Here is a 204,619-nt window from a genome sequence, read left to right on the forward strand (position 1 = left end):
GCGCTGGGCGCCGGTCATCGCCGTCGGCTACGCCGCCAGCGTGGCCACCCACCTCTGGCTCAACGCCCACAGCTTTACCGTTTTCAACTGATCGATTCCTGGTGACTTCACCCACTCTCCGGCGGCGATTGCCGCCGGAATTCGTTACGCGTTGAGATCCTCGCTTTACATTGCCTTCCAATGATGTAGCGTATCCAAAGATGGCCGCATCAGCACAGTCGCCGGGGCAAGGGGCGGCGGCTGCCGACACCATAACCAGATGGCCACATCGTATGCAGGAGAGAAGGTCCTCGCCCGGAGCGACGCGCAAGACGAAGCCCGAGGCTGCAGCGAATCATTCACGGGGAACCGATACGCAGATGCTTATCTCCATCCTGTCACCTCCAGCGGTGGCGTCAGAGCGCCTGTCCAGCCGTCAAGGGGCCTTCCGGTGGCGTGGCTGAGGCATGGCCTGCTGGCGGCCCTGCTCGCGCTGTGCTGGCCCTCCCTGGCAGCTGCCGACGAGAGCCCGGTCCTGGTGGCCCACCCGGATGTGCGGACCGTCCACCTGACCCGCGATACCACCCGCGCCATCTTCGCCATGCGGCAACGCACCTGGCCGGATGGCCAGGCGGTGAGGGTCCATGTACTCAGCAACGATGATCCTGTACACGGGCGCTTCGTGAAGGAGCGCCTGGCCGTCTATCCGCACCAGCTTCAGCTGGCCTGGGACCGCATGGTGTTTTCCGGCACCGGGCAGGCCCCCACGCGAGTCTTCTCCCAGGCCGAGATGCTCGACCGCATCGCCAACACCCCCGGCGCCCTGGGCTATCTGGAAAGGGAGTATCTGGATGATCGTGTCCAAGTCATTTCGGTGGAGTGAGCGCCGTGCCCGACTGGCGCTGGCCGCCCTGCTGCTGGGCGGCAACGCTCCGGCTGCGGCAGACAGCAGCATGCTGGATACCCTGCAGCTGCACGGTTTCCTCAGCCAGGCGCTGGTGATCACCGATCGCAATGACTTCTTCGGCCCGAGCAGCAGCGGAGGCGGCAGCCTGAAGTACACCGAGATCGGCGCCAACGCCTCCTTCCGCCCCCATCAGGACGTGCTGATCGCCGCCCAGGTGCTCAGCCGGCGCGCCGGCGGGGATGGCAGCGACGCCAAGCCGGTGCTGGACTATGGCGTCGTCGACTACCAGATGGTCTCCAACCAGCGGCGCACCCTGGGCGCTCAAGTTGGCCGCTTCAAGAACCCCTTCGGGTTCTATAACCAGACCCGGGATGTGGCCTTTACCCGCCCCGGCATCCTGCTGCCCCAGTCCATCTACTTCGACAGAACCCGATCGCTGGCCCTGTCCGGGGATGGTGTCGCCTTCTACATGGAGGAGCGCATCCCTTCTGGCACCTTGAGGGGCCAATTGAGCTACGGTGTACCGCAGGCAGGCGATGACCTGAGAGGCACCCTTCGCCTGGACACAGTCCCCGGTTCGCTTGATCCTCAACGCTCGGCAATCGGTCAGATTCGCTATGAGCACGATGGCGGACGCATTATCGCCGCTATCAGCAGGGCGGATGCCAACGCCAGCTTCGACTCGTCGGTGCCCGGACTGAGCGACGGCGACTTCTATTTCAGACCCTGGGTCTTGTCACTGCAGTACAACGAGGAGCGGTGAAGCCTGACGGCGGAATACGCCTGGCGCAACTCCGGCCTCAAAAACTTCAACAACCCGGCCTTCAACTTCGACGTGACCGGTGAAAGCTGGTACGTCCAGTACACCCGGCGCTTCCACGAGAACTGGCAGTGGCTGGTTCGCTACGACAGCCTGATCAACAACCGCGACGATCGCTCAGGCTCTGCCTATGAGGCTAGCGGCGCCGGCCCCGCCCATAGCCAGTTCGCGGAGGACTACACCCTGGGCCTTCAGTGGACCGTCAATCCGCGCGTCCTGCTCGCTGCCGAGTACCACCATATCGATGGCACCGGATAGCTGCCCGTGCAGGATAATCCGGACCCGGCCGAGACCAGCCGCCGCTGGAACATGTTGCTGTTCCAGCTCTCGCTGCGCTTCTGACCGGCCCGAGGCCTCCCATGTCCTCTATCGACCGCCGGCCCTGCCGCCTCAGCCTCACCTGGCGAGTGATCGCCCTGAGCAGCCTGCTTCTGGTGCTGCTGGTGGCGCTGTTCGCTTGGCTGGTGCATACCAACCTGACTCGCCAGTTCGAGACCAGCCGCGCCGAGCACGGTGAGCGCCAGGTCCGCGAGATCCGCCTGGCCCTGGAGCGCTCCGAGGAAGGGTTGCGCCAGCTGGCCTCGCTGGTGGCCTCGGGCCAGGGGCTGGGTGAGGCGCTCCAGGCCGGCCAGCCGTCGCTGCTGGTCGACTCGCTGGAGACCCAGTGGCCCACGCTGCAGCTGGAGGCAGGGATCGACGAGATCCTCGTCTTCGACATCGACGCGAACCAGCAGGCCGCCTGGGGCGAGGGACAGTTGCACAACGAGCGGCCCGTCCAGGAGTGGGTACGCCGCGTGCTGCGCGACGAGATGCCCCACTCCGCCCTGCGCTGCACCAGCGACTGCCGGCAGTATGCGGCCGTACCGGTGCTGGTCGAGGGGGAAAGCGCCGGTGCTGTGATCCTCTCTCGCTCCCTGGCCGACGTCACTCGTCAGGCTCAGCAGGTCTCCGAGAGCGACGTGGCCCTGCTGGTAGTGGGAAGCCCGGCCGATCCGGAACTGCCAGAGGAGCGGGCCATTCCCGCCTGGCGGGGGCAGCTCATCGCCATGACGCGACAGGAGGCCTACCTGCCTATCCTGCACAGCGCCGCCCCACAGGTCTCTGTGCGCGATCTGGAGCGCCGGCCCCTGCGCCTGGAGTACTCGGGCCAGACCATCGAGCTCAGCGCGGTGCGCATGGACGAGGACGAGGACCGCCGCAGCGTCGGCTACTTCCTGCTCGCCTCGGACATCACCCCCCAGATCAAGGCCATCGCCCATGACACCCGGGTGTTGGTCGCCGTGGGGATTTTCGGCTGGCTGGTGGCCGAACTGCTGCTGCTCGCCATCCTGCTCAGCCCCATGGCCCGGCTGCGGCGGATCGCCAGCGTGCTGCCCACCCTGGCCCGCGGGGGCTTCGCCGAGGCCAGGGCCGCCATTCCACGCCCCCGGCGCATCCTCGCCGACGAGATCGACGTGCTGCAGGGCACCACCCTGGCACTGGCCGACCAGCTCGAGACCCTGGAACGGGAGGTCTCGGCCCGAGGCGAGCAGCTCGCCGAGCGGGTCGAGGAGCTGGCCAGGGAGCGCGATTTCATCGGCAGCCTGCTGGATACCGCCCGGGTCTTCATCGTGACCCAGGACGCCAGCGGCCGCATCGGCCTGGTCAACGACTATGCGCTGACGGTCATGGGCAGCGAAGAGGAGACACTGCTGAATCGCCTGTTCGAGGATGTCTTCGCGCCGGGCCAGCCGCCCGCCGGCCCGCCCCTTGCCGCCCCGCACCTGGAGGAGCGCCTGCTGGTCACCGCCGATGGCCAGCAGCACACCATCGCCTGGTACCACGCCCCGCTCCCCGGGAGTAACGAGGCCGCGCCCGGGAGGATCTCGGTCGGCCTGGATATCACCGAGCGCAAGGCCGCCGAGGCACGCCTGACCTGGCTGGCCGAACGCGACCCCCTGACCGGCCTCTATAACCGCCGCTATTTCCAGGAGGCTCTGGGCGCAGCGATCAAGCATGGGCTGAGCGGGGCAATGCTGCTGATGGACCTGGACCAGTTCAAGGATGTCAACGAGCTCTGCGGCCATCAGGCAGGTGACCAGCTGCTGCGCAAGGTGGCTCGCGTGCTCACCGAGGAGCTAGGCCACCGGGGCGTCATCGCCCGGCTGGGGGGCGACGAGTTCGCCCTGCTGCTCAGGGAAGCGGATGCCGATCTCGCCGTGCGCATCGCCCAGCAGATCAGTCAGATTCTCGAGGGCACCGGGTTCGCCGTCGCAGAGAGGCGCCATAGGGTCTCGGCCAGCACCGGCATCGCGCTCTTCCCGGAACATGCCGACAACCCCATCGACCTGATGGCCAGCGCCGACATGGCCATGTACAAGGCCAAGGCCTCGGGCACCCAGCGCTGGCACCTGCTGGCCACGGCGCAGGGCGCACGAGAGGAGTTGCAGGAGAGGGTCTACTGGGAGGAGCGCGTTCACCGCGCCCTGGAGGAGGATGCCTTCGAGCTGATGGTTCAGCCCATCGTGCGCCTGGAGGATCGCGACGTGCGCCACTACGAGGTGCTGCTGCGCATGCGCGACGACCAGGGCGGCCTGATCTCGCCGGCGACCTTTATCCCGGTAGCCGAGCGCAGTGGGCAGATCATCGCCCTGGACCGCTGGGTGCTGCGTCACAGCCTTCGCGCCCTGAGCCGGGTACAGGAGCAGGGGGTAAGCCTGGCGGTGAACCTCTCCGGGCAGTCCCTGCATGACGATGGGCTGAACCAGTACCTGGCCGATGAGATTGCTGCCAGCGGCGCCGATCCCGAGTACCTGATCCTTGAGGTCACCGAGACCGCCGCCGTGACCGACTTCTCCACGGCCCGAGGGGTACTGCAGGGCATCCGGGACCTCGGCTGCCGCACGGCCCTGGATGACTTCGGCGTGGGCTTCAGCAGCTTCCACTACCTGGGCCAGCTTCCGGTGGACTACATCAAGATCGACGGCAGTTTTATCCGCAACCTGGCGGTGAATGCCGACAGCCGCGTGATCGTCAAGGCCATTGCCGATATTGCAGCCGGGTTCGGCAAGCAGGCCATTGCTGAATTTGTAAACCAGGAGGCCCTGCTACCCATACTGCAAGACTATGGGATAGCTTATGGGCAGGGTTATTTACTGGGCATGCCAGAACCCATCGAGAGCATTATCAGTGACACTCGATGAAAGAGCCATTTCAACACAAATAAGCACTTAAACCGGCGAACGCTCTCAGAGCTCCGCTCTTCCGCACAGGATTCTTATCCCATGAAAGCCATCCCAAAGGTCGAACCAGAAACGTTGGAAAGGAAAGACCTCCTTCACAGGTTTGGGGAAGAGTTCTCATTTACGATTGCAAAAAACCCAAGGCAGCTCCAGGACGTTTTCGCACTGAGACATGACGTCTTCATCAAGGAAATCGGCTATGACATGGAAGAGGATGAAAGCCATAGCCTGGAACGTGATGAGCATGACAGCAGAGCGATCCACTGTTTTATCAGGCACAAAAGAACGGGACTGATCGCTGGCTGCCTTCGTCTGATAGCTCCTAGCGAAATCGATAGCAATCATGGTGAATTGCTGCCAATCGAGGCCCACGGCGACGGCATTCTGAACCATGACACGTTTCGCCCAGACATCCTGCCTCGCAATCAAATCTGCGAAGTATCACGACTCGCAATTGCCAAGCCTTTTCGAGAAAGGCCCAAGGATGATACGTCTCAAACCAGTAACATCTTCACCCTGGAAGAGAGAAAAGTCTTTCCCATCATCTTGATAGGATTGTTCCTCTGCACCTACACCCTCGTCGGCCTTACCGGAAAGCGGCATGTATTTGCCATGATGGAGCCCAAGCTCCCACGACTCCTTTCTTACTCAGGCTTTCACTTCTCGAAAGTTAGCGGCGACATTTTTTACCATGGCAAGAGAAACGCCTTCTACATCGATCATCAAGTAGCAGAGCAGCAGGTCCACCAGGATCTGACTCAACTGTATGCAGCCATCCAGAAAGAGCTTTCTCCACAGCTTGATGTCACGAATGCCTTCAAAACAGCCATTGTGCAACCGGAAATGACCTGATGACTTTTTCCTCTCGATGGTAGGTGGCGCGTGACTATCTGGTCCGGCGCCTCGACTGCTCCGGCCGGATCATCCTGACCCGCACCTTGGGGCGCGGCACGGCGGGTGGCGCCGCACCTTCACCGGTCTCCTCGCCGGATGGCGGCGGAGGCGTAATGGTCACCCAGGCGAAGGTGGGCAGCGCCAGCTGCCAGTAGATGGCGGCGAGGCGCAAGCCCAGGGTCACCAGCAGCGCCAGGGCAATGGTCAGGGTGCCCGGTGCGGAGAGGGCGTCCAGCACCACGTAGGTGATGCCGCCTGCGATGGCCGCCGTGGCGTAGACCTCCTGACGCAGCACCATGGGCACCCGCCGCGCCAGCACATCACGCACCATGCCCCCTGCTACGCCGGTCAGCATTCCCATCAGCACCGCGACCACCCCCGGCGCCTCGAGCAGAAGCGCCTTGTGGGTGCCGATGACCGTGAACAGCGCCAGCCCGAAGGCATCGGCCACCGGCAGGAAGCCCCGGTTGAGCCGATGGATATAGTGAAAGCAGAGGATCGAGAGCCCCACGGTGGCCATGATGACCCACAGGTAGGTGGGGTCGGTGACCCAGAAGACCGGCCGCACGCCCAGCACCAAGTCGCGCAGGGTGCCGCCGCCGATGCCCGTCACCGCCGCCAGCACCAGCATGCCGAAGGGGTCCATGCGGGAGCGACAGGCCAGGATCACGCCCGACAGCGCAAAGACGATCACCCCCGCCATGTCCAGCCAGTAGATCAGACCGCTCACCGTTGCTTGCCTCCCGACGAATCAATAGCAAATGGGCGACAGCATAGCCCAATTTTCACCCATCGAGGCCTTCTCGGTCAGGCGCAAGCGTCGACGGCGGCGCTAACGCGAGCAGGCGGCCCGTGGGCCGCCTGCGAAGCGTAGCATCAGCTGACGAGGGAGGTCAGTCGACGCTGTGGCCGTGGGACTCGAGCCAGTCGCGCAGGAAGGCGATCTCCTCCTCCTGGGCGGCGATGATCTCCTGGGCCAGCTCGCGGAGTTCCTCATCCTCGCCGTGCTCCAGCACGATGTTGGCCATGTCGATGGCCCCCTGGTGGTGAGGGATCATGCCGCGGGCGAAGTCCACATCGGCATCGCCGGTGAAGCCGACCATCATGCCCTCGTGCATGCGGTCATTGGCTTCCCGGTAGGCCTGCACCGCTGGGTTGTCGGCATGCTCGTCATCACGGTGCGCCTCGCCATGGGCGTGGTCACCGTGGGCATGGTCGCCGTGGCCGTGGCTACCCGCCATCGCCGGCTGCGCCAGCAGGGCAGCACCGGCCAGGGCCACAGCCCCGAAGGCGGCGAACCACCAGCCGGGCGCGATTCGGGGGCGCGTCTCGGCAATGGCGTGGATCTCCTCCTTGCGGTTCGGCTGGCGCGTCTGTCGATGGGTCATGGTGGGGCTCCTTGCAGAGGGTTCGCTTGGTCGGTGACATTCACACTCTAGAACCTGTGGGCCGCCCAAAGGTCAAGGGGGATGGCCGCGTCCGTTGGAACCCTGACCGCCGCCGGGGTTCCACAGGCCTTCCCCCGGCGGGCATGGCCCACGGGGCCTCAACCGAGTACCCTGGGGGAGCGGCCTGGCGGCATGCGTCCAGATCCCCCCTCGTCGCCCGCCGCGTCTCTGGGCCACTGCGGTCCGGTCTCCCACTCCCGAGCCACTGGAACGCCCCATGGACTGGAACCCCGCCGTCATCTGGCTGATCGTCGCCCTGCTGCTGGGCCTTGCCGAGCTCACCACCGGCGGGCTGGTGCTGCTGGCGCTCGGCATCGCCGCCGCCCTGACCGCCGGCCTCGCTGCCCTGGGGCTGCCGCTTCCCTGGCAGCTGCTGGGCATGGGCCTCTTCTCCGGTCTCCTGGTGCCACTTGCCATCTGGGTGATCCGCCCCCGGTTCTCGCCCCGCGGCGTGGCCTACGGCACCACCGGTACCGGGGTGGAGAAGGGCCACACCTATACCACCCTCAAGCGCGACTTCGACGGCGCCAGCGGCATCAAGATCAACGGCGACTTCTATCGCCTGCGGGTCGCCGCCGACGAGGAGAGCGGCAAGACCGACCTGCCTCCCGGCACTCGGGTCATCTTCCAGGCCTTCGATGGCACCACCGCCATCGTGACGCTGGCCTCTCCAGCGCCGGTCTCCGGCGCCACCCACGACAAGGAGTAATACCCAATGGATCTTCCCGTCAGCCCGGGGCTGATCATCGCCCTGATCGTCGTCGTCATCGGCATCCTGATCATCGCCAAGGGGCTGGTGATCGTGCGCCAGTCGGAGGTGATGGTGATCGAGCGCCTGGGGTCGTTCAACCGGGTGCTGGAGAGCGGCATCAACATCATCGTGCCTTTCATCGACCAACCCCGCGCCATCACCATGATCCGCTATCGCAAGATGGGCGAGGAGTACCACGCCGTCACCAGCAACGAGGCGCGCATCGACCGCCGCGAGACGGTGATGGACTTCCCCGGCCAGCCGGTGGTGACCACCGACAACGTCACGGTGAATATCAACGGCGCCCTCTACTACCAGATCATCGACCCGAAGCGCGCCGTCTATGAGGTGGAGAACATGAGCCAGGCGGTGGAGGTGCTGGCCAAGACCACCCTGCGCTCGGTAGTCGGCAAGATGGAGCTCGACAAGCTGTTCGAGTCCCGCGCCGAGGTCAACAACGAGATCCAGGCCGCCATGGAGGAGGCCGCCTCCAAGTGGGGGGTGAAGATCTCCCGGGTCGAGGTGCAGGACATCGCCATGCCCGAGGAGGTGGAGTCCGCCATGCGCCTGCAGATGGCCGCCGAGCGCAAGCGCCGGGCCACCGTCACCGAGGCCGAGGGCGAGAAGGCGGCCGCCATCGCCATGGCCCAGGGCCAGCGCGAGTCGGCGATTCTCAACGCCCAGGGCGACAAGGAGTCCGCCATCCTGCGCGCCCAGGGCGAGCAGGAGTCGATCAAGCTGGTGCTGGGCGCCATCGGCGACAGCGAGGAGAACAAGCGCACCGTGGTGGGCTACCTGCTCGGCCAGAGCTACATCAAGGCGCTGCCGACCATGGCCAAGGAGGGTGAGCGCGTCTTCGTGCCCTACGAGTCCTCGGCGCTGCTCGGCTCCATGGGCATGTTCCGCGAGATGGCCGGCTCCCCGGAGGACGCCGTGGCCAGCCACCTTCAGGCCAGCGGCAACCGCAGCGGCCTGCGCGGCGGCGTGGTGGGCGGAGCGGCCAGCGGCGGCTGAGCACCTCTCTTCATCACCCCCTCACCCATGACGACATCGGCCCGCCATCTGGCGGGCCGATGTCGTGGGGGCCGGCGGCCCTCACCCCAGCTGGAAGGGGTAGACGCTGCCGATCTCGAGGATACCGCTCAGTTCGTCCAGGGCGACGAGGGTCTCCCGGGCCAGGGCCGGGTCGGCGAGATCCTCGGGGGCGAGACGATCGCGGTAGTGGCGCTCGACCCAGGCGGTAAGCTCGCCGTGCAGGGCGTCGTCGAGCAGCACCCGGCCGGCCAGCGCCCCGCGCTCCTCGGCGCCGAGCACCACCCGCAGGCGCAGGCAGGCGGGCCCGCCGCCGTTGCGCATGCTCTGCTTGACGTCCTTCACCACCACCTCGCCGATGGGGTTAGCCCCGGCCAGCAGGTGGTCCTGGACCGTACGCCACACGCTCTCGTTCTCCTGGCACTCCCCGGGCACCACCAGGGTCATGGAGCCGTCGGGGTTGGAGAGCAGCTGGGAGTTGAAGAGGTACGACCCGATGGCATCCTCGAGGCTCACCGCCTCGAGGGGGATGCGCACCGGGATCAGCGGCGTGCTCATGCGCTCGCGCAGCGCCTCGAGAGTGCCCGCCTCGTCGAGGAAGGCCATCTCGTGATAGAGCAGCACCGGGCCGTTGCCCACCGCGATGACGTCGTTGTGGAAGACCCCGGCGTCGATAGCCTCGGGATGCTGCTGGGCGAAGACCGTCTGCGACTCGGCCAGGCCGTGCTGGCGGGCCACCGCCTGGCTCGCCTCCAGGGTCTGGCGCGCAGGGAAGCGCTTCGGGGCCGGCAGGGTCTCGCTGCCCCAGCCGAAGGCCTCGCGGCCGTAGACGAAGAGGTGCACGCCGGCCTCACCGTGGCCGCCGGCCAGGCGCGTATGGTTCGCCGCTCCCTCGTCGGAGAAGGCCGGCGTCGCCGGCAGCGCCGGGTGGTGGGCGAAGCGGGCCTCGTCGCGGAAGATCGCCGCCAGCACCCGGCCGGTGGTGGCTGGCTCCAGGAAGCGATGGAAGCTCGACTGCAGGTTGGCCGGGGTGAAGTGCACCCGGCCATCCGGCGCGTCCGGGCTGGGCGTCACCGTGGCGGCATTGGCGGTCCACATGCTCGAGGCGGAGCAGACCGCCCGCAGGATCTGCGGGGCATCGCCGGCGGCCCGGGCCAGCACCCGCTCGTCGCTGCCGGTGAAGCCCAGCGCCCGCAAGGCGCCGAGGTCGGGGCGCTGCTGGGGCGGCAGCACCCCCTGGAGATAGCCGGCGTCCATCAGCGCTTTCATCTTGGCCAGCCCCTGGAGGGCGGCCTCCCGGGGGTTGGCCACCAGGCCGCCGTGGCTCATCGAGGCGACATTGCCCAGCGCCAGGCCCGCGTAGTTGTGGGTCGGCCCCACCAGGCCGTCGAAGTTGACCTCGCGGTAGTCGCGATCCGGTCTCTGCTGGTCGCTCACAGGCTCACCCCCGGCGGCAGCTGATCGGGCAGGTGCAGGTCCTCGCTCTCCACGGAGGCCACCGGATAGGCGCAGTAGTCGGCCGCATAGAAGGCACTGGGGCGATGGTTGCCGCTCTCCCCTACCCCGCCGAAGGGGGCATCGCCGGAGGCGCCGGTGGTCTGGCGGTTCCAGTTGACGATGCCGGCGCGGATGCGCAGCAGGAAGTCGTCCCAGTCGGCGCGCTCGCCGCCGATCAGGCCGGCGGCCAGGCCGTAGCGAGTGGCGTTGGCCAGGGCGATCGCCTCGTCCCAGTCGCGGTAGCGCTGCACCTTGAGCAGCGGGCCGAAGTGCTCCTCGTCGGGCACCTCGAGGCCGGTGACGTCGATCAGCCCCGGCGAGAGGAGGCTGGTGTCCTCCTCCAGGCGCTCCATGCGCGCCAGCACCGTGGCGCCGAGTTCCTCCAGCGACGCCTGGGCGGCGAGCAGTCCATCGGCCGCCGCCACGCTGACGAGGCCCCCGTAGAAGGGGGCGGGCTCGCTGAACGGGCCGGCCACCCGCAGCCGCGAGACGGCGTCGCTGAGCGCGTCGAGCAGGTGGTCACCCACCGGCCCCTCGGGCACGATCAGCCGCCGGGCACAGGTGCAGCGCTGGCCGCCGGAGAGGTAGGCCGACTGCAGGATGGTGAGCACCGCGGCGTCCTGGTCGGGCACGTCCTTCACCACCAGCGGGTTGTTGCCGCCCAGCTCCAGAGCAAGGATCTTGTCCAGCTGGCCGGCGAACTGACGGTGCAGCATGCCGCCAACCCCGGCGCTGCCGGTGAACAGCAGGCCATCTATGCCCGGATCGGCGGCAAGCGCTTGCCCGGTCTCCACGGCACCCTGCACCAGGTTGATCACGCCGGCGGGCAGCCCCGCCTCCAGCCAGCACTGCAGGGTGAGGTCGGCGGTCAGCGGGGTCTGCTCGCTGGGCTTGAAGACCACGCAGTTGCCCGCCAGCAGCGCCGGCACCATATGGCCGTTGGGCAGGTGGCCGGGGAAGTTGTAGGGACCGAACACAGCCATCACCCCGTGGGGACGATGGCGCAGCACCGCCCGGGCATCGCCCAGGTCGCGCTCCCGCTCGCCGGTACGCTCCTGGTAGGCGCGCAGGGAGAGCGCCACCTTGCCGATCATGGCGCCCACCTCGGTGCGCGACTCCCACAGCGGCTTGCCGGTCTCGTGAGCGATGGCCGCGGCCAGGTCCTCGCGATGGCGCTCCAGCACCTCCCGGAAGCGCTCCACCAGGGCCTGGCGCTCGGCGAAGGGCGTCCGCGCCCAGCCGGGGAAGGCCGTGCGGGCGGCCGCCACGGCGGCCGCCACCTGGTCCGGGCTGGCGGCACGCCCCTCCCAGAGTCGCTCCCGGGAGACCGGGTCGTGCTTGGTGAAGGTCCGGCCCTCCCCGGCCTGCCAGATACCGCCCACCAGCAGCTCTCGTCTCGCCTTCATCAGCCTTCCTCCTCGCTATCCAGAATCCGCAGGGTGGCGCCGGCATCCACCTCGAGCCGCGCCGCCTCGCCGGGCGAGAGCCTGAGCACGCCCGCCTCGTCGGGACCGCGCCCCACCCAGGCGGCGCGGAAGTCGGCCATCCCGGTGGTGGCGGCCAGCCAGCGCGGCCGCGCGCCCTCATCGCTCAGAGCCGGGTCGATCTCGACCCGACAGTGCCGGGAGAGGCGCACACCGCGCACATCGTCGATATAGGCCTCGACGGTGGGACCACCGTCGAAGATGTCGATGTAGCCCTCCCAGCGCAGCCCCTCCTTCTTGAGCATGGCCAGGGCCGGGCGGGTCTGCTCGTGGACCCGACCGATACAGGCCCGCGCCTCCTCGGAGAGGAAGGGGGTATAGATCGGGTACTTGGGCATCAGCTCGCCGATGAAGCTCTTCTGGCCCAGCCCGGTGAGCCGGTCGGCCTCGTCGAAGTCCAGCGGGAAGAAGTGGCTGCCCAGGCAGTGCCAGAAGGGGCTCCTGCCCCGCTCGTCGAAGACCCCGCGCATCTCCGCCAGCACCTTGGCGGGGAAGCGGTCGCGGAACTCCGCCATGAACAGCCAGCGCACCATGGAGAGCAGCGCGCCGTTGCGCTGGTGGCGGCGGTCGCCGCCGCGGTACTCGGGGCGCAGGAAGAGCGAGGCCACCTCGGCATCGCCGGTGTGGTCGGAGCACAGGAAGAGGCTGTCGATGGTGCGATGCAGGTCGAGCTGCACCGAGGAGTGGGCCAGGGTGCCTACCCGGTAGTGGTAGAAGGGCACCTCGCGCCCCACCTCGCCCTCGATGGCGCAGCAGCCGGCCAGGTGGCCGGTGGCCTCGTCCTCCAGCACGAAGAAGTAGTTGCGCTGGTCCGGCGGCACACGCTCCTCGAAGGCGTTGATCGTGGCGGCGATCTTGGCGGCCAGGAACTCGCGGTTGTCGGGCAGCGAGGTGAAGCCCACGCCGGTCTCCCGGGAGAGCGCCTGCAGCTCGTCCAGGTCACCCTCGGCGATCGGTCGAATACGCATCACAGCTCTCCCTCGTCGTAGCCCGGGTCGCGCTCCTCGGCGCCGTCGTCGCCCATGCCGGGCAGCGCGAGCGGCGCGGCCAGCACCGCGCGCCCCTCCTCCACGCCGAGGCGCTCGGCGTGCTCCGGCGAGAGCATCAGCTGGCCGGTGGGCGACAGCGCATAGCGCGCCACCACGCAGCAGAAGTCACCGAGACGCTGGTTGGCCACCATGGCCGGCTCCGCATCCGGCAGGGCGTGGGCCGGGCGGATGCGCACCGGGTGCCAGGCGGCGCGGCGGAAGGTCTGCAGCCGCTCGCGCTCGGCCTTGATCACCGGCCCGGCATCGAAGATGTCCACGTGACGCGAACGCAGGAAGCCCTCGGCGAGCATCTCGGCCAGCGCCCCCTCATGGTCGGGATGCTCGCGGCCGATGGCGGCCCGCGCCTGGGGGGTGAGCAGCGGCAGGTAGAGCGGGAACTGCGGCATCACCTCGGCGATGAAGCTCTTGGAGCGGATGCCGGCCAGGGTGTTGATCTCCTGGTAGTCGCGCATGAAGAAGTGGCGCCCCACGCTGTTCCAGAACGGCGACTCACCGGCGCCGTCCAGGAAGCCGGGGAAGGCCATGGCCAAGAGGCCGGCGAAGCGCTCCGGGTACTGGGCGATGAACATCAGCCGCGCGCGGCGCAGCAGGCTCTCGGCGCTGGTGCCCCGGTAGCGGGGGTCCAGCGAGTAGGCACACAGCAGGCTCGCCTCGGAGACCTCGTGGGAGAGCGCCAGGGTCTGCACCTCTCGGCGCACGTTGAGCTGCTGGGAGGCGTGGATCAGGGTCTCCTGCCGGTAGGTATAGTAGGCGTCCCGGGCGCCGGCCTGGGCGCGGATGGTAGCGGTGCCCACCGCCTCGCCGCGCTCCCGGTCCTCGAGCACGAAGGTGTAGTGCTCATCGCCGGGGAAGGCCACCTCGGCGGTGAAGGCCTGGCGGGAGCGGGCGATGCGCTCCTCCAGGCGATCGCGATGGGCCGGCAGGTTGGTCAGCTGCGGCACGGCCATGCCGGCCAGCCGCTCCAGGGCGGGCAGGTCGGCGGGCACAACGGGGCGAACGACCAGCATGGCGGGGTCTCCCTCGGATGACAGGGGGCCGGCGGGCCGGCTCACTGACCGGCCACGAGCCGAGCGATGGCGCGCTCCAGGCGCGCCATGCCCTCGGCGATGTCCGCCTCGGGGATCACCAGCGAGGGCGCCATGCGCAGCACGTTGGGCCCGGCGACCAGGGCCATCAGCCCCTCCTCCACCGCCAGCGGCAGGATCTCGGCGGCGCGCCCCTCGTAGTCGGCGGACATCACCGCGCCGATCAACAGGCCCATGCCTCGGATCTCGCCGAACACCCCGTGCCTGTCGTTGATCGCCTCGAGGTGCTCGCGGAACAGCGCATGGCGGCGCTTCACGCCTTCCAGCACCTCCGGGGTGTCGATGAACTCCACCGCCGCCAGGGCCACCGCCGAGGCCAGCGGGTTGCCGCCGTAGGTGGAGCCGTGGGTGCCGAAGGCGAAGGCCGACGCCACCCGGTCGCTGGCGAGCATGGCGCCCACCGGGAAGCCACCGCCGAGCGACTTGGCGCTGGTCAGGATGTCCGGGGTCACGCCGAGCTGCTGGTAGGCGTAGAGGGTGCCGCTGCGGCCCACGCCGGTCTGCACCTCGTCGAAGATCAGCAGGGCGTCATGGGCGTCGCACAGCGCCCGCAGGCCGGCCAGAAACTCGGGGTCGCCCGGCAGCACGCCGCCCTCGCCCTGCATCGGCTCGACCATTACCGCGCAGGTGTCGTCGTCGATCAGGTCGCGCACGCTGTCGAGGTTGTTGTACTCGCCGTGGACGATTCCTCCCGGCACCGGGCCGAAGCCCTGGGCATACTTGGGCTGGCCGCCCACGCTGACGGTGAAGAAGGTGCGGCCGTGGAACGACTGGGTGAAGGAGACGATGCGGTTCTTGTGCTCGCCGAAGTGGTCATGGGCCCAGCGGCGGGCCAGCTTGAGGGCCGCCTCGTTGGCCTCGGCGCCCGAGGAGCAGAGGAACACCTTGTCGGCGAAGGTGCGCTCCACCAGGCTGCGGGCCAGCTTGAGGGCCGGCTCGTTGGTGTAGACGTTGGAGACATGCCAGAGCTTGCCGGCCTGCTCGGTGAGGGCCTTCACCAGCACCGGATGGCAGTGGCCCAGGCCGTTGACCGCGATGCCGCCGGCGAAATCGATGTACTCGCGCCCGGCCTGGTCCCACAGGCGGCTGCCCTCGCCGCGTACCGGGATCGCCTGCTGGGGGGCGTAGTTGGGCACCATGTAGCGGTCGAAGTCGGCGCGGGTCGGGGTCTGGGTCATGTCGCTTGTCCTTTACGAAGTACTTTGCGGAATGCTTTGCGGAAAGCTGGGCGAAAAAGGTGACGTCGTAGCGAATACCCCACCGAGTATAGGGAGTCGCCCTGCCGGATGCTTTCATCGATGGGACAGGGAGTTGTGAAAAAGGCTAGGCTGAGGTCGATGCCTCGAAGGATCCGCCCATGTTCAATACCACCGCCTGGAACCGCCTGCGCTACAGCCTCTACGCGCCGCTCTATGACGCCGTGGCCGAGCGCGCCTTTCGCCGGGCGCGACACCGGTCGCTCGACCAGGTGACCTGGCAGCCGGGGATGCGGGTGCTGCTGGTGGGCGCCGGCACCGGGCTCGACCTGCCCTGGCTGCCGCGGGATGTGGAGATTCACGCCACCGACCTCAGTCCGGCCATGGTGCGGCGCACCGACCGCCGCGCCGAGGCGCTGGGCATGGACGTCCAGGCCGCGGAGATGGACGGCGAGGCGCTCTCCTTCCCCGACGAGCACTTCGACGTGGTGGTGATGCACCTGATCGTGGCGGTGATGCCGGACCCGGCACAGGGGCTGGCCGAGGCGCGCCGGGTGCTCCGGGACGACGGCCAGCTGTGCGTGATGGACAAGTTCCAGGCCGACGACCGCCCCGCGAGCGCCGCCCGGCGCGCCCTCAACGCCCTGACCAGCGCCATCGCCACCGACATCACCCGCCAGGCCCGGCCGCTGCTGGAAGGCGCCGGCTTCACCATCGAGCAGGACACCCCGGTGATGATGGGCACGCTGTTTCGGGCCCTGCTGGCACGCCCGACACGGCCTCGCTGACGCTCAGCCCAGCCGCTCCTCCCGCGGGGTCAGGCCGAAGTGGTTGCGGTAGGCGGTGGAGAAATGCGCCGCCGAGGAGAAGCCGGTCAGCATCGCCACCTCCCCCGCCGGGTGCTCGCTCTCGCGCAACAGCCGCCGCGCCCGCTGCAGGCGCAGGTCCAGGTAGTAGCGGCTGGGCACCGCCTGCAGGTGCTTCTTGAACAGCCGCTCCAGCTGGCGCCGCGAGATCCCCAGGTGCTCGGCCAGCTCGGCGGTGGTCAAAGGCTCCTCCACGTTGGCCTCCATCAGCGCCAGCGCCTCCGCCAGGCTCTCGGGGACGCCGCCCGAGGGCTGGCCGGACGGCTCCTCGCCCATGCGCACCCGCTCCAGCACGAAGTGGGCCGAAACCCGCTCGGCGAGCTGGCTGCCGTGCTGGCGCCCGATGAGGGTCATCATCATGTCCAGGGCCGCGGTGCCGCCGCCGCAGGTCAGGCGCTCGCGGTCGATCTCGAACGGCTGCCGGGAGAGCCGGATGCGCGGATGGGCGCGACGTACCGCCTCGAGGTGCTGCCAGGGCACCGTGGCCCGGTAGCCGTCCAGCAGCCCGGCGCGGGCCAGCAGCTCCGCCCCTCCGCCGATCCCCGCGATCAGCCGTCCCGGTATCGCCAGCTCGACCAGCCGCCGCCGCAGGGCCTCGTCGGCCGCCTGGGCACCGGGGGCGCACACCAGCAGCATGTCCAGGTCGGCGGCGGCCGGGGCTAGGCCAGGTTCAGCAGGACCAGACTCAGCCAGACCAGGTTGAGCCAGACCGGGTTGAGCCAGACCAGGCTCAGACAGACCAGGCTCAGACAGACCGGGTTGAGCCAGACTCAGCTCGGCCAGCAGCCGCTGGCCGGAGGCGCTGGCGACCGGCTGCACCGCCGCCCCCAGAGTGACGAGGCGATAGAGGGGCGCGCCGGCGAGCTGGCCGGCCACCGTCAGCGGTTCGGTGGCACAGGCCTGGGCCAGCAGCGAGAAGCCGGGCAGCACCAGCACGCCGACTCGCCGGGAGGGCGACGACGCAGGCGGGGGTGGCGAGGGCTCGTGCATGGGCGGGGCCGGCAGGAAAGGGGGCCCTCATCTTACCCAAGCAGAAGGCCGGGCGCTAAGGCCCGGCCGGCAGGGAGTGTCGAGACGAAGAGGGGCTACTGGGCGCTGCCGCTGTAGATCAGCATGGCCGCCACCAGCAGGCCCAGCACCACGATGATGATGGGCAGCAGGCGCTGCATCGTCTTGGGCGGCGGCTTCTTGGCCTCGGGCTGCTTGGCATCCGGCTCGGGGTCGTCGAAGTCCTCGGGTTCCAGTACCTCCTTGAGATGCTCGAGTTCCTCTTCCGGTGTCTTGCTCTCTCTGGTGTCCATGAGATCCTCCAGGGTCGATAAGCCACCGCGTCACAAACCCGTCATCCTGACCGGACTCGCGCGCTCCTTACAGTGTCACGACATCGAATTCCACGTCCGGGTTCACATCGGCCTCGTAATCGACGTCATCGCGCTCGAAACCGAACAGCTTCAGGAACTCGTGCTTGTAACCAGCATAGTCGGTGATCGCGAAGAGGTTCTCGGTGGTCACCTGGGGCCAGAGGTCCTTGCACGCCTGCTGCACGTCGTCGCGCAGCTCCCAGTCGTCCAGGCGCAGGCGGCCGGCGTCGTCGGTGGCCATCTCGCCACTGTCGGCGCCATACAGCCGCTCGCCGAACAGGCGGTTGAGCTGCTCGATGGTGCCCTCGTGCAGGCCCTTCTCCTTCATCACCTTGTAGACCATGGCGATGTAGAGCGGCATCACCGGGATGGCGGCGCTGGCCTGGGTCACCACCGACTTGAGCACCGCCACGTTGGCGCCGCCGCCGGAGGCCGCCAGGCGCTTGTCGATCTCGCCGGCGGCGCGGTCCAGGTCCTCCTTGGCCTTGCCCAGGGCGCCATGCCAGTAGATCGGCCAGGTGATCTCGGTGCCGATGTAGCTGAAGGCGACGCTGCGCGCGCCCGGTGCCAGCACGCCGGCACGGTCCAGGGCGTCGATCCACAGCTCCCAGTCCTCGCCGCCCATCACCGCCCTGGTGTCCTCGATCTCCTGCTCGGTGGCGGGCTCCACCTCGGCCTCGATGATGGTGTCCTTGTTGGTGTCGATGGCGGTGGCGCGGTAGGTCTCGCCGATCGGCTTGAGGCTGGAGCGCTTGAGCTCGCCGGAGTCCGGCAGCTTGCGCACCGGCGAGGCCAGCGAGTAGACCACCAGGTCGACCTGGCCCAGGTCCTGCTTGATCAGCTCGATGGCGGTCTCGCGGGCCTCGTGGGAGAAGGCGTCGCCGTTGATCGACTTGCTGTAGAGCCCCTCGGCCTTGGCGAACTTGTCGAAGGCGGCGCTGTTGTACCAGCCGGCGGTGCCCGGCTTCTTCTCGCTGCCCGGCTTCTCGAAGAACACGCCCAGGGTGTCGGCACCGTAGCCGAAGGCGGCGGTGATGCGGGCCGCCAGGCCATAGCCGCTGGAGGCCCCGATCACCAGCACCTTCTTCGGGCCGCGGGCCTTGTCCAGGCCGCGAGCGCGGGTCGCCTCGATCTGCTCGAGCACGTTCTTCTCGCAGCCGACGGGGTGGGTGGTGGTGCAGATGAAACCGCGTACCTTGGGCTTGATGATCACGTCAGACCTCACTGTTGGTCATTGTCGGGCCGGCATGCCGCCGTACCGCTGTCATGGAGTGGCAATCGCCCTATTCTAGCGGTCACGCCGGGCGCTGTCCGCCCTTGAGCCCGCCACGCGCCTGGGGCAGGATGCACCTCCGGGCGCATTGCCACGAGGAGGATCCCGATGAATGCACAGGCCCTGGTCGATGAACGCGGCGAGCTGTGGCTGGCGCTGGCCCCGCTGTGGCTGGAGCGCGAGCCCGGCGAGCGCGACTATGCGCACATGATCGAGGTCATCGAGCGCCACGACCTGACGCTGAAGGAGCTGGAGTGGATCTTCCGCCTGGAGCTCGCCCCGGTGCTGGGGCGCCAGCAGATGTCGATGGTGGGCGAGTGGCGCCGCTTCGACGACTACAAGCTGATGAAGCAGCTGGTGGCCCACAACCTCCGGCTCACCGGATGGCGCCGCACCAGCTGGATGCTGTTCTCGGGGCTGACCACCATGATGACGCGGCATCGCTGGAACGAGCTGATCGCACGCCTGATGGTGGAAAGGGGCGAGACACCCCCATGATGACTCGGCTCTCCACACACCCTGCTGGAACGAGCTGATCGCACGACTAATGGTGGAAAGGGGCGAGACACCCCCTTAACGAGCTGATCGCCAGCCCCTACCCTTCGTCCAGGGCCAGCTCCAGCGCCTCGCGCAGCACCGCTTCGCCGTCGCGCGGTGCGAAGCGGCGGATTACCCGGCCATCCCGGCCCACCAGGAACTTGGTGAAGTTCCACTTGATCGCCGTGGTGCCCAGCACGCCGGGAGCGGCCTTCCTGAGCTCCACGAACAGCGGATGGGCCCCGCCGCCGTTGACCCTCACCTTCTCCATCAGCGGGAAGCTGACCTGATACTCCCGGGCGCTCAGGGTGCAGAAGTCCAGCGCCGACTCCGGCGACTGGCGACCGAACTGGTTGCAGGGAAAGCCGATCACCGTGAAGCCCCGCTCGCGATAGCGGCGGTAGAGACGTTCCAGCTCGCGCAGCTGGGGGGTGTAGCCACAGCGGCTGGCGACGTTGACGATGAGCAGCACCTGGCCGCGCAGCGCGGCGAAATTGAAGGGCTCGCCCTGGGCGGTACGGCACTGGTAGTCGTGGAGGGACATACGCGCGCCTTCATGGTCGATGACCTTCACGATGCCACGCCCCCCGCCTGCGCGCCACCCCTGCGGCGGCGTGGCAGGCGCCGCAGCCGGCGGCGTACCTCCCGCTCCCGCCGGGCCAGCTGGCGGCGACGCTCGCGACGCTCGGCCCGCCCCAGGGGGGCGTAGCGCAACCGCTCCAGGTGGTGGGCGCAGTCGCGCAGCGCGGGCCCCGCATCGCCCGCCGCCTCGGCCACCCGCCGCAGGTGGGCCGAGGGCGACTCCCCGGGCCGGGCTCCCAGGCCGCGGCGACCGAGCCAGGCCTGGAGGCGAGCGATGCGCAGCGCCGCGTCGTGCGCCTCCCGGTGGCGGCGCCAGGCCAGACGCAGCAGCGCGGCGAGCCCGGCGGCGGCCGCCACCACCGCCAGCAGCCCCCCCAGCCAGCCGCGGCCGGGAGCCAGCGTCACCAGGCGCTCCCACAGGGCGTGCAGCCGCGCGGTTACCCGGGCCATCAGGGCGTTGCGCGCCTCGCGCTGGTAGCCGATCACGCCGCGCTGCCAGCGGTATTCCAGGCGCTCCCAGTCCAGGCGCAGCCGATTGACCCAACCCACCTCGCGCATGCGCAGCGGCGAGAAGGGGGCATCGGCCAGGAAGGCCTCGCGGCCGTCATCGACGGCCTGGGGCCCCTCCTCGATGCGCTCCGGGGCGATCGCCGCGGTGGGGTCGAGGCGCTGCCAGGCGCCATCGAGCCACACCTCGATCCAGGCGTGGGCGTCGTAGTCGCGGATGGTGAAGTGGCCGTCGGGGTGACGCTCGCCGCCCAGGAAGCCCGCCACCACACGGGCTGGCAGGCCCACCGAGCGAGCCATCACCGCCATGGCCGAGGCGTAGTGGGTGCAGTAGCCGGCGCGGCTCTCGAACAGGAACTCGTCGACCCGATCGGCGGAGGTCAGCCGCGGCGGCGACAGGGTGTAGCGAAACGGCGCCTCGCCGAAGCGCGCCATGATGGCGGCCAGGAAGGCCCGTGGCTCGGCGCCGCTCTCCCGCCACAGCCGCTCGGCCAGCTCGCGGGTGCGAGGGTTGCCCTCGGCCGGCAGCATGGCATGCCAGGCGGGGCCCGCGGGATCGGGGTTGGCCGGCGCCTGGCCGGTGCTGCTCATGCGCAGCAGGCTGCGCGAGGCCAGCGGCGAGGTGCCCTCCAGGGTGCCATCGGCCAGGAAGCGTAGGGGCTCCTCGGTGGCCAGCGGCGCGCCCAGCGACGGCCGCCAGGGGCGGCTGTCCGGTTCCAGCAGCAGCTCCACCTCGAAGCGCGGCGCCCCATCGAGCCAGGGCGAGCGGCGCCCCTCGGCAACGAACTCCTCCAGCGGTCGGCCCAGGGTGGCGGCCAGGCGCTCGGGAGTGGTCCGCCGCCAGCGCTCACCGTCGAAGTCGGAAAGCGTGTAGACCCGCCAGTAGCGCTCGGCGGGTGTGGGCTCGGCGCCCTCGAAGCGCGCCCGGAAGGCGCGGGCGTCGCTGCGCGAGAGCTGGGCGATGTCGCCCGGGGCGATCTCGTCGGTGAGCCCGGTAGAGGCGCGATCGGCCTGGGGCAGGTTCCACAGCGGCCCAAGGCGCGGAAAGACCGCGAACAGCAGCACCATCAGCGGCGCCGAGAGCAGCAGCAGCCAGGCGCTCTCGCGCCAGGCCCGGCGGGCATCGCCCCCGGAAAGCCACACCAGCGAGTGCACCAGCCAAGCCAGCACCAGCAGCCCGCCGGCGGCCATGGGGATGCCCTGGTCGTGCAGGAAGGCCACGGTGGTGGCCACGAAGCCGATGGCCACCACCACCCGCCCGTCTCGCCGGTCATGGGTCTCGAGCAGCTTGAGCAGGTAGACCCCGAGCAGCAGGCCGATCATGGCCTCCATCTGCCCGAGGGTGCCGTAGTGCAGCCACAGGCCGCCGGTGAGCGCACCGACGCCGGCCAGGCGCAGCACGACGCCGGCGCGGGGCAGGCGGCGGCGCAGCTGAAGATGGCGATAGCCGGCCACCAGGGCGGCAAGGGCCGCGAGCCAGGCCGGCATCCAGGCCAGGTGCAGGGCAAGCACCAGGCACTGGCCGAGGAAGAGCTGGCGCAGCATGGCGCCGCTCAGCGCCTGGCCATCGGCCAGCACCGCCTCGCCGCCGCGGCCGGCCATGCCGGGCCTCATGACTCCGCTCCCCGGTCGCCCGAGGGGGAGAAGCGCGCCAGCGCCTCCAGGGCCACACGGCGCTGGTGGGGCCCCTCCCCCTGGGGCAGGGTCACCCCGGGCAGGCGCAGGCCGTAGCGGTCGCCGGCCCGATGGTGGGCCAGCACCCGGGCGCAGAGCAGGGAGAGCCGCCGCTCGGGGTCGCCGCGACAGGCGTCATAGTCGAGCCACAGCTGCTGGCGGGGCGGCAGGCTGAAGGCCTTGGCGGCCAGCACCCCGGTGCGGCTCCACTGCTTCCAGGCCAGCCGGGCCGGGCTGTCGCCGGGCTCGGCGCGGCGCAGCCCGGCGAAGTCGGTGGCCTCCAGCCCCGCGCCGGCGTGACGGTGCTCGGGCTCGTCCTCCGCAAGCGGGCGGGGATAGACCAGCAGCCGCTCGTCGCTCTGCAGCCAGGCCAGGGCGCGCACCAGCCCCAGCGGCCAGCGGGTCTCCAGGCGCAGGCGCGGCAGCGGCTGCTCGCCGCGCCGCGGAGCCGGCAGGGCCAGGACGGCCTCGCCCTGCCCCTCCGGCAGATCGAGGCGTGCCGAGACGCCCGCGCCATGCAGCTCCAGCGCCGTGCGCGGGCGCCCCCCGGCGAGCACCACGCCCAGACGCGCCTCGCCGCCGGCGAACACCTCCTGGGGCAGGCGCAGGGTGGGGGTGACGCCGAGCAGGTTGCGCCAGGCGCGCAGCAGGGCCACCACCCCCAGGCCGAACAGCCAGAAGGCCAGCACATAGGCGAGGGTGTTCTGGTAATTGATACCGAACAGCAGCAGCAGCAGGACCAGCACTGCCCAGCCCAGCCCGAAGCGGGTCGGCAGCAGAAAGAGCTGGCGCTGGGGCAGCGGCGTGCCCGGCGCCATCGCCAGGCGCCGCCACCAGCGCTCGCCCAGCGTCAGCCGCGCCATGCTCAGCCCGCCACCGGCACGCGCGCCAGCAGGTGGCGCGCCAGGGCCTCGCCCTCCTCGCGCCGGCCGCTGCTGAGGCGGTGGCCCGCCACCGGCCCCCACACCGCCTGGACGTCCTCGGGCAGCACGTGGTCGCGCCCCTCGAGCAGCGCCCAGCCGCGGGCCGCCTGCAGCAGCGCCAGGGCGCCGCGGGTGGAGAGTCCCCAGGCCAGCTCCGGGTGGTCACGGCTGGCGGCCACCAGCGCCTGGACATAGTCGAGCAGCGCATCCGCCACGTGGATGTCGTCCAGGCGCGCCTGCCAGGCGCGCAGGCGCTCGGCGTCCAGCAGCACCGGCAGGCGGTCGAGCCGCACGCGCCCGGCGCGGCCGCGCAGGATCTCGCGCTCGGCGCCGCGGTCCGGATAGCCCAGGGAGAGGCGCATCAGGAAGCGGTCGAGCTGGGATTCCGGCAGGGCGAAGGTGCCCGCCTGCTCCTGGGGATTCTGGGTGGCGATCACGAAGAAGGGATCGGGCAGCGCCCGGGTCTCCCCCTCCACTGTCACCCGCCCCTCCTCCATGGCCTCGAGCAGGGCGCTCTGGGTCTTGGGGGTGGCGCGGTTGATCTCGTCGGCCAGCACCAGGCCGTGGAAGATCGGCCCGGGGTGGAAGGTGAAGCGCGCCTCCCGGGGGTCGAACACCGAGACCCCCAGCACGTCGGCGGGCAGCAGATCGCTGGTGAACTGCAGGCGCTGCATGTCGAGCCCGGTGACCCGCGCCAGGGACTGGGCCAGGGTGGTCTTGCCGAGCCCCGGCAGGTCCTCGATCAGCAGGTGGCCGCGGCACAGCAGGCAGCACAGCGCCAGGCGCACCTCCCGGGACTTGCCGAGCACCACCCCCTCCAGCGCTGCCACCACGGCCTCCAGCTCGCCCAGCCGAGCCGGGCGGTTCATGGTGCGGGCTCCAGCAGGCCGGTCTCGAGCAGCACCTGCAGCGCCTGGCGGGTGTCCGGGGTGACCCCGGGCAGCGCAAGGGCCTCGGCGGGCGGCCGCCAGAAGACCTCGGCCACCTCCTCCGCCTGCAGCGCCAGCGGGCCGTCGTGATCGACCAGGAACAGGCTGCCGAAGATATGGTGGCCTCCCTCGGCGTGGATGAAGCCACCGGCCGGGCGCAGCGGCACGCCGCGGATGCCCAGCTCCTCGGCCAGCTCACGGCGCGCCGCCAGGTGCTCGGCCTCGCCGGCGCCCACCACGCCGCCGGCGGCCAGGTCGAGTCCGCCGGGGAAGACCTCCTTGGTGAGGGTTCGGCGCTGCACGCAGATCTCGCCGCGGGCGTTGCGCACCACGATGTAGGTGGCCCGGTGCCAGAAGCGGAAGCGCCGCATCTGGGCGCGCCAGGCGCTGCCGCAGGGGCGATTACGGGCATCCACCAGCTGGATGCGCTCGCGAGCGACGTGCGGCGTCGGCAGCGGCTCGTCGCGAAGGGCGTCGGTCATGGGCATCTCCCGGGGAAATGCCTCAAGCCTACCCAGTCGGCGCCGCGGCGTCACGTTGACCGGGCCCCGAGGGCCCACCATGCTCAGGACACCCCTTCGATGCTGGAGGTGTGCCATGTCCGACCACGCTCCCCGCACCCGGCTGGCCACCCATCGGGTGACCAACCAGCCCGCGCCAGGCGGCGACCGCGACCTGCTGGGCGATGACCCGCCGCTGCGCGAGGCCCTGGCCCGGGAGGCACCGGACTGGGTCGCCCGCCGCCTGGCCCCGCTGGGCCGTGAGGCCGGCAGCGAGCGTGTCCAGGCACTCGGCGAGGCCGCCGACCGCCACCCGCCGACGCTGCGGCTCTTCGACCGCCATGGGCGACGCCTCGACGAGGTCAGCTACCACCCCGCCTACCACGAGCTGATGCACCTGGCCATCGACCGCGGCTGGCACGCCGTGGCCTGGCAGGAGGAGGGCCGCGGCGGCCACCAGGCCCACGTGGCGGCCCTCTACCTGCTGACCCAGGCCGAGCCGGGGTTCTGCTGCCCGGTGACCATGACCCATGCGGCCATGCCGGTGCTGCGCCACTCCTCCCGGGCACAGGCGCGCTGGGCGCCGGGGCTGCTGGCCTGGGACTACGACCCGCGCCCCCTGCCGGCCATTGAGAAAAGCGGGCTCACCTTCGGCATGGCGATGACCGAGAAGCAGGGCGGCAGCGATCTGCGCGCCACATCCACGCGAGCCGACCCCCTCGCGGCCACGCGAGCCGAATCCCTCGCCGCCACGCACGCCGAGCCCAGCGACGACGGCTGGCGGCTCACCGGTCACAAGTGGTTCTGCAGCGCGCCGATGTCCGACGCCTTCCTGACCCTAGCCCGCACCGACGAGGGGCTCGGCTGCTTCCTGGTGCCTCGCTTCACCCCCGACGGGGAGCGCAATGCCATCGAGCTGCAGCGGCTCAAGGAGAAGTGCGGCAGCCGCGCCAACGCCTCGGCGGAGATCGAGTACCGCGGCGCCTGGGCCGAGCCCATCGGCGCGCCGGGGCGCGGCATCGCCACCCTCCTCGAGATGGTCCAGCAGACCCGCCTCGACGCCGCCACCGCGCCGGTCGGCATGATGCGCCAGGCGCTGCGGGTGGCCTGGCACCACGTGCGCGAGCGCCACGCCTTCGGCCGGGCGCTGGCCGAGCAGCCGCTGATGCAGGCGGTGGTGGCCGACCTGGCGCTGGAGGTGGAGGCGGGCCTCGCCCTGGTGATGCGTGCCGCCCGGGCCTTCGACGGCGCCGCCCGGGGCGACGAGAACGAACGCGCCCGGGCCCGGCTGCTGCCCGCGCTGGCCAAGTACTGGCACAACAAGCGCGGCCCCGGCTTCATGGCCGAGGCCATGGAGTGCCTGGGCGGCATCGGCTACATGGAGGAGTCGCCGCTGGCGCGGCTCTACCGCGAGGCGCCGGTCAACTCGATCTGGGAGGGCTCGGGAAACGTGATCTGCCTGGACGTGCTGCGGGTGCTGCGCCGCCACCCCGAGGCGCTGGCCGCCTGCTGGCAGGCGATGGCGCCCGCCCGGGGCGAGAACCGCCGGCTGGACGCCGCCCTGGCCGAGCTGGAGCGGCTGCTGGCCGAGCCCGCCGAGGGGCTGGAACCCCGCGCCCGCTGGCTCACCCAGCGCCTGGCCCAGTGCCTGCAGGCGGCACTGCTGGTGCAGCACGCGCCGAGAGAGGTGGCCGACGCCTTCTGCGCCACCCGGCTGGGCGACGAGGCCAGTCCCGCCTACGGCGTGCTGCCCAGCGGCTCGCCCTGCACGGCACTGCTGGCACGCATCGAATCCTGAGTCGATCCCACCTCGAGGATCGCCTCGGCCGGCATCGGCCGGGCCAGCCCGTAGCCCTGCACGTGGGTGCAGCCGAAGCGATCGAGGAGCGCCAGGCTGGCCGGATCCTCGACCCCCTCGGCCACCACCCGGATGCCCAGGCGTCGACCCAGCAGGGCCACCGCCTCGACGATGGCCGCGTCCTGGGTTTCCTCCTGGAGATGCTGCACGAAGCTGCGATCCACCTTGAGTTCGCTGATCGGCAGCATCTGCAGCCGCGCCAGTGACGAGAAGCCGATGCCGAAGTCATCCACCGATACCTCAAGCCCCCCCAGGCAGAGCCGCGCCGCCACCTCGCTGCCCAGCAGTTCATCCTGCATGGCGGCGGTCTCGGTGATCTCGAGCACCAGGGGCGGATCCTCGGGGGAGCGCAGGCAGGCGAGCTCCAGCAGGTCCGGGCACATCAGGTCATCGGCGGTCACGTTGACCGAGACCGATGCCGAGACGCCCTCGCGCAGCCAGACGGCCGCATCGGCCTGGGCCCGCGCCAGCACGTGGCGCGTCAGGCGCTTGCCCTGGTCCAGGGAGAGCAGGGGCAGGAAGCTGGCAGGGCCGATCAGGCCAAGGGCGGGATGGGCCCAGCGCACCAGCGCCTCGACCCCGCTGAGCCGGCCGGTGGCGAGTTCGAACTGGGGCTGGTAGTGAAGGGTGAGCTCGTCCCGGATGAAGGCCTGCTCGAGATCGTCGGCGCTGAACAGCGGCTCGCCTCGGGCCTCGAGAGGCGCCCGACAGCCCACCCTCAGGTTGTCCAGACAGCGGCGCAGTTCGGAGAGGCGCATCGGCTTGTCGAGGCAGCCCAGCATCTGCAGGCCGAGGGTATGCCCCACTCGCTCGGCGATCCGCGCGATCTTGCGCTCGACCCCGGAGAGCAGCAGCACCCAGTCGCGGTAGCCGGTCGCCGCCAGGTGGCGCAGCAGGGCGAAGCCGTCCTCGCTGCCGAACTCCAGCCCCAGCACCACCAGGCGCGGCGGCCGCGCGGCCACCGCCGCGAGGAGCGCGGTCGACTGCTGGAAGTAGCGGGTCTCCAGACCCAGTACCTCGAACTGCAGGGAAAGCACGGCGGCGACGTCCGGGTCGGCCTCCAGGACCAGCGCGAGTGGTGCAGGCGAGGAGTCGTACATCGGCGGGATTCCGGTCAGCAAGTAACCAGAGCGTAACACCGCCTGATGAAAGTCACACGACAGGTATGATGACCGGCATCAACGTTGCCTACGCCAGCGGCCCGGCCACCACGCGCAGCGCCAGGGCCAGCAGCAGCACCCCGGTGATGCGATTGACCCAGTGGGAGCGCGCCTGCAGCCAGGGCAGCACCCGGGAGTGGGAGAGCCCCACCGCTACCATCACGTACCAGGCGCCGTCGATGATCATCGCGGTGAGCACGATCACCGCCTTGGCGGCCAGGCTCATGTCCGGGGTGACGAACTGGCTGAGCAGGGCGATGAAGAAGAGGATCAGCTTGGGATTGCCGAGCGCGACCAGCATGCCCTCCCGGGCCGCCTGGCGCCGAGTGGTGGGCACCGCCCCGGCTTCCAGCGGGCCGGCGCGACCGGCACGCAGGGCCTTGAGGCCGAGCCAGGCCAGGTAGGCCGCGCCGGCCCAGGTGATCACCTGGAACAGCGCCGGCTGACGCACGATCAGCGCGCCGAGCCCCCACACCGTCAGCAGTGCATAGAGACCCACGCCCAGCGCATGGGAGAGCCCCGCCACCACCCCCGGAGCGCGACCGCCGCCCAGCGTATGGCGCAGCACCAGGGCCAGGCTGGGGCCCGGCGACATGGCGCCCATGGCGCAGACCGCCGCCAGGGAGAGCCAGAGGGAAAACGGCATGGTGGAAGGCGGCCTCTCAGCGGTGGAATTGCTTCTCGCGCTCCGGCTGCCAGAAGATGGCATCGACGCGCAGCTGTACCTCGTGACCATCCGGCAGCGGCCAGTCGATCACATCGCCGATGCGCAGCCCGATCAGCCCGGCACCCACCGGCGCCATGACCGAGATGCCATCCTCCGTGGTGGCCAGGGCGTGGGGATAGACCAGGGTACGGATCATCTGGCGGTTACGAGTCAGGTCGGTGAACTGGACCCGGCTGTTCATGCTGACCACGTCCTCGGGGATCTCCTCCGGGTCGATGACCTCGCCGCGCTCGAGCTCTTCCTCGAGGGCCTCGGCCACGAACAGGTCCTTGTCGCTGGCATCGTCGATCAGGCGCTGCAGGCGCTCGGCATCGAGGCGATTGATGATGATGGGGGGGCGGGATGACATGCGACCTCCTGGTAGCGCGTCAATGCGAAACGCGGTGTGAAAGCCTTGGCGGCTATCCAATAAAAACAGCCCTCCACCCCCGGAGGGGGGAAGGACTGTCGACTCGGACCATCATAAGCCCAATGAGGCAGCTTGTCAGGTCCCCTCGCCAGGGCCGCGACGCCCGGTGGCCAGCACCACCGCCCCCACCACGGCCAGGGCCAGCCCCACGAAGGCGACCGGGTTCCAGGCCCGCCAGCCGTATAGCCCCAGCACCACGCCCAGCGCGATCAAGCCCCCGGCAAATCCCTTCACTCCCATGACACGCTCCCTGACTGGTCTGACTGCCATCGCCCCAGCATGGGCCCCGCGCCCGAGCCCTGCAACCGCCTCTCACCCCGGTGCCCCCGGACGGCACCGCCACTCGTCGACGCCGGCCTCACGGCAAGGATTGACATAGCCGGCCAATCGGCACTATGGATATGATCAAAGGCATTCGCCTTTCCCCGGCCACCCCGGGTCTACCGTGCTCAGGATGCTGTCCATGGACGCCATACCCTGTCCCCCGTCACTGTCCTCCGAACTGATCGACCAGCCGCTCGCCGACCCCGAGGTTCCCGACGCCTACCTGGTCTTCGATACCGCCCTCGCCCGCCGCCTGGCCCAGGCCAAGGCGCTGCTCGACCGCCTGGAGCGCGACAGCGACTCCCGCGACCTCAGCGCACTGGGCGCGGCACGCATCGAGTTTGCCCAGGCCTCCCGCGCCGTGGCCGACGACCTGCTGAGCCGCGGCCTCGGGTAGCCCGCCCTGCCCATGCGGGCGGAAAGGCAGGCACCAGACATAACGCCTCATGCTGCAACGCAGCAAGGAAGGGGCTATGGTGATAGGTGTCCCACTCAGGAGGACAGCTATCATGAATGATTACACTTCACCTACCCTCGACACCGAAGTCCTGGCGTTCTGGTATCGCCAATCACAATGGCAACGCACCGCCTTCGAAGCCGTAGCGGCTTACCTGGGCTGACGCCCCAGCAGCCAGTCAAGCGCTGCCCCCCCTTGCCCGCATGACGTCGCCCCTCGGGAGAATGCCTTGCCCCGAGGGGCGCCCTTGCGTCGAAGCCCGGGAGTGCCAGCACCCGCATCGTCCGACAGGGTGTTCCTGGCGAGATTGACCCGGGCACCTCTCCCTGGCCTAGACTGGCCCACTCCCCGTCACGCAAAGGAAGGGCACCATGCAGTCACGCTACTTCACCATCAACGACTTCCCCCAGGGCACGCCGGGGCGCGAGCTGTTCGAGCTGCGCGAGACCGAGCTGCCTGCCCTGGCCGAGGGCGAGGTGCGGATTCGCAACACCTGGCTATCGGTGGACCCCTACATGCGCGGCCGCATGAGCGGCGTGAGGACCTATATCGACCCCTTCGTGCTCGGTGAGCCACTGGAGGGCGCCGCGGTGGGTGAGGTGATCGAATCCCGGGATGCACGCCTGAGCGTGGGCGACCGGGTCCGCCACATGGCCGGCTGGCGGGACATCGCCCAGCTGCCGGGCGACCAGGTGGAGCCCCTGCCGGGCATCGACGTGCCCGAGCAGGCCTACCTCGGCGTGCTGGGCATGCCCGGCATGACCGCCTGGACGGGCCTGAACCGGATCGCCGAGATGAAGGCGGGCGACAACGTGCTGGTCAGCGCCGCCAGCGGCGCGGTGGGCTCGCTGGCCGTGCAGCTGGCCAAAGCCCGTGGCGGCACCGTGGTTGGCATCGCCGGGGCGCCCGAGAAGCTCGCCTGGCTGGAGTCCCACGGCATCAAGGCGGTGAGCTACCGCGGCCGCGACGCGGGGCAGCTCACCGAGGCGCTCCAGGCGGCCTGCCCGGAGGGCTTCGACATCTACTACGAGAACGTGGGAGGCATCTGCCTGGAAGCGGCGCTCAACACGCTGCGCAACGGCGGACGCATCCCCGTGTGCGGGATGATCACCCGCTACAACGCCGAGAGGCCGACCCCGGGGCCGAGCAACCTCGCCATGGTGCTGATCAAGCGCCTGCGCATGCAGGGCTTCATCGTCTTCGACCACTGGGCCGACTACCCGCGCTTCCTCGAGGAGGTCGGTCCGCTGGTCGCCAGTGGTCAGATCGACTACGCGGAGACCATAGAGGAGAGTCTCGAGCGCACGCCGGAGGCGTTGCTGGCGCTCTTCGAGGGCGCCAACACCGGCAAGATGCTGGTGCGGCTCTGACCCGTATCCCACGGCGGCAACCAAGGAGCGACGCCATGAACACCATCAACCCCGAGAAGCTGCACCACAGCAAGTGGACCGCGGCGAAGCCCCGGAACAAGGAGAAGCACTTCCTGGTGACGGCGCTGGAACGCGACGAGGAAGAGAACGTGGTCGCGGTGGTCCTCGAGGCCGTCTACACCCGCCGCGAGACCACCCTGCCCTGGCAAGCGCTCAAGGATGACGCCACCTGGCGGATGGGCTGGCACTGATCGCCCACGCCAGGTTTCAAAAGCCTAGTCCTGCTTGCCCACCAGCCAATGGGTCACCCCCAGCGCCAGCACTACGGCAGCGATCGCCAGCATCTCCATGGCGGTGACGGTGGCGATATCCAGGATGATCACCTTCCGGGCGATCGCCATCAGCGCCGTGGCCACCACCAGGCGGATCGGCAGGATATTGGTGCCCAGGTAGAGGCGGATATTGACGAAGATCTCTACGGCGATCAGCACCACCATGAAGGCGCCGAAGATCACGAAGATGTCGCTGACCTCGAACAGCAGCACCGGCGGAGAGATGAACTTGGTGTAGAGCACGTAGATGACATCCAGGACGCCCCAGATGATCACCAGCACCATCAGCACCGCCAGCACCTTGATCGCCTGGCGGATGATGAAGTGCAGCCGCCGGATCAGCGGGTCTTCGTGCTCCTCGGGCAGCTCGTCGTGCTGCAGCTGCGGCCCGCGGTGCCTGTCGTGGTCATGCTGTTCCATCGCCGCCTCTCCCGGTAGCTCCCCAGCGGGGTCGGCTCCATTGATGCCCGAGCGCGCGGCGCTGTCAATCCATGCCGTGCATCAGCGTGGAGGCAAGCTCAGCCGAGCGTGGTATTGCCATTGGCATCGATGGGAAACCCGGGATTGAAGGCCACCTCCCAGAGGTGGCCGTCGGGGTCGGCAAAGTAGCCGGAGTAGCCGCCCCACTCCGCCCGGCTGGCCGGCTTGACGACCCGCCCGCCGGCGCGCTGCGCCTCGCTCAGCAGGGCGTCCACCGCCTCGTCCGAGCGCACGTTGTGGGCCAGGGTGATGCCGGCAAAGCCGCTTCCCGCCTCCGCCACGCCGGCATCCTGCGCCAGGGCGGCGCAGGAACAGAGCGACAGGATCAGGCCATTGAGCTGGAAGAACGCCACCTCGCCCGCCACCGCCAGGCCCACCCGCCAGCCGAGGCCCTGCTCATAGAAGCGCCGCGCCCGCGCCAGGTCGCCGACGCCCAGGGTGATCAGACTCATGCGCTGTTCCATCGCCGACTCCTCTCTCGTGTTCACGGCCCCAAACTCACCATAGCAGGCGGCCGGGCGGTGCTTGGCGGGATCGAAGATGGTCGGCGCGGGGGCTCTCAGGCACTCATGGGGTAGGTAAACAGCAGCAGGTGAGTGAGGTTAAGTCCCCAGTGCACCAGCACCGCCCACACCAACCGCCCCGTCCAGAGGTAGACAAGCCCGTAGAGCAGCCCGGCACCAAAGGCCACCAGCACGAAGGCGGCACCGCCTGCCAGGTGAGCGATGCCGAACAGGGCGCTGGCCACCAGGAGGGCCAGGGCGGCGCCCCAACGGGCCGCGAGCCAGCGCTGCAGCACGCCGCGGAACAACAGCTCCTCGGCCACGCAGGTGTTGAGCAGGTTGGCGACAGCGAACACCCAGAAGCCGGTGGGCAGGCCCGGCCGCCAGTCGACAAGCCCCAGCAGGCTGGCAAGCCCCATCAAGAGCCCCACCCCACCCGCTACCATGAGCGACAGCACCCAGGGCACCTGCCCGTGCGGTACCAGGCTGCACCCAAACAGCGGCACCCAGCCAAGCAGCGCCCATGCCACCAGCACCTTGTCGTGGTTGAAGTAGAAGCCGGTGGGCAGGCTGCCCTCCTTCCACACCATCGCCTCGTCCAGCATCAGTCCGGAATAGCCGGGGAAGGCGTGGAGCACCAGGGTCGTGCTGGCCACCAGCCAGACGGCGAGCCTTGCCGCCTGCGGCCAGGGCGGCAACCGCTGCGTCTGCATCCAGGCGGTCAGTGCCACATAGCCCAGCGCCAGCCATACGAAGAGCCAGCTGGCATACCCGACCAGCCCCGCCATCAGCAGCACGGCCACCGCCCCGCCGACACGCCAGCGCGCCTCGGCGCACAGGCCGAAGAGTATCAGAAGGAGGGAATAGGTGATGCCGAAGGCGAGCAAAAGGCGACCTCTCACTACTTAAATCGTGAAAATCAACTCTTCGGCCGCTTGGCTATCAGCGCTTCCACACGATCTAGTGCGTCTTGAACTTGATTGATAGAGACCTCCCCGAGTGACAAGGCAGAATGAACCTCACCACCAAGGGTAACGTCCCGGGAAGAGGTGTAATTCAGACGGGAGGATGAGGTCACCATGGGCCTTCGATAAAGTTGCAAGTCGCCAAACACGCAACCAACCGAAGGAACCCCACGATGACCAACAAGAGCATGGCACTGACGGAGCTGCTTGAAAAGCGAGCGGTGGCACCGGACTTCCTGCGTGAGACGCTGGCCTTCATGCTCCAGGAGCTGATGGAGCACGAGGTGGCCGAGCTGTGCGGGGCCGATCGCCACGAGCGCTCCGAGGAGCGGGTCAACCGGCGCAATGGCTACCGGGAGCGGCCGTTGGAGACGCGTATGGGCCGAGTGGATCTCAAGGTCCCCAAGCTCCGCCAGGGCAGCTACTTCCCCGGCTTCCTCGAGCCGCGGCGGATGAGCGAGCAAGCGCTCACGGCGGTGGTGCAGGAGGCCTACGTGCAGGGCATCTCCACTCGTAAGGTCGACGAGCTGGTCCAGGCCATGGGGATGACCGGGATCTCCAAGTCGCAGGTCTCCCGACTGTGCGCCTCGATCGATGAGCGCGTCCAAAGCTTCCTGGAGCGGCCGCTGGAGGGGCACTGGCCCTACGTATGGCTCGACGCGACCTATATCAAGAGTCGAGAGCACGGCCCGGTAGCGAGCCAGGCGGTGGTGGTGGCCACGGCGGTGAATCAGGACGGCTACCGTGAGGTGCTGGGCCTCTCCGCAGGTCCGGCTGAGACGGAGGGCTTCTGGACGGCGTTCCTACGCTCGCTGGTGGCCCGGGGGCTGAAGGGCACTCGCCTGGTCATCTCCGACGCTCACGAGGGGCTGAAAAAGGCGATCGCGACGGTACTGACTGGGGCGGGCTGGCAACGCTGTCGAGTGCACTTCATGCGCAACGTGCTCTCGCAGGTCCCTAAGGCCCACCAGCCAGCGATCTCGGCGGCGGTGCGCACGGCCTTTGCCCAGCCGGATCAAGCCGCAGCGACGCGCCAGTGGCGGCAGGTGGCCGACAGCCTGCGTGAGCGCTTCGCCAAGGCGGCGGACTGCATGGATAGCGCCGAGGAGGACGTGCTGGCGTTCATGGCCTTCCCGAAAGATCACTGGCCGAAGTTGGCGTCCACGAACTGCTTGGAGCGGCTGAACAAGGAGATCAAACGGCGCAGCAACGTCGTCGGGATCTTCCCCAACAACGCGTCGGTGACGCGCCTGGTCGGAGCGGTACTGCTGGAGCAGAACGATGAATGGCAAGTCAGCCGCCGGTACCTGAGCCTGGAGAGCCTGGCCCCGGTGCTCAAGGAGCCGACTGAGGCAGGCGCCGAACAATTGATTCACGAGGAGGCGGCGTAACAGTCAGCGAAGGCCGCGGTGGCCTCACCCGCTGTTACACCACTTGACGGGACACTACCCCACCAAGCTCAGGGTCACGCAGTGGAACCGGATAAGTGACTTTCCAATTAGTGACTGGCAACAGCTTGACCGCTGGGCTTTTTACCTTAATTTTCAGCAGCGTTCTAGCTGGGTATTTAATTGCACCACATGGCATCTCGATACCTTCAACAGGATCTCTTGGCGACATTTCCATCAGCCCTGGCTCAACCTCAGAGACCGGATCAACTTTATGGAAAGATGCATTCCTAGCTTGTATAAGATATCGAGTTTCCGGCTGACGCCTACTGCGTAGCAAATTGATTGGCTGGCGAACACGACTTCCCTTTTCATAACCAGGGTATCGAGAATATTATCAGCAGAGTTACACGCTGTATTGATACAGGTTCTGAAAGCTTGCCACCATTTTCTAAACTCTGAATGACTCTTGATATTGCGAACGCTCTCCAGATGCTCTCTCGCAAACTGGAGCTGTTCTCTGGCTTCCTCGAGTTTCATCTTATGGCTCATTCAGCTTAGGACTAGTCTAGATACACGAAGGGCCCGCCGATGGCGGGCCCTTCATAGCCTACCGGTTCGCGGGCGCGATCACTCCCACTCGATGGTGGCGGGCGGCTTGCTCGAGACGTCGTAGGTGACGCGGGAGACGCCGCTGATCTCGTTGATGATGCGGTTGGAGACCGTTTCCAGCAGCTCGTAGGGCAGGTGGGCCCAGCGGGCGGTCATGAAGTCGATGGTCTCCACGGCGCGCAGGGCGATGACCCACTCGTAGCGGCGGGCGTCGCCCACCACGCCGACGGACTTCACCGGCAGGAAGACGGCGAAGGCCTGGCTGGTCTTGTGGTACCAGTCCGCCCTGTGCAGCTCCTCGATGAAGATGGCGTCGGCCTCGCGCAGGATGTCGGCGTACTCCTTCTTCACCTCACCGAGGATGCGCACGCCCAGGCCCGGCCCCGGGAAGGGGTGGCGGTAGACCATGTCGTAGGGCAGGCCGAGCTCGAGGCCCATCTTGCGCACCTCGTCCTTGAACAGCTCGCGCAGCGGCTCCACCAGCTTGAGCTTCATGGTCTCCGGCAGGCCGCCCACGTTGTGGTGGGACTTGATCACGTGCGCCTTGCCGGTCTTGGCGGCGGCGGACTCGATCACGTCCGGGTAGATGGTGCCCTGGGCCAGGAAGTCGACGCCCTCGATCTTCGCCGCCTCGGCGTCGAAGACGTCGATGAAGGTGTTGCCGATGATCTTGCGCTTGGCCTCGGGGTCGGCCTCACCCTCGAGCCGCGAGAGGAACTGCTCCTCGGCGTCGACGCGGATCACCTTCACGCCCATGTGGCGGGCGAAGGTCTCCATCACCTGGTCGCCCTCGGCCTTGCGCAAGAGGCCGTTGTCGACGAAGACGCAGGTGAGCTGGTCGCCGATCGCCTTGTGCAGCAGGGCCGCCACCACCGAGGAGTCGACGCCGCCGGAGAGGCCGAGCAGCACGTGGCGGTCGCCCACCTGGGCGCGCACGCGCTCGATCTGGTCCTCGATGATCTGGGCCGGGGTCCAGTTGCACTCGGCCTGGCAGATCTCGACCACGAAGTGCTCGAGGATGCGCTGGCCCTGCAGGGTGTGGGTCACCTCGGGGTGGAACTGCACGCCATAGAAGCGCTTCGCCTCCCAGGCCATGGCGGCGATGGGGCAGCTCGGCGTGGAGGCGGTCACGGTGAACTCGGCCGGCACCCGGGCCACCTTGTCGCCGTGGCTCATCCAGACGTCGAGCAGGCTCTTGCCTGTGTCGTGGTCGATGTGGTCGGCGATGTCGCGGAACAGCGCGGTCGGCTCGTCGATGCGGATCTGGGCGTAGCCGAATTCGCGGACGTTGGAGCCTTCCACGGCGCCGCCGAGCTGCTCGGCCATGGTCTGCATGCCGTAGCAGATGCCCAGCACCGGCAGACCCATCTCGAACACGCACTGGGGCGCCCGGGGCGAGCCCAGCTCGGTGACCGACTCCGGGCCGCCGGCCAGGATGATGCCGTTGGGGGCGTACTCGCGGATCTCAGCCTCGGTGATGTCGAAGGCGCGGATCTCGGAGTAGACGCCGATCTCGCGCACGCGGCGGGCGATCAGCTGGGTGTACTGGGAGCCGAAGTCGAGGATCAGGATCTTGTGGGCGTGAATGTCGGTCATTGAGAGGGTCTCTGTGGCCGCCACAGGCAGCGAGCGAATCCAAAAACACGAGCGGCGGGGGTCAGCCCCGCCGCGATTTTAGCTGGCCAGCACCTAGCCCGCGCGGTAGTTGGGGGCTTCCTTGGTGATCTGCACGTCGTGCACGTGGGACTCGGCGAAGCCGGCCCCGGTGATCTGCACGAACTGCGGCTTGGTGCGCATCTCCTGGATGTCGCGGCAGCCGGTGTAGCCCATGGAGGCGCGCAGGCCGCCCATCATCTGGTGGACGATGGCGCTCATCATGCCCTTGTAGGGGACCCGGCCCTCAATGCCCTCCGGCACCAGCTTCTCGGCGCCGGCGTCCTTGTCCTGGAAGTAGCGATCGGCGCTGCCCTGGCTCTGGGCCATGGCACCCATGGAGCCCATGCCGCGGTAGGCCTTGTAGGTACGGCCCTGGAACAGCTCGACCTCGCCCGGGGCCTCCTCGGTGCCGGCCAGCAGGCCACCCACCATCACCGCGCTGGCGCCGGCGGCGATCGCCTTGGCCAGGTCGCCGGAGAAGCGCACGCCGCCATCGGCGATCAGCGGGATATCGTAGGGCGCGAGCGCCGCGGCCACGTTGGCCACCGCGGTGATCTGCGGCACGCCCACACCGGCAACCACGCGAGTGGTGCAGATGGAGCCGGGGCCGATGCCCACCTTGACAGCGTCGGCACCCGCTTCGGCCAGGTCCTTCGCCGCCTCGGCGGTGGCGATGTTGCCGCCCACCACCTGGATCTGCGGGAAGTGCTCCTTCACCCAGCGCACCCGGTCGATCACCCCCTTGGAGTGGCCGTGGGCGGTATCGACGATGATCACGTCGACGCCGGCCTCGGCCAGGGCGGCGACGCGATCCGGCGTCTCGGGGCCGGTACCCACCGCGGCACCGACCAGCAGGCGGCCATCGGCGTCCTTGGCGGCGTGGGGGAAGGTGCGCGCCTTCTCGATGTCCTTGAAGGTGACCAGGCCGCGCAGGTGGAAGCGGTCATCCACCACCAGCATCTTCTCGACGCGGTGCTCCTGCATCTTGGCCTTGATGATGTCGAGGCCGGTGCCCTCGGGCACGGTGACCAGGCGCTCGCGGGGGGTCATGATGTCGGAGACGCTGTCGCCGTGGTTGGGCTGGAAGCGCATGTCGCGCTCGGTGACCAGGCCCACCAGGCTCTCGCCCTCCACCACCGGGAAGCCGGAGAAGCCGTGCTCCTTGGCCATGGCCAGCAGGTCGGCCAGCTTGGCCTTGGGCCCCACGGTCACCGGGTCCTTGACGATCACGCTCTCGTGCTTCTTGACCTTGCGCACCTCGGCGGCCTGGTGGGGGATCGTCATGTTCTTGTGGATGATGCCGATGCCGCCTTCCTGGGCCATGGCGATGGCCAGGCGGGCCTCGGTCACGGTGTCCATGGCCGCGGAGACCAGGGGAATGTTGAGGAAGAGATCGCGGGTCAGGCGGGTCCGCAGGCTGACGTCCTTGGGCAGGACCTCGGAATAGCCGGGAACGAGCAAGACGTCATCGAACGTAAGAGCTTCTTGGGCCATACGTAACATAATCGGCAACACCCAGTGAGCTGGTGGGAAGGGGGTCGTGAAGTTAATCAACCATTATAACGCCCCGAGGCGGGCAACGTCACGGGGGGTGGGGCCCTGTCGAGAGGGCTACATAACATTAGAAAACCATTCATTACCCATGATTACGGTGGCTGCGCTAGGATGAGAGTCAGCCCCTGCGGGGGCGTAACGCCATGAATCGGGAATCGATCAAAGGAAATGGCACGATCAAGGAGCGAACCATGAGCATGAAGAAGTCCACCCTGACCCTCGCCATCGCCGCCCTGGCCGGCGGCCTCACCCTGGGCGCCCAGGCCCAGCCGGCCTACGAGCCCCAGGGCCTCTACTCCGCCGAGGATATCCTCGACGCCGATGTCTACCTGACCAGCGCCCCCGATGAGCGCGTCGGCGAGGTCGAGGACATCCTCTTCGACGAGGCGATGCAGGTAACCGCCCTGGTAATCGAGAGCGGCAGCGTTCTGGGACTCGGCGGGCGCGACTTCATCGTCGAGTCGGGCCAGTTCACCCTGATCACCCATTACGATGACGACGGCGAGACCGAGCACCGCGTGATGCTCGAGGCCAGCGCCGAGGCGATCGAGGGCTACCCGGTCTACAGCGACGACTGGTGGGACAGGGCCCGGGAGCGCTCCCGTGAGGCCTGGCTGCAGACCCAGGAGGGCGCCGAGAGCGCCTGGCAGACCACCCAGGAGGGCGCCGAGCGCGCCTGGGACACCACCCGCGAGAATGCCCGGCGGGCCTGGGAAGCCGCCCGTGATGCGGTGGGCGCCGACGACTGAGGCGCCCCCACCCCTCAACCCGCCGCGGCGCACGCCGCCGCCATGTTCGCCGCCGGGCCCCATGCCCGGCGGCGCCGTGTCCGGAGGGGGCTCGCGCCAGTGGCGGCGTGGTAGGCTGGTGACGCCGCCCCAGGAGCCGACGCCATGCCCGCCACCCCCGATGCCCCCGATGCCCCCGATGCCCTCTCCGTCAGCGAGGTGAACCGCCGCGCCCGCCAGACCCTGGAGCGGGACCTCGGCGAGCTGTGGGTCGAGGGGGAGCTCTCCGGGGTGTCGCGGCCGAGCTCCGGCCACCTCTACTTCACCCTCAAGGACGACCAGGCCCAGCTGCGCTGCGCCCTGTTCCGTGCCCGCGCCCGCTTCGTGGCCGCGCCCATGCGCGACGGCGACCGGGTGCGGGTGCGCGGCCGACTGTCGATCTTCGAGCCCCGCGGCGACTACCAGCTGATCGCCGAGGCCGTGCAGGCGGCCGGCGTGGGCGAACTGCTGGCCGCCTTCGAGGCGCTCAAGGCCAGGCTCGCCGCCGAAGGGGTGTTCGCCAACGCCCGGCCGCTGCCCTGCCCGCCCCGCCACCTGCTGGTGCTCACCTCCCCCACCGGGGCGGCGATCCGCGATGTGCTGGCGGTGCTGGCGGCGCGCTGGCCACTGGCCCAGATCATCCTGATCCCGGTGCCGGTCCAGGGGCGCGAGGCGGCGCCGGCGATGATCGCGGCGATGGGGCTGCTCAATCGCCAGGCGGCGCTGGACCCGGCCAGGGACGCGATCCTGATCACCCGCGGCGGCGGCAGCCTGGAGGATTTGTGGGCCTTCAACGACGAGCACCTGGCCCGGGCGATCTTCCACTCGCGGCTGCCGGTGATGTCGGCGGTGGGCCACGAGGTGGATGTGACCCTGGCCGACTTCGCCGCCGATGCTCGGGCGCCGACCCCCTCCGCCGCCGCCGAGCAGCTGGTACCGGACCAGCGCGAGCTGGCTCGCCGGCTGGACGCGCTGTCGACTCGCCTGGCCCGGGCCGCCGAGCGCCGCCTGGAGCGCGAGGGGCAGCGGCTCGACCATCTGCGTGCCCGTCTGCGCCACCCCGGCGAGGTGCTGAGCGGCCGCCGCGAGGCCCTGACGCGGCTGCAGGGTCGGCTGGCCCGCGCCCTGGCCGGACGCCTCGTGGTCGAACGTCGTCACCAGCAGCAGCTGGCGACCCGCCTGGCCGCCCACGCGCCGGCGCGGCGCCTGACGGAGGCCGGCGAGCGCCTCGCGCGGGTCCAGACGCGACTGCACGCCGCCATGCCCCGACAGCTGGCGGGCCACTGCCAGCAGCTGGTGGCGGTAGCCCGCGAGCTGCAGGCGGTGAGCCCCCTGGCCGTGCTGGGGCGCGGCTATGCGATTCTCGAGGATGAGCGGGGCTTGGTGGTGCGTCGCGCCGCCGATGCCACCCCGGGCCAGGCGCTCACCGCCCGGCTGAGCGAGGGACGCCTGGTGCTGGAGGTGAGGCGCCAGCTGCCGGAGTGATCGCCGGGCTCAGCGATCCGGCTTGAAGACCCCGGGCTCCAGCTCGTGGCGCCCCAGCAGCTTGTAGAAGTCGGTGCGGTTGCGCCCGGCGATGCGGGCCGCCTGGGTCACGTTGCCCTCGGTGATCTTGAGCACCTTGATCAGGTAGCTGCGCTCGAAGGCGGCCCGGGCATCGTTGAAGGTGGGCAGGGCACTGTCCTCGGCGATCAGCGCCTGGGAGACCAGGGCCTCCGGGATGATCGCAGTGCTGGTCAGCGCCACGCACTGCTCCACCACGTTGACCAGCTGACGCACGTTGCCCGGCCAGGCGCTGGCGGCCAGCAGGTTGAGCGCCTCCGGCGAGAAGCCCTTGACGAAGGGCTTGTGGCGCTCGGCCGCCTTGGCCACCAGGTGCTTGGCCAGCAGCGGCACGTCCTCCGCGCGCTCCTTGAGGGCCGGCAGGCGCAGGTTGACCACGTTGAGGCGGTAGTAGAGGTCCTCGCGGAACTCCCCCTCGCGCATGGCGCGGTCCAGGTCGCGGTGGGTGGCCGAGATGATGCGCACATCGATGGGGATCGACTGGGTGGAGCCCAGCGGGCGGATCTGGCGCTCCTGGAGGGCGCGCAGCAGCTTCACCTGCAGCGGCAGCGGCATGTCGCCGATCTCGTCGAGGAACAGGGTGCCACCGTCGGCGGCCTGGAACAGACCGTTGTGCTCGCTGACCGCCCCGGTGAAGGCCCCCTTGGCATGGCCGAACAGCTCGCTCTCCAGCAGCTGCTCCGGCAGGGCCCCGCAGTTGATCGCCACGAAGGGCTTGTCGGCGCGGCGGCTCACCCGGTGGATGGCGTTGGCCAGCAGCTCCTTGCCCGAGCCGGAGGGGCCGGTGATCAGCACGCTGACGTCGGAGCCGGCCACCATCCGGGCCTGCTCGAGGATGCGCTCCATCACCGGGCTTCGGGTGATGATCTCGGCGCGCCAGGCGTCGTCCCCTTCGAGGGCGGGGCCGGGCGCCTGAGCCAGGGCCTGGTCGATGGCCGCGAACAGCTCGTCGCGGTCCACCGGCTTGGTGAGGAAGCTGAAGACGCCCTGGCGGGTGGCGCTGACCGCATCGGGAATCGAGCCGTGGGCGGTGAGCAGGATCACCGGCAGCCCCGGTGCCTGGCGCTGCACCTCCTGGAACAGCGCCAGGCCGTCCATCTCGTCCATGCGCAGGTCGGTGAGCACCAGTTCCGGGCGATCGAGCTCCAGCACCTTGAGCGCCTCGCGGCCGCTCTCGGCGGTGGTGACCCGGAAGCCGCGGCTCTCCAGGCGCATGCCCAGCAGCTTGAGCAGGCTCACATCGTCATCCACCAGCAGGATATGCGGGCCGGTGGAGCCGCGCGGGCCCGGCGCCACGCCGCCCGCCATCCGGACGCCCTGGGTGTGGGCCTGCAGGTGCAGGGAGGTCGCGTGTTTCACGGTCGTTCTCCTGTCATTCGGTCTGCTGTCGCAGGTTGATGCTCTGCTCGATGGCAGTGAGCGCCTCGAGCTTCTCGGCCAGGTCGGCGTTCTCCTCCTCCAGCGCCGCGCGGCGGTTCTCGGCAGCGGCCAGCTCGCCCCGCGTACGCTCCAGGCGGCCGACCATGGCGCGGCGCCCCTCCAGCTCGTTCAGCCAGTAGCGCAGCAGCGGCTGCAGCTCCACCGGTGCCGCGGCGAGGTCGGCCTTGAAGAGCTCGGAGGCCTGGTCCCACTCGCGCTCGTTGCCCCAGGCAAGCGCCACGGCACGGGCCAGGCGACGCTCGTTGGCGTTCCCCTGGAGCCGGGTGAGCATGCCGTCGCGCCAGGCACGGTCGCCACGCTGGGAAACGAGCCCGAAGGCCACCCAGTCATGCAGCAGGCACGCCTCGTCGTCGAAGCCGGGAACCTCGGCATGGCAGCCGCTGACCGCCGACGCCGCCGCACTGAGCGCGGGCCGGGACGGCTGGGCAAAGGGCGATTGCGGAAGCAGTTCGCAGCCGGCAAGCCAGAGCACACTCGCACAGGCCAGCAGGGGGCGTAGTCGCATGAGGGTCAGTTCCTTGCATGGTGGCCCGCCTCCAAGGCGGGCATCCGGGAATGGGGAAGCGCCTCGGTCGGCATCCCGAGCGGCAGGGTCAACCGGAAGCAGACCGCCAGGCGGTCATCCTCGACCAGCTCGAGCCGGCCATGTTGGAGCCGGGCACAGTCGGCGGCCACCGAGAGGCCGATGCCGGACCCCTTGAGCGGCCCCTTGCGTCGGGCGCGGCCCTGGTAGAAGGCCTCGAACAGCCGGTGGCGGTCCTCCTCGGCGATGGGGTCGCCGCTGTTGGCCACATCCACCTCCAGCCGGTCGCGCAGGCGCTTGGCGCGAATCTCCAGCTCGCCGCCATCCGCCCCGTAGGCGATGGCGTTGGAGATCAGGTTGTCGAGGATGCGGGCGGTAATGGTGCGATCCAGCGACCACTCCAGGGGGGCGTCGAAGCAGGTCACCCGCATGCCCTTGCTGGAGAGGGCCAGGCGATGCTTGGCCAGCACCTCCCGGATCACCACGGTGATGTCCAGTCGCTCCGGGGCAACCTGGCGGTTGTGCTGCAGCAGGTTGTAGTCGAGCAGCTGCTCGATCAGCCGCTGCAGCTCGGCACCGCTGGCGTCGATCAGCCCGAGCACCTCGAGCTGGCGCGGAGTCAGCTCGCCGGCCACGCCGTCGGCGAGCAGCGCCGTTCCCTCGCGCACGCTGGCCAGCGGCGTCTTGAGCTCGTGGGACATGTGGCGCAGGAACTGCTGCTTCTCGGCCTCGAGCTCATCCAGCCGCGAAGCGAGCCAGTCGAGGCGCTCGTCGAGCTGGACCAGCTCGGCCGGCCCCTGCACGGAGCGTGTCACCTCGCGCGGCGCCCCGCTGCCGATGCCCAGGATGCGCCGCTCGAGCTGGCGCACCGGGCGGATGATCAGCCAGGTGAAGAGCAGCATCAGCACCAGGCTGGCCGAGACCAGCGCCGCGGTCTGCAGCCACAGCCGGGTCTGCACCCCCTCGGCGCGCTCGCGGATGCTCTCGATGCGGATGTCGATATGGCGGTTGGTGGCGCGCCGAATCGCCTCGGTGCGTTCGGCGAAGGGGGGAAACAGCACCAGCTGCTCGCGAAACGCCTCCAGGGGCAGCTCGGGCAGGCGCTCCAGCACCTCCAGCTGGCGCTCCAGCACCGCCACATCGGGCTCCTCGCCGAGCAGCAGGCGCTGGTGCGCGAGAATCGCCCGATACTCCTCGAGGCGCTCGGCATAGATCTCGAGCAGGCTCTCCTGCTCGACCACGGCATACTGGCGGGCGCTGCGCTCCATTTCGAGCGCCAGGGCCCCCAGGGTGCGCGCACGGCGGGTCTCCTCCACCGCCTGGCGGGCACTGACATCGGCCAGGCGCGACAGCTCCGAGAGCGCCTGGCCGGCCTGGAACATCAGCACGCCAAGCGGCAGCATCACCACGAGAAAGGCGAGCAGCACGAGCTGAAACAGTGAACGGGGGCGCCAACGACGCGTTACACGAGTAGTCATGTCCAGCGTTCTTTGCAGGATGAATCGGGGCAGAAAAGCAGGAGATACCGCCATCTTCTTGACCTGTAGGATACCAGAGTTCTGCCAGCCGACGCGGCACCAAACTTCCTGCTCGCTTCCCGCCAGCTGCCGGTTCGGCGAGCACGAGGCGGGAAAAAAAAGGGCCGGCGGAGCCGGCCCAAGTACGCAGGGAACTGAAGGGTTTGGAAAGTGGGCCAAAGGACCGCCTGACCGGTACCGTCGACACGCTTTCCGTGGGCCCTGAGGCCCCGAAGCCATGTGGATCCCTTCGCCGCCAGGGGCTGGCTCCACATGCGGGTGGCGTACCATGGAATGGCGCACCGCCCTGCTTCGTTCCTGGCACCACCGCCTCGGCCGGACCGATGGCGATGCTGCGCGATTCGATCCCCCCGGAGGGGGAGAGGCATCCATGCCAGGGCATCCTTGCCCAAAGTGGTACACGTCCTTGACTGCGTCGGTACCCGTCTCATCGCAACCTTGAGTCACACATCGCTAGGAGCAGACGCTGATCGCCTTGGGGGGCCGGGCGCACAGGGCAGTGATTGCCCGAACTCCCTTGGCGATCGAAAGCGGTTCGAGCCGTAGTGAACCGCTTCCGTTGCTCACCTAGACTATTGCGATTCACGTGCCATAAATGACAACAACCATTATAAATCAAATAGTTAAAAACGATGCGACCGAGGGGAAACGGCCAGGAGAGGGAAACGGGGCCCTCAGGGGGCCCTGGAGGGCATTTTTCTGTTGCCAGTTGGCGACGTCTTTGATCGCAAAGAAAAATACTCCTTTATAATCAAGTGCTTTTGATGTCACCCTCTGGCGACATCGAAACCCGGGGCGACGCAGAAATGCGACGCCCCGGCTTTCGGCCAGCGGTCTGGCAGGGGGAGATGGCGCCTCAGCCGCGCCCGGGGGCGAGCGGCTTGACCAGGATCTTGGACTTGCGCGCGTGGTTGTAGGTGTCGCGCTTGAGCGGCGGCAGCGCGTCGATATCGGCCAGGCGGAAGCCGTGCTCGAAGAACCAGTGGGTGGTGTGGGTGGTGAGCGCGAACAGCGCGGCCAGGCCGAGGCGCCGGGCACGCCGCTCGACCTCGGCGAGCAGCAGCTCGCCGCGGCTGCCGCCGCGATAGTCGCCATGCACCGCCACGCAGGCCAGCTCGCCCATGTCGGCGGCGTCGAAGGTGTGCAGGGCGGCACAGGCGATGATCATGCCGTCGCGCTCGATCACCAGGTAGTCGTCGATCTCGTGCTCGAGGCGCTCCCGGGAGCGCGGCACCAGCATGCCGCGGTGCTCGAGGGGCTCGAGCAGCTCGAGCAGGCCGCCGATATCGGCCAGCTCTGCCGGGCGCAGCTGCTCGTAGCGATGCTGGGTGATCATGGTGCCCACCCCGTCGCGGGTGAACAGCTCACCGAGCAGGGCGTCATGGTCGTGCCAGGAGAGCAGATGCGTACGCGCCACCCCGTGGCGGGCGGCCTGGCAGGCCGCCTCCAGGTGGCGGGCCAGCTCGCTGCCGGCCAGCGCCTGCCCGAGCAGCGGCTCGGCCTCGCCCGGGGTGAGCTGGCGCTGCATCTGGCCGCTCTGGTCAAACAGGCCGCTGGCCTCGCCGAGCAGGATCAACTTGTCGGCGCCGAGCGCCATGGCGGCGTGCTGGGCCACGTCGGAGGCGTTCAGGTCGAACACCTCGCCGGTGCTGGAGAAGCCCAGCGGCGGCAGCACCACCAGCGAGCCTCGCTCCAGCAGCCCCTGAATGGCCGCGGCGCGCACCCGGCGCACCTCGCCGCTGCGGTCGAAGTCGACCCCCTCGCGCACCCCCAGCGGCTTGGCCATCACCAGGTTGCCGGAGACTGCGGTGAGCTCGACGCCGTGCATGGGAGTGTTGGGCAGCCCAAGCGACAGACGCGCCTCGAGCCACAGGCGCTGCTCGGCGGCGACCCGCTCGATGCAGGCCATCACCGCCTCGTCGGCGATCCAGCGCCCCTGATGCAGGCCGGGCGAGATGGCGGCCTCGTCCAGGGCCTGCTGCACCTGGGGGCGGATGCCGAACACCACCACCAGGCGCACGCCCAGCGTGTGCAGCAGCGCCAGGTCCTGGATCAGCTGCTCCCCTCGCCCGCGCGCCATGGCCTCGCCCTCGATCAGGATGACGAAGGTGCGCCCGCGGTGGGCGTTGATGTAGGGCGACGAGTTGCGGAACCAGTCGACGAAGGGGAAGCGTGTGTCCAAGAACCTCTCTCCAGGGGCGATGAATGCGGGGAAGCGAGAATCGAGAATAGCAGAGCCGCGAAAGCCGCGGCACCACCGCCACAAGGACAAGGCCCGCGCGGTTGCGCGGGCCTCACCTCGGGGCACCTCGCCGGGGCGGCCTAGCCGAAGATCCCGTTGAAGGTGAAAAAGAACAGGATCGACAGGCCGGCGCCGGCCGGCAGGGTGATCAGCCAGGACATCACGATGGTGCCGATCACGCTCAGATTGAGCGCGGCCATGCCGCGGGCCAGGCCCACCCCCAGCACCGCCCCCACCAGGGTATGGGTCGTGGAGATCGGCAGGCCGGTGCCCGAAGCCAGCACCACGGTGGTGGCGGCGGCCAGGGTGGCGGCGAAGCCACGGCTGGGGGTCAGCTCGGTGATGCCGGTGCCCACGGTGGCGATCACCTTGTGGCCATAGGTGACCAGGCCGAAGACGATGCCGCCACCGCCCAGCATCAGCACCCACCAGGGCACCAGGGCCGCGCTGTCGATCACGCCGTCGCTGCGCACCACGCTGATCACCGCGGCCAGCGGGCCGACGGCGTTGGCCACGTCGTTGGAGCCGTGGGCGAAGGCCATGGCACAGGCGGTGAAGATCATCAGCACGCCGAACACCCGCTCCACGTTGCTGAAGCCGAAGTGGTCATCGGCGCGCCGCTCGTACTTGATCCGCCGTTGCAGGGAGATGCCGGTCCCCATGATGACGGCGCCGATCAGCAACGAGAAGAGGAAGCTCTGGCCGAAGCTGAGGTCGAGGCCGACATGGGTCAGGCCCTTGGTCAGGGTCACCATGGCGACGATGAAGCCGACCAGGAAGGTGTAGACCGGCACGTAGCGCTTGGCGGCGGCGAAGGGGTCGTGGGACTCGAAGATCAGGTGCTGTACCGACTTGAAGAGCACGAAGGCGATGGTGCCGGCCAGCAGCGGCGAGACCACCCAGCTGGAGGCGATGGTGCCGACCCGGTTCCAGGCGACCGCCTCCATGCCGAGCCCCACGGCGCCGAAGCCGACGATGGCGCCGACGATGGAGTGGGTGGTGGAGACCGGCCAGCCCTTGGCGGAGGCCACCAGCAGCCAGATGGCGGCGGCCAGCAGCGCGGAGAGCATGCCGTAGACCAGCAGCTGGGGGTTGGCCTCCAGCAGCGCCGGGTCGACGATGCCGCCGCGGATGGTGGCCGTCACCTCGCCGCCGGCCAGCCAGGCGCCGAGGAACTCGAAGATCACGGCGATGATGATCGCCTGCTTGATGGTGATGGCCTTCGAGCCCACCGAGGTGCCCATGGCGTTGGCGACGTCGTTGGCACCAACGCCCCAGGCCATGAAGAAGCCGAAGAGGCAGGCCAGGATGATGAAGATTTCGCCGTGCTGCGCGATGATCGACATAGGGAGTGGTTTCCTATGTGGCTTGTCGTGAGTGGCGTGTGGGTGGCAGGCCCTGGATCGGCGGGCCGGAGGGAGGGGAAAAGGGCTCAGCGAGCCGTCAGGATCTGCAACCGGCTGCCTACGCGCTCGGCGCGGTCGGAGAGTTCGCCGACCCAGTCGATGATCTTGTAGAGGAAGATCACGTCCACCGGCGGCAGCTCGCTCTCCAGCTCGAAGAGCTGGCGGCGAATGGCCACCTGCTGGCCATCGGCCTGCTGCTCGAGCACGTGCAGCTGGCGGATCAGGCGCTGCATCACGTCGGAGACATTGCGACCGAAGCCGGACTCCAGCAGCGCCTCGAGCTCCTCCATGGCCTCCCGGGCCTGGGCCACGCAGGCCACCGCGGTGCGCATGTAGTCGCGCATGGCGCCGGCCAGGGGCTCGGGGATCTGCATGGTGCGGCCGAGCATGATGCCGGTGATGTCACGCACCTTGTTGGCCATCTTGTCCTGGACGCTGATCAGCTCCAGCAGGTCGGTGCGCGAGACCGGCAGAAAGAGGGTGTTGGGCAGGTTGAGGCGCAGCTCGGTCTTGAGCTCGTCGGCCTCGTGCTCCAGGCGCGTGATGGTCTCGCGGACCCTCGCGGCCTCTTCCCAGTCGCCGGCCAGGGTGGCCTCGAAGAAGGGCAGCAGCTGGTCGGCACACTCCTGCGCCTTGACGATATGCGCCAGCAGCGGCTGGAATGGCGAACGACCGAACATGGCCGAGAAGGGGTTGGGGGTAACCATAGGATTCTGTCGGCTTGGCAAATGGCGGCGACAGTATAGAGGGCACCCCTGCCAGCGTCATGGAAAAATCATCCAGAATTCATCGACACGAGGTGGCACCGCCATGAGTCATGAGATAGAGCTGAAGCTCGCCCTGGGCCAGGAGGGCCCCGCGGCGCTGCGCCGCCACCCCCTGCTGGCGGGCCTCGCCTGCGAGGTGCAGCACCTCGGCAACACCTACTTCGACACCCCCCAGGGCGACCTGGAGGCGGCCCGCATGGCGCTGCGCCTGCGGCGGCTGGACGGGCGGGTGCTGCAGACGGTGAAGACCCGCGGCGCGGGCGGCGGCGGGCTGTCGCGCCGCGGCGAGTGGGAGTGGGAGGTCCCCGGGCCGGGGCTCGACCTGGCGGGCCTGGCCGGGCTGCCGCCGGCCGCGCTGGGCGACGAGGTGCTCGCCCGGCTCGAGCCCCGCTTCACCACCGACTTCCGCCGCGAGACCCGCCTCATCGATCACGCAGGTGCCCGCATCGAGGTGGCCCTGGACGAAGGCGAGATCGCGGCCGCCGGCCGGCGGGTGGCCATCCGCGAACTGGAGCTCGAGCTCAAGGAGGGCGAACCCGAGGCCCTCTGGTCGCTGGCCGAGGCGCTGGCCAGCGCGGTGCCACTGCGCCCCGCGGACACCAGCAAGGCCGCCCGGGGTGGCGCCCTGCTGGCCGGGGCCTGGCGGCTGCCCGAGGGGGGCACGCCCAGTGCCTGGCTGCATCGCGCCGTGGTGGCCCTGGATGCCCTGGCCGACAGCGACGATGACACCTGGCGCCAGGCGGCCCGGGAGGCCCTCGCGCGGCTGGCCGAGGCGAGCAGCGACCGCGGAGGCGACCGCGGCGACGCGGCGCGAGGGCTGGCCGAGGCGCTTGGCGATCCGGCCTGGCTGACCCCGGCGTTCGGCCTGGCCATGGTGCGCCTGGCCCGGAGCCTGCCCGCCGACAACGCTCTCGCCTGACCCTGCCCCTTCGCGAACCGGCTCAAGGAAAAGCGCCATGAATCTCGAGTTCAAGCCCGGCGGGGAAGGCCTGCGCACCCGCGCCTTCCAGATCATCTTCGAGTCGGACACCCCGGCGGCCAAGGGCTTCGATATCGCCCTGATCGTGGTGATACTCGCCAGCGTGCTGGTGGTGATGCTCGACAGCGTCGAGGCCTATGCGGCGCGCTGGGGGGAGCTCTTCTTCTGGCTGGAGTGGGGCTTCACCCTCGCCTTCACTATCGAGCTGGCGGTGCGGCTCTACTGCCTGGATCGGCCGATGCAGTACCTGAGGAGCTTCTACGGGGTGGTCGACGTCATCGCCGTGCTGCCCACCTGGCTGGCGCTGATCATCCCGGGCGCCCAGGCCCTGCTGATCGTGAGGGTCCTGCGGGTGCTGCGCATCTTCCGCATCCTGCGGCTGATGCAGTTCGTCGGCGAGGGGCGGCTGCTGGTGGAGTCGCTGCGCCGCGCCCTGCACCCCATCTTCCTGTTCCTGATCACCGTGCTCTTCCTGGTGACCATCTTCGCCTCGCTGATCTACCTGATCGAGCCCGCCGAGGCCGGCTTCACCAGCATCCCCCAGGCCATCTACTGGTCGATCGTGACCCTCACCACCGTGGGCTACGGCGATATCGTGCCGGTCACCCCGCTGGGCCAGGGGCTCTCGGTGATGGTCATGCTCACCGGCTACTCGATCATCGTGGTGCCCACCGGGGTCTTCTCGGCCGAGGTGATCCGCTCGATCCGCCAGGAGCGCTACTCCGACGAGGCGTGCCCCGGCTGCGGCCATGACCAGCACGAGCGCGGGGCAAGGTACTGCATGAAATGCGGCACCTGGCTCGACGAAAAGACGCCGGACCCGCACCTCTCCGAGGAGGAGCAGGCGGCCTGGTGGGAGGCTCGGGGAGGTGACGAGGAGGCGCAGGGCGAGACGCCGCCGGGCTGACCCGGCGGCGGCCATTACTCGCGGAAGGGGGCGACGTCGCCGCGCCCCTCGCGCAGGATCGTCGGCGGCAGGTCGCGCAGGTCCACCACGCTGGTGGGCTCCAGGTGGCAGGCGCCACCGTCGATGATCAGGTCGAGCTGGGCGCCGAAGCGGTCGCGGATCTCCTCGGCATCGGTCATCGGCAGCTCATCGCCCGGCGGGATCAGCGTCACGCTCATCAGCGGCTCGCCCAGCGCCTCGAGCAGGGCATGGGTGATGGCGTGGTCCGGCACCCGCACCCCGATGGAGCGCCGCTTGGGGTGCAGCAGCAGTCGCGGCACCTCGGTGGTGGCATGCAGGATGAAGGTATAGGCCCCCGGCGTGTGGGCCTTGAGCAGCCGGAAGACGGCGTTGTCCACCTTGGCGTAGGTGCCGATCTCCGAGAGATCGGAGCAGACCAGGGTGAAGTTGTGCTTGTCATCCAGGGAGCGCAGCCGCTTGATCTTCTCGACGGCCTTCTTGTCGCCGAGGTGGCAGCCCAGGGCGTAGCCCGAGTCGGTGGGGTAGGCCACCACCCCGCCGGCGCGGATGATCTGGATGGCCTGGTCGATCAGGCGCTTCTGGGGGTTGTCGGGGTGAAGCTGGAAGAACTGGCTCATGGTGTCGCTCCCTGTGCAAAGGCCATGCGGATGATGGTGTGACTATAGCGCGCCGACGCAGGCGACGAGCCTGGGGTGGGTCCACACCGGCGGCGTGGCCGTGCGCGGCACCGGGCTCATGCTGCCCGGCGCCAGGTGGCCGCCGGGAAAGTGGAAGTCGCTGCCCAGCGAGGCGTAGAGCTCGCGCTCCTGGAGCTGGCGGGCCAGGTCGCGGGTGGCATCGGGGTTCTGGAAGCCGCTGACCAGCTCGGCGGCCTGCCCGCCCGCCTCGCGGAAGGCATCCAGCAGCAGGCCGCGCTTGCGCCGGGTCAGACCGTGGCGCAGCGGATGGGCCAGCACCGCCACGCCGCCCGCGGCGACGATCCAGGCCACCGCCTCGCTGAGCCCCGGCCAGTGAGACTTGACGTCCCCGGCCTTGCCATCGCCCAGGTGCTTCTTGAAGGCGGTGGCGACGTCGGGCACCAGGCCCGCCGCCACCAGCGCCCGGGCGAAGTCGGGCCTGCCCAGGGGGCGCTCGCTGCCGGCCTGCTCCCGGGCCCTGGCCAGGGCATTCTCGAGGCCTAGCTTCTCCAGACGCTCGGCGATCTTGAGCGCCCGCCGCTCGCGCGCCTCGGCCTGGGCCGCCAGCCCCTCGGCCAGGGGGCCGCGCACGCCCTGCGGCAGCAGCCCCACCACGTGGATATTGTGGCCGCGCCACTGGGTGGAGAGCTCGGTGCCGGGGATCAGGGTGAGCCCCTCCCGCGCCGCCGCCGCCGCGGCCTCTGGCACCCCGGCCAGGGTGTCGTGGTCGGTCAGCGCGACGTGGGTCAGCCCCCGCGCCTTGCACAGCGCCAGCAGCGCCTCGGGCGAGAGGGCGCCATCCGAGGCGGTGGAGTGCATGTGCAGGTCGATGGTGAGCGGTTCGGGGTCGCCCTCGAAACGGGCGGGAAGTGGGGACATTGGCATGACGCCGGCTGGGGACTTTGTCAGAATGGCTTTCCATGGTGCGCGCCAGGCCCTGCGCGGTCAATCGCAGGCGCATCCTGCAGCGCCAGCCGTCCAACCCGAGGAAACCACTGCCATGCTCTATGCCATCATCAGTGAAGACGTGAACAACAGCCTGGAACGGCGCCTGGCCGCCCGCCCGGATCACCTGGCGCGCCTCGAGCTCCTGCGTGACGAGGGCCGCCTGGTGCTGGTCGGCCCCCACCCGGCCATCGACAGCGAGGACCCGGGCGAGGCGGGCTTCACCGGCAGCCTGGTGGTCGCCGAGTTCGAGAGCCTCAAGGAGGCCCAGGCCTGGGCCGACGCCGACCCCTACATGATCGCCGGGGTCTACGCCAGGGTCACCGTGAAGCCGTTCAAGAAGGTGATGCCCTGACCCCCTGCCCTTCACGGCACCTTGTCCACAGCCGAGTTTTGCACAGAGGCTGTGGATAAGACTGTTGAAACGCCGCGGACGCTTTTCCCCAGCCGGCATGGGGCGCCGCCGCGGCGCCATTGATCAGATAGTGACCAGCCCTCTCGCCTGAGACCACCCCCGCCATGGAGCTCCCGTGACCGCCGCCCCCGATGGCCTGCCCCCGCTCGCCGCCCTGGAGACCGCTCGCCTCGACTGGCAGCGCGATGACACCGGCGAGGAGGCCCCCCGCTCCGCCGCCTTCGACGACGTCTACTTCTCGCGCCACGACGGCCGCGCCGAGACCGAGCATGTCTTCCTCGGCGGCAACCGGCTGCCACAGCGCTTCGCCGACTGGCAGGCGCGCCGGCCCTTCGTGATCGGCGAGACCGGCTTCGGCACCGGGCTCAACATGCTGGTCGCCTGGGCCTGCTTCGACGCCCATGCCCCGGCGCAGGCGCGGCTGCACCTGGTCTCCACCGAGAAGTTTCCGCTCTCCCGCGAGGACCTGGCCCGGGCGCTGGCCAGCTGGCCCGACCTGGCCCACCGCGCCGAGGCGCTGCTGGCCCAGTGGCCCGAGCCGGTGGCGGGCGTCCACCGGCTGTGGCTCGACCCGCGGGTCACCCTGGACCTGCACTTCGGCGACGCCGCCGAGCGCCTCGCCCTGCTCGATGGCCGGGTCGACGCCTGGTTCCTGGACGGCTTCGCGCCCGCGAAGAACCCCCAGATGTGGCAGCCCGAGCTGTTCGCGGCCATGGCCGCCCGCTCGCGCCCCGGCACCACCTTCGCCACCTTCACCTGCGCCGGGGTGGTCAAGCGTGGCCTGGCGGCGGCGGGCTTCGCCTGGCGCAAGGTGCCGGGGTTCGGGCGCAAGCGCGAGATGCTGGCCGGCGATATCACAAGCCCCCCCGAGGATCCCCGCCGCACCCGCGCCCCCTGGTTCACGCCGCCTGCGGCTCGGCCGCCGCGTCATGTGGCGGTGATCGGCGCCGGCATCGCCGGCGCCAGCGTGGCCGCCGCCCTGTCGCGGCGCGGCATCGAGGTCACCCTCATCGACCGCTTCGACCGGGCGACCCTGGGCGAGACCCACCTGCAGGGGGCGCTCTACGTCAAGCTGGCCGTGGAGACCAACCTCCAGAGCCGGGTCTACCTGGCCGGGCTGCTCCACAGCCGGCGCTGGCTGGCGTGGCTCGACCCGGACCAGCGCCTGTGGCGCCCCAGCGGCGTGCTGCAGCTGGCGCTGAGCGAGAAGGAGCAGGCGCGCCAGGCACGCTTCCTGGCGGGACACCCCCTGCCGGAGAGCGTGGTGCGCGGCCTCGACGCCGAGGCGGCCAGCGCCGTCGCCGGCGTCAGGGTCACCGCCCCCGCGCTGGACTACCCGAATGCCGCCTGGGTCCGCCCCCTGGAGCTCTGCGTTCGCCTCGCGGCAAGCCCGGGCGTGCGCTTCCGCCAGGGCGAGGTCAGGGCCCTGCAGGCGGAGGACGACGGCTGGGCGCTGACCCTGGCCGACGGCGAGCGCCTCGCGGCCGACCAGGTGGTGGTCGCCGGGGCCAGCGAGGCCGCCGCCTTCGCCCAGACCGCCGGCCTGCCGCTGCAGCCGGTACGCGGACAGGTCAGCCAGCTCGCCCTGCCCGAGGGCGCCCCCGCCCTGGAGCGGGTGGTGTGCGCCGGCGGCTATGTGCCGCCCGCGGCGGACGGGGTGCTCAATTTCGGCGCCACCTTCGGCCCCGGCGAGACCGACCCCACCGAGCGCGAGGCCGACCACGCGGCCAACCTGGCCGAGCTCGCCCGCGGCCTGCCCGATTTCGTGGCGGTCCTGCGCGCCGCCGGCGCCGACCTCGCGCCCGAGCGCCTCACCGGCCGGGTGGGCGTGCGGGCGGCGAGCCCAGACAAGTCACCCTACGCCGGCCCGGTGCCCGACGCCGAGGCGTGGCGGGAGGACTACGCCGTGCTGGCCAAGGACGCCACTCGCGTCCCGGACGTCTCCGGGCGCCACCATGCCGGACTCTGGATCAGCAGCGCCCACGGCTCGCGAGGGCTCGCCAGCGCCCCGCTCTGCGCGGAGCTCATCGCCTCGCGGATCTGCGACGAGCCGCTGCCCCTGGAGCAGCCGCTCGCCGACCACCTGCATCCCGGCCGGCGGCTGATTCGCGACATCATCCAGGGCAAGTAAGCGAGAGGCGTCAGGAACGGCTCGTGGAGGGGGCCCTACCCCTCTTCCTCGTCATCGGCCAGGTCCCGCCCAAAGGCCCGCCACTGGGCCAGGGTCATCACCTCGGTGGTCTCGGTCTGCAGGTCGTGGGCGATGATCAGCTCGTCGCGCTCGAGCTGGCGCCGGAGCTCCCCCACCCAGCCGCGCATCCCCTCGCCGGTATCGCTGGTGTCATAGCCCTGGCGGGTGACGAAGGCCTCCAGCAGCGCCTCCAGGGTCTCGGCGGGCAGCATGCGGTAAGGCACCTCGATAAAGCGTCCGCTCATGCTTCGCCCTCCTCGTCGCTACCCTGGTGGCTGTCGCGTTCGCCGGCCTCCCAGGCGGCCAGCCGCTCGAGGAAGGCCGCCTCGTCGAGCACCGGCACGCCGAGCTGCATCGCCTTCTCCAGCTTGCTGCCGGCGGCCTCCCCGGCCACCAGACCCGCGGTCTTCTTGGAGACGCTGCCGGCCACCTTGGCGCCCAGCGCCTGCAGCCGCGCCTTGCCCTCGTCGCGGGTCATGCTCGCCAGGGTGCCGGTGAGCACCCAGGTCTGGCCGGCCAGCGGCTGCGGCCGTTCGCCCACCGCCTCCTCCTCCCAGCGCAGGCCGCAGGCGATCAGGTCGTCGACGGTCTCGCGGTTGTGGGGCTGACGGAAGAAGGTATGCACGTGGGCGGCGACGATGGGGCCCACGTCCTCCACTGCCTCGAGATCGGCCTGCTCGGCGCTCATCAGCGCCTCCAGGGTGCCGAAGTGGCGCGCCAGGTTGGCCGCCGTCGCCTCGCCCACCTCGCGGATCCCCAGGGCATAGATGAAACGCGCCAGGGTAGTGGCCCGGGCCTTGGCCAGGGCCGCCACCAGGTTCTCCGAGGACTTCGTCCCCATGCGCGGCAGCTCCGCCAGGCGCTCGGCCTCCAGGCGGAAGAGATCCGCCGGGGTGGTGACCCAGTCGCGCTCGACCAGCGCCTCGATCAGCTTCTCGCCGAGCCCGTCGATATCCAGCGCCCGGCGCGAGGCGAAATGCTTGAGCGCCTCCTTGCGCTGGGCGGCGCAGTAGAGTCCGCCGGAGCAGCGTGCCACCACCTCGCCCTCGAGGCGCTCGATCTCGGCATCGCACACCGGGCAGCGCTCGGGAAAGACGATCTCCCGGGCATCGGAGGGCCGCAGCTCCTTCATTACCCGCACCACCTGGGGAATCACGTCGCCGGCGCGGCGAATGGCCACGGTGTCGCCGATCATGACGCCGAGCCGGGCGATCTCGTCGGCATTGTGCAGGGTGGCGTTGGAGACGGTGACCCCGGCCACCGACACCGGCTCGAGGCGGGCCACCGGGGTGATGGCGCCGGTGCGTCCCACCTGGAACTCCACGTCGTTGAGCCGGGTGGTCTGCTCCTGGGCGGGAAACTTGAAGGCGATGGCCCAGCGCGGCGCCCGGGCCACGAAGCCCAGTTCGCGCTGCAGGCGCAGGTCGTCGACCTTGATCACCACGCCGTCGATGTCGTAGCCCAGCCCGTCGCGCTTCTCGCCGAGGCGCCGACAGTAGTCGATGATCCCGCCCGCGCCCCTGACCACCTCAAGCTCCCGGCTGGTGCGAAAGCCGAAGTCGCCGAGGTGGGCCATCAGCGCGCTGTGGGTGGCATCCCCCTGGGGCGGTTCGATGCGTGCCACCTGGTAGGCGCTGAAGGTCAGCGGGCGGGTGGCGGTGACCCTGGGGTCGAGCTGGCGCAGGCTGCCGGCGGCGGCGTTGCGGGGGTTGGCGAAGACCTTGGCCTCCTCGGCCCGGGCCCGGGCATTCATCGCCTCGAAGCTGGCGTGATCGATGGTCACCTCGCCGCGCACCTCGAGCAGGGCCGGGGGAGCGTCGCCGCGCAGCCGCAGCGGGATGGAGCGCAGGGTGCGCAGGTTGGAGGTGATGCCCTCGCCGGTGCGGCCATCGCCGCGGGTGGCCCCGGTGATCAGCACGCCCTCCTCGTAGACCAGGGAGACGGCGGCACCGTCGAGCTTCGGCTCGCAGCAGAAGGCGATCGCGTCGCCCTCCACCTCCAGCCGCTCCGCCACCCGGGCAACGAAGGCGGCCAGTTCCTCCTCGCTGAAGGCGTTGTCCAGCGACAGCATCGGCACCGCGTGCTCGATCTCGGGAAATCCCGCGTCCGGCGGCGCCCCGACCCGCTGGGTGGGCGAGTCCGGGGTCACCAGCGCCGGATGAGCCGCCTCGAGCTCCTGCAGGCGCCGCAGCCGGCGGTCATAGTCGGCGTCGGTGAGGCTCGGGTCATCGAGCACGTAGTAGCGATGGTTGGCGTCATCGAGTTCGGCGCGCAGGCGCGCCACCTCGTCGAGAAGCGACTGATCGGCGTTGGTCATGGAAAGCGGTGTCTCGATGGTTGGCAGGGCGTCGAGGCGGATGGCCCGCAGCGGGAAGCAATCAAGGCCTGCAAGCTTACCAAAGCAACACCCCCCGGTGGGATGCCGGGGGGTGTCGATGGGGCCTGGCCGATGCCGCTGGTCAGTTCACCTGATAGCGGTGCAGGCGATGGCGGCGCACGAACTCCTGCACGCGCTGACGGGCGAAGCCGACGGTCTGGGCGGTCATCACGCTGTGATTCTCGTCCTTCAGCTCGCCGCCCAGATGACGCACGATCACCATGGCGGTCTCCACCATGGCCTCGAAGGCGGCCGAGGGGTCGTCGGCACCGGGCAGCGGCATCAGCAGGGTGATGCCCGGGGTGCGGAACTCATCCATGGCCTTGATGGGGAAGCTGCCCGGCTTGACCACATTGACCATGGAGAACTGCAGGCGGCTCTCCGGGTCCTCGGTCTCGAAGCGGTGGAAGACTCCCATGTCGCGGTCATAGCGCAGGCCACAGGCCAGCATCAGATCCAGCAGGGCGGCGCCGGAGAAGCCTTCCTCATCACGCGACATCACGCTGATGACGATCAGCTCGCTGGCGGCGCTCAGGGTCTCCCTGGCATGCTCGGCGCTGACATCGTGGCGGAGCGCCTTCTCCAGCACCGGGTGCACGCGCACCTTGTCGCTATTGAGCGCAGGCGCCAGGTCGGGTTCGGGCTCACGGAAGTCATCCGCCTGGGCAGGGTCGTAGTCGTACTCGACGTCGGCGGGCTCGGTGCGGCGGGCGCGGGGCGGGGCGAAGAGCGGGTCGTTGTCGTCGGCCTCGGCGATGGCCTGGGCCTCGAGGCGACGGCGCTCGGCCTCCCGGGTCGCCTGTTCCGCCTCGGCCTGCTCCCGGGCCAGGCGCTGACGCTCGGCCTCCAGGGCGGCCTTCTCGGCCTTCGCCTTCTCGCGGCGCGCCTTCTCCAGGCGCTTCTGCTCACGGCGCTCGGCCAGGGTCTTCTGCAGCGAGGCCCCGAAACGCTGGACGGATGCCCCCACGCGCCTGGAACCACTCTTCAGGGTGTCCCCCATGCCTTCCAGGTCCACCAGCCGGTAGCGTTCGTCATCCTGCGGGTGGCCGTCATGATCGTCGGGGTCGGCGGCCAGGGGCTCGTCGGTGTCGACCGCCAGGACGGCGTCATCGTCCAGGGCAGAGAGGCCCGGCTCGCGGCGCTCGGCCTGTGGCGGTTCGGCACGGGTCGGCTCAGCAGCCTGCGGGACAGGCTCGGCCTTGACGGGCTCTGCCTTGATGGTCTCAGCCTGATCGGGCTCGGCCTGAACGGGTTCCGCCTTGGCGGGCTCGGCCTGGGCGGATTCGACCGGTGCCGCCGCGGCTGGCTCGACCGATGCGACCGAGGCCGCAACCCCGGCAACCGGCTCGTCCTTCCTGGCCTTGGCGACCTTGACCTTGGCGGCCTTGGCATCGGCGGCCTTGGCATCGGCGGCCTTGGCATCGGCGGCCTTGGCATCGGCGGCCTTGGCATCGGCGGCCTTGGCATCGGCAGGCGTGTCGGCAACCCCTTCGCCAACGCCGAGCCCGGGCTCGCGCTTCGCGGCCGGCGCCTCGCCATCGCTACGGAAGGCCTCGGCCTTGCGGCGGAAACTGGCCAGCACGCGGGATGGGCCAGGATGTTCCTGGCGCTCCAGCTTGGGCTTGGGCTGCACCTGGCTGTAGTCCGCGGGCCTGACGACTCGCGCCCCTCCGTTGGGCAATTCCCAGTTGATCTCGGCCTCGCGGGCCTGCTCGTCGGGGTCGGTGCCGCGAGTCTCTTCCGCTACCTCATCGAGGCGGGGAACTCGCCGCTGGCGCTGAAGGCGACGCACCCCATCCACCACGATGAGGGTCACCAGCGCCAACCCCAGGATGATCAGCCACTCTCTAAGTTCCATGGGTCGTCAGCCTTTCGCTTAGGCGCCATGCCTGATGGTTGTCCGTCCATAGCATAGCGCGATCGCCAAAAAAGGGGCCACTTTTTTTATTTGTCAACCCTCCGGGATTTCCTGCCCTGAGTCGACGATGCCCCGCGCAATCGCCCTGCGATGATCCCCTCGCATCCATGCAATGCAGCATTACCACTCTCCTTGTTACCCCTTTTATTCCTCGGCATCAAGCCCGTCAGGCTTCGGCGAGGGCGGCGGCTTCCTCGACATCCACCGATACCAGCCGCGACACCCCCGGTTCCTGCATGGTGACCCCCATCAGTCGATCGCCGGCTTCCATGGCGATCTTGTTGTGGGTGATATAGATGAACTGGACGCTCTCCGACATCTCCTTCACCAGCTTCGCATAGCGACCCACGTTGGCGTCATCCAGCGGCGCATCCACTTCGTCCAGCATGCAGAAGGGGGCCGGGTTGAGCTGGAAGATGGCGAAGACCAGCGACAGGGCGGTCAGCGCCTTTTCGCCACCGGAGAGCAGGTGAATGGTGCTGTTCTTCTTGCCGGGCGGGCGCGCCATGATGGCGACCCCGGTCTCCAGCAAATCCTCCCCGGTCAGGGTCAACCATGCGGTTCCGCCGCCGAAGACCCGGGGGAAAAGCGACTGCAGGCCGGCGTTGACCCGCTCGAAGGTGTCGCGGAAACGGGCCCGGGTTTCCTGGTCGATGCGCCGGATCGCCCGGTCGAGGGTCTCCAGCGCCTCGCTGAGCTCGGCATGCTGGGCCTCCAGGTAGTCGCGGCGTTCGGCCTGCTGGTCATACTCCTCGATGGCCGCGAGGTTGATGGCGCCGAGGCGGCGGATGCGCTCGCCGAGCTCCTCCAGGCGGGTCTGCCAGGCGGACTCGGTGGCGTTGGGGTCGAGCCCCTCGGCCAGCTCGCGCTCCTCGAGGCCCAGTTCGCGCAGCTGCTCGTCCTGGGTCTCGGCCTTGAGGTGCAGGGCCTGAACCTGCATGCGCGCCTCCTGGAGGCGTTCGCGAATGCCCTCCAGGCGGCGCTCATGGCCCTGGCGCGCCTGCTCGTCCTCGCGCAGGCGCTCCACCAGCTCAGCGGAGCGGGCACGCACCGCGTTGAGGGCCCGCTCCTCGCGCTCGCGGCGGTCGAGCAGCTCGTCGAGGCGTTCGCGGCGCTCCTCCTCCGGCTCGCGCAGCAGCTCGCGCTCCTCCTCGAGCTCCTCCCGTCGCCCCTGCAGGCGTTCACGGGCCTCGGCGGCGCGCCCCTGCTGTTCGGCGAGGCCGGTGCGCTCGGCGGCCAGGCGCTCCTGCTCGAGGGCCAGGCGCTGCAGCTGTTCGGCCAGGGGGCGCTGGCGGGCGCGAAGCGAGGCGAGCCGCTCTCGGGCGGCCTGCCGCTCGCGCTCGAGCCGCTCGCGGCGCTCGGCGCCCTCCTCGAGCCGCGTCATGGCCTGCTGCCAGCGATCGCGGGCCTCCTCGATGGCGAGCCGCGCCTCCTCGCGCGCCTCGGCGAGGCCAGCGAGCTCCTCGGCCAGTTCGGCGGCGCGGCCCTCCAGGTGCTCCAGGCGGCTGGCCAGCCCGCTCTGCTGCACCGCCAGCTGCTGGCGCTGCTGATCCAGGTCGCGCTCCTCGAGGCGGCACGCCTCCAGGTCCCGCTCGGCCTGCTCGGCGCGTTCCAGCTGCTCGGCCAGCCGCAGCTCCTGCGCCTCCAGGCGAGACTCGACGGCCGCGAAGGCGGCCTCGGCCTCGGCCTGGCGGCGACGGCTCACCAGCAGGGCATCGGGGCCATCGCCCAGCCCGCGATGGCGCATCCAGCCCGCGCCCAGCCAGAGGCCGTCGGGGGTGATCAGGCTCTCGCCGGGAGCGAGGGTCTCGCGCTCGGCCCAGGCGGCCTCGCGGCTCTCGACGCAGCGGATGGTCGCCAGCCAGCGGGCGGCGGCGCCCGCGCCCCGGACGCGGCTCGCCAGGGTGCCGGCGGGCGCCTCGCTCTCGCGCGCCTCGACCAGCCCCAGCTCCGCCGGAGGCGCCGTCAGGGCGGCGGGGTCCAGGGAGGCCAGTCGGGCCCGCAGCCAGGGCGCCAGCACCCAGGACACCGCGGCCTCCCAGCCGTCATCGACCGAGAGGCACTCGCCGAGGCGCGGAGCCTCGGCGAGGCCCAGCCCGGCCAGGTAGGCATCCAGCGCCTCGTCGTGATCGGCCAGCCCGGCCTGGATCAGCGCCTCCAGGGAGGCGAGCTCCCCCTGCAGTTCGCTGCGGCGCTGACGCTGCTCCTCGCGGGCGGCCTCGCTGTCGCGGGCGGCCTCCCGGGCCGCGTCGCGGACCTGCTGCAGGCTCTCGCGGCGCGCCTCCAGGGACTCGCGCCTGAGCTCCAGCTCGGCCAGCCGCTCGGCGAGCTCGGCCTGCTGCTCGGTCAGCGCCGCGATGTCGGGCAGCTCCGCCTGCTGCTGGCGGCGGCGCTGTTCATCGGCGCCGAGGCGCTCCAGGCGTGACTCCTGCTCGCGCAGGCGATCCTGGCCGCGTTCGGCCTCGCGACTCGCCTCGCGCCACTGCTCACTGAAGGCCTCCCAGGCGGCGTCGGCCTCCTCCGCCTCGGGCTCGGCCTCCTCGAGGGCCGCCTCCAGCTCCTCGAGCTGCTCGGCCAGGGCCTCGCGCTCCGGGGTGAGGGTCTCCAGGCGCTCCTCCAGGCGCGCCAGCCGCTCGCCGTCGTCCTCGCCCAGGCGCGCCAGCTCCCGGAGGTCGCGGTGGGCGGCCTCCAGGTCGCGGGCCAGCTGGGCATCGCGGGCGCGGGCATGCTCGAGATCCTGCTCCAGCCTGGCGATGGCGGTGGTGGTCTCGAAGAAGCGCGACTGCTCGGCGTCGAGCTCGGCGGCCAGGCGGTCGTGGTCGACCCGGGCCTCCTCGAGGCGGGTCTCGCACTGGCGCAGCCCCAGCACCTCGCGCTCCACCGCGGTCTCGAGCTCGCCGACGCGGCTCTCCTCCTCGCCCTGGCGGGCGCGCAGGGCCCGGGCGCGCAGCAGTGCCAGCTCGCCCTTGACCCGATGCTCCTCGTTCTTGAGCTGCTGGTAGCGGCGCGCGGCCTCGGCCTGGCGCCGGAGGCGCTCGAGCTGCTTGTCGAGCTCCTCGCGGATATCCTCCAGGCGATCCAGGTTCTCCTGGGTGCGGCGCATGCGGCTCTCGGTCTCGCGGCGGCGCTCCTTGTACTTGGAGATGCCGGCGGCCTCCTCCAGGGTGGCGCGCAGCTCCTCGGGGCGCGCCTCGATCAGGCGCGAGATCATGCCCTGGCCGATGATGGCGTAGGAGCGCGGGCCGAGGCCGGTACCGAGGAAGAGGTCGGCGATGTCGCGGCGGCGACACTTCTGGCCGTTGAAGAAGTAGGAGGACTGGGCGTCGCGGGTCACCACCCGCTTGACGGCGATCTCGGCGTACTGGGCGTAGATACCGCCCATGGCGCCGTCACGGTTGTCGAAGAGCAGCTCGATGGCGGCCTGCCCCACCGGCTTGCGGCCGGTGGAGCCGTTGAAGATGACGTCGGTCATCGACTCGCCGCGCAGGGTCTTGGCGGAGGACTCCCCCATGACCCAGCGCACCGCGTCGATGATGTTGGACTTGCCACAGCCGTTGGGCCCGACGATGGCGGTCATGTTGCCATCGAAGGGCACCGTGACCGGGTCGACGAAGGACTTGAAGCCAACCAGGCGGATCGACTTGAGGCGCATCGGCGACTATCCGCCGAGGCTAGTCGAAGACACGGTCGACCACCACCTCGACGGGCTCGCCGTCGGTGGCGCCCACCGGCACCCCCTCCAGATCGCCGAACAGGTCGCCGGCCTGGGGGGCCGCGTCGCCGCTGGCCGAGACGCGCACCATCAACCGCGCCTCGCGCACCTGGGCGAGGCTCGCCTCCGGCGACATGGCATGGCGCTCGTCGAGGACCACCTCGGTGGGCAGCTCGCCGACCGGGAAGCGGACCACGGCCAGGGGCGGCAGCTCACCCTCCATGTCGCGGGCCACCACGAACACCGTGGCCTGCTCGCCCAGGCGCCCCTCGAGGGCCTCATCCAGGCTCACCCGGACGCGGATGCCGTCCCCCTGGGCCTCGTCCATGGTCGGCTCCCGGGCCTCGGGCTCGACGCCCAGCCGCTCCTGGGCGACGCGGATGCCCTCGCGCAGCGCCTGGCCGGAGGAGGCATCCGACATGCCCGCGATGGCGCGCCGCCAGTAGTCGATGGCGCCCTCGTAGTCGCCGCGGTCGAAGGCCTCGATGCCCAGCACCCCGAGCACCGTGGGCTGGCTGGAGTCACGCTCCAGGGTCTCGTCCACCAGCGCCTGAACCCGGGGGGTCAGCTGGCGGTCGGCGACGAAGAACTCGACCTGGGCCAGTTGACCAAGCAGCGAGGGATGGCGCCCCTCGAGCTCGATCAGCCGCTCCAGGGCGTGGATCGCCTCGCGGCCCTGGCCCATGTCCCGGTAGAGCGGGAACAGCGAGGACCAGACGTTGGGGTTACCGGGCTGGCGCACGGCCTGCTCCTCGAGGCGTTCGATTAGCATTTCGATGGAGCCATCGGGGTGGTTCTGCACCTCCTGCTGCAGTGCGAGCAGGGTGAGGTCGCCCTCGGCCCCCTCGCGCTGGTACCAGAGCACGCTGGCCACCACCACCAGCACCATCACGATCGGCACGGCCAGGCGGCCGGAGGCGGAAGCCTTGAGCGGCGCCCGCTTGAGGCCCTCGGTGTCCTCGAGCAGGCCGCGCTCGAGCTCCAGGCGATCCTCCTCGTAGCGGGCCTGGTCGATATCGCCACGCTCGAGGGCCGCCTCCAGAGACGCCAGGCGCCGCTGGAAGATCGCCACGTTCTGCTCCGCGGTACGGTCGTTGATCTCGTGGTCGCGCTGAGCGTCATGCACGGCACGCGCCCGGCGCAGCGGCGCGACCAGCAGCCAGAGTGCCGGCAGCAGCAGGACGGCGAAGGCAATCCATAACAGAGTCATTCGGTTCTCTCGCGGTTGATCAGGGCTTGCAGACGAGCGCGCTCCTCGGCAGTGAGCGCCTGCGCGGAGGCGTTCTGGCGGGACCGCACGATCAGCACCACCAGCAGGGCAGCGAGCAGCACCAGGCCGGCCGGCAGCCCCCACAGCAGGAAGGTGCGACCCTCCAGGCGCGGGTTGTAGAGCACGTAGTCGCCAAAGCGCTGCACCATGTGGTCGCGGATCTCGATATCGGACACGCCCTCGTGCAGCAGCAGGTAGACGCGGTCACGCATGTCGCCGGAGACCGGCGCATCGGAGTCGTTGATCGCCTGGTTCTCGCAGGTGGGACAGCGCAGCGAGGCCGTCAGGCTTCGGTAGCGCTGCTCCAACACCGGGTCGTCGAACTCGCGCACCTCGATGGCCGCGGCCTGGGCCAGGCCAGCCATCAGCAGCAGGGCGAGCGTCGTGATCAGGTTTCGCATCAGCGCCATCTTTCCACCTCCGGCAGGATCTTTTCGCGCACCTCGCCCGGCGAGATGTAGCCCACGTGGTGATAGCGGATCACCCCGTCGGCATCCACCAGGAAGGACTCGGGCGCGCCGAACACGCCCAGTTCGAAGCCCAGCTCGTTGTCCGGGTCGAAGATATTGACCTCGAAGGGATTGCCAAACTCCTCGAGGAAGCCGAGGGCCTTCTCGCGGGTGTCCTTCCAGCTAATGCCGACCATGCGGACATCGTGACGATGGGAGAGGTCGAGCAGCTGCGGCATCTCGCGCTTGCACTCCGGGCACCACTCCCCCCAGACGTTGACCAGGGTGAGCTCACCGGTGGTCAGCAGCGAGCGGTCCACCCGGCGCTCCGGGTCCTCCAGGGTGGGGAGGTCGAACTCCGGGAAGTCCCGGGCCATCAGCGCCGACTCGCGGTGGAAGGGGTTCAGCGAGAGCCCCTGGTAGAGGAACAGCGATAGCGCCAGGAAGCCGGCCAGCGGCAGCAGCAGCAGCAGACGACGGTTCATGCGGTTGCCTCCTTGCCGGGAGCAGCAGAGGCGGCCTTGAGCGCGGCCTCCTCGGGATCTGGTGCGGCGGCCAGGCGACGATAGCGCTTGTCAACCACGGCCAGCACGCCGCCGATGGACATCAGCAGGCCGCCCAGCCACAGCCAGCGCACGAAGGGCTTGTACTGCACCCGCATGGCCCAGCTGCCGTCGCCCAGGTCCTCGCCCATGGCGACGTAGAGGTCGCGGAACAGGCCGGGGCGAAGCGCCACCTGGGTCATCGGCATGCCGGTGGCGATATAGAGGCGCTTCTCGGGGTTCATGGTGAAGCTGCGCTCGCGGTCACCACGCTGCACCTCGATCACCGCGCGGTCGGCCAGGAAGTTGGGGCCGCGGCGCTCGGTGAGCTCGGTCATGGTGAAGGTGTAGCCGGCGACCTGGACGCTGTCGCCCGGCCCCATGCGCACATTGCGCTCGATATTGTAGTTGGAGACGATCGCCACGCCGACGATGGTCACCGCCACGCCCAGGTGGCCGAGCTGCATGCCCCAGTAGGCCAGCGACAGCTTCTTGAGCCCTGCGCCGAGGGAGCTGGCGTGGCGGGTCTTGTCATAGAGGTCGCGCAACATCGGCAGCACGATCCACAGGGCGGCGATCAGGCCGATGGCCACCGGCGCGCTCCAGCGCTCGGCGAAGATCAGCGGCAGCGCCGCCCCCAGCACCACGGCCACCGCGGCGGCGAGCCACAGCCGTTGGATCAGCAGGCTCGGCGCGGTGTCCTTCCAGCGGGCGATCGGCCCGAGCCCCATGAAGACGCACATGATCAGGGTCAGCGGCACGAACAGCGCATTGAAGTAGGGAGGCCCCACGCTGATCTTGCCCAGGTCCAGGGCATCCAGGATCAGCGGATAGACCGTGCCCATCAGCACGGTGATCGTCATGATCACCAGAATCAGGTTGTTGATCAGCAGCAGGGCATCCCGGGAGAGCCAGCCGAAGCCCACCTTGTGGCTGACCCGCGGGGCGCGCAGGGCGAAGATCAACAGCGACAGGCCCACGGTGATCCCCAGCAGCATCAGGATGAAGAAGCCGCGGGAGGGGTCGTTGGCGAAGGCGTGCACCGAGGTGAGCACCCCGGAGCGCACCAGGAAGGTGCCGAGCAGCGAGAGCGAGAAGGTGGAGATCGCCAGCAGCAGGGTCCAGCTCTTGAAGGCGCCGCGCTTCTCGGTGACCGCCAGGGAGTGCATCAGGGCGGTACCGGTCAGCCAGGGCAGCAGGGAGGCGTTCTCCACCGGATCCCAGAACCACCAGCCGCCCCAGCCCAGCTCGTAGTAGGCCCACCAGCTGCCCAGCGCGATGCCCACGGTGAGGAAGGCCCAGGCCAGGTTGGTCCAGGGGCGCGCCCAGCGCGCCCAGGCGGCATCCAGGCGCCCGCCCAGCAGGGCGGCGATGGCGAAGGCGAAGACCACCGAGAAGCCCACGTAGCCCATGTAGAGCATCGGCGGGTGCAGGATCAGACCGATGTCCTGGAGCAGCGGGTTGAGGTCCGCGCCGTCCGCCGGCATGTGCGGCAGGATCCGTTCGAAGGGGTTGGAGGTGACCAGGATGAAGAGCAGGAAGCCCACGCAGACCAGGCCCATCACGCCCATCACCCGGGCCACCATGTCGCGGGGCAGCTCCCGGGAGAAGCGCGCCGCGAAGTAGCCCCAGCCGGCCAGCATCAGGCTCCACAGCAGCACCGAGCCCTCATGGTTGCCCCATACCGCGCTGAACTTGTAGTACCAGGGCAGCATGGAGTTGGAGTTGTTGGCCACGTTCATCACGCTGAAGTCGTCCAGCATGTAGCTCGCGGTCAGGCAGGCATAGGCGATGGCCACGAACAGGAACTGACCGGCCGCCATGGGCCGGGCATAGGCCATCCACAGCGGGCGACGGGTCGCCGCACCGGCCAGGGGCATCACCGCCTGAACCGTCGCCAACAGCAGGGCGATGACCAGGGCGTAGTGGCCGATCTCGGGAATCATCTTGGTCAGCATGGGAACTCCTGATCAGTACGAGCCACTGGTGGCGCCGTCGCCGTTGGCTTCCTCGGCCTCCAGGCGCTTGGCCACCTCGGCGGCCTTCTGCTGGAAGTCCTCGGGCTTGTAGCCGGCGTCCTCCAGGGCCTGGGCCACCTCGGGTGGCATGTAGTTCTCGTCGTGGCGGGCCAGCACCTGGTCGGCCTTGATGTAGCCGCCCTGCTGCAGCTCGCCCACCACCACCACGCCCTGCCCCTCGCGGAACAGGTCGGGCAGGATTCCGCTGTAGTGAACCCGCACGTCTTCGACGTAGTCGGTCACGGTGAACTCCACATCGAGGCTATCGGGGTTGCGCACCACGGTGCCCTCCCGAACCATGCCGCCGGCGCGGATCTGCCGTTCATAGGGGGCATCCCCGGCGGCGATCTGCACCGGGCTGAAGAAGAGGTTGATGTTGGCGCGCAGGGCATAGAGGGTCAGGCCCACGGCCACGGCCGCCAGCGAGATCAGCCCCAGGATGACGTAGAGCTTCTGCTTGCGCTTCGGTGTCAGGCTAAGAGTCATGGCGATTACCACCCGTGTGATGTGAAACTCCAGCCATGTCGCTCTGGTTGGCGCCCAGGCGCTCCTCGCGCCGCACCCGACGCTGCAGGCTGCGCAGCAGCTGGCGGCGCTCGGCGCAGGCGTGCAGGATGATCGCCACCAGCAGTGCGCCGGTCACTCCCCAGGCGGCCCAGACGTAGGGGGCATGCCCCCCCATGGCAATAAATTCGTTGAAGGATTCGAAGGCCATCAGCGCTCCTCCCCGGCCAGGTCACGCACCCAGCGCTTGTTGGACTCGCGGCGCAGGATCTCGCTGCGGGTGCGCATCAGGGTCAGGGCAATGAAGAAGCTGTAGAAGCCCAGCACCATGATCAGCAGCGGCGCCCACATCTCCATGGGCATGCCGACGCGCCCGGTGATGGTGAAGGTGGCCGGCTGATGCAGGGTGTACCACCAGTCCACCGAGTACTTGATGATCGGGATGTTGATCACCCCCACCATGGCCAGCACCGAGGCGGCCCGGGAGGCGCTGTCGCGGCTCGTGAAGGCGCTGCGCAGGGCGATTACCCCCAAATAGAGGAAGAGCAGGATCAGCATCGAGGTCAGGCGGGCGTCCCACATCCACCAGGTGCCCCAAGTGGGCACGCCCCACACCGCGCCGGAGAAGAGGGACACGAAGGTCATGGCCGCGCCCAGCGGTGCCATCATGGCGGCGGCCATGTCGGCCACCTTAATCTTCCAGACCATGTAAACCAGGCCACACACCGCCATGCTGACGAAGATCGACTGGGCCAGGAAGGCCGAGGGCACATGGACATAAATGATGCGGAAGCTGTTGCCCTGTTGGTAGTCGGCGGGGGCAAAGGCCAGGCCCCAGACAGTGCCGGTAAGGATCAGCGCGGCCGCGGCGAGCCAGAAGAACGGCTGCAGCCTGGCCCCGATGGCGTAGAACCACTTGGGGGAACGCAACTTGTTAACAAAGGCCCACATGCTTCTTCCACCTCTCAACCGTTGATGCTGATACGCAGTGACGCCGCGATGGCCCAGGGGGCCAGCATCAGCGCCAGGGCCAGCAGGGCGCCCAGGATAGCCAGATGGGCGACAGCTCCGTCGCCGAGGATTGCTGCCTGCACCGCACCGGCGCCGAAGATCAGCACCGGGATATACAGCGGCAGTACCAGCAGCGACAGCAGAACGCCGCCGCGGGAGAGGCCCACGGTCAACGCCGCACCGATGGCGCCGATCAGGCTCAGGCTGGCGGTGCCCAGCGCCAGCGAGAACGCCAGGGTCAGGTAGCTGCCGGCCGGCAGCGACAGCATGACCCCCAGCACCGGCGCCATCAGCGCCAGGGGCAGGCCGGTCAGCAGCCAGTGCACCACCACCTTGGCCAGCGCCAGCATCGGCAGCGGCTGCGGCGTCAGCAGCAGCTGTTCGAGGGAGCCGTCGTCGTAGTCACCGCGGAACAGGCTGTCCAGGGAGAGCAGCGCCGCCAGCAGCGCCGCCACCCACAGCAGGCCCGGGGCGATGGTGGCCAGCAGCTGCGGATCCGGCGAGATGCCGATCGGAAACAGGGTGATCACCAACGCGAAGAACACCAGCGGATTGAGCACCTCGCTGCGCCGGCGCATCAGCAGTACCAGGTCGCGCCTTAGGGTCGCCCAGAGTGCGACCGCCAGACCACTGCCAGGTTCCCCAGGTCGTGCGCCGCGGCTGCGGCTCTCGGCGGCCGCCAGCCGGGTTTCAGAGCCCGCCATGCGACTGCCCTCCTCTGCCCAGGCACAACCGGCGCAGCTCGGCGGTCTGCCTGAGCTCATGGTGGGTGGTGACCAGCACGCAGCCGCCGGCGCGGGCATGCTCGATCAGCCGCTCCTCCAGCGCCGCCACGCCGTCGCGGTCGATGGCGGTGAAGGGCTCGTCCAGTACCCACAGCGGGCGCGGCGTCAGCTCCAGACGCGCCAGCGCCACCCGACGCTGCTGCCCGGCGGAAAGCTGCCCGGCGGGGACGTCCTCGAAGCCCACCAGCCCCACCGACTCCAGGGCGGCCAGGCGCGCCGCCTCGTTGCCGCGCTCGCCCGCCAGGGCCTGGTACCAGGTCAGGTTCTCCAGCGGCGTCAGGGCCGCCTTTACCCCCGGGGCATGGCCCAGGTAGAGCAGGCTCTCAAGGAAGGCCTGGCGCGATTCACGCATCGGCGCACCGTTCCAGAACAGCTCACCCTGATAGTCGGCGAGCTGGCCGGAGAGGATCTTGAGCAGCGTGGTCTTGCCGCTGCCGTTGGGGCCTTCGACGCGAACGATCTCGCCGGCGTGGATATCCAGTTCGAGATCCTCGAAGAGCCAGCGATCATCCCGCTCACAGGCCAGCTTTCGGGCTTGCAGGCTCAGGGCCAAGGCACACTCCGGGATGGGTAATTTGGCTCGAGACTCTACACGGAAAGCGGTTTTGCTGCCAGATTCCCGGCTGCGTCAGCCGGTCGCGGTTGACCGGGGTCAAGCCTCCTGGCGATGCTCTCCCCTTGCGTGATCGGGCGGCCCTGCTATGCTTGCCAAATACTGTATATGCCGACAGTATCCGGCCGACAAGGCTGACGACAGGAGACCCACGCCATGCCCGAGGTCAACGCCCAGTTCCTTCTTCGCCGCCCCAACCTACCCCTGGCCGAGGCCTGGGCCCTGCTCGACGGCGCGGACGCCGCCGACGACCACCTGGTTGAGGTGCCGCTGCTCGGCAGCGTCTCGGCGGGCCTTCCCATCGAGGCCTGCCTGGACAGCACCAGCATCCGAGTCCCCCGGCGCATGGTGCGTCGCAACACCTATGCGCTGCGAGTGCGCGGCGACTCCATGATCGATTGCAACATCTTCGACGGGGATGTGATCATCATCGAGCGCCAGGAGAGTGCCGAGAACGGCGAGACCGCCGTCGTGATGATCAACAATCAGGAGGTTACCCTGAAGAAGCTCTATATCGACCGCGCCGGCGTGCGCCTGCAACCGGCCAACGAGCGCATGGCGCCGATCTTCCTGAAGAACAGCGACATCCAGGTGCTGGGGCTGGTGATGGGCGTCGTGCGCCAGGAGGAACTAGCCGCCTGATGCGCTACCCCGTCCCCGACCTGCCCGGCGGCACCTGGCAGGAGAGCGAGCTGGAGGTGGAGAGGAGCCGCTTCATTACCTGGCTGTGCCACGCCCCCGACGCCGCCGCCTTCGAGGCGCTGCTGGCCGAGGCCCGGCGACGCCACCCTGCGGCGAGCCATCACTGCAGCGCCTTCATCGCCGGCCCGCCCGGCGAGCAGGCCGCCATCGGCTTCTCCGACGACGGCGAACCCGGCGGCACCGCCGGGCGCCCCATGTATCAGGTACTGCAGGGCTCGGGGCTCGGCCAGGTGGGCTGCGTGGTGACCCGCTACTTCGGCGGCACCAAGCTGGGCACCGGCGGCCTGGCCCGCGCCTATGCCCAGGCCGTGACCCAGGGCCTGGAGAGCCTGCCCCGCCGCGAGGTGGTGGAGCGCGACCCGCTGCGCCTGCGCCTCGACTTCGCCGGCGAGGCCGAGGCCCGCGGCTGGCTAGCCAGCCGGGAGATCCCCGTCGAGGCCGCCGACTACGGCGCCGACGGCGTCGTGCTCACCGTCGGCTGGCCCAGCGACCAGCCCGTTGACCTCGCCGCCCTCCAGTCGCGCCTGCGCGGCCGACTCGCCCTCGTCGAGGAGTGACTCCGCGGGCCAGCGCCGAGCGCGGCTCAGCGCGTCAGGCGGCCCCGGGAAAAGCTGCCCAGCGCCACCTCGTAGGAGCGCTGGATATGGTCATCCATCAGGGCGCGCGCGCCCCGGGCATCGCGCTCGAGGGCCAGCGCCACCAGCTCGTCATGCTGGGCATCGAGCACCCGGCGGACCTCCGGCGCCTCCGGTGCCAGGCGGCGGTAGCGGTCGAACTGGTCGTGGAGCTGCTCGACGAAGCGCAGCAGCCAGGCCGAGCCGCAGGGCGCGACCAGAGTGCGATGAAAGCGCCCGTGTAGGCGCTCCCACTCATCGCCACTCTCCGGCGCCTGGTCGGCGCGCTTCAGGCGATGGGCCGCGGCGAGCAGTTCCGACTCCCACTCGGCATCGCCCCGGGCGATCGCCCGCTCCAGCGCCATGCCCTCCAGCTCGCGGCGCATCCCGGCGATGTCGTCCAGTTCGTCGCGCTCCAGCCTGGGCACGCGAAAGCCGCGCTGATTCTCCTGGATCAGCAGCCCGTAGGCCGCGAGACGGTTCAGGGCCTCGCGCAGCGGGCTCAGCCCGACGTCGTAGCGCGCCTTGAGCGAGCTGATCGCCACCTTCTCCCCCGCCTCGAACCGCCCGTTGACCAGGTCCTGCCGCAGGGTGTCGTAGATGCGGCTGGATGTGGTCATGCGTCCCTTCCGTTTAGGTATGGCCATTTCCCCTCCTCGACGTCCGCTCCCGTCAACCCTTGACGCTCCTCTCCGCGCCGCCCTATAGTCTCTCAGACAATATAATCGATTTTTTATCGCAAAGACGACCAATGGGAACAAAAGCCATCGACTGCCCTGCCATCGCATCACCGGGGGCGACCCCTTGAGCGCCCCCGACAAGGCGACCCTGGGCGCCCTCTTCTGGGCCTTCACCCGCATCGGGCTGCTCGGCTTCGGCGGCGGGCCGGCGATGATACCGCTGGTCCAGCAGGAGGTGGTCAAGCGCCATGCCTGGCTCACCGACGAGGAGTTCGCCGACATTCTCGCCATCGGCAACACCCTGCCCGGGCCGATCGCCACCAAGATGCCCGGCTATATCGGCTACCGGGTGGCTGGTCTGCCGGGCTGCCTGATCGCCGTGCTAGCGGTGATCCTGCCGATGATCGTCGCCATGATCCTGCTGCTCGGCCTGTTCAGCCGCTACCGCGACGTGGACTGGATCCGCGGCATGGGCCAGGCGGTCGTCCCGGTGGTCATGGTGATGATGGCGCAGCTGACCCTGGACTTCTGGAACAAGTCGCGCCTGGCGCTGGGCTGGGGGATCAGCCTGGCCATGGCGGCCACGGCGGGGGGGCTGATCTACCTGATGGGCCTCCATCCCGGCTGGGTGGTCGGGGCGCTGCTGGCGGCGGCCCTGCTGCGGCCGACCAATACCGCCGAGGAGGCCAGCCGATGACCTACTGGGAGCTGTTCCTCGCCTTCTTCATCCCCAACATCATCGGCTATGGCGGCGGGCCGGCGATCATCCCGCTGATCGAGGCCGAGGTGGTGGGCCGCTATGGCTGGATGAGCGCCCAGCAATTCGCCGAGACCCTGGCGCTCGGCAACGCCCTGCCCAGCCCCATCGCCACCAAGATGGCCGGCCAGATCGGCTACGAGGTCGCCGGGGTCGGCGGGGCCCTGGTGGCGGTGCTGGCCACCGTGGTGCCCTCTCTGCTGCTGATGCTCGGCGCCCTGGGGTTGCTCTACCGCCACCGCGACTCGCCGCGGGTGAAGCGCATGAGCCAGTGGGTACGCCCGGTGATCGCCATGATGATGGCCTGGCTGACCTGGAGCTTCTTCAGTGAAGGGATCAACAGCGCCGGCCTGCTACACACCCTGCTGATCGGGGCCACCGCGGCAATCGCCCTGCTGAAATACCGCACTCATCCGGCCTTCGTGATACTGGGCGCACTGGTCTATGGAGGGCTCTTTCTCGGGTGAGCACCGCCCGACGCCTGTCATCGACAACGCCATACAAGACCCGACACGGGAACACGCGCTCACACCCTTGCCGCCGGCGGCGTCGCCTTTTCGGCCACCGCCCAGGCCGACTATCCCGAGCAGGATATTCGCCTGGTGATTCCCTTCGGCCCCGGTGGCGCTACCGATATCATCTTCCGGCTGATCTCCCAGGAGGCCAAGCAGCACCTGGGCAAATCGATCGTGCCGGTCAACATGGCAGGGCCGGCGCCACCCTGGGCTCGCGCAACGCCAAGGACGCGCGGCCGGACGGCCACACCCTGCTGGGCAGCCACGACACCATCGCGCTCTCCAAGCTCGCCGGGACCGTGGACTACTCCTAAGACGCCTTCGCGCCACTGACCGATGCGATCGACTTCGCCATGTTCCACCTCTCCTCTGGTGGCGCCTTCTTCGAGGATGGCACCTTCCGCCCCCCCGGGGGTCGCGCATCCGGAGCGCCTCGACGGCCCATCCAACGTGCTGACCCTGGCGCTGGGCATCCTCGGTGATCTTCTCGCTCTATCAGGACCTCAAGATGTTCGAGCACTTCGCCCCCGGCGGCCGGGCGCCAAGCTGGCCTATGCGGACGGCCTGCACTACATCACCGAGGCAGACGCCATGGGGCCGAGAGTCTCGAATAGCGATGCTCGGCTCGCGATGGCGGACGGCGCCTGAATGGGCGCCGTCCGCCATTGGAAGGCACCCTCGTGCCGCACCAGCAGGTCGCACAGCGCGGGCACCAGCTCCACCCTGGTGCAAAACGGATACGTGACCCTTCCGAGTGATACCGATGCGGGGAAGATAAATCTTTCAAAGCAGGGATAATCGATTATCTGGCATGCCGCTTGCTAACTGATGGGTGTAAAGGATGTTTCACCAACCCATCAATAGGTAACGTCATGTCTCTGTCACGTCGCAAGTTTCTCACCACGGCCGCAGCCTCCTCCACTGCGGGTCTGATCCTCGGTGCGCCGGCCATTGCTACTGCCCAGTCTCCCAGGACCTTCAACTGGCGCATGACCAATGCCTATGGGCCGGGCTCCCCCTTCTATGTCGAGGGTCCCGGCAGTCCTACGGACATGATCAAGAAGATCCACACCATGTCGGACGGCCGCCTGAACATCCAGCACTTCGCCGCCGGGGAGCTGATTCCAGCCTTCGAGGGCTTCGAGACCGTGCAGTCCGGCACCATCGAGATGAATGCCGCAAATAGCTACTTCTGGTCCGGCACCACCTTCGCCGCCCAGTATTTCACCACGGTGCCATTCGGCATGAGCTACATGGGCCATATGGCCTGGCTGTTCCATGGCGGCGGCCTGGAACTTTGGCAAGAGGTCTACGAGCCCTATGGTCTGATGGCACTGCCACTCAACAACACCGGCGTACAGATGACCGGCTGGTTCCGCGAACCGATTGAGGACCTCAGCCAGCTCAATGGCCTGCGCATGAGGATCCCCGGTCTGGCCGGCCAGGTCTACGCCGCGCTTGGCGTCGATGCCCGTGTCCTGCCGGGCGGCGAGATCTTCCCCGCCCTGGAGCGCGGCGTGATTGATGCCGCAGAATTCGTCGGCCCCTATCAGGACCGACGCCTGGGCCTGCAGAACGCCGCCAGCTACTACCACACCACCGGCTGGCATGAGCCCGCCACGACCGGGGAACTGCTGATCTCCAGGTCCCACTGGGACAGCCTCCCGGATGATCTGAAGATGATAGTCCGCACGGCCTGCATGGCCTCCTGCCTCGACAGCCTGGCCTGGTCGGAAGCGGTGAATGGTGAGGCGCTGACCGATCTGGTGGAAAACCACGGGGTCACCGCTCTAGCCCTGCCCGACACGGTGGTGAGCGCACTGCGTGAAGCAACGCTCGACACCCTGGCCACCGAAGCCAACGCGGATCCGCTGGTGCGCCGGGTTCACGACAGCTACATGGCGTTCAAGGCCAACCACGACCGCTGGGCCGAGGTCAGTGAAGGACCCTGGCATGCATCGATCCGGAGAGCCTGAGATGAAAGCCGTGGAACGTGCGATCCGCGGGCTCGAGGCGACGGTCCGCCTGTCCGGTTGGATCGCCGCCTGGACCTGTGTCGTCCTCGTCCTGCTGGTCGCCGGCGACGTGTTCATGCGCTACCTATTCCGGGTCGGCGCCGTCTGGCTGCAGGAACTGCAGTGGCACCTTATCTCCCCGATCGCATTGTTCGGCATGTCCTACGCCCTCTACTCCGGGGAGCAGGTACGCGTGGACGTGTTCTACGAGCGCTTCCCCGATGCGCTGAAACGCACCATCGAGGTGATCGGTGGCTTGCTGCTGCTAGGCATCGCGCTCTATGCCGCCTGGCTGACCCTGCCTTGGATCGCCCAATCCTGGGCGCGCAATGAGGGGTCACCGAATCCAGGCGGGCTACCCTGGCGCTGGGCACTGAAATCCTTCATTCCGCTCGGTTTCCTGCTGCTTGCCTTGCAGAGCTTGGCGCATGCGCTGCGCCATGGCTTTGGTCTTCCTCCAAGAGGTAAATGATCGATGTCTCTCAATGAGTGGCTCGCGATCGGTATGATCGGGGCTTTCTTCGTGCTGCTGCTGATCGGGTTACCGGTCGGTATCGCCATCGCCGGCACTGCCTTCGTCTTCGGCTATATCGGCTTCGGCCCCATGCTGTTCAACCTCCTGCCCTCCCGTATCTACGGGGTGGTGACGAACTACACCTTCATGGCGATACCGCTGTTCGTCTTTATGGGGGTGATGCTAGAGAAGTCGCGACTCGCGGAGGAGCTGATCGACGTGGTCGGCCATCTGTTCGGCGGCGTCTCCGGGGGCATGGGGGTGGCGATCATCGCCGTGGGGGTACTGCTCGGTGCCGCCACCGGCATCGTCGGGGCCACCATCGTCACGTTGGGGCTGCTGACGTTGCCGACTCTGCTGCGCCGCGGTTACCCCAAACCATTGGCGACCGGGATGATCTGCGCCTCAGGCACCCTGGGCCAGATCATTCCGCCAAGCCTGGTGCTGATTCTTCTGGCAGAGATCCTCGGCGAGTCGGTAGGTACCATGTTCGCCGCGGCGATGGTGCCTGGCCTGACCCTGGCGGCGGTCTATGTCTTGGCCATCCTCGGCCTGGCCTCTCTGCGCCCGGCGCTGATGCCGCCGATTCCCTTGGAGGAGCGTACCGCACTGTCGCGCGGCGCACTTGCTCGCAAGGTGGTACTGGTGGTCGGCCCTCCGGTCGGCCTAGTGATCGCCGTGCTGGGCTCTATCATTGGTGGCATCGCCGCGCCTACCGAAGCGGCAGCCATGGGAGCCCTCGGTGCGGTACTGTTCGTCGCCCTTTCCGGCCGTCTGACCCTGGCGCTGCTGGCGGATGTCGCCAAGTCCACGCTGCTCATCTCAGCCATGGTGTTCTTCATCCTAATCTGTGCCCAGGTGTTCGGCCTGGCATTTCGCGGCCTGGGCGGCGAGCACCTCGTCGCTCGCATGTTCGACTGGGTACCGGGCGGCGTTACCGGTGCGCTGCTGTTCATGCTGCTGTTGATGTTCATCCTCGGCTTCTTCCTCGAGTGGATCGAGATCACCTATATCGCCCTTCCCCTTTTCCTGCCGTTTTTCGTGCAAATGGGCGTGGACATGGCCTGGATGGGTATACTCATCGCCTTGATCCTGCAGACCTCCTTTTTGACGCCGCCCTTCGGCTGGTCGCTGTTCTTCCTCAAGGGGGTGGCATCCAAAGAGGTGAGCACCCTGGATATCTACCGGGGGGCACTACCCTTCATCGCCCTGCAGTTCCTGGCGGTGGGACTGGTATTCCTGTTCCCGGCCATCGCTACCTGGCTACCGGCCGCCATCGGCTGGTGAACCCACCGAACGGAGACGAGTTTCGATGATCCATACCCGGCGCAGTTACGGCGGCATGTGTGTCGCCCCACACCACCTGGCAGCAGAAGCCGGTCGCGATGTGCTCAGGGCCGGCGGCAACGCCGTGGAGGCCATGGTCGCCGCTGCCGCCACCATTGCCGTGGCCTACCCTCACATGAATGCCATCGGCGGCGACGGCTTCTGGCTGATCCACGAACCCGGACAACCGCCGGTGGCGATCGACGCCTGTGGCGCCGCTGCAGGGCTCGCCACGCCAGCCTTCTACCGAGGACATGACACCATACCCGAGCGCGGGCCCGCGGCGGCCCTGACCATGGCCGGGACCGTGGGAGGGTGGGACAAGGCCCTAAAGCTTGCCGGTCGCTGGGGCTCGGCCATGCCGTTGCCCGACCTGCTGGCCGATGCCATTCGCCATGCCCGAGAGGGCGTGGCCGTCTCCAGAAGCCAGCAGCAGCTCACCGCCAGGCACCAGTCTTGCCTGTCACTGAGCCCCGGCTTCAACGAGACATTCCTGATCGATGGCCAGGCACCCCACGAGGGGGAGCGGCTGCGCCAGCCACGCCTCGCCACGACCCTCGAGCATCTCGCATCGGCGGGCCTCGCTGACTTTTATCGTGGGGAGCTGGCCGCCAGCATGGCACATGACCTGGATGCCGCCGGCAGCCCGCTACGCCGGGACGACTTCAGCAGTTACCGTGCCCGGCAAGTCGCGCCACTCGAGGTCAGTCTCGCGGACGTCACCCTGTATAACCTGCCGGCGCCGACCCAGGGTGTCGCCTCGCTGATGATCCTCGCGCTCTATGAACGGTTGAGGGTTGCCGAGGGCGAGAGCGTGGAGCACATCCACGGCCTCATCGAAGCGACCAAGCGGTCCTTCCTCCTCCGCGACCGACATGTCACCGACCCCGAGCGCCTACCCGAGCCGCTCCAGGGCCTGCTGGATGCGACGCACCTGGACCGCGAAGCCGCCCAGATCGACATGCACAAGGCCCTGCCATGGCCCCATGAGCCGGCCCCGGGGGATACCATCTGGATGGGCACCGTTGACCGCGAGGGGCGGGCGGTAAGCTTCATTCAGAGCATCTACTGGGAATTCGGCAGCGGGCTTGTGCTCCCGGAAAGTGGTGTGCTGTGGCAGAATCGCGGCATCAGCTTCTCCCTGGACTCCGACTCCCTCCGCGGGCTGGGCCCCGGACGCAAACCGTTCCATACCCTCAATCCGGCGCTGGCGCGCTTTCATGACGGGCGAACCCTGGTGTACGGCACCATGGGCGGCGAGGGCCAGCCCCAGACACAGGCGGCGGTGTTCTCGCGATATGCCTTCCACGGAATGTCGCTCCAGGCTGCGGTTAGTGCACCTCGCTGGCTGCTGGGCCGTACCTGGGGTGAGGGCAGCACCAACCTCAAGCTAGAGTCACGCTTTCCCGAACGTACCGTTGCCGCGCTGCGCGCGGCGGGGCACGATGTGGAGGTGCTCCCGGAGGCCTACAGCGACACCATGGGCCATGCCGGGGGTATCGTGCACCACCCGGACGGCCTGATCGAAGGGGCCCATGACCCGCGCAGCGACGGCGGAGCCGCCGGCTGGTGACAACACTCCACGAAGAACTGCGCCCCTCGAGGCGCCGTTGGCGTTGGCATGGGGGTACCGGTGGGCCTCAGCCCAGGTACTTGATCATCACTCCCGCGGCCACCGCCGAGCCGATCACCCCCGCCACGTTGGGCCCCATGGCGTGCATCAGCAGGAAGTTGTGCGGGTTTGACTCCAGCCCCACCTTGTTGGCAACCCGGGCCGCCATGGGCACCGCGGAGACCCCGGCGGCGCCGATCAGCGGGTTGATCGGCATTTTGCTGACCAGGTTCATCAGCTTGGCCATCAGCACCCCGGCCGCGGTGCCGATGGCGAAGGCCACCATGCCCAGCCCCATGATGCCCAGGGTCTCCACCGCCAGGAAGCTCTCGGCCATCAGCTTGGAGCCCACTGCCAGGCCCAGCACGATGGTGACGATGTTGATCAGGGCGTTCTGGGCGGTGTCGGTCAGTCGCTCCACCACGCCGCACTCGCGCATCAGGTTGCCGAAGCAGAACATTCCCAGCAGCGGCGAGGCGTCCGGCAGGAACAGCGCCACCAGCACCAGCAGCGCCAGCGGGAAGACGATCTTCTCGAGCTTCGACACCGGACGCAGCTGCGTCATGGTGATCTCGCGCTCCTTCTTGCTGGTCAAGAGCTTCATGATCGGCGGCTGGATCATCGGCACCAGCGCCATGTAGGCGTAGGCGGCCACGGCAATGGCACCCAGCAGCTCCGGGGCCAGCACGCTCGACACGTAGATCGAGGTGGGGCCGTCGGCGCCGCCGATGATGCCGATGGCGGCGGCCTGCTCGATGGAGAAGTCCATCCAGCCCATGGCCGACAGGCCCACCGCGCCGAACACGGTGGCAAAGATACCGAACTGCGCCGCCGCGCCCAGGAACAGGGTGCGCGGGTTGGCCAAGAGCGGCCCGAAGTCGGTCATCGCCCCCACGCCCATGAAGATCAGCAGCGGGGCGATGCCCGAGGCGACCGCGACCTGGTAGAAGGTGTAGAGCAGGCCATCGCCGTAGCCGACGTTCATGGCCACGTCCTTGGCGGCACGCAGCTGGTCCGGCGAGGCGCCGTTGTCGACCAGCGCCTTGAGGGTGGCCCGCCAGGCCTCCTCGCCGGCCAGCGGGTCCAGGGTCGCTCCCAGCGCCATGGCCATCTGGTGGAGCACCGCGGGGCGCGCCACCTCGATGGCCTGGTCCAGGGCCGAGATGGCCAGGCCCGCCTCGGGAATGTTGGCCAGGATGCCGGCGAAGCCGATCGGCACCAGCAGCAGCGGCTCGAACTTCTTGGCGATGGCGAGGTACAGCAGCCCCAGCCCGACCAGGATCATCACGGCCTGGCCCGGGGTCAGGTTGTAGGCTCCCGAGCCATACCAGAGGGTTACCAGCTTATCCATGGTGAGGCCCCTTAGAGCTCGATGAGGACGTCACCGACGGCGACGCTGTCGCCCTCGCCGACCTTGACCGCGGAGACGGTACCGGCGCTCGCCGCACGCACCTCGGTTTCCATCTTCATGGCCTCGAGGATGATCACCACGTCGCCCGCCTTGACCGCATCGCCCGGGCGCACGTTGACCTTGAAGATGTTGCCGGCCAGCGGCGCGCTGATCACCTCGCCGGTGGCGGCCGGCGCGGCCTCGGCGGCGGGCTGGGCGGCAGCGCCCTGCGCCTGGACGTCGGCGATCTCGCCGCCCTCGGCGACCTCGACCACGTAGGCCTTGCCGTTGACCTTGACGGTGTAGGTCTCGGGGCCGGCCGGCGCGCCTGCGCTGACGGCCGGCGCCCCGCCCTTCTGTGCGGCGGCCGGCAGCTTGGCAGCGGCCTCCGGTGCCTGGGGCGCCGGCTCGAAGGCGTCGGGGTTGTCGCGGTTCTTGAGGAACTTCAGGCCAATCTGCGGGAAGAGCGCATAGGTGAGCACGTCATCGATCTCGCGCTCGCCCTCGGCCAGGCGGATGCCGTCGGCCTTGGCCTTCGCCTTGAGCTCCTTGGTCAGCGCATCCATCTCCGCCTCGAGCAGGTCGGCGGGGCGGCAGGTGATGGGCGCCTTGCCCTCCAGCACGCGGGCCTGCAGCTCCTTGTTGAAGGGGGCAGGCGCGGCGCCATACTCGCCCTTGAGCAGCGCCTGGACCTCCTTGGAGATCGACTTGTAGCGCTCTCCCATCATCACGTTCATCACCGCCTGGGTGCCGACGATCTGGGAGGTGGGGGTGACCAGAGGGATGAAGCCCAGGTCCTCGCGCACCCTGGGGATCTCCTGGAGCACGTCGTCGAGCTTGTCGCCGGCGCCCTGCTCCTTGAGCTGGCCTTCCATGTTGGTGAGCATGCCGCCCGGCACCTGGGCGATCAGGATGCGCGAGTCGATGCCCTTGAGTGAACCCTCGAAGGCGGCGTACTTCTTGCGCACCTCGCGGAAGTAGGCGGCGATCTCCTCGAGCAGCTCGAGGTCCAGGCCGGTGTCGCGCTCGGTGCCCTGGAGGATCGCCACCACGGATTCGGTGGGGCTGTGGCCGTAGGTCATCGACATCGACGAGATGGCGGTGTCGACGTTGTCGATGCCCGCCTCGGCGGCCTTGACGATGGTCGAGGTGGAGAGGCCGGTGGTGGCGTGGCACTGCATGTGGATGGGGATCTCCACCGCGGCCTTGAGCTTGGTGACCAGCTCATAGGCGTCATAGGGCTTGAGCAGGCCGGCCATGTCCTTGATGCACAGGGAATCGGCGCCCATGGCGGCGATGGTCTTGCCGAGCTCGACCCAGCCGTCCAGGGTGTGCACCGGGCTCACCGTGTAGGAGAGGGTGCCCTGGGCGTGGCCCTCGACGTTGCGCACCGCCTGGATGGCGCGCTCCAGGTTGCGCGGGTCGTTCATGGCATCGAAGACGCGGAAGACGTCGACGCCGTTGGTCTTGGCGCGCTCGACGAATCGGTCCACCACGTCGTCGCCGTAGTGGCGATAGCCGAGCAGGTTCTGGCCGCGCAGCAGCATCTGCTGGGGGGTGTTGGGCATGGCCGCCTTGAGCTCGCGGATACGCTCCCAGGGATCCTCGCCCAGGTAGCGGATGCAGGCGTCGAAGGTGGCGCCGCCCCAGGACTCCAGCGACCAGAAGCCGACGCGGTCGAGCTTCTCGGCGATGGGCAGCATGTCATCGAGGCGCAGGCGGGTGGCGAACAGCGACTGGTGGGCGTCACGCAGGACGACGTCGGTGATACCGAGCGGGCGAGCGGTGTCAGTCATTGGCTTGACCTTGTCGTAATAGTGAAGGGGAAGTCGGGAAAGCGGGGAAGCCGGCGTCAGCGGCGATGGCGCTGACGGTAGCGATGCAGGGCGGCGCCGATCACCGCCATCAGCTCGTCATCCTGGCGGGGGGACGCCGGCGAGCGAGCGGGCGTGGCGGCGGGCGCGGGCGGCTCGGGGGCGAAGCGCCGGATCACCAGCGACATCAGGGTGGTCACGATCACCAGAACGGTAAGAAAAACAAAAACGAAGCCCATGCCGAGCCCCATCAGGGCCAGGCCCTCCTCCAGCAGTTCCACATCCTGCATGCCGTGCCTCCGTATCAATCGTCAGCCACCGTGCCGCCAACACTCAGCAAGATAGCGTCTTGCGCAAATTTTCCGATGGTATAACCTGCCACACTCCCGTCAGATTGCAATGAGGGCATGGTGGAAGTCAGCGTTGTTAATTTACTACAAGACTGTAGCGGACGGCTCGGACTGGCGCCCATGGAAGGCGTCATCGACGCCCATACCCGTGACCTGCTGACTCGCCAGCCGGGCTTCGACTGGACGGTGACGGAGTTCGTGCGCGTCGTCGATGCCCGGCTGCCGCCGCGGGTCTTCCACAAGCACTGCCCGGAGCTGCTCGGCCCCAGCGTCACGACCCCGAGCCGGATACCGGTCCATCTTCAGCTGCTGGGCTCCGACCCCGCGACCCTGGCCGCCAACGCCTCCCAGGCGCTGAGCCTCGGCGCCGTGAGCCTCGACCTGAACTTCGGCTGCCCGGCCAAGCTGGTCAACCGCCACGACGGTGGCGCCTCGCTGCTGCGCGACCCGCGCCGCGTCTATGCCGCCGTGTCCGCCGTGAACGATGCCGTGGGCCACGCGATCCCGGTCACCGCCAAGGTCCGCCTGGGCTTCGCCGACAGGCGCCTGGCGCTGGCCTGCGCCCTGGCCGCCGAGGCCGGCGGCGCGCGCCAGTTGGTCGTCCACGCCCGTACCCGCAACGAAGGCTATCGGCCCCCGGCCCACTGGGAGTGGATCGGGCGCATCCGCTCTCGCCTGTCGATCCCGGTCGTCGCCAATGGCGACATCTGGACCCTCGAGGACTACTGGCGCGCCCGCACCCTCTCGGGCTGCCGCGACGTGATGATCGGCCGCGGCGCCCTGGCCGACCCCTGGCTGGCCCCGCGCATCCGCCACTGGCAGCTCACCGGCGAGCGCCTGCCGGCGACGCCCTGGGCGGCGCGGGCCGAGATCCTGACCCGCTTCGCCGAGCTTCAGCGCAGCACGCTTCCCGAGCGGGTCGTGGCCTCCCTGATCAAGCAATGGCTGAATCACATGCGCGTCAGGGACCCGGAGGCCGCCCGCCGCTTCGAGCGCCTCAAGCGGATCAATGACCTGGAGGCTCTGCTGGAGGGGCTGGCGACTCGGGAGGAAGCCGCAGGTGCCGCGGCAGGCGCATAAGCCGTAAACAAGCCATAAACCATAAAAAAGAGGCGCACGTCGCAATGGCGACGGCGCCTCAAACGATCGCGGAGTCACGCTCGAACTCGGGCGACTCCGGCTAGCAGAAAACGAAGGGGGCGACCCCGGAAAGCAGAAGACCCGCCCTCCTGAGAGGACGGGTCCAGATCTGGCGCGCCCGGGAGGATTCGAACCTCCGACCACCTGATTCGTAGTCAGGTACTCTATCCAGCTGAGCTACGGGCGCGTGGTGCGATGATTAGCGTGATCGCCATCACGTGGAAATGTTCTGAAGTGGCGCGCCCGGGAGGATTCGAACCTCCGACCACCTGATTCGTAGTCAGGTACTCTATCCAGCTGAGCTACGGGCGCCCTGTCTTCAATAGTGTCGACCCTATGATTGCGAGACCTGAGCCTTGCGGTCATGGCGGAGAGGGAGGGATTCGAACCCTCGATGAGGCTATAAACCCCATACTCCCTTAGCAGGGGAGCGCCTTCAGCCACTCGGCCACCTCTCCCTCATCGACACGGGGCGTATCCTACCGTTTATGAAGCGCTTTGTCCAGCGACACTCGTCTCTTTTTTCGGACGCGGGATCAGTCATCGTGGCCGGAGGTGGCCTCCTCGCCCTTCTCGCGCTGGATGCGCTGGTAGATCTCCTCGCGGTGCACGGCGACGTCCTTGGGGGCATTGACGCCAATCCGGACCTGATTCCCCTTGACGCCCAGCACCGTCACGGTGATGTCATCTCCGATCATCAGGGTCTCGCCGACTCGGCGGGTCAGGATGAGCATGGCTGATCTCCTTCTCAGGCTTGTTCTGAAACTCGGCGGCAGCGGCTTGTTCGCCGCGGGAAACACACCGAGTCATTATGTGGCACGGCGTCGTCCGTGACCAATTCGGCAGCCGATGACACCTGACCTCCCCGTTGAAGGGAAGCCCCGTCACGGGCCTCCCTGTCAGCGTAGAAGGTGTCGGTCACCCGGGGCAGCCTTATTCGCTCTTGTCGAGGCCGAAGGCGGTATGCAGGGCGCGCACGGCGAGCTCCATCTGCTTCTCGTCGATCACCACGGAGATCTTGATCTCGGAGGTGGAGACCATGCGGATATTGATGCTCTCGTCGGCCAGCACCCGGAACATCTTGGAGGCCACGCCGGCGTGGGAGCGCATGCCGACACCCACCAGGGAGACCTTGGCGATGTTCTCGTCGCCGCGCACCTCACCACCGCCCAGGTCGGGGATCACCTGCTCCTCGAGGATCCGCAAGGTCTTCTTGTAGTCGCCCTTGGCCACGGTGAAGGTGAAGTCGGTGTAGTCACCGGCCGGCGCCACGTTCTGGACGATCATGTCCACTTCGATGTTGGCATCGGCGATCGGGCCCAGGATGCGCGAGGCGACGCCCGGCACGTCCGGGGTGTTGAGCAGGGTCAGCTTGGCCTCGTTGGCGGTGAAGGCGATGCCGGAGATCAGCGGTTCTTCCATGGAGTCCTCGTCTTGGTCGGAGTCTGCAACGATCAGGGTGCCGGGGCCATCCTCGAAGCTGGAGAGCACGCGCAGCGGCACGTTGTACTTGCCGGCGAATTCGACGGCGCGAATCTGCAGCACCTTGGAGCCGAGGCTGGCCAGTTCCAGCATCTCCTCCACGGTGATGGAGTCCAGGCGCCGGGCCTTGCTGCAGACCCGCGGGTCGGTGGTGTAGACGCCGTCGACGTCGGTATAGATCTGGCACTCATCCGCCTTCAGCGCCGCCGCCAGGGCCACCCCGGTGGTATCGGAACCACCGCGGCCGAGGGTGGTGATGTTGCCCTCTTCATCCACGCCCTGGAAACCGGCGACCACCACCACCTGGCCCTCGTCCAGATCTTCCCGGATCTCGTCGGTCTCGATGCGCTGGATGCGCGCCTTGGTGTGGGAGCTGTCGGTGAGGATGCCCACCTGGGAGCCCGTGTAGGAGGTGGCCGGCACGCCCAGCTTGTGCAGCGCCATGGCCAGCAGCGAGATGGTGACCTGCTCGCCGGTGGAAACCAGCATGTCCATCTCGCGCGGCGTCGGCTCGTCGTTGATCTCGTGGGCCATGCCGATCAGGCGGTTGGTCTCGCCGCTCATGGCGGAGACCACGACCACGACCTGATGGCCGTCGTCGCGGAACCCCTTGACCTTCTCGGCCACGGCCTTGATGCGCTCCACGGAGCCCACCGAGGTGCCGCCGAATTTCTGTACGTATAGTGCCATATGCCGATTTTCCCTCGTGAGTCGAACGCCAGGGCGCCCGGATGAGTGAAAGGTGAATCCCTGCAAACAGGGCCGGCACCCTGCGGTCACCGGCCCTGTCGATTGTTACTGGAGGCGCGCCTCGACCCAGGCGGGCACGCTCGCCAGGGCCCCCGGCAGGGCGGCGGCGTCACTGCCCCCGGCCTGCGCCATGTCGGCACGGCCGCCGCCCTTGCCGCCCACCTGGGCGGCCACGTGGTTGACCAGCTCGCCCGCCTTGACACGGTCGGTGAGGTCATCGGTGACGCCGGCAATCAGGCTCACCTTGCCGGCCTCCTTGTCCGCCACGCCGAGCACCACGACGCCGGAGCCCAGCTTGTTCTTGAGCTGATCCAGGACGTTGCGAAGCTCCTTGGCGGAGACCCCCTCCAGGCGAGTCGCCAGCACCTTGACCCCGGCGACCTCGGTCGCCTGGCTCAGCATGTCGCTGCCGGCGGCGCTGGCCAGCTTGGCCTTGAGCCGCTCGAGCTCCTTCTCCAGGCTGCGGTTGCGCTCTACCAGCGACTCGACGCGCTCCTCGACCTGCTCGGGCTTGGCCTTGAGGCGCTCGCCGATGCGAGTGAGGCGCGCCTCCTGCTCGTGGAACCAGGCCAGCGCCCCCTCGCCGGTGATCGCTTCGATGCGGCGCACCCCGCTGGCGATGCCCTGCTCGCTGACGATATGGAAGCAGCCGATGTCGCCGCTGCGCGCCACATGGGTCCCGCCGCACAGCTCGATGGAGAAGTCATCGGCGCCGATGGTCAGAACCCGCACGCTGTCCGCGTACTTGGCCTCGAACAGCGCCGCCGCCCCCTTGGCCTTGGCCTGGTCGAGGGTCATCTGCTCGATCTGCGTGGCCGCGTTGGCCAGCACCTGTTCGTTGACCAGACGCTCCACCTCGGCCAGCTGCTCCGCGCTCATCGGTTCGAAGTGGCTGAAATCGAAGCGCAGGCGCTCCGGGGTCACCAGCGAGCCCTTCTGGGCCACATGGTCGCCCAGCACCAGGCGCAGCGCCTTGTGCATCAGGTGGGTGGCGGAGTGGTTGCGGGTGATAGCGGTGCGCAGCTCGGCGTTGACCTCGGGGCGCACCTCGTCGCCAACGGCGAGCGCGCCCTCGAGCAGCACACCGTGGTGCAGGTGGTGGCCGGACTGCTTCTGGGTATCGGTGACCAGGAAGCGGCTGCCATCAGCGAGGTGCAGGTAGCCGGTGTCGCCCACCTGGCCGCCGGACTCCCCGTAGAAGGGGGTGCGGTCGAGCACCACGATGCCGCGCTGCTCGGGCGCGAGGCCCTCCAGGGCATTGCCCTCGCGGTCGACGATGGCGGTGACGGTGGCGCGATCCTCGAGCCGGTCGTAGCCGGTGAAGGTGGTCTCGCCCTCGAGATCGAGTGCCGCCCCGTAGTCGGCGCCGAACTGGCTGGCCGCCCGGGCGCGCTCGCGCTGGGCCTCCAGGGCACGCTCGAAGCCGATCTCGTCGAGGGTCACGCCGCGCTCGCGGCAAACATCGGCGGTCAGGTCATAGGGGAAGCCGTAGGTGTCGTAGAGCTTGAACACCGTCTCGCCGGGCAGCACCTCGCCGTCGAGGCCAGCCAGCGCCTCCTCGAGCAGGCCCATGCCGTGCTCCAGGGTGCGGGCGAACTGCTCCTCTTCCTTGAGCAGCACACGTTCGATCTGGTGGCGCGCCTCGCGCAGCTCGGGGTAGGCGTCGCCCATCTCGACGTCCAGTGCCCCCACCAGCTTGTGGAAGAAGGCGCCCTGGGCGCCCAGCTTGTGACCATGACGGATGGCGCGGCGGATGATCCGGCGCAGCACATAGCCGCGCCCCTCGTTGGAGGGCAGCACGCCATCGGCGATCAGGAAGGCACAGGAGCGGATATGGTCGGCGATCACCCGCAGCGAGGGGGTGCGGGTGTCATCGTGGCCGGTGGCCTCGGCGGCGGCGGTCAGCAGGTTCTGGAAGAGATCGATCTCGTAGTTGGAGTGCACGCCCTGCATCACCGCGGCGATGCGCTCGAGGCCCATACCGGTGTCGATGGAGGGCTTGGGCAGCGGATGCAGGGTGCCCGCGGCGTCGCGCTCGAACTGCATGAAGACCAGGTTCCAGATCTCGATGTAGCGGTCGCCGTCCTCCTCGGGGCTGCCGGGAGGCCCGCCCCACACCTCGGGGCCGTGATCGTAGAAGATCTCGGAGCTGGGACCGCAGGGACCGGTATCGCCCATCTGCCAGAAGTTGTCCTCGTCGAGCTTCGAGAAGCGCGCCGGGTCGATGCCCATCTCCTCCTTCCAGATCGCCTCGGCCTCGTCGTCGCTAATGTGGACCGTCACCCACAGCTTCTCCTTGGGCAGGCCCAGGGTCTCGGTGAGGAAGGTCCAGGCGAAGCGGATGGCGTCGCGCTTGAAGTAGTCGCCGAAGCTGAAGTTGCCCAGCATCTCGAAGAAGGTGTGGTGGCGGGCGGTGTAACCGACGTTGTCCAGGTCGTTGTGCTTGCCGCCGGCGCGCACGCAGCGCTGGGACGAGGCCGCCCGCACGTAGGGGCGCGGGTCACGGCCCAGGAAGACGTCCTTGAACGGCACCATGCCGGCATTGGTGAACAGCAGGGTCGGGTCGTTGCCCGGCACCAGGGAGCTGGAGGGCACGACGGTATGGCCGTGCTCCTCGAAGTAACTCAGGAAGGCCTGTCTGATGTCTGCGCTTTTCATGGGGTATCCGTGGCGATGGGCAGGGTGGCCGTCGGCGACGAGGCCACCCGGGGCGTTCGCAAAGGGAGACATTATAGCGCAGCTGTCAAGGGACTAAAGAGGCAGCACCCGCAAGAACGGGGCGGACCCTGCCACTAGTCGAGATCCGCTGCCGAGTCCCAGGCATGATCCAGGGCGTGACGCACCTGCTCGAAGTCGAAGCCGCGACCGGCCAGGAAGCGCTCGCGCCGGGCGCGCTCGCGGGGGGTGTCGCCGGGGCCGGAGAAGCGCCGGGCAAGGGTCTCGCAGGCCAGGGCGAACCAGTCGACCCCGCCCTGCCCCTCCTGCTCGCTGAAGGCGCTGCGCACCAGCTCGCGCTCGATGCCGCGCTGAGAGAGCGCCTGGCGGATCTTCAGCGGGCCCTGCCCGCGCAGGATGCGCGAGCGCAGGAAGCTCTCGGCGAAGCGGGCGTCGGACTGCAGGCCCTGCGCCTCAAGGGCATCGAGGCACTCGCCGATGGCCGCAGGCGCGTGCCCCTTGGCCGCGAGCCGGCTGGCCAGCTCGGCACGGGAATACTCGCGCCGGGCCAGCAGGCGGATGGCGTCATCACGTGGCGTGGCACCGGCATCGGCATCGGCCTGAGCGAACATGGCTTACAGCAGGTCGTCCTCGCGGCCGGCCTCGGCCGCAGCGGGCTCCTCGGCTTCCTCCCTGGGGGCCGGGGCGGCGAGCAGCTGGGCGCGGATCTGGCTCTCGATCTCCTCCATGATGGCCGGGTTGTCCTCGAGGAACTGGGCGGCATTGGCCTTGCCCTGGCCGATCTTGTTGCCCTGGTAGCTGTACCAGGCGCCGGCCTTGTCGACCAGGTTGCACTGCACGCCCAGGTCGATCACCTCGCCGGCGTGGTAGATGCCTTTGCCGTAGAGGATCTGGAACTCGGCCTGGCGGAACGGCGGGGCCACCTTGTTCTTGACCACCTTGACCCGGGTCTCGTTGCCGATGACCTCGTCGCCCTGCTTCACCGAGCCGGTGCGACGGATATCCAGACGCACGCTGGCGTAGAACTTCAGGGCGTTGCCGCCGGTGGTGGTCTCGGGGCTGCCGAACATCACGCCGATCTTCATGCGGATCTGGTTGATGAACACCACCAGGCAGTTGGCGTTCTTGATGTGGCCGGTGATCTTGCGCAGGGCCTGGGACATCAGGCGCGCCTGCAGGCCGACGTGGGAGTCGCCCATCTCGCCCTCGATCTCGGCCCGCGGGGTGAGTGCGGCCACCGAGTCGATGATGATCACGTCGACACCACCGGAGCGCACCAGCATGTCGCAGATCTCGAGGGCCTGCTCGCCGGTGTCGGGCTGGGAGACCAGCAGGTCGTCGAGGTTGACGCCGAGCTTCTCGGCGTAGCTCGGGTCCAGGGCGTGCTCGGCGTCGATGAAGGCACACACCTTGCCCTGCTTCTGGGCCTGGGCGATCACCGAGAGAGTCAGGGTGGTCTTGCCCGAGGACTCCGGGCCGAAGATCTCCACCACGCGGCCGAAGGGCAGGCCACCGATGCCCAGTGCGATGTCGAGCCCCAGGGAACCGGTGGACACCGACGGCATGACCACCCGCGGGGCATCGCCGAGGCGCATCACGGTGCCCTTGCCGAACTGGCGCTCGATCTGGGAAAGCGCGGCGCTCAGCGCCTTGGAGCGGTTGTCATCCTGAGCCATGTCGGATCTCCTGGTCGAGGTGTCTGAATACTGTATGACTGAACAGCAGTATGGCGAAAAAGGGTAGGCAGGACCAGTGCAAATTCGGCCCGGATACGAGGCAGGGCTCAGCGAGCCTCGAGGCGACGGACCAGGCCCACCAGGGCCTCGCGCACCGCCTGCTCGCGCACCGCGCGGCGATCACCGGGATAGCGATGGCACTCGGCGCTGGCGCCCTGGGCATCGCCCCAGGCCAGCCACACGGTGCCCACCGGCTTCGCGTCGCTACCGCCTCCGGGGCCGGCCACGCCGCTGACCGCCACGCCGAGGCCGGCGCCGCTGTCGCGACAGGCGCCGACCACCATGGCCTCCACCACCTCGCGGCTCACCGCCCCATGGGCCTCGAGCAGCGCCTCGGGAACGCCCAGCAGGCGGGACTTGGCGGCGTTGGAGTAGGTCACGTAGCCGGTCTCGAAGTAGTCGGAGCTGCCGGCCACCGCGGTGATGGCGCTGGCCACCCCGCCGCCGGTGCAGGACTCGGCGGCGGTGACCGTCATGCCCCGCTCTCGACAGAGTCGGCCCAGGCGCTCGGCCAGGGTGATGAGGTCGAGGTTGGCCAGGCTGGCGGCGGAACGGGGCATGGGGCGGTCTCCTGAGTCATCTGCAATCGCTCCTGACGGAGTCGATGCCTGGACGGTAGAATACCGGCTTTTGTCAGCGAGTGCAGAGCCGCAACAGGGAGCTCCGATGTCACAGGCCACAAGCCCCTCTCATACCCCCATGATGGCGCAGTACCTGAAGATCAAGCGCGACCACCCCGACGTGCTGCTCTTCTACCGCATGGGCGACTTCTACGAGCTCTTCTTCGACGACGCCCGGCGCGCGGCGGCGCTGCTTGACATCACCCTGACCCAGCGCGGCCAGTCGGCCGGCAAGCCGATCCCCATGGCCGGGGTCCCCTACCACAGCGCCGAGGGGTACCTCGCGCGCCTGGTGGCGGCCGGCGAGTCGGTGGCGATCTGCGAGCAGATCGGCGACCCGGCCACCAGCAAGGGGCCGGTGGAGCGGCGCGTGGTGCGCATCGTCACCCCCGGCACCCTCTACGACGAGGCGCTGCTCGACGCCCGCCGCGACAACCTGCTGGTGGCCGTGCACGCCGCCGGCGAGCGCATGGGCCTCGCCTGGCTGGAGCTCTCCAGCGGGCGCTTCAGCGTGCTGGAAGTCGAGGGTGAAGGCGAGATGCTGGCCGAGCTGCAGCGCCTCGACCCCGCCGAGCTGCTGGTGGCCGAGAGCCAGGACCTGCCCCCCGCCCTGGAGGGCCGGCGCGGCCTGCGCCGCCAGAGCGACTGGCTGTTCGACCTGGAGAGCGCCACCCGCCTGCTGTGCGACCAGTTCCGAGTCCAGGACCTGCGCGGCTTCGGCTGCGCCCACCTCACCGCCGCCCTCACCGCTGCCGGCGTGCTGATCGAGTACGCCCGGGACACCCAGCGCTCGCGCCTGCCCCATGTCACCGCCATCGGCGTGGAGAGCCGCGACGATGCCGTAGTGATCGACGCCGCCAGCCGCCGCAACCTGGAGATCGACATCAACCTCGGGGGCAGCGGCGACAACACCCTGGCCAGCGTGCTCGACACCACCGCCACGGCCATGGGCTCGCGGCTGCTCAAGCGCTGGCTCAACCGCCCGCTGCGCGACCGCGAGCGGGTGCAGGCCCGCCAGGCCGCGGTGGCGCTGCTGCTCGAGGCCGAGGGGTTCGTGGCGCTGCGCGAGTCGCTCAAGGCGATCGGCGACGTGGAACGCATCCTGGCGCGGGTCGCCCTCTACAGCGCCCGCCCGCGGGACCTGGCCCGGCTGCGCGACGCCTTCAACGCCCTGCCCGAGCTCGAGGCATCGCTTGTCGACTATCCCGAGGGCACGGCGCTTGACGAGCTCCGGCGCCATATCCGCCCCTACCCGGCGCTCGCCGATACCCTGACCCGCGCCCTGATCGAGAACCCGCCGGTGGTAATTCGCGACGGCGGGGTGATCGCCGAGGGCTTCGACGCCGAGCTCGACGAACACCGCGGCCTGGCCGAGCATGCAGGCGACTATCTGGTGAGGCTGGAGACCCGGGAGCGCGAGCGCACCGGCCTACCCGGTCTCAAGGTGGGCTACAACCGGGTCCACGGCTACTACATCGAGATCCCCCGCGCCCAGGCCAGGGACGTCCCGGCGGACTACGTGCGCCGCCAGACCCTGAAGAACGCCGAGCGCTTCATCATCCCCGAGCTCAAGGAGTTCGAGGACAAGGCGCTGTCGGCCAAGTCCCGGGCACTCGCCCGGGAGAAGCTGCTCTACGACGGCCTGCTCGACACCCTCAACGCCGAGCTCGACGCCCTGCAGGCCAGCGGCCGCGCACTGGCCGCCCTGGACGTACTGTGCGCCTTCGCCGAGCGCGCCCAGGCGCTGGATTTCGTGCGGCCGCGGCTGGCCGAGACCCCCGGCATCGCCATCCGGGGCGGCCGCCACCCGGTGGTGGAGCAGGTCTCCGACGCCCCCTTCGTGCCCAACGACCTGGTGATGGGCGACGACCGCCGCATGCTGGTGATCACCGGCCCCAACATGGGGGGCAAGTCCACCTTCATGCGTCAGGCGGCGCTGATCGTGCTGCTCGCCCATACCGGCAGCTTCGTGCCGGCGGACGCCGCCGAGATCGGCCCGGTGGACCGCATCTTCACCCGCATCGGCTCCTCGGACGACCTGGCTGGCGGGCGCTCCACCTTCATGGTGGAGATGACCGAGACCGCCAACATCCTGCACAACGCCACCGACCACAGCCTGGTGCTGATGGACGAGATCGGCCGCGGCACCAGCACCTTCGACGGCCTCTCGCTGGCCTGGGCCAGCGCCGAGCAGCTGACGCGCACCCGCGCCTTCACCCTGTTCGCCACCCACTACTTCGAGATGACCGCCCTGCCCGAGCAGGCCGAGGGGGTGGCCAACGTGCACCTGACGGCCGCCGAGCACCGTGACGGCATCGTCTTCATGCACCGCGTGGAGGAGGGCCCGGCGAGCCAGAGCTACGGCCTGCAGGTGGCCCAGCTCGCCGGCGTGCCCCAGGGGGTGATCGCCCGGGCCCGGGAGAAGCTCGCCCAGCTGGAGCAGCAGGAGGTGGACCAGGGTAGCCGGACCGCGCAGCGCCTCGGTGACCGTCCCCCGATGCCGCAGCAGAACGACCTCTTCGCCAGCGCCCCCCACCCGCTGGTGGAAGAGCTCGGCGGCCTGGCCCTGGATGACCTGACGCCGCGCCAGGCCCTGGCGCTGCTCTACCGCTGGCGGGAGTCATTGTAAGGTGCACGGAGTTACCAAGCCGTGTCAGCGAAAGGCGCCGGAGACAGGTCGGAGAGGGGGTCCGAGGACCAGGGATGGCCGAGGTAGCGTACAGGGAGGTATTCATAGCGCCCCCGAACAGGCCTGTCGCCGGAACAGCCTTGAGCGATCCAGCCATCTGCGATGGTCCTGAACATGCCGTCCTTCGTCTTGCTAGGCCAGGGGGCCGCGACTAGAATGGTCTGATTCACCGCCGCCTTAGCATAAGAAACACGGCTTTTATAACCGTTTTATCAACTATCCACAGTGGCCGTGCGACGCCGGCCCGAGGAAGGGAGAGTGGCATGACATTCGTCGTCACCGAGAACTGCATCAAGTGCAAGTACACCGACTGTGTCGAGGTGTGCCCGGTGGACTGTTTCTATGAAGGCCCCAACTTCCTGGTGATCCACCCCGACGAGTGCATCGACTGCGCCCTGTGCGAGCCGGAGTGTCCCGCCGAGGCGATCTTCTCGGAAGACGAATTGCCGGAGGGCCAGGAGCCGTTCATCGAGATCAATGCCGAGCTCGCCGAGGTATGGCCCAACATCAGCGAGAAGAAGGACCCGCTGCCCGACGCCGAGGAGTGGGACGGCAAGCCGGGCAAGCTCGAGCAGCTGGAGCGCTGAGAGCGTCGCCAGCCCCGTACGCGGGGGCCAGCACGTAAAAAGGAACGCCGAATGTCTCGCGACATTCGGCGTTCCTGCTTCTGCCTGCCATGCTGGAGAACACCGGCAAAAAAGGCGGCCCGCAGGCCGCCCGCTCCAAGCTGTTCCTTGAGCGGCTCCCTCCGCCCGACTCCCGTGATGCCTTCCCTGCCCGGAAGCAGCCTCCTGCCGCACCTGGCGCATCACTCAGCATCCCGTTGCATCCTGCCGGGAGCAGCAATGCTGCCCCCTTGTCCCGAGTTCATTGTGGCAGAGCTGCATTGCAACACAAGCGGGACCAACGGCGACCGACCTCGACCGGCGCGCTGGCTCAGCAGCGGGACTCCAAAAAAACACGTTTAATAACATATTGTTAAAAAAAGACCGACGCCAAAGGCATCGGTCTTTCCGCTGAACCTGAGCAAATCTCTTCGCCAAATTGTCAGCGATTTCCTACACGGGTTCCCGCCTCAAGCAACAGCGTTCGCTTACTGGCCCTTGATGGCCGATAGCCCCGGGTAGCGGGCGCGCTCGCCCAGCTCGTTCTCGATCACCAGCAGGCGGTTGTACTTGGCCACGCGGTCGGAGCGGCACAGCGAGCCGGTCTTGATCTGGCCGGCACAGGTGCCCACGGCGAGATCGGCGATGGTGGTGTCCTCGGTCTCGCCGCTGCGGTGGGAGATCACCGCGGTGAAGCCGGCGTCCTGGGCCATCTTGATGGCATCCAGGGTCTCGGAGAGCGAGCCGATCTGGTTGAACTTGATCAGGATGGAGTTGCCGATCTGCTCGTCGATGCCGCGCTTGAGGATCCTGGTGTTGGTGACGAAGAGATCGTCGCCTACCAGCTGCACGCGGTCGCCAAGCTTGTCGGTCAGCACCTTCCAGCCGGCCCAGTCGGACTCATCGAGGCCATCCTCGATGGAGACGATGGGGTAGTCGTCGCACAGGCCGGCCAGGTAGTCGGCGAAACCGGCGGCGTCATACTGCTTGCCCTCGCCGGCCAGGTCGTACTGGCCATCCTTGAAGAATTCGGAGGCGGCGCAGTCCAGCGCCAGGGTCACGTCGCTGCCCAGCCGGTAGCCGGCGTCCGATACCGCCTGCTTGATCACCGCCAGTGCCTCGGCGTTGGACTCGAGGTTCGGGGCGAAGCCGCCCTCGTCGCCCACCGAGGTGGAGAGCCCCTTCGCGGAGAGCACCTTCTTCAGGGCGTGGAAGATCTCGGCGCCCATGCGCAGGCCTTCGCGGAAGTTGGGCGCGCCCACCGGCTGCACCATGAACTCCTGGATGTCGACGTTGTTGTCGGCATGCTCGCCGCCGTTGAGGATGTTCATCATCGGCACCGGCATGCTGTACTGGCCCGGCTGGCCGTAGAGCTCGGCGATATGGGCGTAGAGCGGCATGCCCTTGGCGTCGGCCGCGGCCTTGGCGGCGGCCAGCGACACCGCCAGGATGGCGTTGGCGCCAAGCTTGGCCTTGTTGTCGGTGCCGTCGAGGGCCAGCATGGCGTCATCCAGGCCGCGCTGATCGCGAGCGTCCATGCCGACCAGGCACTCGCGAATGGCACCGTTGACCGCCTCGACCGCCTTCAGCACGCCCTTGCCCAGGTAGCGGCTCTTGTCGCCGTCACGCAGCTCCAGGGCCTCGCGGGAGCCGGTGGAGGCGCCGCTGGGCGCGCAGGCCACGCCCACGGCACCGCTCTCCAGACGCACCTCGGCCTGGACGGTGGGATTGCCGCGGGAATCGAGCACCTCGAGGGCGCGAATATCGACGATCTTGGTCATGCGAGTTTCCTTCTTGTGTCAGCGTAGGGAAATCATTGGATGTCGAGGGGGGCGAAGCCCTTGACCAGCTCATCGATGGCCTTGAGCTGGGCCAGGAAGGGCTCGAGGCGGTCCAGCGGCAGGGCGCAGGGGCCGTCGCAGAGGGCGGCATCCGGGTCCGGATGGGCCTCCAGGAAGAGTCCCGCGAGCCCCACGGCCACGCCGGCCCGGGCCAGCTCGGCCACCTGGGCACGACGGCCATCGGCGCTGTCGGCGCGCCCGCCGGGGCGCTGCAGCGAATGGGTGACGTCGAAGAACACCGGGCGGCCGGTCTGCTTCATCTCGCCGAAGCCGAGCATGTCCACCACCAGGTTGTTGTAGCCGAAGCTCGAGCCGCGCTCGCAGAGGATCACCCGGTCGTTGCCGGCCTCCTCGCACTTGCGAATGATGTGGCGCATCTCGTGGGGCGCCAGGAACTGCGGCTTCTTGATGTTGATCACCGCCCCGGTGCGCGCCATGGCGACGACCAGGTCGGTCTGGCGCGCCAGGAAGGCGGGCAGCTGGATAATGTCGGCGACCTCGGCCACGGGGGCGGCCTGCCAGGGCTCATGGACGTCGGTGATGATCGGCACGCCGAAGCGCGCCTTCACCTCGGCCAGGATCTCGAGCCCCTTCTCCAGGCCCGGGCCCCGGTAGGAGTGGATGGAGCTGCGATTGGCCTTGTCGAAGCTCGCCTTGAAGACGTAGGGCATGCCGAGGCGTCCGGTCACCTCGACGTAGGTCTGGGCCACTTCGAGAGCCAGCTCGCGGGACTCCAGCACGTTCATGCCGCCGAACAGCATCAGCGGCAACGAATTGCCGGCCTCGAGGCCGGCAATGGAGACATGACGCTCGGGTGCGCTCATCCCGTTACTCCTGGTGGGAGGACTGCGCGCGGGTGCGCGCCGCCTTGTGCTCCAGCGCCGCGTTGACGAAGCCGGTGAACAGCGGGTGGCCGTCGCGGGGGGTGGAGGTGAACTCCGGGTGGAACTGGCAGGCCACGTACCAGGGGTGGTCGGGCAGCTCGACCATCTCCACCAGGGAGTTGTCGACGCTCTTGCCGGAGACCACGAGCCCCGCCTGCTCGAGCTCCTCGATGAACTGGTTGTTGACCTCGAAGCGGTGGCGATGGCGCTCGACGATCTCGTCATTGCCGTAGGCCTCGCGGGCCTTGCTGCCGACCTTGAGACGGCACACCTGGCCGCCCAGGCGCATGGTGCCGCCGAGGTCGGAGGCGGCGTCGCGCAGCTCGATCTTGCCCTCGGGGGTGATCCACTCGGTGATCAGGCCCACCACCGGATGCTGGGTGTCGTGGGTGAACTCGGTGGAGTTGGCGTCCTCCCAGCCGGCCACGTTGCGGGCGAATTCGATCACCGCCACCTGCATGCCGAGGCAGATGCCGAGATAGGGAATGCCGTTCTCCCGGGCATAGCGGGCCGTGGCGATCTTGCCCTCCACGCCGCGCTCGCCGAAGCCGCCCGGCACCAGGATGGCGTCCTTGCCGGCGAGGCGCTCGGTGCCGTGGCGCTCGATGTCCTCGGAGTCGATGTAGTCGACGTTGACCTTGACCCGGGTCTGGATGCCGGCGTGGATCAGGGCCTCGTTGAGCGACTTGTAGGCGTCGAGCAGCTCCATGTACTTGCCGACCATGGCGATATTGATCGACTTCAGCGGGTTGAGCTTGGCGTCGAGAACCTTGATCCACTCGTTGAGGTCGGCCTCGTCGGCCGTGAGCCGCAGCTTGTCGCAGACGATCTCGTCCAGGCCGTGCTCGTGGAGCATGATCGGGATGCGGTAGATGGTGTCGGCATCCTGCAGCGGGATGACCGCCCGCTCCTCCACGTTGGTGAACAGCGCGATCTTGCGGCGCTCGCTCTCCTCGAGCTCCACCTCGCTGCGGCAGATCAGGATGTCCGGCTGGATACCGATGGAGCGCAGCTCCTTGACGCTGTGCTGGGTCGGCTTGGTCTTGGTCTCGCCGGCGGTCTTGATATAGGGCACCAGGGTCAGGTGCATGAAGAGCGCCCGGTTGGCCCCCAGCTCGCTTCTGATCTGGCGGATGGACTCCAGGAAGGGCAGCGACTCGATGTCGCCCACGGTGCCGCCGATCTCCACCAGCGCCACGTCGAAGCCCTCGCCACCCTCAAAGACCCGGCGCTTGATCTCGTCGGTGATGTGCGGGATCACCTGGACGGTACCGCCCAGGTAGTCGCCGCGGCGCTCCTTGCGCAGCACGTGCTCGTAGACCCGACCGGTGGTGAAGTTGTTGCGCTGGGTCATCTTGGTGCGGATGAAGCGCTCGTAGTGGCCCAGGTCGAGATCGGTCTCCGCGCCATCCTCGGTGACGAATACCTCGCCGTGCTGGAAGGGGCTCATGGTGCCCGGGTCCACGTTGATGTACGGGTCGAGCTTGAGCATGGTGACCTTGAGGCCGCGCGCCTCGAGAATCGCCGCCAGCGAGGCCGACGCGATGCCCTTGCCGAGAGAGGACACAACGCCGCCGGTCACGAAGATATATCGTGTCATGGAGAACCTGTCGAAACGTGATCATGAGGCTCGGCAGGAAGCCGCGCCAGGATGGGACGACAGACTAGCAGAACACGACCAATGGCTCAATTTCGGCCAGCCGCCTGATCCGCGGCTTACCCGGCGACAGGCCCTGGCGGCGCTGCCCCTAGGTGGAGCCAAAAGGCAGGCAGACCAAGCCGGGGAGCCCGCCGCCGGCGCCACGCCGAGCGAAACCCTGATACTCCGCTCGCGGCCCGCGCGTCGCCGCACAACATAATCCCTCACGGGTGCGGCTCGCTCGCCATCCCTGGCGAGCGCCACGCGGCCGCTTCGCTTCACATCAGCGCTCGGCTAAAGGCTTGCGCGACGGGTTCCCAGGCTCTCCGTGTAGCGCCACTTAGACGCCCAGATAGTCCAGGATGCCCTCGGCGGCCTGGCGGCCCTCGTGGATGGCGGTGACCACCAGGTCGGAGCCGCGCACCATGTCGCCGCCGGCGAAGACCTTCGCATGGCTGGTCTGGAAGCGGAACTGGCCCTGCTCCGGCGCCTTGACCCGGTCGCGCTCATCCACCTCGATGCCATGGTCGGCGAACCAGGCGGGCGGGTCCGGCTGGAAGCCGAAGGCGATGACCACCGCGTCGGCCGGAATCACCTCCTCGGAGCCCGGCACCACCTCGGGGCGGCGGCGGCCGTTCTCGTCTGGCTCGCCAAGGCGGGTGCGCACCACCTTGACCCCCTCCACCTTGCCCTCGCCCACCACCGCCACCGGCTGGCGGTTGAACAGGAACTCCACGCCCTCCTCGCGGGCGTTGGCCACCTCGCGGCGCGAGCCCGGCATGTTCTCCTCGTCGCGGCGATAGGCGCAGGTCACGCCGCTGGCGCCCTGGCGGATGGCGGTGCGGTTGCAGTCCATGGCGGTGTCGCCGCCGCCCAGCACCACCACGCGCTGGCCCTTGAAGGAGATGTATTCGCCGGGGTCCTTCTCGAAGCCCAGGCAGTGATTGACGTTGGCGATCAGGTAGTCCAACGCCTTGTGGACCCCGGGCAGGTTCTCGCCGGGGAAGCCGCCCTCCATGTACTTGTAGGTGCCCATGCCCATGAAGACGGCGTCATACTGCTCGAGCAGCTGGTCCATGGTGATGTCGCGGCCGATCTCCACGTTGAGGCGGAACTCCACGCCCATCTCCTCGAACACCGCCCGACGGCGCTCCATCACGCTCTTCTCGAGCTTGAACTCGGGGATGCCGAAGGTCAGCAGGCCGCCGATCTCCGGGTTGCGGTCGAACACCACCGGTTTGACCCCGTTGCGCGCCAGGATGTCGGCGCAGCCCAGGCCCGCCGGCCCGGCGCCGATCACCGCGACCTTCCGATCGGTCCAGGTCACCTGGGACATGTCCGGGCGCCAGCCCATGGCGAAGGCCGTATCGGTGATGTACTTCTCCACCGAGCCGATGGTCACCGCGCCGAAGCCGTCGTTGAGGGTGCAGTCGCCCTCGCAGAGGCGGTCCTGGGGGCAGACCCGGCCGCACACCTCAGGCAGCGAGTTGGTCTTGTGGGAGAGCTCCGCGGCCTCGAGGATGTTGCCCTCGGCCACCAGCTGCAGCCAGTTGGGGATGTAGTTGTGGACCGGGCACTTCCACTCGCAGTAGGGGTTGCCGCAGTGCAGGCAGCGATGCGCCTGGCTGGCCGCCTCCTGGGGCTTGTAGGGCTCGTAGATCTCGGCGAACTCCCGCGAGCGGGTGCGGGCGTCCTTCTTCTGCGGGTCCTGACGACCCACGTCGATGAACTGGAAGTCGTTGCTCAGACGGTTGGCCATGTCGATTCTCCTGGAAGTCCTGTTGGTCACCCCGGCCGAGCCCTTAAGCCCGGCGGGGCGAATCACCTGTTGTCGAGGGCGTTATTCCGGCTGTCGCCGCCTCTCTACTCCGGCTGACGCCGGGATTGGGCCAACAGGCTGTTCAGGCTTGCCGCCTTGGGCTTCACCAGCCAGAAGTGGCGGATGAAGTCGCTGAAGTCGTCGAGGATGGCGCGGCCGCGGGCCGAGCCGGTCTCGTCGACGAACTCCTCGATCACCTCGCGCAGGTGGCGGCGATAGGCTTCCATGGTCTCCGTGTTGACGCGGTGGATCTCCACCAGCTCGTGGTTGTACTTGTCGACGAAGGTACGGTCCTCGTCGAGCACGTAGGCGAAGCCGCCGGTCATGCCCGCGCCGAAGTTGACGCCGGTCTCGCCGAGCACCGCCACCAGGCCGCCGGTCATGTACTCGCAGCAGTGGTCGCCGGCGCCCTCGATCACCGCGTGGGCGCCGGAGTTGCGCACCCCGAAGCGCTCGCCGGCGGTGCCCGCGGCGAACAGCTTGCCGCCGGTGGCGCCATACAGGCAGGTGTTGCCGATGATCGCCGTCTTGTGGCTCTCGAAGCGGCTGGCCTTGGGCGGGGTGATCACCACCTTGCCGCCGTTCATGCCCTTGCCGACGTAGTCGTTGGCGTCCCCTTCCAGATAGAGGTTGAGACCGCGGGCGTTCCAGACGCCGAAGCTCTGGCCCGCCACGCCGATGAAGCGCGCGGTGACCGGCGCCTCCTCGAGCCCCGCCTCGCCGTAGCGCTTGGCGATGGCCCCGGAGGTGAGCGCCCCCACGCTGCGGTCGCAGTTGGTGATGGTGAAGGAGAAGTCGCCGCCGGACTTCGCCTCGATGGCGTCCGCCAGCGCCGCCAGCACCTCCTGGTTCTTGGCACCCGGGTCGTGGGGTACGTTGCGGCTCACCTGGCAGAACTGCGGCGCCTCGGCCGGCACGAAGTCGTTGCCGAGCAGCGGGGTCAGATCGAGCCTGCGCTGGGAGGCGGTGACGCCCTCCAGCACCTCGAGCAGGTCGGTGCGGCCGATCAGGTCGGTGAGCTTGCGCACGCCCAGCAGCGCCAGCAGCTCGCGCACCTCCTCGGCGATGAAGCGGAAGTAGTGCTTGACCATATCGACGGTGCCGCGGAAGTGCTCGCCGCGCAGGAAGTCATTCTGGGTGGCCACGCCGGTGGCGCAGTTGTTGAGGTGGCAGATGCGCAGGTACTTGCAGCCCAGCGCCACCATGGGCGCGGTGCCGAAGCCGAAGCTCTCGGCGCCAAGAATCGCCGCCTTGACCACGTCCAGCCCGGTCTTCAGGCCGCCGTCGGTCTGCAGGCGGATCTTGTCACGCAGGCCGTTGATGCGCAGCGCCTGGTGCACCTCGGGCAGGCCCAGCTCCCAGGGAGAGCCGGCGTGCTTGATGGAGGTGATCGGGCTCGCCGCGGTGCCGCCGTCGTAGCCGGAGACGGTGATCAGGTCGGCGTAGGCCTTGGCCACGCCGGTGGCGATGGTGCCGATGCCGGGCTCGGAGACCAGCTTCACCGAGACCTGGGCCTCCGGGTTGACCTGCTTGAGGTCGAAGATCAGCTGGGCCAGGTCCTCGATGGAGTAGATGTCATGGTGGGGCGGCGGCGAGATCAGGGTCACGCCGGGCACCGAGTAGCGCAGCCGGGCGATCAGGTCGTTGACCTTGCCGCCGGGCAGCTGGCCGCCCTCGCCGGGCTTGGCGCCCTGGGCGACCTTGATCTGCAGCACCTCGGCGTTGACCAGGTAGGCCGGTGTGACGCCGAAGCGCCCGGAGGCGATCTGCTTGATTTTGGAGGAGCGGATGGTGCCGTAGCGGGCCGGATCCTCGCCACCCTCGCCGGAGTTGGAGCGCCCGCCCGCCTCGTTCATGGCCTGGGCCAGGGCCTCGTGGGCCTCCGGCGACAGCGCGCCCAGCGACATGCCGGCGCTGTCGAAGCGCGGGATCAGGTCCTCGACCGCCTCCACCTCCTCGAGGGGCAGCGGCTCGGCGGCCGGCTTCAGCTTGAGCAGGTCGCGGATGGTGGCCGGAGGACGTTCGTTGACCAGGGCGGCAAACTTCTTCCACTTGGCGTAGTCGCCCTCCTGCACCGCCTCCTGCAGCGCCTTGACCACATCGGGGTTGTAGGCGTGGTACTCATGGCCGTGCACATACTTGACCAGGCCACCCTGGGAGATCCCCTTGCGCGGCGTCCAGGCGTCGCGGGCCAGCCACTCCTGCTGCAGCTGCAGCTCGGCGAAGCCGGTGCCCTGGATGCGCGAGGCCATGCCGGTGAAGCACAGCGCCATCACCTCGTCGGCCAGGCCCACCGCCTCGAACAGCTGGGAGCCGCGGTAGGAGGCGAGCGTCGAGATGCCCATCTTGGAGAGGATCTTGTAGAGCCCCTTCTGCAGGCCCTTGCGGTAGTTCTCGCGGGCGTCGGCCGGGTTGCCGGTGAGCTCGCCGGTGCGCTGCATGTCGGCCATCACCTGGTAGGCGAGCCACGGGAAGACCGCGGTGGCGCCCACACCGAACAGCACCGCCATCTGGTGGGCGTCGCGGGCATAGCCGGTCTCCACCACGATGTTGGCCCGCGGGCGCAGTGCCAGGCGACTGAGATGGTGGTGCACGGCCCCCACGGCCAGGGCGGCGTGAATGGGCAGCTCGCCCCGTTCGAGGTCGGCATCCGACAGCACCAGGACCACCTTGCCGTCGTTCACGGCCTCCTCGGCCTGGCGGCAGAGCTCGCGAATCGCCGCCTTGAGCCCCATCGCCTCGGGGTCGTAGGCCATGCGCAGCCGATGGCTAGCGAAGGCAGGGTCATCCTGCTCCACCAGGGCGGTGAACTTGCGCGGCGAGAGCACCGGGGTGGTCAGGATGATGCGGTGGGCGTGCTCGGGCGTCGCCTTGAAGACGTTAAGCTCGGCACCGATGCAGGTCTCCAGCGACATCACGATCGCCTCGCGCAGCGGGTCGATGGCCGGGTTGGTGACCTGGGCAAACTTCTGGCGGAAGTAGTCGGTCAGCAGGCGCTGCTTGCCGGAGAGCACCGCCATGGGGGTGTCATCGCCCATGGAGCCCACCGCCTCCTGGCCGCTCTCGGCCAGCGGACGCAGCAGCTGGTCGCGCTCCTCGAAGCTCACCTGGAACATCTTCTGGGCGACGTTGAGGGCGTCGGGCTCCATGGTGTGGAAGCTGGCCAGCTCCGTGAGCGCCGACTCCAGGTAGTGGGCCTCCTGCTTCAGCCAGCGCTTGTAGGGGTAGGCCGACTTGAGGCGCTCGTCGATGTCGCCGGTGTGCAGCACCTCGCCGGTCTCGGTATCCACGGCGAGAATCTGGCCGGGGCCCACGCGCCCCTTGGCCACCACGTCCTCGGGCTTGTAGTCGTAGGTGCCGATCTCCGAGGCCAGGGTGATGAAGCCGTTCTTGGTGATCACCCAGCGGGCCGGACGCAGGCCGTTGCGGTCCAGCATGCAGAGCGCCTGGCGGCCATCGGTCATCACCACGCCGGCGGGGCCGTCCCAGGGCTCCATGTGCATGGAGTTGTACTCGTAGAAGGCGCGCAGGTCGCCATCCATCAGCTCCACGTTCTGCCAGGCGGGCGGCACCATCAGGCGCACGGCGCGGTGCAGCTCCATGCCGCCGGTGAGCAGCACTTCCAGCATATTGTCCATGCTCGAGGAGTCGGAGCCGACGGTGTTGACGATCTCGTCGAGCTCGGCGATTTCGGGCAGCCGCTCGCAGACGAAGTTCTCCTTGCGAGAGTTGGCCCAGCCGCGGTTGGCCTCGATGGTATTGATCTCGCCGTTGTGGGCCAGCAGGCGGAAGGGCTGGGCCAGCGGCCAGCGCGGCGCGGTATTGGTGGAGAAGCGCTGGTGGAAGACGCAGATCGCGGTCTCCAGGCGCCCGTCACCGAGATCCCGGTAGAAGGCCGGCAGGTCCACCGGCATCACCAGGCCCTTGTAGGAGATCACCTGCTCGGAGAGCGAGCAGACGTAGAACTCCTGCTCGTCGCGCAGGGCCTGCTCGGCCAGGCGGCGGCCCATGAAGAGGTCGACCTCGAAGGTCTCGGCACTGCCGTTCTTGCCCGGCTCCACAAAGAGGTGACGGATCCGCGGCAGGCACGCCAGCGCCATGGGGCCGCAGACGCTCGGGTCCACCGGCACGTCGCGCCAGCCGCGGATCACCAGGCCGCGGGCACGCAGCTCGCCCTCGAGGGTGTCACAGGCCTTCTCGGCACGGGCGTCGTCGTCAGGCAGGAACACCGCCCCCACCGCGAAGCGCTCGCCCAGGCTCACACCCAGCGCCTCCTCGGTCACCTGGCGCATGAAGGCCTCGGGCATCCTGAGCAGCAGGCCGCAGCCATCGCCGGTCTTGCCGTCGGCGGCGATGCCGCCACGGTGGGTCATGCAGGTGAGCGACTCGATGGCGGTCCTGAGCAGCTGATGGCTGGCTCGGCCCTCCATGTGGGCGATCAGGCCGAACCCGCAGTTGTCGCGGAACTCGCCGGGCTGATGGAGACCTCTGTTCATGGGCGTGCCTCGGATAAAGGTGATTTCTTTTGCAGCTTTATCGTGATATATTAAACGGTTTTTATTTTTTCATGCTGCGCCTCGCGAGGCGTCAGGCTGCACGACAAAAGGCCGCCCAGCATAGACACCCCGCCGGGAAACGCGCAACGCCCCGGATGCATCGTCGATCAAAAAACACCAGAAAATCCGCGACTTGCAAAACCGTCCCGGGCAAAAAAAGCCTTTCTCTCAATGACTTGCAGCACGCATAGACGGATCTTCAACGATTCGGCGCCAGCGATAGACTTTAGTCTAACAAACCCCCAAAACCCCATGCTGATAACGCATAAGCCATGCGGATTGTCGGCATGGGCCCTGCCCGACGCCGCAAGCCACCCGGCAGCGCCCCACCAACGACGACGCCCGCACAGGGGTGCGGGCGTCGGGATCGGAAGAAAACGATGGCGCAGGCGGCGTCAGTCGCGGGGAAATGCCTCGATCAGCGCCTCGATCAGCTCGACCGGGGTCTCGTCGAAGAGGCAGGCATCTCCCAGCGAGCGCAGCAGGATAAGGCGCAGGCGACTGTCGACGTTCTTCTTGTCCAGCCGCATGCGGACCAGGAAGTCCTCCACCGACATGCCGGCAGGCGCGGCCAGCGGCAGCCCGGCGGCCCCGATGATGGCCCGGGTGCGCGCCACCTCGGCCTCGGAAAGCCAGCCCAGCCGCGCCGAGAGCTCGGCGGCCATCAGCATGCCGGCCCCCACCGCCTCACCGTGCAACCAGACCCCGTAGCCCTGGTGCGCCTCGATGGCGTGCCCGAAGGTGTGCCCCAGGTTGAGCAGCGCCCGGACCCCCTGCTCGGTCTCGTCCTCGGCGACGATCTCGGCCTTGAGCGCACAGCTGCGCTGGATGGCACGGGTCAACGCCGATGCCTCCAGGGCCCTCAGGGCGGGCATCTCGGCCTCCTGCCAGGCCAGGAAATCGGCGTCGCGGATCAGCCCGTACTTGATCACCTCGGCGAGCCCCGCGGAGAGCTCCCGGGGCGGCAGGGTAGCCAGGGTGTCGGTGTCGATCAGCACGGCCCGGGGCTGCCAGAAGGCGCCGATCATGTTCTTGCCCAGCGGGTGGTTGACCCCGGTCTTGCCGCCCACGGAGGAGTCCACCTGGGAGAGCAGGGTCGTCGGCACCTGGATGAAGGCCACGCCGCGCTGATAGCAGGCGGCCGCATAGCCCACCATGTCGCCGATCACCCCGCCGCCCAGAGCGATCAGGGTGCAGCGGCGGTTGAAGCCCGCCTCCAGCAGCGCGTCCCAGATGCGCGACACGCTGGCCAGGGTCTTGGTGGCCTCGCCATCGGGCAGCACCAGCTCGCGCACCTCGACGCCTGCCGGCAGCGAGGCCCGACAGCGCTCCAGGTAGAGCGGCGCCACCACCTCGTTGGTGACGATCATCACCTGGCGGCCGGCCAGCCAGGGTGAGAGCGCCTCCGGCTCGCCCAGCAGGCCGGGGCCGATATGGATGGGGTAGCTGCGTTCGCCCAACGCCACCTCGAGGGTGCGCGGGCCTGTCAGAGTCTCGATCATGGGCCTCATGCCTTGCATTGCAGGGGGTCGACCAGCCGGGTGACGCGCCTGACGATATCGTTGACCACGGCCCGGGGGCCGCGGCGGTCGGTGCGCACGGTGACGTCGGCGGTGGCCCGGTAGAGGGGGTCGCGCACGCCGAACATCTCGCGCAGCACCGCCTCCTTGTCCGGCCGCTGCAAGAGCGGCCGGTTGCGGTCCTTGGCGGTGCGCCTGAGCTGCTGCTCGACGGTGGTGTAGAGGTAGATGACGGTGCCTCGCTCGCGCAGCATGCGACGGTTCTCCTCGCGCAGCACGGCGCCGCCGCCAGTGGCAATCACCACGCCTTCGCGGCGGGTCAGCTCGTCGATCATCTGGGTCTCACGCTCGCGGAAGCCGGCCTCCCCCTCCACGTCGAAGATCCAGGGGATGTCGGCGCCGCAGCGGTTCTGGATCTCGTGGTCGGTATCGAAGAAGTCGCGAGAAAGTTCGGCCGCCAGGAGGCGGCCGATGGTGCTCTTGCCGGCCCCCATGGGGCCGATCAGTATCAGGTTGGGTAGTGCCTGCATCAGCGAAGGGCCACGCCGTCGTCCAGTATCCGAGGGGTAATGAATACCAACAACTCTACCTTCTCGTTGGTCTCTTGGGTATAGCGGAAGAGGTGCCGAATCACCGGCAGGTCGCCCAGGAAGGGGGTCTTGACCAGGTTGCGCAACTCCTCGGTCTGCAGGATACCGCCCAGCACCACGGTCTCGCCGTTGTCCACCAGCACCTGGGTCTGGATCTCGTTCTTGTTGATCGGCGGCTCCTCGCCGGGGTTGAACTCGCCGAAGGTGTCGTTGGTGATGGCCACGTCCATGATGATGCGATTATCCGGGGTGATCTGCGGGGTCACCTCCAGCGACAGCACCGCCTCCTTGAAGTCCACCGCCGCCGCCCCGCTGGCCGCCGACTCGCGGTAGGCCCGCTCCTGGCCCTGCTTGATCACCGCGGTGCGCTGGTTGGCGGTGATCACCCGGGGCTGGGAGATGGTATAGCTGCGCCCCTCGCTCTCCATGGCGCGTAGCTCCAGGTCGAGAAGCACGTCGCCGGAGAGATAGCCGAAGGCGAAGCTGGTCATGCCGCCCACGCCGCGATCGGTGGAGCCGAAGTCCACGGCCAGGCCACCCAGGCCGGAGATCGGGGTGCCATCGGATGCACCACCGAGGTTGAAGCGACTGCTGGAGGTGCTCGACGCCCCCCAGTTGACCCCCAGCTCGCGGGTGGCGCTGTCGCTGGCGATCACGATACGCGCCTCGATCTGCACCTGGCGCACCGCCACGTCGAGGCGATCCAGGGTGCGCATGATCTCGTCGATCTGGTCGGCGGTGTCCTGGATCAGCAGGGTATTGGTGCGCGGATCGATGGCCACACGGCCTCGCTCGGTCAGCAGCCCGAACCCTTGGCCGCCACGCAGCAGCGCCGCAAGATCAGCGGCCCGAGCGTACTTCACCTGGATGTACTCGGTGGTGAGCGGCGCCAGCACCTCCATCTGCTCGCGGGCCTCGAGCTCCTGGCGCTCGATGTTGGCCAGCTCGCTGGCCGGCGCCACCACGATGACGTTGCCCTCCTGGCGGCTGGCCAGGCCATGGCTCTTGAGCACCAGGTCCAGCGCCTGGTCCCAGGGCACGTCTTCCAGGTTGAGGGTCACCCGCCCCTGGACGCTGTCGCTGGCCACCAGGTTGAGCCCGGTGAAGTCGGCGATGATCGCCAGCACCGAACGCACCTCGATGTCCTGGAAATTGAGGGTGATGCGCTCACCGGTGTAGGGGAACTGCTCGCGGACCCGCTGGTCTCGCTGCTGCTGGGTGACCGGCTGGGCCTCGATGGTGAGCTGCCGCCCGCTCTGGGTGGAGACCATGGCGAACTCGCCGGCCCCCTCGATATCGAGGGTCACGCCATCTCGGCCGACCCGCGGGGTGACGCGGCGCAGCGGGGTGCCGAAGTCGCTGACGTCATAGACCTGATCCAGGGAGGCCGGCAGCTCCACGCCGCGCAGGTCGGCGGTGATGCGGTTTCGCCCGCTCTCGCGCACCCGGGCATCGACCCCGGCACGGTCGAAGGTGACCACCAGACGGCCGGCGCCGCCCTCGCCGCGGCGGAAGTCGATGTTCTCGACGCTGGGACCGCTGGCCACGGCACGGCTGGGCGCCGGCTCGCTGGCGGCCGGGGCCGGCGTGGACGCCTGGGCCACGCCGGTATCGGCCGCACCGCCACCGATGGCCAGCCGCAGCCGGTTGCCCTGCTCGCGGGTGTTGTAGGGCAGCGGGCCCTCGAGATTGAAGACCAGCCGGGTGCGCGAGCCGGCCTCCAGCGCCGTGACCTGCTGCACGCCGCCGATGCCCAGCGCATAGCTGCGCTGGTCGAGGCGGTTGGCGGTCTCCATCAGGTCGATGGTGAGCCGCGCCGGGTCGTCCAGGCGGTAGCCGCGCACCTCGGGCACCGGTCCCGTGAAGGAAAGCTCGACCTCCAGCTCGCCGCCGCCGCCCTGCCGGAAGTCGAGCCCCTCCAGGGAGGAGGCGGCCAGGGCGCCGGCGGAGAGCGCCAGCAGCAAGAGTGTCGCGAATCCACGCTTCATGATCGGTAGCATTGTTCCCTTCCCCGCTTGTCGCCCATCCCTGCCGGTGGGCGGCGAATCGCTTGCCTGGTGGTTTATCCGGATCTCGTTATCAGGATCTAGTCGTTGAGCGTCATCTGCGTCGTGCGCTCGATCCAGCCACCTCGCCCGGTGGGCACCACCTCGATCAGCTGCACCGAGGAGGAGGTGATGCTGACGATGCGCCCGAAATCACTGCCCAGGTAATTGCCCACGCGCAGCCGGTGCACCGTGCCGCTCGGCGCCCGGACCAGCGCCGAGGGCTGCCCGCCATGAGTCAAGGTGCCGACCAGGTCGAGCTGACCGAGGCCATAGGCCTCAAGGGGCTCCCGCGGCCGAGTCAGGTCTGGCGCCAGCTCCTCGGAACCGCGCGGCGGCTGCTCCGTTTCGGGCAGCCTGGCGATGAACGGACTGCGCCGATCGGCCTCGTCGTAGGGCAGCGCCTCATAGTCGGGAATATCGGGCAGCTCCACCCGCGGGGTCGCACCGGGGTTGCTGCGGATCTCGGCCAGCTCGCGGTCGAGCATGCCGAGCTGAGGGTCGGCACATCCCGAAAGCCCCAGCAGCAGCGCGACCGCCAGTGCCGCCGAAAGACGGTTGGCTCGGCTCATGGCGCCCCCTCCTCGCTCTGGCGGTAACTGTAGGTCCGCGCCAGCAGGGAGAGCCTGAGCCGCTGGCCGCTGCCCCCCTCCGGCGACAGGGTCATGTCGTGCAGGGTAACGATGCGCGGCAGCGCCGCCACGCCGGCCAGGAAGGTAGCGATGCGGTGGTAGTCGCCCTGCACCTGGATATCGAAGGGCTGCTCGATATAGTGCTCCCGGGTGACCGTGCCGCGCAGGCGAATGGAATCGATGGCGAGCTGATTGTCGATGGCGGTCTCGCTGATGTTGTCAATCAGCGAGGGCACCTCGGCGCCGGTGGGCAGCATCTCGCGCAGTTCGCTCATGCGCGCCTCGAGGACGCCCATCTGTTCGCGCATCGCCTCGAGATTCGCCGCCTGGGCCGCCTTGCTGCGGTAGTCACGGATCAGCTGCGCCTCCTGGCCACGCACCCGTTCGAGCTCCTCCTTGGCGGGGGCCGCCAGGTACCAGTGCATGCCGTAGAAGGTCGCGCCCAGCAGCAGCAGGCAGCAGAGCAGCTGCAGCGACCAGGGCCAGACGCCGGCCTCCTTGATGTCCAGTTCACGCCAGTCCAGCTCGCGCAGGCGACGCACCTCTCCCTTGAGACTCATGACCCCTCCTCCGCCGACGCCTGATTCGCCGCCGCCCGGGGCAGCTGCTGGCTCATGCTCAGGCTGAAGCGACGCCGCTCACCGCCCCCCTCGGCCTCCACCTCGGAGAGCACTGGCTCGGTGAAGGAGGCGGCCGCCGCCAGCGCACGCAGCTGGTCGGAGACCTGGCGGTTGTTCTCGGCCAGGCCGGCCAGCCGCAGGCTGTCACCCTGGCGGGTGAGCTGGGTGTAGTGGACGCCGTCCACCAGGCTTGAGGTCAAATCGCTCAGGACATGGACGGTCTGGGTGCGACCCATCTGCAGCTCGGTGAACACCCGCACCTGCTCGAGCATCTGCTCGCGGATCGCCTCCAGCTCGCTGATCTCGCGGATCGCCGAGTCGAGCTGGCGACTCTGGGCCTGAACATGGGCATTGCGCTGCTGCTGGGCCTGGGCTTCCTGCTCGTAGTGCCAGGTCAGGCCGTAGCCGCCCCCGAGGCCGAGCAGGGCGGCCAGCCCCAGCGTCACGAAGAAGCGCTTGCTGCGACGGGCTCGGCGCTCTTCGCGCCAGGGCAGCAGGTTGATCTCGATGGTCATGGGCGGGACCTCATTGCCAGGCCGCAGGCGGCAAGCAGCGCCGGAGCATCACCGGAGAGCGTCTGGACGTCGATGCGGCCGTTGACCTTCATGCGCGCCAGGGGATTGGCGATGGAGACCTCCATGCCGCTCTCCTGGGCCAGTCGCTCGGCCAGGCCGGGCAGCATGCTGGTGCCGCCGGCCAGCACCATGCGACGCACCTCCTGCTTGCGACCGGCGGTGTAGTAGAGCTGCAGGGAGCGCCCGACCTGCTGCACCAGGGTATCCAGGAAGGGGCCGAGCACGCTGCGCGGATAGTCCTCGGGCAGGCCGCCGCGCTTCTTGGCCAGGCCCGCCTCGTCGAGGCTCAGGCCGTAGCGGTTGCGGATCTCCTCGGTGAGCTGGCGACCACCGAATACGGTGTCGCGGCTGTAGACCACACGCCCCTCGCGCAGCACGTGAAAGGTGTTCATGGTGGCGCCGATATCCACCAGGGCCACGCACTCCTCCTCGCCGGAGGAGGCGGGCAGCTGATGGCGCACCTCGGTGAAGGCGCGCTCCATGGCGAAGGTCTCGACATCCACCGCCTCGGGGGTCAGCCCCGCCTGCAGCACGGCGTCGGTCAGCTGGCTGACATCCTGCTGCCGACAGGCCACCAGCAGCACGTCCTGCTGGTCGGCGTAGCGGGCGTTGAGGCCCAGGCGCTGGAAGTCGAAGGCGACCTCACTGAACGGAAAGGGGATGTGCTTGTCTGAATCGAGCTGAATGCGCGCTTCAATTTCACCGTCGCTGAGCGAGGCCGGCAGCGTCAGCGTCTTGGTGATGGCCGCGCTGGCAGGCACCGCGACCGCGGCGCGGCGGGTATGCGGCTTGGCCTGCTGGACCGCCCGGGAGAGGGCATCGACCACCTCCCCCATGTCCTGGATGCGACGCTCGACCACGGCGCCCTCGCGCAGCGGCCGCACCGCGTAGCTCTCGACCTGGTAGCTGGCGCCAGCACGCCTGAGTTCCACGAGCTTGACGGTTGCCGAGGTGATATCGACACCGATCAGTCCCTTGCTGGATGCCCTGAATCGCATCTCGGTCCGCCCCTGCTGATCCATGCGGATGACCGCTTGTTATTTCGCTCACTCCTCACGGCAGGAGGAGTCTGAGCCCCGGGGACTGGCCCCTGTAAGCAGAGGTTACATGATATTGCCGAATCTCACACGGCTAACCGCAAACCTGCACCCTCAACGCTGGTGACCCCGCGCCTGGATTCCTATAATGGCGTCTCAGTCGCCCCGACCCGTTCCCTTCGCGACGCTCCAGTTCCCTGCACGGATACCGCCCCTTCATGACGTTTATCAGAACCCTGTGCTTTTCCCTGGTCTGGCTGCTGGTGTCCCTCACCGCGGCCGTGGCCCTGGGCGTGGTGGGCGCCGCGCTCTACTTTGCCCCCGGGCTGCCCGATGTGCGCCAGCTTCAGGACTTCGAGCTGCACTCCCCGCTGCGCATCTTCACCCGCGACGGCAAGCTGATCGGCGAGTTCGGCGAGGAGCGTCGTATGCCGGTGGAGTTCGACGAGATCCCCGGCGACTTCATCCAGGCACTGCTGGCCGCCGAGGACGCCAATTTCTTCGAGCACCGCGGCGTCGACCCCAGGGGCCTGGCGCGCGCCGCCGTGGAGCTCGCCTCCAGCGGCGGCGAGATCCAATCGGGCGGTTCCACCATCACCATGCAGGTGGCGCGCAACTACCTGCTGACCCTGGACCGCACCTTCACCCGCAAGATCCGCGAGATCCTGCTGGCCCTGCAGATGGAGCAGGTGCTCACCAAGGAGGAGATCTTCGAGCTCTACGTCAACAAGATCTTCCTCGGCAACCGCGCCTATGGCATCGCCGCCGCCGCGGAGACCTACTACAACCGCCCGCTCGGCGAGCTGACCCTGGCCGAGAAGGCGATGATCGCCGGCCTGCCCAAGGCGCCGTCGGCCTTCAACCCCCTGGCCAATCCGGAGCGCTCGCTGATCCGCCGCAACTGGATCCTCTACCGCATGCGCCAGCTGGGCCATATCGACCAGGCCGCCTACGACGAGGCGGTCCAGGCGCCGATCACCGCCCGGCGCTACGTGGCCCAGACCGAGGTGGACGCCGACTACGTCGCCGAGATGGCCCGCCAGTTCGCCGTGGAACGCTTCGGCGATGAGGCCTACACCGGCGGCTACCGCATCCACACCACCCTGGACAGCGAGCTGCAGCCCTTCGCCCGCCGCGCCCTGGCCGATGGCCTGATCGCCTATGACACACGCCACGGGTGGCGCGGCGCCGAGCAGCGCGACCTTCCCGCGAGCCTCGTGGAAGCCCAGGCGCGCACCGACCGGCGCGGCCTGGAGGAGGAGCTCGACGAGTCCCCCGAGATCCTGGAGACCGCCCAGCGCGCCGCCGAGCGCAGCCAGACCGAGATCGAGGGCATCGAGGGCGATGTCAGCAACTGGGTTCAGGTGCTCGAGCGCACCGCGGGCTTCGGCCCGCTGCAGCCGGCCATCGTGGTGGAGAGCAGCGGCCGTGAGATGCGCGTGCTGACCCGCGGCGGCGAAGTGCGCACCATCGCCTGGGACGGGCTCTCCTGGGCGCGGGCCTACCGCAGCCCGCGGGCCCGCGGCCCCGAGCCCGGCTCCGCCGCCGAGATCGCCAGCCGCGGCGACCTGGTCCGCGTGCTGGAGCGCGATGACGGCAGCCTGCGCCTGGCCCAGCGCCCGGACGCCGAAGGCTCCCTGGTGGTGATGCACCCCGACACCGGCGCCATCCTGGCGCTGCAGGGCGGCTTCAGCTTCCAGGCCAGCAAGTTCAACCGCGCCGTACAGGCCCAGCGCCAGTCGGGCTCGATCTTCAAGCCGTTCATCTACCTGGCGGCCCTGGACAGCGGCCTGATGACCGCGGCCAGCGTGGTCAACGATGCCCCGGTGGTGGTCCAGGACGGCAGCAGCGAGCTGTGGCGGCCGGTCAATGCCAGCGGCGACTTCCTCGGCCCGACCCGCCTGCGGGTGGCGCTCGCCCGTTCGCGCAACCTGGTGACCATCCGGGTGCTGCAGGAGGTGGGGCTCGATGCCACCATCGACTTCCTGGAGGGCTTCGGCTTCGCCAGCTCACGCCTGCCCCGGGGGCTCTCCCTGGCGCTGGGCAGCGCCGACCTGACCCCGCTGGAGATGACCAACGCCTATGCGGTGCTGGCCAACGGCGGCTACCAGGTCGCTCCCTGGTTCATCGAACGTGTCACCCGCGGCGACGACGAGCGGCTGATCGAGGAGGCCACCCCCATGGTGGTGTGCCGCGAGTGCTCCAACGGCCAGACCGAGGTGGAGATCGACGGCCGGCTCCACCCGGTGGCACCGCGCGTGGTCGACCCGATGTCCGCCTACATCCTGACCGACATGCTGCGCGACGTGATCGACAGCGGCACCGGCCGCGCCGCCCAGTCGCTGGGCCGTGGCGATATCGTCGGCAAGACCGGCACCACCAACAACCAGCGCGACGCCTGGTTCGCCGGCTACAACGCCGACCTGGTGGCCACCGTGTGGCTGGGCAAGGACAACAACGAGACCACCGCCGAGTACGGCGCCAACGCCGCCCTGCCGATCTGGATCGACTTCATGAGGGACGCCCTGGCGGGCCGCCCCGAGGCGAAGCATCCGCGACCCCCCAGCCTGGTCACCGCCCGGATCGACCCGGACAGCGGCCGCCTGCTGCCCGACGGTCACGGCGGCGGCATCAGCGAGCTCTTCCATCCGGATCACCTGCCCAGCTTCCAGCCGCAGCGCGTCGAGCGCGAAGTGGAGCAGCACAGCGGCTCCCAGGGCACCGGCGCCTACGAGGCGATCTTCTAGCGCCGCCTACCGGGGCGGCAAGGATGCCGCCCCGCCCTCTCACGAGATCAAGCGCAACACCCAGACACGACGACGCCGGCTCGAGGGCCGGCGTCGCGGAGGCTGGTGAGCCATACGTTACACGCCGCGCATTACACGCCGTAAACGTCGTCCACGCTCTTCAGCGGATAGTGGGAGGGGTAGGGCCGACGCGCCACGCCGGAATCCACCGCCGCCTGCGCCACCGCGGAGGTGACCCGCTCCAGCAGGCGCACATCCACCGGGGTGGGGATGATGTACTCACGGCCGAAGCTCATCTCGCTCTTCTCGTAGGCATCCAGCACCTCCTGGGGCACCGGTTCGCGGGCCAGGTCCTTCAGGGCGTGAACCGCGGCCACCTTCATCTCCTCATTGATGCGGGTGGCGCGCACGTCCAGGGCACCGCGGAAGATGAAGGGGAAGCCCAGCACGTTGTTGACCTGGTTCGGGTAGTCCGAGCGACCGGTGGCCATGATCACGTCAGGACGCACTTCGCGTGCCAGATCGGGGTGGATCTCCGGATCCGGGTTGGTGCAGGCGAAGACCACCGGGTTGGGCGCCATCTTGCGGATGTGGTCGGCGCTCATCAGGCCGGGGCCGGAGAGGCCGACGAAGACGTCGGCGCCATCGATGGCGTCATCCAGGGTGCGCTTGTCGGTGTCGACGGCGAACATCGCCTTGTAGGGGTTGAGATCCTCGCGACCGGTGTGGATCACGCCCTTGCGATCGAGCATCACGAGGTTCTCGGCGCGCGCACCGCAGGCCACCAGCAGCTTCATGCAGGCGATGGCCGCCGCGCCGGCACCCATGCAGACGATGCTGGCGTCCTCGAGGCGCTTGCCGGCGATCTCCAGGGCGTTGAGCATGCCCGCCGCGGTCACGATGGCGGTGCCGTGCTGGTCATCGTGGAAGACCGGGATGCTGCACTGCTCGATCAGCGCCTGCTCGATCTCGAAGCACTCCGGCGCCTTGATGTCCTCGAGGTTGATGCCACCCCAGGTATCGGCGATGCGCGCCACGGTGTCGATGAAGGCCTGGGGGCTCTCGGAGTTGACCTCGATGTCCACGGAGTTGATGCCGGCAAAGCGCTTGAACAGCACACCCTTGCCCTCCATGACCGGCTTGCTGGCCAGGGCGCCCAGATTGCCCAGCCCCAGGATGGCGCTGCCATCGGAGATCACCGCCACCAGGTTGCCCTTGCCGGTGTAGCGGTAGGCGTTCTCGGGGTCGCGAGCGATCTCGCGGCACGGCTCGGCCACGCCCGGGCTGTAGGCCAGGGCGAGGTCCTTGGCGGTAGCGGTGGGCTTGGTCAGCTCGATGGAGAGCTTTCCGGGGATGGGCTTGGCGTGATAGTCCAGCGCGGCCTGTCTTGCATCACTCATAGAGGGTGGGTTCCGGTCAGGGTGAAATCGTCCGTCCACGATATAGAAAAACTTTCCACCGCTCAAGTCTCGCGACTTTCTCGCCTTTTGTACGCTCGTTTGACGCCGATGGCAGCCATTTGCTGCAACTTATGCCTGGCGAGCCAGCCATAAGCCATCCCTTATCACAGCACCCAGCATGAAAAAAACCCGCCACGATGGGCGGGTTTTTCGACGGTCCGGGGAACGTCTGGGCGATCAGCGCTTGATCGCGGCACCGAAACGCTTATTGAAGCGCTCGACGCGACCACCAGTGGTCGCCTGCTTCTGCTTGCCGGTGTAGAAGGGGTGGCACTGGGAGCAGACGTCCAGGGAGAAGTCGTGGCCGGAGGTGGAGCCCACCTGGAAGCTGGCGCCACAGGAGCAGGTCGCGTTGACCGTCTTGTATTCGGGATGGATACCTTGTTTCATCTTGAGCCTCGTTGAGCTGCATGCCGCCACCTGATCTGCTGCCAGGCACCGCATACGGGTTGTCTATCGGTCGCGCCGACTGATGGTCACGAAAACCGCAAGCGCGAGTGCAAACCGGTCGTTCCGCCCTGGCCGAACTCGGCAGGCAGGGAGGCGCAGCATTCTAGCAGAGCCAATCCCGGAGGCCAATTGCCCATCTCGACTCCGCCCCCGCGCGTGCTGGGCGTCGCGGTTCCCTCGCCGCTGCGCCGACTGTTCGACTATCGCCCTGCCGGTGCGCCGCCGCCCGGCGGCTGGGCCCCGGGGCTGCGCGTGAGGGTGCCCTTCGGGCGGCGCGAGGTGGTCGGCGTGGTGATGGAGTGCCGCGAGCGCAGCGAGCTGCCGCTGGCCGAGCTCAGGCCCGTCGCCGCCTGCCTGGACGCCGCTCCCCTGCCCGCCGACTGGCTCTGGCTGTGCCGCTTCACCGCCCGCTATTACCAGCACTCCCTGGGGGACACCCTGCACCAGGCCATGCCGGTGCTGCTGCGCCAGGGCCGCGCCCTGGAGGGGCGCACCCGGGAGCGCTGGCAGCTCACCGCCGCGGGCCGTGACGCGCCCGCCGAGACCCTGTCCCGCGCCCCGCGCCAGGCCGAGCTGCTGGCGATGCTCGCCCAGCATCCCCACGGCCTGGCCGCCCAGGCGATCCTGGCCCAGTCGTTTTCCCGCGACCAGCTCAGGGCCCTGGCCGCCAAGGGGCTGGTGGCGTCCCGCGAGGAGCCGCTCACCGCTCGCTCCCGGCCAGATGCCGATCAGCTGCTGGCGGAGCCCGCCCTGCCCCTCAACCGCGAGCAGGCCACGGCGCTGGCCGCCCTGCACGAGCGCCTGGAGGCCTATCACCCCTGCCTGCTGGAGGGGGTCACCGGCAGCGGCAAGACCGAGGTCTACCTGCAGCTGATCGAGGCGGTGGTGGGGCGCGGGCGCCAGGCGCTGGTGCTGGTGCCGGAGATCGGCCTCACCCCTCAGACCCTGGCCCGCTTCCGCAAGCGCTTCCGGGTGCCGGTGGTGGCCCTGCACTCCGGCCTCACCGACCACGAGCGGCTGGACGCCTGGGAAGCCGCCGCCAGCGGCCGCGCGCCCATCGTGATCGGCACCCGCTCGGCGATCTTCACCCCGCTGGCACGTCCCGGCGCCATCATCGTCGACGAGGAGCACGACGGCTCCTACAAGCAGCAGGACGGCCTGCGCTACCACGCCCGGGACCTGGCGGTGGCCCGCGCCCACCATCACGGCATCCCGCTGCTGCTCGGCAGTGCCACCCCTTCGCTTGAGAGCCTGGCCAAGGCGCGCAGCGGCGAGTGGCGCCATCTGCCGCTGACCCGCCGCGCCACCCGCCATGCCCCCGCCCGGCTGGAGCTGATCGACCTGCGCGGCCGGCCCCGCCAGGGCGGCCTGATCCCGCCAGTGCTCGACGCCATCCGCGAGACCCTGGGCGCTGGGCACCAGGTGCTGGTGTTCATCAACCGCCGCGGCTTCGCGCCGACTCTGGCCTGCCACGCCTGCGGCTGGCTGGCCGAGTGCGACGCCTGCGACGCCCGCATGACCCTGCACCGCCAGCCGCCGCTGCTCGCCTGCCACCACTGCGACCGCCGCCGCCCCCTGCCGGAGAGCTGCCCCAAGTGCGGCAGCATCGACCTGCGCCCCCTGGGCAGTGGCACCGAACGCACCGAGGAGACTCTGGCCGGCCTCTTCCCGAAGGTGCCGGTGCACCGCATCGACCGCGACAGCACCCGCCGCCGCGACGCCTTCGAGCAGGCGCTGGCCGAGGTGCGCCGAGGCGAGCCCTGCCTGCTGGTGGGCACCCAGATGCTGGCCAAGGGCCACCACCTGCCCCACGTCACCCTGGTGGTGGTGGTCAACGCCGACGCCGGCCTCTATGCCAGCGATTTTCGCGCCCTGGAGCAGAGTGCCCAGCTGCTGGTGCAGGTGGCCGGCCGCGCCGGCCGCGCCGCCCACCCCGGCCGGGTGCTGGTGCAGACCCTGCACCCGGATGACCTCCACCTGCGCCTGCTGGCCAAGCGGGGCTACGCCGCCCTGGCCGAGCAGCTGCTCGCGGAGCGCCGCGCCGCCGCCCTGCCCCCCTTCCGCTTCCTGGCGCTGCTGCGCCTGGAAAGCGCCAGGGAAGAGGCCGCCGGCGAGCTCGCCCGGCGCGCCGCCGCCACGCTGCGTGGCTGGCTGGCCGAGCGCGAGCTCGCGGTGGAGTGCCTCGGCCCGGTGCCGGCCCCCATGGAGCGCCGCCAGGGGCGCTACCACCTGCAGGTGATGCTCAGCGCCGAGCGGCGCAGCGCCCTCCACGAGGCCTGCGCCTGGCTGACCGCCTGGCTGGAGGCCACGCCCGAGGCGCGCCGCACCCGCTGGTCGCTGGATATCGACCCCCAGACGCTCAGCTGACGCCCGCCCTTTAAAGCCGCGCCACAATTGCCGATAATGGCCGGCCGTGCCCGCTCCGGGCTCCGCTTCCATGCCCGCGCCGCGGGCGAGTGCCTCGTTAGCGCCGGTTCATCGGCCGCTCGCCCCGCTCGACGCCACAGGACATCCGACGCTCCATGAAAGAGACCATCGTTTCGCTGCTCGAAGGCGCCCTCGACACCCTCAGGCAGCAGGGCGTGCTGCCCGCCGACCTCGCCCCGCCCATCAAGGTCGACCCGACCCGGGACAAGGCCCACGGCGACTACGCCACCAACCTCGCGCTGATGCTGGCCAAGCCCGCCGGCAGGAAGCCCCGCGAGCTGGCCGAGGCCCTGATCGCCGCCCTCCCCGAGAGCGACGCCATCCGCCAGGTGGAGATCGCCGGCCCCGGCTTCGTCAACTTCTTCGCCGCCACCGACGCCGCCGCCCAGGTGGTGCGCCAGATACTCGACTCAGGCGACGCCTATGGCCGCAGCCTGACCGGGCAGGGCGCCAAGGTGCAGGTGGAGTTCGTCTCCGCCAACCCCACCGGGCCACTGCACGTGGGCCACGGACGTGGCGCGGCCATCGGCGACTGCATCTGCCGCCTGCTCGAGGCCACCGGTTACGACGTCACCCGCGAGTTCTACTACAACGACGCCGGCGCCCAGATCGGCAACCTGGCGCTCTCGGTGCAGGCTCGCGTCAAGGGGCTCGACCCCGACCACGAGAGCTGGCCCGCCGACGGCTACCGCGGCGGCTACATCATCGATGTGGCCAACGCCTACCTGGCCGGCGAGACCGTCCACGCCGACGACCGCCACGTCACCGGCAAGGGCGACCCGGACGACCTCGAGGCGATCCAGGAGTTCGCCGTGGCCTACCTGCGCCGCGAGCAGGACCTCGACCTCAAGGCCTTCGGTGTGCACTTCGACGTCTACTTCCTGGAGTCCTCGCTCTACCGCGACGGCAAGGTGGAGGCCGTCGTCGAGCGCCTGGTGGCGAACGGCCACACCTTTGAACAGGACGGCGCCCTGTGGCTGCGCACCACCGCCTTCGGCGACGACAAGGACCGGGTAATGCGCAAGAGCGACGGGCAGTACACCTACTTCCTGCCCGACGTGGCCTACCATCTCGACAAGTGGCAGCGCGGCTTCACTACCGTGATCAATGAGCAGGGGGCCGACCACCACTCCACCGTGACCCGGGTCCGCGCCGGCCTGCAGGCGCTGGAGGTCGGCATTCCCCAGGGCTGGCCCGAGTACGTGCTGCACCAGATGGTGATGGTCACCCGCTCCGGCGTCGAGGTGAAGCTCTCCAAGCGCGCCGGCAGCTACGTCACCGTCCGCGACCTGATCGACGAGGTGGGTCGCGACGCCACCCGCTTCTTCCTGGCCGCTCGTCGGGCCGACTCCCAGCTCACCTTCGACATCGACCTGGCGCGCTCCCAGTCCAACGACAACCCGGTCTACTACGTGCAGTACGCCCACGCCCGGGTGTGCAGCGTGATGCGTCGCGCCGAGGCCGACGGCCTGGCCTTCGACCACGCCCAGGCGATGGCCAGCCTGGGTCGGCTCGAGGAGGACCAGGAGAAAGCGCTGATGAACCGCCTGGCCCGCTACCCCGAGGTCGTCGAGCACGCCGCCGCCAACCGGGAGCCCCAGCAGGTCGCCCAGTACCTGCTGGACTTGGCCGCCGATTTCCATACCTGCTACAACGCGGTGAAGGTGATGGTCGAGGATGACGCCCTGCGCAACGCTCGCCTGGCCCTGGGCCTGGCGACCCGCCAGGTACTGCGCAACGGCCTGGACCTGATGGGAGTCAGTGCCCCCGAGGAGATGTAACCCATGGCGACCCGCAAGCAGACGCCGCCGAAGCGTCGAGGCGCCACCAGCAGTCGCCGCCAGGCCAGCAGGCCGCCCCGCGAGTGGCGCCTGCCCGGCTGGGTCTGGGGCCTGGCCGGCCTGGTGGGCGGCTTCCTGCTCTCCCAGCACCAGCACGGGGTGGCGCCCTGGCAGGTCGAGGACTCGCCCCTGGCCACGGTGCTGCCGCGCAGCGCCCCGCCGGAGCCCGAGGCCGCGGCACCGGCGAAGCCCAGCGAGCCGCGTATGCCCACCTTCGAGTTCTACACCCTGCTGCCGGAGTCCGAGGTGATCGCCCCGCGCGGCGAGATGCCCTCCTCCACGGCGCGACCGCCGGCGCCGCCTCCCGTCGAGGAGACGGCCGCCGCCGAGCCCGGCGAAGACCCCATTGCCCAGGTGATCGCCGCCAACCTGGCCGCCGACCGCAGCGAACCGGCCGCCTCGGAACCAGCCGCCTCGGAACCGGCCGCCAGCAACGGCCACCGCTACATGCTGCAGGCCGCCTCCTTCCGCGAGTCCGGCGACGCCCAGCAGCTGCAGCGCCGCCTGCGCGACTTCGGCCTGCTGGCCCAGGTCAGCGAGGTCAAGGCCTCCGGCGGCGAGACCTGGCACCGCGTCCAGGTCGGCCCCTACGACGACAACCGCGAGCTCAGCCGCGCCCAGGACCTGATGGTCACCCAGGGCATCGAGCCGCTGCTGATCCGGCTCCAGAACTAGCGGCTCCAGAACTATCCGCCCCGGAGCCAGGCCAGCGCCGATTCAGGGGCGCGCTCCCGCCCTGAGTCGGCGACGCTCCAGACGTCTTGAATTCAGGGCTCGCCGCCCGCACCTCTCCCTTCAGCCTATTCGCGGCGCCCGGGCCACCCCCGCGGCGCCGAAAGTCATCGGGAGCCCTCCGCTCCCCCAAGGAGACACTCCTCCATGACCACGATCGTATCCGTGCGCCGCGGTGACCAGGTGGCGCTGGCCGGCGACGGCCAGGTGTCGCTGGGCAACACCGTGATGAAGGGCAACGCCAGCAAGGTCCGCCGCCTCTACCGCGGCGAGGTGCTGGCAGGCTTCGCCGGCGGGACCGCCGACGCCTTCACCCTCTTCGAGCGCTTCGAGGCGCAGCTGGAGAAGTACCAGGGCAACCTGGTCAAGGCCGCCGTGGAGCTGGCCAAGGACTGGCGCACCGACCGCTCCCTGCGCCGCCTGGAGGCGCTGCTGGCCGTGGCCAACAAGGACGCCTCGCTGATCATCACCGGCAACGGCGACGTGGTGGAACCCGAGCGCGGCATCATCGCCATCGGCTCCGGCGGCAACTTCGCCCTGGCCGCGGCCCGGGCGCTGCTCGAGAACACCGACCTCTCGGCCAAGGAGATCACCGAGAAGTCGCTGGCGATCGCCGGTGACATCTGCGTGTTCACCAACCACCACGTCACCCTCGAAACGCTCTGAAGGCTGCCCCCATGACCCAGATGACCCCCCGCGAGATCGTCCATGCCCTGGACCAGTACATCATCGGCCAGCAGGACGCCAAGCGCGCCGTGGCCATCGCCCTGCGCAACCGCTGGCGCCGCATGCAGCTCGACGCCGACCTGCGCCAGGAGGTGACCCCCAAGAACATCCTGATGATCGGCCCCACCGGGGTGGGCAAGACCGAGATCGCAAGGCGCCTGGCCAAGCTGGCCCGCGCCCCCTTCATCAAGGTGGAGGCCACCAAGTTCACCGAGGTGGGCTACGTGGGCCGCGACGTGGACTCCATCATCCGCGACCTGACCGAGGCCGCCATCAAGCTGGTGCGCGAGCAGGCCAAGGAGGAGGTGGGCCACCGTGCCGAGGACGCCGCCGAGGACCGCATCCTCGACGCCCTGCTGCCGCCGCCCCGCGGCCAGGAGGACGCGCCCCGCCAGGACAGCGGGACCCGCCAGATCTTTCGCAAAAAGCTCCGCGAGGGTCAGCTCGACGACAAGGAGATCGACATCGAGCTGACCCAGCAGGGCCCCGGCATCGACATCATGACCCCGCCGGGCATGGAGGAGATGACCCAGCAGCTGCAGAGCCTCTTCTCCGGCATGGGCAAGCAGAAGAGCGAGACCCGCCGGGTCACGGTGAAGGACGCCTTCGCCCTGCTGCGCGACGAGGAGGCCAGCAAGCTGGTCAACGAGGAGGAGATCAAGAGCCGTGCCATCGAGGCGGTGGAGCAGCACGGCATCGTCTTCCTCGACGAGATCGACAAGGTGGCCAAGGGCAGCGGCCAGTCCAGCGGCGGCGAGGTCTCCCGCGAGGGGGTGCAGCGCGACCTGCTGCCGCTGATCGAGGGCTCCACGGTCTCCACCAAGTACGGCATGGTGAAGACCGACCACATCCTGTTCATCGCCTCCGGCGCCTTCCACCTGTCGCGCCCCTCGGACCTGATTCCCGAGCTGCAGGGTCGCCTGCCGATCCGCGTGGAGCTCAACGCCCTGACCCCGGAGGACTTCAAGCGCATCCTCACCGAGCCCTCCGCGGCGCTCACCAAGCAGTACCAGGCGCTGCTGGCCACCGAGGGCCTCGAGATCGAGTTCACCGCCGACGGCATCGAGCGCATCGCCGAGATCGCCTGGCGGGTCAACGAGGGCACCGAGAACATCGGCGCGCGCCGACTGCACACGGTGATGGAACGCCTGCTGGAGGAGGCTTCCTACAAGGGCAGCGACATCGGTAGCCCGCTGGTGATCGACGCCGCCTACGTGGACTCCCAGCTCGGCGAGCTGGCCATGGACGAGGACCTGTCGCGGTATATCCTATGAGCGCCCCCACCCCCACCCGAGTGCACTACCACCGCAAGGCCCAGGAGCTCGAGCTCGGCTACGAGAACGGCGAGAGCTACCGGCTTGCGGTGGAGTACCTGCGGGTCTTCTCCCCCTCCGCCGAGGTGCGCGGCCACGGCCGCGGCCAGGAAACCCTGCAGGTCGGCAAGAAGTTCGTCGGCCTCAAGGACATCACTCCCGCCGGCCGCTATGCCCTCAAGCTGCACTTCGACGACGGCCACGACAGCGGCCTCTACAGCTGGGACTACCTATGGTGGCTGATCGAGCAGCGCGAGGCCAACTGGGCGGACTATCTGCAGCGCCTGGAGGACGCCGGCGCCAGCCGCGAGCCGCTGGGCATCGAAATCAGGCAGCTCTAACCCCCGTCAAGACAATCGCCATCGCGGGGCGCTACAATGTCGCCCATTCGAGGCAGCGGCCTCTCCCATGCAGCGATTCGGGAGCCCCATCGCATGAGCGCCAACCCCAGCTCCAGGGACAAGCAGACCACCCACTTCGGCTATCAGGAAGTGCCCGTCGAGGAGAAAGCCTCCCGCGTGGCCGACGTCTTCCACTCAGTGGCGGCCCGCTACGACGTGATGAACGACCTGATGTCCTTCGGCATCCACCGCCTGTGGAAGCGCCTGACCATCGAACGCTCCGGCGTGCGGCCCGGCCACAGCGTGCTGGATATCGCCGGCGGCACCGGCGACCTGACCCTGAAGTTCTCGCGCCTGGTGGGACCCCGCGGGCGCGTGGTACTAGCGGACATCAACGAGTCGATGCTGCGCGTAGGCCGCGACAAGCTCCTCGACCGCGGCGTGGGCGGCAACGTCGAGTATGTCCAGGCCAACGCCGAGTGCCTGCCCTTCCCGGACAACACCTTCGACTGCATCACCATCGCCTTCGGCCTGCGCAACGTCACCGACAAGGATGCCGCCCTGCGCTCCATGGCCCGGGTCCTCAAGCCCGGCGGCCGCCTGCTGGTGCTGGAGTTCTCCAAGCCGCCCAGCGCTCTGCTCTCGAAGGTCTATGACGAGTACTCCTTCCGGCTGCTGCCGAAGATCGGCGAGGTGGTCGCCAACGATGCCGACAGCTATCGCTACCTCGCCGAATCGATCCGCATGCACCCCGACCAGGAGACCCTCAAGGGGATGATGGAGGCGGCCGGCCTGGAGCGCGTCGAGTACACCAACCTCACCGGGGGCATCGTCGCCCTGCACCGCGGCATAAAGCTCTGAGGTGGGCATGGCGTTGACCCCAACCCTGCTGCTGGCCGGCCTGGAGCGCACCCTCAATACCCTGCTCGCCCGCGACCCGGCGGCGCCCTCGCGACTGGCCCGGCTCGCCGGCCAGCGGCTGCTGCTGCGCCTGGAGAATCCCGAGCTGGCCCTGGCGATCCACTACCATGCCCACGGCCTCGACCTGCTGCGCCCGGGTGACGCCGACGAGACGGCCTTCGACGCCGTGGTGGAACTGGACGCCGCGACCGCAGGCGCCCTGCTCGGTGGCGCCTCCCTGGAGCGGCTGATGTTCCAGGGACGGCTGGCGGTACGCGGGCGCATCCCGCTGCTGGAGGCCACCCGCGACCTGCTGCTCGACCTGGACCCGGACTGGGAGGGCGAACTGGCCCGCTGGCTCGGCGATATGCCCGCCAACAGCCTCGCCGAGGGGCTGCGCCGCCTGGGCCGCTTCGGTCTGCGCACCCGGGAGGAGTTCTGCGCCGACCTCTCCGAGTACCTGATGGAGGAGGCGCGCTTGCTGCCCGGCCGCCCACAGCTGGAGGTGCTGCGCGACCACCTCACCGAGCTGGAGATCGCCGCCGACCGCCTCGAGGCACGCCTGGCGCGCCTGCACCGCCGCCTGGCGGCGCAGCAGGCCGAGCGGGTGAAGCCATGATGCTGCTGCGGCTGCTGCGCATCCTCTGGGTGATCACCCGCTATCGGCTCGACACCCTGATTCCCCTGGAGCGCCTGCCCTGGGCGCTGCGCACTCTCTTCAGGCTCTCGCCGCTGCGCCTGGTGCCCATCGGCGAGCGCTCTCGCGGTGCGCGCCTGCGCCTGGCGCTGGAGTCGCTGGGCCCCATCTTCGTCAAGTTCGGCCAGGTGCTCTCCACCCGCCGCGACCTGCTGCCGGCAGATATCGCCGACGAGATGAAGCGCCTACAGGACCAGGTGCCCCCCTTCCCTGGCGACCAGGCGCTGGCCGTGGTGGAGGAGGAGCTCGGCATGACCGTGGCGCTGGCCTTCGCCCACTTCGATGCCGAGCCGCTGGCCTCGGCCTCCATCGCCCAGGTGCATGGCGCGCGCCTGCACAGCGGCGAGGAGGTGGTGGTCAAGATCATCCGCCCCGGCATCGACCGGGTGATGCGCCAGGACATGGCGCTGATGTACCGCTTCGCCAGGCTGCTGACCCTGGTGCCCGAGGCGCGCCGCCTGCGCCCGGTGGAGGTGGTGCGCGACTACGAGGCAACGCTGTTCGACGAGCTCGACCTGCACAAGGAGGCCGCCAACACCTCCCAGCTCAAGCGCAATTTCAAGAACTCGCCGCTGCTCTACGTGCCGGCGATCCACTGGGAGCTGACCCGCCAGCGCGTCATGGTGCAGGAGCGCATCTACGGCGTTCCGGTGGCCGACATCGCCGCCCTCGAGGCCCAGGAGACCGACCTCAAGCGGCTCGCCGAGCGCGGCGTGGAGATCTTCTTCACCCAGGTGTTCCGCGACAACTTCTTCCACGCCGACATGCACCCCGGCAATATTTTCGTCGCCCGGGAACATCCCCATGACCCCCAGTACATCGCCATCGACTGCGGCATCGTCGGCAGCCTGACCCGCGAGGACCAGGACTACCTGGCCCGCAACCTGCTGGCCTTCTTCCACCAGGACTACTACGAGGTAGCCGCCCTGCACATCGAGTCGGGCTGGGTCGGCGAGAATACGCGAGCCAACGAGTTCGCCGCGGCGATCCGCACGGTGTGCGAGCCGATCCTCGAAAAGCCCCTCAAGGACATCTCCTTCGGCCAGGTGCTGCTGGGCCTGTTCCAGACCGCGCGGCGCTTCGACATGGAGGTACAGCCCCAACTGGTGCTGCTGCAGAAGACCCTGCTCAACATCGAGGGGCTGGGCCGCCAGCTCTACCCCGACCTGGACCTCTGGAAGACCGCCAAGCCCTTCCTGGAGCAGTGGATGAAGGAGCGCGCCGGCGCCCGGGGCTTCTGGGAGTCCCTCAAGCGCCAGGCGCCCGAGCTGACCCGCCAGCTTCCCGAACTGCCGGTGCTGGCCCACCAGGCGCTCTCCCAGATGGACCAGGAGAAGCGCCAGCGCCGCCGCCAGAGCGAGGCACTGGGCGGCATCCGCCAGCAGCTGGTTCGCGAGGGTCGGCGCAGCCGCCGCCTGCGCCTGGGGCTCTTGCTGGTGGCCCTGGCGCTGGCCTGGCAGCCGCTGAGTCAGTGGGCCGCCGGCCAGCCCTGGCCCGCCCTGGCCGCCGCCGTCCTCGGCCTGGCCCTGCTGGCCTGGCACTGACCTCCCATCCACGTCACGGAGCCTTCATCCATGAGCGATATTCTCGAGCGCCTGCAAGCCGTCCTGGATCAACGCCGCGAGGGGGATCCGCAGGATTCCTACGTCGCCGCCTTGCATCACAAGGGCCTGAACAAGATACTCGAGAAGGTCGGCGAGGAAGTCACCGAGACGCTGCTCGCCGCCAAGGATGCGGAACGTGGCGGCGAGGCCGAGCGTGAGGCGTTGATCGCCGAGACGGCCGACCTGTGGTTTCATAGCCTGGTGATGCTGTCGCACCTCGACCTCGACCACCGCGCCGTGCTCGACGAGCTGGGCCGCCGCTTCGGTGTCTCCGGCCACGACGAGAAGGCCGCCAGGCAGCAATAGATTCTTACGGCTCCCGGACAGGCCGGGGCCCCGTTCCAGAGGAAGCACACATGTTAGGTGGTATCAGTATCTGGCAGCTGCTGATCGTACTCGGCATCATCATCCTGATCTTCGGCACCAAGAAGCTGCGCAACGTCGGCAGCGACCTGGGTGGCGCCGTGAAGGGCTTCAAGAAGGCCATGCACGAGGAGGAGAAGGGCGAGGAGAAGGACGACGTCCAGACCCAGGCCCGCGTGGACCACAAGGAAGAGACCAACACCTACGACGTCCAGGCCGAGCGCAAGCCCGAGGAACAGGAAGAGCGCAAGTAAGCCGCCATGTTTGACATCGGCTTTCTCGAACTCATGGTCATCGGCGTGGTCGGCCTGCTGGTGCTGGGCCCGGAGCGGCTGCCCAAGGCGGCGCGCACCGCGGGGCTGTGGATCGGCAAGATCAAGCGTACCGTCTCCGGCATGCAGCGCGAGATCAGCGCCCAGCTCGAGGCGGAGGAGCTGCGCCAGAAGCTCAACGAGCAGCAGAAGAAGCTCGACGAGAGCGTGCGCCAGGTCAAGCGTGACGTGGAGAGCCTCGCCGAGCCCGACCGCCCTGCCGAGAGCAAGCCGGATCAGGCCCCTGCACCCAGCGCCGAGCAGCGCCTGGACGCCGCCCTGGCCCGCGCCCGCCGCGACGGCCCCGGTCGCCAGGAGCCGGCAGACGATGCGCGTCCCGATGACCGCCCCGAGCCCACCGCCGCCGACAAGGACGCCTCCTCCCGATGAGCAAGACCGGTGACAGCCCGGAACAGCACCAGGCCACCCTGATCGAGCACCTGATCGAGCTGCGCTCGCGACTGCTGCGAAGCGTGGTGGCGATCCTGGTGATCTTCCTGGGCCTTTATGCCTTCGCCAACGACATCTACACCTTCGTGGCTCAGCCGCTGATGGCGCTGCTGCCGGAAGGCTCGCAGATGATCGCCACCGAGGTGGCCTCGCCTTTCCTGGCGCCCTTCAAGCTGACCCTGGTGGTGGCGGTGTTCATCGCCGTGCCCTATGTGCTGCATCAGGCGTGGGCCTTCGTGGCCCCGGGGCTCTACGACAACGAGAAGGCCCTGGCGCTACCGATCCTGGCCTCCAGCGTGCTGCTGTTCTACGCCGGGGCGGCCTTCGCCTACTACGTGGTCTTCCCGCTGCTGTTCCAGTTCTTCACCCAGACGGGGCCGGAGAACGTGGCGGTGATGACCGACATCAACGCCTACCTCAACTTCGTGCTCAAGCTGTTCTTCGCCTTCGGGGTAGCCTTCGAGATCCCCGTCGCCACCTTCCTGTTGATCGCCTCGGGCGCCACCACGGTGGAGAGCCTGTCGAAGAAGCGCCCCTACATCATCCTCGGCTGCTTCGTAGTGGGCATGCTGCTCACCCCCCCGGACGTGATCTCTCAGAGCCTGCTGGCGGTGCCCATGTACCTGCTCTACGAGGTGGGCCTGCTGTTCGGGCGCCTGGCACGCCGCAAGAAGCAGCGGCGCGCGGCGGACGAAGACGAGGCCTGAGCGGCCAGGCATCCGTCTGGTCCTACCCAAGAGTGAACCCCGCAAGCGGGCGCCTGCGGGGTTCCTTTTTACCTGACACTTTTCACCTGACACTTGCGGCTTGGGGAGCCTGCCGCGAGCGGCTCAGCGATCCATCAGCTCGTCGATGCGGTCGACCAGCTTGAAGATCCCGGTGGCCGCCTCACTGATGCGGGTCGCCAGCATGTAGGCCGGGGTGGTGACCACGCGGTTCTCGAAGTCCACCACGATCTCCTCCACGCCGCAGGTGCGGTGCAGCCCGCCCATGGCGCTGATGGCGCCGGAGACACCCGGGTCGTGGCCGATGGTCACGGCGATGCCATTGCCCAGCAGCTTCGGCACCATCACCGGCGCGATGCACATCAGGCCGATCGGCTTGCGGGCGTCAAAGAAGCCGGCCAGGGCCTCCCGGAGCTCGCCCAGCACCTCCATGTCGGCCCCCGCCTCGGCGAAGTTCGACAGGTTCTTGGCCGCCCCGAAGCCGCCGGGCAGGATCACCGCGTCGAAGTCGGCGGCGGCCAGCTCCGCGAGCGGCGAGATCTCGCCGCGGGCCAGACGCGCCGACTCCGTCAGCACATTGCGCGTCTCGCCCTCGGCCACCTCACCGCTGCGATGGTCGATCACGTGGTGCTGCTCGATGTCCGGGGCGAAGCAGCGATAGCCGATGCCCAGCTGGTCGAGCCGCAGCAGGGTCAGGGTGGTCTCGTAGATCTCGGAACCGTCGAAGACACCACAGCCCGAGAGAATCACCGCCACCTGTTTGCTCATGCCTGTCTCCTTGCAGGGGTCACCCGCCGGCAGGCGGGCCCGATAATCGAACCCCACACTCTAGAGCGAACGTCCGGGTGCGACAAGGCGAGACTTTCGGCGCACCGGCGCGCTGATATACTCGGAGTCAGCCGCAGCGCCACTGTCATCCAACCGTCATCCTGCGTCGCCACAATGCCGTCTGGCCGGCGACCCACGCTGGAGAATCGCCTTGAGTTTCATGACCACCCGCCAGTTTCCCGCTACCCGCCTGCGCCGCATGCGCCGCGACGACTTCTCGCGTCGCCTGATGCGCGAGCACACCCTGACACCGGCCGACCTGATCTGGCCGGTGTTCGTGCTGGAGGGCGAGAACCAGCGCGAGGCCGTGCCCTCGATGCCCGGCGTCGAGCGCCTGTCGCTGGACCTGCTGATCGAGGAGGCCCGCGAGGCGCATCAACTGGGCATTCCCGCCCTGGCACTGTTTCCGGTGATCGACCCGACCCTGAAGAGCGAGCTGGCCGAGGAGGCCTTCAACGCCAACGGCCTGGTGCAGCGCAGCGTGCGCGCCCTCAAGGAGGCCCTGCCCGAGCTCGGCATCATCACCGACGTGGCCCTGGACCCCTATACCAGCCACGGCCAGGACGGCATCATCGACGAGCAGGGCTATGTGCTGAACGACCGCACCGTAGAGACCCTGCTCAAGCAGGCGCTCTCCCACGCCGAGGCCGGCGCCGACGTGGTGGCCCCCTCGGACATGATGGACGGCCGCATCGGCGAGATCCGCCGGGTGCTGGAGCAGGAGCACCTGGTCAACACCCGCATCATGGCCTACAGCGCCAAGTACGCCTCGCGCTACTACGGCCCCTTCCGCGATGCGGTGGGCTCCTCCGCCAACCTCGGGAAGGCCGACAAGAGCACCTACCAGATGGATCCTGCCAACGGCGACGAGGCGCTCCACGAGGTGGCACTCGACCTGGCCGAGGGCGCCGACATGGTGATGATCAAGCCTGGCATGCCCTATCTCGACGTGGTGCGTCGGGTCAAGGATGAGCTCAAGGTGCCCACCTTCGCCTACCAGGTGAGCGGCGAATACGCCATGCACATGGCCGCCTTCGAGAACGGCTGGCTGGACGCCGACAGCGTGATCCTCGAATCGCTGACCTGCTTCAAGCGCGCCGGCGCGGACGGCGTGCTGACCTACTTTGCCAAGCGGGCCGCCCGCCTGCTCGCCCAGTGATGGAGGGGGCTCGGCCCCTTCCTGGACCCCGAGAGAGTTGCCCATGGAAGACCGTAGCCCCGAATCCGTCCCCCTTGTCGCCGGGCCCGCCGACGTCTCGAGCGAGGAGGCCCTGCCCGAGCCACCGGCCCCGCGCCTCAACCAGACCCGCACCGGCATCAAGCCCAAGGCGCTGCCGGAGGCGGAGGCGGACCTGGCCGACCCCAGCCTCTACTTCAACCGCGAGCTCTCGCATCTGCAGTTCAACATGCGGGTCCTGGAGCAGGCCCTGGACGAGTCGCATCCGCTGCTCAATCGGCTGATGTTCCTGCTGATCTTCTCCTCCAACCTGGACGAGTTCTTCGAGATCCGGGTGGCCGGCCTGAAGCACCGGGTGGCCCTGGGCGACGACAGCACCGGCATCGACGGCCGCTCGCCGCAGTCGGTGCTCGGCGAGATCTCGCAGATCGCCCACGAGCAGATCGAGCGCCAGTACCGCATCCTCAACGAGACCCTTCTGCCGGCGCTGGAGGAGCGGGGCCTGCGCTTCCGGCGGCGCAGCGACTGGACCGAGGCCCAGCGCGCCTGGGTGCGCGACTACTTCGATGAGGAGATCATGCCGGTCATCAGCCCGATCGGGCTGGACCCCTCCCACCCCTTCCCGCGGCTGGTCAACAAGAGCCTCAACTTCATCGTCCAGCTCGAGGGCAAGGACGCCTTCGGCCGCGAGGGGGGGCTCGCCATCCTGCCGGCCCCGCGCTCGCTGCCACGGGTGATCGCCCTGCCTGCCGAGCTGTGCGAGGAGGGCTTCAACGAGGCCGTCTTCCTCTCCTCCATGATCCACGCCCACGCCGAGGAGCTCTTCCCGGGCATGAGGGTGCGCGGCTGCTACCAGTTCCGGCTGACCCGCAACGCCGACATGACGGTGGACCCGGAGGAGGTCTCGGACCTCGCCTCGGCGCTGCGCGGCGAGCTGCTGGCACGGCGCTACGGCAGCGGCGTGCGCCTGGAGGTGGTAGACACATGCCCGGACGAGCTGGCGGACTTCCTGCTCAGGGAGTTCGCGCTCTCCGAGCAGGACCTCTACCGGGTCAACGGGCCGGTCAACCTGACCCGCATGATGGCGCTGCTGGGGGACCTGGATCGCCCGGAGCTCTTCTACCGTCCCTTCTCCCCGGGGCTGCCCAAGAACTTCAAGAAGGAGGGCAGCCTGTTCGATGCCATCGCCGCCGGCGACATCCTGCTCCACCACCCCTTCCAGGCCTTCTCGCCGGTGGAGGAGCTGCTCGCCGAGGCGGCCCGGGACCCCTCGGTGCTGGCGATCAAGCAGACCCTCTACCGCACCGGCGCCGACTCCCCCATCGTCACCTCGCTGGTGGAGGCGGCGCGTGGCGGCAAGGAGGTGACCGTGGTCATCGAGCTGCGCGCCCGCTTCGACGAGGCGGACAACCTGGCGCTCGCCTCGCGCCTCCAGGAGGCCGGCGCCATCGTCATCTACGGGGTGATGGCCTACAAGACCCACGCCAAGATGATGCACATCGTGCGTCGCGAGAAGGGACGGCTGCGCTACTACGTGCACCTCGGCACCGGCAACTACCACTCGAAGACGGCCAGGCTCTATACCGACTACAGCCTGCTCACCGCCGACGAGGCGCTGTGCGAGGACGTCCACCAGGTGTTCCAGCAGCTCTCGGGGATGGGGCGTGCCCGGCATATCGAGACCCTGCTGCACGCGCCCTTCACGCTCCACGAGGGCATGGTGGCGATGATCGACCGCGAGGCGGAGCACGCCCGCAAGGGGCACCGCGCCCACCTGATCATCAAGTGCAACTCGCTGACCGAGCCCAAGCTGATCCAGGCGCTCTACCGCGCCTCCCGCGCCGGGGTGGAGTGCGACCTGATCATCCGCGGCATGTGCTGCCTGCGGCCCGGAATTCCCGGCGTCTCGGAGAATATCCGGGTGCGCTCGATCATCGGCCGCTTCCTGGAGCACACCCGGGTGTTCTACTTCCAGAATCACGGCAAGGCCGAGGTGTGGGCGTCCAGCGCCGATTTCATGAGCCGCAACATGTTCCACCGGGTGGAGACCTGCTTCCCGCTGCGCGACAGGAAGCTGGCCGCCCGGGTCCGCAAGGACCTCGAGACCTACCTGGTGGACAACTGCCAGAGCTGGCGGCTGCAGCCCGACGGCAGCTACGTCAAGCAGACCCCCGGCGACGCCGCGCCGATCAGCGCCCAGGAGACGCTGCTCTACGCCTACGCCGCCAAGGCCTGAGGGGGCGTCAACCGCGCTTGAAGGCGGCCAGATCCTGGGGGTCGAAGCCGTCGACCCGCTCGGGCAGGCCGCGCTCCTGGCGGGCCAGGCGCACCTTCAGGCGCTCGGCGAGCAGCTCGGAGTCATCATCCAGGGTGCGGCCGTTGAGCTCGGCGAGCTGGGCCATGCCCTGGTGATAGAAGGTGAGGATGGCAAGCGCCGTGCCGTTGCCCTCCTCCACGCCGCGGCGCAGCGCGGGCAGGTAGGCGCTAACCCGGGAGAGGTGGTGCTTGAGCTGCCAGACATAGCGCATCTCGGTCATCCAGGGGCGCTCGCGCAGCACCGCGAAGGTCAGGCTGGTGGCTACCAGGCCCAGCAGCACCCCCAGCGCGTTGAGCCAGAAGCCGCCATCGAAGGCCGCCTGCAGCAGCTGGGCAAAGACCAGCCCGAAGACGATCAGCTGGCCGGCCATGGCCAGGCTGATCATCTTCGCCTTGCGCCGGTAGGTCTCGGGAGCATGGGTTTCGAACCGGAATGACATGGGGCCTCCAGGGTGGCGAGTCGGAAATCGGGGTGATTATCCCGACTCCCTCCCCTGGGGTACAGGGCTAACCCGGTGGCCAGTACCACGGAGCTGCTCCGGCGGCAGGCCTGTTCGGGGGCGCTGTGAACCCCTCCCTGGGCGCTACCGACGCCATCCCTGGCGTAGGACCCCCTCCAGACCTGCCCCCGGCGCTCCTCACGCCGGCAGTGACTGTGCTGTGCTACCGCAGCCGGTCGGCGGCGCTGAGCAGCAGGTGCTCGGTGGTCTCCCAGCCGATGCAGGCATCGGTGACCGAGACGCCGTGGCGCAGCCGGCCGGGTGACAGCGCCTGCTTGCCCTCGTGCAGGTGGCTCTCGATCATCAGCCCGGCCAGGGCGCTCTCCCCCGCCAGGCGCTGGGCCAGCACATCGAGCAGCACCTCGCTCTGGCGGCGGTGGTCCTTGCGGGCATTGGCGTGGCTGCAGTCCACCATCAGCCGCGGCGTCAGGCCGGCCTCCTCCAGCGCGCGGCGTGCCGCCTGCACGTGGGCGGCCTGGTAGTTGGGCTCGCCGTGGCCGCCGCGCAGCACCAGGTGGGTGTGGGCGTTGCCGGCGGTCTCGCGCACCACCGGGCGGCCGTCCGGGTCGAGCCCGAAGTGCTGGTGCGGGTGGGCGGCGGCGCGCATCGCATCCAGGGCCACGCCGATGTCGCCGCCGGTGGCGTTCTTGAAGCCGACCACGGCGTCGAGGCCGCTGGCCAGCTCGCGGTGCAGCTGGGACTCGGTGGTACGCGCGCCGATCGCCACCCAGGCCAGCAGGTCCTCCAGGTAGGGGGCCAGCATCGGCTGCAGCAGCTCGGTGGCCACCGGCAGGCCCAGCTCGGCCACCTCCCGCATCAGCCGCCGGGATACCTCGAGGCCGCGTGCCATGTCGCCTGAACCATCCAGGTCGGGGTCATAGGCGAGCCCCTTCCAGCCCACGGTGGTGCGTGGCTTCTCCACATAGACCCGCATCACCAGCAGCAGGCGATCCGCCACCCGCGGGGCCAGCTCGGCCAGGCGCCGGGCGTACTCGAGCGCCGCCTCCGGGTCGTGGACGGAACAGGGGCCAACCACCACCAGCAGGCGGTCGTCGCGGCCGGCGAGGATATCCCGGATCGCACGGCGCTGAGCCTCGACCCGCCGGGCAAGCTCGGGGGTCAGGGGCAGTTCGCGGCGCAGCTCGCCAGGGGTGGGCAGTGGGCGGGCCGGCTGAGCGGCGGAACGGGCGTTGGCATCGGGTTGCGCCGCCATCGGGGCAGGGCGGGCGGTGTCATCGAGGGCAGCGGCGGCAAGGGAAGCGTTCATGGGGCATCAACTCCGGGTAGCGGTCATACATCGTGTCGGTCGGGTGCCACCGATGGTGCTACGGTCGGAGGTGGCGAAGTGGCACGACCGCAGCTCGCTAAATCGCCAATAGCCGTAATAGCCGTAATAGCCGGTAACGCCGGTCAGCGGGCGAATGGCGAAAGCGATGGGTACGATCATGGTGCCTCTCCTCTCTGTCATCTTGATGTCCGGGTGAATCGACTGCCCCAGAACGCAAAACCCCCGGGGCGGGTGGCCTTCCGGGGGTTCTGTCGGGAGGCGACCCTGGTGGGTGTGCTTCCCGGCGATGTCGTCTGCTGCTCAGGACTCTCTAGTCAGACATGGCCGCCGGCACACCGGTCATAAAATAGCCATACCAGTAACCCCGGCCGTGCGTCGCCGAATCGAGCCCACGCGCAGCGGCGCCGGCAGAAGCGGCGAGGCGGCGGTGCATGTCGATGGCGGGTGCGGTCATGGTCATCTCCTGAGTACTCCTTCATCGTGCCCCATCGTCGCCGGGCTGGCAAGGGCGCGAAGGGGCGCGGTTCAGCCGGCGACGACCTGATACCAGCCGATGGTGGCCGGCAGCGCGCTCATGCTCACCAGCACGATCAGGCCCATGATGATGGACAGCACGCCGCTGCTGTCACGGAAGTTCTCGTCATGTCCCGCCATGTGTCTCTCCTTCGGTTTGCTGTCAGGGTAGGTCCGTATGGTAGGTCCGTATTCTAGCGAAGAACCCGGCGGCGAGCACGCCACCTTGGTCGCAGCTCGGCGCTAGCGCAGGTGGCGGCCGCCATCCACGGGCAGGGTCGCCCCGGTCACGTAGTGGTTGTCGAGCAGGTAGCGCAGGGTCTGATAGATCACCCCGGGGCCGGGCACCATCTCCATGGCCGACTTGGCCCGCGCCTTCTCGATATAGGCCTCGTCGTCGCCCTCGTTGAGCATGATCAGCGCCGGGGCAATGGCGTTGACCTGGATCGTCGGCGCCAGCATGGCGGCGAAGGAGAGGGTCAGGTTGTCGAGCCCCGCCTTGGTGGCGGCGTAGGCGGCGTGCTTCTTCGAGCCCTTCTGCACCACGTAGTCGGTCATGTGCACGATGTCGCGCTGGGGTTCGCTGCACGCCTCGAGCAGCTCCCGCGCATGCAGGTTGATCAGGTAGGGCGCCAGCATATGGATGCGGAAGAGCCGCTCGAAGGTGGCGCCGGCCTCGGGGCCGGTGGAGTCCGGGGCCCAGTCGCTGGCGTTGTGGACGATCGCCCGCAGCGAGGGGGTCGTCTCCTTCAGCCGCGCGATAAAATCGAGAATGCCCGCCTCGCTGGCGAAGTCGGCCGGCAGGGTGACGATGCCGCGGCTGCGCAGCGCCTCGAGCTCGGGCCGCTCGCGGCGATAGCTGATGATCACCGGGTGGCCGTCGTCCACCAGGCGCTCGGCGCAGTGGCGGCCCAGGCGCTGGGCGCCGCCGGTGATCAGGATCGGCGAGGCGCTCATCCGCGCGCCTCCTTGATCAGGCTGCCGGTGACCGGGATCAGCGGGTCGCGGGGCGCATAGGCGAAGACGTCGGAGAAGGTCCGCGAGGGCGAGAGCCCCAGCGAGGCCAGCACGTCGACGCAGGCGTAGACCATGCCCGGCGAGCCGGAGAGGTAGACATCCTGGCCCGAGACGTCGTCGAGCGCCGCGGCCAGGGCCTGGTCGATGCGTCCGCGATGGCCGACCACCCGCTCGCCGCTCCAGGGCTCCTCCGGCGAAAGCTCGGTTACCGGGTGGAAGCAAAAGCCGGGGTGGGCCTCGGCCCACTCCCGGGGGAGCCGCTCCAGATAGAGCTGGCGGCGCTCCCGGGCGGCCCACCACAGATCGATCTGCCGCTCGGGGTTCGCCGCCAGCGCCGCCTCGGCGATCGCCTTCATCTGCGAGAAGCCGGTGCCCGCGGCGATCAGCAGCAGCGGGCGCTCGCTGTCGGGGTCGAGCACGCAGTCGCCGCCGGGCAGCCTCAGGGTCAGCCGGCGGGCCACCTGGACCAGGTCACGCATGCGCGCGGAATTCTCGCGCTCCGGCCAGTGCTGGATGTGCAGCTCGATCACGCCGTCGCCGCCGTGGGCGTTGGCGATGGAGAAGGGTACCCAGGTCTCGTCGTCCAGCTTGAGCTCCAGGTACTGGCCCGGCGCATGGGCCACCGCCTCTGGGCGGCCCTCCAGCTGCACCCGGAAGACGTCCGGGGTGAGGTCCTCGACCTCGTCGACCAGGCAGGTCAGGGTCCTTGGCGTCATGTATGCCTCGTGACTTGTCAGGGGGTCGTGGTGTCGGGGAGGTCGATGCCCAGCTCATGCCAGCGCTCGCTGACGCGGGCCTTGACGGCCTCGTCCATGACGATGGGCACCCCCCACTCGCGGTCGGTCTCGCCGGGCCACTTGCTGGTGGCATCCAGGCCCATCTTGGAACCGAGGCCGGAGACCGGCGAGGCGAAGTCCAGGTAGTCGATGGGGGTGTTCTCCACCATCACGGTGTCCCGGGCCGGGTCCATGCGGGTGGTGATGGCCCAGATCACGTCCTCCCAGTCCCGGGCGCTGACGTCGTCGTCGAGCACCACCACGAACTTGGTGTACATGAACTGGCGCAGGAAGCTCCACACGCCCATCATCACCCGCTTGGCGTGGCCCGGGTACTGCTTCTTCATGGTCACCACCGCCATGCGGTAGGAGCAGCCCTCCGGCGGCAGGTAGAAGTCGACGATCTCCGGGAACTGGCGGCGCAGGATCGGCACGAACACCTCGTTGAGTGCGAGCCCGAGGATCGCCGGCTCGTCGGGCGGGCGGCCGGTGTAGGTGGAGTGGTAGATGGCATCGCGGCGCATGGTCATGCGCGTCACCGTGAACACCGGGAAGGTATCCACCTCGTTGTAGTAGCCGGTATGGTCGCCGTAGGGGCCCTCGGGGGCCATGTCATCCGGGTAGATGAGCCCCTCCAGGATGATCTCCGCCGAGGCCGGCACGTCCAGGTCGGCGTGGCCGCATTTGACCAGCTCGGTGCGCGAGCCGCGCAGCAGCCCGGCAAAGGCGTACTCGGAGAGCGAATCCGGCACCGGGGTCACCGCGCCGAGGATGGTCGCCGGGTCGGCGCCCAGCGCCACCACCACCGGGAAGGGCTCGCCGGGATGAGCCTTCTGGAACTCCTGGAAGTCGAGCGCCCCGCCGCGGTGGGAGAGCCAGCGCATGATCAGCCGGTTCTTCGACAGCTTCTGCTGGCGATAGATGCCGAGGTTCTGGCGCTTCTTGTGAGGCCCGCGGGTGATCACCAGCGGCCAGGTGACCAGGGGGGCGGCGTCGCCGGGCCAGCAGTGCTGGATCGGTAGGCGGTCGAGGTCGACCTCGTCGCCCTCGTACACCTTCTCCTGCACCGGCGCCGAGCGGACCTTCTTCGGCCCCATGCTCATCACCTGCTTGAAGATCGGCAGCTTGTCCCAGGCGTCGCGAAAGCCCTTGGGGGGCTCCGGCTCCTTGAGGAAAGCGAGCAGCTCGCCCACCTCGCGCAGGGCGGCCACGGAGTCCTGCCCCATGCCCATGGCCACCCGCTTCGGCGTGCCGAAGAGGTTGCCGAGCAGCGGCATGTCGTGGCCCTTGACGTTCTCGAAGAGCAGCGCCGGACCGCCGGCGCGCAGGGTGCGATCGCAGATCTCGGTGATCTCGAGGTAGGGGTCCACCTCGGCGGTGATGCGCTGGAGCTCGCCCTGGGCCTCCAGGGCGCTGATGAATTCCCGCAGGTCCTTGTACTTCATTCGGATTTCCCGGTTCCGGAATGACGAAAGGGGCAGCATAGCATGCCCCTTGAATACGTCTGCCGAGTTGCCATGGCAAGCGGCGCCGGGGACAGGCCGAAGAGGGGGTCCTATGCCAGGGATGGCATCGGTAGCGCCCAGGGAGGGGTTCACAGCGCCCCCTCACAGGCCTGTCGCCGGGTCAGCCGCGCGGTAGCATTCCCGGCAGTGATGGTCAGCGGCGTTTCATCGCCTCGAAGAACTCGATGTTTGTCTTGGTATCCTTGAGGCGGTCGATCAGGAACTCGGTGGCCGCGGTGTCATCCATGGGGTTGAGCAGCTTGCGCAGGATCCACATGCGCTGCATCTCGTCCTCGGAGGCGAGCAGATCCTCGCGGCGGGTGCCGCTGCGGCGGATGTTGATGGCCGGGTAGACGCGACGTTCGGCCAGCTTGCGGTCCAGGTGCGCCTCCATGTTGCCGGTGCCCTTGAACTCCTCGAAGATCACCTCGTCCATCTTGGAGCCGGTGTCCACCAGCGCCGTGGCGATGATGGTCAGGCTGCCGCCCTCCTCGATGTTGCGCGCCGCACCGAAGAAGCGCTTGGGCTTCTCCAGGGCGTGGGCGTCCACGCCACCGGTCAGCACCTTGCCGGAGCTCGGCACCACGGTGTTGTAGGCGCGTGCCAGGCGGGTGATGGAGTCGAGCAGGATCACCACGTCCTTCTTGTGTTCCACCAGGCGCTTGGCCTTCTCGATCACCATCTCGGCCACCTGCACGTGGCGCGCCGGCGGCTCGTCGAAGGTCGAGGCCACCACCTCGCCGCGCACCGTGCGTGACATCTCGGTCACCTCCTCGGGGCGCTCGTCGATCAGCAGCACGATCAGGTGGCACTCGGGGTTGTTGCGGGTGATCGAGGTGGCGATGTTCTGCAGCATCAGGGTCTTGCCCGCCTTGGGCGGGGAGACCAGCAGGCCGCGCTGGCCCTTGCCGATGGGCGCCACCAGGTCGATGATCCGTGCCGTCAGGTCCTCGGTGGAGCCATTGCCGATCTCCATGCGCAGCCGCTCCTGGGGGAACAGCGGCGTGAGGTTCTCGAAGAGGATCTTGTGCTTGGCGTTCTCAGGCTTGTCGAAGTTGATCTCGCTGACCTTGAGCAGGGCAAAGTAGCGTTCGCCCTCCTTGGGGGGGCGGATCCTGCCGGAGATGGAGTCGCCCTTGCGCAGGTTGAAGCGACGGATCTGGGAGGGTGACACATAGATGTCGTCGGGCCCGGCCAGATAGGAACTGTCGGCGCTGCGCAGGAAGCCGAATCCATCCTGCAGGATCTCCAGCACACCATCGCCATAGATCGGCTCACCGCTCTTGGCATGCTTCTTGAGGATGGCGAAGATGATGTCCTGCTTGCGGGAGCGCGCCAGGTTGTCGATGCCCATCTCGCGGGCGATCTCCAGGAGATCCGGCACTGACTTTTGCTTGAGGTCGGTAAGATTCATCGGTGTGTTCAGAGATAGCTCGTGGAAGCCGGGCGTCGATGCGCCGCGTTTGGCGGGAGGCGAGACGATAACGCCGCGTGGGGTGCGTTCAGAGCCCGGAGAGGCTGCCACTCGTCATATTGGATCCCGATGGCCATGGGGAAGGCAACCGCAGGGGGCGCCGGCCGAGGGGGTCGAGGGAGCAGATTCGGTTTCGCCTGACCAGCGGCTACGGCGGGGCCGGCTATCGCTGGACATTGTGGGCTGACTGACGACTTGAAGTTGACCGAGACGGGATCGCCGCAGGACGGTCGGAAAGCATTCGGAACAGGCGAACGTCACGATACTAGACAAGGGCCCTATGGAACGCAAGCCCCGTGGCGATTGACAGGGCGGGGGGCGCGCCGCACCCTTTCCCCCTCAGCCAACCTCAGGGACTCACCATGACCTCGCCAGCGGAGCCGGCCCAGCCCCCCACCCGACGCCTCGCCGCCATCGATCTCGGCTCCAACAGCTTTCACCTGCTGGTCGCCAACTATCAGGACGAGCAGCTGCAGGTCGTGGCGCGGCAGGGAGAGAAGGTGCAGCTGGCCGCGGGCCTTGACGACGAGGGCCTGCTCGACGAGGCCACCATGCAGCGCGCCCTGGACTGCCTGGCCCGCTTCGCCCCCTTCGTGGACGACATCGCCCCGGGCCAGCTGCGGGTGGTGGGCACCAATGCGCTGAGGGATGCGGCCAACAGCCAGGCGCTGATCGAGCGCGCCGAGGCGCTGCTGGGCTGTCCCATCGAGATCATCGCCGGCCGCGAAGAGGCACGCCTGATCTACCTGGGCGCCGCCCATGCCCTGGCCGAGGAGGGGCGCCGGCTGATCGTCGACATCGGCGGCGGTTCCACCGAGCTCATCATCGGCGAGCGCTTCGAGCCGCTGGCCCTGGAGAGCCTGCGCATGGGCTGCGTGACCTTCAGCCGGCGCTTCTTCGACACCGGCGAGATCTCCGACAAGCGCATGCGCCGCGCGGAGCTTGCCGCCCTCTCGGAGCTCGCCAATATCCGCCGGCACTACCGCGAACTGGGCTGGGAAGATCCGGTGGGGTCCAGCGGCACCATCAAGGCGGCCGCCGCGGTGCTGCATGCCGCCGGAGAGGCGCCGGAGGGGGTGATCACCCGGGCGGGGCTGGCCGCCCTGCGCGAGCGGCTGATCAAGTGCCGGCGCCTGGACCGGGTCGCCATGGAGGGGCTCAAGCCCGACCGCGCCCGCGTCTTTCCCGCCGGCGTCGCGTTGCTCAGCGCCGTCTTCGAGGCCTTCGGCCTCGAGCAGATGCGCTATGCCGACGGCGCCCTGCGCGAAGGGGTGCTCTACGACATGGCCGGGCGCAACAGCCCGGAGGACTCGCGGCTCAAGAGCCTGGAGCTGCTCGGGCGCCGCTACGGGGTGGATGAGCGCCAGGCCGCCAACGTGGCCGCCAGCGCCGCGGCGCTGTTCGAGCAGGTGCGCCACACCTGGGGCCTGAACGACGACCAGGCGCGCTTCCTGAGCTGGGCCGCCCGCCTCCACGAGATCGGCCTGGCGATCTCCCACAGCCAGTTCCATCGCCACGGAGCCTACCTGCTGGAGCACTCCGACCTGGCCGGTTTCTCGCGCCCGGAGCAGCGCCTGCTGGCCTTTCTGGTGCGCGCCCACCGCCGCAAGTTTCCGCTCAAGGAGTGGCAGGCCCTGCCCGCCTCTGCCCAGCCTTCCCACGCGCGCCTGGCCCGCCTGCTGCGCCTGGCGGTGCTGCTCAATCACAGCCGCCCGGAACAGCCGCCCGGCACCCCGCGCCTCTCGGCCGACGGCGAGGCACTGCGCCTGTGGCTGGAGCCCGGCGAGGACCCCATGCTGCTGGTCACCGACCTCGAGCAGGAGTGCATCTATCAGCAAGGAGCGGGCTTCAGCCTGGCGCTGCTGCCGGCCAGCTGAGCGCTGACCAGGCCACCACGGGAGGGGCCATCACGGCGACGCCCTCCACCCCGCCGCCACCGCCAGCCAGCTCTCGCCCACCGGGTCGAGCAGCGCCACCACCGTCTCGGCCCCGCCCCTGTCGAGATGCCACACCACCAGCAGCCGCTGGCGCTCCCAGGGCGGCACCGCCCGCTCCTGCAGCAGCCGCTTGAGGTCCCGGGAGCCGCGACCGGCCAGGCGCAGCCGCTCGCCGCCGCGCCGCGGGCTCAGGCGCAGCCCGCCACCCACCCTGGCCGCCTCCGGCCACAGCCGCACGTCACACTCCCCCAGCGGCGTCGACAGCGGCACATCGCCGCCCCACGCCCCCTGCCAGCTTGCCGGCAGGGCGGGCGGCGGCACCATCAGGTGGAGCACGCCTCGCCACAGACGCGCCTCGCCGCCCGGCCAGACCACCCGCGCCTCGGCGTCGCTGCGCGCGTCCAGCTGATCGAGCAGCGTCGCCAGCCGCGCCGCCGGCGGGGCCGGCAGGGCCAGTCGCGCGCAGGCATGACGCACCAGCAGCCGCTGGCGGGCGGGGGTGAGCGCCACCAGCCGCGACACCGGCAGCCGGGCAGGCTCACCGCCGAGGCGCTCGAGGTCGAGCTCGGCCAGCTCGCCGAGCAGCCCCTCGGCCTCACCGGCCAGGGCCGCGCTGCGCGCCAGCGCCGCGGCAGCGTGGGGCCAGCGCGCCGTCAGCGCGGGCAGCACCGTGCGGCGCAGGAGGTTGCGATCGAGCCCCTCGTCGGCGTTGGAGGGGTCCTCCACCCAGGCCAGCCCCAGGCGAGCCGCCTCGGCCTCGATAGATGCCCGGGAGGCCGCCAGCAGCGGCCGCGCAAGCGCCCTGCCCCGCCAGGCCCGCAGCGGCGGCATGCCGGCCAGCCCACGCACGCCGCTGCCGCGCAACGCGGCGAGCAGGAAGGTCTCGGCCTGGTCGTCGCGGTGCTGGGCCAGCCACAGGGTCTCGCCGACGGCGACGCGACGGGCGAAGGCGGCGTAACGCGCCTCCCGGGCCGCCCCCTCCAGCCCCTGCCCCGCGGCGAGTTCGACCGCGACCCGCTCGACGAAGAGCGGCACGCCCAGGTGCGAGCAGAGCCGCCGACAGTGGCGCTCGAAATCGTCGGCCGCGGCCTGCAGGCCATGGTGCACGTGGAGGGCACGCAGCGGGCGGGGATGGCGCAGGCACGCCTCGGCGGCGAGCGTCAGCAGCAGCGCGGAGTCGAGCCCGCCGGAGAGGGCCACCCAGACGCAACGCCCCGACGGGGTCTGGGCCAGGGCATTATCGATCAGAGGCTGAAGGGACATGGATAACCCTCTAACCCAGAGGGCCCGCTTCGAGCGATGGCCAGACAAGGCAAAAGTCGGCGAGAAAGCGGAGTTTACTTTAGTAAATGAGCATTTCGAGCCGATTTTTAACGCCGTATGGCCGGGCGCAGAAAGGGCCGTTAAGCCGGGGCGCCGTAGCTCATCAGGCGCTCATAGCGGCGCGCCAGCAGCGCATCGGTATCCATCGCCTCGAGGCGCTCGAGGCTGGCCAGCAGCGCCTCCCTGACCCGCTCGGCGGTGGTGACCGGCTGGCGGTGGGCGCCGCCCAGCGGCTCCTCGATCAGGGTATCCACGAAGCCGAGCTCGCGAAGGCGCTCGGCGGTGACGCCCATGGCCTGGGCGGCGTCGGAGGCCTTGTCGGCACTGCGCCACAGGATGGAGGCGCAGCCCTCGGGGGAGATCACCGAGTAGGTGGAGTACTGCAGCATGGCCAGCTCGTCACAGACGCCGATGGCCAGTGCCCCGCCGGAGCCGCCCTCGCCCACCACGGTGGCGATGATGGGCGTACGCAGGCGCGACATCACCGCCAGGTTGTAGGCGATGGCCTCGGACTGGCCGCGCTCCTCGGCATCGATGCCGGGATAGGCGCCGGGGGTGTCGATGAAGGTGAGCACCGGCATCCTGAAGCGCTCGGCCATCTCCATCAGCCGGCAGGCCTTGCGATACCCCTCGGGGCGTGGCATGCCGAAGTTGCGGCGCACCTTCTCCTTCACGTCGCGGCCCTTCTGGTGGCCGATCACCATCACCGGGCGGCCGTCGAGGCGCGCCACGCCGCCGACGATGGCGGCATCATCGGCGAAGTGGCGGTCGCCGTGGAGCTCGTCGAAGTCGGTGAAGACGTGCTCCAGGTAGTCCAGGGTGTAGGGACGCAGGGGATGGCGGGAGAGCTGCGAGACCTGCCAGGGGGTGAGGTCCTTGAAGATGGACTCAGTGAGCTTGCGGCTCTTCTCCTGGAGGCGCTCGATCTCGTCGCTGAGGTTGAGCTGGCTGTCGTTGCCGACCAGGCGCAGCTCCTCGATCTTGGCCTGGAGCTCGGCGATGGGCTGTTCGAAGTCGAGATAGTTGGGATTCATTGGCGAGTGGCCTTGTGGTGTTTCACCGCCGGCCCCCGTGGCGGGCAGCGGCGCGAAAAATGGGAAGTGGCTGGCATTATCGCACCCTCAACGAGCGGCGCAAGGCGGCACAGGCTGGAGCGCCTTCGCTGAGGGGCGCCGGGGACAGGCCCCGGAACGCCGGACCGTCGAGGAGGCGCTGTGAACCCATCCCTGGGCGCTACCGACGCCATCCCTGGCGTAGGACCTCCTCTTCGGCCTTCCCCCGGCGCCCCTCGCTGGCATGCGACAGACCGAAGCCGGCCGCCGGTTACCGATATTTCAGCCGCACCCCGTCCTGGCCCTGCACCTCGCGCAGGCGGATCAGCAGATCGTCGGTGGGCGAGACTTTCCAGGCGGCGTCGAGCTCCAGCCAGCCGGTGGCCTCGGCGTTGCGGTAGCGCAGGCGCACCGGCAGGCCATCGTCGTCGCGGTGGGGGTCGAGGCTCGCCCGCAGGGAGTCCACCAGCCGGCCGTTGATGGCCGCGCCGTCCAGGGAGAGCTCCACCGCCTGGCCGTAGCGGGTGCGCGCCGCCACCATGGGGGTGATCTCCTTGCCGCGCAGGCGCAGCCCGCCGGAGTAGTCGTCGGAGGAGACCTCCCCCTCGACGATCAGCACCTGGTCGGGTTCGAGCTGGCCGCGCAGCTGGTCATAGAGCTCGCCGAACAGCGACGCCTCGATGCGCCCGGTGCGGTCGTCCAGGGTCAGGAAGGCCATGGTGTCGCCGCGCTTGGACTTCATGGTGCGCACCCCCACCACCAGGCCGGCGACCCGCTGAGGCTCACGCGACGGCTTGAGGTCGCTGATGCGCGTCGAGACGAAGCGCTCGAGCTCCTTCTCGTACTCGTCGATGGGGTGACCGGTGAGGTAGAGCCCCAGGGTCTCCTTCTCGCCGGCCAACCGCTCCTTGTCGGTCCACTCGCGCACCCGACGATACTCGGCGTAGACGTCGCCGCCCTGGGCCTCCTCGTCGGCGAAGGCCTCGCCGAACATGTCGACCATGCCCAGGTTCTGGTTGGTCTGGGTCTGGGCGGCGGCCTTGAGGGCGTCATCCAGCGCCGCGGCCAGCACGGCGCGGTTGGGGCCGAGGCTGTCCAGGGCGCCGGAGCGGATCAGCGCCTCCAGGGTGCGCTTGTTCATGCGCTTGGGGTCGACGCGGCGGCAGAAGTCGAAGAGATCCTTGAAGGGCCCCTCGGCCTCGCGGGCCTCGACGATGGCGCCGATGGGCCCCTCGCCCACGCCGCGGATGGCGCCGAGGCCGTAGACCACCCGGGCCTCGTCATCCACGGTGAACTTGTAGCCGCCGACGTTGACGTCAGGCGGAGTCACGGTGAGCCCGAGGTTGCGGCACTCCTCGATCAGCGGCACCACCTTGTCGAGGTTGTCCATCTCGGTGGAGATCACCGCTGCCATGAACGGGCCAGGGTAATGAGCTTTTAACCAGGCCGTTTGATACGAGACCAGCGCATAGGCCGCCGAGTGAGACTTGTTGAAGCCGTAGCCGGCGAACTTCTCCACCAGGTCGAAGATGTTACCGGCGAGCTCCTTGTCGATGCCGTTGGCCGCACACCCCTCCATGAAGCCGGCGCGCTGCTTGGCCATCTCCTCGGGCTTCTTCTTGCCCATGGCGCGGCGCAGCATGTCGGCCTGGCCCAGGGTGTAGCCCGCCAGCACCTGGGCGATCTGCATCACCTGCTCCTGATAGAGGATGATGCCGTAGGTGGGCTCCAGCACCGGCTTGAGCCACTCGTGCTGGTAGTCCGGGTGCGGGTAGGAGATCTCGGACCGGCCGTGCTTGCGGTTGATGAAGTCGTCCACCATGCCCGACTGCAGCGGGCCGGGGCGGAACAGGGCCACCAGGGCGATCATGTCGTCCAGGGAGTCGGGCAGCAGGCGCTTGATCAGCTCCTTCATGCCGCGGGATTCGAGCTGGAACACCGCCGTGGTCTCGGCGCGCTTGAGCATCTCGAAGGTGGGGCCGTCATCCAGCGGGATGCTGTCGATATTCAGCGGCCCCTGCCCCTCCACCGCGCGCACCTTGTCGACCATCTCCAGCGCCCAGTCGATGATGGTCAGGGTGCGCAGGCCCAGGAAGTCGAACTTGACGAGCCCGGCCTCCTCGATGTCGTTCTTGTCGAACTGCACGACCAGTCCCGCGCCCTCCTCGTCGCACAGCAGCGGCGAGAAGTCGGTGAGCTTGGTGGGGGCGATCACCACGCCGCCGGCGTGCTTGCCGGTGCCCCGGGTGATGCCCTCGAGCTTGAGCGCCATCTCCCAGATCTCGGCGGCCTCGTCGTCGGCCTCGACGAACTCCTTCAGCGCCGGCTCCGCCTCGATCGCCTTGGCGAGCGTCATGCCCACCTCGAAGGGGATCAGCTTGGAGAGCTTGTCGCCCAGCGAGTAGGGGCGCCCCTGGGCCCGGGCCACGTCGCGCACCACCGCCTTGGCGGCCATGGTGCCGAAGGTGACGATCTGCGACACGGCGTTGCGGCCGTAGCGGTCGGCCACGTACTCGATGACCCGGTCGCGCTTCTCCATGCAGAAGTCGACGTCGAAGTCGGGCATCGAGACCCGCTCGGGGTTCAAGAAGCGCTCGAAGAGCAGGTCGTAGCCGATGGGATCGAGGTCGGTGATCTTCTGGGCGTAGGCCACCAGGGAGCCGGCGCCGGAGCCCCGCCCCGGGCCCACCGGGACGTCGTTGTCCTTGGCCCACTGGATGAAGTCCATCACGATCAGGAAGTAGCCGGGGAACCCCATCTGGATGATGACATCGAGCTCGAAGTCGAGCCGCTCCCGGTAGCGCCGGTCGATTTCGGCGTACTCGGCGCCGTCGCGGGGGTAGCGCTCGGCGGGGAACAGGAAGTCGAGGCGCTCGGTGAGGCCGTCGTGGGAGACCTTGCGAAAGAACTCGTCCTGGGTCATCCCCTCGGGGATCTCGAACTCGGGCAGGAAGATCTCGCCCAGGCGCACGTCCACGCTGCAGCGCGCGGCGATCATCACGCTGTTGGTAAGCGCCTCCGGGATGTCCGAGAAGAGCTCGGCCATCTCCTCGGGGCTCTTGAGGTACTGCTCCTCGGTGTACTTGCGCTCGCGGCGCGGGTCGTCCAGCGTCCGGCCCTCGCCGATGGCGACCCGGGTCTCGTGGGCCCAGAAGTCCTCCTTCTCGAGGAAGCGCACGTCGTTGGTGGCCACCACCGGGGTGCCGCTCTCCACGGCCAGCGCCACCGAGAGGTGCAGGCACTCCTCCTCCAGGGGGCGGCCGGTGCGGGTCAGCTCCAGGTAGAAACGCCCGGGGAAGGCGGCGTTCCACTCCTCGAGCAGCGCGCGGGCCTCGTCGCCGTGGTCGCTGAGCAAGTAGCGCCCCACCTCGCCGTCGCGTCCGCCGGAGAGGGCGATCAGCCCCTCGCTCTGGGCCAGCACCCACTCCCGCTTCAGCTCGGCGCGTCCCAGCCGCTGCCCCTCCATCCAGCCCCGGGAGATCAGCTCAGTAAGGTTGCGATAGCCCGTGTCGTTCATGGCCAGCAAAGTGAGCCGGTAGGGGTGCTCCTCATCGTGGGGATTGGCGAGCCACAGGTCGGCACCGATGATCGGCTTGAGCCCCGCGCCCTGGGCGCCCTTGTAGAACTTCACTAGGCCGAAGAGGTTGGCCTCGTCGGTGACGGCCAGCGCCGGCATGCCCTGCTCCACCGCGGCCTTGACCAGCGGCTTGAGGCGCACCAGGCCGTCGACCAGGGAGTATTCGGTGTGGACGCGGAGATGAACGAAGGGCGTGGTCATAGGGGGCTCGGGGCTTGGCGGTGAATAGTCATTGCAGGAAGCGCGAGGCTATCCCTGCAGTATCGCTCGGAGCTGACCCGGCGACAGGTCTATGCGGGGGCGCTGTGAATACTTCCCTGTACGCTACTTTTGCCATCCATGGCAAAAGACCCCCGCGACGACCTATCCCCGGCGCTCCTCGCTCTCGATGGCGACTCGCTGGCCTAGAACAGCGCCAGCTGGCGCTTGACCGGAGCGAAGGAGCGGCGGTGCTCCGGCAGCGCACCGAGGCGCTCCAGGGCGGCCAGGTGCTCCCGGGTCGGGTAGCCCTTGTGGCGGGCGAAGCCGTAGTCGGGATGCCGGGCGTCGAGGGCCCGCATCTGGGCATCCCGGGCCACCTTGGCGAGTATCGAGGCGGCGGCGATGGCGGGGTGGCGGGCGTCCCCCTTGACCACCGCCTGTCCCGGCAGATGATGCCCGGGCAGACGATTGCCGTCCACCAGCAGGTACTCCGCCGCCGGGACCAGGGCATCGATGGCCCGGCGCATGGCCAGGTGGGTGGCGTGATAGATGTTGAGCGCGTCCACCTCGGCGGGGCTGGCCTCGGCCACGGCGAAGGCCAGGGCGCGTTCGCGGATCTCGACGTCCAGCGCCTCGCGGCGCCTGGCGGAGAGCGCCTTGGAGTCGGTGAGCCCCTCGATCGGGCGCGCCGGGTCGAGGATCACCGCGGCGGCCACCACCGCCCCCACCAGGGGGCCGCGGCCCACCTCGTCGACACCGGCCAGGCGCTCGCCGCGGTAGTTCACTACCAGCGGAGGCAGCTCGGCGGCCTTCGCCCTTGCCGAGGTCACGATGCCGCCTCCCCGGCCCGCTCCGGGGCGACGCTCTCCGGCAGAGGTTCGCCCGCCACCAGCGCCTCGATGGCCTCAGCCGCCCGGCGGCTGGCGTCGCGCTGCAGGCCTTCGTGCATCACGGCGAAGCGCGCCTCCAGGACGGCGCGCCCCGGGGCATCGTCGAGCAGCGCGCCGAGCCGGGCGGCGATCGCCTCGGGGCTCGCCGCCTCCTGGATCAGCTCCGGGACCAGGCTCTCCCGGGCGATCAGGTTGGGCAGCGAGACCCACTCGGTCTTGACCAGGCGCCGGGCGAGCCAGTGGGTCGCCGGCGCCATCCGGTAGGCCACCAGCATCGGGCGGTGGCAGAGCATCGCCTCGAGCGCCGCGGTGCCGGAGGCGAGCAGCACGGCGTCACTGGCCACCATCGCCTCCCGGGCCTGGCCGTCGAGCAGGGTCAGCCGCTCGGCAAGCCCGGGGTGGCCGGCCAGCAGCGCCGCGAGCTCCTCACGGCGCCTTGGCGTGGCCGCCGGCATCACCAGGTGCAGGCCCGGGCGCGCCGCACAGAGCCGTTCGGCGGCGGCGAGAAAGGTCTCGCCGAGAAAGCGGATCTCGTTGGCGCGGGAGCCGGGCAGCAGCGCCAGCACCTCGCCCTCGCCGGGCAGGCCCAGGGCGGCGCGCATGGCGGCCCGGTCGTTCTCGAGGGGCAGCTCGTCGGCCAGCGGGTGGCCGACGAAGGCCACCGGCACCCGGTGGCGGGCGTAGAAGGCGGCCTCGAAGGGCAGGAAGGTGAGCATGGCATCCACGGACTTCGCGATGCCCTTGACCCGCCCCTGGCGCCAGGCCCACACGGAGGGGCTGACGTAGTGGGCGGTGGTCAGGCCCGCCTCGCGCAGCTGCCGCTCCAGGCCCAGGTTGAAGTCCGGGGCGTCGATGCCAACCATGATGTCCGGCTGCCAGGCCAGGGCATCGGCCCTGAGGGTGCGACGCACCCGGATCAGCCTGGGCAGGTGCTTGAGCACCTCGACGAGGCCCATCACCGAGAGGGCCTCCAGGGGGAAGCGGCTGTCGATCCCCTCACGGAGCATGCGCGGGCCGCCGATGCCGCGGAACTCGACGCTGGGATGACGAGCCCTGAGGGCGCGCATCAGGCCGGCGCCGAGGATGTCGCCGGAGAGCTCACCGGCGACCAGGTAGACTCGCCGCACCGCCCGCCGCTCGGCCGTGGCCATGATCAGCGGATGATGCCGCGGGTCGACGCCTCGATGGAGGCGGCAAAGGTCTCGGTCTCGGCCAGGGCGAAGCGCGTGCGGATCTCGGCCAGCGCCTGCTCCACGGTGAGCCCCTGGCGATAGACCAGCTTGTAGGCCTCGCCGAGGGCCCGGAGGGCCTCCTTCGAGAAGCCGCGACGCTTGAGCCCCACCAGGTTGAGGCCATGGACCTGGGCCGGGTTGCCGTTGATCATCACGTAGGCCGGGGTGTCCTTGGTGATGATGGAGCCGCCGCCGGCCATGGCGTGGGTGCCGAAGTGGCAGAACTGGTGCACCGCGGAGAGCCCGCCGAGGATGGCGAAGTCCCCCAGCTTGACGTGGCCCGCCAGGGTCACCTGGTTGGCCAGGATGCAGTCGTTGCCGATCACGCAGTCGTGGCCCACGTGCGCATAGGCCATGAAGAGGTTGCGCGAGCCGATGGTGGTCTCGCCGCGGTCCTGGACGGTGCCGCGATGCAGGGTCACCCCCTCGCGGATCACGTTGTCGTCGCCCATCACCAGCCGGGTGGGCTCTCCGGCGTACTTCTTGTCCTGGCAATCCTCGCCCACCGAGGCGAACTGGAAGATGCGCGTGCGCGCCCCCAGCACCGTGGGCCCCTTGATCACCACATGGGAACCGATCCGGCTACCGGGGCCGATCTCCACGTCGGGCCCGATCACCGTGAAGGGGCCCACCTCGACGTCATCGGCGAGGCGCGCGGCGGGGTCGACGAGGGCAGTGGGGTGAATCAAGCGACCTTCCTCTCGGCACAGATGATCTCGGCCTCGCAGGCCAGCTCGCCGTCGACGGTGGCCTTGCAGGCAAACTTCCAGATGCCGCGCTTCTCGCGGATCACGTCGGCGCGCAGCTGCAGCCGGTCACCGGGCATCACCGGGCGCTTGAAGCGCACGTTGTCGCTGCCCACCAGGTAGTAGACATAGCCGTCGGCGGGCAGCTTGTTGACGGTCTTGAAGCCGAGGATGCCACAGGCCTGGGCCAGCGCCTCCACCACCAGCACGCCGGGCATGATGGGGTGATGGGGAAAGTGGCCATTGAAGAACGGCTCGTTGATGCTGACATTCTTGTAGGCGACGATGGATTCGCCGAGGTTCAGCTCAGTGACCCTGTCCACCAGCAGAAAGGGGTAGCGGTGGGGCAGATAGTCTCGAATCTCGTTGATGTCCATTACCATCGTCACAACCTCTGAAGTGTCGGAAGCCCCGCCGTCCCGGCGGGTGCGAGCCGACGGCGCAGGCCGTCGGACAGACGGAGGATTATAGCGCCCCGGGCGCGGCCCTCAACCGTCACGCCCCTTCTCGAGACGCGAGAGCCGCTTGGCGATGTCGTCGAGCTGCTTGAAGCGCACCGCGTTCTTGCGCCACTGGGCGTTCTTCATGGTGCCGGTGCCGGAGGAGTAGACCCCGGGCTCGGTGATGGAGTTGGTCACCAGGCTCATGCCGGTGACCTGGACCCCGTCGCAGATCGTCAGGTGGCCGGAGAGCCCCACGCCACCGCCCAGCATGCAGTGCCTGCCTACCTTGGTGGAGCCGGCGATGCCCACGCAGCCGGCCAGGGCGCTATGGTCGCCGATCTGCACGTTGTGGGCGATCTGCACCTGACTGTCGATCTTGACGTCGTGGCCGATGACGGTGTCGCCGAGAGCACCGCGGTCGATGCTCGAACAGCTGCCCACCTCGACGTCATCGCCCAACACCACGCCGCCGAGCTGGGCGATCTTGTGCCAGCGCGTCCCGTCGTGGGCGAAGCCGAAGCCGTCGCCGCCGATCACGCAGCCGCTGTGCAGGATGGCGCGCTTGCCCACCACCACGCCGTGGCAGACGGTGGTGTTGGCGTGGAGCCGGGAGCCGGCACCGATGACGCTGTCGGCCCCCACCACGGCGCCGGGGCCGACGATCACGTCGTCGCCCAGGGTCACGCCCGCCTCGATCACGGCGTTGGGCCCGATCTCGACCCGCTCGCCCAGCCTCGCGGAGGGATCCACCGCCGCCGAGGCGTGCACCCCGGCGGGCTCGCGCCCCGCCAGGGGGTCGAAGAGACGAGAGAGCGCCGCATAGCCCAGATAGGGGTTGTCGAGCTCCAGGCGCGCCGTGGGGCAGGTTTCGCCGTGTTGGGGGTGTAGCAGCACCGCCGCGGCCCGGGTCTCCGGCAGGTCCTTGAGATAGGCGCGGTTGGCCAGGAAGGCCATCTGATCCGGGCCTGCCTCCCTGAGGGTGGCCAGCCCACTGACCCGGCGGTCGGCGTCACCGACCAGCCGGGCGCCCAGGCGCTCGGCGATGTCGGCAAGGGTGAGGGTCGGGGTGTCGCGTCGGGTCATGGCTTGGGTCCGCTGGTGCCGGCTCAGAACAGGGAGTTGAGGATCTGGGTCACTTCGCCGGTCAGGTCGGGCAGATCCTGGTTGGCGTGCAGCACGCCCTGGGGCTCGACGAGCACATCGATGCCGTGGCGAGCGATCACCTGCTCGACGGCCTGCTCGAGCCGCGACTCGGCATTGCTCAGGAAGCGCTGCTCGGCCTCCTGCTGGGCCTGCATCATCTCGCCGACCAGGCGGTTGAGCTCGGACGCCTTGCGGTTGGCCTCCTGGCGCTCACTGTCGGTGAGGCTGCTGGCGCGCTGCTGCAGCTGGGAGAGCTCCTGGTCCAGCGCCTGGGCCTGGCGCTGCTGGCTGCCGATGCGGCTCTCCAGCTCGCTCATGGAACGCTGGGCGGCATCGGTCTGCATCAGCGCCCGGCGCCAGTCCAGCACGGCCACCTCGGCGGCCTGGGCGGGCAGGGCCAGGGCGGCCAGCAGTACGAGACTCAGGGCAGCGGTCAATCTACGCATGTCGAACTCCTTGACGGGCCGCCGCGTGGCGGCCCGGCGTTGCTCAGGGGCTGGCCGGAATCAGAAGGTCTGACCCAGCGAGAACTGGAAGAACTGGGTGTCGTCGCCGCTCTCGTCGTTGAGCGGCTCGGCGATGCTGAAGGTGAGCGGGCCCACCGGCGTCAGCCAGGAGAGCCCCACGCCGACGCTGTAGCGCAGGTCGCCCAGGTCCACCCCGGAGCTGCAGTTCGAGGTGCCGGTCTCGGTGGCATAGCAGTCGGTGAGGAAGGTGTTGCCCGCATCCAGGAACAGCGAGGTCTGCAGGGAGCGGCGATCCTCGATGAAGGGCAGCGGGAAAAGCAGCTCGGCACTGCCCTGCATCAGCACGTTGCCGCCCAGGGTGCGGTCGCGCCCGCCGGATTCCGGCGGCGTGGTGCGCTGGCCCAGGGTGTTGGCGGTGAAGCCGCGCACCGAGCCGAGGCCGCCGGCGTAGAAGTTCTCGTAGAAGGGATAGGGGTCGTTGCCGACCACGTCGGCATAGCCCACCTCGCCGCTGAACTTAAGCCCCCAGTCGTGGTTGTCGTCGAGGGGGAAGAGCTGGCGGGCCTGGGCGCGCAGCTTGTAGTACTCAGCATCGCTGCCGGGCACCGCGGTCTCCAGCGACAGGCGCTGATAGTTGCCGGCGGTGGGCATGATACCGCGGTTGAGGTTGTTGCGGGTCCAGCTGGCGGTCAGCTTCAGGGATTGCGCATCGTCCCCCTGCTCCTCGACGTAGCGGGTGATCTCCTGGGCGGTATCGCGGTAGGTCTTGACCGTCAGGTCCTCCACCGCGGTGCCGAAGTTGAGCCGGGTGATCTCGTTGATCGGATAGCCGAAGTTGATCCCCGCGCCGTAGGCGTCGGTGGAGTAGGTGGAGATGTCGGAGTCCTCGTAATCGGTCTCGCGGTAGTACAGGTTGTAGCCGCGGGAGATGCCGTCGAGGGTCCAGTAGGGGTCGGTAAAACCGAAGTTGAGGCTGGTGAAGGTATCACTGCGCTGGGCGCCGATGTTCACCCGGTTGCCGGTGCCCAGGAAGTTGTTCTGGGCGAGGCCCAAGCCGTAGATCACCCCGGCGCTCTGGGAGAAGCCGACGCTGGCGGAGATCGAGCCGGAGGGCTGCTCCTCCACGGTGTAGGTGACATCGAGCTTGTCCGGCTCGCCGGCCACGGGCCGGGTCTCCACGTCCACCTGGCGGAAGAAGCCGAGGCGCTCCAGGCGCTGACGGGACTGGGTGATCGACTGGGTCGAGGCGGGCGCCCCCTCCAGCTGGATCATCTCCCGGCGCAGTACCTCGTCCTGGGTGGTGGTGTTGCCGATGAACTCGATGCGGCGTACGTAGGCGCGGCGCCCGGCATCGACCCGGAAGACGAGGTCCACGGTGTCGCCGGACGCAGAAACCTCGGGGATGCCGTCGACGCTGGCGAAGGCGAAGCCCTCGGCGCCCAGGCGCGCGCGCAGCGCCTCGGAGGAGGCGGTCACGTCGCTGCGTGAGAAGACCTGACCGGGTGCCACCTTGAGCAGGTCGCGGGCCTCGCGCTCGCTGATCTGCAAGTCGCCCACGAAGCGCACGTCGCCGATGCGGTACTGGCGGCCCTCGTCGACGTTGACGGTGATGAAGATCTGCGACTTGTCCGGGCTGATCGAGACCTGGGTCGACTCGACGTTGAAGTTGACGTAGCCGCGGTCCAGGTAGAAGGAGCGCAGGCGCTCGAGATCGCCGGCCAGCGCCTCGCGGGAGTACTCGTCCCGGGAGAACCAGCCGAAGATGCGGCCGGGGCGGTCGTTGAGCTCGAAGACGTCGCGCAGGGTGTCGTCGTCGAAGGCGCGGTTGCCGACGAGGTTGATCTGGCGGATGCGCGCCACGGCGCCCTCGTTGATCTCCACGTCGACCTGCACGCGGCCCTCGTCGATCTCGCGCACGCTGGTCGCGATGGTGGCGCTGTAGCGCCCCTGCCCCTGGTAGACGCCCTCCAGCTCGCGCTGGATCTCCTCCAGGGTGGAGAGCTGCAGCACCTCGCCCTCGGCGAGGCCGGCCTGGCGCAGGCCCTGGCGCAGCTCATCGTCACCGATGCGGCGGTTGCCGCTGATGTTGAGACGGCTGATGGTGGGTCGCTCCACCACCTGGATGATCAGCACGTCGCCATCCCGGGCGAGGCTGATATCCTCGAACAGGCCGGTGGCAAACAGGCTGCGGGTCGCCTCGGCCAGCTCGCGGTCATCGACGCGGTCGCGAGCACTGACGGGAAAGGCGTTGAAGACGGAGGCGGCGGAGACTCGCTGCAGGCCTTCCACACGAATGTCCGAAACCTCGAAGGGTTGGGCCTGGGCCGTCCCGGCCCCGACGAGCAGCAGTGCCGCCAGTCCGATGGTCTTGATTCTCATGCAGTCGATTCGCTCGCGTTGATCTGCCAAACCTGTCCAGACAGGCACCTTATACATTTGTGCGGCTCGCTGACAAGGCGATTGCCACAGAGCAATCGCCGCTGCCATGCGCAAGGGGCGCCGGGGACAAGCCGAAGAGGGGGTCCGTGGACCAGGGATGGTCTAGGTAGCCCCCAGGGAGGGGTTCATGGCGCCCCCTCGCAGGCTTGTCGCCGGATCAGCCCCGGCGAGCAGGCAATAGCTCGTTCGGGCCTTGCGTCACCAGAGCCGCATCAGATCGAAATAGATCGCCATCAGCATCAGGGTCCCCACCAGCGCCAGGCCGATGCGCAGGCCGATCGCCTGGGCCTGCTCGGAGACCGGGCGGCCACGCACCACCTCCACGAAATAGTAGAGCAGGTGGCCGCCGTCGAGCACCGGGATCGGCAGCAGGTTGAGCACCGCCAGGCTGATGGAGAGATAGGCCAGGAAGCTGACGAAGCTCTCGAGTCCCGCCCGGGCCGAATCGCCCGAAATCTGGGCAATGGTGATCGGGCCCGAGAGGTTGGAGGGCGAGATCAGCCCCACCAGCATCTTGCGGATGGCATCCAGGGTCAGCAGGGTCATCTCGCCGGTGCGGGATACCGCCTCGCCCACTGCGGCCACGGGGCCGTAGCGGATCTCGCGGCGGTACTCCTCGGGCCACGCCACCGGCGCCACGCCGGCGCCGATGTAGCCGATGGTCACGCCTTCCTCCAGGGTGTTGCTGCCGGGGGTGATGGCCAGGCTCAGCCGCTCGCCGTCGCGCGCCACCTCGAGGGTCAGCACCTCGCCGGGGCTCGCCCGCACGATGTCGACGAAATGCATCCAGTCGTCCACCGGGGAGCCATCCACCGCCAGGATCTCGTCGCCGGCCTGGAGGCCGGCGGCGTCGGCCGCCTCCCCGGGCATCAGCTGGCCCAGCACCGCCGGGATGGGCGGGCGCCAGGGGGTCACGCCGAGGCTCGGCAGCGGCTGGGGCGGGTCCTGGCGCACCAGCCAGTTCTCCACCGGCAGGCGATACTCGCGGGGCTCGGCGGTGGCGTCACTGCGGGCGTCGACGGTCAGCTCGCCGCTCATGCCGATGGCGGCCACCAGCTTGAGATTGATCTCGTCCCAGGAGCGCACCGCCTCGCCCTGCACCGCGACGATCTCCTGGCCGGCGACGAGGCCGCCGCGCTCCGCCGGAGACCCCGGCTCGACGCTGCCGATCACCGGCGCCACCGTGGTGGTGCCGGCCACGAACAGCGCCCAGTAGGCGACAATGGCGAGCAGGAAGTTGGCCAGGGGGCCGGCGGCGACGATGGCGATCCGCTGCCACACCGTCTTGCGGTTGAAGGCCTGGTCAAGCTCGTCCTCGGGCACCGGGGCCTCGCGCTCATCGAGCATCTTGACGTAGCCGCCCAGCGGGATGGCGGCCACGGCGAACTCGGTGCCATGGCGGTCGACGCGGGACCAGATCGGCGTGCCGAAGCCCACCGAGAAGCGCAGCACCCGGACGCCACAGCGCCTGGCCACCCAGAAGTGGCCGAACTCGTGGAAGGTGATCAACAGGCCCAGCACCACGATGACGGCCAGGATGTTCTGGATCAGGCCCAAGTCGCTCTCCTCCTGAAATCGGGTTGAAGTGGCATCAGCGGCTCGCCAGCCAGCTCGCGGCGGCGCGGCGCGCGCGGGCATCGGCCTCCAGCACGGTCTCGAGGTCGCGCACGGCCTCGACCGGCTCGGCATCGCGCACCCGGGCGACCAGCTCGGCGATGCCGGTGAAGCCGAGGCGGCCCGCCAGGAAGGCCTCCACCGCCACCTCGTTGGCCGCATTGAGCACCGCCGGCGCCGTGCCCCCCGCGGCCATGGCCTCGCGAGCCAGGCGCAGGCAGGGGAAGGCGATCTCATCCGGCGCCTCGAAGTCGAGCCGGGCGACCTGGAAGAGATCCAGCGCCTCGACGCCGGCCTCGATGCGCTCCGGCCAGGCCAGCCCGTAGGCGATGGGGGTGCGCATGTCGGGGTTGCCCAGCTGGGCGATCACCGAGCCATCGCTGTAGGCGGCCATGGAGTGAATCACGCTCTGGGGGTGCACCACCACCTGCACCTGCTCCGGCCGGGCGTCGAACAGCCAGCATGCCTCGATCAGCTCCAACCCCTTGTTCATCAGAGTGGCGCTGTCCACCGAGATCTTGCGGCCCATGGACCAGTTGGGGTGGGCGCAGGCCTGCGCGGGCGTCACCTCGGCCAGCCGCTTGGGCGACCAGCCGCGGAAGGGGCCGCCGGAGGCGGTCAGCAGCAGCTGGGTCACGCCGTGGCGGGCGAGCCCCCCGCGATGCTCCACGGGTAGACACTGATAGATAGCATTGTGTTCGGAATCGATGGGCAGAAGGGTCGCGCCGCTCGTCGCCACCGCCTCCATGAAGAGCGCCCCGGACATCACCAGGGCCTCCTTGTTGGCCAGCAGCACCCGCTTGCCGGCATGCACCGCGGCGAGCGTGGGCAGAAGCCCCGCGGCGCCGACGATGGCCGACATCACCACGTCCACCTCGCGCGCCTCGGCCACCGCCACCAGGGCCGCCGGGCCGGACGCGACCTCGGTCGCCACGCCGGCCTCGGCCAGGCTCGCCCGCAACCAGGCGGCGTCGCGCTCCTCGCCGAGCACCGCCACCGCGGGCCGGTGGACGAGGCAGAGCGCCAGCAGGGACTCCCGGGAGCGGTGGGCGGTCAACGCATGGACCCGGTAGCGCTCGGGGTGGCGGGCGATCACGTCTAGGGTGCTGGTGCCGATGGAGCCGGTGGCCCCCAGCACGGTGACCGCCTGGCGCCGCCGGGCGCCACGCTCTGCTGCGGCCACCCTAGAGCACCCCGAGCATCAGCAGGGCGAAAAGGGGCAGCGCCGCAGTGAGGCTGTCGATGCGGTCGAGCACGCCGCCATGGCCCGGCAGCAGCTGGCTGGAGTCCTTGATGCCGCGAAAGCGCTTGAGCATGCTCTCGAGCAGATCCCCCAGCACCGAGACCAAGGTCACCACCAGGGTCGCCAGCAGCAGCGCCAGCCCGCCGCCGAGGCCGAGGCCCTGCCAGCTGGCGAAGATCAGGGCAAGCACGGCGGTGGCGACGAGGCCGCCGGCCACCCCCTCCCAGCTCTTGCCCGGGCTTACTCTGGGCGCCAGCTTGCGGCGGCCGAAGGCGCGGCCGGCGAAGTAGGCGCCGATATCGGCACACCACACCAGCAGCAGCACGAAGAGCAGCCAGACGGCGCCGATATCGCGCAGCACGTTCAGCCCCACCCAGGCGGGGAGCAGCACCCAGAGCCCCATGGCCAGGCGCCGCGTGGACGACTGCCACTGCCCGGCGCGGGCGGGGTAGTGAACCACCCAGTAGAGGTTGGCCAGCCAGCCTGCCACGCCCAGCCACAGCGGCCATGCCATCAGGGCCCCACCGCTGAGCCACAGCATCAGCATCGCCATGCCCAGCACGGCCACCAGCATCAGCCGGTTGTCGAGGCGGCGAATGCCCGCCAGGTTGGTCCATTCCCAGCCGGCCAACAGCACGATGGCCGCCGTGAAGAGGGCGAAGAGCCCGCCGGACAGGCCGAATAGGCCCGCCAGCATCAGCGGCGCCAGCCAGGCCGCGGTGATGATGCGCTGTCTAAGCACCTTGTTGCGCCTCGATCTGCTCGTCGGTCATGCCGAAGCGCCGCTGGCGCCGCTGGAAGTCCTCCAGCGCCAGGTCGAAGGCGTCGGCGTCGAAGTCGGGCCACAGGCGTGGCGTGAAGTGGAGCTCGGCATAGGCCAGCTCCCAGAGGATGAAGTTGGAGATGCGCTGCTCGCCGCTGGTACGGATGCAGAGATCCACCGGCGCCACCCCGGCCAGGCTCAGCTGGCTAGCGAAAGCGGTCTCGTCGATGGCGGAGGGCGCAAGCTCGCCGGCGGCCACCCGCTCGGCGAGGCGGCGCGCCGCCCGGGTCAGGTCCCACTGGCCGCCATAGTTGGCGGCGATCACCAGGTGCAGCCGGGTGTTGTCGCGGGTCTTGGCCTCGGCCCGAGCGATGTGCTTCTGGATCGAGTCCGAGAAGGCCGAGAGGTCACCGATCACCGAGAGCCGGATGCCGTTCTGGTGGAGCTTGCTGACCTCGCGCTTCAGCGCCAGCAGGAACAGCTCCATCAGGGCGCTGACCTCGGCCCGGGGGCGCTTCCAGTTCTCGCTGGAGAAGGCGAACAGGGTGAGGGTCTCGACCCCGCGCTCGGCGGCACGCCGGATGGTGGCGCGCACCGCCTCCACGCCGGCATGGTGGCCACGCACGCCGGAGAGGCCGCGCGCCCGCGCCCAGCGGTTGTTGCCGTCCATGATGATCGCCACATGACGTGGCAGCGGCCCCCCCGGGGTGGCAGGCGTGCCCTCCGTGGCGCTGGAATCTGGGGTGAGCGGTGACGTCATGGGGTCTCGCATCGGGGAGTGGACAGCGAAGGCAGGAGGCCGCCCTCCTGGCGGCCCCGGACTTGCTCAGATCTGCATCAGATCGTGTTCCTTCAGCTCCAGCGTCTTGTCGATCTCGGCGATGTACTTGTCGGTCAGCTTCTGGATCGCGTCCTCGGCCTGGCGCTGCTCGTCCTCGGTGATCTCCTTCTCCTTGAGCAGGGACTTGAAGTCACCGTTGGCATCGCGGCGCACGTTGCGCACCGCCACCCGGGCGTGCTCGGCCTCGGAGCGCGCCTGCTTGATGTAGCCCTTGCGGGTCTCCTCGGTGAGCATCGGCATCGGCACGCGGATGTTGTTGCCGGCGGTCGAGGGATTCAGGCCGAGATCGGCGGCCATGATGGCCTTCTCGACCTTGGGCACCATGCTCTGCTCCCAGGGCACCACCGAGAGGGTACGGGCGTCCTCGATGTTGATGTTGGCCACCTGGTTGAGCGGCACCTGGCTGCCGTAATACTCCACGGTGACCGCGTCCAGGATGCTGGAGTGGGCGCGCCCGGTACGGATCTTGTTCAGGTTGCCATGCAGCGCTTCCACGCTCTTCTTCATGCGGGATTCTGCATCTTTCTTGATGTCATTGATCACGGTGTCAACCTCTGTCTATCAGCGTGCCTTCCTCGCCGCCCACCACCAGGTTGAGCAGGGCGCCCGGCTTGTTCATGTTGAAGACGCGGACCGGCATGTTATGGTCACGCACCAGGCAGATAGCGGTCAAATCCATGATGCCGAGCTTCTGGTCCAGGGCATCGTCATAGCTGAGCTGGTCGTACTTGATCGCATCAGCGTGCTTGACCGGGTCCTTGTCGTAGACTCCGTCCACCTTGGTGGCCTTGACCACCACGTCGGCGTCGATCTCGATCCCGCGCAGGCAGGCCGCGGAATCGGTGGTAAAGAAGGGATTGCCGGTACCGGCGGAGAACAGTACCACATCCCCGGAGGTGAGATAGCGGATGGCGGTACGGCGGTCATAGTGCTCCACCACGCCGCTCATAGGGATCGCGGACATCACCCGGGAGCGGATATTGGAACGCTCCAGGGCGTCGCGCATGGCCAGGGCGTTCATCACCGTGGCCAGCATGCCCATATGGTCACCGGTCACCCGATCCATGCCGGCCTCGTTCAGGGCGGCACCGCGGAACAGGTTGCCGCCGCCGATCACGATGCCGACCTGCACCCCGATCCCCACCAGCTGGCCGATCTCGAGGGCCATGCGGTCCAGCACCTTGGGGTCGATGCCGAAATCGTGCTCGCCCATCAGCGCCTCGCCGGAGAGCTTGAGCAGGATTCGCTTGTACTTCGACTTGTCGGTGCGGGCCTTGGGTGAGGTCTCGACGTGATCGGATGGGGACATGGCATCTCTCCTGGGGCATCAGCATTGGCATGGGGGCGGCCGGTGCACCGGCCGGATACGCGATGGCGTGCGCTCGCGCGCACGCCATCATCCTGCAGGAACCTCTGACCTCAGCTGCGCTTGGCCTGTTCCATCACTTCCTTGGCGAAGTCGACCTCTTCCTTCTCGATGCCCTCGCCCACTTCGAAGCGGGTGAAACCGAGGACCTCGCCGCCGGCCGCCTTGGCGAACTGGGCAACGCTCTGGTCCGGGTTCTTGACGAAGGGCTGCTCGGTCAGGCTGTTCTCGGCCAGGTACTTCTTCAGGCGGCCCTGGACCATCTTCTCGGCGATCTCGGCGGGCTTGCCGGCCATGTCGGGCTGGGCGAGGATGATGTCCTTCTCCTTGTCCAGCTGCTCCTGGGGCATGTCCTCGGGGCGCGCGACGGCCGGGTTGATGGCGGCGACGTGCATCGCGATGTCCTTGGCCACTTCGGCGTTGCCGCCCTTGAGCACGGTCAGCACGCCGATGCGGCCGCCGTGGACGTATTCGCCCACCAGGCCACCCTCGAGGGCGTCGACCACGACGCAGCGACGCACGCCGATGTTCTCGCCGATCTTCTGGACCAGCTGCTCGCGAGCGGCTTCCAGATCGCCGGCCATCACGGCGGCCACGTCTTCGTTCTTGGCGGCGAAGAAGGCGTCGGCGACCTTGTCGGCGAAGGCCTTGAAGTTGTCGTCACGGGCGACGAAGTCGGTCTCGGAGTTGATCTCGACCATCACGCCGTAGCTGCCATCCTCGGCCACGCGGGTCACCACGGTGCCCTCGGCGGCGGTGCGGCTGGCCTTCTTTGCGGCCTTGAGGCCGGAGCTCTTGCGCAGGTTCTCGATGGCGACCTCGATGTCACCGCCGGCCTCGGTGAGGGCCTTCTTGCACTCCATCATGCCGAGTCCGGTACGCTCGCGCAGTTCCTTGACCTGGGAGGCGCTGATAGCTGCCATGGGGTTCACCTCTGAATCTGTGTGTCAACGGATAGCGGACCCGTCGCTGCGACGAATCCGGCGAATGCTGAGAAAAAAGGGGGCCTCGGCCCCCTTCTCGTCTGTCCGGCCGCCGTGGCGCCGACCCGTGTGGCGACGGCCACCGTAGCGACGGCCGCCGTGGCGACGGCCACCGAACAGACTAGCCGCGATCACTCGGCGGCGCTGTCGCTTTCCTGGACGGCTTCGTCGGTGACTTCGACGAACTCGTCGGGACGACCTTCCTTCGCACGGGCGCAGGCGTCGGCGATGGCCTTCACGTAGATCTGGATGGCGCGGATGGAGTCATCGTTGCCGGGGATCACGTAGTCGACGCCGTCCGGGTCGGAGTTGGTATCCACCACGCCGATGACCGGGATGCCGAGCTTGTTCGCCTCGTTGATGGCGATGCGCTCGTGGTCGACGTCGATCACGAACAGGGCGTCGGGCAGGCCACCCATCTCCTTGATACCGCCGATGGAACGCTCGAGCTTCTCCTGCTCGCGGGTCGCCATCAGGACTTCCTTCTTGGTCAGCTTCTCGAAGGTGCCGTCCTCGCGCATGGTCTCGAGGTCGCGCAGACGCTTGATGGACTGACGGATGGTCTTGTAGTTGGTCAGCATGCCGCCCAGCCAGCGGTGGTTGACATAGGGCTGACCGGCGCGCCTGGCCTCTTCCTTGATGATCTTGCTGGCGCTGCGCTTGGTACCGACGAACATGACCTTGTTGTTGGACGCGGCCATCTTCTCGACCACATCGATGGCCTCGTTCAGGGCCGGCAGGGTATGCTCGAGGTTGATGATGTGGATCTTGTTGCGGGCACCAAAGATGAACTTGCTCATCTTCGGGTTCCAGTACTTGGTCTGGTGACCGAAGTGAGCACCTGCCTTGAGCAGGTCACGCATGTTGACGTGTGCCATGGATGACTCCTGGAAAATCGGGTTAGGCCTCCACGCACCCCATGGATCCGACCGCCGAAGCCCTCTGGAGGAGCCGCGACAGCACCCGGGACCATGTGCCGGTGCATGTGTGTTTTCAAGGCGTTACATTGATTGACGCCACCCCTGTCGCCACATCTCGCATGGCCCTCACGGCGACGCTTCGACGTGCGTGGGCGGGAAAGGACGGGCGATTGCAGGAAGGCGCGCAGCTTTATACCATGGATCATCCGCAAGTTGAAGTCGCCCGGGCGACCCCACCCCCCACCCTCGAGATTCCATGAACGTACCCATCAAGACGCCCGACGAGATCGAGAAGATGCGCGAGGCGGGCCGTCAGGCCGCCAGCGTGATCGAGATGATCACCCCCCATGTGACGGCCGGCATCACCACCGGCGAGATCGACCGCCGCTGCCACGACTATATCGTCGACGTGCTCGGCTCCACCCCGGCCCCGCTGAATTACCACGGCTTCCCCAAGTCGGTCTGCACCTCCATCAACCACGTGGTGTGCCACGGCATTCCGGATGATGCCAAGAAGCTCAAGAAGGGCGACATCATGAACCTGGACATCACCGTAAAGACCGCCGACGGCTACCACGGCGACTCCAGCGTGATGTTCGTGATCGGCGAGACCATCCAGGGCGAGCGCCTGTGCCGCGTCACCCAGGAGTGCCTCTACCGCAGCATCGCCCTGGTGCGCCCGGGCGTGCGCCTCTCCGCGCTGGCCCGCGCCATCCAGAGCCACGCCGAGGCCAGCGGCTACTCGGTGGTGCGCGACTTCTGCGGCCACGGCATCGGCGCCGGCTTCCACGAGGAGCCCCAGGTGCTGCACTACGACGGCTATGCCCCCGAGGCGGACATCGCCCTCGAGGCCGGCATGTGCTTCACCATCGAGCCGATGATCAACGTCGGCGACCCCCGCACCAAGGTGCTGCGCGACGGCTGGACCGCGGTGACCCGCGACCGCAGCCTCTCCGCCCAGTGGGAGCACACCCTGCTGGTGACCGAGACCGGCGTCGAGGTGCTCACCGCACGCCGCGACGAAGACCTCTCCTTCCTGGAGCGCTGAGCCGATGCTGCTCCACCACTACCGCTTCGCCCCCGACGAGAGCCTGTTCGACGTCGAGGCGTTTCGCGCCGAGCTCGCCGGCAGCCGCTCGCCCATCGCCCCCTTCAAGGCGGCGCTGCGCGAGATCCAGGCCCGGCTCGACGCGCGCTTCCGGAGCGGCGCCGACATCCGCGACCTGATCCACGGTCGCGCCTGGTGCCTCGACCGGCTGCTGGCGGTGGCCTGGGAACAGCATGAGTGGCCCCCGGGCGAGGGAGTCGCGCTGCTCGCCGTGGGCGGCTACGGCCGCGGCGAGCTGCACCCCCACTCCGACGTCGACCTGCTGCTGCTGCTCGAGCAGGACGACGACGCCCCCTACCGGGAGTCGCTGACCGCCTTCATCACCTTCCTGTGGGACATCGGCCTGGAGATCGGCCACAGCGTGCGCTCGCTCTCCGACTGCGAGCGCGAGGCAGAGGCCGACGTCACGGTGATCACCAACCTGCTGGAGAGCCGCACCATCGCCGGCCCCGAGCGGCTGCGCGAGGCGATGAAGGCGCGCCTCGCCCCCGACCGGCTGTGGCCCGCCGACCGCTTCTTCGAGGCCAAGTGGCAGGAGCAGATCAGCCGCCACCATCGCTTCAACAACTCCGAGTACCACCTGGAGCCCAACCTCAAGAGCTCCCCCGGGGGCCTGCGCGACATCCAGATGATCGGCTGGGTGGCCAAGCGCCACTTCGGCAGCCAGCGCTACGAGGACCTGGTCGCCAACGGGTTCATGAACGACGCCGAACTGCGCATCCTCAGCCAGGGCCAGGCCTTCCTCTGGCAGGTGCGCTACGCCCTGCACATGCTCACCGGCCGCGCCGAGGACCGTCTGCAGTTCGACTACCAGCGCACCATCGCCGAGCTGTTCGGCTTCCGCGACACCCCCGAGCGGCTGGCCGTCGAGCAGTTCATGAAGCGCTACTACCGCCACGTGACGGCGCTGGCCGGCCTCAACGACATGCTGCTGCAGCACTTCGACGAGGCGATCCTGCACGCCGGCGAGGCGCTCGAGACCACCCCGCTCAACGACCGCTTCGAGATCCGCGGCGGCTACATCCAGGCGCGCTCGCGCACCGTCTTTCGCGACCGGCCCGCGGCGCTGCTGGAGCTCTTCCTGCTGATGGCCGAGCACCCCGAGATCGAGGGGGTGCGCGCCGACACCATCCGCCTTATCCGCGACCACCGCCACCTGATCGACGACCTCTACCGCGACGACGTGCGCCACCAGAGCCTGTTCATGGCGCTGCTGCGCTCCGGCGGCAACGTGGCGCGCCAGCTCAGGCGCATGAACCGCTACGGGGTGCTCGGCAAGTACCTGCCGGAGTTCGGCCGCGCCGTGGGCCTGATGCAGCACGATCTCTTCCACATCTATACCGTGGACGCCCATACCCTGCGCCTGCTGAAGTTCATTCACGGCTTCCGCAAGCCCGAGGCCCGCGAGACCTTCCCGGTGGCCGCCAACCTGATCCACCAGCTGCCCAAGCTGGAGCTGCTGTGGATCGCCGGCCTCTATCACGACATCGGCAAGGGGCGCGGCGGCGACCACTCGCTCCTCGGCGCCCGGGACGTCGAGGTCTTCGCCGAGCGCCACGGCCTCTCGACCCGCGACACCCGCCTGGTGAGCTGGCTGGTGGAGCACCACCTGACGATGTCGATGGTGGCCCAGAAGCGTGACACCACCGACCCCGACGTGATCGCCGATTTCGCCCGCCTGGTAGGCGACGAGACCCGCCTCGACTACCTCTACGTGCTCACCGTGGCCGACATCAACGCCACCAACCCGACGCTGTGGAACGGCTGGCGTGCCTCGCTGCTGCGCCAGCTCCACGCCGAGACCAAGCGCGCCCTGCGCCGCGGGCTCGAGAACCCCCTGGAGCGCAACGACTGGGTCAACGAGACCCGCGACGAGGCGCTCTCGCTGCTCGCCGCGGTGGGGGCCGACATGGCAAGCGTGGAGCGCCTGTGGGAGTCGTTGGGCGAGGAGTACTTCCTGCAGTACGCGCCCAGCGAGATCGCCTGGCAGACCCAGGGCATCCTCGCCCACGGCGGCAGCCCGCTGCCGCTGATCCTGATCAGCGCCCCGGCCGAGGACATGCCCGAGGGCGGCACCAAGGTGTTCATCCACACCCGCTCGGTGGACGACCTCTTCGCCGCCACCGCCGCCGCCCTGGACCAGCTCGGCCTCTCGATCCACGACGCCCGAATCGCCACCTCGAGCAACGACTGGACCCTCAACACCTTCATCGTGCTGGATGACCAGGGCCAGGCGATCCGCGACCCAGCGCGCCTCGAGGAGATCCGCGCCCACCTGGTGGAGGAGCTCGACGATCCGGACGACTACCCCGAGATCGTCACCCGCCACACCCCGCGCCAGCTGCGCCACTTCCGGGTTCCCACCGAGGTGATCATCGAGCAGGACCCGGCCAACGAGCGCACCCTGCTGGAGCTGATCGCCCCGGATCGCCCCGGCCTGCTGGCCCGGGTGGGGCGCATCTTCATGGAGCAGGACATCGCGCTGTCCGCGGCCAAGATCGCCACCCTGGGCGAGAAGGTGGAGGACGTCTTCTTCATCACCGACAAGGCCGGCCGGCCCCTCACCGACCCGGAGCGCCAGGCGCGCCTGCGCAAGCGGCTGGTAGAGGTGCTGGATGTCTCCGGCTGAGGTCATAAGCCACGTGCAGAGGCACTCGGGGCTGATCCGTCGACAGGTCTGCGAGGAGGCGCTGTGAATACTTCCCTGTACGCTACCGACGCCATCCCTGGCGTAGGACCTCCTCTTCGACCTGTCCCCGGCGCCCCTCCTGCATGGCCTCGCGTTTGAGGCCTTCTGCGGCCTTCCCTATAATCAAGCCCCCTCCGCTCATGACAACGACGCCCGAGGCCACGGCCGGCGAGGCGCGCCTGGATACCCATGAACCCCGATCTCGACGCCCTCAAGCCCTACCCCTTCGAGAAGCTGGCTGCCCTCAAGGCCGGCGTGACGCCCCCCGAGGGCCTGGCCCACGTGCCGCTGACCATCGGCGAACCCCAGCACGCCCCCTACCCCGCGGCGCTGGCCACCCTGGTCGAGCACCAGGCCGAGTTCGCCCGCTACCCGGCCACCGCGGGACTGCCCGAGCTGCGCGAGGCGATCGGCGTCTGGGCCACGCGGCGCTTCGGGCTCGCGGGGCTCGACCCCGAGCGCCAGGTGCTGCCGGTCAACGGCACCCGGGAGGCGATCTTCGCCTTCGTCCAGGCCGCACTCGACCGCACCCGCCCGGCCCGGGTGGCGATGCCCAACCCCTTCTACCAGATCTACGAGGGGGCCACCCTACTCGCCGGCGGCGAGCCGCTCTACCTCGACTGCACCGCCGAGAGCTGCTTTCGCCCCGACTTCGATGCCGTGCCCGCCGCGACCTGGCAAGAGGTGCAGATCCTCTTTCTCTGCTCGCCGGGCAACCCCACCGGGGCGGTGACGCCCCTCGACGAGTTCCAGAAGCTGATCGCGCTGGCCGACGAGCATGACTTCATTATCGCCTCGGACGAGTGCTACTCGGAGCTCTACCTGGACGAGGCCGCCCCGCCGCCGGGGCTGCTTCAGGCCTGCGCGGCGCTCGGGCGCCACGACTACCGGCGCTGCCTGGTGTTCCACTCGCTCTCCAAGCGCTCCAACCTGCCGGGGCTGCGCTCCGGCTTCGTGGCAGGCAGTGCCGAGCTGATCGCTCCCTTCAAGCGCTACCGCACCTACCACGGCTGCGCCATGGCCCTGCCCGTGCAGCGAGCCTCGATCACCGCCTGGAACGACGAGGCCCACGTGCGCGCCAACCGCGACGCCTACCGCGAGAAGTTCGCCGCGGTGACCGAGATCCTCGCCCCGGTCATGGACTTCCCCGCCCCGGAGGCGAGCTTCTACCTGTGGCCGGCGGTGCCCGGCGGCGACGACGAGGCCTTCACCCGGGCGCTCTACGCCGAGGAGCACGTCAGCGTGCTGCCCGGTAGCTATATGGGTCGTCCCGCTGCCGACGACAGGATGGGTCGTCCCGCTACCGTCGACGGGATGGGTCGTCCAGGCGCCAACGGCACCAACCCCGGCAGCGGCAGGGTCCGTCTGGCGCTGGTGGCCGAGGTCGACGCCACGGTCGAGGCGGCCCGGCGGATTCGCCGATTCATCGAGAGGAGAGGCTGATGTTCACCCTGTACGGCATCAAGAACTGCGATACCTGCCGCCGCGCCCGCAAGGCGATGGACGGCTCCGGCATCCCCTACCAGTTCCACGACCTGCGCGAGGATGGCCTCTCCGCGGCCCTGCTCGAACACCTGCTCGAGAAGGTGCCGGTGGTCGAGGCCCTCAACAAGCGCAGCACCACCTGGCGCAACCTCCCGGACGAGCAGAAGCAGGGGGTGGACGCCAACAGCGCCCGCGAGCTGCTGCTCGCCCACCCCACCCTGCTCAAGCGCCCGCTGCTCGACACCGGCGATGCGATCCTCGTCGGCTACCGGGACGGCGACTATGACGCCCTGAGCGGCTAGGCCATCCGAACACGCGGCGGCCGCCCCGGCGGCACGCCTACCACCCGTATACGCCACCTCCACAAGGACACAGACATGCTCAGCTTTGCACTCGGCATCGGTACCCAGAACACCCAGGGCGACTGGCTGGAAGTCTACTATCCGGCACCCCTGCTCAACCCCGACGCCAGCCTGGTGGAAGCCGCCGCCAAGGCCCTGGACGCCCCCGCCGGCAACGCCACGGTGAGCTTCCTGCCCGAGCAGTGCGCCGAGCTCGCCAGCGCCCTTCGCGAGGCCGGCCACGCCGACCAGGCGGAGCTGGCCGAGTCGCTGGCCGCCAGCACCCGCCCGCTAGTGGCCATGTTCCTGGAGAAGGACAGCGCCCCCGAGACGGCCCCGGAGGTCTATCTCAAGCTGCACCTGCTCTCCCACCGCCTGGTCAAGCCCCATGGCCTGGACCTCACCGGCATGTTCGGCCTGCTACGCAACGTGGCCTGGACCAGCGAGGGTCCCATCGACGTCCAGGAGCTCCCCGCCCGCCGCCTCAAGGCGCGCCTGGCCGGCCGCCCCCTCTCGGTGGATTGCGTCGACAAGTTCCCCAAGATGACCGACTACGTGGTGCCCAGCGGCGTGCGCATCGCCGACACCGCCCGGGTGCGCCTGGGCGCCTACCTGGGCGAGGGCACCACCGTGATGCACGAGGGCTTCGTCAACTTCAACGCCGGCACCGAAGGCCCCGGCATGATCGAAGGCCGCATCTCCGCCGGCGTGATGGTCGGCAAGGGCTCGGACCTCGGCGGCGGCTGCTCCACCATGGGCACCCTCTCCGGCGGCGGCAACATCGTCATCAAGGTGGGCGAGGGCTGCCTGATCGGCGCCAATGCCGGCATCGGCATCCCCCTGGGCGACCGCTGCACCGTGGAGGCGGGCCTCTACCTCACCGCCGGCGCCAAGGTCACCCTGCTCGACGACCAGGGCCAGGAGGTTCGGACCGTGGCCGCCCGCGAGCTGGCCGGCCAGGATGACCTGCTGCTGCGTCGCAACTCCCAGAACGGCCGCATCGAGTGCCTGACCAACAAGAGCGCCATCGCGCTCAACGAGGCACTGCATGCCCATAACTGATCCGGCCGGCCTCTCGCCCACCCTGCAGCTCGCCTTCGAGCTGATCCGGCGCCCCTCGGTGACGCCGGATGACCTGGGCTGCCAGGCACTGATGATCGAGCGCCTCGCGGCGCTCGGCTTCCGCATCGAGCGGCTGCCCTTCGGCGACGTGGAGAACTTCTGGGCCACCCGCGGCCACCACGGCCCGCTGCTGGCCTTCGCCGGCCACACCGACGTGGTACCCAGCGGCCCCCACACCCGCTGGGACTATCCGCCCTTCGAGCCCTGCATCGACGACGACGGCATGCTGCGCGGCCGCGGCGCCGCCGACATGAAGGGCAGCCTCGCGGCCATGGTCACCGCCGTGGAGCGCTTCGTGGCGGCCCATCCGGAGCATCACGGCCGGATCGGCTTTCTGATTACCTCCGACGAAGAGGGCCCCGCGGTGGACGGCACCCGGGCGGTGGTGGAGCACCTGCGCGAGCGCCACGAGCGGCTCGACTACTGCATCGTCGGCGAGCCCTCCTCCACCGCCCGGCTGGGCGACGTGATCAAGAACGGCCGGCGCGGCTCGCTGGGCGGCGTGCTGCATATCAAGGGGCTCCAGGGCCATGTGGCCTACCCGCACCTGGCACGCAACCCCATCCACCAGGCGCTGCCGGCCCTGGACGCCCTGACCCGGGAGCACTGGGACAGCGGCAACGACTTCTTCCCGGCCACCAGCTTCCAGATCTCCAATATCCGCGCCGGCACCGGCGCCACCAACGTCATCCCCGGCGAGGTGGAAGTGGTCTTCAACTTCCGCTTCTCCACCGAGGTGACCCACGAGCAGCTGCGCCAGCGCACCGCGGCGATCCTCGACGCCCACGGCCTCGACTACCAGCTCGACTGGACCCTGAACGGCGAGCCCTTCCTCACCGCCGAGGGTGAGCTGGTCGAGGCGGCCGTGCTCGGCGTGGAGGAGGTGATGGGGCATCGCCCGGAGCTCTCGACCTCGGGGGGTACGTCAGATGGCCGCTTTATCGCCACTCTGGGCAGCCAGGTGGTGGAGCTGGGCCCGCTCAACGCCACCATCCACCAGGTCAATGAGCGCATCCGCGCCGCCGACCTGGACGAACTGAGCCGAGTCTATGAGGCGATCCTGAAGCGCCTGTTCATCAACGGCAGCGCCCGACCCTGAGGCCGACATGACATCCGACAGCCAAGCGCGCTATCCCGATATCGAGATCTACCTGGCCCAGCCCTCGGTGGAGGCCATCGGCGAGTGGCTCGTCGCCGCTATCGGCGCCGCGCCGCTCTCACCTGCCGGCAAAGGCAAGTGGCGCACCCGCGGCCAGCACGACGGCGAGGAGATCCCGGTGCTGCTGGTGGAGAAGGCCGCCGACGGCTTCGCCAGCCTGTGGTTCGACAGCCCCCACACCCCCTGGGAGAGCGATGCGGCCTGCGCACGCGCCGCCGCGGCGCAGGTGGGCTGCGAGGTGCGCTGCTCGCTGGGCGGCTGGCACCCCGGCGGCGACCCGGACCGCTTCCTCAAGGTGCTGCCCGACGGCAGCGAGAGCGAGATCGACTGGCCCGACTCGGGGCACTGAGCCCTCCACACCGGCTGCCCCCACAACGACAGCGCCCCGCACGATGGCGGGGCGCTGTTCTGGAGCGGGCCTGCTTCAGGTAATCACGGTGACGTCGTCGGCCTGCAGCCCCCGCTCATTCTCGATGATGTGGTAGCGGACCTTCTGCCCCTCGGCCAGGGTACGATGGCCGCGCCCGCGGATGGCACGGAAGTGGACGAAGACATCCTCGCCGCTGTCGCGGGTGATGAAACCGTAGCCCTTGTTGACGTTGAACCACTTCACCTCGCCGATCTCGCGATCGTCGTTCTCGACCTCGGCCAGATTGACCAGCTGCGGGGTGAGCACGTTGACCGCCAGGGTGGCGACCAGCAGCAGCAGGAAGACCGCCAGCGCCACGGCCAGGTAGACCACGGCGATGCCGCCGATCTCGAGGCTCTGGAACAGCGCCTCGGCGAGCTCGCCGCCGGCAAGGTGAACAAAGAGGGCGATCAGCAGGGGCGCGGGAGCGGCCAGCAGCAGGCTGACCAGGCTGCAGCGAAACATGACCTTTCGATTCATGGACTCGAGTGACTCTCTTGTTGGTGATGAACGTAATAGACAACCACAGGCAGGTGCCACGGTGAACGATGACACGCAGCGGAATGATTCTAGCATGAGCGCCGATCGGGCGTCCCTTGACCTGGCACAGCGCCTCGAGGCGCTGGAGAGCCGGATCGCCCACCAGGAACACTGGCTCGACACCCTGGACGAGGCCGTCGCCACCCAGGAGCGGCGACTTACCCGGCTGGAGCGCATCAACGACCTGATGCAGGAGAAGATTCGCGAGCAGCAGCGGGCGCTGCAGGAGGGCGATGCGACGGCCCCCGGCCCTCTGGACGAGGTGCCGCCGCATTATTGACCCGAGCTTCAAGGAGCATGAGCGGCGCCGGGGATAGGCCTGGAGGGGGTCTTTTTCCAGGGAAGGAAAAAGTAGCGTACAGGGACGTATTTACAGCGCCCCCGAACAGGCCTGTCGCCGGGTAAGCCGCCTCGGATCTTGTCGCTGGTTTACAGCTCGTCCAGGTAGCGCTCGGCATCCAAGGCCGCCATGCAGCCGCTGCCGGCGGAGGTGATGGCCTGGCGATAGACGTGGTCCATGACGTCGCCGGCGGCGAACACGCCCGGCACGCTGGTGGCGGTGGCGTTGCCCTCGAGGCCGGACTTCACCCTGATGTAGCCGCCGTTCATCTCGAGCTGGCCCTCGAAGATGCCGGTGTTGGGGCTGTGGCCGATGGCGATGAAGACGCCGGGCGCGGCGATCTCCTTCGTCTCGCCGCTCTCGGTGGAGCGAATGCGCACCCCGGTAACGCCGCTGCTGTCCCCCAGCACCTCGTCGAGGGTGTGGTTCCACTCCAGCACCACCTTGCCCTCCTCCGCCTTCTGGAACAGCTTGTCCTGGAGGATCTTCTCGGCGCGCAGGCTGTCGCGGCGGTGCACCAGGGTCACCTTCGAGGCGATGTTGGCCAGATAGAGCGCCTCCTCCACGGCGGTATTGCCGCCGCCCACTACCACCACCTCCTGGTTGCGGTAGAAGAAGCCGTCGCAGGTGGCGCAGGCCGAGACCCCCTGGCCCATGAACTGCTGCTCCGAGGGGAGCCCCAGGTAGCGGGCGCTGGCGCCGGTGGCGATGATCAGGGCGTCACAGGTGTAGGTGCCGTTGTCGCCCTTGAGGGTGAAGGGTCGGCTGCGCAGCTCCACCTCGTGGATATGGTCGAAGAGCACCTCGGTATCGAAGCGCTCGGCGTGGCGCTTCATGCGCTCCATCAGCTCCGGGCCCTGCACGCCGGCATCGTCACCGGGCCAGTTGTCCACGTCGGTGGTGGTGGTCAGCTGGCCGCCCGCCTGCATGCCGGTGATCAGCACCGGCTTCAGGTTGGCGCGGGCCGCGTAGATGGCGGCGGTATAGCCCGCCGGGCCCGAGCCCAGGATGATCAGGCGTTCGTGACGCACATCGCTCATGGAAGACACCTCGTGGGTAACGTTCAGGTTCTGAAGTGGCGCCATTGTAGCAGCCAATGCAGGGATCCGGGCACGGTGGGCGGCGCCATAGCGCAGGGCTATCGCCGCCGTCAGCCTTCGTGCATGGGGACTCCCCGGCCGTCGTCGGCCTGTCACGGGACGACGCTATCCTGGGATGACCCTTGCCATGGAAGATGGCGGCCCGGCGTCACCGTTTCAAGCGGCCTGACGGGCAGCGGTTGAAAACGCCGCCTATCATGACCATGTCTCTAGAGTACCAGGATGGTTCGTTCACTCTCCGCGATGAGGAGGACACCGATGAGCACCGACGCGACCCCCGATACCCTCAAGACCCTCGAGGTCGGCAACAGGACCTACCACTACTACAGCCTACCCGAGGCCGCCGCGGCGCTGGGCGACATCGAGCGGCTGCCCAAGACGCTGAAGATTCTGCTCGAGAACCAGCTGCGCTTCGCCGATGACGAGAGCGTCACCCGGGAGGACATGCAGGCGCTGGTGGACTGGCAGAAGGAGGCCCGCTCCGACCGCGAGATCGGCTATCGCCCGGCCCGGGTACTCATGCAGGACTTCACCGGGGTGCCGGGCGTGGTGGACCTCGCCTCTATGCGCGCCGCGGTGGAGTCACTGGGCGAGGACCCGGCCCGCATCAACCCGCTCTCCCCGGTGGACCTCGTCATCGACCACTCGGTGATGGTAGACAAGTTCGGCAACGCCACGGCCTTCAGGGACAACGTGGCCATCGAGATGGAGCGCAACCGCGAGCGCTACGAGTTCCTGCGCTGGGGCCAGCAGGCCTTCGACAACTTCCGGGTGGTCCCCCCCGGCACGGGCATCTGCCACCAGGTCAACCTGGAGTACCTGGGCAAGACGGTCTGGACGAAGGAGGAGGACGGCCGGACCTTCGCCTACCCCGACACCCTGGTGGGCACCGACTCCCACACCACCATGATCAACGGCTTGGGCGTGCTCGGCTGGGGCGTGGGCGGCATCGAAGCCGAGGCCGCCATGCTCGGCCAGCCGGTCTCCATGCTGATTCCCGAGGTGATCGGCTTCAAGCTTACCGGCAGGCTGCGCGAGGGCATCACCGCCACCGACCTGGTGCTCACCGTCACCGAGATGCTGCGCAAGAAGGGCGTGGTGGGCAAGTTCGTGGAGTTCTACGGCGACGGCCTCAAGGACCTGCCCCTGGCCGACCGCGCCACCATCGCCAACATGGCCCCGGAATACGGCGCCACCTGCGGCTTCTTCCCGGTGGACGACGAGACCCTCAACTACCTGCGCCTGACCGGCCGCGACGACGCCCAGGTGGCGCTGGTGGAGGCCTACAGCAAGGCTCAGGGCCTGTGGCGCGAGCCCGGCGACGAGCCGATCTTCAGCGATACCCTGCACCTCGACATGAACGAGGTGGAGGCCAGTCTGGCCGGCCCCAAGCGTCCCCAGGACCGCGTGGCCCTCGGCGACATGCGTGCGGCCTTCGAGAAGGTCATGGAGGAGGACGGCAAACCGCTCTCCTCCGCCGAGGCCAGCGTGGAGAAGGACAGGCTGATGGCCGAAGGCGGCCAGACCGCGGTGGGCGTCGAGCGCAGCTATGAGCACGCCGACAGCCAGGACGTCGACCTCGACGGCACCCAGTTCCGGCTCGATCCAGGCGACGTGGTGATCGCCGCCATCACCTCCTGTACCAACACCTCCAACCCCAGCGTGATGATGGCCGCCGGCCTGCTGGCCCGGAAGGCGCGCGAGAAGGGGCTTGCCACCCGGCCCTGGGTGAAGACCTCGCTCGCCCCCGGCTCCAAGGTGGTCACCGACTACCTGGCCGCCGCCGGCCTCGACGAGGACCTCGACGCCCTGGGCTTCCATCTGGTGGGCTACGGCTGCACCACCTGCATCGGCAACTCCGGCCCCCTGCCGGAACCCATCGAACGCGCCATCGAGGCGGGTGATCTCACCGTGGCCTCGGTGCTCTCCGGCAACCGCAACTTCGAGGGCCGGGTCCATCCCTTGGTGAAGACCAACTGGCTCGCCTCGCCGCCCCTGGTAGTGGCCTATGCGCTGGCCGGCAACGTGCGCTGCGACCTGACGCAGGACCCCATTGGCACCGGCAGCGACGGCGAACCGGTCTATCTGAAAGACATCTGGCCGAGCCAGGCGGAGATCGCCGAGGCGGTGGCCCGGGTCAACACCGGGATGTTCTCGAAGGAGTACGCCGAGGTGTTCGACGGCGACGACGTCTGGAAGGCCATCGAGGTCCCCGAGAGCAAGGTCTACGAGTGGCCCGAGTCCACCTACATCCAGCACCCCCCCTTCTTCGAGGGCATGGGGCGCGAGCCCGACGCCATCGAGGATGTCGAGGACGCCCGCATCCTGGCGCTGCTGGGCGACTCGGTGACCACCGACCATATCTCGCCGGCCGGCAGCATCAAGCCCGACAGCCCCGCCGGGCGCTACCTGCAGGAGCGCGGCATCAGGCCGGTGGACTTCAACTCCTACGGCTCCCGGCGCGGCAACCACGAGATCATGATGCGCGGCACCTTTGCCAACGTGCGCATCAGAAACGAGATGCTCGACGGCGTGGTGGGCGGCGAGACCCGCCACGTCCCCTCCGGCGAGCAGATGGCGATCTATGACGCCGCCATGCGCTACCAGCAGGAGGGCACGCCCCTGGTGGTGATCGCCGGCAAGGAGTACGGCACCGGTTCCAGCCGTGACTGGGCCGCCAAGGGCACCCGCCTGCTCGGGGTGCGCGCTGTGCTGGCCGAATCCTTCGAGCGCATCCACCGCTCCAACCTGATCGGCATGGGCGTGGTGCCGCTGCAGTTCCCCGAGGGGGAGAGCCGCCAGAGCCTCGGCCTGACCGGCGACGAGAGGGTCTCCATCGCGGGGCTCGCCGAGCTCACCCCGGGCGGCAAGGTGAAGGTCACCATCAAGAGCGACAAGGGCGAGAAGCACATCGAGGCGCTCTGCCGCATCGACACCGCCAACGAGCTGGCCTACTACCGCCACGGCGGCATCCTCCACTATGTGCTGCGCCGTATGATTGGGGCCGCCTAGGTGGGGCCGCCCAGGTAGTCTGACCTGCCGCCGATGACGCCTTGAGCGCTGCCATGTAAACCAGAAAGGCCCTGCCGGTGAACCGGCAGGGCCTTTTTCATCTCATTACATAGTGCTTCTGATTCACGTCACGAGCGAAGATAGGCTGGCTGCCGCCGGAGCAGAGCAACCGGAGTTGACTGGCTGCTCAATGAGGATTGCGAGCACCGCCGGCGGCCAGCATATCGAGCGCAGTAGTGAATCAGTGCACTATCAGAAGGAACGGCGGCGGTAGAGGCGATACTCCGGCGTCCAGCAGTTGCGCTCGATGGCGGCGCGCAGCTTGATGCCGTCGGTCTTCAGCGCCACGCCCTCGCCCTGAGCCTGGGCGGCCACGTCGAAGGCGATCGCCTTGGAGAGCTCACGGATCTTCGAAAGCGGCGGCAGCAGCGCGCCCTCCCCCTCCTTGACGATCGGCGCCTCGCGCGCCAGCGCCCGGGAAGCCGCCATCAGCATGTCGTCGGTGACCCGCTTCGCGCCGGAGGCCACCACCCCGAGGCCAATGCCCGGGAAGATGTAGGAGTTGTTGCACTGGGCGATGGGGTAGGTGCGCCCCTCGTACTCCACCGGCGCGAAGGGGCTGCCGGTGGCCACCAGGGCCGCGCCCTCGGTCCAGCGGATCACATCCTCGGGCAGCGCCTCCGCCTGGGAGGTGGGGTTGGAGAGCGGCATGATCACCGGCCGCTCGCAGCCGGCGTGCATGGTGCGCACCACTTCCTCGGTGAAGATGCCGGGCCGGCCGCAGACGCCGATCAGCACCGTGGGCTTGATCCGACGGATCGTCTCCACCAGCTCCTGCCCCTGCCAGCCCTCGGTCAGCGCCGGGTCATGGGCCAGGCGCTTCTGGAAGTCGCGCAGCCAGGTCTGCTCCGCGGTGACCAGCCCCTCACGATCCACCATGAAGACCCGGGCGCGGGCCTCCTTCTCGGTGAGCCCCTCGGCCTGCATGGCCACCACCACCTGCTCGGCGATGCCGCAGCCGGCGGAGCCCGCCCCCACGAACACCACCCGCTGCTGGCCGATGCCCTCGTCGCGCGCCTCGCAGGCGGCCATCAGGGTGCCCACCACCACCGAGGCGGTGCCCTGGACGTCATCGTTGAAGCAGCAGAGCTCATCGCGATAGCGCTCCAGCAGCGGCACCGCGTTGGCCTGGGCGAAGTCCTCGAACTGCAGCAGCACATTGGGCCAGCGGCGCTTCACCGCCTCGATGAACTGGGCGATGAAGGCGTCGTACTCCTCCTGGCCGATGCGCTCATGGCGCCAGCCCATGTACATGGGGTCGTCGAGCAGCGCCTGGTTGTTGGTGCCCACGTCGAGCATGATCGGCAGGGTGTAGGCAGGGCTGATGCCGCCGCAGGCGGTGTAGAGCGCCAGCTTGCCGATGGGGATGCCCATGCCGCCGATGCCCTGGTCGCCGAGGCCGAGGATGCGCTCGCCGTCGGTCACCACGATTACCTTGACCTGATTCTTGGTGGCGCTGCGCAGGATGTCATCCATGCGATCGCGATCCGGGTAGGCGATAAACAGCCCGCGGTGGTTGCGATAGATGTTGGAGAACTCCTGACACGCCTTGCCCACGGTCGGCGTATAGATGATCGGCAGCATCTCCTCGAGGTGTTCGGACACCAGGCGGAAGTAGAGGGTCTCGTTGTCGTCCTGGATGGCACGCAGGTAGATATGCTTGTCCAGGTCATTCTGGCACTGGCGATACTGCCGGTAGGCCCGCTCCAGCTGCTCCTCGATGGACTCCACGCACTGGGGCAGCAGGCCGATCAGGTTGAACTCGATGCGCTCCTCCTGGCTGAAGGCGCTGCCCTTGTTGAGCAGCGGCATCTCCAGCAGCGGAGGGCCGGCATAGGGAATATAGAGGGGGCGCTTGGTTTCAGTGGTCATCTCTGCTCTCGGTGCGGTGACTGGAACGGGCCGTTAGCGCTCTGGCGGCGCTTTTGGAACACTTTACCACGCCCCAAAAGCGCGCGCCCCGGCCTGGGCCGGGGCGCGAGATCACGCGAAGTTCACCCTTCGATGCCGCGGCTCAGCAGCCCTTGGCCGCCGGCTGGCGGGCCGCCTCGCCCTCGAAGAAGAGGGGGCGCAGACGCACGCCGATCATGTTGCCGGCGAAGGCGGCGATGAGCCACACCCAGCCGTGCAGGCTGCCGGAGGCGATGCCGCCGAAGTAGGCGCCGATGTTGCAGCCGAAGGCCAGGCGGGCACCATAGCCGAGCATGATGCCGCCGATCACCGCCGCCAGCACCGACTTGGCCGGGATGCGGAAGTTGGGGGCGAAGCGCCCGGCCAGGGAGGCGGCGACCAGGGCGCCGATCATGATGCCGACGTTCATCACCGTGGTGATGTCGCTCCACACGCTGGCCTGCAGGGCCGCCGCGTTGCCAGGGGCCTGCCAGTAGCCCCAGCCGGTCACGTCGCCGCCCAGCAGCTCGAAGCCCTTGGCGCCCCACAGGGCGAAGGCACCGGTCACGCCCCAGGGGCGTCCGGCCAGGGCCAGGGTGGCGTAGTTGAGCAGCGCCAGGGCCACGGCACCGAAGAGCAGCGGCCAGGGGCCGGTGAGCCAGCGGCGGTTGCCGGCATCAATGCGCGGCGTCTGCTCCAGCTGGCCATGGCGGCGCTTCTCCATCACCACGGTGAAGGCGGCAATGGCGGCGAAGAGCGCGAGGCTCACCACGATGCCGCCGCCCACGCCGGCGCTCTGCACCAGGGAGACCGGCTGCAAGGCGGGCAGGCTCTGCCACCAGGCGAAGTGGGCGGTGCCGATCACCGAGCCCACCACGAAGAACAGCAGGGTGATCAGCATGCGGGCGTTGCCGCCGCCGGCAGTGAAGAGGGTGCCGGAGGCACAGCCGCCCCCCAGCTGCATGCCGATGCCGAACAGGAAGGCGCCGAAGATCACCGAGACGCCAACCGGGGCCACATAGCCGCTCACCTCGGTGCCGAAGAGGGTGCCGGCGCCCAGGGCGGGGAAGAAGAGCAGCACGGCGATGGCCAGCATCACCATCTGGGCGCGCAGGCCACGGCCGCGGCGCTCGGTGATGAAGACCCGCCAGGCGGCGGTGAAGCCGAAGGCGGCATGGTAGAGCACCATGCCCAGCAGGCCGCCGATCACCATCAGCGCGCCGATGCGGGCGCCGAAGGCGGAGCCGACAGCCAGGGCACCCAGCAGCAGGGCGCCGGCGGCCACCGCGGGCACGGAAAGTCGTGAGCGTCGGGTCAGGGCGAGTTCACTCATGGCGGGCTCTCTCGGTAGCATCAGGACAGGCGGGGCGCGCCCGTGGATGAGAGCATGCTAATCATCTATGCAAAGAACGCAAAAGAATTTAAATGAAAATCCTAAGACGAAAATGACATAAATTAATAAGCACTATCACCTCGATAGCGTCAGGGCATGGGTATAAACGGCGAAAGGGGCCAGAAGGCCCCTTTCACGACAGCCGGGTTGGCGATCAGACGAAGCGACCCAGACCCACCGCCTGGCGCAGGCGATCCATGAAGGGGGCCGCCTCGGCCCGAGCGCGTTCGGCGCCCTTGTGCAGCACCGCCTCGATGTGGCCGGGGTCCTCCAGCAGTGCCTGGTAGCGCTCGCGGGGCTCGCGCAGCTGCTCGTTGAGGGTCTCGAAGAGACGATTCTTGGCCTCGCCCCAGCCGATGCCGTTCTCGTACTCGGCACGCATGGCGGCGGTCGCCTCCGGACCGGAGAAGGCCGAGTAGATCTGGAACAGGGTGCAGGTGTCGGGGTCCTTGGGCTCGCCGGGCTCCAGGGAGTTGGTCTTGATCTTGCGCACCAGCTTGAGCAGCTTCTTCTCGGGCGTGAACAGCGGGATGGTGTTGTTGTAGCTCTTGGACATCTTGCGCCCGTCCAGGCCATTGAGCACCGCCACGTTGTCGTCGACCACCGCCTCGGGCTGGGCGAAGTAGTCGCCCTTGTAGAGGTGGTTGAAGCGCCCGGCGATATCGCGGGCCATCTCGATGTGCTGGATCTGGTCGCGGCCCACCGGCACCTTGTTGGCGTTGAACATCAGGATGTCGGCGGCCATCAGCACGGGGTACCCGAACAGCCCCATGGTGATGCCCTTGTCGGGGTCCTGGTTGCCGGCGGACTCGTTCTCCGCCACCGCGGCCTTGTAGGCGTGGGCGCGGTTCATCAGCCCCTTGGCGCAGACGCAGGAGAGCATCCAGGTGAGCTCGGGGATCTCGGGAATATCGGATTGCTGATAGAAGATGGCATTGTCGGTATCCAGCCCCAGCGCCAGCCAGGTGGCGGCGATCTCAAGGCGCGACTCCTGCACCCGGCGCGGCTCCTGGCACTTGATCAGCGCATGCAGGTCGGCCAGAAAATAGTAGGACTGCACGTTCGGGTCCTGGCTCGCCTCGATGGCGGGCTTGATGGCCCCGACGTAGTTGCCCAGGTGGGGCGTACCGGTGGTGGTGATGCCGGTGAGAACGCGGGTCTTCTCGGAAGCTGCACTCATGGGGTAGGCGGACTCTGCTGTTCGTAAATGACGGCTATGGTAACGCGCAGCCCACCGCAAGGCGACCGGGGTCACTCGGCGACGGCGGCCTTGCCGTAGATTCGCCGGTACTCCTCGGGCAGGCGCCGCGGGCGGCCGCTGGAGAGTTCGATGCAGGCGAAGCGGGTGCGGGCCCGCAGCAGGGTGCGGCCATCGGCGGGGCGAATCAGCTGGAAGCGGCGGGTCAGGGTGAGGCGGCTGTCATCGGCGATGATCCAGGTGGCCAGGGCCAGGCGGTCACCCTCGAAGGCCGGCGCCAGGTAGTCCAGCTCATGGCGATGCACCGCCATGCCGCGATCCAGCTCGCGGTAGCGCTCGAGGGTCAGCCCCAGGGAGTCGGAGTGGGCCCAGCTCACCTGCTCGATCCAGCGCAGGTACTCGGCGTTGTTGACGTGGTCGTACTCGTCGATGGCCGAGGGCTCGACGACGAGCTCGATGAAAAAGGGCTCGGGAAGATCCCACTCCATGGCACGCTCCTCGCAGATCCATCGGGGGGCGCTGCGCCCCCGCCGCTCCAGCGGGCGTCGAAGACGCCTTCTTCGTCAGTCCCGGAAGACCCGCACGCCCAGGGCCTTGAGGTAGCTGGTCTCGGGGATCGCCGGGTGCACCGGGTGGTCCGGCCCCTGGTGGCCCTGAAAGAGGATCTGGCCGTGGCGGTCCTGGTGGCGCACGGCGCCGCGCACCACGTCCACCAGCCGCTCCGGCGCCAGGTGCATGGAGCACGACGCCGACAGCAGCAGCCCATCGCGGCCCAGCAGGCGCATCGCCTCGCGGTTGAGCTTGCCGTAGGCATGCTCACCGACGGGGATGTCCTTGCGCTTCTTGATGAAGGCCGGCGGGTCGAGGATCACCACGTCGAACTCCTCGCCCTCGGCCTTGAGCGCCGCCAGCACCTCGAAGGCATCGCCCTCGCCCACCGCCACCTGCTCGTGCAGGCCGTTGAGGACGGCGTTCTCGGCCACCCGCTCGAGCGCTGCGGCGGAAGAATCGACGCAGAGTACCTCGCGGGCGCCGTGGGCGGCGGCCTGCACGCCCCAGCCGCCCACGTAGCTGAACAGGTCCAGCACCCGCTTGCCGGCCACGTACTGGTTGAGCCAGGCGCGGTTGACGCGGTGGTCATAGAACCAGCCGGTCTTCTGGCCGTCGAGCACCGGAGCGGCGAAGCGCACGCCGTTCTCTTCCAGCAGCACGGGATCACCCACCTCGCCCTTGACCACCTCCACGCCGAGCTCGAGGCCCTCCTGACGGCGGCCGCTGGTGTCGTTGCGCAGCACCACCGTGGTCGGCGCGAGCACCTTGTCCAGGGCGTCGAGCAGCTCGGGCAGCACCGCCTGCATGCCGGCGGTGTTGAGCTGCACCACCAGGGTGTCGGCGAAGCGGTCGATCACCAGGCCCGGCAGCAGGTCCCCCTCGCCGTGCACCAGGCGGTAATAGGGCGCGGCGAAGAGGCGCTGGCGCAGGGCCAGGGCCTGGTTGAGGCGATGCACCAGCAGCGAGCGGTCGAGCCCCTGCTTGGGGTCCCGGGAGACCAGCCGCGCGCAGATCAGCGAGTTCGGGTTGACGTAGGCCACGCCCAGCGCCTTGCCGTTGGCGGCCTCCACCACCACCTGCTGGCCGGGCGCAAGGCCCTTGAGCGGGGTGGCCCCGGTGTCGATCTCGTTGGAGTAGAGCCACAGGTGGCCGGCCTTGAGGCGGCGGTCGGCGTGCTTGTTGAGGCGCAGGGAGGACAGGGTCATGGGAATCTCTCGAGAATCAGGACTGGCAGTGGGGACAGTAGACGCTGGCCCGCTGCCCTAGGGTGACGAGGCGCAGTTCGGCGCCGCACTGCCGGCAGGGCTGGCCGTGGCGGCCGTAGACGTTGAGGCGCTGCTTGAAGTAGCCCGGCTCGCCGGTGCCACTGACGAAGTCGCGCAGGGTGGTGCCTCCCTGGGTGATGGCGGCGGCCAGCACCTCCCGGGCGGCGGCGGCCAGGCGGTCGTAGCGCTCGCGGGAGATGCGCCCGGCGGCGCGGCGCGGGTCGATGCCGGCCATGAACAGCGCCTCGGAGGCGTAGATGTTGCCCACCCCCACCACCACAGCGTTGTCCATCAGGAAGGGCTTCACCGCCACCCGGCGCCCGCGGGAGAGCGCGAAGAGCCGCGCGCCGTCGAAGGCCTCCGACAGGGGCTCCGGCCCCAGGCGGGCCAGGCGCGGGTCCTGCTCGGGGGTGCCGGCGAGCCAGTCGACGAAGCCGAAGCGGCGCGGGTCGTGGTAGCGCAGCAGGGCGCCATCCTCGAGCACCAGGTCGACGTGGTCGTGCTTCCTGGGCAGCTCGCCGACCCGGGCGATACGCAAGCTGCCGGACATGCCCAGGTGCCACAGCAGGGTGCCGCCGGCCAGATTACCGCCCGCTGAATCGCCCCCGGCCAGCGGCACCAGCAGGTACTTGGCGCGCCGGGCAAGGGTCCCGATGCGCGCCCCCACCAAGCGCTCGGCCAGGTCGGCGGGCACCGGCAGCCTCAGCCGCGGCTGGCGCACGATGACCTCGGTGATCTCGCGCCCCTCCACGTGGGGGGCGATGCCGCGGCGGGTCGTCTCGACTTCGGGCAGTTCGGGCATGATGTATCGCTCGGCTCGGCCGCCTGGGGGCCTCCACAAGGGGGCTCTGCCAAGAGCCCTACAAACGCCTGAACCCGGCCAGTGGAGCCGGGTTCAGGGGGACAGGCAAGAACACCTGCGGAAGACGACCAAGGCTTACTTGATCTTGGCTTCCTTGTACATCACGTGCTTGCGGGCGACCGGATCAAACTTCTTGAACTCGAGCTTGTCCGGGGTGTTCCGCTTGTTCTTGTCGGTGGTGTAGAAGTGGCCGGTACCGGCACTGGACACCAGCTTGATCTTGTCACGCATGACTGCTGCTCCCTGAATGGATATCGCTTAGACGGCTTCGCCGCGCTTGCGGATGTCGCTGAGCACCGCGTCGATGCCCTTCTTGTCGATCACACGCATGCCCTTGGAGGAGACGCGCAGCTTGACGAAGCGGTTCTCGGACTCCACCCAGAAGCGATGGGTGTGCAGGTTCGGCAGGAACCGACGACGGGTCTTGCGCTGGGAGTGTGAAACGTTGTTACCAGTCACCGGGCGCTTGCCGGTAACCTGACATACTTTTGACATTGGAGCCTCCAACCGCTGGGCCAGGTGTTCGGCGCCTGATGCGCGAACCCTGAGTGTTCAAAACCTGTCGGGCAAACCGGGAGATCCCGTGAAATTTGACCCAAGGGAATTCAAAGGCTGCACTTTATACCAGAGACCGCCACGCCGGGCAAGCGCGCAGCGCAGATCCAGCAGGGCATAAGGTGGCGCCGCAACGGGGCGTGGCGCACGTGGCCAGCCGATGGCGGAGAGCATGCTTGCGACCCTGAATCCCGGACGTCAGATCGACGTCAAACCCAGGAACCGAGCGCAGCCGGGCGCGCAGTCTATCAAAGCGCCTGATAAAGCGCTAGAGCCACCCCCGCTCGGCAAAGGAGACCACCTCGCCATCCCCCACCACGAAGTGGTCCAGCACGCGGATCTCGAAGAGCCCCAGCGCCTCGCGCAGCCGATCGGTGATGCGCCGGTCGGCATCACTGGGCTCGGCCACCCCGGACGGGTGGTTGTGGGCGAAGATGATCGCCCCGGCCCCCAGCTCCAGGGCACGACGGGCCACCTCGCGGGGGTAGACCGAGGCGCTGTCCAGGGTGCCGCGGAACAGCGACTCATAGCGGATCACCCGGTGCTGGCTGTCGAGGAAGAGCGCGGCAAACTCCTCGTGGCCCAGGTGGCGTAGCTGCGAGGCCAGATAGCTGCGCACCAGGGTCGGCGAGGTGAGCGCCTCGCCCCGGGCCAGCTGGCTGGCCAGGTGGCGGCGCGACAGCTCCAGAGTGGCCTGCAGCTGCACAAACTTGGCGCTGCCCATGCCCCGGGCGGCGCAGAAGCGCTCGCGGTCCGCCTCCAGCAGCTGGCGCAGGCCGCCGAACTCCAGCAGCAGGTCGCGGGCCAGGTCCACCGCCGAGCGGCCGGGCAGCCCCACCCGCAGGAAGATCGCCAGCAGCTCGGCGTCCGACAGCGCCTCCGACCCCAGCGCCAGCAGCTTCTCCCGGGGGCGCTCCCCCTCCGGCCAGTCCCTGATCGACATCACCGCCTCCCTGCCCGTCGTCTTCTGCTCAGTGTAGCCACTCTCCGACAAGGTCTGCTCGTCTACGCAAGGTGGGGCGCCAGTGGTAAGGTAGGCGGCTGACATCACCGCCGGGAATCCGTCCATGTCATCGCCCTCCCGCCGCGTACTGCTCGGCATCAGCGCCGGCATCGCCGCCTACAAGAGCGCCGTGCTCGCCCGCCTGCTCAAGCAGGCCGGCTGCGAGGTGCGCGTCGTCATGACCGAGGGCGCCCAGGCCTTCATTACCCCGCTCACCCTGCAGGCGCTGACCGGCGAGCCGGTACGCACCTCGCTGCTCGACCCGGAAGCCGAAGCCGGCATGGGCCACATCGAGCTGGCCCGCTGGGCCGACACCATCCTGATCGCCCCCGCCACCGCCGACCTGATGGCACGGCTGGCCGCCGGCATGGCCGACGACCTGCTCACCACCCTGTGCCTGGCCAGCGAAGCCGAGAAGGTGATGGCCCCGGCCATGAATCAGGCGATGTGGCGCCACCCGGCGACGGCGCGCAACGCCGCCCGGCTCATGGAGGACGGCTGGCGCCTGCTGGGGCCTGCGAGCGGCGACCAGGCCTGCGGCGACGTGGGGCCCGGGCGCATGCTGGAGCCCGAGGCGATTCTCGCGGCGCTGCTGGACGCGAGCCAGGTGTCGAACACCGGCGACGCCCCGGCCGCGGGCATGGCCGTGACCATCACTGCCGGCCCCACCCGGGAGCCGCTGGACCCGGTGCGCTACCTCTCCAACCACAGCTCCGGCAAGATGGGCTACGCCCTGGCCGAGGCCGCCGCCGCCCTGGGCGCCCGGGTCACCCTGATAAGCGGCCCGGTCAGCCTGCCCTGCCCTGCGGGCGTGGCGCGGGTCGAGGTGGAGACGGCGCTCGAGATGCACGAGGCCGCGATGCGGCTGGCCGCGCAGAGCGATCTGTTCATCGGCTGCGCCGCGGTGGCCGACTACCGCGCCGAGCAGGCCGCCGAGCACAAGATCAAGAAGGTCGAGGGCGAGGAGGGGCTGACCCTGCGGCTGGTCAAGAACCCCGATATCATCGCCAGCGTGGCCGCCCTGCCGGAGGCCCGGCGCCCCTTCGTGGTGGGCTTCGCCGCCGAGACCCGTGACCTCGCGGCTTATGCCCGGGACAAGCTTACCCGCAAGAGGCTGGACATGATCGTGGCCAACGACGTCTCCCGCGAGGGGCTCGGCTTCGGCGCCGACGACAACGCCGCCCTGGTGCTGTGGCGGGAGGCGGCCCGGCAGGAGAAGGCGTCGCCGGAAGGCGACGCTCTCGCCGAGGAAGAGCTCGCACCCCAGACCAAGTCACGGCTCGCCATGGCGGTGATGCACCGCGCCCTCGCCTGCCTGCAGGCGCGCCGGCACCCCTGAATCCGACCCACGACCCTGGAATCTCCCGATGTCCGACACCCCCCGACCCGCCGCTCGGCCCCGCCTGGCCGTGAAGCTCCTCGACGAGCGCCTGCGCGACTATCTGCCCGGCTACGCCACCGACGGCTCCGCCGGCATGGACCTGCGCGCCCTGCTCGAGGCGCCCCTGACGCTGGCCCCCGGCCAGTGCGAGCTGGTGCGCACCGGGCTCGCCATCCATATCGCCGACCCCGGCCTTGCCGGCCTGATCCTGCCCCGCTCGGGGCTGGGCCACAAGCACGGCATCGTACTCGGCAACCTGGTCGGCCTGATCGACTCCGACTACCAGGGCGAGCTGATGATCTCGGTGTGGAACCGCGGCCAGGCCCCCTTCACCCTCGAGCCCTTCGAGCGACTGGCACAGTATGTGCTTGTTCCCGTGGTGCAGGCCGAGCTCGAACTGGTCGACGACTTCGACGCCAGCCGCCGCGGCAGCGGCGGCTTCGGCAGCTCGGGCCGCCACTGACATCCGCCCCGACGCGACCCACAGGACAAGGACACCCATGACAGACGAGACCCAGACCGTTCCCGCCTCCATCTTCCGCGCCTACGACATCCGCGGCATCGTCGATGACACCCTGACCGAGCCGACCGTCGAGGCAATCGGCCGCGCCATCGGCAGCGAGGCCGCCGCCCGCGGCGAGTCCACCGTGGTGGTGGCCCGCGACGGCCGCCTCTCCGGCCCGCGCCTCCAGGCGGCCCTGACCCGCGGCCTGAACGCCGCCGGCCGCGACGTCATCGACATCGGCATGGTGCCCACCCCGGTGCTCTACTTCGCCACCCACGTGCTGGACGGCACCGCCTCCGGCGTCATGGTCACCGGCAGCCACAACCCGCCGGACTACAACGGCTTCAAGATCGTGCTGGCCGGCGAGACCCTCTCCGGCGACGCCATCACCGCCCTGCATACGCGCATCACCACGGGCGACCTGACCGAGGGCACGGGCAGCGTGCGCGAGGTCGACGTGCGCAATGCCTACCTGGCGAGAATCCTCACCGACGTGCGCCTGGCGCGCCCGCTCAAGGCGGTGGTGGACTGCGGCAACGGCGTGGCCGGCGAGCTTGGCCCGCAGCTGATCGAGAAGCTCGGCGCCGAGACGCTGCCGCTGTTCGCCGAGATCGACGGCACCTTCCCCAACCACCATCCGGACCCGGGCAAGCCCGAGAACCTCCAGGACCTGATCCGCGTCGTGAAGGAGAGCGGCGCCGACATCGGCCTGGCCTTCGACGGCGACGGCGACCGCCTCGGCGTGATCACCCCCTCCGGCCGGCTGATCTACCCCGACCACCTGATGATGGCCTTCGCCGAGGACATGCTCGAGCGCAACCCGGGCGCCAAGGTGATCTTCGACGTCAAGTGCACCGGCAACCTGGCCCGGGTGATCGACGAGGCCGGCGGCGAGCCCGAGATGTGGCGCACCGGCCACTCGCTGATCAAGGCGCGCATGAAGGAGACCGGCGCGCAGCTTGCCGGCGAGATGAGCGGCCACATTTTCTTCAAGGAGCGCTGGTACGGCTTCGACGACGGCCTCTACGGCGCCGCCCGCCTGCTGGAGATCCTCTCCCGCCAGGACCTCGACGCCGACGCCTTCTTCAACCGCTACCCCCAGGACATCGGCACCCCGGAGATCAACGTCACCGTCACCGACGAGACCAAGTTCGACCTGGTGGCGCGCCTGGCCCGCGAGGGGGAGTTCGGCGAGGAGGGGGTGAAGACCACCCTGGACGGCATCCGCGTCGACTACCCGGACGGCTGGGGCCTGTGCCGCGCCTCCAACACCACGCCGGTGCTGGTACTGCGCTTCGAGGGCAAGAGCGAGACGGCGCTCGAGCGCATCAAGGCGCAGTTCGCCGCCGCCCTGGCCAGGGTCGCCCCCGAACTGGACGTGGCGCTCTGAGCCCAAGGGATTGATGACCCGCCGCCGCGCCAGCGGTGGCTCCGCCAAGATCAAGAGCAAGAGCAAGAGAAGGGAACCCGCAATGACCGAACAGACCCGCGACCCGCGCCTGGTAGTGGAAGTGCTCTCCGAGGCGCTGCCCTATATCCAGCGCTTCACCGGCAAGACCGTGGTGGTGAAGTACGGCGGCAACGCCATGACCGAGGACACCCTGATCGACTCCTTCGCCCGCAACATGGTGCTGATGAAGGAGGTGGGCATCAATCCGGTGGTGGTTCACGGCGGCGGCCCGCAGATCGGCGACCTGCTCAGGAAGCTCAACATCGAGTCGCGCTTCGTCAACGGCATGCGGGTCACCGACGCCGAGACCATGGACGTGGTGGAGATGGTGCTGGGCGGCCTGGTCAACAAGGGCATCGTCAACCTGATCAACCAGTGCGGCGGCAAGGCGATCGGCCTCACCGGCAAGGACGGCAGCCAGATCCGCGCCCGCCAGCTCAAGGTGGAGCACCAGACCCCGGAGATGACCGTCCCCGAGATCATCGACATCGGCCACGTCGGCGAGGTGGAGCACATCTCCACCGACCTGATCGAGATGCTCGCCGAGCGCGACTTCATCCCGGTGATCGCCCCTATCGGCGTCGATGCCGAGGGCCACAGCTACAACATCAACGCCGACCTGGTGGCCGGCAAGGTGGCCGAGGCGCTGGGCGCCGAGAAGCTGATGCTGCTGACCAACGTGGCCGGCCTGATGAACGCCGAGGGCGAGGTGCTCACCGGGCTGACCACCGCCCAGGTCGACGAGCTGATCGCCGACGGCACCATCCACGGCGGCATGCTGCCCAAGATCCGCTGCGCCCTGGAGGCGGTGAAGGGCGGCGTGAAGAGTGCCCATATCATCGACGGCCGGGTGCCCCACGCCACCCTGCTGGAGATCTTCACCAACGCCGGGGTCGGCACCCTGATCACCGACACCGCCACGGACGCGTGACGCACCGACCGCGAGCCTGGCGTCTCGCTTTGCGCGATGCCGGGTCCGCGGCTAGCATGAGTCGACCATCAGAAAAGAAAAGAACACCATGACGCAGGCAACCCCCACACCCAGCCGCCGCGAGCAGATCCTGCAGGCGCTGGCCCTGATGCTGGAGGAGGACAGCGGCAAGCGCATCACCGTGGCCGCCCTGGCGAAGCAGGTCGGCGTCTCCGAGGCCGCCCTCTACCGCCACTTCCCCAGCAAGGCGCGCATGTTCGAGGGGCTCATCGAGTTCATCGAGGAGACGCTCTTCGCGCGGATCACCCGCATCCTCGAGGAGAGCCCGGAGGCGCTGCCGCGCTGCGGGGCGCTGCTCACCCTGCTGCTGGCCTTCGCCGAGAAGAACCCCGGGCTCTCCCGGCTGCTCGACGGCGGCGTGCTCACCGGCGAGACCGCGCGCCTGCGCCTTCGCATCCACCAGCTCTTCGAGCGGCTCGAGACCCAGCTCAAGCAGGTGCTGCGCGAGGCGGAGCTGCGCGAGGGGCGCCGCCTCTGCCTGCCCGCCTCCGCCGCCGCCAACCTGCTGCTGGCCGCCGCCGAGGGGCGCATCAGCCAGTACGTGAGAAGCGACTTCAAGCGCCGCCCCACCGAGCACTGGGAGGCACAGTGGGTGCTGCTCTCGGCCCAGCTGCTGCGCGAGAGCCCGCAGCCAGCGTAGCCGGTCCCTCTCCCGTCAATGAATAACCCCCGCCGGACTCTCATCCGACGGGGGTTACTGTTAGGTTCTTCGCGAGGCTTGAGACGACTGGTGGGAGATCGGCTCCGCCGGGCGAATGGCGCCGCAGGCGCCCCGGCGGTGTTGCCGGCGTTGGCGCATGCCGCCAGGAGCCCTTCGGTCTCCATTCGCCGGGCGGAGCCCAGCTCCCACAAAACCCAGCTCCCACCTCCACTCGCCAGGCAAAGCCCAGTTCCCACAAAACCCCGCTCAGGCCGCCAGGGCGTCACCGATCTGCTGACGGATCTTCTTCATGGCGTTCTTCTCGAGCTGGCGGATGCGCTCGGCGGAGACGCCGTAGACGTCGGCCAGCTCGTGCAGGGTGGCCTTCTCGTCGGCCAGCCAGCGGCGCTGCAGGATGTCCCGGGAGCGCTCGTCGAGGGCCTCCATGGCCTGCTGCAGACGGTGGGTGGCATCGTCCTCCCAGTCGCTCTCCTCGAGCCGGACGGCCGGGTCGGCAGAGGCATCCTCGAGGTAGTGCACCGGCGCCTGCCAGCTGCTCTCCTCGTCCTCGCCCGGGGCGGCATCGAAGCCGGCATCATGGGCGGAGAGGCGGCCCTCCATGTCGCGCACCACCTCGGGCTTGACGTCGAGGTCCCGGGCGATGGCGTCGACCTCGTCGCCGCTCAGCCAGGCCAGGCGCTTCTTGGCGCTGCGCAGGTTGAAGAACAGCTTGCGCTGGGCCTTGGTGGTGGCGATCTTCACGATGCGCCAGTTGCGCAGCACGAACTCGTGGATCTCCGCCTTGATCCAGTGCACAGCGAAGGAGACCAGGCGCACGCCCTGGTTGGGATCGAAGCGCTTGACCGCCTTCATCAGGCCGACATTGCCCTCCTGGATCAGGTCCGCTTGGGGCAGGCCGTAGCCGGAATAGCTGCGGGCGATATGCACGACGAAGCGCAGGTGGGACAGGACCAGGCGGCGTGCCGCCTCCAGGTCGCCCTCATCATGCAGGCGGTAAGCCAGCTCGCTCTCCTCCTCGGCGGTCAGCAGCGGGATGCTGCGGACGGCCTGGAGGTAGCCGTTGAGGTCGTGCCCCGGGGAGAGATGGCCCACCGGAAGAAGACTAGTGCTCATATGCAGGATGCCTCCTTGTCAGCCCAGAAGTTTATCAACCCAGACGTGCATTGGCGCTCAACTGCATCAGACGCCGGAAACAGGGAAATGTTCCATGAAACCACGCCAGAGGCGTGGTTTCCAGGTGCCTGGCGGCCTGATCGCGAGCCTCGTGCCGCTACCGCGGTTTGACCTCGGCGAGATGGCGACTCACCGCGATCCAGGCGCCCACCCAGCCCAGTAGTATACTACAGCCCACCAGAATTGTGGAACCGGCGGCGCCCAGCCGCGGCAGGCTGAACGTGGCGCCGTAGCTGGCCGCCAGGGCCGAGACGGGAGCGGCCAGCCATTCGCTGCCGAGCGACAACAGCCCCCAGGCCAGCAGGCCGCCGCCGAGCCCGTACCAGGCCCCGCTGTAGAGGAAGGGCCGGCGCACGAAGGCGTGGGTGGCGCCGATCAGGGTCACCACCTCGATCTCCTTGCGGCGGTTCTCCACCGCCAGGCGGATGGTGTTGCCCACCACCAGCAGCACCCCGCTGCCGAACAGCACCGCCAGGGCCAGGGCGACGCGGCGCCCCAGCTCGGCCAGGTGGCGCAGCCGCTCGATCCAGGCCAGGTCCAGGCGCACCTCCTCGACCCCCGTCATCACCTCGAGTTCCCCGGCCAGGGCGCGCACCGCCTCCGGGGAGGGGTCCCGCGGGGTCACCACCACGCTGGCCGGCAGCGGGTTCTCCTCCAGGCGCCCCAGGGCGTCGGCCAGCCCCAGCGCCTGCTGGAACTCCGCCATGCCCTCGGCCGCGGTGATCAGCCGGGTGCGACCGACCCCCTCGTTGGCGGCCAGCGCCTCCTCGACCCGCTCGGCCTGGGCCTCGTCCACGTGGTGGGCCAGGTAGACGGTCAGGGTGGCGCTCTCGGTCAGCTCGGCGTCCAGCAGCCGGGCGCCGTCCAGGGTCAGCCACAGCGCTGCCGGCAGCACCAGGGCGATGGCGATGGCCAGCATGGTCACCAGGCTGCCGATGGGCGCCTTCAGCAGCCGCCAGGCGCTGTCCAGGGCCATGGCCCGATGGTGGCGCAGCCAGCCGCGCAGGCGGCTCGACGACCGGGTGCGGTGGGTACGCGCCCCGCGAGGCGGCGGCGGGGCGGGACGGCGGCTCATGCGGCCTCCTGGTCGGCCACCAGCCGGCCCTCGTGCAGGCGCAGGATGCGGTGGCGCAGCCGGGCAATCAGCGCCAGGTCGTGGCTGGCGATCATCACCGTGGTGCCGATGCGGTTGAAGTCCTCGAACAGCCCCATGATGTCGGCGGAGAGCTGGGGGTCGAGGTTGCCGGTGGGCTCGTCGGCCAGCAGCAGGGCCGGCTTGTTGACCACCGCCCGGGCGATGCCCACCCGCTGCTGCTCGCCGCCGGAGAGCTCGATGGGCAGGGCCTTCTCGCGATGCAGCAGCCCCACCTTGTCCAGCGCCGCCCGCACCCGCCGCGCCGCCTCCCGGGGCTCCACGCCCTGGATCTCCAGGGGCAGCGCCACGTTGTGGAAGATCGAGCGGTCGTGGAGCAGCTGGTGGTCCTGGAAGACCACGCCGATCTGGCGCCGGTAGAAGGGCACCTGGCTGGCGTGGAGCCGGTCGATGTCATGGCCCGCCACCAGGATGCGACCCCGGGAGGGGCGCTCCAGGCGCATGATCAGCCGCAGCAGGGAGCTCTTGCCGGCCCCGGAGTGGCCGGTCAGGAACACCATCTCGCCGCGGCGCACGCGGAAATCGAGGTTGGCGAGCGCCTCGAAGCGCCCGCCGTAACGCTTGCCCACGTGCTCGAAGACGATCATTGCGCGGCGTCGTTCCCGTCCCGGTCGAACAGGGCGTCGACGAATTCGCCGGCCGCGAAGGGCCGCAGGTCATCCAGCGACTCGCCGACGCCGATGAAGCGGATGGGGGTGCCGAGCTGCTTGGCCAGGGCGAAGATGATGCCGCCCTTGGCGGTGCCGTCGAGCTTGGTCAGGGTCACCCCGGTGATCGGCACCGCCTCGTTGAAGGTGCTGGCCTGGGAGAGGGCGTTCTGGCCGGTGCCGGCGTCGAGCACCAGCATCACCTCGTGGGGGGCGGTGGCGTCCACCTTGCCCATCACCCGATGCACCTTCTTGAGCTCCTCCATCAGGTGGGCCTTGTTGTGCAGGCGACCGGCGGTGTCGGCGATCAGTACGTCGACGCCCCGCGCCTTGGCGGCAGCCACGGCGTCGAAGATCACCGAAGCGCTGTCGGCCCCGGTGTGCTGGGCGATCACCGGCACCTTGTTGCGCTCGCCCCACACCTTGAGCTGCTCCACCGCGGCGGCGCGGAAGGTGTCGCCGGCGGCCAGCATCACGCTGCGGCCCTCGCGCTGGAAGCGCTGGGTAAGCTTGCCGATGGTGGTGGTCTTGCCGACGCCATTGACGCCCACCACCAGAATCACGAAGGGCCCTTCGCCCTTGGGCGGCAGGGTCAGCGGCTGGCTGACCGGCTCCAGCATGGCGGCCAGCTCCTCCTGCAGGGCGCGATAGAGCGCCTCGCTGTCCTGGAGCTCCTTGCGGGTGACCCGCGCGGTGAGGCGGTCGATGATCTCGGTAGTGGCCTCGATGCCCACATCCGCCAGCAGCAGCTGGGTCTCGAGGTCCTCCATCAGGTCGTCGTCGATCTGCTTCTTGCCGAGGAACAGATCCGCCAGGCCGTCGGTGAGGTTGGCGCGGGTCTTGCCGAGGCCCGCCTTGATGCGCGCGAACCAGCCCTTCTTCTCGCCGGCCTGGGGCTTCTCCTGCAGCGCGGCGGGGGCATGAACAGGAGCAGGCTCGGGCTCGGGCTCGGGCTCGGGCTCGGGCTCGGGCTCGGGCTCGGGCTCGGGCTCGGGCTCGGGCTCGGGCTCGGGCTCGGGCTCGGGCTCGGCAGCAGGCTGCGCGATCACCTCATCGGGCTCAATGGCAGGGGCCTCGGCGGCGGCTTCCACCGGCTCGGCCGATGCGGAAGCCTCCCGGGTCTCGAGCGCCTCGACCCTGTCGGCCTCCTCGACGACAGGCTCGGGGGCCGACTCGACTGCCGGCTCGGCCTCCGGTTCCGGTGCGGAAGCCGACTCGGGCTCGGGGCGCGTCTCCTCGGCAGGCGCTTCTTCGGCAGGCGCCTCCTCGACGGAGTGCTCTTCTACGAGGGGCTCCGCCAGCTCGACGCTCTCGGGCTCGGCGCGGACCTCGGACTCTGCCGCGGCCTCGGGCTCCTCGGTCGCCTCGGCGACCGGTTCCAGGCGCTCCTGCTCTTCGCGGGTCGCCTCGTGCTCCTGCTGCTTCTTCTTGCGCTTGAAAAAACCGAACATGGACAGAATCAGCCTCGCGGGTGAACGAATCGCCACATCCTACCACCGCCCACCATGACTGTGGATAAGCCCCCGGGTACAATCCCCGCCATGACACGACGCCCATCACGCCCCCGCCGCTCCGGCAGGCCCACCGGCGGCCAGCCAGGCGGCAAGAGCGCCGGCCGCCGGGACGCCGGCCGCCTGAGGATCATCGGCGGCGACTACCGCCGCCGGCTGCTGCCGGTGCTCGACAGCCCCGGCCTGCGCCCCACCCCGGACCGGGTCCGCGAGACCCTCTTCAACTGGCTCGCCGCCGCCCTGCCCGGCGCCCGGGTGCTGGACCTCTTCGCCGGCACCGGGGCGCTGGGCCTGGAGGCGCTCTCCCGCGGCGCCAACGACGCCACCTTCGTGGAGCGCGACGCCCGGGTGGCCGGGCAGCTCGGCGAGAATCTGGCGACCCTGGGCGCCGTGGAGCGAGGCCGGGTCATCACCGCCGACGCCACCGCCTTCCTGGCCGGGCCGCCGACGCCCTGCTCGCTGGTGTTTCTCGACCCGCCCTTTCGCCAGGGGCTCGCCGAGCCCTGTTGTGCGGCCCTGGAGGCAGGCTGGCTTGCGGAGGAGGCCTTCATCTACCTGGAGTGCGAGGCGGACCTGACGCCGGCGGTGCCGGCCACCTGGCGGCTGCACCGCGAGGTCCGCGCCGGCGACAGCCACGGGCGGCTCTATCGACGAGACTCGTCGCCGCAAGACGACGCTTGCTGAGTCCCGGGCGCGGCGTTACGCTGCTGCCCATTCATCCCGCCATCAAGCAACCTCGCCCCGCCCCGGGGCACCGGCTCGGCCTCGAGGACTGTTCAAGCAGGATCGGTCACAAGGACCGTTTCGAAGGGCCATCCCGGAAGGACATCAGGAGAACAGCATGAGCATCGAACTCTTCAACCGCCTCGAGCAGAAGGTCACCAGCGCCGTGGAGGCCCTGGAGCTGCTGAAGATGGAAGCCGAGGAGCTGCGCGAGGAAAACGCCCGCCTGAAGCAGGAGCGCGAGGAGTGGGAGCGCCGCCTGACCGGCGTGCTGGGCAAGCTCGACGAGATCGAGTCCAGCGAACCCCAGAGCGCCTGAGCGCCTTCAGCCGGCGCTGAGCGTTAGCGACATCAGCAGCGCATCCTCTCGCGCCGCATCCGCCGCCCCGGCCTGCCGGGGCGGCGTCGTTTCCGGGCCTGGAAGCGACGCAGGCTGCGCTGCAGGTCGCGGCGGGTAGTAGCCGCGACGCACGCCGTCGTCGGTGAACCCCGCGGCTCGATAGAGGGCGATGGCAGGCGCATTGCCCGCCCGCACCTCCAGCAGCAGCCGCTCGCTGCCCCAGTCACGGGCCTGGTCGACCACCACATTGAGCAGCTTTCGCGCGAGGCCCTGTCCGCGCCGGGCCTCGTCCACCAGGAGCGCCTGCAGCTCCGCCTCGAAGGGCAGCCGGACCACCGCCGCGTAGGCCGCAAGCTCATCTCCACCCGCCTGACCCTCGCCGACCATCAGGCCATACACCGCCGTGGCGGGGTCCGCCAGGGCCGCCGCCAGCTGGGCCTCGGAGCCCCCCATCGGCCAGCCGCTGGCCTCTTCGAGCGCCGCCACGGACGGAAGGTCCGCCTCCGTCAGGCGCACCAGCACCGGCTTTCTCGCGGGTGACCTAGTGCTCACCCGGCGCCGCCTCTGTCGATTCCCAGGCTCGCCCCCAGGCCAGCAGCTGCGGCAGCAGCGCCCGCTTGGCCTCGGCGCTCTCGGCCAGCTCCGCGAGCGCCGGCCCCTGCCAGGCAGGCAGCGCCAGCGGCGGGCAGCGCCCGTCCTCCAGCGCTAGCACCTCGCCGAGCGTCGCCTCCTCGCCGAACAGCAGCAGGCGCTCGGGCGACCAGCCTCGCCGGCGCGCGCCGGCGACAAAGGCCTGCAGCCCCTCGCGGGCCTCCTCCATGGGCTCGTGCACCGTCAGCCCCTCCTCCAGCGGCCAGCGGAAGGGCTGGAAGACCGGCAGCGGCGAGGCGATCCCGGCGGCGCGCAGCAGGTTGCCCAGCAGCTGAAGCTCGGCGCGCCCGGGCGGCCGCTCGCCGGCCAGCAGCAGCAGCCAGCGCCCCTCCAGGCAGGCCACCTGGAAGGCGAAGCGCAGCGGCTCCCGGGGGGCCAACGGCTCGGCGGGCACGGCCTCAACGGGCGCGGCCACTTCCTCCGCCGGGGGCGGCTCGAGCAGCGCCCTGGCCATGCCGGGGCGTGGCGGGCGCGCCGCCCGCGGCGGTTCCGGCTCGGCCGGGCGCGTCGGGGCCGCCTCGCGGGCCTCATCCAGCAGCGCGTGCAGGCGCTCCCCGGGGGCCTCGGCGGGGGGCGCCTCGGGCAGCTCCCATTCGCAGGCCGGGGTCGGGCGGGCATTGGACAGCGCATAGCGCGCCACCCAGGCCGTCAGCCCCATGGCCTCCAGGTACTGGAGGCGCTGCGGCTCGGTGGTCACGACTTACTGCCACCCCGACAGTCGGGGGAATCGGGCCGGCTCTGGCCGCTGGCCTGCCATTCGGCGGGGGTGTAGAGGTGCAGCGCCAGGGCGTGGACCGGGCCGGCCAGCTCATCGGCTAGCAGGGCATAGACCTGCTGGTGGCGCTTGACCGGCATCAGCCCCTCGAGGCGCTCGGAGACGAGGGTGACCTTGAAGTGGGTCTCGGAGTTGGGCGGCACGTTGTGCCGATGGCTCTCGTTCTCCACCGCCAGAAAGACGGGCGCGAGGGCCTGCAACTTCTCTTCGATGGTGGCCTGAATACTCATGGCGGCTTCCCCGGACTGAGTGAAAATGGAGGATGGACAGGTGAAGTGAAGGCCCCATTGTACCCGCTCTGCCGAGCGGTAACGATGCAGCTCACCGACACTGCTCGGGGCTGATCCGGCGGCAGGCCTCCGAGGAGGCGCTGTGAATACCTCCCTGTACGCTACCGACGCCATCCATGGCGTAGGACCTCCTCTTCGGCCTACCCCCGGCGCCCCTCAAGGCGGTTTGCCTCATTGGAAAGCCGTCGCTCACGCTGGGCGGCGCCGGCCAGCGGCACCCGGGCCAGGCTCGCGCCCAGCGCCAGCAAGGTGGCCAGGGCGCCGAGCCAGAGCGTCGCCTGCAGCGGCATGCCGGTGGCCAGGAAGGCGCCCACCAGGGCGACCCCCAGCGACTGCCCCACGGTGCGCGAGGTGCTCATGATGCCGGAGGCGTTGGCACTGCGCTCCCGGGGCACGGTGCTCATCAGCTCGCGGTTGTTGGGCGGCTGGAAGAGCCCGAAGCCGACCCCGCACAGCAGCATCCGCCACAGCACCGCAACCACCCCCGCCTCGGCGGGAAGGCGCGCTAGCAGCACGAGCCCCGCCAGCATGAGGGCGAGCCCGGCGCTGGGGAGCAGGCTGGGGTTCAGGCGATCGGCCAGGCGCCCGGCGCGCGGCCCCACCAGCATGATGGCCAGCGGCCAGGGGGTGAAGAGCCAGGCGGTCTCCAGGGGCGTGAAGCCCATCTCGCTCTGGAACAGAAAGGAGAGCGCCACGAAGGCGAGCCCCTGGCCCACGAAGGTGGTGCCCTGGGCCACCAGCGCCAGGCTGAAGCGCGGCTCACTGAAGATCGAGAGCGGCATCAGCGGATGGCGGGCGCGCCGCTGGCGGCGCAGGAAGAGCAGCGCGGCCGCCACGCTCAGCGCCAACCAGGCGGCCACCTGCCCCGCCGGCATGCCGTGGCCGACGCCATCCATGGCCAGGAAGAAGCCGCACAGCATGGCCACCGAGAGCAGCGCCCCGGCCAGGTCAAAGCCGCCGCGGCGGCCCGCCTCCCGCGGCAGCGCCTTCCAGGCCAGCACCACGGCCACCGCCCCCAGCGGCAGGTGCAGGGCGAACAGCCAGGGCCAGTCGACCACCGAGAGCAGCACGCCGCCGATGGCCGGCCCCGCCGCGTAGCCGCCGGCCACCACCATGGCCGAGAGCCCCAGCGCCGAGCCCAGCAGGCGCGAGGGGAAGATGGAGCGGTAGAGCGAGGGCCCGATGGAGAGGGTCGCCGCCGCCCCCAGCCCCTGCAGGGCGCGGAACGCCAGCAGCGTCTCCAGACTGGTGGAGAGTGCGCAGCCCACGGAGGCCAGGGTGAAGATGCCCACCCCGGCCACGTAGATCCGCCGCCGGCTGACCAGCTCGCTGAGCGCGGCGAAGACCAGCAGGAAGGCGGCACAGCTGATCTGGAAGAGGTTGGTGACCCACACCGCCCGGGAGGCGGGCACCTCGAGCCCCGCCGCGATGGAGGGCAGCGCGATGTTGATCATGGTGGTATCCACCACCGCCATCAGGGTGCCGAGGATCAGCGCCAGCACGGCCAGGCGCCGCTCGGGCCCCGGCAGGCCATCGTCGCCGGGGCGGGACTCAAAGAGTCGGCTCATTCCATCTTCCATCGGGGGTCAACACGAAGAAACCGGCCGGAGCCGGTTTCATGGTGCCAGGTTTCGGACAGAGCCTAGTCCTGGTCGACGTCCATCAGCAGCGAGTCGTCGACCTCGGAGATCTCGAGGGCCGCCTCGTCGTCGAGGTCGATGGCCAGGTAGCTGTGCTCCACCTGCAGGAAGCGCTGGAACAGCGGCCAGTCGATGGTCTCGGGCCACTGGCGCTCGTCCTCTTCCCAGGCACGCAGCTCCGTCTCGAGGATCTCGAGGTAGCGCTCGCGCACGAAGCCCTCCAGGGCCTCCGGGGTGTCCATCTCGGGAATCAGATAGACCGTGCTTTCGCGCTCGACGTCGGCCAGGGCGATGTCGTCATCCCCCATCGTCGGCTCAAGGGCATTGATCCAGTCCACGAAATGCTGGGTAGGGCGGACGCTCAGGGCAGAGCGGTTGAGCAGTTTCATGGTGGTCTCCTCGACGTCGAAACGATGTCCATTATGGGTGCTGGCCGCGGGGTTTACCAATGCTTCCCGCCTCTTCCCGATGGCTGGCGTCATGGCCCCCTGGGGCCACGACGCTTGGGCGACTGGTAGGAGGCTTGGGGCGACTGGTGAGAGGCTTGGGCGACTGGTGGGAGATCGGCTCCGCTCGTAAGGCTTGAGACGACTGGTGGGAGATCGGCTCCGTTCGTAAGGCTTGAGACGACTGGTGGGAGATCGGCTCTGCCGGGCGAATGGCGCCGCAGGCGCCCCGGCGGTGTTGCTAGCGTTGGCGCATGCCGCCAGGAGCCCTTCGGTCTCCATTCGCCGGGCGGAGCCCAGCTCCCACAAAACCCCGGCGCCCTTCCCACAAAACCCGGCACCCTTCCCACAAAAAACCGGCGCCCCTCATGCCCGGCAACCGGCAGGCACTCCTTACTCCACCTCCGGCCTCATCGCGGGGAACAGCAACACATCGCGGATCGAGGCGCTGTCGGTCAACAGCATCACCAGGCGGTCGATGCCGATGCCCTCGCCCGCGGTGGGCGGCAGGCCGACCTCCAGGGCGCGCACGTAGTCGGCATCAAAGTACATCGCCTCGTCGTCGCCGGCCTCCTTCTCCGCCACCTGCTCGCGGAAGCGCTCGGCCTGGTCCTCGGCGTCGTTGAGCTCCGAGAAGCCGTTGGCGATCTCGCGGCCGCCGACGAAGAACTCGAAGCGCTCGGTGACGAAGGGGTTAGCATCCTTGCGCCGCGCCAGGGGGCTCACCTCGGTGGGGTACTCGGTCACGAAGGTGGGCTGCTTGAGGCGGTGCTCCACGGTCTTCTCGAAGATCTCGATCTGGATCTTGCCCAGGCCCCAGCCATCCTTGACGTCGATGTCCAGGCGCTCGGCGATCTGGCGGGCGGCGGCCTCGTCGGCCAGCGCCTCGGCGTGGATGTCCGGGTTGTACTCGAGGATCGAGTCGAACACGGTGATGCGCTTCAGCGGGCTGCCGAAATCGTACTCGTAGTGCTCGAGCACCTCGCCTTCGCTATTGCGCACGGTGTTGACCACGGTGGTGGTACCCAGCACCTCCTGGGTGATCGCGCGCAGCATCTCCTCGGTGAGATCCATCAGGTCGTGGTAGTCCGCGTAGGCCTGGTAGAACTCGATCATGGTGAACTCGGGGTTGTGCCGAGTGGAGAGCCCTTCGTTGCGGAAGTTGCGGTTGATCTCGAAGACCTTCTCGAAGCCCCCCACCACCAGGCGCTTGAGATAGAGCTCAGGCGCGATGCGCAGGAACATGTCGATATCCAGCGCGTTGTGGTGAGTCTTGAAGGGGCGCGCGGTGGCGCCGCCGGGGATCGCCTGCAGCATGGGGGTCTCGACCTCCATGTAGCCGCGCGCCTCGAAGAAGCGGCGCATGGCGCTGATCACCCCGGCGCGGGTCTCGAACACCTGGCGCGAGTCCGGGTTCATGATCAGGTCCACGTAGCGCTGGCGGTAGCGCGCCTCGAGATCGGTGAGGCCGTGGAACTTGTCCGGCAGCGGGCGCAGGCTCTTGGTGAGCAGCTTCGCCTCCACCATCATCACGTAGAGGTCGCCCTTGCCGGACTTGTGCACCGGCCCGCGCGCCGCGACGATGTCGCCGATATCCCAGCCCTTGATCTCCTCGAGGGTCTCCGCCGGCAGGCCCTTCTTGTCGACGTAGAGCTGGATCTGGCCGCTGACGTCCTGGATGACGACGAAGGGCCCGCGCTTGCGCATGATGCGTCCGGCCACGCTGGCCTGGCGCTCCAGCGCCTCCAGCTCGTCCTTCTCCTTGTCGCCCAGCTCAGCGATCAGCTCGGCGGCATGGCTATCGCGACGGAAGTCGTTGGGGAAGGCGCTCTCGCCGCGCTCGGCGGCACGCTCACGGCGCGCGGCCAGCTTGGCACGGCGCTCGGCGATCAGGCGGTTCTCGTCCTGCTGCGGGGAGGGGCTCTCGTTGGCCATTTCGCTACCTGTCATCAAATTGGGCTGGGGCGGGAAAACGGTGGCGGGACGGGCACATTCACGGCGAGGCCCATCGCCCCGCCGTGAACGGCAGGGCTATAGGCCCTGTTTGAGGCTGGCGACGATGAACTGGTCCAGGTCGCCGTCCAGCACCTTGTCGCAGTTGCTGGTCTGCACACCGGTACGCAGGTCCTTGATGCGCTGGTCGTCCAGCACGTAGGAGCGGATCTGGCTGCCCCAGCCGATATCGGCCTTGGAGTCCTCCGCCTCCTGCTTGGCGGCGTTGCGCTTCTCCATCTCGTGCTCCCACAGCCTCGCCTTGAGCTGCTTCATGGCGAAGTCGCGGTTGGCGTGCTGGCTGCGCTGGCTCTGGCAGGCCACCACGATGCCGGTGGGCTCGTGGGTGATCCGCACCGCCGAGTCGGTGGTGTTGACGTGCTGGCCGCCGGCGCCGCTGGAGCGGTAGGTATCGACGCGCAGGTCCGCCGGGTTGATCTCGACCTCGAAGCTGTCGTCGATCTCCGGTGACAGGAACACCGAGCAGAAGGAGGTGTGGCGGCGGCCGCCGGAATCGAACGGGCTCTTGCGCACCAGGCGGTGCACGCCGGTCTCGGTGCGCAGCCAGCCGAAGGCGTGGTCGCCCTGGATATGCACCGTGGCCGACTTGATGCCCGCCACCTCGCCGGCGGAGAGCTCGGTGATCTCGGCCTTGAAGCCATGATGCTCGGCCCAGCGCAGGTACATGCGCAGCAGCATGTTGGCCCAGTCCTGGGCCTCGGTGCCGCCGGAACCCGACTGGATATCCAGGTAGGCGTTGTTGGCATCCATCTCGCCGGAGAACATGCGACGGAACTCGAGCTTCTCGAGGCTCGCCTGCATGCCGTCGAGCTCCTTCTGGACCTCGTCGGCCGTGGCCTGATCCTCCTCCATCTCGGCGAGCTCCAGCAGGTCACGGCTGTCCGCCAGGCCCTGCTCCAGCTCGTCGATGGTCTCGACGATCAGCTCCAGCGAGGCGCGCTCCTTGCCGAGTTTCTGGGCATAGTCCGGATCGTTCCAGATGCCCGGGTCCTCGAGCTCCCGGGAGACTTCCTCTAGCCGGTCTTTCTTCTCGGCATAGTCAAAGATACCCCCTCAGGACATCTGTCCGCTCAGACAGGTCCTTGATGAGGTTGTGGATGGGGTTGGTTTCCAGCATGGCTCACTCGCCTGAATCTGCAGTGGAAAAGCGGCCGCCGCGGTGCGGCATCGCGCCTGGGCCGCGGCGGCTCGGAAAAGTCGTCCATTGTAGCGAACCTGACGCCACCCCGCATCCGCCGCGGCGCGGCTTCCGGGCCTGCCCCAAGCCCAGACGCGGGAAACCCGGCCGAAGCCGGGTTTCCTTGGTTTCGCTTGGCTGGGTATCGCTCAGAAGCGGTAGGACAGCTGGGCGCCGAAGCCATGGGCCTCATTCTTGTAGTCGGCGGAGTAGGTGGAGGTAACATTCGGAACGGGCAGGGTCTCGTGATCCTGCCGACTCTGATCAACCTGAGTGCCCCGCTCGGTCAGGTAGGAGTAGGCAAAGTCCAGGGTCAGATCATCGGTGGGGCTCCAGCCCGCACCGATGGAGAAGATACGGCGATCATCGGACGGAATCCGCGCACTGCGGAATCGGTCGCTGGTCGGCGTGAAGTCCAGGGTAATACCGGCGCGCAGCGCCAGCTGCGGATTGAGCTGATACTCGCCGCCCAGTGAATAAGCCCAAGCATTTGAGTAACTTTGCGGCTCTTCTGTAATCACTTCCCCATTATTAGGATCTATCACACGAATTTGTTCAAACTGGCTCCAACGTGTCCATGACGCGCCGGCCATCAGCTTCAGGCGATCTGTCATCTGCTGGGTAGCAGAGAAGTTGACGGTCTCTGGTGTAGTCAGATCCAGCTTAGCGTCTCTTTGAAGCCTTTCTGGTGCTTGCAAATCAAGCAGCCCTGTAGGATCAGTGGCTCGATAGTCACCGGTAAGGGTATAGCTGACTTTGGACCGATAGGTCAGTCCCAGCGTAGTCTCGGGCACAGGCTGGAACATCACGCCCAGATTATAACCCCATCCATCATCGTCACCTTCGATCCTTGCATCAAGGTCAGCATCGGGGCTACCGGCTACAAAGGGATTGGCCACCTGTCGATGCAGCTCCCCATCTACCCGGTTATAGGTGATGCCCGCACCAATCGCCCACTGCTCATTGAAGCGGTAGGAGACCGTCGGCTGGGCGCTGATCACCCTCAGCTCGGTATAGTTGCCAAGATTGCTCCCGATAAAGCCATCCTCGTAGTCGGTCTTGGAGCCAAAGGGCGCGTAGACGCCGAAGCCGAAGGCCAGCCGCTCATTCACCGGCTGAGCATAAAAGGCAAAAGGCACCAGGGTACCGGGCACGATATCCCCATCTGAAGAGCCCGTAATGTTTTGCGAAAATGGCTGCGGGCTCTCACCTGAAAGGTCAACACCAGTGCGGCTTGCAGAGGCATTTTTAATATCCCTAGCGTCTCCCCACTTTTCCACAGGCGGTGCTGTAACTGCCTGAATAGCGTTGAAAATTTCAGTGCTATCAACGAGATCGGGGCTTTCCCGCCGGTATCATGTTGTTACTCCTAACACCATGAACCAAAAGGAAAACCCCGATGCTTCAAGATGCCAAAGACCGCGCCAAATGGAAAGCTCGCCTGATCGACTGGTGTGACGACCTGTCGGATCACCTCGCTCGGCCCGTCGTGAAGCTGGCGGCAGAAACGCTTTTTGGCATCCTGGCCAGCGGTAGTTTGCGCCAGGCCGAGATCGCCCGCGCCTTGAAGGAACCCTGTCGGCTGCACCACACGCAGAAGCGGTTGTCGCGCATGCTGTCCCGGCACAGCGAGCTTGCCTGGGCCGCGGAGCAACTGCAGCTCCAGCGGATCACGCCCTACATCACCGATGACATGGTGCTGGCCATCGATCC

Annotated in this window: 186 protein-coding genes and 3 tRNA genes; 65 read left to right on the forward strand and 124 right to left on the reverse strand. The window is 68.9% G+C overall.

Translation table 11 applies throughout. The features are described 5' to 3' along the window. The first annotated feature begins 430 nt into the window (after positions 1-430). From DER72_RS04505 to DER72_RS04520, 5 genes are all read left to right on the forward strand, one after another. Entirely contained in the window at positions 431-862 is a 432-nt protein-coding gene (locus DER72_RS04505; RefSeq protein WP_375153260.1) for a hypothetical protein, read from the forward strand. Then, on the forward strand, positions 831-1,649 hold the full coding sequence (locus DER72_RS04510) for a hypothetical protein (RefSeq protein WP_309064155.1): 819 nt from the start codon (positions 831-833) through the stop codon (positions 1,647-1,649). Before DER72_RS04505 ends, DER72_RS04510 begins: the two co-directional genes overlap by 32 nt. A 72-nt stretch (positions 1,650-1,721) precedes the next feature. After that, positions 1,722-1,964, forward strand: coding sequence for a hypothetical protein (locus tag DER72_RS16575; protein WP_309064156.1), 243 nt, complete (start codon positions 1,722-1,724; stop codon positions 1,962-1,964). 101 nt (positions 1,965-2,065) lie between these two features. After that, entirely contained in the window at positions 2,066-4,888 is a 2,823-nt protein-coding gene (locus DER72_RS04515; protein ID WP_110068810.1) for an EAL domain-containing protein, read from the forward strand. Between the two features lie 81 nt (positions 4,889-4,969). Next, positions 4,970-5,779, forward strand: coding sequence for a PEP-CTERM/exosortase system-associated acyltransferase (locus tag DER72_RS04520; protein WP_110068811.1), 810 nt, complete (start codon positions 4,970-4,972; stop codon positions 5,777-5,779). A 34-nt stretch (positions 5,780-5,813) separates the two neighbouring features. On the opposite strand, the gene DER72_RS04525 is transcribed toward DER72_RS04520, so the two are convergent. After that, on the reverse strand, positions 5,814-6,551 hold the full coding sequence (locus DER72_RS04525; RefSeq protein WP_110068812.1) for a trimeric intracellular cation channel family protein: 738 nt from the start codon (positions 6,549-6,551) through the stop codon (positions 5,814-5,816). A 163-nt stretch (positions 6,552-6,714) separates the two neighbouring features. Beyond that, entirely contained in the window at positions 6,715-7,209 is a 495-nt protein-coding gene (locus tag DER72_RS04530; protein ID WP_258306195.1) for a DUF305 domain-containing protein, read from the reverse strand. Positions 7,210-7,486: 277 nt separating this feature from the next. Here DER72_RS04530 and DER72_RS04535 point away from each other — a divergent pair, with 277 nt between their 5' ends. Beyond that, on the forward strand, positions 7,487-7,978 hold the full coding sequence (locus tag DER72_RS04535) for an NfeD family protein (protein ID WP_110068813.1): 492 nt from the start codon (positions 7,487-7,489) through the stop codon (positions 7,976-7,978). Between the two features lie 6 nt (positions 7,979-7,984). After that, the gene (locus DER72_RS04540) at positions 7,985-9,034 is read left to right on the forward strand and encodes an SPFH domain-containing protein (protein WP_110068814.1); all 1,050 of its coding nucleotides are present in this window, start codon (positions 7,985-7,987) and stop codon (positions 9,032-9,034) included. A gap of 81 nt (positions 9,035-9,115) precedes the next feature. Here the strand turns inward: DER72_RS04540 and astB are convergent, their stop codons facing one another. Genes astB through DER72_RS04565 form a run of 5 tightly spaced genes read right to left on the reverse strand, consistent with a single transcriptional unit; the run spans position 9,116 to position 15,345 of the window. Next, positions 9,116-10,489 (reverse strand): N-succinylarginine dihydrolase, encoded by a 1,374-nt coding sequence (gene astB, locus DER72_RS04545; RefSeq protein WP_110068815.1) that lies wholly within the window; start codon positions 10,487-10,489, stop codon positions 9,116-9,118. Continuing rightward, positions 10,486-11,955 carry a succinylglutamate-semialdehyde dehydrogenase gene (gene astD, locus DER72_RS04550; protein ID WP_110068816.1) on the reverse strand — a complete coding sequence of 490 codons (1,470 nt, stop codon included), beginning with the start codon at positions 11,953-11,955 and terminating at the stop codon, positions 10,486-10,488. Before astD ends, astB begins: the two co-directional genes overlap by 4 nt. Next, complete coding sequence (astA, locus tag DER72_RS04555; protein WP_110068817.1) at positions 11,955-13,001, reverse strand: arginine N-succinyltransferase; 1,047 nt, start codon at positions 12,999-13,001, stop codon at positions 11,955-11,957. The genes astD and astA overlap by 1 nt, the downstream gene beginning before the upstream one ends. Beyond that, complete coding sequence (locus DER72_RS04560; protein WP_110068818.1) at positions 13,001-14,089, reverse strand: arginine N-succinyltransferase; 1,089 nt, start codon at positions 14,087-14,089, stop codon at positions 13,001-13,003. Before DER72_RS04560 ends, astA begins: the two co-directional genes overlap by 1 nt. Before the next feature lie 41 nt (positions 14,090-14,130). Beyond that, on the reverse strand, positions 14,131-15,345 hold the full coding sequence (locus DER72_RS04565) for an aspartate aminotransferase family protein (protein ID WP_110068819.1): 1,215 nt from the start codon (positions 15,343-15,345) through the stop codon (positions 14,131-14,133). A gap of 179 nt (positions 15,346-15,524) precedes the next feature. On the opposite strand from DER72_RS04565, the gene DER72_RS04570 reads away from it, so the two are divergent. Next, positions 15,525-16,151, forward strand: a complete 627-nt coding sequence (locus tag DER72_RS04570) for a class I SAM-dependent methyltransferase (protein WP_110068820.1) — start codon at positions 15,525-15,527, stop codon at positions 16,149-16,151. A gap of 3 nt (positions 16,152-16,154) precedes the next feature. Here DER72_RS04570 and DER72_RS04575 read toward each other — a convergent pair whose 3' ends face one another. The 3 genes from DER72_RS04575 to fabV form a co-directional block, all read right to left on the reverse strand. Further along, a complete protein-coding gene (locus DER72_RS04575; RefSeq protein WP_375153262.1) occupies positions 16,155-17,162 on the reverse strand; it encodes a GlxA family transcriptional regulator in 1,008 nt (335 codons plus the stop codon). Positions 17,163-17,314: 152 nt separating this feature from the next. Beyond that, positions 17,315-17,530: a hypothetical protein gene (locus DER72_RS04580; protein WP_110068822.1), complete on the reverse strand. Its 216-nt coding sequence runs from the start codon at positions 17,528-17,530 to the stop codon at positions 17,315-17,317. A gap of 67 nt (positions 17,531-17,597) precedes the next feature. Beyond that, entirely contained in the window at positions 17,598-18,803 is a 1,206-nt protein-coding gene (gene fabV / locus DER72_RS04585; protein WP_110068823.1) for an enoyl-ACP reductase FabV, read from the reverse strand. A gap of 168 nt (positions 18,804-18,971) precedes the next feature. On the opposite strand from fabV, the gene DER72_RS04590 reads away from it, so the two are divergent. After that, complete coding sequence (locus DER72_RS04590) at positions 18,972-19,361, forward strand: hypothetical protein (RefSeq protein WP_110068824.1); 390 nt, start codon at positions 18,972-18,974, stop codon at positions 19,359-19,361. A 97-nt stretch (positions 19,362-19,458) separates the two neighbouring features. On the opposite strand, the gene DER72_RS04595 is transcribed toward DER72_RS04590, so the two are convergent. Genes DER72_RS04595 through DER72_RS04615 form a run of 5 tightly spaced genes read right to left on the reverse strand, consistent with a single transcriptional unit; the run spans position 19,459 to position 24,497 of the window. Continuing rightward, a complete protein-coding gene (locus DER72_RS04595; protein ID WP_110068825.1) occupies positions 19,459-19,944 on the reverse strand; it encodes a glutathione peroxidase in 486 nt (161 codons plus the stop codon). Positions 19,945-19,970: 26 nt separating this feature from the next. Then, a complete protein-coding gene (locus DER72_RS04600) occupies positions 19,971-22,103 on the reverse strand; it encodes a DUF3488 and transglutaminase-like domain-containing protein (protein ID WP_110068826.1) in 2,133 nt (710 codons plus the stop codon). Then, positions 22,100-23,026 carry a DUF58 domain-containing protein gene (locus DER72_RS04605; protein WP_110068827.1) on the reverse strand — a complete coding sequence of 309 codons (927 nt, stop codon included), beginning with the start codon at positions 23,024-23,026 and terminating at the stop codon, positions 22,100-22,102. The genes DER72_RS04600 and DER72_RS04605 overlap by 4 nt, the downstream gene beginning before the upstream one ends. Positions 23,027-23,028: 2 nt before the next feature. Next, complete coding sequence (locus DER72_RS04610; RefSeq protein ID WP_110068828.1) at positions 23,029-23,955, reverse strand: MoxR family ATPase; 927 nt, start codon at positions 23,953-23,955, stop codon at positions 23,029-23,031. After that, positions 23,952-24,497, reverse strand: a complete 546-nt coding sequence (locus DER72_RS04615) for an NUDIX hydrolase (RefSeq protein WP_110068829.1) — start codon at positions 24,495-24,497, stop codon at positions 23,952-23,954. Before DER72_RS04615 ends, DER72_RS04610 begins: the two co-directional genes overlap by 4 nt. 115 nt (positions 24,498-24,612) lie before the next feature. Between DER72_RS04615 and DER72_RS04620 the strand changes: the two genes are divergently transcribed. Then, positions 24,613-26,313, forward strand: a complete 1,701-nt coding sequence (locus DER72_RS04620) for an acyl-CoA dehydrogenase family protein (protein ID WP_110068830.1) — start codon at positions 24,613-24,615, stop codon at positions 26,311-26,313. Here DER72_RS04620 and DER72_RS04625 read toward each other — a convergent pair. From DER72_RS04625 to DER72_RS16120, 4 genes are all read right to left on the reverse strand, one after another. Continuing rightward, the gene (locus DER72_RS04625; protein WP_110068831.1) at positions 26,253-27,473 is read right to left on the reverse strand and encodes an EAL domain-containing protein; all 1,221 of its coding nucleotides are present in this window, start codon (positions 27,471-27,473) and stop codon (positions 26,253-26,255) included. The genes DER72_RS04620 and DER72_RS04625 overlap by 61 nt on opposite strands. An 88-nt stretch (positions 27,474-27,561) precedes the next feature. Then, positions 27,562-28,179 carry a LysE family translocator gene (locus tag DER72_RS04630; RefSeq protein ID WP_110068832.1) on the reverse strand — a complete coding sequence of 206 codons (618 nt, stop codon included), beginning with the start codon at positions 28,177-28,179 and terminating at the stop codon, positions 27,562-27,564. A 16-nt stretch (positions 28,180-28,195) separates the two neighbouring features. Beyond that, positions 28,196-28,609, reverse strand: coding sequence for a nucleoside diphosphate kinase regulator (rnk, locus tag DER72_RS04635; protein WP_110068833.1), 414 nt, complete (start codon positions 28,607-28,609; stop codon positions 28,196-28,198). Positions 28,610-28,744: 135 nt separating this feature from the next. Further along, entirely contained in the window at positions 28,745-28,909 is a 165-nt protein-coding gene (locus DER72_RS16120) for a hypothetical protein (protein ID WP_162899859.1), read from the reverse strand. Positions 28,910-29,132: 223 nt separating this feature from the next. Between DER72_RS16120 and DER72_RS04640 the strand changes: the two genes are divergently transcribed. The 3 genes from DER72_RS04640 (at position 29,133) to DER72_RS04650 (ending at position 31,071) form a co-directional block, all read left to right on the forward strand. Continuing rightward, positions 29,133-29,390 carry a hypothetical protein gene (locus tag DER72_RS04640; RefSeq protein WP_110068834.1) on the forward strand — a complete coding sequence of 86 codons (258 nt, stop codon included), beginning with the start codon at positions 29,133-29,135 and terminating at the stop codon, positions 29,388-29,390. A 431-nt stretch (positions 29,391-29,821) separates the two neighbouring features. Then, the gene (locus DER72_RS04645; protein WP_110068835.1) at positions 29,822-30,820 is read left to right on the forward strand and encodes an NADP-dependent oxidoreductase; all 999 of its coding nucleotides are present in this window, start codon (positions 29,822-29,824) and stop codon (positions 30,818-30,820) included. Positions 30,821-30,855: 35 nt separating this feature from the next. After that, a complete protein-coding gene (locus DER72_RS04650) occupies positions 30,856-31,071 on the forward strand; it encodes a TIGR02450 family Trp-rich protein (RefSeq protein ID WP_110068836.1) in 216 nt (71 codons plus the stop codon). A gap of 24 nt (positions 31,072-31,095) precedes the next feature. Here DER72_RS04650 and DER72_RS04655 read toward each other — a convergent pair whose 3' ends face one another. From DER72_RS04655 to DER72_RS04665, 3 genes are all read right to left on the reverse strand, one after another. After that, a complete protein-coding gene (locus DER72_RS04655) occupies positions 31,096-31,572 on the reverse strand; it encodes a phosphate-starvation-inducible PsiE family protein (RefSeq protein ID WP_181395603.1) in 477 nt (158 codons plus the stop codon). 98 nt (positions 31,573-31,670) lie between these two features. Further along, positions 31,671-32,084, reverse strand: coding sequence for a VOC family protein (locus DER72_RS04660; RefSeq protein ID WP_258306197.1), 414 nt, complete (start codon positions 32,082-32,084; stop codon positions 31,671-31,673). A gap of 107 nt (positions 32,085-32,191) precedes the next feature. Further along, positions 32,192-33,037 carry a CPBP family intramembrane glutamic endopeptidase gene (locus DER72_RS04665; protein ID WP_146209032.1) on the reverse strand — a complete coding sequence of 282 codons (846 nt, stop codon included), beginning with the start codon at positions 33,035-33,037 and terminating at the stop codon, positions 32,192-32,194. Between the two features lie 236 nt (positions 33,038-33,273). On the opposite strand from DER72_RS04665, the gene DER72_RS04670 reads away from it, so the two are divergent. Next, a complete protein-coding gene (locus DER72_RS04670) occupies positions 33,274-34,491 on the forward strand; it encodes an IS256 family transposase (protein ID WP_110068839.1) in 1,218 nt (405 codons plus the stop codon). Between the two features lie 234 nt (positions 34,492-34,725). On the opposite strand, the gene DER72_RS16000 is transcribed toward DER72_RS04670, so the two are convergent. From DER72_RS16000 to guaB, 3 genes are all read right to left on the reverse strand, one after another. Next, positions 34,726-35,028 (reverse strand): hypothetical protein, encoded by a 303-nt coding sequence (locus tag DER72_RS16000; RefSeq protein WP_146209033.1) that lies wholly within the window; start codon positions 35,026-35,028, stop codon positions 34,726-34,728. Between the two features lie 90 nt (positions 35,029-35,118). Continuing rightward, positions 35,119-36,696 (reverse strand): glutamine-hydrolyzing GMP synthase, encoded by a 1,578-nt coding sequence (gene guaA / locus DER72_RS04675; protein ID WP_110068840.1) that lies wholly within the window; start codon positions 36,694-36,696, stop codon positions 35,119-35,121. A gap of 93 nt (positions 36,697-36,789) precedes the next feature. Next, positions 36,790-38,259: an IMP dehydrogenase gene (gene guaB, locus DER72_RS04680; protein WP_110068841.1), complete on the reverse strand. Its 1,470-nt coding sequence runs from the start codon at positions 38,257-38,259 to the stop codon at positions 36,790-36,792. A gap of 242 nt (positions 38,260-38,501) precedes the next feature. On the opposite strand from guaB, the gene DER72_RS04685 reads away from it, so the two are divergent. Together DER72_RS04685 and xseA are read left to right on the forward strand one after the other, a co-directional pair. Next, positions 38,502-39,059, forward strand: coding sequence for a PRC-barrel domain-containing protein (locus DER72_RS04685; RefSeq protein ID WP_309064157.1), 558 nt, complete (start codon positions 38,502-38,504; stop codon positions 39,057-39,059). 144 nt (positions 39,060-39,203) lie between these two features. Then, a complete protein-coding gene (xseA, locus tag DER72_RS04690; protein ID WP_110068842.1) occupies positions 39,204-40,562 on the forward strand; it encodes an exodeoxyribonuclease VII large subunit in 1,359 nt (452 codons plus the stop codon). 9 nt (positions 40,563-40,571) lie between these two features. On the opposite strand, the gene glrR is transcribed toward xseA, so the two are convergent. The 6 genes from glrR to DER72_RS04720 form a co-directional block, all read right to left on the reverse strand. After that, positions 40,572-41,948, reverse strand: coding sequence for a two-component system response regulator GlrR (gene glrR, locus DER72_RS04695; RefSeq protein WP_110068979.1), 1,377 nt, complete (start codon positions 41,946-41,948; stop codon positions 40,572-40,574). A 64-nt stretch (positions 41,949-42,012) separates the two neighbouring features. Continuing rightward, the gene (locus tag DER72_RS04700) at positions 42,013-42,585 is read right to left on the reverse strand and encodes a hypothetical protein (protein ID WP_110068843.1); all 573 of its coding nucleotides are present in this window, start codon (positions 42,583-42,585) and stop codon (positions 42,013-42,015) included. Positions 42,586-42,590: 5 nt separating this feature from the next. Beyond that, the gene (locus DER72_RS04705) at positions 42,591-44,081 is read right to left on the reverse strand and encodes a sensor histidine kinase KdpD (protein ID WP_110068844.1); all 1,491 of its coding nucleotides are present in this window, start codon (positions 44,079-44,081) and stop codon (positions 42,591-42,593) included. A 916-nt stretch (positions 44,082-44,997) separates the two neighbouring features. Continuing rightward, on the reverse strand, positions 44,998-46,323 hold the full coding sequence (gene argA, locus DER72_RS04710; protein ID WP_110068845.1) for an amino-acid N-acetyltransferase: 1,326 nt from the start codon (positions 46,321-46,323) through the stop codon (positions 44,998-45,000). 140 nt (positions 46,324-46,463) lie between these two features. Next, positions 46,464-47,729, reverse strand: a complete 1,266-nt coding sequence (locus DER72_RS04715; protein ID WP_110068846.1) for an inorganic phosphate transporter — start codon at positions 47,727-47,729, stop codon at positions 46,464-46,466. Positions 47,730-47,815: 86 nt separating this feature from the next. Then, on the reverse strand, positions 47,816-48,496 hold the full coding sequence (locus tag DER72_RS04720) for a TIGR00153 family protein (protein ID WP_110068847.1): 681 nt from the start codon (positions 48,494-48,496) through the stop codon (positions 47,816-47,818). A 103-nt stretch (positions 48,497-48,599) separates the two neighbouring features. Here DER72_RS04720 and DER72_RS04725 point away from each other — a divergent pair, with 103 nt between their 5' ends. Continuing rightward, positions 48,600-49,475, forward strand: a complete 876-nt coding sequence (locus DER72_RS04725; RefSeq protein ID WP_110068848.1) for a CYTH domain-containing protein — start codon at positions 48,600-48,602, stop codon at positions 49,473-49,475. A gap of 37 nt (positions 49,476-49,512) precedes the next feature. Continuing rightward, complete coding sequence (locus tag DER72_RS04730; protein WP_110068849.1) at positions 49,513-50,442, forward strand: ion transporter; 930 nt, start codon at positions 49,513-49,515, stop codon at positions 50,440-50,442. A gap of 14 nt (positions 50,443-50,456) precedes the next feature. Here the strand turns inward: DER72_RS04730 and DER72_RS04735 are convergent, their stop codons facing one another. Further along, positions 50,457-51,080, reverse strand: coding sequence for an L-threonylcarbamoyladenylate synthase (locus tag DER72_RS04735; protein WP_110068850.1), 624 nt, complete (start codon positions 51,078-51,080; stop codon positions 50,457-50,459). Positions 51,081-51,122: 42 nt separating this feature from the next. Then, positions 51,123-52,025, reverse strand: a complete 903-nt coding sequence (locus tag DER72_RS04740; RefSeq protein ID WP_110068851.1) for a PHP domain-containing protein — start codon at positions 52,023-52,025, stop codon at positions 51,123-51,125. A 115-nt stretch (positions 52,026-52,140) separates the two neighbouring features. Here DER72_RS04740 and DER72_RS04745 point away from each other — a divergent pair, with 115 nt between their 5' ends. Both DER72_RS04745 and mnmC read left to right on the forward strand, forming a co-directional pair. After that, the gene (locus tag DER72_RS04745; RefSeq protein WP_110068852.1) at positions 52,141-52,440 is read left to right on the forward strand and encodes a YciI family protein; all 300 of its coding nucleotides are present in this window, start codon (positions 52,141-52,143) and stop codon (positions 52,438-52,440) included. A gap of 175 nt (positions 52,441-52,615) precedes the next feature. Continuing rightward, positions 52,616-54,631, forward strand: a complete 2,016-nt coding sequence (gene mnmC / locus DER72_RS04750; protein ID WP_110068853.1) for a bifunctional tRNA (5-methylaminomethyl-2-thiouridine)(34)-methyltransferase MnmD/FAD-dependent 5-carboxymethylaminomethyl-2-thiouridine(34) oxidoreductase MnmC — start codon at positions 52,616-52,618, stop codon at positions 54,629-54,631. 35 nt (positions 54,632-54,666) lie between these two features. Here the strand turns inward: mnmC and DER72_RS04755 are convergent, their stop codons facing one another. The 13 genes from DER72_RS04755 to ccmA all read right to left on the reverse strand — a co-directional run bounded on the left by DER72_RS04755 (position 54,667) and on the right by ccmA (position 69,830). Continuing rightward, complete coding sequence (locus tag DER72_RS04755) at positions 54,667-54,936, reverse strand: YheU family protein (protein ID WP_110068854.1); 270 nt, start codon at positions 54,934-54,936, stop codon at positions 54,667-54,669. Then, a complete protein-coding gene (gene ligA, locus DER72_RS04760; protein WP_110068855.1) occupies positions 54,933-57,008 on the reverse strand; it encodes an NAD-dependent DNA ligase LigA in 2,076 nt (691 codons plus the stop codon). Before ligA ends, DER72_RS04755 begins: the two co-directional genes overlap by 4 nt. A gap of 142 nt (positions 57,009-57,150) precedes the next feature. Beyond that, positions 57,151-58,926, reverse strand: a complete 1,776-nt coding sequence (zipA, locus tag DER72_RS04765; RefSeq protein WP_110068856.1) for a cell division protein ZipA — start codon at positions 58,924-58,926, stop codon at positions 57,151-57,153. A gap of 226 nt (positions 58,927-59,152) precedes the next feature. Continuing rightward, positions 59,153-62,638: a chromosome segregation protein SMC gene (smc, locus tag DER72_RS04770; RefSeq protein WP_110068857.1), complete on the reverse strand. Its 3,486-nt coding sequence runs from the start codon at positions 62,636-62,638 to the stop codon at positions 59,153-59,155. 19 nt (positions 62,639-62,657) lie between these two features. Beyond that, on the reverse strand, positions 62,658-63,908 hold the full coding sequence (gene ccmI / locus DER72_RS04775) for a c-type cytochrome biogenesis protein CcmI (protein WP_110068858.1): 1,251 nt from the start codon (positions 63,906-63,908) through the stop codon (positions 62,658-62,660). Further along, positions 63,905-64,378: a cytochrome c-type biogenesis protein gene (locus DER72_RS04780; RefSeq protein ID WP_110068859.1), complete on the reverse strand. Its 474-nt coding sequence runs from the start codon at positions 64,376-64,378 to the stop codon at positions 63,905-63,907. Before DER72_RS04780 ends, ccmI begins: the two co-directional genes overlap by 4 nt. Beyond that, positions 64,369-64,902, reverse strand: coding sequence for a DsbE family thiol:disulfide interchange protein (locus DER72_RS04785; protein WP_110068860.1), 534 nt, complete (start codon positions 64,900-64,902; stop codon positions 64,369-64,371). The genes DER72_RS04780 and DER72_RS04785 overlap by 10 nt, the downstream gene beginning before the upstream one ends. Beyond that, positions 64,899-66,917, reverse strand: a complete 2,019-nt coding sequence (locus DER72_RS04790; protein WP_110068861.1) for a heme lyase CcmF/NrfE family subunit — start codon at positions 66,915-66,917, stop codon at positions 64,899-64,901. The genes DER72_RS04785 and DER72_RS04790 overlap by 4 nt, the downstream gene beginning before the upstream one ends. Before the next feature lie 12 nt (positions 66,918-66,929). Beyond that, positions 66,930-67,451, reverse strand: coding sequence for a cytochrome c maturation protein CcmE (gene ccmE, locus DER72_RS04795; protein ID WP_110068980.1), 522 nt, complete (start codon positions 67,449-67,451; stop codon positions 66,930-66,932). 1 nt (position 67,452) lies between these two features. After that, entirely contained in the window at positions 67,453-67,692 is a 240-nt protein-coding gene (gene ccmD / locus DER72_RS04800; RefSeq protein ID WP_110068862.1) for a heme exporter protein CcmD, read from the reverse strand. Further along, complete coding sequence (locus DER72_RS04805) at positions 67,692-68,432, reverse strand: heme ABC transporter permease (RefSeq protein ID WP_110068863.1); 741 nt, start codon at positions 68,430-68,432, stop codon at positions 67,692-67,694. Before DER72_RS04805 ends, ccmD begins: the two co-directional genes overlap by 1 nt. 14 nt (positions 68,433-68,446) lie before the next feature. Further along, on the reverse strand, positions 68,447-69,196 hold the full coding sequence (gene ccmB, locus DER72_RS04810; protein ID WP_258306198.1) for a heme exporter protein CcmB: 750 nt from the start codon (positions 69,194-69,196) through the stop codon (positions 68,447-68,449). Next, complete coding sequence (gene ccmA, locus DER72_RS04815) at positions 69,183-69,830, reverse strand: cytochrome c biogenesis heme-transporting ATPase CcmA (RefSeq protein WP_110068864.1); 648 nt, start codon at positions 69,828-69,830, stop codon at positions 69,183-69,185. The genes ccmB and ccmA overlap by 14 nt, the downstream gene beginning before the upstream one ends. A 216-nt stretch (positions 69,831-70,046) precedes the next feature. Here ccmA and lexA point away from each other — a divergent pair, with 216 nt between their 5' ends. Together lexA and DER72_RS04825 are read left to right on the forward strand one after the other, a co-directional pair. Further along, positions 70,047-70,532 (forward strand): transcriptional repressor LexA, encoded by a 486-nt coding sequence (gene lexA, locus DER72_RS04820; RefSeq protein WP_110068865.1) that lies wholly within the window; start codon positions 70,047-70,049, stop codon positions 70,530-70,532. Further along, complete coding sequence (locus DER72_RS04825; protein WP_110068866.1) at positions 70,532-71,149, forward strand: YigZ family protein; 618 nt, start codon at positions 70,532-70,534, stop codon at positions 71,147-71,149. Before lexA ends, DER72_RS04825 begins: the two co-directional genes overlap by 1 nt. Before the next feature lie 26 nt (positions 71,150-71,175). On the opposite strand, the gene DER72_RS04830 is transcribed toward DER72_RS04825, so the two are convergent. Next, complete coding sequence (locus DER72_RS04830; RefSeq protein ID WP_258306199.1) at positions 71,176-71,826, reverse strand: GntR family transcriptional regulator; 651 nt, start codon at positions 71,824-71,826, stop codon at positions 71,176-71,178. Between the two features lie 184 nt (positions 71,827-72,010). Here DER72_RS04830 and DER72_RS04835 point away from each other — a divergent pair, with 184 nt between their 5' ends. The 6 genes from DER72_RS04835 to DER72_RS04865 all read left to right on the forward strand — a co-directional run bounded on the left by DER72_RS04835 (position 72,011) and on the right by DER72_RS04865 (position 78,586). Beyond that, positions 72,011-72,583: a chromate transporter gene (locus tag DER72_RS04835; protein WP_110068868.1), complete on the forward strand. Its 573-nt coding sequence runs from the start codon at positions 72,011-72,013 to the stop codon at positions 72,581-72,583. After that, entirely contained in the window at positions 72,580-73,110 is a 531-nt protein-coding gene (locus DER72_RS04840) for a chromate transporter (RefSeq protein WP_110068869.1), read from the forward strand. The genes DER72_RS04835 and DER72_RS04840 overlap by 4 nt, the downstream gene beginning before the upstream one ends. A 920-nt stretch (positions 73,111-74,030) precedes the next feature. Beyond that, positions 74,031-75,134 (forward strand): TRAP transporter substrate-binding protein, encoded by a 1,104-nt coding sequence (locus DER72_RS04850; RefSeq protein ID WP_110068870.1) that lies wholly within the window; start codon positions 74,031-74,033, stop codon positions 75,132-75,134. Between the two features lies 1 nt (position 75,135). After that, positions 75,136-75,645 (forward strand): TRAP transporter small permease subunit, encoded by a 510-nt coding sequence (locus DER72_RS04855; RefSeq protein WP_110068871.1) that lies wholly within the window; start codon positions 75,136-75,138, stop codon positions 75,643-75,645. 3 nt (positions 75,646-75,648) lie between these two features. After that, the gene (locus DER72_RS04860; RefSeq protein WP_110068872.1) at positions 75,649-76,974 is read left to right on the forward strand and encodes a TRAP transporter large permease subunit; all 1,326 of its coding nucleotides are present in this window, start codon (positions 75,649-75,651) and stop codon (positions 76,972-76,974) included. 25 nt (positions 76,975-76,999) lie between these two features. Continuing rightward, positions 77,000-78,586: a gamma-glutamyltransferase family protein gene (locus DER72_RS04865; RefSeq protein WP_110068873.1), complete on the forward strand. Its 1,587-nt coding sequence runs from the start codon at positions 77,000-77,002 to the stop codon at positions 78,584-78,586. Positions 78,587-78,653: 67 nt separating this feature from the next. On the opposite strand, the gene DER72_RS04870 is transcribed toward DER72_RS04865, so the two are convergent. The 3 genes from DER72_RS04870 to DER72_RS04880 are packed head-to-tail and all read right to left on the reverse strand — an operon-like array spanning position 78,654 to position 82,119. Continuing rightward, positions 78,654-79,976, reverse strand: a complete 1,323-nt coding sequence (locus tag DER72_RS04870; protein ID WP_110068874.1) for a sodium ion-translocating decarboxylase subunit beta — start codon at positions 79,974-79,976, stop codon at positions 78,654-78,656. Positions 79,977-79,987: 11 nt separating this feature from the next. Beyond that, the gene (oadA, locus tag DER72_RS04875) at positions 79,988-81,811 is read right to left on the reverse strand and encodes a sodium-extruding oxaloacetate decarboxylase subunit alpha (RefSeq protein ID WP_110068875.1); all 1,824 of its coding nucleotides are present in this window, start codon (positions 81,809-81,811) and stop codon (positions 79,988-79,990) included. 56 nt (positions 81,812-81,867) lie between these two features. After that, a complete protein-coding gene (locus DER72_RS04880; protein ID WP_110068876.1) occupies positions 81,868-82,119 on the reverse strand; it encodes an OadG family protein in 252 nt (83 codons plus the stop codon). A gap of 180 nt (positions 82,120-82,299) precedes the next feature. Between DER72_RS04880 and DER72_RS04885 the strand changes: the two genes are divergently transcribed. Continuing rightward, positions 82,300-83,259 carry a tRNA-dihydrouridine synthase gene (locus DER72_RS04885; RefSeq protein ID WP_110068877.1) on the forward strand — a complete coding sequence of 320 codons (960 nt, stop codon included), beginning with the start codon at positions 82,300-82,302 and terminating at the stop codon, positions 83,257-83,259. A gap of 170 nt (positions 83,260-83,429) precedes the next feature. Here the strand turns inward: DER72_RS04885 and DER72_RS04890 are convergent. The 9 genes from DER72_RS04890 to DER72_RS04930 all read right to left on the reverse strand — a co-directional run bounded on the left by DER72_RS04890 (position 83,430) and on the right by DER72_RS04930 (position 90,523). After that, a tRNA-Arg gene (locus DER72_RS04890) sits at positions 83,430-83,506 on the reverse strand. A 48-nt stretch (positions 83,507-83,554) separates the two neighbouring features. Further along, positions 83,555-83,631, reverse strand: a tRNA-Arg gene (locus DER72_RS04895). Positions 83,632-83,684: 53 nt separating this feature from the next. Next, positions 83,685-83,777 (reverse strand) — tRNA-Ser (locus tag DER72_RS04900). A 78-nt stretch (positions 83,778-83,855) separates the two neighbouring features. Beyond that, the gene (csrA, locus tag DER72_RS04905; RefSeq protein WP_110068878.1) at positions 83,856-84,053 is read right to left on the reverse strand and encodes a carbon storage regulator CsrA; all 198 of its coding nucleotides are present in this window, start codon (positions 84,051-84,053) and stop codon (positions 83,856-83,858) included. A gap of 199 nt (positions 84,054-84,252) precedes the next feature. Next, the gene (locus DER72_RS04910; RefSeq protein WP_110068879.1) at positions 84,253-85,491 is read right to left on the reverse strand and encodes an aspartate kinase; all 1,239 of its coding nucleotides are present in this window, start codon (positions 85,489-85,491) and stop codon (positions 84,253-84,255) included. Positions 85,492-85,596: 105 nt separating this feature from the next. Further along, a complete protein-coding gene (gene alaS / locus DER72_RS04915; protein WP_110068880.1) occupies positions 85,597-88,209 on the reverse strand; it encodes an alanine--tRNA ligase in 2,613 nt (870 codons plus the stop codon). Positions 88,210-88,343: 134 nt separating this feature from the next. Further along, entirely contained in the window at positions 88,344-88,838 is a 495-nt protein-coding gene (locus DER72_RS04920; RefSeq protein WP_110068881.1) for a regulatory protein RecX, read from the reverse strand. 3 nt (positions 88,839-88,841) lie between these two features. Then, complete coding sequence (gene recA / locus DER72_RS04925) at positions 88,842-89,903, reverse strand: recombinase RecA (protein WP_110068882.1); 1,062 nt, start codon at positions 89,901-89,903, stop codon at positions 88,842-88,844. 107 nt (positions 89,904-90,010) lie between these two features. Next, positions 90,011-90,523, reverse strand: a complete 513-nt coding sequence (locus DER72_RS04930; RefSeq protein WP_110068883.1) for a CinA family protein — start codon at positions 90,521-90,523, stop codon at positions 90,011-90,013. 106 nt (positions 90,524-90,629) lie between these two features. On the opposite strand from DER72_RS04930, the gene mutS reads away from it, so the two are divergent. After that, on the forward strand, positions 90,630-93,212 hold the full coding sequence (gene mutS / locus DER72_RS04935; protein ID WP_110068884.1) for a DNA mismatch repair protein MutS: 2,583 nt from the start codon (positions 90,630-90,632) through the stop codon (positions 93,210-93,212). A 323-nt stretch (positions 93,213-93,535) separates the two neighbouring features. Beyond that, positions 93,536-93,859, forward strand: a complete 324-nt coding sequence (fdxA, locus tag DER72_RS04940; protein ID WP_102627034.1) for a ferredoxin FdxA — start codon at positions 93,536-93,538, stop codon at positions 93,857-93,859. A 506-nt stretch (positions 93,860-94,365) separates the two neighbouring features. Here fdxA and eno read toward each other — a convergent pair. The 12 genes from eno to pilM all read right to left on the reverse strand — a co-directional run bounded on the left by eno (position 94,366) and on the right by pilM (position 111,596). Further along, positions 94,366-95,658 carry a phosphopyruvate hydratase gene (gene eno / locus DER72_RS04945; protein WP_110068885.1) on the reverse strand — a complete coding sequence of 431 codons (1,293 nt, stop codon included), beginning with the start codon at positions 95,656-95,658 and terminating at the stop codon, positions 94,366-94,368. A gap of 32 nt (positions 95,659-95,690) precedes the next feature. After that, positions 95,691-96,542, reverse strand: a complete 852-nt coding sequence (gene kdsA, locus DER72_RS04950) for a 3-deoxy-8-phosphooctulonate synthase (protein WP_110068886.1) — start codon at positions 96,540-96,542, stop codon at positions 95,691-95,693. A 4-nt stretch (positions 96,543-96,546) separates the two neighbouring features. Then, on the reverse strand, positions 96,547-98,202 hold the full coding sequence (locus tag DER72_RS04955) for a CTP synthase (RefSeq protein ID WP_110068887.1): 1,656 nt from the start codon (positions 98,200-98,202) through the stop codon (positions 96,547-96,549). A gap of 379 nt (positions 98,203-98,581) precedes the next feature. After that, on the reverse strand, positions 98,582-100,000 hold the full coding sequence (locus tag DER72_RS04960) for an FAD-dependent oxidoreductase (protein ID WP_110068888.1): 1,419 nt from the start codon (positions 99,998-100,000) through the stop codon (positions 98,582-98,584). A 104-nt stretch (positions 100,001-100,104) separates the two neighbouring features. Continuing rightward, positions 100,105-104,556, reverse strand: coding sequence for a glutamate synthase large subunit (gltB, locus tag DER72_RS04965; protein ID WP_110068889.1), 4,452 nt, complete (start codon positions 104,554-104,556; stop codon positions 100,105-100,107). Between the two features lie 455 nt (positions 104,557-105,011). Then, positions 105,012-106,118 carry a 3-dehydroquinate synthase gene (gene aroB, locus DER72_RS04970; RefSeq protein WP_110068890.1) on the reverse strand — a complete coding sequence of 369 codons (1,107 nt, stop codon included), beginning with the start codon at positions 106,116-106,118 and terminating at the stop codon, positions 105,012-105,014. Positions 106,119-106,123: 5 nt separating this feature from the next. Then, on the reverse strand, positions 106,124-106,666 hold the full coding sequence (gene aroK, locus DER72_RS04975; protein WP_110068891.1) for a shikimate kinase AroK: 543 nt from the start codon (positions 106,664-106,666) through the stop codon (positions 106,124-106,126). Continuing rightward, positions 106,666-108,714, reverse strand: a complete 2,049-nt coding sequence (gene pilQ, locus DER72_RS04980) for a type IV pilus secretin PilQ (RefSeq protein ID WP_258306201.1) — start codon at positions 108,712-108,714, stop codon at positions 106,666-106,668. The genes aroK and pilQ overlap by 1 nt, the downstream gene beginning before the upstream one ends. 98 nt (positions 108,715-108,812) lie before the next feature. Continuing rightward, complete coding sequence (locus tag DER72_RS04985; RefSeq protein ID WP_110068893.1) at positions 108,813-109,343, reverse strand: pilus assembly protein PilP; 531 nt, start codon at positions 109,341-109,343, stop codon at positions 108,813-108,815. After that, entirely contained in the window at positions 109,340-109,963 is a 624-nt protein-coding gene (locus DER72_RS04990; protein ID WP_110068894.1) for a type 4a pilus biogenesis protein PilO, read from the reverse strand. The genes DER72_RS04985 and DER72_RS04990 overlap by 4 nt, the downstream gene beginning before the upstream one ends. Next, positions 109,960-110,538 carry a PilN domain-containing protein gene (locus DER72_RS04995; RefSeq protein ID WP_110068895.1) on the reverse strand — a complete coding sequence of 193 codons (579 nt, stop codon included), beginning with the start codon at positions 110,536-110,538 and terminating at the stop codon, positions 109,960-109,962. The genes DER72_RS04990 and DER72_RS04995 overlap by 4 nt, the downstream gene beginning before the upstream one ends. Continuing rightward, a complete protein-coding gene (pilM, locus tag DER72_RS05000) occupies positions 110,535-111,596 on the reverse strand; it encodes a type IV pilus assembly protein PilM (RefSeq protein WP_110068982.1) in 1,062 nt (353 codons plus the stop codon). Before pilM ends, DER72_RS04995 begins: the two co-directional genes overlap by 4 nt. A 257-nt stretch (positions 111,597-111,853) precedes the next feature. On the opposite strand from pilM, the gene DER72_RS05005 reads away from it, so the two are divergent. Next, positions 111,854-114,382, forward strand: a complete 2,529-nt coding sequence (locus tag DER72_RS05005; protein ID WP_110068896.1) for a penicillin-binding protein 1A — start codon at positions 111,854-111,856, stop codon at positions 114,380-114,382. A 131-nt stretch (positions 114,383-114,513) separates the two neighbouring features. Here DER72_RS05005 and DER72_RS05010 read toward each other — a convergent pair whose 3' ends face one another. Beyond that, positions 114,514-115,782, reverse strand: a complete 1,269-nt coding sequence (locus DER72_RS05010) for a malic enzyme-like NAD(P)-binding protein (RefSeq protein ID WP_110068897.1) — start codon at positions 115,780-115,782, stop codon at positions 114,514-114,516. A 237-nt stretch (positions 115,783-116,019) separates the two neighbouring features. Further along, entirely contained in the window at positions 116,020-116,232 is a 213-nt protein-coding gene (gene rpmE / locus DER72_RS05015) for a 50S ribosomal protein L31 (RefSeq protein WP_110068898.1), read from the reverse strand. Between the two features lie 189 nt (positions 116,233-116,421). Between rpmE and DER72_RS05020 the strand changes: the two genes are divergently transcribed. From DER72_RS05020 to tatC, 13 genes are all read left to right on the forward strand, one after another. After that, positions 116,422-118,659 carry a primosomal protein N' gene (locus DER72_RS05020; protein WP_110068899.1) on the forward strand — a complete coding sequence of 746 codons (2,238 nt, stop codon included), beginning with the start codon at positions 116,422-116,424 and terminating at the stop codon, positions 118,657-118,659. Between the two features lie 155 nt (positions 118,660-118,814). Then, entirely contained in the window at positions 118,815-120,500 is a 1,686-nt protein-coding gene (argS, locus tag DER72_RS05025) for an arginine--tRNA ligase (protein WP_110068900.1), read from the forward strand. Between the two features lie 3 nt (positions 120,501-120,503). Continuing rightward, a complete protein-coding gene (locus tag DER72_RS05030; protein ID WP_110068901.1) occupies positions 120,504-121,235 on the forward strand; it encodes an SPOR domain-containing protein in 732 nt (243 codons plus the stop codon). 204 nt (positions 121,236-121,439) lie between these two features. Then, positions 121,440-121,958: an ATP-dependent protease subunit HslV gene (gene hslV / locus DER72_RS05035; protein WP_110068902.1), complete on the forward strand. Its 519-nt coding sequence runs from the start codon at positions 121,440-121,442 to the stop codon at positions 121,956-121,958. An 11-nt stretch (positions 121,959-121,969) separates the two neighbouring features. Then, on the forward strand, positions 121,970-123,292 hold the full coding sequence (gene hslU / locus DER72_RS05040; RefSeq protein WP_110068903.1) for an ATP-dependent protease ATPase subunit HslU: 1,323 nt from the start codon (positions 121,970-121,972) through the stop codon (positions 123,290-123,292). Beyond that, positions 123,289-123,672: a gamma-butyrobetaine hydroxylase-like domain-containing protein gene (locus tag DER72_RS05045; protein ID WP_110068904.1), complete on the forward strand. Its 384-nt coding sequence runs from the start codon at positions 123,289-123,291 to the stop codon at positions 123,670-123,672. Before hslU ends, DER72_RS05045 begins: the two co-directional genes overlap by 4 nt. Positions 123,673-123,765: 93 nt before the next feature. Then, positions 123,766-124,533, forward strand: coding sequence for a bifunctional demethylmenaquinone methyltransferase/2-methoxy-6-polyprenyl-1,4-benzoquinol methylase UbiE (ubiE, locus tag DER72_RS05050; RefSeq protein ID WP_110068905.1), 768 nt, complete (start codon positions 123,766-123,768; stop codon positions 124,531-124,533). Positions 124,534-124,540: 7 nt separating this feature from the next. Then, entirely contained in the window at positions 124,541-125,191 is a 651-nt protein-coding gene (locus tag DER72_RS05055; protein ID WP_110068906.1) for an SCP2 domain-containing protein, read from the forward strand. Next, positions 125,191-126,813, forward strand: a complete 1,623-nt coding sequence (gene ubiB, locus DER72_RS05060; protein WP_110068907.1) for a ubiquinone biosynthesis regulatory protein kinase UbiB — start codon at positions 125,191-125,193, stop codon at positions 126,811-126,813. Before DER72_RS05055 ends, ubiB begins: the two co-directional genes overlap by 1 nt. A gap of 30 nt (positions 126,814-126,843) precedes the next feature. After that, positions 126,844-127,179 carry a phosphoribosyl-ATP diphosphatase gene (locus DER72_RS05065; RefSeq protein ID WP_110068908.1) on the forward strand — a complete coding sequence of 112 codons (336 nt, stop codon included), beginning with the start codon at positions 126,844-126,846 and terminating at the stop codon, positions 127,177-127,179. Positions 127,180-127,229: 50 nt separating this feature from the next. After that, a complete protein-coding gene (tatA, locus tag DER72_RS05070; RefSeq protein ID WP_110068909.1) occupies positions 127,230-127,490 on the forward strand; it encodes a Sec-independent protein translocase subunit TatA in 261 nt (86 codons plus the stop codon). 6 nt (positions 127,491-127,496) lie between these two features. Next, the gene (gene tatB / locus DER72_RS05075) at positions 127,497-127,937 is read left to right on the forward strand and encodes a Sec-independent protein translocase protein TatB (protein WP_110068910.1); all 441 of its coding nucleotides are present in this window, start codon (positions 127,497-127,499) and stop codon (positions 127,935-127,937) included. After that, positions 127,934-128,704, forward strand: a complete 771-nt coding sequence (gene tatC, locus DER72_RS05080; protein WP_110068911.1) for a twin-arginine translocase subunit TatC — start codon at positions 127,934-127,936, stop codon at positions 128,702-128,704. Before tatB ends, tatC begins: the two co-directional genes overlap by 4 nt. 123 nt (positions 128,705-128,827) lie before the next feature. Here tatC and elbB read toward each other — a convergent pair whose 3' ends face one another. Beyond that, the gene (elbB, locus tag DER72_RS05085; RefSeq protein WP_110068912.1) at positions 128,828-129,490 is read right to left on the reverse strand and encodes an isoprenoid biosynthesis glyoxalase ElbB; all 663 of its coding nucleotides are present in this window, start codon (positions 129,488-129,490) and stop codon (positions 128,828-128,830) included. A 220-nt stretch (positions 129,491-129,710) separates the two neighbouring features. On the opposite strand from elbB, the gene hemB reads away from it, so the two are divergent. Next, on the forward strand, positions 129,711-130,709 hold the full coding sequence (gene hemB, locus DER72_RS05090) for a porphobilinogen synthase (protein ID WP_375153263.1): 999 nt from the start codon (positions 129,711-129,713) through the stop codon (positions 130,707-130,709). A gap of 43 nt (positions 130,710-130,752) precedes the next feature. Further along, positions 130,753-132,963: a polyphosphate kinase 1 gene (gene ppk1, locus DER72_RS05095; RefSeq protein ID WP_110068914.1), complete on the forward strand. Its 2,211-nt coding sequence runs from the start codon at positions 130,753-130,755 to the stop codon at positions 132,961-132,963. 7 nt (positions 132,964-132,970) lie between these two features. Here the strand turns inward: ppk1 and DER72_RS05100 are convergent, their stop codons facing one another. The 9 genes from DER72_RS05100 to rho all read right to left on the reverse strand — a co-directional run bounded on the left by DER72_RS05100 (position 132,971) and on the right by rho (position 140,056). Continuing rightward, complete coding sequence (locus DER72_RS05100) at positions 132,971-133,483, reverse strand: DUF3087 family protein (RefSeq protein WP_110068915.1); 513 nt, start codon at positions 133,481-133,483, stop codon at positions 132,971-132,973. A 223-nt stretch (positions 133,484-133,706) separates the two neighbouring features. After that, on the reverse strand, positions 133,707-134,756 hold the full coding sequence (locus tag DER72_RS05105) for a 3-deoxy-7-phosphoheptulonate synthase (RefSeq protein ID WP_110068983.1): 1,050 nt from the start codon (positions 134,754-134,756) through the stop codon (positions 133,707-133,709). Between the two features lie 60 nt (positions 134,757-134,816). Next, positions 134,817-134,990 carry a hypothetical protein gene (locus tag DER72_RS16125; RefSeq protein ID WP_181395604.1) on the reverse strand — a complete coding sequence of 58 codons (174 nt, stop codon included), beginning with the start codon at positions 134,988-134,990 and terminating at the stop codon, positions 134,817-134,819. 151 nt (positions 134,991-135,141) lie between these two features. Further along, complete coding sequence (locus DER72_RS16130; protein WP_181395605.1) at positions 135,142-135,285, reverse strand: hypothetical protein; 144 nt, start codon at positions 135,283-135,285, stop codon at positions 135,142-135,144. A gap of 71 nt (positions 135,286-135,356) precedes the next feature. Then, the gene (locus tag DER72_RS16375; protein WP_258306203.1) at positions 135,357-135,485 is read right to left on the reverse strand and encodes a hypothetical protein; all 129 of its coding nucleotides are present in this window, start codon (positions 135,483-135,485) and stop codon (positions 135,357-135,359) included. A 102-nt stretch (positions 135,486-135,587) separates the two neighbouring features. Continuing rightward, the gene (gene folM, locus DER72_RS05110; RefSeq protein WP_110068916.1) at positions 135,588-136,301 is read right to left on the reverse strand and encodes a dihydromonapterin reductase; all 714 of its coding nucleotides are present in this window, start codon (positions 136,299-136,301) and stop codon (positions 135,588-135,590) included. Beyond that, positions 136,298-137,077, reverse strand: a complete 780-nt coding sequence (locus DER72_RS05115) for an NAD(P)H-flavin reductase (RefSeq protein ID WP_110068917.1) — start codon at positions 137,075-137,077, stop codon at positions 136,298-136,300. Before DER72_RS05115 ends, folM begins: the two co-directional genes overlap by 4 nt. A 17-nt stretch (positions 137,078-137,094) precedes the next feature. After that, positions 137,095-138,582: a 4-hydroxy-3-polyprenylbenzoate decarboxylase gene (gene ubiD / locus DER72_RS05120; RefSeq protein WP_110068918.1), complete on the reverse strand. Its 1,488-nt coding sequence runs from the start codon at positions 138,580-138,582 to the stop codon at positions 137,095-137,097. A gap of 214 nt (positions 138,583-138,796) precedes the next feature. After that, positions 138,797-140,056, reverse strand: coding sequence for a transcription termination factor Rho (gene rho, locus DER72_RS05125; protein ID WP_110068919.1), 1,260 nt, complete (start codon positions 140,054-140,056; stop codon positions 138,797-138,799). A 422-nt stretch (positions 140,057-140,478) separates the two neighbouring features. Here rho and ppx point away from each other — a divergent pair, with 422 nt between their 5' ends. Next, positions 140,479-141,993 (forward strand): exopolyphosphatase, encoded by a 1,515-nt coding sequence (ppx, locus tag DER72_RS05130; RefSeq protein WP_110068920.1) that lies wholly within the window; start codon positions 140,479-140,481, stop codon positions 141,991-141,993. A gap of 30 nt (positions 141,994-142,023) precedes the next feature. On the opposite strand, the gene tilS is transcribed toward ppx, so the two are convergent. The 18 genes from tilS to rpsB form a co-directional block, all read right to left on the reverse strand. After that, positions 142,024-143,316: a tRNA lysidine(34) synthetase TilS gene (gene tilS / locus DER72_RS05135; RefSeq protein WP_110068921.1), complete on the reverse strand. Its 1,293-nt coding sequence runs from the start codon at positions 143,314-143,316 to the stop codon at positions 142,024-142,026. Positions 143,317-143,456: 140 nt separating this feature from the next. Further along, the gene (gene accA / locus DER72_RS05145) at positions 143,457-144,410 is read right to left on the reverse strand and encodes an acetyl-CoA carboxylase carboxyl transferase subunit alpha (RefSeq protein ID WP_110068923.1); all 954 of its coding nucleotides are present in this window, start codon (positions 144,408-144,410) and stop codon (positions 143,457-143,459) included. Between the two features lie 289 nt (positions 144,411-144,699). Then, positions 144,700-148,206, reverse strand: a complete 3,507-nt coding sequence (gene dnaE / locus DER72_RS05150; RefSeq protein ID WP_110068924.1) for a DNA polymerase III subunit alpha — start codon at positions 148,204-148,206, stop codon at positions 144,700-144,702. Positions 148,207-148,409: 203 nt separating this feature from the next. Then, positions 148,410-149,036, reverse strand: a complete 627-nt coding sequence (gene rnhB / locus DER72_RS05155; protein WP_181395606.1) for a ribonuclease HII — start codon at positions 149,034-149,036, stop codon at positions 148,410-148,412. Beyond that, a complete protein-coding gene (gene lpxB / locus DER72_RS05160; RefSeq protein WP_110068925.1) occupies positions 149,033-150,247 on the reverse strand; it encodes a lipid-A-disaccharide synthase in 1,215 nt (404 codons plus the stop codon). The genes rnhB and lpxB overlap by 4 nt, the downstream gene beginning before the upstream one ends. A 2-nt stretch (positions 150,248-150,249) precedes the next feature. Then, the gene (lpxA, locus tag DER72_RS05165) at positions 150,250-151,017 is read right to left on the reverse strand and encodes an acyl-ACP--UDP-N-acetylglucosamine O-acyltransferase (protein WP_110068926.1); all 768 of its coding nucleotides are present in this window, start codon (positions 151,015-151,017) and stop codon (positions 150,250-150,252) included. Further along, positions 151,014-151,457 carry a 3-hydroxyacyl-ACP dehydratase FabZ gene (gene fabZ, locus DER72_RS05170; RefSeq protein ID WP_110068927.1) on the reverse strand — a complete coding sequence of 148 codons (444 nt, stop codon included), beginning with the start codon at positions 151,455-151,457 and terminating at the stop codon, positions 151,014-151,016. Before fabZ ends, lpxA begins: the two co-directional genes overlap by 4 nt. Positions 151,458-151,562: 105 nt before the next feature. Continuing rightward, a complete protein-coding gene (gene lpxD / locus DER72_RS05175) occupies positions 151,563-152,600 on the reverse strand; it encodes a UDP-3-O-(3-hydroxymyristoyl)glucosamine N-acyltransferase (protein WP_110068928.1) in 1,038 nt (345 codons plus the stop codon). Between the two features lie 23 nt (positions 152,601-152,623). Further along, complete coding sequence (locus tag DER72_RS05180; RefSeq protein ID WP_110068929.1) at positions 152,624-153,106, reverse strand: OmpH family outer membrane protein; 483 nt, start codon at positions 153,104-153,106, stop codon at positions 152,624-152,626. 60 nt (positions 153,107-153,166) lie between these two features. After that, complete coding sequence (gene bamA / locus DER72_RS05185) at positions 153,167-155,506, reverse strand: outer membrane protein assembly factor BamA (protein WP_258306204.1); 2,340 nt, start codon at positions 155,504-155,506, stop codon at positions 153,167-153,169. A 258-nt stretch (positions 155,507-155,764) separates the two neighbouring features. After that, on the reverse strand, positions 155,765-157,123 hold the full coding sequence (gene rseP, locus DER72_RS05190) for an RIP metalloprotease RseP (protein WP_110068930.1): 1,359 nt from the start codon (positions 157,121-157,123) through the stop codon (positions 155,765-155,767). 34 nt (positions 157,124-157,157) lie between these two features. Then, positions 157,158-158,363 carry a 1-deoxy-D-xylulose-5-phosphate reductoisomerase gene (ispC, locus tag DER72_RS05195; RefSeq protein WP_110068931.1) on the reverse strand — a complete coding sequence of 402 codons (1,206 nt, stop codon included), beginning with the start codon at positions 158,361-158,363 and terminating at the stop codon, positions 157,158-157,160. A gap of 1 nt (position 158,364) precedes the next feature. Continuing rightward, a complete protein-coding gene (locus DER72_RS05200) occupies positions 158,365-159,165 on the reverse strand; it encodes a phosphatidate cytidylyltransferase (RefSeq protein ID WP_110068932.1) in 801 nt (266 codons plus the stop codon). Then, positions 159,158-159,946 carry a polyprenyl diphosphate synthase gene (gene uppS / locus DER72_RS05205; RefSeq protein ID WP_110068986.1) on the reverse strand — a complete coding sequence of 263 codons (789 nt, stop codon included), beginning with the start codon at positions 159,944-159,946 and terminating at the stop codon, positions 159,158-159,160. Before uppS ends, DER72_RS05200 begins: the two co-directional genes overlap by 8 nt. A 66-nt stretch (positions 159,947-160,012) precedes the next feature. After that, positions 160,013-160,570 carry a ribosome recycling factor gene (gene frr, locus DER72_RS05210; RefSeq protein ID WP_110068933.1) on the reverse strand — a complete coding sequence of 186 codons (558 nt, stop codon included), beginning with the start codon at positions 160,568-160,570 and terminating at the stop codon, positions 160,013-160,015. A gap of 4 nt (positions 160,571-160,574) precedes the next feature. Next, the gene (gene pyrH / locus DER72_RS05215) at positions 160,575-161,336 is read right to left on the reverse strand and encodes a UMP kinase (protein WP_110068934.1); all 762 of its coding nucleotides are present in this window, start codon (positions 161,334-161,336) and stop codon (positions 160,575-160,577) included. Positions 161,337-161,446: 110 nt separating this feature from the next. Next, on the reverse strand, positions 161,447-162,316 hold the full coding sequence (gene tsf, locus DER72_RS05220; RefSeq protein ID WP_110068935.1) for a translation elongation factor Ts: 870 nt from the start codon (positions 162,314-162,316) through the stop codon (positions 161,447-161,449). Between the two features lie 191 nt (positions 162,317-162,507). Next, entirely contained in the window at positions 162,508-163,254 is a 747-nt protein-coding gene (gene rpsB, locus DER72_RS05225; RefSeq protein ID WP_110068936.1) for a 30S ribosomal protein S2, read from the reverse strand. Between the two features lie 298 nt (positions 163,255-163,552). Here rpsB and map point away from each other — a divergent pair, with 298 nt between their 5' ends. The 7 genes from map (at position 163,553) to DER72_RS05260 (ending at position 171,549) form a co-directional block, all read left to right on the forward strand. Further along, a complete protein-coding gene (gene map, locus DER72_RS05230) occupies positions 163,553-164,344 on the forward strand; it encodes a type I methionyl aminopeptidase (RefSeq protein ID WP_110068937.1) in 792 nt (263 codons plus the stop codon). A 4-nt stretch (positions 164,345-164,348) separates the two neighbouring features. Further along, a complete protein-coding gene (locus DER72_RS05235) occupies positions 164,349-167,033 on the forward strand; it encodes a [protein-PII] uridylyltransferase (protein ID WP_110068938.1) in 2,685 nt (894 codons plus the stop codon). Between the two features lie 249 nt (positions 167,034-167,282). Continuing rightward, on the forward strand, positions 167,283-168,536 hold the full coding sequence (gene dapC, locus DER72_RS05240; protein WP_110068939.1) for a succinyldiaminopimelate transaminase: 1,254 nt from the start codon (positions 167,283-167,285) through the stop codon (positions 168,534-168,536). Next, positions 168,536-168,880 (forward strand): arsenate reductase, encoded by a 345-nt coding sequence (locus DER72_RS05245; protein WP_110068940.1) that lies wholly within the window; start codon positions 168,536-168,538, stop codon positions 168,878-168,880. Before dapC ends, DER72_RS05245 begins: the two co-directional genes overlap by 1 nt. Before the next feature lie 75 nt (positions 168,881-168,955). Then, positions 168,956-169,981, forward strand: a complete 1,026-nt coding sequence (gene dapD / locus DER72_RS05250; RefSeq protein ID WP_110068941.1) for a 2,3,4,5-tetrahydropyridine-2,6-dicarboxylate N-succinyltransferase — start codon at positions 168,956-168,958, stop codon at positions 169,979-169,981. Then, on the forward strand, positions 169,968-171,140 hold the full coding sequence (gene dapE / locus DER72_RS05255; protein WP_110068942.1) for a succinyl-diaminopimelate desuccinylase: 1,173 nt from the start codon (positions 169,968-169,970) through the stop codon (positions 171,138-171,140). Before dapD ends, dapE begins: the two co-directional genes overlap by 14 nt. A gap of 7 nt (positions 171,141-171,147) precedes the next feature. After that, entirely contained in the window at positions 171,148-171,549 is a 402-nt protein-coding gene (locus DER72_RS05260; protein ID WP_110068943.1) for a hypothetical protein, read from the forward strand. Between the two features lie 75 nt (positions 171,550-171,624). Here the strand turns inward: DER72_RS05260 and DER72_RS16580 are convergent, their stop codons facing one another. Further along, a complete protein-coding gene (locus DER72_RS16580) occupies positions 171,625-172,089 on the reverse strand; it encodes a cold-shock protein (protein ID WP_110068944.1) in 465 nt (154 codons plus the stop codon). 94 nt (positions 172,090-172,183) lie between these two features. Here DER72_RS16580 and DER72_RS05270 point away from each other — a divergent pair, with 94 nt between their 5' ends. Beyond that, positions 172,184-172,429: a SlyX family protein gene (locus tag DER72_RS05270; protein ID WP_110068945.1), complete on the forward strand. Its 246-nt coding sequence runs from the start codon at positions 172,184-172,186 to the stop codon at positions 172,427-172,429. Between the two features lie 149 nt (positions 172,430-172,578). On the opposite strand, the gene trxB is transcribed toward DER72_RS05270, so the two are convergent. Next, the gene (gene trxB / locus DER72_RS05275) at positions 172,579-173,529 is read right to left on the reverse strand and encodes a thioredoxin-disulfide reductase (protein WP_110068946.1); all 951 of its coding nucleotides are present in this window, start codon (positions 173,527-173,529) and stop codon (positions 172,579-172,581) included. Between the two features lie 318 nt (positions 173,530-173,847). Between trxB and acnA the strand changes: the two genes are divergently transcribed. After that, positions 173,848-176,601 carry an aconitate hydratase AcnA gene (gene acnA / locus DER72_RS05280; RefSeq protein WP_110068947.1) on the forward strand — a complete coding sequence of 918 codons (2,754 nt, stop codon included), beginning with the start codon at positions 173,848-173,850 and terminating at the stop codon, positions 176,599-176,601. 252 nt (positions 176,602-176,853) lie between these two features. Here acnA and DER72_RS05285 read toward each other — a convergent pair whose 3' ends face one another. From DER72_RS05285 to radC, 9 genes are all read right to left on the reverse strand, one after another. After that, positions 176,854-178,533: an NAD-dependent malic enzyme gene (locus DER72_RS05285; RefSeq protein ID WP_110068948.1), complete on the reverse strand. Its 1,680-nt coding sequence runs from the start codon at positions 178,531-178,533 to the stop codon at positions 176,854-176,856. 142 nt (positions 178,534-178,675) lie between these two features. Next, positions 178,676-179,884 carry a YeeE/YedE family protein gene (locus tag DER72_RS05290; RefSeq protein WP_110068949.1) on the reverse strand — a complete coding sequence of 403 codons (1,209 nt, stop codon included), beginning with the start codon at positions 179,882-179,884 and terminating at the stop codon, positions 178,676-178,678. A gap of 214 nt (positions 179,885-180,098) precedes the next feature. Continuing rightward, the gene (locus DER72_RS05295; protein ID WP_110068950.1) at positions 180,099-181,124 is read right to left on the reverse strand and encodes a tryptophan--tRNA ligase; all 1,026 of its coding nucleotides are present in this window, start codon (positions 181,122-181,124) and stop codon (positions 180,099-180,101) included. A 71-nt stretch (positions 181,125-181,195) separates the two neighbouring features. Then, positions 181,196-181,630 carry a thioesterase family protein gene (locus tag DER72_RS05300; protein WP_110068951.1) on the reverse strand — a complete coding sequence of 145 codons (435 nt, stop codon included), beginning with the start codon at positions 181,628-181,630 and terminating at the stop codon, positions 181,196-181,198. A 75-nt stretch (positions 181,631-181,705) separates the two neighbouring features. Next, a complete protein-coding gene (locus DER72_RS05305) occupies positions 181,706-182,899 on the reverse strand; it encodes a class I SAM-dependent rRNA methyltransferase (RefSeq protein WP_110068952.1) in 1,194 nt (397 codons plus the stop codon). A gap of 16 nt (positions 182,900-182,915) precedes the next feature. Further along, entirely contained in the window at positions 182,916-183,761 is an 846-nt protein-coding gene (gene mutM / locus DER72_RS05310) for a bifunctional DNA-formamidopyrimidine glycosylase/DNA-(apurinic or apyrimidinic site) lyase (RefSeq protein ID WP_110068953.1), read from the reverse strand. Positions 183,762-183,896: 135 nt separating this feature from the next. Then, complete coding sequence (gene rpmG / locus DER72_RS05315) at positions 183,897-184,052, reverse strand: 50S ribosomal protein L33 (protein WP_110068954.1); 156 nt, start codon at positions 184,050-184,052, stop codon at positions 183,897-183,899. A gap of 27 nt (positions 184,053-184,079) precedes the next feature. Then, positions 184,080-184,316 carry a 50S ribosomal protein L28 gene (gene rpmB, locus DER72_RS05320; protein WP_110068955.1) on the reverse strand — a complete coding sequence of 79 codons (237 nt, stop codon included), beginning with the start codon at positions 184,314-184,316 and terminating at the stop codon, positions 184,080-184,082. 328 nt (positions 184,317-184,644) lie between these two features. Further along, on the reverse strand, positions 184,645-185,319 hold the full coding sequence (gene radC, locus DER72_RS05325) for a DNA repair protein RadC (RefSeq protein WP_110068956.1): 675 nt from the start codon (positions 185,317-185,319) through the stop codon (positions 184,645-184,647). A 124-nt stretch (positions 185,320-185,443) separates the two neighbouring features. Between radC and coaBC the strand changes: the two genes are divergently transcribed. From coaBC to slmA, 5 genes are all read left to right on the forward strand, one after another. After that, complete coding sequence (coaBC, locus tag DER72_RS05330) at positions 185,444-186,718, forward strand: bifunctional phosphopantothenoylcysteine decarboxylase/phosphopantothenate--cysteine ligase CoaBC (protein ID WP_110068957.1); 1,275 nt, start codon at positions 185,444-185,446, stop codon at positions 186,716-186,718. 28 nt (positions 186,719-186,746) lie between these two features. After that, entirely contained in the window at positions 186,747-187,223 is a 477-nt protein-coding gene (gene dut / locus DER72_RS05335; protein ID WP_110068958.1) for a dUTP diphosphatase, read from the forward strand. A 37-nt stretch (positions 187,224-187,260) separates the two neighbouring features. Continuing rightward, positions 187,261-188,655 carry a phosphomannomutase/phosphoglucomutase gene (locus tag DER72_RS05340; protein WP_110068959.1) on the forward strand — a complete coding sequence of 465 codons (1,395 nt, stop codon included), beginning with the start codon at positions 187,261-187,263 and terminating at the stop codon, positions 188,653-188,655. 82 nt (positions 188,656-188,737) lie between these two features. Further along, entirely contained in the window at positions 188,738-189,646 is a 909-nt protein-coding gene (argB, locus tag DER72_RS05345; RefSeq protein ID WP_110068960.1) for an acetylglutamate kinase, read from the forward strand. Positions 189,647-189,734: 88 nt separating this feature from the next. Further along, a complete protein-coding gene (slmA, locus tag DER72_RS05350; RefSeq protein ID WP_110068961.1) occupies positions 189,735-190,346 on the forward strand; it encodes a nucleoid occlusion factor SlmA in 612 nt (203 codons plus the stop codon). Positions 190,347-190,613: 267 nt separating this feature from the next. On the opposite strand, the gene rpoH is transcribed toward slmA, so the two are convergent. The 4 genes from rpoH to ftsY all read right to left on the reverse strand — a co-directional run bounded on the left by rpoH (position 190,614) and on the right by ftsY (position 194,791). Then, positions 190,614-191,480 carry an RNA polymerase sigma factor RpoH gene (rpoH, locus tag DER72_RS05355; RefSeq protein WP_110068962.1) on the reverse strand — a complete coding sequence of 289 codons (867 nt, stop codon included), beginning with the start codon at positions 191,478-191,480 and terminating at the stop codon, positions 190,614-190,616. A gap of 157 nt (positions 191,481-191,637) precedes the next feature. Next, a complete protein-coding gene (ftsX, locus tag DER72_RS05360) occupies positions 191,638-192,615 on the reverse strand; it encodes a permease-like cell division protein FtsX (protein ID WP_110068963.1) in 978 nt (325 codons plus the stop codon). Beyond that, positions 192,612-193,280, reverse strand: a complete 669-nt coding sequence (gene ftsE / locus DER72_RS05365) for a cell division ATP-binding protein FtsE (RefSeq protein WP_110068964.1) — start codon at positions 193,278-193,280, stop codon at positions 192,612-192,614. The genes ftsX and ftsE overlap by 4 nt, the downstream gene beginning before the upstream one ends. Continuing rightward, positions 193,277-194,791 carry a signal recognition particle-docking protein FtsY gene (ftsY, locus tag DER72_RS05370; RefSeq protein WP_110068965.1) on the reverse strand — a complete coding sequence of 505 codons (1,515 nt, stop codon included), beginning with the start codon at positions 194,789-194,791 and terminating at the stop codon, positions 193,277-193,279. Before ftsY ends, ftsE begins: the two co-directional genes overlap by 4 nt. A 90-nt stretch (positions 194,792-194,881) precedes the next feature. Between ftsY and rsmD the strand changes: the two genes are divergently transcribed. Both rsmD and DER72_RS05380 read left to right on the forward strand, forming a co-directional pair. Further along, complete coding sequence (gene rsmD / locus DER72_RS05375) at positions 194,882-195,535, forward strand: 16S rRNA (guanine(966)-N(2))-methyltransferase RsmD (RefSeq protein WP_110068966.1); 654 nt, start codon at positions 194,882-194,884, stop codon at positions 195,533-195,535. A gap of 157 nt (positions 195,536-195,692) precedes the next feature. Next, positions 195,693-195,893, forward strand: coding sequence for a cell division protein ZapB (locus DER72_RS05380; RefSeq protein ID WP_110068967.1), 201 nt, complete (start codon positions 195,693-195,695; stop codon positions 195,891-195,893). A 6-nt stretch (positions 195,894-195,899) separates the two neighbouring features. Here DER72_RS05380 and DER72_RS05385 read toward each other — a convergent pair whose 3' ends face one another. The 8 genes from DER72_RS05385 to DER72_RS05420 all read right to left on the reverse strand — a co-directional run bounded on the left by DER72_RS05385 (position 195,900) and on the right by DER72_RS05420 (position 204,186). Then, on the reverse strand, positions 195,900-196,466 hold the full coding sequence (locus DER72_RS05385; protein WP_258306207.1) for a GNAT family N-acetyltransferase: 567 nt from the start codon (positions 196,464-196,466) through the stop codon (positions 195,900-195,902). Further along, positions 196,456-197,262, reverse strand: coding sequence for a hypothetical protein (locus DER72_RS05390; RefSeq protein WP_110068968.1), 807 nt, complete (start codon positions 197,260-197,262; stop codon positions 196,456-196,458). Before DER72_RS05390 ends, DER72_RS05385 begins: the two co-directional genes overlap by 11 nt. After that, a complete protein-coding gene (locus tag DER72_RS05395; RefSeq protein WP_110068969.1) occupies positions 197,259-197,570 on the reverse strand; it encodes a BolA family transcriptional regulator in 312 nt (103 codons plus the stop codon). The genes DER72_RS05390 and DER72_RS05395 overlap by 4 nt, the downstream gene beginning before the upstream one ends. Before the next feature lie 200 nt (positions 197,571-197,770). Continuing rightward, positions 197,771-199,198 carry an MFS transporter gene (locus DER72_RS05400; RefSeq protein ID WP_110068970.1) on the reverse strand — a complete coding sequence of 476 codons (1,428 nt, stop codon included), beginning with the start codon at positions 199,196-199,198 and terminating at the stop codon, positions 197,771-197,773. 74 nt (positions 199,199-199,272) lie between these two features. Continuing rightward, positions 199,273-199,659 carry a hypothetical protein gene (locus DER72_RS05405; protein ID WP_110068971.1) on the reverse strand — a complete coding sequence of 129 codons (387 nt, stop codon included), beginning with the start codon at positions 199,657-199,659 and terminating at the stop codon, positions 199,273-199,275. Positions 199,660-200,109: 450 nt separating this feature from the next. Next, complete coding sequence (gene lysS / locus DER72_RS05410; RefSeq protein ID WP_110068972.1) at positions 200,110-201,651, reverse strand: lysine--tRNA ligase; 1,542 nt, start codon at positions 201,649-201,651, stop codon at positions 200,110-200,112. Positions 201,652-201,747: 96 nt separating this feature from the next. After that, positions 201,748-202,846 (reverse strand): peptide chain release factor 2 gene (gene prfB, locus DER72_RS05415; RefSeq protein ID WP_110068973.1). Its coding sequence is split into 2 segments (ribosomal slippage): positions 201,748-202,770 and positions 202,772-202,846, totalling 1,098 coding nucleotides; the frame shifts between segments, so codons are not numbered across the junction. A gap of 209 nt (positions 202,847-203,055) precedes the next feature. Further along, positions 203,056-204,186, reverse strand: coding sequence for an OmpP1/FadL family transporter (locus tag DER72_RS05420; protein ID WP_375153261.1), 1,131 nt, complete (start codon positions 204,184-204,186; stop codon positions 203,056-203,058). Between the two features lie 119 nt (positions 204,187-204,305). Here DER72_RS05420 and DER72_RS05425 point away from each other — a divergent pair. Then, positions 204,306-204,619, forward strand: a 314-nt coding sequence (locus DER72_RS05425) for a hypothetical protein (protein WP_146209034.1), incomplete at its 3' end; no start/stop codon positions are given.

It is taken from the genome of Halomonas sp. A11-A, assembly GCF_003182195.1.
GTDB lineage: Bacteria > Pseudomonadota > Gammaproteobacteria > Pseudomonadales > Halomonadaceae > Halomonas > Halomonas alkalicola.

What these genes read in the sequence shown, in the direction of transcription:
- pilQ (WP_258306201.1), bottom strand. Translation starts at nt 108,714, where the DNA reads ATGAAGCGTGGATTCGCGACACTCTTGCTGCTGGCGCTCTCCGCCGGC.
- map (WP_110068937.1), top strand. Translation starts at nt 163,553, where the DNA reads ATGAACGTACCCATCAAGACGCCCGACGAGATCGAGAAGATGCGCGAG.
- DER72_RS04790 (WP_110068861.1), bottom strand. Translation starts at nt 66,917, where the DNA reads ATGCTGACCAAGATGATTCCCGAGATCGGCCACTACGCCCTGGTCATC.
- DER72_RS04630 (WP_110068832.1), bottom strand. Translation starts at nt 28,179, where the DNA reads ATGCCGTTTTCCCTCTGGCTCTCCCTGGCGGCGGTCTGCGCCATGGGC.
- lpxD (WP_110068928.1), bottom strand. Translation starts at nt 152,600, where the DNA reads ATGACCCGACGCGACACCCCGACCCTCACCCTTGCCGACATCGCCGAG.
- DER72_RS16120 (WP_162899859.1), bottom strand. Translation starts at nt 28,909, where the DNA reads ATGGGAGTGAAGGGATTTGCCGGGGGCTTGATCGCGCTGGGCGTGGTG.
- lexA (WP_110068865.1), top strand. Translation starts at nt 70,047, where the DNA reads ATGCCCGAGGTCAACGCCCAGTTCCTTCTTCGCCGCCCCAACCTACCC.
- DER72_RS04720 (WP_110068847.1), bottom strand. Translation starts at nt 48,496, where the DNA reads ATGGTTACCCCCAACCCCTTCTCGGCCATGTTCGGTCGTTCGCCATTC.
- ccmD (WP_110068862.1), bottom strand. Translation starts at nt 67,692, where the DNA reads ATGGCCTTCGAATCCTTCAACGAATTTATTGCCATGGGGGGGCATGCC.
- ubiE (WP_110068905.1), top strand. Translation starts at nt 123,766, where the DNA reads ATGAGCGCCAACCCCAGCTCCAGGGACAAGCAGACCACCCACTTCGGC.
- DER72_RS04520 (WP_110068811.1), top strand. Translation starts at nt 4,970, where the DNA reads ATGAAAGCCATCCCAAAGGTCGAACCAGAAACGTTGGAAAGGAAAGAC.
- DER72_RS05290 (WP_110068949.1), bottom strand. Translation starts at nt 179,884, where the DNA reads ATGAGTGAACTCGCCCTGACCCGACGCTCACGACTTTCCGTGCCCGCG.
- DER72_RS04705 (WP_110068844.1), bottom strand. Translation starts at nt 44,081, where the DNA reads ATGACTACTCGTGTAACGCGTCGTTGGCGCCCCCGTTCACTGTTTCAG.
- DER72_RS05180 (WP_110068929.1), bottom strand. Translation starts at nt 153,106, where the DNA reads ATGCGTAGATTGACCGCTGCCCTGAGTCTCGTACTGCTGGCCGCCCTG.
- DER72_RS04590 (WP_110068824.1), top strand. Translation starts at nt 18,972, where the DNA reads ATGAATGCACAGGCCCTGGTCGATGAACGCGGCGAGCTGTGGCTGGCG.
- slmA (WP_110068961.1), top strand. Translation starts at nt 189,735, where the DNA reads ATGACGCAGGCAACCCCCACACCCAGCCGCCGCGAGCAGATCCTGCAG.
- DER72_RS05010 (WP_110068897.1), bottom strand. Translation starts at nt 115,782, where the DNA reads ATGAGTGATGCAAGACAGGCCGCGCTGGACTATCACGCCAAGCCCATC.
- DER72_RS04955 (WP_110068887.1), bottom strand. Translation starts at nt 98,202, where the DNA reads ATGACACGATATATCTTCGTGACCGGCGGCGTTGTGTCCTCTCTCGGC.
- xseA (WP_110068842.1), top strand. Translation starts at nt 39,204, where the DNA reads ATGCCCGCCACCCCCGATGCCCCCGATGCCCCCGATGCCCTCTCCGTC.
- lpxB (WP_110068925.1), bottom strand. Translation starts at nt 150,247, where the DNA reads ATGGCCACGGCCGAGCGGCGGGCGGTGCGGCGAGTCTACCTGGTCGCC.
- DER72_RS16130 (WP_181395605.1), bottom strand. Translation starts at nt 135,285, where the DNA reads ATGACCGCACCCGCCATCGACATGCACCGCCGCCTCGCCGCTTCTGCC.
- folM (WP_110068916.1), bottom strand. Translation starts at nt 136,301, where the DNA reads ATGAGCGCCTCGCCGATCCTGATCACCGGCGGCGCCCAGCGCCTGGGC.
- DER72_RS04670 (WP_110068839.1), top strand. Translation starts at nt 33,274, where the DNA reads ATGACCAACAAGAGCATGGCACTGACGGAGCTGCTTGAAAAGCGAGCG.
- DER72_RS04840 (WP_110068869.1), top strand. Translation starts at nt 72,580, where the DNA reads ATGACCTACTGGGAGCTGTTCCTCGCCTTCTTCATCCCCAACATCATC.
- ubiB (WP_110068907.1), top strand. Translation starts at nt 125,191, where the DNA reads ATGCTGCTGCGGCTGCTGCGCATCCTCTGGGTGATCACCCGCTATCGG.
- eno (WP_110068885.1), bottom strand. Translation starts at nt 95,658, where the DNA reads ATGACCAAGATCGTCGATATTCGCGCCCTCGAGGTGCTCGATTCCCGC.
- dut (WP_110068958.1), top strand. Translation starts at nt 186,747, where the DNA reads ATGTCCGACACCCCCCGACCCGCCGCTCGGCCCCGCCTGGCCGTGAAG.
- DER72_RS04985 (WP_110068893.1), bottom strand. Translation starts at nt 109,343, where the DNA reads ATGAGCCGAGCCAACCGTCTTTCGGCGGCACTGGCGGTCGCGCTGCTG.
- tilS (WP_110068921.1), bottom strand. Translation starts at nt 143,316, where the DNA reads ATGTCCCTTCAGCCTCTGATCGATAATGCCCTGGCCCAGACCCCGTCG.
- lysS (WP_110068972.1), bottom strand. Translation starts at nt 201,651, where the DNA reads ATGGCCAACGAGAGCCCCTCCCCGCAGCAGGACGAGAACCGCCTGATC.
- mutM (WP_110068953.1), bottom strand. Translation starts at nt 183,761, where the DNA reads ATGCCCGAACTGCCCGAAGTCGAGACGACCCGCCGCGGCATCGCCCCC.
- glrR (WP_110068979.1), bottom strand. Translation starts at nt 41,948, where the DNA reads ATGGCGGGCGGCGTGGCGCCGGGCCCGCGCGGCTCCACCGGCCCGCAT.
- pilM (WP_110068982.1), bottom strand. Translation starts at nt 111,596, where the DNA reads ATGCGATTCAGGGCATCCAGCAAGGGACTGATCGGTGTCGATATCACC.
- ppx (WP_110068920.1), top strand. Translation starts at nt 140,479, where the DNA reads ATGACCTCGCCAGCGGAGCCGGCCCAGCCCCCCACCCGACGCCTCGCC.
- rpmE (WP_110068898.1), bottom strand. Translation starts at nt 116,232, where the DNA reads ATGAAACAAGGTATCCATCCCGAATACAAGACGGTCAACGCGACCTGC.
- DER72_RS04730 (WP_110068849.1), top strand. Translation starts at nt 49,513, where the DNA reads ATGAATCTCGAGTTCAAGCCCGGCGGGGAAGGCCTGCGCACCCGCGCC.
- fabZ (WP_110068927.1), bottom strand. Translation starts at nt 151,457, where the DNA reads ATGGTAATGGACATCAACGAGATTCGAGACTATCTGCCCCACCGCTAC.
- argS (WP_110068900.1), top strand. Translation starts at nt 118,815, where the DNA reads ATGAAAGAGACCATCGTTTCGCTGCTCGAAGGCGCCCTCGACACCCTC.
- accA (WP_110068923.1), bottom strand. Translation starts at nt 144,410, where the DNA reads ATGAATCCCAACTATCTCGACTTCGAACAGCCCATCGCCGAGCTCCAG.
- DER72_RS05105 (WP_110068983.1), bottom strand. Translation starts at nt 134,756, where the DNA reads ATGGCGGCGCAACCCGATGCCAACGCCCGTTCCGCCGCTCAGCCGGCC.
- DER72_RS04995 (WP_110068895.1), bottom strand. Translation starts at nt 110,538, where the DNA reads ATGACCATCGAGATCAACCTGCTGCCCTGGCGCGAAGAGCGCCGAGCC.
- mutS (WP_110068884.1), top strand. Translation starts at nt 90,630, where the DNA reads ATGTCACAGGCCACAAGCCCCTCTCATACCCCCATGATGGCGCAGTAC.
- ftsX (WP_110068963.1), bottom strand. Translation starts at nt 192,615, where the DNA reads ATGAGCCGCCGTCCCGCCCCGCCGCCGCCTCGCGGGGCGCGTACCCAC.
- DER72_RS04565 (WP_110068819.1), bottom strand. Translation starts at nt 15,345, where the DNA reads ATGACCCAGACCCCGACCCGCGCCGACTTCGACCGCTACATGGTGCCC.
- elbB (WP_110068912.1), bottom strand. Translation starts at nt 129,490, where the DNA reads ATGAGCAAACAGGTGGCGGTGATTCTCTCGGGCTGTGGTGTCTTCGAC.
- DER72_RS05055 (WP_110068906.1), top strand. Translation starts at nt 124,541, where the DNA reads ATGGCGTTGACCCCAACCCTGCTGCTGGCCGGCCTGGAGCGCACCCTC.
- DER72_RS04785 (WP_110068860.1), bottom strand. Translation starts at nt 64,902, where the DNA reads ATGAACCGTCGTCTGCTGCTGCTGCTGCCGCTGGCCGGCTTCCTGGCG.
- DER72_RS16375 (WP_258306203.1), bottom strand. Translation starts at nt 135,485, where the DNA reads ATGGCGGGACATGACGAGAACTTCCGTGACAGCAGCGGCGTGCTGTCC.
- DER72_RS05260 (WP_110068943.1), top strand. Translation starts at nt 171,148, where the DNA reads ATGACATCCGACAGCCAAGCGCGCTATCCCGATATCGAGATCTACCTG.
- DER72_RS05300 (WP_110068951.1), bottom strand. Translation starts at nt 181,630, where the DNA reads ATGGAGTGGGATCTTCCCGAGCCCTTTTTCATCGAGCTCGTCGTCGAG.
- DER72_RS05305 (WP_110068952.1), bottom strand. Translation starts at nt 182,899, where the DNA reads ATGACCCTGTCCTCCCTGCGCCTCAACAAGCACGCCGACCGCCGCCTC.
- DER72_RS04725 (WP_110068848.1), top strand. Translation starts at nt 48,600, where the DNA reads ATGAGTCATGAGATAGAGCTGAAGCTCGCCCTGGGCCAGGAGGGCCCC.
- DER72_RS04990 (WP_110068894.1), bottom strand. Translation starts at nt 109,963, where the DNA reads ATGAGTCTCAAGGGAGAGGTGCGTCGCCTGCGCGAGCTGGACTGGCGT.
- DER72_RS04640 (WP_110068834.1), top strand. Translation starts at nt 29,133, where the DNA reads ATGGACGCCATACCCTGTCCCCCGTCACTGTCCTCCGAACTGATCGAC.
- ppk1 (WP_110068914.1), top strand. Translation starts at nt 130,753, where the DNA reads ATGGAAGACCGTAGCCCCGAATCCGTCCCCCTTGTCGCCGGGCCCGCC.
- DER72_RS04580 (WP_110068822.1), bottom strand. Translation starts at nt 17,530, where the DNA reads ATGGACACCAGAGAGAGCAAGACACCGGAAGAGGAACTCGAGCATCTC.
- DER72_RS04735 (WP_110068850.1), bottom strand. Translation starts at nt 51,080, where the DNA reads ATGAGCCAGTTCTTCCAGCTTCACCCCGACAACCCCCAGAAGCGCCTG.
- ftsE (WP_110068964.1), bottom strand. Translation starts at nt 193,280, where the DNA reads ATGATCGTCTTCGAGCACGTGGGCAAGCGTTACGGCGGGCGCTTCGAG.
- DER72_RS04685 (WP_309064157.1), top strand. Translation starts at nt 38,502, where the DNA reads ATGAGCATGAAGAAGTCCACCCTGACCCTCGCCATCGCCGCCCTGGCC.
- DER72_RS04855 (WP_110068871.1), top strand. Translation starts at nt 75,136, where the DNA reads ATGAAAGCCGTGGAACGTGCGATCCGCGGGCTCGAGGCGACGGTCCGC.
- DER72_RS05380 (WP_110068967.1), top strand. Translation starts at nt 195,693, where the DNA reads ATGAGCATCGAACTCTTCAACCGCCTCGAGCAGAAGGTCACCAGCGCC.
- ftsY (WP_110068965.1), bottom strand. Translation starts at nt 194,791, where the DNA reads ATGTTCGGTTTTTTCAAGCGCAAGAAGAAGCAGCAGGAGCACGAGGCG.
- DER72_RS16125 (WP_181395604.1), bottom strand. Translation starts at nt 134,990, where the DNA reads ATGATCGTACCCATCGCTTTCGCCATTCGCCCGCTGACCGGCGTTACC.
- DER72_RS05395 (WP_110068969.1), bottom strand. Translation starts at nt 197,570, where the DNA reads ATGAGTATTCAGGCCACCATCGAAGAGAAGTTGCAGGCCCTCGCGCCC.
- aroB (WP_110068890.1), bottom strand. Translation starts at nt 106,118, where the DNA reads ATGATCGAGACTCTGACAGGCCCGCGCACCCTCGAGGTGGCGTTGGGC.
- DER72_RS04830 (WP_258306199.1), bottom strand. Translation starts at nt 71,826, where the DNA reads ATGACCACATCCAGCCGCATCTACGACACCCTGCGGCAGGACCTGGTC.
- DER72_RS04610 (WP_110068828.1), bottom strand. Translation starts at nt 23,955, where the DNA reads ATGAACCGCCCGGCTCGGCTGGGCGAGCTGGAGGCCGTGGTGGCAGCG.
- DER72_RS04930 (WP_110068883.1), bottom strand. Translation starts at nt 90,523, where the DNA reads ATGCCCCGTTCCGCCGCCAGCCTGGCCAACCTCGACCTCATCACCCTG.
- DER72_RS04860 (WP_110068872.1), top strand. Translation starts at nt 75,649, where the DNA reads ATGTCTCTCAATGAGTGGCTCGCGATCGGTATGATCGGGGCTTTCTTC.
- ccmI (WP_110068858.1), bottom strand. Translation starts at nt 63,908, where the DNA reads ATGACTCTGTTATGGATTGCCTTCGCCGTCCTGCTGCTGCCGGCACTC.
- rpmG (WP_110068954.1), bottom strand. Translation starts at nt 184,052, where the DNA reads ATGCGTGACAAGATCAAGCTGGTGTCCAGTGCCGGTACCGGCCACTTC.
- dapC (WP_110068939.1), top strand. Translation starts at nt 167,283, where the DNA reads ATGAACCCCGATCTCGACGCCCTCAAGCCCTACCCCTTCGAGAAGCTG.
- smc (WP_110068857.1), bottom strand. Translation starts at nt 62,638, where the DNA reads ATGCGCCTCAAGTCGATCCGCCTGGTTGGCTTCAAGTCCTTCGTCGAC.
- oadA (WP_110068875.1), bottom strand. Translation starts at nt 81,811, where the DNA reads ATGACTGACACCGCTCGCCCGCTCGGTATCACCGACGTCGTCCTGCGT.
- DER72_RS05340 (WP_110068959.1), top strand. Translation starts at nt 187,261, where the DNA reads ATGACAGACGAGACCCAGACCGTTCCCGCCTCCATCTTCCGCGCCTAC.
- uppS (WP_110068986.1), bottom strand. Translation starts at nt 159,946, where the DNA reads ATGACGTCACCGCTCACCCCAGATTCCAGCGCCACGGAGGGCACGCCT.
- DER72_RS04960 (WP_110068888.1), bottom strand. Translation starts at nt 100,000, where the DNA reads ATGGCCAACCGTCTGAGCAACGACTTCCAGTTCATCGACGTGGGTCGT.
- guaA (WP_110068840.1), bottom strand. Translation starts at nt 36,696, where the DNA reads ATGACCGACATTCACGCCCACAAGATCCTGATCCTCGACTTCGGCTCC.
- rnk (WP_110068833.1), bottom strand. Translation starts at nt 28,609, where the DNA reads ATGTCATCCCGCCCCCCCATCATCATCAATCGCCTCGATGCCGAGCGC.
- rpsB (WP_110068936.1), bottom strand. Translation starts at nt 163,254, where the DNA reads ATGGCACACGTCAACATGCGTGACCTGCTCAAGGCAGGTGCTCACTTC.
- DER72_RS04880 (WP_110068876.1), bottom strand. Translation starts at nt 82,119, where the DNA reads ATGCAGGATGTGGAACTGCTGGAGGAGGGCCTGGCCCTGATGGGGCTC.
- tatA (WP_110068909.1), top strand. Translation starts at nt 127,230, where the DNA reads ATGTTAGGTGGTATCAGTATCTGGCAGCTGCTGATCGTACTCGGCATC.
- DER72_RS04540 (WP_110068814.1), top strand. Translation starts at nt 7,985, where the DNA reads ATGGATCTTCCCGTCAGCCCGGGGCTGATCATCGCCCTGATCGTCGTC.
- DER72_RS16580 (WP_110068944.1), bottom strand. Translation starts at nt 172,089, where the DNA reads ATGAATCGAAAGGTCATGTTTCGCTGCAGCCTGGTCAGCCTGCTGCTG.
- DER72_RS05245 (WP_110068940.1), top strand. Translation starts at nt 168,536, where the DNA reads ATGTTCACCCTGTACGGCATCAAGAACTGCGATACCTGCCGCCGCGCC.
- rpmB (WP_110068955.1), bottom strand. Translation starts at nt 184,316, where the DNA reads ATGTCAAAAGTATGTCAGGTTACCGGCAAGCGCCCGGTGACTGGTAAC.
- DER72_RS04715 (WP_110068846.1), bottom strand. Translation starts at nt 47,729, where the DNA reads ATGTCGATCATCGCGCAGCACGGCGAAATCTTCATCATCCTGGCCTGC.
- zipA (WP_110068856.1), bottom strand. Translation starts at nt 58,926, where the DNA reads ATGGAACTTAGAGAGTGGCTGATCATCCTGGGGTTGGCGCTGGTGACC.
- DER72_RS04600 (WP_110068826.1), bottom strand. Translation starts at nt 22,103, where the DNA reads ATGAGGCCCGGCATGGCCGGCCGCGGCGGCGAGGCGGTGCTGGCCGAT.
- DER72_RS04755 (WP_110068854.1), bottom strand. Translation starts at nt 54,936, where the DNA reads ATGAGCGGACGCTTTATCGAGGTGCCTTACCGCATGCTGCCCGCCGAG.
- guaB (WP_110068841.1), bottom strand. Translation starts at nt 38,259, where the DNA reads ATGTTACGTATGGCCCAAGAAGCTCTTACGTTCGATGACGTCTTGCTC.
- DER72_RS04650 (WP_110068836.1), top strand. Translation starts at nt 30,856, where the DNA reads ATGAACACCATCAACCCCGAGAAGCTGCACCACAGCAAGTGGACCGCG.
- DER72_RS05270 (WP_110068945.1), top strand. Translation starts at nt 172,184, where the DNA reads ATGAGCGCCGATCGGGCGTCCCTTGACCTGGCACAGCGCCTCGAGGCG.
- DER72_RS04920 (WP_110068881.1), bottom strand. Translation starts at nt 88,838, where the DNA reads ATGTTCGCTCAGGCCGATGCCGATGCCGGTGCCACGCCACGTGATGAC.
- ligA (WP_110068855.1), bottom strand. Translation starts at nt 57,008, where the DNA reads ATGACCAACGCCGATCAGTCGCTTCTCGACGAGGTGGCGCGCCTGCGC.
- DER72_RS04870 (WP_110068874.1), bottom strand. Translation starts at nt 79,976, where the DNA reads ATGGATAAGCTGGTAACCCTCTGGTATGGCTCGGGAGCCTACAACCTG.
- tatC (WP_110068911.1), top strand. Translation starts at nt 127,934, where the DNA reads ATGAGCAAGACCGGTGACAGCCCGGAACAGCACCAGGCCACCCTGATC.
- recA (WP_110068882.1), bottom strand. Translation starts at nt 89,903, where the DNA reads ATGGCTCAGGATGACAACCGCTCCAAGGCGCTGAGCGCCGCGCTTTCC.
- pyrH (WP_110068934.1), bottom strand. Translation starts at nt 161,336, where the DNA reads ATGTCCCCATCCGATCACGTCGAGACCTCACCCAAGGCCCGCACCGAC.
- DER72_RS04865 (WP_110068873.1), top strand. Translation starts at nt 77,000, where the DNA reads ATGATCCATACCCGGCGCAGTTACGGCGGCATGTGTGTCGCCCCACAC.
- DER72_RS05005 (WP_110068896.1), top strand. Translation starts at nt 111,854, where the DNA reads ATGACGTTTATCAGAACCCTGTGCTTTTCCCTGGTCTGGCTGCTGGTG.
- hslU (WP_110068903.1), top strand. Translation starts at nt 121,970, where the DNA reads ATGACCCAGATGACCCCCCGCGAGATCGTCCATGCCCTGGACCAGTAC.
- DER72_RS04825 (WP_110068866.1), top strand. Translation starts at nt 70,532, where the DNA reads ATGCGCTACCCCGTCCCCGACCTGCCCGGCGGCACCTGGCAGGAGAGC.
- DER72_RS04515 (WP_110068810.1), top strand. Translation starts at nt 2,066, where the DNA reads ATGTCCTCTATCGACCGCCGGCCCTGCCGCCTCAGCCTCACCTGGCGA.
- DER72_RS16000 (WP_146209033.1), bottom strand. Translation starts at nt 35,028, where the DNA reads ATGAAACTCGAGGAAGCCAGAGAACAGCTCCAGTTTGCGAGAGAGCAT.
- coaBC (WP_110068957.1), top strand. Translation starts at nt 185,444, where the DNA reads ATGTCATCGCCCTCCCGCCGCGTACTGCTCGGCATCAGCGCCGGCATC.
- fdxA (WP_102627034.1), top strand. Translation starts at nt 93,536, where the DNA reads ATGACATTCGTCGTCACCGAGAACTGCATCAAGTGCAAGTACACCGAC.
- kdsA (WP_110068886.1), bottom strand. Translation starts at nt 96,542, where the DNA reads ATGAGCGCACCCGAGCGTCATGTCTCCATTGCCGGCCTCGAGGCCGGC.
- DER72_RS05235 (WP_110068938.1), top strand. Translation starts at nt 164,349, where the DNA reads ATGCTGCTCCACCACTACCGCTTCGCCCCCGACGAGAGCCTGTTCGAC.
- rpoH (WP_110068962.1), bottom strand. Translation starts at nt 191,480, where the DNA reads ATGAGCACTAGTCTTCTTCCGGTGGGCCATCTCTCCCCGGGGCACGAC.
- DER72_RS04530 (WP_258306195.1), bottom strand. Translation starts at nt 7,209, where the DNA reads ATGACCCATCGACAGACGCGCCAGCCGAACCGCAAGGAGGAGATCCAC.
- DER72_RS05030 (WP_110068901.1), top strand. Translation starts at nt 120,504, where the DNA reads ATGGCGACCCGCAAGCAGACGCCGCCGAAGCGTCGAGGCGCCACCAGC.
- DER72_RS04740 (WP_110068851.1), bottom strand. Translation starts at nt 52,025, where the DNA reads ATGCCAATGTCCCCACTTCCCGCCCGTTTCGAGGGCGACCCCGAACCG.
- tsf (WP_110068935.1), bottom strand. Translation starts at nt 162,316, where the DNA reads ATGGCAGCTATCAGCGCCTCCCAGGTCAAGGAACTGCGCGAGCGTACC.
- rho (WP_110068919.1), bottom strand. Translation starts at nt 140,056, where the DNA reads ATGAATCTTACCGACCTCAAGCAAAAGTCAGTGCCGGATCTCCTGGAG.
- DER72_RS05100 (WP_110068915.1), bottom strand. Translation starts at nt 133,483, where the DNA reads ATGTCATTCCGGTTCGAAACCCATGCTCCCGAGACCTACCGGCGCAAG.
- DER72_RS04615 (WP_110068829.1), bottom strand. Translation starts at nt 24,497, where the DNA reads ATGACCGACGCCCTTCGCGACGAGCCGCTGCCGACGCCGCACGTCGCT.
- DER72_RS04570 (WP_110068820.1), top strand. Translation starts at nt 15,525, where the DNA reads ATGTTCAATACCACCGCCTGGAACCGCCTGCGCTACAGCCTCTACGCG.
- DER72_RS05400 (WP_110068970.1), bottom strand. Translation starts at nt 199,198, where the DNA reads ATGAGCCGACTCTTTGAGTCCCGCCCCGGCGACGATGGCCTGCCGGGG.
- rsmD (WP_110068966.1), top strand. Translation starts at nt 194,882, where the DNA reads ATGACACGACGCCCATCACGCCCCCGCCGCTCCGGCAGGCCCACCGGC.
- DER72_RS04620 (WP_110068830.1), top strand. Translation starts at nt 24,613, where the DNA reads ATGTCCGACCACGCTCCCCGCACCCGGCTGGCCACCCATCGGGTGACC.
- alaS (WP_110068880.1), bottom strand. Translation starts at nt 88,209, where the DNA reads ATGAAAAGCGCAGACATCAGACAGGCCTTCCTGAGTTACTTCGAGGAG.
- dapD (WP_110068941.1), top strand. Translation starts at nt 168,956, where the DNA reads ATGCTCAGCTTTGCACTCGGCATCGGTACCCAGAACACCCAGGGCGAC.
- ubiD (WP_110068918.1), bottom strand. Translation starts at nt 138,582, where the DNA reads ATGAAGTACAAGGACCTGCGGGAATTCATCAGCGCCCTGGAGGCCCAG.
- DER72_RS04605 (WP_110068827.1), bottom strand. Translation starts at nt 23,026, where the DNA reads ATGGCGCGGCTGACGCTGGGCGAGCGCTGGTGGCGGCGCCTGGCGATG.
- DER72_RS04535 (WP_110068813.1), top strand. Translation starts at nt 7,487, where the DNA reads ATGGACTGGAACCCCGCCGTCATCTGGCTGATCGTCGCCCTGCTGCTG.
- DER72_RS04910 (WP_110068879.1), bottom strand. Translation starts at nt 85,491, where the DNA reads ATGGCACTATACGTACAGAAATTCGGCGGCACCTCGGTGGGCTCCGTG.
- DER72_RS05065 (WP_110068908.1), top strand. Translation starts at nt 126,844, where the DNA reads ATGAGCGATATTCTCGAGCGCCTGCAAGCCGTCCTGGATCAACGCCGC.
- aroK (WP_110068891.1), bottom strand. Translation starts at nt 106,666, where the DNA reads ATGCAGGCACTACCCAACCTGATACTGATCGGCCCCATGGGGGCCGGC.
- DER72_RS05115 (WP_110068917.1), bottom strand. Translation starts at nt 137,077, where the DNA reads ATGACGCCAAGGACCCTGACCTGCCTGGTCGACGAGGTCGAGGACCTC.
- dnaE (WP_110068924.1), bottom strand. Translation starts at nt 148,206, where the DNA reads ATGACCACGCCCTTCGTTCATCTCCGCGTCCACACCGAATACTCCCTG.
- DER72_RS04885 (WP_110068877.1), top strand. Translation starts at nt 82,300, where the DNA reads ATGGAAGGCGTCATCGACGCCCATACCCGTGACCTGCTGACTCGCCAG.
- DER72_RS04700 (WP_110068843.1), bottom strand. Translation starts at nt 42,585, where the DNA reads ATGCGACTACGCCCCCTGCTGGCCTGTGCGAGTGTGCTCTGGCTTGCC.
- DER72_RS04645 (WP_110068835.1), top strand. Translation starts at nt 29,822, where the DNA reads ATGCAGTCACGCTACTTCACCATCAACGACTTCCCCCAGGGCACGCCG.
- bamA (WP_258306204.1), bottom strand. Translation starts at nt 155,506, where the DNA reads ATGAGAATCAAGACCATCGGACTGGCGGCACTGCTGCTCGTCGGGGCC.
- DER72_RS05045 (WP_110068904.1), top strand. Translation starts at nt 123,289, where the DNA reads ATGAGCGCCCCCACCCCCACCCGAGTGCACTACCACCGCAAGGCCCAG.
- DER72_RS04510 (WP_309064155.1), top strand. Translation starts at nt 831, where the DNA reads ATGATCGTGTCCAAGTCATTTCGGTGGAGTGAGCGCCGTGCCCGACTG.
- DER72_RS05285 (WP_110068948.1), bottom strand. Translation starts at nt 178,533, where the DNA reads ATGACCACTGAAACCAAGCGCCCCCTCTATATTCCCTATGCCGGCCCT.
- DER72_RS04660 (WP_258306197.1), bottom strand. Translation starts at nt 32,084, where the DNA reads ATGAGTCTGATCACCCTGGGCGTCGGCGACCTGGCGCGGGCGCGGCGC.
- hemB (WP_375153263.1), top strand. Translation starts at nt 129,711, where the DNA reads ATGACCACCCGCCAGTTTCCCGCTACCCGCCTGCGCCGCATGCGCCGC.
- acnA (WP_110068947.1), top strand. Translation starts at nt 173,848, where the DNA reads ATGAGCACCGACGCGACCCCCGATACCCTCAAGACCCTCGAGGTCGGC.
- DER72_RS05405 (WP_110068971.1), bottom strand. Translation starts at nt 199,659, where the DNA reads ATGAAACTGCTCAACCGCTCTGCCCTGAGCGTCCGCCCTACCCAGCAT.
- dapE (WP_110068942.1), top strand. Translation starts at nt 169,968, where the DNA reads ATGCCCATAACTGATCCGGCCGGCCTCTCGCCCACCCTGCAGCTCGCC.
- gltB (WP_110068889.1), bottom strand. Translation starts at nt 104,556, where the DNA reads ATGAACAGAGGTCTCCATCAGCCCGGCGAGTTCCGCGACAACTGCGGG.
- hslV (WP_110068902.1), top strand. Translation starts at nt 121,440, where the DNA reads ATGACCACGATCGTATCCGTGCGCCGCGGTGACCAGGTGGCGCTGGCC.
- argB (WP_110068960.1), top strand. Translation starts at nt 188,738, where the DNA reads ATGACCGAACAGACCCGCGACCCGCGCCTGGTAGTGGAAGTGCTCTCC.
- DER72_RS04655 (WP_181395603.1), bottom strand. Translation starts at nt 31,572, where the DNA reads ATGGAACAGCATGACCACGACAGGCACCGCGGGCCGCAGCTGCAGCAC.
- tatB (WP_110068910.1), top strand. Translation starts at nt 127,497, where the DNA reads ATGTTTGACATCGGCTTTCTCGAACTCATGGTCATCGGCGTGGTCGGC.
- astD (WP_110068816.1), bottom strand. Translation starts at nt 11,955, where the DNA reads ATGAAGGCGAGACGAGAGCTGCTGGTGGGCGGTATCTGGCAGGCCGGG.
- DER72_RS04780 (WP_110068859.1), bottom strand. Translation starts at nt 64,378, where the DNA reads ATGGCGCTGATGCGAAACCTGATCACGACGCTCGCCCTGCTGCTGATG.
- csrA (WP_110068878.1), bottom strand. Translation starts at nt 84,053, where the DNA reads ATGCTCATCCTGACCCGCCGAGTCGGCGAGACCCTGATGATCGGAGAT.
- DER72_RS05295 (WP_110068950.1), bottom strand. Translation starts at nt 181,124, where the DNA reads ATGAGTGCAGCTTCCGAGAAGACCCGCGTTCTCACCGGCATCACCACC.
- DER72_RS04745 (WP_110068852.1), top strand. Translation starts at nt 52,141, where the DNA reads ATGCTCTATGCCATCATCAGTGAAGACGTGAACAACAGCCTGGAACGG.
- astA (WP_110068817.1), bottom strand. Translation starts at nt 13,001, where the DNA reads ATGCGTATTCGACCGATCGCCGAGGGTGACCTGGACGAGCTGCAGGCG.
- DER72_RS04560 (WP_110068818.1), bottom strand. Translation starts at nt 14,089, where the DNA reads ATGCTGGTCGTTCGCCCCGTTGTGCCCGCCGACCTGCCCGCCCTGGAG.
- trxB (WP_110068946.1), bottom strand. Translation starts at nt 173,529, where the DNA reads ATGAGCGATGTGCGTCACGAACGCCTGATCATCCTGGGCTCGGGCCCG.
- radC (WP_110068956.1), bottom strand. Translation starts at nt 185,319, where the DNA reads ATGTCGATCAGGGACTGGCCGGAGGGGGAGCGCCCCCGGGAGAAGCTG.
- DER72_RS04595 (WP_110068825.1), bottom strand. Translation starts at nt 19,944, where the DNA reads ATGTCCCTCCACGACTACCAGTGCCGTACCGCCCAGGGCGAGCCCTTC.
- DER72_RS04805 (WP_110068863.1), bottom strand. Translation starts at nt 68,432, where the DNA reads ATGTGGGCCTTTGTTAACAAGTTGCGTTCCCCCAAGTGGTTCTACGCC.
- DER72_RS04625 (WP_110068831.1), bottom strand. Translation starts at nt 27,473, where the DNA reads ATGTACGACTCCTCGCCTGCACCACTCGCGCTGGTCCTGGAGGCCGAC.
- DER72_RS04850 (WP_110068870.1), top strand. Translation starts at nt 74,031, where the DNA reads ATGTCTCTGTCACGTCGCAAGTTTCTCACCACGGCCGCAGCCTCCTCC.
- ccmB (WP_258306198.1), bottom strand. Translation starts at nt 69,196, where the DNA reads ATGGCGGGCTCTGAAACCCGGCTGGCGGCCGCCGAGAGCCGCAGCCGC.